Annotated in this window: 132 protein-coding genes, 2 tRNA genes and 1 other RNA gene (1 of these 135 running past the window's edge); 72 read left to right on the top strand and 63 right to left on the bottom strand. The window is 63.8% G+C overall.

Going from position 1 to position 173,439, the window contains the following annotated elements; genetic code table 11:
* On the bottom strand, window positions 1-194 hold a 194-nt coding region (locus tag DFR51_RS18925; protein ID WP_207790669.1), incomplete at its 3' end, for a hypothetical protein.
* 430 nt (window positions 195-624) lie between these two features.
* Here DFR51_RS18925 and DFR51_RS03455 point away from each other — a divergent pair.
* The gene (locus DFR51_RS03455; protein WP_121047629.1) at window positions 625-1,182 is read left to right on the top strand and encodes an NADPH-dependent FMN reductase; all 558 of its coding nucleotides are present in this window, start codon (window positions 625-627) and stop codon (window positions 1,180-1,182) included.
* A gap of 224 nt (window positions 1,183-1,406) precedes the next feature.
* On the opposite strand, the gene DFR51_RS03450 is transcribed toward DFR51_RS03455, so the two are convergent.
* The 3 genes from DFR51_RS03450 to DFR51_RS03440 form a co-directional block, all read right to left on the bottom strand.
* Window positions 1,407-1,481, bottom strand: a tRNA-Glu gene (locus DFR51_RS03450).
* A 120-nt stretch (window positions 1,482-1,601) separates the two neighbouring features.
* Window positions 1,602-3,269, bottom strand: coding sequence for an MFS transporter (locus tag DFR51_RS03445; RefSeq protein ID WP_121047628.1), 1,668 nt, complete (start codon window positions 3,267-3,269; stop codon window positions 1,602-1,604).
* Between the two features lie 18 nt (window positions 3,270-3,287).
* Window positions 3,288-4,649, bottom strand: a complete 1,362-nt coding sequence (locus tag DFR51_RS03440) for a DcaP family trimeric outer membrane transporter (RefSeq protein ID WP_121047627.1) — start codon at window positions 4,647-4,649, stop codon at window positions 3,288-3,290.
* Between the two features lie 183 nt (window positions 4,650-4,832).
* On the opposite strand from DFR51_RS03440, the gene acs reads away from it, so the two are divergent.
* On the top strand, window positions 4,833-6,794 hold the full coding sequence (gene acs, locus DFR51_RS03435; protein ID WP_121049693.1) for an acetate--CoA ligase: 1,962 nt from the start codon (window positions 4,833-4,835) through the stop codon (window positions 6,792-6,794).
* 6 nt (window positions 6,795-6,800) lie between these two features.
* The gene (locus tag DFR51_RS03430) at window positions 6,801-7,427 is read left to right on the top strand and encodes a response regulator transcription factor (protein ID WP_121047626.1); all 627 of its coding nucleotides are present in this window, start codon (window positions 6,801-6,803) and stop codon (window positions 7,425-7,427) included.
* Here DFR51_RS03430 and DFR51_RS03425 read toward each other — a convergent pair whose 3' ends face one another.
* Window positions 7,428-10,775 carry a hybrid sensor histidine kinase/response regulator gene (locus DFR51_RS03425; protein ID WP_121047625.1) on the bottom strand — a complete coding sequence of 1,116 codons (3,348 nt, stop codon included), beginning with the start codon at window positions 10,773-10,775 and terminating at the stop codon, window positions 7,428-7,430.
* Window positions 10,776-10,852: 77 nt separating this feature from the next.
* On the opposite strand from DFR51_RS03425, the gene DFR51_RS03420 reads away from it, so the two are divergent.
* The gene (locus DFR51_RS03420; RefSeq protein WP_121047624.1) at window positions 10,853-11,284 is read left to right on the top strand and encodes a DUF488 domain-containing protein; all 432 of its coding nucleotides are present in this window, start codon (window positions 10,853-10,855) and stop codon (window positions 11,282-11,284) included.
* A gap of 18 nt (window positions 11,285-11,302) precedes the next feature.
* Here the strand turns inward: DFR51_RS03420 and DFR51_RS03415 are convergent, their stop codons facing one another.
* Window positions 11,303-12,271 (bottom strand): tyrosine-type recombinase/integrase, encoded by a 969-nt coding sequence (locus DFR51_RS03415; RefSeq protein WP_121049690.1) that lies wholly within the window; start codon window positions 12,269-12,271, stop codon window positions 11,303-11,305.
* A 165-nt stretch (window positions 12,272-12,436) separates the two neighbouring features.
* On the opposite strand from DFR51_RS03415, the gene DFR51_RS03410 reads away from it, so the two are divergent.
* From DFR51_RS03410 to DFR51_RS03375, 8 genes are all read left to right on the top strand, one after another.
* Window positions 12,437-13,735: an EAL domain-containing protein gene (locus tag DFR51_RS03410; protein WP_170151738.1), complete on the top strand. Its 1,299-nt coding sequence runs from the start codon at window positions 12,437-12,439 to the stop codon at window positions 13,733-13,735.
* 143 nt (window positions 13,736-13,878) lie between these two features.
* Window positions 13,879-14,664, top strand: coding sequence for a SapC family protein (locus DFR51_RS03405; RefSeq protein WP_121047622.1), 786 nt, complete (start codon window positions 13,879-13,881; stop codon window positions 14,662-14,664).
* Window positions 14,657-16,360 (top strand): ShlB/FhaC/HecB family hemolysin secretion/activation protein, encoded by a 1,704-nt coding sequence (locus DFR51_RS03400; protein WP_121047621.1) that lies wholly within the window; start codon window positions 14,657-14,659, stop codon window positions 16,358-16,360. Before DFR51_RS03405 ends, DFR51_RS03400 begins: the two co-directional genes overlap by 8 nt.
* A 20-nt stretch (window positions 16,361-16,380) precedes the next feature.
* Window positions 16,381-16,881: an invasion associated locus B family protein gene (locus tag DFR51_RS03395; protein ID WP_160119140.1), complete on the top strand. Its 501-nt coding sequence runs from the start codon at window positions 16,381-16,383 to the stop codon at window positions 16,879-16,881.
* A gap of 29 nt (window positions 16,882-16,910) precedes the next feature.
* Window positions 16,911-28,115 carry a YDG domain-containing protein gene (locus DFR51_RS03390; protein WP_121047619.1) on the top strand — a complete coding sequence of 3,735 codons (11,205 nt, stop codon included), beginning with the start codon at window positions 16,911-16,913 and terminating at the stop codon, window positions 28,113-28,115.
* 81 nt (window positions 28,116-28,196) lie between these two features.
* On the top strand, window positions 28,197-29,966 hold the full coding sequence (locus tag DFR51_RS03385; protein ID WP_243445597.1) for an arylsulfatase: 1,770 nt from the start codon (window positions 28,197-28,199) through the stop codon (window positions 29,964-29,966).
* Window positions 29,963-30,985 (top strand): glutathione S-transferase N-terminal domain-containing protein, encoded by a 1,023-nt coding sequence (locus DFR51_RS03380; protein ID WP_243445596.1) that lies wholly within the window; start codon window positions 29,963-29,965, stop codon window positions 30,983-30,985. Before DFR51_RS03385 ends, DFR51_RS03380 begins: the two co-directional genes overlap by 4 nt.
* Window positions 30,982-32,631, top strand: a complete 1,650-nt coding sequence (locus DFR51_RS03375; RefSeq protein ID WP_243445595.1) for a sulfatase-like hydrolase/transferase — start codon at window positions 30,982-30,984, stop codon at window positions 32,629-32,631. Before DFR51_RS03380 ends, DFR51_RS03375 begins: the two co-directional genes overlap by 4 nt.
* Here the strand turns inward: DFR51_RS03375 and DFR51_RS03370 are convergent.
* Genes DFR51_RS03370 through DFR51_RS03360 form a run of 3 tightly spaced genes read right to left on the bottom strand, consistent with a single transcriptional unit; the run spans window position 32,616 to window position 34,731 of the window.
* Window positions 32,616-33,497 (bottom strand): SUMF1/EgtB/PvdO family nonheme iron enzyme, encoded by an 882-nt coding sequence (locus DFR51_RS03370; protein ID WP_243445594.1) that lies wholly within the window; start codon window positions 33,495-33,497, stop codon window positions 32,616-32,618. The genes DFR51_RS03375 and DFR51_RS03370 overlap by 16 nt on opposite strands.
* A complete protein-coding gene (locus DFR51_RS03365) occupies window positions 33,494-34,108 on the bottom strand; it encodes a TetR/AcrR family transcriptional regulator (protein WP_121047615.1) in 615 nt (204 codons plus the stop codon). The genes DFR51_RS03370 and DFR51_RS03365 overlap by 4 nt, the downstream gene beginning before the upstream one ends.
* Window positions 34,105-34,731 (bottom strand): class I SAM-dependent methyltransferase, encoded by a 627-nt coding sequence (locus DFR51_RS03360; protein WP_121049683.1) that lies wholly within the window; start codon window positions 34,729-34,731, stop codon window positions 34,105-34,107. Before DFR51_RS03360 ends, DFR51_RS03365 begins: the two co-directional genes overlap by 4 nt.
* A 157-nt stretch (window positions 34,732-34,888) precedes the next feature.
* Between DFR51_RS03360 and nhaA the strand changes: the two genes are divergently transcribed.
* Complete coding sequence (gene nhaA, locus DFR51_RS03355) at window positions 34,889-36,079, top strand: Na+/H+ antiporter NhaA (protein WP_121047614.1); 1,191 nt, start codon at window positions 34,889-34,891, stop codon at window positions 36,077-36,079.
* A 2-nt stretch (window positions 36,080-36,081) separates the two neighbouring features.
* Here the strand turns inward: nhaA and tesB are convergent, their stop codons facing one another.
* The 4 genes from tesB to DFR51_RS03335 all read right to left on the bottom strand — a co-directional run bounded on the left by tesB (window position 36,082) and on the right by DFR51_RS03335 (window position 40,444).
* Window positions 36,082-36,951 carry an acyl-CoA thioesterase II gene (gene tesB, locus DFR51_RS03350; protein ID WP_121047613.1) on the bottom strand — a complete coding sequence of 290 codons (870 nt, stop codon included), beginning with the start codon at window positions 36,949-36,951 and terminating at the stop codon, window positions 36,082-36,084.
* Complete coding sequence (gene mce, locus DFR51_RS03345; protein WP_121047612.1) at window positions 36,951-37,373, bottom strand: methylmalonyl-CoA epimerase; 423 nt, start codon at window positions 37,371-37,373, stop codon at window positions 36,951-36,953. The genes tesB and mce overlap by 1 nt, the downstream gene beginning before the upstream one ends.
* A gap of 72 nt (window positions 37,374-37,445) precedes the next feature.
* Window positions 37,446-39,533: a TonB-dependent receptor gene (locus DFR51_RS03340; protein WP_243445593.1), complete on the bottom strand. Its 2,088-nt coding sequence runs from the start codon at window positions 39,531-39,533 to the stop codon at window positions 37,446-37,448.
* 65 nt (window positions 39,534-39,598) lie between these two features.
* Window positions 39,599-40,444, bottom strand: coding sequence for an HpcH/HpaI aldolase/citrate lyase family protein (locus DFR51_RS03335; protein WP_121047611.1), 846 nt, complete (start codon window positions 40,442-40,444; stop codon window positions 39,599-39,601).
* Window positions 40,445-40,551: 107 nt separating this feature from the next.
* On the opposite strand from DFR51_RS03335, the gene DFR51_RS03330 reads away from it, so the two are divergent.
* Together DFR51_RS03330 and DFR51_RS03325 are read left to right on the top strand one after the other, a co-directional pair.
* Complete coding sequence (locus tag DFR51_RS03330; RefSeq protein ID WP_420853153.1) at window positions 40,552-41,496, top strand: SPFH domain-containing protein; 945 nt, start codon at window positions 40,552-40,554, stop codon at window positions 41,494-41,496.
* A 10-nt stretch (window positions 41,497-41,506) separates the two neighbouring features.
* Window positions 41,507-41,953 carry an NfeD family protein gene (locus DFR51_RS03325; protein WP_121047610.1) on the top strand — a complete coding sequence of 149 codons (447 nt, stop codon included), beginning with the start codon at window positions 41,507-41,509 and terminating at the stop codon, window positions 41,951-41,953.
* Here DFR51_RS03325 and rnpB read toward each other — a convergent pair.
* An RNA gene (gene rnpB / locus DFR51_RS03320) (RNase P RNA component class A) lies at window positions 41,954-42,330 on the bottom strand. It abuts the gene before it with no gap.
* A 227-nt stretch (window positions 42,331-42,557) separates the two neighbouring features.
* Between rnpB and DFR51_RS03315 the strand changes: the two genes are divergently transcribed.
* Entirely contained in the window at window positions 42,558-43,163 is a 606-nt protein-coding gene (locus DFR51_RS03315; RefSeq protein WP_121047609.1) for an OB-fold-containig protein, read from the top strand.
* Window positions 43,164-43,210: 47 nt separating this feature from the next.
* Complete coding sequence (locus DFR51_RS03310) at window positions 43,211-44,872, top strand: flotillin family protein (protein ID WP_420853152.1); 1,662 nt, start codon at window positions 43,211-43,213, stop codon at window positions 44,870-44,872.
* A 17-nt stretch (window positions 44,873-44,889) separates the two neighbouring features.
* On the opposite strand, the gene DFR51_RS03305 is transcribed toward DFR51_RS03310, so the two are convergent.
* Window positions 44,890-45,585 carry a winged helix-turn-helix transcriptional regulator gene (locus DFR51_RS03305; protein WP_121047607.1) on the bottom strand — a complete coding sequence of 232 codons (696 nt, stop codon included), beginning with the start codon at window positions 45,583-45,585 and terminating at the stop codon, window positions 44,890-44,892.
* A 149-nt stretch (window positions 45,586-45,734) separates the two neighbouring features.
* Here DFR51_RS03305 and DFR51_RS03300 point away from each other — a divergent pair, with 149 nt between their 5' ends.
* Window positions 45,735-46,877, top strand: coding sequence for an acyl-CoA dehydrogenase family protein (locus DFR51_RS03300; protein WP_121047606.1), 1,143 nt, complete (start codon window positions 45,735-45,737; stop codon window positions 46,875-46,877).
* On the opposite strand, the gene DFR51_RS03295 is transcribed toward DFR51_RS03300, so the two are convergent.
* The 3 genes from DFR51_RS03295 to DFR51_RS03285 all read right to left on the bottom strand — a co-directional run bounded on the left by DFR51_RS03295 (window position 46,837) and on the right by DFR51_RS03285 (window position 50,800).
* A complete protein-coding gene (locus tag DFR51_RS03295) occupies window positions 46,837-48,198 on the bottom strand; it encodes a PepSY-associated TM helix domain-containing protein (RefSeq protein ID WP_121047605.1) in 1,362 nt (453 codons plus the stop codon). The genes DFR51_RS03300 and DFR51_RS03295 overlap by 41 nt on opposite strands.
* A 17-nt stretch (window positions 48,199-48,215) precedes the next feature.
* On the bottom strand, window positions 48,216-50,258 hold the full coding sequence (locus DFR51_RS03290) for a TonB-dependent receptor (protein ID WP_160119139.1): 2,043 nt from the start codon (window positions 50,256-50,258) through the stop codon (window positions 48,216-48,218).
* A gap of 146 nt (window positions 50,259-50,404) precedes the next feature.
* On the bottom strand, window positions 50,405-50,800 hold the full coding sequence (locus DFR51_RS03285; protein ID WP_126494598.1) for a hypothetical protein: 396 nt from the start codon (window positions 50,798-50,800) through the stop codon (window positions 50,405-50,407).
* 188 nt (window positions 50,801-50,988) lie between these two features.
* Between DFR51_RS03285 and DFR51_RS03280 the strand changes: the two genes are divergently transcribed.
* Entirely contained in the window at window positions 50,989-51,102 is a 114-nt protein-coding gene (locus DFR51_RS03280; protein ID WP_121047602.1) for an entericidin A/B family lipoprotein, read from the top strand.
* A 9-nt stretch (window positions 51,103-51,111) separates the two neighbouring features.
* On the opposite strand, the gene DFR51_RS03275 is transcribed toward DFR51_RS03280, so the two are convergent.
* Window positions 51,112-51,564, bottom strand: a complete 453-nt coding sequence (locus tag DFR51_RS03275; RefSeq protein WP_121047601.1) for an Lrp/AsnC family transcriptional regulator — start codon at window positions 51,562-51,564, stop codon at window positions 51,112-51,114.
* Window positions 51,565-51,699: 135 nt separating this feature from the next.
* Here DFR51_RS03275 and DFR51_RS03270 point away from each other — a divergent pair, with 135 nt between their 5' ends.
* From DFR51_RS03270 to DFR51_RS03250, 5 genes are all read left to right on the top strand, one after another.
* Window positions 51,700-52,884 (top strand): amino acid aminotransferase, encoded by a 1,185-nt coding sequence (locus DFR51_RS03270; RefSeq protein WP_121047600.1) that lies wholly within the window; start codon window positions 51,700-51,702, stop codon window positions 52,882-52,884.
* 14 nt (window positions 52,885-52,898) lie between these two features.
* The gene (locus DFR51_RS03265) at window positions 52,899-54,980 is read left to right on the top strand and encodes an alpha-ketoacid dehydrogenase subunit alpha/beta (RefSeq protein ID WP_121047599.1); all 2,082 of its coding nucleotides are present in this window, start codon (window positions 52,899-52,901) and stop codon (window positions 54,978-54,980) included.
* An 11-nt stretch (window positions 54,981-54,991) separates the two neighbouring features.
* Entirely contained in the window at window positions 54,992-56,197 is a 1,206-nt protein-coding gene (locus tag DFR51_RS03260) for a dihydrolipoamide acetyltransferase family protein (protein WP_121047598.1), read from the top strand.
* Between the two features lie 99 nt (window positions 56,198-56,296).
* Window positions 56,297-58,873: a TonB-dependent receptor gene (locus DFR51_RS03255; protein ID WP_121047597.1), complete on the top strand. Its 2,577-nt coding sequence runs from the start codon at window positions 56,297-56,299 to the stop codon at window positions 58,871-58,873.
* Window positions 58,867-59,640 (top strand): hypothetical protein, encoded by a 774-nt coding sequence (locus tag DFR51_RS03250; RefSeq protein WP_338068287.1) that lies wholly within the window; start codon window positions 58,867-58,869, stop codon window positions 59,638-59,640. The genes DFR51_RS03255 and DFR51_RS03250 overlap by 7 nt, the downstream gene beginning before the upstream one ends.
* Before the next feature lie 3 nt (window positions 59,641-59,643).
* Here the strand turns inward: DFR51_RS03250 and DFR51_RS03245 are convergent, their stop codons facing one another.
* Genes DFR51_RS03245 through DFR51_RS03230 form a run of 4 tightly spaced genes read right to left on the bottom strand, consistent with a single transcriptional unit; the run spans window position 59,644 to window position 66,890 of the window.
* On the bottom strand, window positions 59,644-61,134 hold the full coding sequence (locus DFR51_RS03245; RefSeq protein ID WP_121047595.1) for an ATP-binding protein: 1,491 nt from the start codon (window positions 61,132-61,134) through the stop codon (window positions 59,644-59,646).
* A gap of 47 nt (window positions 61,135-61,181) precedes the next feature.
* Window positions 61,182-62,579 carry an efflux transporter outer membrane subunit gene (locus tag DFR51_RS03240; RefSeq protein WP_121047594.1) on the bottom strand — a complete coding sequence of 466 codons (1,398 nt, stop codon included), beginning with the start codon at window positions 62,577-62,579 and terminating at the stop codon, window positions 61,182-61,184.
* A complete protein-coding gene (locus DFR51_RS03235; RefSeq protein WP_121047593.1) occupies window positions 62,572-65,736 on the bottom strand; it encodes an efflux RND transporter permease subunit in 3,165 nt (1,054 codons plus the stop codon). Before DFR51_RS03235 ends, DFR51_RS03240 begins: the two co-directional genes overlap by 8 nt.
* A complete protein-coding gene (locus tag DFR51_RS03230) occupies window positions 65,733-66,890 on the bottom strand; it encodes an efflux RND transporter periplasmic adaptor subunit (protein ID WP_121047592.1) in 1,158 nt (385 codons plus the stop codon). Before DFR51_RS03230 ends, DFR51_RS03235 begins: the two co-directional genes overlap by 4 nt.
* A 125-nt stretch (window positions 66,891-67,015) precedes the next feature.
* Here DFR51_RS03230 and DFR51_RS03225 point away from each other — a divergent pair, with 125 nt between their 5' ends.
* Window positions 67,016-67,693, top strand: coding sequence for a TetR/AcrR family transcriptional regulator (locus DFR51_RS03225; protein ID WP_121047591.1), 678 nt, complete (start codon window positions 67,016-67,018; stop codon window positions 67,691-67,693).
* On the opposite strand, the gene DFR51_RS03220 is transcribed toward DFR51_RS03225, so the two are convergent.
* The 5 genes from DFR51_RS03220 to DFR51_RS03200 all read right to left on the bottom strand — a co-directional run bounded on the left by DFR51_RS03220 (window position 67,665) and on the right by DFR51_RS03200 (window position 73,272).
* A complete protein-coding gene (locus DFR51_RS03220; protein ID WP_121047590.1) occupies window positions 67,665-68,705 on the bottom strand; it encodes an alpha/beta hydrolase family protein in 1,041 nt (346 codons plus the stop codon). The two genes, DFR51_RS03225 and DFR51_RS03220, sit on opposite strands and share 29 nt — an antisense overlap.
* A gap of 65 nt (window positions 68,706-68,770) precedes the next feature.
* Complete coding sequence (locus DFR51_RS03215; protein ID WP_243445592.1) at window positions 68,771-69,943, bottom strand: iron-containing alcohol dehydrogenase; 1,173 nt, start codon at window positions 69,941-69,943, stop codon at window positions 68,771-68,773.
* Window positions 69,944-69,977: 34 nt separating this feature from the next.
* Window positions 69,978-70,607, bottom strand: a complete 630-nt coding sequence (locus DFR51_RS03210) for a phosphatase PAP2 family protein (protein WP_197723707.1) — start codon at window positions 70,605-70,607, stop codon at window positions 69,978-69,980.
* Window positions 70,608-70,612: 5 nt separating this feature from the next.
* Window positions 70,613-71,950 carry a metal-dependent hydrolase family protein gene (locus DFR51_RS03205; protein WP_121047587.1) on the bottom strand — a complete coding sequence of 446 codons (1,338 nt, stop codon included), beginning with the start codon at window positions 71,948-71,950 and terminating at the stop codon, window positions 70,613-70,615.
* 98 nt (window positions 71,951-72,048) lie between these two features.
* The gene (locus DFR51_RS03200; RefSeq protein WP_121047586.1) at window positions 72,049-73,272 is read right to left on the bottom strand and encodes an MFS transporter; all 1,224 of its coding nucleotides are present in this window, start codon (window positions 73,270-73,272) and stop codon (window positions 72,049-72,051) included.
* A gap of 291 nt (window positions 73,273-73,563) precedes the next feature.
* Here DFR51_RS03200 and DFR51_RS03195 point away from each other — a divergent pair, with 291 nt between their 5' ends.
* Entirely contained in the window at window positions 73,564-75,249 is a 1,686-nt protein-coding gene (locus DFR51_RS03195; RefSeq protein ID WP_126494596.1) for a peptidoglycan DD-metalloendopeptidase family protein, read from the top strand.
* Entirely contained in the window at window positions 75,249-76,592 is a 1,344-nt protein-coding gene (locus DFR51_RS03190) for an amidase family protein (RefSeq protein ID WP_121047584.1), read from the top strand. Before DFR51_RS03195 ends, DFR51_RS03190 begins: the two co-directional genes overlap by 1 nt.
* A 3-nt stretch (window positions 76,593-76,595) precedes the next feature.
* On the opposite strand, the gene DFR51_RS03185 is transcribed toward DFR51_RS03190, so the two are convergent.
* From DFR51_RS03185 to DFR51_RS03170, 4 genes are all read right to left on the bottom strand, one after another.
* A complete protein-coding gene (locus DFR51_RS03185; protein ID WP_121047583.1) occupies window positions 76,596-77,987 on the bottom strand; it encodes a serine hydrolase domain-containing protein in 1,392 nt (463 codons plus the stop codon).
* Window positions 77,987-78,946: a pyridoxal-phosphate dependent enzyme gene (locus DFR51_RS03180; RefSeq protein ID WP_160119138.1), complete on the bottom strand. Its 960-nt coding sequence runs from the start codon at window positions 78,944-78,946 to the stop codon at window positions 77,987-77,989. Before DFR51_RS03180 ends, DFR51_RS03185 begins: the two co-directional genes overlap by 1 nt.
* A 69-nt stretch (window positions 78,947-79,015) precedes the next feature.
* Window positions 79,016-79,717: a GntR family transcriptional regulator gene (locus DFR51_RS03175; protein ID WP_160119137.1), complete on the bottom strand. Its 702-nt coding sequence runs from the start codon at window positions 79,715-79,717 to the stop codon at window positions 79,016-79,018.
* Window positions 79,718-79,819: 102 nt separating this feature from the next.
* Window positions 79,820-82,621, bottom strand: a complete 2,802-nt coding sequence (locus DFR51_RS03170) for a TonB-dependent receptor domain-containing protein (protein ID WP_160119136.1) — start codon at window positions 82,619-82,621, stop codon at window positions 79,820-79,822.
* Window positions 82,622-82,730: 109 nt separating this feature from the next.
* Here DFR51_RS03170 and DFR51_RS03165 point away from each other — a divergent pair, with 109 nt between their 5' ends.
* From DFR51_RS03165 to DFR51_RS03155, 3 genes are read left to right on the top strand one after another with little or no spacing between them, the layout of a single operon-like run.
* Window positions 82,731-84,587, top strand: a complete 1,857-nt coding sequence (locus DFR51_RS03165) for a serine hydrolase domain-containing protein (RefSeq protein ID WP_160119135.1) — start codon at window positions 82,731-82,733, stop codon at window positions 84,585-84,587.
* On the top strand, window positions 84,588-85,328 hold the full coding sequence (locus tag DFR51_RS03160; RefSeq protein WP_121047578.1) for an aspartate/glutamate racemase family protein: 741 nt from the start codon (window positions 84,588-84,590) through the stop codon (window positions 85,326-85,328).
* 16 nt (window positions 85,329-85,344) lie between these two features.
* On the top strand, window positions 85,345-86,265 hold the full coding sequence (locus tag DFR51_RS03155) for a beta-keto acid cleavage family enzyme (protein ID WP_197723706.1): 921 nt from the start codon (window positions 85,345-85,347) through the stop codon (window positions 86,263-86,265).
* 19 nt (window positions 86,266-86,284) lie between these two features.
* On the opposite strand, the gene DFR51_RS03150 is transcribed toward DFR51_RS03155, so the two are convergent.
* On the bottom strand, window positions 86,285-87,694 hold the full coding sequence (locus tag DFR51_RS03150) for an APC family permease (RefSeq protein ID WP_160119134.1): 1,410 nt from the start codon (window positions 87,692-87,694) through the stop codon (window positions 86,285-86,287).
* A 1-nt stretch (window position 87,695) separates the two neighbouring features.
* Window positions 87,696-88,472 (bottom strand): SDR family oxidoreductase, encoded by a 777-nt coding sequence (locus DFR51_RS03145; protein ID WP_121047576.1) that lies wholly within the window; start codon window positions 88,470-88,472, stop codon window positions 87,696-87,698.
* A 259-nt stretch (window positions 88,473-88,731) separates the two neighbouring features.
* Here DFR51_RS03145 and DFR51_RS03140 point away from each other — a divergent pair, with 259 nt between their 5' ends.
* The 3 genes from DFR51_RS03140 to DFR51_RS03130 all read left to right on the top strand — a co-directional run bounded on the left by DFR51_RS03140 (window position 88,732) and on the right by DFR51_RS03130 (window position 90,531).
* A complete protein-coding gene (locus DFR51_RS03140; RefSeq protein WP_121047575.1) occupies window positions 88,732-88,986 on the top strand; it encodes a DUF6356 family protein in 255 nt (84 codons plus the stop codon).
* 2 nt (window positions 88,987-88,988) lie between these two features.
* Window positions 88,989-90,017 (top strand): YeiH family protein, encoded by a 1,029-nt coding sequence (locus DFR51_RS03135; RefSeq protein WP_121047574.1) that lies wholly within the window; start codon window positions 88,989-88,991, stop codon window positions 90,015-90,017.
* Window positions 90,018-90,117: 100 nt separating this feature from the next.
* Window positions 90,118-90,531 (top strand): hypothetical protein, encoded by a 414-nt coding sequence (locus tag DFR51_RS03130; protein WP_121047573.1) that lies wholly within the window; start codon window positions 90,118-90,120, stop codon window positions 90,529-90,531.
* A 33-nt stretch (window positions 90,532-90,564) separates the two neighbouring features.
* Here the strand turns inward: DFR51_RS03130 and DFR51_RS03125 are convergent, their stop codons facing one another.
* The 3 genes from DFR51_RS03125 to DFR51_RS03115 all read right to left on the bottom strand — a co-directional run bounded on the left by DFR51_RS03125 (window position 90,565) and on the right by DFR51_RS03115 (window position 94,338).
* The gene (locus tag DFR51_RS03125; protein WP_160119133.1) at window positions 90,565-91,956 is read right to left on the bottom strand and encodes a peptide MFS transporter; all 1,392 of its coding nucleotides are present in this window, start codon (window positions 91,954-91,956) and stop codon (window positions 90,565-90,567) included.
* A 25-nt stretch (window positions 91,957-91,981) separates the two neighbouring features.
* Window positions 91,982-93,298: a spinster family MFS transporter gene (locus tag DFR51_RS03120; protein WP_121047571.1), complete on the bottom strand. Its 1,317-nt coding sequence runs from the start codon at window positions 93,296-93,298 to the stop codon at window positions 91,982-91,984.
* A 116-nt stretch (window positions 93,299-93,414) separates the two neighbouring features.
* Entirely contained in the window at window positions 93,415-94,338 is a 924-nt protein-coding gene (locus DFR51_RS03115) for a LysR substrate-binding domain-containing protein (protein WP_121047570.1), read from the bottom strand.
* A gap of 149 nt (window positions 94,339-94,487) precedes the next feature.
* On the opposite strand from DFR51_RS03115, the gene DFR51_RS03110 reads away from it, so the two are divergent.
* The 8 genes from DFR51_RS03110 (at window position 94,488) to DFR51_RS03075 (ending at window position 106,712) form a co-directional block, all read left to right on the top strand.
* Window positions 94,488-95,537 carry an N-acetyltransferase DgcN family protein gene (locus DFR51_RS03110; RefSeq protein ID WP_243445591.1) on the top strand — a complete coding sequence of 350 codons (1,050 nt, stop codon included), beginning with the start codon at window positions 94,488-94,490 and terminating at the stop codon, window positions 95,535-95,537.
* Window positions 95,538-95,738: 201 nt separating this feature from the next.
* The gene (locus DFR51_RS03105) at window positions 95,739-98,477 is read left to right on the top strand and encodes a TonB-dependent receptor (RefSeq protein ID WP_160119132.1); all 2,739 of its coding nucleotides are present in this window, start codon (window positions 95,739-95,741) and stop codon (window positions 98,475-98,477) included.
* 60 nt (window positions 98,478-98,537) lie between these two features.
* Complete coding sequence (locus DFR51_RS03100; RefSeq protein ID WP_121047568.1) at window positions 98,538-100,958, top strand: S9 family peptidase; 2,421 nt, start codon at window positions 98,538-98,540, stop codon at window positions 100,956-100,958.
* Window positions 100,959-100,981: 23 nt separating this feature from the next.
* Window positions 100,982-102,094 (top strand): dipeptidase, encoded by a 1,113-nt coding sequence (locus DFR51_RS03095; protein WP_121047567.1) that lies wholly within the window; start codon window positions 100,982-100,984, stop codon window positions 102,092-102,094.
* A gap of 118 nt (window positions 102,095-102,212) precedes the next feature.
* Entirely contained in the window at window positions 102,213-102,821 is a 609-nt protein-coding gene (locus DFR51_RS03090) for an RNA polymerase sigma factor (protein ID WP_160119131.1), read from the top strand.
* Window positions 102,814-103,860: a FecR family protein gene (locus DFR51_RS03085; RefSeq protein WP_121047565.1), complete on the top strand. Its 1,047-nt coding sequence runs from the start codon at window positions 102,814-102,816 to the stop codon at window positions 103,858-103,860. The genes DFR51_RS03090 and DFR51_RS03085 overlap by 8 nt, the downstream gene beginning before the upstream one ends.
* A 58-nt stretch (window positions 103,861-103,918) precedes the next feature.
* Window positions 103,919-105,544, top strand: coding sequence for an NAD(P)/FAD-dependent oxidoreductase (locus DFR51_RS03080; RefSeq protein ID WP_121047564.1), 1,626 nt, complete (start codon window positions 103,919-103,921; stop codon window positions 105,542-105,544).
* Window positions 105,534-106,712, top strand: coding sequence for a BaiN/RdsA family NAD(P)/FAD-dependent oxidoreductase (locus DFR51_RS03075; protein ID WP_276330550.1), 1,179 nt, complete (start codon window positions 105,534-105,536; stop codon window positions 106,710-106,712). The genes DFR51_RS03080 and DFR51_RS03075 overlap by 11 nt, the downstream gene beginning before the upstream one ends.
* Here the strand turns inward: DFR51_RS03075 and DFR51_RS03070 are convergent.
* On the bottom strand, window positions 106,709-108,841 hold the full coding sequence (locus tag DFR51_RS03070) for a PQQ-dependent dehydrogenase, methanol/ethanol family (RefSeq protein WP_243445590.1): 2,133 nt from the start codon (window positions 108,839-108,841) through the stop codon (window positions 106,709-106,711). The two genes, DFR51_RS03075 and DFR51_RS03070, sit on opposite strands and share 4 nt — an antisense overlap.
* Window positions 108,842-108,869: 28 nt before the next feature.
* Window positions 108,870-111,188, bottom strand: coding sequence for a TonB-dependent receptor (locus tag DFR51_RS03065; protein ID WP_160119130.1), 2,319 nt, complete (start codon window positions 111,186-111,188; stop codon window positions 108,870-108,872).
* A 258-nt stretch (window positions 111,189-111,446) separates the two neighbouring features.
* On the opposite strand from DFR51_RS03065, the gene DFR51_RS03060 reads away from it, so the two are divergent.
* The 6 genes from DFR51_RS03060 to DFR51_RS03035 all read left to right on the top strand — a co-directional run bounded on the left by DFR51_RS03060 (window position 111,447) and on the right by DFR51_RS03035 (window position 119,086).
* Window positions 111,447-112,934: an aldehyde dehydrogenase family protein gene (locus DFR51_RS03060; RefSeq protein WP_160119129.1), complete on the top strand. Its 1,488-nt coding sequence runs from the start codon at window positions 111,447-111,449 to the stop codon at window positions 112,932-112,934.
* The gene (locus DFR51_RS03055) at window positions 112,934-114,040 is read left to right on the top strand and encodes a helix-turn-helix transcriptional regulator (protein WP_121047561.1); all 1,107 of its coding nucleotides are present in this window, start codon (window positions 112,934-112,936) and stop codon (window positions 114,038-114,040) included. The genes DFR51_RS03060 and DFR51_RS03055 overlap by 1 nt, the downstream gene beginning before the upstream one ends.
* Complete coding sequence (locus DFR51_RS03050; protein ID WP_197723704.1) at window positions 114,040-115,128, top strand: M14 family metallopeptidase; 1,089 nt, start codon at window positions 114,040-114,042, stop codon at window positions 115,126-115,128. The genes DFR51_RS03055 and DFR51_RS03050 overlap by 1 nt, the downstream gene beginning before the upstream one ends.
* A gap of 71 nt (window positions 115,129-115,199) precedes the next feature.
* Window positions 115,200-117,245 carry a carbon starvation CstA family protein gene (locus DFR51_RS03045; protein WP_121047560.1) on the top strand — a complete coding sequence of 682 codons (2,046 nt, stop codon included), beginning with the start codon at window positions 115,200-115,202 and terminating at the stop codon, window positions 117,243-117,245.
* Window positions 117,242-117,427, top strand: a complete 186-nt coding sequence (locus tag DFR51_RS03040; protein ID WP_121047559.1) for a YbdD/YjiX family protein — start codon at window positions 117,242-117,244, stop codon at window positions 117,425-117,427. The genes DFR51_RS03045 and DFR51_RS03040 overlap by 4 nt, the downstream gene beginning before the upstream one ends.
* Before the next feature lie 189 nt (window positions 117,428-117,616).
* On the top strand, window positions 117,617-119,086 hold the full coding sequence (locus tag DFR51_RS03035; protein WP_121047558.1) for a TetR/AcrR family transcriptional regulator: 1,470 nt from the start codon (window positions 117,617-117,619) through the stop codon (window positions 119,084-119,086).
* 69 nt (window positions 119,087-119,155) lie between these two features.
* Here the strand turns inward: DFR51_RS03035 and DFR51_RS03030 are convergent, their stop codons facing one another.
* The 16 genes from DFR51_RS03030 to DFR51_RS02950 form a co-directional block, all read right to left on the bottom strand.
* Window positions 119,156-120,718: a serine hydrolase domain-containing protein gene (locus DFR51_RS03030; protein WP_121047557.1), complete on the bottom strand. Its 1,563-nt coding sequence runs from the start codon at window positions 120,716-120,718 to the stop codon at window positions 119,156-119,158.
* 409 nt (window positions 120,719-121,127) lie between these two features.
* Window positions 121,128-122,267 carry a CaiB/BaiF CoA transferase family protein gene (locus DFR51_RS03025; protein ID WP_121047556.1) on the bottom strand — a complete coding sequence of 380 codons (1,140 nt, stop codon included), beginning with the start codon at window positions 122,265-122,267 and terminating at the stop codon, window positions 121,128-121,130.
* A 93-nt stretch (window positions 122,268-122,360) separates the two neighbouring features.
* Entirely contained in the window at window positions 122,361-123,500 is a 1,140-nt protein-coding gene (locus DFR51_RS03020) for a serine hydrolase domain-containing protein (protein WP_121047555.1), read from the bottom strand.
* A 103-nt stretch (window positions 123,501-123,603) separates the two neighbouring features.
* Window positions 123,604-125,361 carry a dipeptide ABC transporter ATP-binding protein gene (locus DFR51_RS03015; RefSeq protein WP_121047554.1) on the bottom strand — a complete coding sequence of 586 codons (1,758 nt, stop codon included), beginning with the start codon at window positions 125,359-125,361 and terminating at the stop codon, window positions 123,604-123,606.
* Window positions 125,361-126,173: an ABC transporter permease gene (locus DFR51_RS03010; protein WP_121047553.1), complete on the bottom strand. Its 813-nt coding sequence runs from the start codon at window positions 126,171-126,173 to the stop codon at window positions 125,361-125,363. Before DFR51_RS03010 ends, DFR51_RS03015 begins: the two co-directional genes overlap by 1 nt.
* A 22-nt stretch (window positions 126,174-126,195) precedes the next feature.
* The gene (locus DFR51_RS03005) at window positions 126,196-127,140 is read right to left on the bottom strand and encodes an ABC transporter permease (RefSeq protein WP_121047552.1); all 945 of its coding nucleotides are present in this window, start codon (window positions 127,138-127,140) and stop codon (window positions 126,196-126,198) included.
* The gene (locus DFR51_RS03000) at window positions 127,137-128,795 is read right to left on the bottom strand and encodes an ABC transporter substrate-binding protein (RefSeq protein WP_121047551.1); all 1,659 of its coding nucleotides are present in this window, start codon (window positions 128,793-128,795) and stop codon (window positions 127,137-127,139) included. The genes DFR51_RS03005 and DFR51_RS03000 overlap by 4 nt, the downstream gene beginning before the upstream one ends.
* Window positions 128,738-129,646 carry a LysR substrate-binding domain-containing protein gene (locus DFR51_RS18690; RefSeq protein WP_126494590.1) on the bottom strand — a complete coding sequence of 303 codons (909 nt, stop codon included), beginning with the start codon at window positions 129,644-129,646 and terminating at the stop codon, window positions 128,738-128,740. Before DFR51_RS18690 ends, DFR51_RS03000 begins: the two co-directional genes overlap by 58 nt.
* Window positions 129,647-129,667: 21 nt before the next feature.
* Window positions 129,668-131,125: an aldehyde dehydrogenase gene (locus tag DFR51_RS02985; RefSeq protein ID WP_197723702.1), complete on the bottom strand. Its 1,458-nt coding sequence runs from the start codon at window positions 131,123-131,125 to the stop codon at window positions 129,668-129,670.
* 61 nt (window positions 131,126-131,186) lie between these two features.
* Window positions 131,187-132,542 (bottom strand): NAD(P)/FAD-dependent oxidoreductase, encoded by a 1,356-nt coding sequence (locus DFR51_RS02980; protein ID WP_121047548.1) that lies wholly within the window; start codon window positions 132,540-132,542, stop codon window positions 131,187-131,189.
* Window positions 132,529-132,942: a Rid family hydrolase gene (locus DFR51_RS02975; RefSeq protein WP_121047547.1), complete on the bottom strand. Its 414-nt coding sequence runs from the start codon at window positions 132,940-132,942 to the stop codon at window positions 132,529-132,531. The genes DFR51_RS02980 and DFR51_RS02975 overlap by 14 nt, the downstream gene beginning before the upstream one ends.
* A 52-nt stretch (window positions 132,943-132,994) precedes the next feature.
* Entirely contained in the window at window positions 132,995-134,125 is a 1,131-nt protein-coding gene (locus DFR51_RS02970; protein ID WP_121047546.1) for an NAD(P)/FAD-dependent oxidoreductase, read from the bottom strand.
* A gap of 99 nt (window positions 134,126-134,224) precedes the next feature.
* Window positions 134,225-136,309, bottom strand: coding sequence for a TonB-dependent siderophore receptor (locus DFR51_RS02965; protein WP_121047545.1), 2,085 nt, complete (start codon window positions 136,307-136,309; stop codon window positions 134,225-134,227).
* A gap of 143 nt (window positions 136,310-136,452) precedes the next feature.
* Window positions 136,453-137,568, bottom strand: coding sequence for a PepSY-associated TM helix domain-containing protein (locus DFR51_RS02960; protein ID WP_160119128.1), 1,116 nt, complete (start codon window positions 137,566-137,568; stop codon window positions 136,453-136,455).
* A 25-nt stretch (window positions 137,569-137,593) separates the two neighbouring features.
* Window positions 137,594-138,691: a carbohydrate porin gene (locus DFR51_RS02955; protein ID WP_160119127.1), complete on the bottom strand. Its 1,098-nt coding sequence runs from the start codon at window positions 138,689-138,691 to the stop codon at window positions 137,594-137,596.
* Between the two features lie 144 nt (window positions 138,692-138,835).
* Entirely contained in the window at window positions 138,836-139,477 is a 642-nt protein-coding gene (locus tag DFR51_RS02950) for a DUF4198 domain-containing protein (protein WP_147423391.1), read from the bottom strand.
* A gap of 403 nt (window positions 139,478-139,880) precedes the next feature.
* Between DFR51_RS02950 and DFR51_RS02945 the strand changes: the two genes are divergently transcribed.
* The gene (locus tag DFR51_RS02945; protein WP_121047541.1) at window positions 139,881-141,146 is read left to right on the top strand and encodes an MATE family efflux transporter; all 1,266 of its coding nucleotides are present in this window, start codon (window positions 139,881-139,883) and stop codon (window positions 141,144-141,146) included.
* A gap of 320 nt (window positions 141,147-141,466) precedes the next feature.
* Here DFR51_RS02945 and DFR51_RS02940 read toward each other — a convergent pair.
* Window positions 141,467-141,557: transfer RNA gene (locus DFR51_RS02940), tRNA-Ser, on the bottom strand.
* 146 nt (window positions 141,558-141,703) lie between these two features.
* On the opposite strand from DFR51_RS02940, the gene DFR51_RS02935 reads away from it, so the two are divergent.
* Entirely contained in the window at window positions 141,704-142,438 is a 735-nt protein-coding gene (locus tag DFR51_RS02935; protein WP_160119126.1) for an META domain-containing protein, read from the top strand.
* 94 nt (window positions 142,439-142,532) lie between these two features.
* Here the strand turns inward: DFR51_RS02935 and DFR51_RS02930 are convergent, their stop codons facing one another.
* Window positions 142,533-144,068: an AMP-binding protein gene (locus DFR51_RS02930; protein ID WP_207790668.1), complete on the bottom strand. Its 1,536-nt coding sequence runs from the start codon at window positions 144,066-144,068 to the stop codon at window positions 142,533-142,535.
* A gap of 86 nt (window positions 144,069-144,154) precedes the next feature.
* Here DFR51_RS02930 and DFR51_RS02925 point away from each other — a divergent pair, with 86 nt between their 5' ends.
* The 5 genes from DFR51_RS02925 to DFR51_RS02905 all read left to right on the top strand — a co-directional run bounded on the left by DFR51_RS02925 (window position 144,155) and on the right by DFR51_RS02905 (window position 150,062).
* Window positions 144,155-145,039, top strand: a complete 885-nt coding sequence (locus DFR51_RS02925) for a LysR family transcriptional regulator (RefSeq protein ID WP_121049649.1) — start codon at window positions 144,155-144,157, stop codon at window positions 145,037-145,039.
* Window positions 145,040-145,136: 97 nt separating this feature from the next.
* Window positions 145,137-146,144, top strand: a complete 1,008-nt coding sequence (dgcN, locus tag DFR51_RS02920) for an N-acetyltransferase DgcN (RefSeq protein ID WP_121047538.1) — start codon at window positions 145,137-145,139, stop codon at window positions 146,142-146,144.
* The gene (gene dgcA / locus DFR51_RS02915; protein WP_121047537.1) at window positions 146,132-147,118 is read left to right on the top strand and encodes an N-acetyl-D-Glu racemase DgcA; all 987 of its coding nucleotides are present in this window, start codon (window positions 146,132-146,134) and stop codon (window positions 147,116-147,118) included. Before dgcN ends, dgcA begins: the two co-directional genes overlap by 13 nt.
* A gap of 110 nt (window positions 147,119-147,228) precedes the next feature.
* The gene (locus DFR51_RS02910) at window positions 147,229-148,818 is read left to right on the top strand and encodes an N-acyl-D-amino-acid deacylase family protein (protein ID WP_121047536.1); all 1,590 of its coding nucleotides are present in this window, start codon (window positions 147,229-147,231) and stop codon (window positions 148,816-148,818) included.
* Complete coding sequence (locus DFR51_RS02905) at window positions 148,815-150,062, top strand: dicarboxylate/amino acid:cation symporter (RefSeq protein WP_121047535.1); 1,248 nt, start codon at window positions 148,815-148,817, stop codon at window positions 150,060-150,062. Before DFR51_RS02910 ends, DFR51_RS02905 begins: the two co-directional genes overlap by 4 nt.
* On the opposite strand, the gene DFR51_RS02900 is transcribed toward DFR51_RS02905, so the two are convergent.
* Window positions 150,059-150,346: a DUF2218 domain-containing protein gene (locus DFR51_RS02900; RefSeq protein ID WP_121047534.1), complete on the bottom strand. Its 288-nt coding sequence runs from the start codon at window positions 150,344-150,346 to the stop codon at window positions 150,059-150,061. The genes DFR51_RS02905 and DFR51_RS02900 overlap by 4 nt on opposite strands.
* A gap of 2 nt (window positions 150,347-150,348) precedes the next feature.
* Window positions 150,349-150,930 (bottom strand): PadR family transcriptional regulator, encoded by a 582-nt coding sequence (locus DFR51_RS02895; protein ID WP_121047533.1) that lies wholly within the window; start codon window positions 150,928-150,930, stop codon window positions 150,349-150,351.
* A 106-nt stretch (window positions 150,931-151,036) separates the two neighbouring features.
* Here DFR51_RS02895 and DFR51_RS02890 point away from each other — a divergent pair, with 106 nt between their 5' ends.
* Genes DFR51_RS02890 through DFR51_RS02875 form a run of 4 tightly spaced genes read left to right on the top strand, consistent with a single transcriptional unit; the run spans window position 151,037 to window position 154,869 of the window.
* On the top strand, window positions 151,037-152,347 hold the full coding sequence (locus tag DFR51_RS02890; RefSeq protein ID WP_121047532.1) for a replication-associated recombination protein A: 1,311 nt from the start codon (window positions 151,037-151,039) through the stop codon (window positions 152,345-152,347).
* Window positions 152,334-153,686: a serine hydrolase domain-containing protein gene (locus DFR51_RS02885; protein ID WP_243445589.1), complete on the top strand. Its 1,353-nt coding sequence runs from the start codon at window positions 152,334-152,336 to the stop codon at window positions 153,684-153,686. The genes DFR51_RS02890 and DFR51_RS02885 overlap by 14 nt, the downstream gene beginning before the upstream one ends.
* Window positions 153,683-154,024 (top strand): MmcQ/YjbR family DNA-binding protein, encoded by a 342-nt coding sequence (locus tag DFR51_RS02880; RefSeq protein WP_121047530.1) that lies wholly within the window; start codon window positions 153,683-153,685, stop codon window positions 154,022-154,024. Before DFR51_RS02885 ends, DFR51_RS02880 begins: the two co-directional genes overlap by 4 nt.
* Window positions 153,979-154,869 carry a hypothetical protein gene (locus tag DFR51_RS02875; RefSeq protein WP_121047529.1) on the top strand — a complete coding sequence of 297 codons (891 nt, stop codon included), beginning with the start codon at window positions 153,979-153,981 and terminating at the stop codon, window positions 154,867-154,869. Before DFR51_RS02880 ends, DFR51_RS02875 begins: the two co-directional genes overlap by 46 nt.
* Window positions 154,870-154,908: 39 nt before the next feature.
* Here DFR51_RS02875 and DFR51_RS02870 read toward each other — a convergent pair whose 3' ends face one another.
* Window positions 154,909-155,520 carry a PEP-CTERM sorting domain-containing protein gene (locus DFR51_RS02870; protein ID WP_197723701.1) on the bottom strand — a complete coding sequence of 204 codons (612 nt, stop codon included), beginning with the start codon at window positions 155,518-155,520 and terminating at the stop codon, window positions 154,909-154,911.
* Window positions 155,521-155,826: 306 nt separating this feature from the next.
* Here DFR51_RS02870 and crcB point away from each other — a divergent pair, with 306 nt between their 5' ends.
* Genes crcB through DFR51_RS02845 form a run of 5 tightly spaced genes read left to right on the top strand, consistent with a single transcriptional unit; the run spans window position 155,827 to window position 158,915 of the window.
* Window positions 155,827-156,192: a fluoride efflux transporter CrcB gene (gene crcB / locus DFR51_RS02865; RefSeq protein WP_197723700.1), complete on the top strand. Its 366-nt coding sequence runs from the start codon at window positions 155,827-155,829 to the stop codon at window positions 156,190-156,192.
* Window positions 156,189-157,316, top strand: a complete 1,128-nt coding sequence (locus DFR51_RS02860) for an RluA family pseudouridine synthase (protein WP_121047527.1) — start codon at window positions 156,189-156,191, stop codon at window positions 157,314-157,316. The genes crcB and DFR51_RS02860 overlap by 4 nt, the downstream gene beginning before the upstream one ends.
* Window positions 157,313-157,978, top strand: a complete 666-nt coding sequence (locus tag DFR51_RS02855) for an HAD-IA family hydrolase (RefSeq protein ID WP_121047526.1) — start codon at window positions 157,313-157,315, stop codon at window positions 157,976-157,978. The genes DFR51_RS02860 and DFR51_RS02855 overlap by 4 nt, the downstream gene beginning before the upstream one ends.
* Window positions 157,975-158,196 (top strand): hypothetical protein, encoded by a 222-nt coding sequence (locus DFR51_RS02850; RefSeq protein ID WP_121047525.1) that lies wholly within the window; start codon window positions 157,975-157,977, stop codon window positions 158,194-158,196. The genes DFR51_RS02855 and DFR51_RS02850 overlap by 4 nt, the downstream gene beginning before the upstream one ends.
* Complete coding sequence (locus DFR51_RS02845; protein WP_121047524.1) at window positions 158,193-158,915, top strand: ATP12 family chaperone protein; 723 nt, start codon at window positions 158,193-158,195, stop codon at window positions 158,913-158,915. The genes DFR51_RS02850 and DFR51_RS02845 overlap by 4 nt, the downstream gene beginning before the upstream one ends.
* Here the strand turns inward: DFR51_RS02845 and DFR51_RS02840 are convergent.
* The gene (locus DFR51_RS02840; RefSeq protein ID WP_126494586.1) at window positions 158,869-159,423 is read right to left on the bottom strand and encodes a hypothetical protein; all 555 of its coding nucleotides are present in this window, start codon (window positions 159,421-159,423) and stop codon (window positions 158,869-158,871) included. The genes DFR51_RS02845 and DFR51_RS02840 overlap by 47 nt on opposite strands.
* Before the next feature lie 145 nt (window positions 159,424-159,568).
* Here DFR51_RS02840 and DFR51_RS02835 point away from each other — a divergent pair, with 145 nt between their 5' ends.
* Genes DFR51_RS02835 through DFR51_RS02805 form a run of 7 tightly spaced genes read left to right on the top strand, consistent with a single transcriptional unit; the run spans window position 159,569 to window position 168,216 of the window.
* Entirely contained in the window at window positions 159,569-161,101 is a 1,533-nt protein-coding gene (locus DFR51_RS02835; protein WP_121047522.1) for an acyl-CoA carboxylase subunit beta, read from the top strand.
* A gap of 14 nt (window positions 161,102-161,115) precedes the next feature.
* Window positions 161,116-162,129: a biotin synthase BioB gene (bioB, locus tag DFR51_RS02830; RefSeq protein ID WP_121047521.1), complete on the top strand. Its 1,014-nt coding sequence runs from the start codon at window positions 161,116-161,118 to the stop codon at window positions 162,127-162,129.
* 12 nt (window positions 162,130-162,141) lie between these two features.
* Complete coding sequence (locus tag DFR51_RS02825) at window positions 162,142-162,807, top strand: GNAT family N-acetyltransferase (protein WP_126494584.1); 666 nt, start codon at window positions 162,142-162,144, stop codon at window positions 162,805-162,807.
* Entirely contained in the window at window positions 162,804-163,976 is a 1,173-nt protein-coding gene (locus DFR51_RS02820; protein ID WP_121047519.1) for an ATP-grasp domain-containing protein, read from the top strand. Before DFR51_RS02825 ends, DFR51_RS02820 begins: the two co-directional genes overlap by 4 nt.
* Window positions 163,973-165,061, top strand: a complete 1,089-nt coding sequence (locus DFR51_RS02815) for a sugar-transfer associated ATP-grasp domain-containing protein (protein ID WP_121047518.1) — start codon at window positions 163,973-163,975, stop codon at window positions 165,059-165,061. The genes DFR51_RS02820 and DFR51_RS02815 overlap by 4 nt, the downstream gene beginning before the upstream one ends.
* The gene (locus DFR51_RS02810) at window positions 165,061-166,137 is read left to right on the top strand and encodes a sugar-transfer associated ATP-grasp domain-containing protein (protein WP_121047517.1); all 1,077 of its coding nucleotides are present in this window, start codon (window positions 165,061-165,063) and stop codon (window positions 166,135-166,137) included. The genes DFR51_RS02815 and DFR51_RS02810 overlap by 1 nt, the downstream gene beginning before the upstream one ends.
* 60 nt (window positions 166,138-166,197) lie before the next feature.
* A complete protein-coding gene (locus tag DFR51_RS02805) occupies window positions 166,198-168,216 on the top strand; it encodes an acetyl-CoA carboxylase biotin carboxylase subunit (protein WP_121047516.1) in 2,019 nt (672 codons plus the stop codon).
* A gap of 6 nt (window positions 168,217-168,222) precedes the next feature.
* Here DFR51_RS02805 and DFR51_RS02800 read toward each other — a convergent pair whose 3' ends face one another.
* Window positions 168,223-169,707: a Do family serine endopeptidase gene (locus DFR51_RS02800; RefSeq protein ID WP_243445587.1), complete on the bottom strand. Its 1,485-nt coding sequence runs from the start codon at window positions 169,705-169,707 to the stop codon at window positions 168,223-168,225.
* A gap of 76 nt (window positions 169,708-169,783) precedes the next feature.
* A complete protein-coding gene (gene gmk, locus DFR51_RS02795) occupies window positions 169,784-170,443 on the bottom strand; it encodes a guanylate kinase (RefSeq protein WP_121047515.1) in 660 nt (219 codons plus the stop codon).
* A gap of 125 nt (window positions 170,444-170,568) precedes the next feature.
* Between gmk and DFR51_RS02790 the strand changes: the two genes are divergently transcribed.
* Both DFR51_RS02790 and DFR51_RS02785 read left to right on the top strand, forming a co-directional pair.
* Window positions 170,569-172,296, top strand: a complete 1,728-nt coding sequence (locus DFR51_RS02790; protein WP_160119125.1) for a GGDEF domain-containing protein — start codon at window positions 170,569-170,571, stop codon at window positions 172,294-172,296.
* A 1-nt stretch (window position 172,297) separates the two neighbouring features.
* On the top strand, window positions 172,298-173,439 hold the start of the coding sequence (locus DFR51_RS02785) for a putative bifunctional diguanylate cyclase/phosphodiesterase (protein ID WP_121047513.1). It continues 1,486 nt past the right edge of the window; only the first 1,142 of its 2,628 coding nucleotides appear in the window; the start codon lies at window positions 172,298-172,300; its stop codon lies beyond the right edge, outside the window.

Raw genomic sequence — 173,439 nt, 5'->3', positions numbered from 1 at the left:
CGGAAGTGTGCGATCATCCGGAAATGCTCTTCGACGCCCTGCTCGCCGAACCCGACATTGATCATCACAACATCGACACCGCTCGACCGATACAGTTCTAGTTGCGGTAAAAAATCCTGGTCGAGCGGACGCAACGGCATACAGCCGTGATTGTCCCATACAAGGCTTGAAGTGATCAGGGCTTTCGCGTTCATTTCTCGATCTACTCGTGGTCTGGCGCCGTCATCAAGCAAGCATAGGCGTCGCTTGCGTTGATGTTCAAGCCACTGCCAACATTAGCCACAGATGGCTCGCATTTCCGCCAACACGCCTTTCGGGTCTCCGATCCGGAACGGAATCGTTCCAAAATAGCCAAATCCTGGCCGAAGCAAGTTCCTGCCTCCAGCGCTGCACGCGCTGCTCGAACGGCGCGGCGCGAAGGTCGGGCTCCTGTGCACCGAGGGTTTTGGGATACGGTCGAGATTGGGCGCGGAGGTCGGCCCGAAATGCTGTTCTTGATACCGGCGAAATCAGATGCGCTGAAGACCACAGCGTAGGTCGGGAGGATGGACCGATCGGCGATGACAAGCGTTTGATCCTGTAGCTGTCTGGTCACCGTCACCGACGCGATTATGGAGATACGGGATGAAGAAGAAATTTCAGGTGGCAGTACTCGTTGGAAGCCTTCGCCAGGATTCGCTCAACCGCAAGATGGCGCGGGCCATGGGGAGGCTCGCTCCGTCATCCCTTGTGCTCGACATCGTCGAGATCGGCGACCTGACACTCTATAACGAGGATGCCGAGGCGAACGCACCCGCGGCGTGGCAACGCTTTCGTTCCGAAGTCGGCGGCAGTGATGCAGTGTTGTTCGTAACCCCGGAGTACAACCGCTCTGTCCCCGGCGCGCTCAAGAACGCGCTTGACGTCGGGTCACGCCCCTATGGCGAATCCGTGTGGAGTGGCAAACCGGCGGCGGTCATGACCGTCTCGCCGGGCGCGATCGGCGGCTTCGGAGCGAACCATCATCTCCGGCAGAGCCTCGTTTTCCTCGACATGCCCGTCCTTCAGCAGCCGGAGGCCTATATCGGTGGTGCGGGCAAGTTGTTTGACGAAGCCGGTGAGATCGGGGTCGAGGGCACACGCGATTTCGTGCAAACCTTCATCGACGCGTTCTCGGCCTGGATCGAACGCTGCAAGGCTTGAGGGCACATTTCCGAGATAGGGGACTCTTAACCTGCGCAGCATCGGACGGCGCTTCAACCCATGATGGTATCGCACTTCCGCGCCCGCGCGACATACCATCAAAAATACCATCAGATTGAGGATAGGTGGCGGCCCAGAGCGGGATAGCCTGAGAACATTATACCAGAATGAACGGTGGAAAGCAGCCACTTAGGTATGTTTTGGAATGCTCTGGGAAGGCTTCGTGGTGACCCTACGGGACTCGAACCCGTGTTTTCGCCGTGAGAGGGCGACGTCCTAGACCGCTAGACGAAGGGGCCACTCGCGGCAGAGCCGCTTGCGAAGGCGCGTGACTTAGGCGTGCGGGTTGCCGGAGTCAAGAAGGCAAGGAAAAGGGCGGCGATGCTGCCATCGCCGCCCAGTTTCATGGGGAGGTACGCTTACTGGTCGATATCGCGACGGAAGGTTTCCGGCAGGAACAGCAAGCCGATCACCAGCGTGATCACCGCCACCACTACAGGGTACCAGAGGCCGTAGTAGATATCGCCCGTCGCTGCGACCATCGCGAAGGCCGTGGTCGGCAGGAAGCCGCCGAACCAGCCGTTACCGATGTGATACGGCAGCGACATCGAGGTGTAGCGGATCCGGCTCGGGAAGAGCTCCACCAGAAGCGCTGCGATCGGGCCGTACACGGCCGTCACGAGCAGCACGAGGAAGAACAGGATTGCAACCACCATCGGCTTGTTGATCTGCTCCGGATCTGCCGCTGCCGGATAACCGGCATTGCTGAGAGCAGCCTTGAGCTGGTCCTGGAAGGCCGTGATTGCCGCGCCCCGTTCCGTACCGGCCACGTCGGCGGGGTTCGGAGCTACGATCGTCGTGCCGCCGATGTGGACTTCGGCAACGGCGCCCGCAGGAGCTTCGACGTTTTCGTAGTTGAGCCCCGCCTTCGCAAGAAAGGCTTTGGCGATGTCGCAGCTCGAGCTGTCGAACTTGTTCTTGCCGACAGGGTCGAACTGGAACGAGCATTCCGCCTTGTTCGCTGTGACGCTGATCGGTGCCGCCGCCTGCGCCGCTGCGAGTGCCGGATTCGCCGCCTTGGTGAGCGCGCCGAATAGCGGGAAGTAGGTCAGCGCCGCGATCAGACAGCCGGTCAGGATGATCGGCTTGCGACCGATCTTGTCCGACAGCCAGCCGAAGAAGATGAAGAACGGCGTGCCGAGTGCAAGCGCTACCGCGATGAGGATGTTGGCGGTCGCGCCGTCCACCTTCAACGTCTTTTCAAGGAAGAAAAGCGCGTAGAACTGGCCCGTGTACCAGACCACCGCCTGTCCCGCGACCGCGCCCATAAGCGCAATGAGCACCCACTTGAGATTGCCCCACTTGCCGAATGCTTCGGTAAGCGGTGCCTTCGACGTCTTCCCCTCGTCCTTCATCTTCTGAAAGACGGGGCTTTCAGAGAGCTGCAGGCGGATCCACATCGAAACCGCAAGCAGGATGATCGAAACGAGGAAAGGAATGCGCCAACCCCAATCGGCGAAGGCTTCCTCGCCCATGAAGGTACGGATGCCGATGACGACGAGCAGCGCGGCGAACAGGCCGAGCGTTGCCGTGGTCTGGATCCAGCTTGTGTAGAGACCGCGCTTGTGGTTCGGCGCGTGCTCCGCAACGTAGGTCGCCGCACCGCCATATTCGCCGCCGAGCGCGAGGCCTTGCAGCAGCCGGAGCGCCACGAGAATGAACGGCGCAGCAACGCCGATCGACGAATAGGATGGCAGCAGGCCGACCGCGAAGGTCGATAGGCCCATGATGCCCATGGTGACGAGGAACGTGTTCTTGCGCCCCACGATGTCGCCGATGCGCCCGAAAACGAGCGCGCCGAAGGGCCTCACCGCGAAGCCCGCCGCGAACGCAGCGAGCGCAAGGATGAAGCCCGTCGTTTCGTTCACACCCGAAAAGAAGTGCGACGAAATGTAGAGCGCCAGAAGGCCGTAAAGATAGAAATCATACCATTCGAACACCGTGCCAAGCGACGACGCGGCAATGACGAGCTTCTCGCTCTGTGTTGCCTTGTGGTGCTTGGGAACATCGTCGTAGGTCGTAGCCATGTCCCTGTTTCCTCTCCCTCAGAAATTGTATTTTGCGGCAAATTCGAGCCTGTTGAGCTGGCCTGCAAGTCCATTCAGCAATTGGCGTTCGCCGTGCCGATATTCGACGCCCAGGTCGAGCGCCTTCACGGGCGACCAGAACAGGTTCCCAGCGAGACTCCACGCCTTGTCGTTTGCCGTCAACGGCGCCGGTGAAGGATAGCTGGCGTTCTGGTAGCCGGCCATGAAGGTGGAGCGCAGCGTTGGCGTCCAGCCCAGCTTCAATGCGGCGAGTGCGGCGAATGTCTTCACTGTTTCAAGCTCGCTTCCCGCCAAGCCATCGTAGACAGCGTCAGGCGCGAAGTTCAGGCCGACGTACCGGCCGATACCGTCGCCGTATGTCGCCATGAAGCGGAGGTCGTGGCGCTTGTCGGGGCCGAACACGATCTTGCCTGCGGCACTGACGCCCCATGCGCCAGCCTTGTCGGACACGGCACCGTTGTCCACCGACAGTTGGCGGAAGAGGCCGGCGAGGGAGAGTTCTCCGAACGGGGCCGTGTAGACCAGGCGTGCCGCGAAGTCTGGAATTCGGTCGTCGTCGTTTTCCGCGAGGGTCGGCGAAGTAGACGAAATCGTCGCTGACTCGGCGTTTTCGGCGGAGACGCTGAGCGCCAGCGCAGGTGTCAACTTCGCCGTGTAGCGCACGAGCGGCTGACGCACGAAGACGGTGCCTTCGGTGGGGCCGACGAAATCCGTGCTTTCCGGAAGCGCGCCGACATACTGGAAGGTCGACCAGTCCTGCCCCACGAGCAGATTGTCGAACTGGACCCAGGCGCGGCGCAGCGCGAGGTTGTAGCCGTTCGTCGTGCGCTCCGACCCCTGCGTGCCGGGCGAGGTCTGAAAATCGGTTTCGAGATAGCCCTTCAACGTGTGGCCGGAAACGTCGGTCGAGAGGTTCAGCCACAGACGCGTCTGCTTCGCGGAGAAATCACTGTCGGTCGACTCGCGCGTACCGCCGACCGGGATCGTCTGCGGCAAGTAGAAATCCCGGCCGAGCGAATTTCCGGCGACGTCGCCGTCGTCCCAGCGGCTGAAGGTGGCGACCGTTTTCAGGAAGCCGCCGATCTTGATGGTCGTACCGCCGACCTTGAAGCCATCGGCGGGCGCTGCCGCTGCCTGAACGGCAGGCGGCGACGCCTTTGCGCGGTTCTCGGCAAGTTCAGTGCGCAACGCGGCATTTTCCGCGCGGGTGGCTTCAAGCTCGCCGGTGAGCGCAGCCATGCGGCTCTCGATCGCGCTCATGCGCGCTTCAAGGTCCGGGCTTTCCGCGTGGGCCGGGCTGGCGATAAGGGCGATCAGGGCAACGCCGGCGCACAGGCCGGGCCGCAAGCGCATGGTCATGGCAATCCTCCCAGTGGCAGCCGATCCCCTGACGGAACCATGCCGACACTGTTCAGCATCGCGCCGGCGAGGGAACGGGAACACCCCGACCATGGTCGAATGCAGCTACGACCATGGTCGAGGATGCGCGCGCGCCCTGCCCTGCCCTATTTTCCGGCCCAAACAGAATGGGAGGAAATCATCATGGCCGGTCTCGCCGTATCCGCCGAAAACGCCGCGCACGTTTATGCGGTGCCCGCCGAATGGCGTGCCCGCGCGATGATCAAGCCCGACACTTACGATACTTTCTATGCCGAAGCGGCGCAGGACCCGGAGGCATTCTGGAAACGCGAGGCGCAGCGTCTCGACTGGATGACGCCGTTCACGAAGGTGAAGAACACGTCGTTCACCGAAGCCGAGTTCGGCATCAAATGGTTCGAGGACGGCGCGCTCAACGTCTCCGCCAATTGCCTGGACCGCCACGTCGCAGAACGCCCCGACGCGATCGCCATCATATGGGAAGGCGACGAACCCGGCGACAGCCGCATCATCAGCTACCGCGACCTTCATGACGAAGTCTGCCGCCTTGCAAATGCGCTGAAAGCAAACGGCATCCGCAAGGGCGACCGCGTGACGATCTATCTGCCGATGATCCCGGAAGCCGCAGCCGCAATGCTCGCCTGCGCACGCATCGGCGCGATCCATTCCGTGGTGTTCGGCGGCTTCTCCCCGGACAGCCTTGCCGGACGCATCACCGACTGCGATTCCCAGCTCGTCATCACCGCCGACGAAGGTCTGCGCGGCGGCAAGCATGTGCCGCTGAAGGCCAATGTCGACAAAGCGCTCACGCACTGCACAAGCGTTGAGAAGGTGATCGTCGTGCGCCGCACGGGCGCGGACATCACGATGAAGGATGGCCGCGACATCTGGTATCATGACGCTGTTGCCGACGCCGCGCCGGAGTGCGCAGCCGAAGCGATGAACGCCGAAGACCCGCTGTTCATCCTCTATACCTCCGGCTCCACCGGAAAGCCCAAGGGCGTGCTGCACACCACCGGCGGCTATCTGGTGTGGGCATCAATGACGCATCAGTACGTGTTCGATTACCGCCCCGGCGAAGTCTTCTGGTGCGCGGCGGATGTGGGCTGGGTGACGGGCCACACCTATGTCGTCTACGGCGCGCTTGCGAACGGCGCCACGACACTGATGTACGAAGGCATCCCGAACTACCCCGACTTCAGCCGCTTCTGGAATGTCATCGACAAGTATCAGGTGGAGATTTTCTACGCCGCACCGACCGCGCTCCGCGCGCTGATGCGCGAAGGCGATGCGTGGGTGGAACGGACCAGCCGCAAATCGCTGCGCCTGCTCGGCACGGTCGGCGAACCCATCAATCCAGAGGCGTGGGAATGGTATCACCGCGTCGTCGGCGAAGGCCGCTGCCCGATCGTCGATACATGGTGGCAGACGGAAACCGGCGGCGCGATGATTTCACCGATGCCCGGTGCAACCGATCTGAAACCCGGGAGCGCGACGAAACCGCTGTTCGGCGTGAAACCCGAACTCGTTGATGCAGAGGGCGTGGTGCTGGAAGGCCCCGCCGAGGGCAATCTTGTCATCACCGACAGCTGGCCGGGACAGGCACGCACGATCTGGGGCGACCACGAGCGCTTCTTCCAGACGTATTTCACGACCTACGCGGGCAAGTATTTCACCGGCGACGGCTGCCGCCGCGACGGCGACGGCTATTACTGGATCACGGGTCGCGTCGACGACGTGATCAACGTGTCCGGGCATCGCATGGGCACCGCCGAGATCGAAAGCGCGCTCGTCGCCCACGCAAAGGTCGCGGAAGCGGCCGTTGTCGGGATGCCCCACGACCTCAAGGGCCAGGGCATCTATGCTTACGTGACCCTGAACGCCAACGAGACCGGTGACGACGCCCTGCGCCGTGAACTCGTGCAATGGGTGCGCCGCGAGATCGGCCCCATCGCGACTCCGGACGCCATCCAGTTCGCTGCTGGCCTCCCCAAGACGCGATCGGGCAAGATCATGCGGCGCATCCTGCGCAAAATTGCCGAAGGCGACGTCTCTAACCTTGGCGACACCTCGACGCTCGCCGATCCTTCGGTGGTTGCGAACCTGGTCGGCAATCGGCAGAATTGAGGCTGCATGGCAGGCGAGAGCATCCTGATCGCGGACGACCATCCCCTGTTCCGACAGGCGCTCTCGCTCGCCGCATCCCGTGTTCGGCCACATGCCCGCATCATCGAAGCGGGAACGCTCGACACGGCTTCGCGCGCGGCGGAGGCGAACGCGGACATCGCGCTCATCCTGCTCGATCTCAACATGCCGGGCGCGACCGGCTATTCGGGCGTGGCGCTGCTCCATGCCGAGCGGCCGGGCGTGCCGATCCTCGTGGTCTCAAGCGCCGAGGCATCGTCCGCAGCGGCGGAAGCGCGGCGCTTCGGCGCCGTGGGTTTCGTCAGCAAGGAAAGCGATCTCGGCACCATCGAAAAGGCCATTGCGAACGCGCTTGCCGGGGAAGCGATTGAAGCCCCTGCGAGCGGCGAACTCGATGATGTCGCAGCGCGCGTCGCGGCGCTGACGCCGACCCAACTCCGCGTCCTTCTGGGTGTCCTCGACGGACGGCTGAACAAGCAGATCGCTTTCGACCTCGGCATCACCGAAGCGACGGTGAAGGCGCACATGACCGTGATCCTGCGCAAGCTCGACGTCGGCAACCGCACGCAGGCGGCGCTTGCGGCGCGCGCGCTCGGTATCGGCATCAAGCACTGATCAGGCGGCGCGCGGTTCTTCCGCCGCGCCCGCAAGCCACCCATCGAGCGTCGTCGCCGCAAGCGGCTTTGCGAGCACGGAAATGCCGAGCGCGGCAGCGCGGCGCGGCGTTTCGGGGCTGCGGTCCGCCGTGACAAGCGCAGCGCGCAGGCCGGGATGGCGGGCGCGCAGGCGGGCGATCAAGTCGATGCCATCCATTTCGTGACCGAGCTGGAAATCGACGAGCGCAACGTCGAACGGGCCTTCCCGGGTTAACGCTGTTTCCGGGCCGTTGGCCGTCGTGACATGATGACCACGACTTGTGCCGAGCACAGTCATCGCCTCGCACACGGCAAGATCGTCATCTACGACGAGCAGGTGAAGCGGCGCCGCATTTGCTGCGGATGCGACCTCGCTGTCGTCGTGTGCCGGCAGCTCAGCTTCGGCGCAATCGAACGTCACGCTGAAACGGCTGCCCTTGCCCTGCACGGATGCGAGCGTGACCGTGGCACCGAGGCGGCGGGCGGCGCGATCGACGATGGCGAGGCCGAGCCCGACGCCCGCCTCGCCGCCGGTGCCGAGACGTTCAAATTCGCGGAAAATCAGGTCCTGCTTGTCTTCGGGGATGCCGGCGCCGGTGTCGACGACATCGATGCGGACCTGCCTGCCCCGCCGCCGGGCGCCGACGATGATACCCCCACGCGCCGTGTAGCGGACGGCGTTCGAGAGGAGGTTCTGGACAATCGAGCGGAGCAGCGTGCGGTCTGTTTCGAGGTTTGCATCGATACCACCGATACGGAGCGTCAGGCCTTTTTCGGCGGCCATCGGGTGGAAGGTCTCGGCGACTTCCAGGAGGAGCGGTTTCAGGGGGAAGGTGGTGATGGTCGGAACAAAGCCGCCTGCGTCCAGCTTCGAGATGTCGAGGAGCGTGCGCAGGAGCTGCTCGGCGGCGTCGATCGACTGGTCGATGCGATCGACGAGGACGCGGCTGCTTCCGCTCACCTCGCGATCGAGCGCGGCGGCGAACAGGCGAGCGGCGTGGAGCGGTTGCAGCAGATCGTGGCTGGCGGCGGCGAGAAAGCGCGTCTTCTCGCGCGTCGCCTGCGCAAGCGCGACATTGGCCTGCGAAAGCTCCGCGGTGCGCTGTTCGACACGGATTTCAAGCTCGGCGCGGGACTTTTCGAGCGCTGTGCGCGCCTCGGCCTCAGCGGTGATATCCGTGAAGCACATCACGTAACCCCCGCGAGGCATCGGCCCGCCGACGGTCTTGATGACGCGCCCGTCCGGCCGCACGCGTTCGAAGCTGTGGCGGTTGCCGCGCAGCATGTGATCGAGGCGGCGCTGCACGTGATCGTCAACCTCACCGGGGCCGCATTCGCCGCGCAGCGCATTGTGGCGAATGAGCTCGGCGACCGGCGCGCCGACCCGCACCATGCCGGGGGGATAATCGAAGAGATCGAGATAGCGGCTGTTCCACGCCACGAGATTGAGATCGCTATCGACCACGCTGACACCCGGATCGATATGTTCGAGCGTGGCGGCGAGCAGATCTTTCGAGAATTGCAGGCTGCCGCTGCTTTCATCGAGCATCAAGGCAACGTCGCTCGCCGTAAACGTCGCCCCGGAAAGCGCGGACGCGACAAGCGAGCGCGCGGACGGGGCGCCGACCACGCCTGCGATCATGCGCTCAGCCATCTGCGCTGTCCCGCGCCCGACCGGGACGCCTGCGGGCGCATCACCGAATGCAGCCGCCGTGCGCTCGGCGCCCACGAAGCGCTCGACGAGGCGGGCGAGACCCGCCAGATCGGACACGCGCGCAACGCCGTCTCCATCGCCGAAATCAAACGAGACGCGCGCCGAGCGAATACGCCGCGCCGCCACGACCGCATGGACGGCGATATTGAGCCCAAGGCTCCAGAGCGTTCCATGAACGAGCGGGCTGAGCCCATCGATGCCGAGCAGGGCGTTGGGGTCGGCAAGCGTACCGGCGAGCGGTGCGACTCCGTCCGCACCGACAACGGCGGGGATGAAAAGCGTGTAGGCCCATAGTACGAGACCGGTGGAAAGCCCCGCCTTCGCCGCCGTCGCGTCGCGCCCCGCGCGGCTGACGGCGAGCACGAGGCTGGGCGCGAACTGCGCCATCGCCGCAAATGCGATCAGCCCGATCGCGGCAAGTCGCTCTCCAGCCGGAATGATCTGCGTGTACGCAAGCGCGCCCGCCATCACCGAAACGATGACCACACGCCGGATCGTGAGCATCACACGGCCAAGATTCGCCTCGTTCGCCCAGCGCGGACTGCGCAGCAGAAGCGGTGCGATGAGATCGTTCGAAACCATCGTCGAGAGCGCAACGGATTCGACGATCGCCATGCCTGTCGCCGCGGAGAAGCCGCCGATGAACACGAGGATCGCAAGCGCATCCGCGCCTGCCGCGAGCGGCATTTCGAGCACGAGCAGATCGGCGCTGGCGCCCCCTGGGACGAGCGCCGTCGCGGCGAGCGCGATCGGGATGACGACGACCGATGTGATGACGAGATAGCCCACGAACGGAAGACGCGAACGGCCGATATCCTGAACGGAGGCCGCCTCGATCACCCCGATGTAGAACTGGCGCGGCAGGCAGACGATCGCTGTCATCGACAGCAAAGTGATGACGAAGAAATCGATGCCGATGCCGGCGGGCGCGAATTTTTCACCCAGGGCTTCAATCCCCGCCCCGCGCACCGGCGCATCAAGGCCCATGAACACCACCGCCGCGAACACGCCCGCCGCAACGAGCGCGGTGAGCGTCACGAGCGATTCAACGCCGACGGCGAAGAGCACGCCGTCGTTGCGCCCCGCCGCTTCATAGCGCCGCGTGCCGAACAGCATCGCAAACAGCGCGAGCATCGCAGCGGTGAGCCCCATGACGAGCCCCGGATTGCTGCTGCCCGTGAACTCGGCGAAGCTGGTGCCGACCGAGCGCAACTGCAGCGCGAGATAGGGGATCGTGCCGAGGAGCGCGAGCAGCGTGACGAGCGCAGCCACCGTTCGGCTCTTGCCGAAGCGTGAACCGATGAAATCCGCGATCGAGGTCGCGCCTTCCCGCTGAACAGTGGCCACCAGCCGCTCGAGAAAGCGCCAGCCGAACAGATAGACGAGGATCGGCCCCAGATAGATCGGCAGATACAGCCAGCCATCCGCCACCGCGCTGCCGACCGCGCCATAGAACGTCCAGCTCGTGCAATAGACGGCAAGCGCCAGCGTGTAGGCCGGAATCCGGTAGCGCGGCTTCAGCCAGCGGCCGCGCCGGTTTTCCGCCCAATAGGCGAGCGCGAACAACGCGGACACGTAGACCGCGGCGATCGCGAACAGAACCAGCCCGTCCATGTGGGCGAAGCCTCCCCGTAATTGAGCGGAATTTGAGAGGATTCACAGGGCAATGCAAGCAATGCTATGAAGCGCCCATGCGCATCTTCACGATCGGCTACGAAGGAACGACGCAGGACGCCTTCATCGCGGCGTTGCGCGAGGCCGGCATCAAGATCGTCGTCGACGTTCGCGCCGTGCCGCTGTCGCGGCGGCCGGGCTTTTCGAAAAACGTGCTCGCCGCCGGCCTTCGCGAAGCCGGGATCGATTATGTGGGGCTGAAAGCGCTCGGCACGCCGCCCGCGGGCCGGGAGGCGGCGCGGAAGGGCGACCACGACCGGCTCGCCGCCGTCTACGAAGGCCAGCTGCGTGAACCCGAGGCGATTGTTCAGGCAGAACAGCTTATCGACATTGCCGGCGAAAAACCGACCGCCCTGCTCTGCTTCGAACGCGACCCGGCCTGCTGCCACCGCACGCTTCTGATCGGCGCCGTCATGCCCGATGCGGACGTGACGCATCTGTTCGCGTGATGCGCGGCGCCCCACTTCCTATCCGGACCCAACCCTCCGCCCCGAATGCTGATCTGCGACAATTGTACGATTGCATAATTTCAGGTCGGACGGCACTGGGTCCGCAATCAGGCCGAATGGCCGAAAAACCGCCGTCCGGGACAATAACGACCGGAGACGAGAAACCTCACGGGAAGCAAGGTAAGTCCATGAAAAACAGTGAAAATTCGCGTTACAAAATAACCAATATCGTAACAGATGGCAATAAATTAAACGCGCCGCTGATCTGAGCGTCCACGGCGGCGGCTCCGCTGCATCTGTCCGCGCGCCTGTCGCGCGCCTTTCATCTGATACATTTTTCACAGAATCCTTGGATTCAAGCCATTCATCGGACTCGGTTTTATTTTCGCGGCGCGCCCTTTCGGCACCCGGCACCGCACCAGCCCCGCCTTTCCCATCGAGCCACATGCGCGCCGCGATCTGCCGCTCCTCCGGTCCCGACGCGCTCGCATAGATCGCCGTCGTCTTCATGTCGGCATGGCCGAGCCAGCGCTGCACAAGATTGAGCGGAACACCCGACTGGATGGCCCGAACACCGAAACCATGGCGTAGCCCACGCGGCGTCGCATAGTCCCCAGTAAGACCAGCCTCGACCATAACCTCGCAAACACGACGATACGCAGTCATGCGCGACCACGTCCAAAGATCGGATTCAGAACTTGACTTGCTGTTTATCCACTTTTTCATGAACCTCAGAAACTCTTCAGATAGAGGAACCTCACGATAAACCGATTTACCTCGCTTCTTCAGGCACTTTATAATTAGTGTTCCCGACTGGAAATCTATGCTTTGCGAGTTAACAGACAACGCTTCGGATATACGACAACCGGTTTCCGCCAACATCCAACAAAACGCATAAACATCTTTATTCTTTTGTTTCGCCAATCTAACAAAATCCATAGTTTCGGATTCCGTAAGATACTTTCTCTTCCCATTAGTATTATACATATTCCAGGACATTTTTGTTTTACCGTTACATTGTTTTTGTGGATTTTCTTCTTCCGATGGAGAGTATTCCTTCCTGATACTCGGGCGTCCAGCCGCCTCTGATACCGTTTTGGTTATTTCGTCTCAGACCAACGCGAACAGGACTTGGCGGAGCGCATGGCGGACATGGCGGCAAAATTCACGACAATCGCAGCGGAATCCGCGCACCTGGACGACTCCGTGGCCAGCGTTTTCCACTGCGCCCCGATCCTCATCGCGCTTCGAATCGACAATATCCGGTCGATCGCGAAAGCCTATGGCGAGGCCGCTGCACTCGCAGCGCAGCAGCATCTTGAAGCCGCCGTGGCCGGACTTGCGACGATGCACGTTACCGATCGCGCGCTCGGCCGGCTGGACGCGGCGCTCGTGGTGCCCGGCAACCCCCAGCACTTCACCCAGCAGTTGCGTAGCGTACTTGCCCGTTCGCCGATCCGGCATCTGGACAATTCCATTTACCTGACCCTGTCCAGTGCCTGGTCGGCGGCGTCATTCTCGAGCGGGGCAGACATAAGCCCCGCCGGGTTTGCCGCGCTTCACGACGCCCTCGGCGCCCCGTCCCCCGCGTGCAAGGATGCCGCGCACTATCGCCGCGACATGGCGACTGCCGCGCAGGTATTCTCGGCCGTGGCGGAGGGGCGCCTGTTTCCCGCGTGGCAGGCGGTGAGCGGCGAAGACGACATCCTCTATCACGAATGCCTGCTGCGTCTCGTCGGCGACGAAACGCCCGCTGTGAGCGATGCCATCGCCGCGCTGGAACATACCGGCCTCGTGCGCGCCTTCGACCAGATCATGGTGTCGGTGGTGATCGACGAACTGGAAGCCGATCCCGCCGTTCGGCTCGGCGTCAATATTTCCGCCGCGAGCGCGCTTCTCGATTCCTGGTGGGACGACTCGCTCGCGCGGTTGCGATCGAACCCTGCCGCTGCGCGCCGACTGATCGTCGAAATCACCGAGACGGCGGCATTCCCATCCATTTCCAGTGCCGCACGCTTCACATCCGCGCTGCGGGAACTTGGCTGCCGGATCGCGATCGACGATTTCGGCATGGGCTTCAGCTCCGTGCGGAGCGTCCTCGCCCTGTCGCCCGACTATGTGAAGGTCGACGCCTTCTTTTTGCACCGCGCGAGCCAATCGGCACGCTGCCGCAGTACGCTTGCGCACATGATCGGACTTGCCGGCACGATAGCCGCCGGAGTCATCGTGGAAGGCGTGGAAACGGAGTCCGACAGCCGCCTCGTCGCCTCGCTCGGCGCCGATTGGCAGCAGGGACACCACATCCACTTCCCCTCCACGCTGCGCCCGTGGATCGCGCGCCGCAATGCGCCTGCTGCGGCGAGCGGATTTGCATCCACAATGACTGCATCTGATGCGGCAGCATTTCTCCCCGCAAATTCGCCGTATCGATCAATCGGATTTTCAGGATGACCGACGCGCGATCATTGCGGACGCGGTCTGAGGTTCCGGAACGGTTCCATCCCCGGTTCGATTCCGGGGATGGCTCGTTTATGCGTTCTCTCGCGAAGTCGAACGGCAGTCGCACATAACAATAACAATGCTGCTGGTGAACAATGTCTCCGTTGCTTTACGAAGACCCGGTCCTTCTCCGGGGAGATCTCCACAAACACGCTGCGCTTCTTGCCTGCGAGAGTTTTCAATTCGCGGCAGGCATCATCGCCGTGCCGCTGAACATATCGGAATTCGCGCTCGCCGCGCGTTGCTATCCAATCGTGTTCGCAGATACCGAAACGATGCTGCCGCTTGCGGTGACCGGGCTCAGTGCGGCGTCCAACCTGTTCGTGGACGACGAAGGCCGCTGGTCGGACGGCACCTATGTGCCCGCCTATGTGCGCCGCTATCCATTTCTGCCGGTGACGACGCCGGGAAGCGACGCACTGATGCTGGCGATCGATCGGCCGCGATTGATCGAACGCGACGGCATGGTGCGGGAGGACGAACCGGATCGGCTGTTCGACGGCGAACAGGCCTCGCCGCTCGCGGCGCACGCGCTCGATTTCTGCGAGCGGTATCATCGCGATCACCTGCGGACGGCGGAATTCGTCGCGGGTTTGCGGGACCGCGATCTTCTCGAAACGCGACGCGCGGACATTCACCTTCCCGATCAGTCGCAATTCCGGATCGACGGATTTCGGATGATCGATCGCACGAAGTTGCGCGCGCTGCCCGACGATTGCCTGGGAGACTGGTTTCGCAAGGGCTGGCTCGACCTTGCCGCACTCGCCGAAGCATCGCAGGCGAACTGGCAAACACTGCTCGATCGCCACGCCGCGCGCGGCGCCAGCGCGGACACGCCGCCAGCACGCCGGCGATCGACCAGAAAGCGTGCCGATGCGTGACGCCCTTCCCGCAGCGGCACTCGCCGTCCTGCTCTGCACCGCCCATGCCGCAGAGGCGCAGGTGACGCCCGCCGATATTCCGCGCACCGCGGAGCCGCGGCCGCAGACACCCGATCCGATTCCGGAAGCGCGCGCGACCGCACCCGCGCCGACGCCGCTGCTTCGGCAACAGGTCGCGCCGGAAGCGGCCGCCGAAACGCGCTTCGCGTTCCACGCGCTCGTGATCGACGGCGCCTCCGCGATACCCGAAGCCGAACTGCGCGCGCTGTGGCGCGCGGAGCCCGGCGAAGAGGTTTCCGTCAGCGCGATCTTCCAGTTCGCCGACGCCGTCACGCGCCTCTATTCCGCGCGCGGCTATCTCCTCTCCTTCGCATTGGTGCCCGAACAGGCGCTATCGGAGGGTATCGTCCGCGTGCAGGTGATCGAGGGGCACGTCTCCGCGATCCGCGTGAAACGGAACGGTGCGGTGCGCGAAATCCGCAGCGTGGCAGACGCGGCAGGCGAACCGCTCGCCGTGCGGACGGCGGCGCGCATCCTCGAATCCCGTCCCCTGAAGGCGGAGGATCTGGAGCGGGCTCTGCTGCTGATGAACGACCTGCCGGGCCTTGCCGCGACATCGCAGCTTGCGCCCTCGCCCGATACGCCAGGCACGTCGCTGCTCACGATCGACCTTTCGCACCGCGCCGTGCGCGCCGACGCGAGCTACACGAACATGATGTCGGGCGTGCTCGGCCGCGACATGCTTGGCGGCGGGCTGCGCTTCAGCGGCGACAGCGGCGAGGTCCGCCTGCGCGGCTGGGCGAGCCCCGACGGCGACCGCTATCGTTCGTTTACCGGCGAAGCGAGCAAGTGGGTCGGCCCCAATGGGCTGCGCATCGACGGCCGCGCGAGCTTCTCGTGGAGCCGCCCCATCGGCGAACTGCTCGAAGCGATCCGCTATCGCGGCGAGACGCTGAACGTCGATCTCGGCATTGCGGTCCCGATCCGCCGCAGCCGCGCAAGCAACATCGGCCTCACCATCGGCGGACACGTGATCGATTCCGATTCAACCGTGCTCGGCACAGCATTCACGCGCGACCGGATTCGCACGGCCACCGCCGATCTCGATCTCGACTGGGCCGATACCGGCGGCGGTATCAACCTCGTCAGGGCAGGCGCCATAAAAGGCTTCTCCGGGCTCGGTGCGACGACAGACGACGACCCGCTGCGCACGCGGATGAATGGATCAGCATCCTTCCTCAATTTCACGCTCTACGCACAGCGCTATCAGCCGGTGGTGCGCGTGGGCGGCGGCGAATTCGGCATCGTCGCGAAGGGATCGGGGCAATGGGCGGCAACCGATGCGCTGCTGAGCGCGGCGGAATGCAGCTATGGCGGCGCGGGGTTCGGGCGCAGTTACGACAGCGGCACGGTGAGTGCCGATCACTGCGTGATGGGCGGACTCGAAGCGCGCTGGCGGCGTGCGGTCGGCAAGGTCGGCGTCGGCGCACACGGCTTCGTCGACGGCGGCATCGGCTGGCAGAAAGGCCGGCTTGATGAGGGCGAAGCGCGGCGGCATTCCGCATCCTCCGCGGGCGGCGGGATTTCATTCCAGATCGGCCCGCGCCTCACCGCGCAGGCAGAAGCCGCGCGCGGTCTTTCGGGGCCGACCGAGAGCAAATGGCGCGCCAATTTCTCGATCTCCCTCGCGCTATGACCCTGGGCAAGGACAGCTTCATGATCCCCCTGCTTCTCGCGCTTGTTGCCGCCGCACCCCAAACACCCAAGGCCGATGTCCACGGCGACTGGGTGGTGCAATGCACGAAGGCCGCAGACGTGCCGCCGTGCGAGATCGCGCAGGCCGCGACATCGAAAAGCACGGGCGAGCAGATCATGCGTATCGCCTTCGCTTATCGCGGCAGCGGCGAACGCTATGCCGTGCAGATCCGGCTGCCGCTGGGTGTGCGGCTCACGCAGCCGCCGCTGCTGCGCATCGACGAGACCAGCGATCTCGAAGGCTATGGCTACACGCGCTGCGACGCGGGCGGCTGCTACATCGAGCGGCTGCTGGGCACGCCGGAGATCACGCGCCTGCGCGCGGCGAAAACCGGCGTGCTCGCCGTTCTCGGCAGTGACGGCAAGCCGATGGTGCTGCCGCTTTCCTTCAATGGTTTCGCCGAGGCGCTCGATGCCTCCGCGCTTCAGAACACGGCGTGGGCGAAAGCGGCCAACCGCTGAAAGACCAATAACAAAAAAAGGCGTTCCCGATGATCCCCCGTTCCGTATTCGACAAGCGCCGCATCATTCTTGCGGGCACCAGCCTTGCCGCACTCACGCTTGCGGGCGCCGCGCACGCCGGCCCCTCCGGCGGCACGGTGAGCGCCGGAAGCGCATCGATCGCAGGCGACGGCACCGGCCACGTGACGGTGACGCAGACGAGCGACCGCGCGATCCTCGACTGGAACAGCTTCTCGATCGGCACGGGCGAGAGCGCGCGCTTCATCCAGCCGGGCAGCACATCGGTCGCCGTCAACCGCGTGACGGGCGCGGACCCCTCTTCGATCCTCGGTAGCCTCACTGCGAACGGTCGCGTCGTCCTTATCAACCGGAACGGCATCGCCTTCGGGAAGAACGCAACGGTGGATGTGGGCGGGCTCGTCGCGACGACGGCGGACATCGACCGGCAGGCGTTCATGGCGACCGGATCGCTGAACTTTTCCAGCGGCAGCCTGCCGGGCGCATCGATCGTGAACGAAGGACGCATCACGGTGCGCGATGCAGGCCTCGCCGCCTTGGTCGCGCCGAGCGTGCGCAACAGCGGCACGATCGTCGCCAACCTCGGCCGCGTCGCGCTTGGCGCCGGCACGGGATTCACGGTCGATTTCTACGGCGACGGGCTGGTGTCGTTCGCGCCGGACGGCCTTGTTGCGGCAACGATCGGCGATGGCGGAACCGCGCTCGTTGAGAACAGCGGCGTTATCGAAGCGAGCGGCGGCAAGGTGCTGCTGAGCGCGGCTGCAGCGCGCGATGTCGTCAACGCTTCGGTGAACGTTTCGGGCGTCGTGCGCGCGGACGGGATCAGCCGCAAGGGCGGCAGCATCGTCCTTTCGGGATCGGGCAGCGTCACCGCGACGGGGCGCCTCTCCGCCGACAGCGACAAGCAGGCGGGCGGCACCATCGCAATCAACGGCGGCAGCGTTTCGCTCGGCGGGCTGATCAGCGCCAGCGGCACGGACGGCGGCGCGATCGCAGCGGACGCGAAAGGCCTGCTCTCGCTCGCGGAAACCGTCGCCGCAACCGGCCGCCTCGGCGACGGCGGCACGATCCGGTTCAACGCCGGACGCATCATCGAAACGGCAACCGGCCGCAACGACGTATCAGGTGCCATCGACGGCGGCGCGATCCGCGTCGTCACCACAGGCGGGCTTGCCACATCGGGCACCTATGTGGCCGACGGCATCTACGGGCGCGGCGGCCAGATCGATCTCAGCGGCGCCAGCGCCTCGCTGCTCTCCACGCACCTCAGCGCGCGCGGGCGGCTTGCAGGCGGCCTCGTGCGCGTCGGCGGCGCGTTCCAGGGCGGGAAGACTCCCGATCCGACGCAAGCCTATCATTCGACATTCCTCGGTCGCTGGGGCGGTCTCGAAGCCCTGCCGGACGCGGACACGCTCTTCGTGGGCAACGCCGCCGCGATCGACGTTTCGTCATCCCGCGGCGACGGTGGCACGGCTGTGTTCTGGTCGGAAGCGCGAACGACGTTCCTGGGTTCGGTCGATGCGCGCGGCGGGCGCGGCGGATCTGTGGAAATCTCCTCGGCAGGCGATCTTCGTCAGGCCGCGCTCGACCGAGTGCTGACCGGCGCGGGCGGGCATCTACTGCTCGATCCGAAGAACATCGTGATCGGCACCGTCGACGATGTCGAAAGCTGGCAATATGCCGCCGTACTCGGCGCGGTCTACGCGAACAGCAGCAATCCCGACGTGTTCAAAAACACTGCGGGCGCCGCGCTCGACACGTTCGATTCGTTCGGGTCATCGGTCGCGCTCAATGCGGCCGGAACACGCATGGCAGTCGGTTCCAGCGCGGACGACGGCGCGGACAACCTGACCACAAACGTGGGCGCCGTTTATCTGTTCAGCTTCAGCGACGGCGATTTTTCAAACGGTACGCTGACCGGAATCGTGGGCAAAGGCTACACGGGCGGCAAGAATATCAACATCGCGCAGCTCGCCGCCGCCGACGGCTTCGGCACATCGGTCGCGCTGAATGCTGCGGGCGATCTGCTCGCGGTCGGGGCAATCGGAGACGACGGCAAGAACGATGATGCGAGCGGTTCGGGCGCCGCCTATCTGCTGCGTTTCGCGGACGGCAATTTCAGCGGCGGCGCGCATGTCGGAACGATCGGTAAAGATTACAACGGCGCAGGCGACATTGCCATCGCCGTGGAAGCCGACGACGGCTTTGGACGCTCGATCTCGCTGAACGGCGGCGGCGACAGGCTTGCGATCGGGGCATGGAACGACAGCGGCTTTGGCAATGCGGCCAACAAATCTGGCGCGGTCTTTCTCGTCAGCTTCGCGAATACGGGTTTCGGCGGCGGTACACACCGCGGAACGGTCGGCTACGGCTATGCGGGTGCAAATGATGTCAATCTCGTGCTCGACGTCGGAGACTATCTCGGCGTCTCCGTCGCGCTGAACGCGGCAGGCGACAGGCTTGCGATCGGCGCGCACGGCGACGACGGTTTCGGCAATGCGGAGGCAGAATCCGGCGCTATTCATGTCATCGGTTTTACCGACACGAATTTCTCCGGCGGTACGCAGCTCGGCATCATCGGCAAGGGCTATGGGGGTGCCGGCGACACGAACGTATCGGCGGTCGCCGGCGGCGACATGTTCGGCTACGCACTTGCGATGAACGCGGACGGCACCCGGGTCGTCGGAACCGCGCTCGGCGACAACGCCTCGACGAACAACATGTCGAACACGGGCGCCGTGCATATGCTGTCGTTCGCGAACACCGATCTTTCCGGCGGCACATACGAAGGCATCATCGGCAAGGGATACACCGGCGGCAAGAACGTCAACGTGGTCGATCTGGATGCTGTCGACATGTTCGGCTTCGGCCTCGCGATGAATGCCGCGGGTGATCGTCTGGCGATCGGCGCCTATAGCGACGATGGCGGCAGCAACAGCCTGAGCGGCGCGGGCGGTGTTTATCTGATGCGCTTCGCGGACGGCAACTTTTCGGAAGGAACGGTCGCGGGCGTGATCGGCCGGGACGCGTGGCGGAGTGACATCGCGGTCGAGACTCTGCAAGCGGGCGACAGGCTGGGCATTGCGGTCGCGCTCAACGCCGTCGGAGACAGGCTTGCCGTTGGCGCAATGTACGATGCCGGGGCACTCAACGACGCGCCCTCGACGGGCGCGGTCTATCTGTTCAGCTTCACAGACGGCAATTTCTCCGGCGGCACGCTCTCGGGGATTGCCGGCAAGGGGTATACCGGCGGCAAGAATATCGACATCGACCGCCTCGCCACGGACGACTTTTTCGGCGCGTCGCTCGCGTTCAATGCGGAGGGGACACGGCTCGCGGTCGGCGCGATCGGGGACGACGGCAGCAACGAAGCCAACAGCAACGCGGGCGCGGTCTATCTGCTGGACTTTGCCGACCGGGATTTCTCCAACGGCGGGATCACCGGCATCGTCGGAAAGGGATATTCCGGAGCGAGCGGCGTCAACGACTTTGATGTCGGCAGCCTCGACGACACCGATCGGTTCGGCCGTGCGGTGACTCTCAATGCTGCCGGCAACCGCATGGCGGTCGGGGCAACCGCCGACGACGGCGCCGGCAACGGTGTCACGGAAGCAGGGGCCGTGCGCCTATTCACTCTGGATAGCGCGGTGGCGCTGGTGGGCACGATCGGCACCGGATACGCAGGCGCCAACGATCTCAACATTGCACTTGCGGCGAACGACCAGTTCGGCAACGCCGTATCGCTGAATGCGGCAGGCGATCGGCTTGCCGTCGGCGCGATTGGCGACGACGGGAGCGACGATCTGACAAGCGGTGCAGGCGCCGTCTATCTGTTCTCCTTCGCAGACACTGACTTCACCGGCGCTTCCCACACCGGCACCATCGGCAAGGGCTATGCTGGCGCCGGAAATGTTTCGCTGACGCTGGATGCCAACGACCAGTTTGGGATCGGCGTATCCCTGAACGCGGCGGGCGACCGTCTCGCGATCGGCGCACCGGGCGATGCGGGCAACAGCAATACCGCAACGAATGCAGGCGCGGTCTATCTGCTCAGCTTCACGGACACGGACTTTTCAGGCGGCACGCTTTCCGCCCGGATCGGCAGCGGCTACAGCGGCGGCAAGAATCTCAGCCCTGCCAACCTTGAAGCGGGCGACCGCTTCGGTTTTTCCGTGGCATTGAATGCCACAGGTGACCGACTTGCCGCCGGTTCGTTCCTGGATGGTGGCGAGAACAACCGGACGGCCTCTTCGGGTGCGGTCTACCTGCTGCGTTTCGAGGACACGAATTTTTACGGCGGCAAACTCGTCGGCGTCGTCGGCGAAGGCTATCGGCGGACGGCCGATATCGCGCTTAACCCAGTGCCGGATACCGCCGATCAATTCGGCTTTTCGGTAGCGCTGAACGGCGCCGGAAACCGGCTTGCGGTCGGTGCGAATGGCGACAAGGGGGCAGCCGGTACGCTCTCCAGCGTCGGCGCTGTCTATCTCTTCAGTTTCAGCGACGATCAGTTTTCGGACGGTGCGCTCGAAGCCATCATCGGCAACGGCTATTCGGGCGGCAAGAACATCAATCTCTCCGGACTCGAATCGAATGACCTCTTCGGCTTTTCCGTCGCGCTCAATGATGCCGGAAACCGCATGGCCGTGGGCGCGTGGGCAGACGACGGCTTCGCAAACGGCGTGCTCGATTCTGGCGCTGTTTATCTTTTCAGTTTCTCGGACAACACATTCTCGAACGGTACGCAGAGCGGCACCGTAGGCGCGGGCTATGTCGGCACCGGCGATATCGCCATCGGGCTCGGCGCATCCGATTACTTCGGCTCGGGGGTTGCGCTCAACGCCTCCGGAAACCGGCTTGCGGTCGGCGCCTATCGCGACGACGGCGCCAGCAACGCCACGACGGATGCAGGGGCGGTGTATCTGTTCAGCTTTTCCAACACCGATTTCGGCGGCGGTGCGCACACGGCAACGATAGGCAATGGCTATGGCGGCGCGAGCGGCACACCCTTGCTGGAAGCCGGCGACGCTTTCGGCATATCCGTCGCACTGAACGGAGCCGGCGACCGGCTTGCTGTTGGGGCGTTCGGTGACGACGGCGCAGGGAACCTCGCCACCGGGTCGGGCGCCGTTCACTTGTTCAGCTTTTCGAATGGTGATTTCGGCGGTGGCACACACGTTGGAACAATCGGAAAAGGCTATTCGGGCGGCAAGAACATCGATCTGGCCTCGCTTGAGGACAACGATCAGTTAGACCGATCAGTGGCTTTGGACGGCGACGGCGATTATCTGGCGGCCGGGGCCAATCTCGATGACGGCAGCAGCAACAGCGTTCAGAATGCAGGTGCGGTTCATCTGTTCACCTTCACCGATACCAGCTTCACGGGGGGCGCGACCAAAGGTACGATCGGTGCGGGGTATACGGGGACGTGGGACACCAGCCTCTCGCTTGATGCCGTAGACTATTTCGGTGCATCGGTAGCGCTGAGTGCAAATGGCCTGCGCCTCGCTGTCGGCGCCAATTTCGATGACGGCGCGGGTAATGCCGTTGCCAACAGCGGCGCGGTGTACTTGTTTTCGACTGAACGGACGAGCGCTTTTGCGTACGCCGACAGCGCGGGTGCCACGATCAATATTTCTGCCGTCTCGCTCGGGGCGCTCCTCGCCAGTGGTACCAACCTCACCTTGCAGGCCTCCAACGACATCACGGTTTCCGCCGCAATCACCGTCGACAACAGTTCGGGCGACGGCGGCGACCTGACGCTGCAGGCCGGGCGCAGCGTGCTGGTGAATGCGAACATCACCACCGACAACGGCAACCTCACGCTGATCGGGAACGACATACTGGCGAACGGTGTCGTCGATGCGTACCGCGACGCCGGAACCGCCACGATCACCATGGCCGCGGGCACGTCGATCTCCGCCGGAACGGGCAGCGTCACCATCGACCTGCGCAGCGGCGCGGGCAAGACCAACACCGCCGGCGGCGACATCACGCTGCGCGCGATCACGGCGGGCGCGATCGAGGTGACGAATGCCGGTGCGGCGGGCGACATCCTGCTTAACGGCAACATCACGACGAGCGGCGCGCAGGATTACGTCTCCGAACGCGATATCAAACTTGCGGCGAACACAACGCTCACTGTGACAGGTGCCGCAACGCTCAGCATGGACGCGGCCCGGCAGGTCTCGCTCGCGACCGGCGCAAAGATCGAGAACACATATGCGGGCGGGCTCACGCCGTTCACCGCGATTGATATCACGGCCAATCGCCGCGCGACCGCCGATGCCGGTTCGCTAATCGGCATCGATCTCACCGGCGCGATCATCCGTACGGCGGCAGGCGCTGCGGGCAGCATCTCGCTCTCCGCGCGCGGCGGCGCCGATGACGGTCGCGGCATCAACATAATCGGCGGATCGACGATCGAAGCGCTGGGATCGGGCGCCATTTCGCTCCACGGCACCAGCGGCGCGGGGACAGGCGGAACGACTTACGGCGTCTTCCTTCATCAGTCATCGCAGGTTATCGCAACCGACGGGGACATCGACATCACCGGCGAGGCCATGGGCTCCGGCGCGGCGCCCGGCCTGTATGTGTTCAACGGATCGCAGGTGCGCACGACCGGTACCGGCAACATCGCGCTGACGGGTTCCGCCGTGGGCAGCGGAGCAGGCGTATGGATATCCTCCAACGCAGCGAGCGTGCGCACGGCGTCGGGCGATATCACCATCACCGCGACAAGCGGTGACGGCGGTCAATCGGATTTCCTGATCGGTTCGGGCGGCACACTCGGCAGCGCGAATACGAACGACATCACCATCACGGCGGACACGATCGGTTTCACGGGCACTGTCTCCGGAAACGGTATCCTCACCATCAAGCAACGCACCGACGGACGCACGATCGGCCTGGGTAACGGCACTGGCGACCTTGCGATCACCGCAGCATCGATCGCCAACATGCTGAACGGTTTCAGCGAAATCGTGATCGGCAGTGCTGAAGCGGGCGCCATCACGGTCGGGAGCGACCTGGCCGCCTTCACGGACAATCTGCGTCTTGAAAGCGCCGGAACGCTGGCGATCGGCGGCGCGCTCAATGTCGGCAGCAATCGACTGACGCTCGATATCGCCGGCGCGACGAGCCAGACGGCGGCGATCACGGCGGACAAGCTTCTCCTCCTGAACGCTACCGGCGCGTACACGCTGACAAATGCGGGCAACGTGATCGGCACGCTGGCAGGGGACACCGGGACAATCTCGCTCACGCATGGCGGCAACGGCAACCTTACGGTCGGAACGATCGACACGACGGTCGGCATCGATGCCGCCAGTGTCGCGATCAGTACGACGCAGACATCGGCGGGCCTGATTTTCAATCAGGACGTCAGCACGACAGGCGCGCAGACTTACAGCGCGCCCGGCACGATCACCGTGAATGCAGGTACAGATCTCACCGTGAGCGGCAAGGCAACGCTAGCCCTGACGGCGGGCGCGCGCATCCTGCTTTCCGGCGGCACGCTCTCGAACAGCTATGCCGCGGATAGCAGCGCATTCGATGCGATCACGCTGAAGGCGAACGAAGCCGGGACGGGCGTGGGCTCGGGCGATGCGGCGATCAAGCTGGCCGGGGGTGCCCGCGTCTCCACGGCGGCAGGTGGCGGCGGCAACATCAGCCTGCTCGGCAAGGGCGGCGCGAGTGTCAGCCACGGCATATTCGTGGATGGCAGCAGCATTGAATCGCTGGGCGCCGGAACGCTGACGCTGACCGGCACGGGCGGCACCTCTGCCAGCGGCACAAACATCGGTATCTATCTCAAAGGCGTGAACACGGACATCACCGGCAATACCGGCGCCGTGCTCATTTCGGGAACCGGCGGCGCCTCCACGGGACCGCAAAATTACGGCGTGCATATCCACGATGGCGCCATCATCGCATCCACCGGCACCGGAGGCGACGCCGCGACGATCGACGTGATCGGCGCAGCGGGCGGCACCGGAAGCGGCGCGACCAACATCGGCGTCTACATCGCCGATACCGGCGCGGCGATCACCAGCATCGACGGCGACATCAGCGTGACCGGCACGGGCGCGGCGGCATCGACCTCGCACAACAATATCGGCGTGCGCATTATCAACGACGCGCGAATTGAATCGACCGGAACCACGGCCAGCGCCGCGAAGATCACAGTCATCGGCAATGCCGGCGGCATGGGCGCGCTTTCGGCAAACAATCAGGGCGTCAGTATGCAGGGCGCGGCCGCGACGATCGCGAGCGCGTTCGGCGACATCTCGATCACCGGGACGGGATCGGCAACAGCCGGCGGCGCCAACAATCACGGCCTCCATATCCTGGAAGGCGCGCACATCGTATCAACCGGCACAACAGTCGGCGCGGCGAAGATCACGCTTAGCGGCCAAGGCGGCGGCGACAGCGCATCAGCGACGGCAAACACGAATATCGGCATCTATCTTTCCGGTTCCAATACGTACATCGAAAGCGTCGTCGGCGATATCGCGATGACCGGCACGGGCGGCGCCGGATCGGACAGCCTGGATGCCCACCACTATGGCATCCAGCTCGGGCTGGGGACGCAGGTAAGGTCCACCGGCAGCGATGCCGATGCCGCAGATATCATCATTTCGGGAACGGGCGGCGGCGGCACCGGAAACAAGCGCAACGGCGTCTATCTGAACGCTGTCGAGGCGCTGCTGAGCGATGCCGGGAATATCTCCATCACCGCACGCGGCGGCGCAAGCGCAGGCGGCACAGGCAACGACGGGCTTTACGTCTCCGGCAGCGGCACAAAGGTAAAGAGCGGCAGCGGCACGATCGTTATCGATGCGGCCAAGGGCGGCGGCACGGGCAAGGACCTGAACAACCTGACCGGCAACAACGCCATACAGTCCACGACCGGTCGCTGGATCATTTACCTGACCAACCCGGATAACAGCACATTCAACAATCTCGCCAGCGGCAACCTGCCGATCTGGGGGAAGACGCAAATGACGCTGCCCCCCGGCTCGGTGGGCTCGGGCAACCGCTACGTCTTTGCCAATCAACCGACGCTCACGGTTTCGAGCAGCTTCTCCGACACCAAGACCTATGGAACCGCCTACACGTTCCCAACGCCGGTACGGGGCACCAACTACAGCATTTCCGGTATTGTATCGGCATCCAGCTATCAAAATGTCTGGACGCAGGAGACACTGAGCGACCTCGGCCTCTCCGGCGGACCGGTATTCAGCTCGAGCGGCGCTGCGGCGAATGCGAACGTCGCCGGTTCGCCCTATGCGATCAGCATCGCCAACGGCACGCTGGCGAGCAGCGCCGGCTATACGTTCGGAGCCCCCTCCTCCACCGGCACGCTGACCGTGACGGCCAAAGCCTTGTCTCTCACCGGCGTGACGGCCTCCGGCAAGACATACGACGGCGATGCCGATGCCGACCTCTCCGGCGGATCCCTGGTAGGCATTGTCGGCAGCGACGATGTCGAATTCTCCGCTGGTTCGGGCCTGTTCGCGAGTAAGAACGCGGGCACGTGGAGCGTGACCGCATCGGGCTATACGCTGACCGGCAACGATGCCGGAAACTACACGCTGACGCAGCCGACGATCGCCAATGCGACCATCACGGCAAAGACGCTGACGCTGAGCGGCGTGACAGCCTCCGGCAAGACATACGACGGCGATGCAGACGCCGATCTCTCCGGCGGATCCCTGATCGGCATCATCGGCAGCGAGGACGTCCAATTCTCGGCTGGTTCGGGCCTGTTCGCCAGCAAGAACGCGGGCACGTGGAGCGTGACCGCATCGGGCTATACGCTGACCGGCAACGATGCCGGAAACTACACGCTGACGCAGCCGACGATCGCCAACGCGACGATCTCGCCGCGCACGCTGAACGCAGGCGTCATAGCGAACGACAAGACCTATGACGGAACGCGCAACGCCGCGCTGACCTTCACCACGAGCGACATCGTGAGCGGAGATGCCGTAACGTTCGCCTACGATGCGCGGTTCGCCGACAAGGCGGCCGGGACGGGCAAGGCGGTCAGCCTGACCGGCAGCGTGACGCTGACGGGCGGGGACGCCGCGAACTACACGCTCGCGCTCGATCCAAGCGATGTGTCGGCGCTCGCCGCGGATATCTCCGCGCGTACGCTGACGGTGAGCATGGTTGGCGCAGCGGGCAAGATCTACGACGGCACCACGTCCGCAGAGCTCTCGTTCACGACCGCGGACATTCTTTCCGGCGATACGGTGACGTTCGATTACACCGCGAATTTCGCGGACAAGAACGCCGGCGTCGGCAAGGGCGTGACCGCCTCCGGCGTTTCGCTCTCGGGCGCGGACGGCGGAAATTATGTTCTGGTTCTGGATGGTGCGCTGCTGGGTGGACTTACCGCCGACATCGACCGCAAAGCACTGACGCTGGACACGGCAACGGCGGTGGACAAGACGTACGACGGCAACCGGAACGTAGCGCTCGACTTCACGACGAGCGGCCTCGTGTCCGGCGATGACATCGGCTTCCTCTACGAAGCGCTCGCGGCTGACCGAAATGCCGGTACCGGCAAGGCCGTGACGGTTACGGGAGGCGCAGTATCGCTGAATGGGGCGGACGCAGACAATTACGACCTCGCTCTGGACGATGGCCTGCTCGGCGGCCTCACCACGGACGTTTCCGCGAAGGCGCTGACGGTGGTTGTCGACGACCAGTCTCGCGCGCGCTTCCAGCCCAATCCCGCCTTCACCTATCACCTGATCGGCCTCGCCAATGGTGATGACGCTTCGGTCGTGAACGGTGTGACGCTCCATACGGCAGCATCGGACGGATCGCCTGCGGGGCAGTACGCGATCGAAGCGTCGGGCGGATCAGCGCCGAACTACGTTCTCGCCTACACGCCAGGCACACTCACCGTGACCGGCCACCTGATCCCGCCCTACGAGCAGGACCGCATCCTGCACGTGCCCGGCAGCCTGAGCGGAAGCGACGGTTTTGGCGGCCTTGTTTCGATTGCACTGACGCCCACGCTGCAAACGCTTTCCGGCTATGCGGACGAGGCCGCGCTCTCGGGCGGCGACGATAGCCGGGGACCGTTCTGTTCCGATCCGGGGAACAGGAGCCGTGGCCAGCGCCTGCTGCCGCACCTCCAACTCAACATGAACGGCCGTACGCTCTACTGCCTCGGCAGACCCTCACGTTTTGCGCAATAGACGCGATAAATTGACAGTCGTAGTGACATATGTTGTGTGACCGCCGGAACGTAACGGTGGGTCAAACAGGGGGCAATGTCGATGCGGCTGGGAGGGCTGCGCTATTGGCTTTGGGCTGGCTTTGCCGCTATGGCAGCCGCCGTGCCGGCGCATGCCCAGCAACAGCCGGTTCGCCCCAATTTCGTGCTGATCCTTGTCGACGACGCTGCGTTGATGGATTTCAGCAGCTACGGCGGCGAGGCGCGAACTCCCAATATCGAACGGCTTGCGAGCGCGGGCACGCTGTTCACCCACTACCGCACCTCTCCCCTGTGCGCGCCATCCCGTGCGATGCTGCTGACGGGGATCGACAATCACCTGAACGGGGTCGCCACCATTCCCGAGGTGCTTCCGCCCGAACATGCGGGAAAGCCCGGCTATGGCCTGCGGCTCGAACCCGATGCGATCACGGTTGCGGAGCGGCTGCGCCGGGCGGGCTATCGCACCTACATGACCGGCAAATGGCACCTCGGTAGCGGCAAGGGCGAGCTGCCGCCGTCGCACGGCTTCCAGAAGTCGTTCGCGCTCGATGCTTCCGGCGCGGACAATTGGGAACAGAAACCCTACATGCCGTATTACGATACGGCGCCGTGGTTCGAAGACGGCAAACCGGCAACGCTGCCCCCCGACTTTTATTCATCCGAATTCATTGTCGACCGGATGATCGATTATCTGTCGGATGAGGACGCGAACACGCCGTTCTTCGCCTATGTGGCATTTCAGGCGGTGCATATTCCGGTGCAGGCACCGCGCGCCTACACCGCACATTACGAGGCGGTCTACGGCAAGGGCTGGGACAGCATCCGCGAGGCGCGCTGGCAGCGCGCGCAGGCGATGGGCCTGATCCCCGAAGGTGCGCCGCTCGCAGCCAAGCCCGCCGGGCTGCGGGAATGGAAGGCACTTCCCGACCCAGAGCGGCGTTTGCTTGCGAAGAGCATGGCGGTCAACGCAGGCATGATCGAGGCGATGGATCACCACATCGGCCGTCTGATCGCCTATCTCGATAAGCAGGGCGTGCTTCAGAACACCGTTTTCGTCGTTACCTCCGACAACGGGCCGGAACCCAATGAACCGATCAACCAGCGGGGCTTTCCGCTGTGGATGCGGATGAACGGTTACGACCAGAATCTGGACAGGCTCGGCGAGAAGGGCTCATTCGTTTCAATCGGTCCGGAGTGGGCAACGGCCGCGGCTACGCCGCACAGCCTGTTCAAATTCTACGCTTCCGAGGGCGGGCTGCGTGTGCCGTTCATCATGTCCGGCCCGGGCATCGCCATCCAGCCGCGCGTTTCTGCCGCCGCCTTCGTCACCGACGTTGCGCCGACGCTGCTCGACATCGCGGGTATCCAGGGCACCGACGGCAAGGCGATGACGGGGCGCAGCCTGAGGCCCGTGCTGAGCGGTGCGGCGGATCATATCTATTCTCAGGACACCCCCATCGGCATGGAGGTATCCGGAAACGCCGCGCTCTATCGCGGCGACTTCAAGCTCGTGCGTAACCTGCCGCCCTATGGCGACGGCACGTGGAAACTCTACAACCTTGCAGAAGATCCCGGCGAAACACGCGACCTCGGCACCGCCGAAGCGGCGAGAGTCCAATCCATGCTCGCCGATTACCAGGCTTACGCGAAATCCATGGGCGTGCTGGATATACCCGAAGGCTACGATCCGTTCCGACAGATCACGCTGAATACACGCATCAAAATGCTCAAGCATTACGGATGGGCGCTCAGCGGCATCCTGCTCGCGCTCGTGGCCGCGATCGCCCTTGCCGTGTGGTTTTTCAGGAAACGCAGATGGAGGCTCGCTTGACCGAACCGCTCAGGCTGCTGGGCGCTCCCGGTTCGCCCTATACGCGTAAAATGATCGCGCTGCTGCGCTATCGCCGCATACCCCACGCAATCCTCTGGGGCAGCCATACGCAGCCGCCGGAAGGCCTTCCGCCACCAAAGGTGAAGCTGCTGCCAACGGTGTATTTTCCGTTGGCCGACGGCACGCTGGAGCCCACGGTGGATTCCACGCCGATCATCCGGCGGCTCGAAGCGGAGCACGGAGGCCGTGAGGCCATTCCTGCCGATCCGGTTCTGGCCTTCCTCAATCACCTGATCGAGGACTATGCGGACGAATGGCTGACCAAGGCCATGTTCCATTATCGCTGGGCATTTGCGGAGGATGCCGCGAACGCCGCGCCGCTGCTCGTGTTCTGGATGGCGCCGACGATGCACGCAGAGACCGCTGCGCAAACCGCCGACATGTTCGCCGATCGGCAAATCAGCCGGCTTCACGTGGTCGGTTCGAACGACACGACCGGAGAAACGATCGAGCGCAGCTACCGGCGTTTTCTCGCCGTTCTCGATACGCTCATTTCGAGGCGCGGCTATGTGCTCGGCGCGCGGCCCTCTTCTGCTGATTTCGCCATCCACGGGCAGCTCGCACAGCTTGCCGTGATCGAGCCGACCTCTGCCGCGATCGCCGCGCAGACAGCGCCGCGCGTCCGCGCTTGGCTCGACCGCGTCGAGGATCTCTCCGGTGTCGAGCCGGACACCACCGACTGGTTCTCGCGCGACGACATAACCGCGCTGCGTCCGCTGCTCTCTGAGATCGGACGGGTTTATGCGCCGTTTCTGATCGCAAACGCAAAAGCGATGACGGAAGGCGCCGAGCTCGTGCAAACCGAAATCGACGGGCGCGCGTGGATGCAGCCGGTTTTCCCTTATCAGGCGAAATGCCTGCAGTGGATAAGCGAGGCGTTCGCGGCACTGTGTGCGGATGATCAGGCGGCGGTGCAAACACTCCTCGATCGCACCGGATGCGAAGAGCTTCTGCGGTGAAAAAACGGTCGGTCCTCTTCGGCACAGCGGCACTTCTGATCGTGCTTGCTGCGGCCGGGTGGATGAACCGCAAGGCGCTGATCCTCTGGCTGGTCACCACGCTCGCCAAGGACCGCGACATCGCGCCCTACAGCCCCGTCGCCTGGAACGAGGGTCCGGCGGCGGCACCTGCGGGAGAGCGTCCGCCGAACATCGTCTTCATCCTCGCCGACGATCTGGGCATCAACGACATCTCGGCGTTCGGCGGCGGTGTCGCAGAGGGACGCGTGCCGACGCCGAACATCGACCGGCTCGCGAAGGAGGGTGCGCTGTTCGCGCAGGCCTATGCGGGCACGGCGAGCTGCGCGCCTTCGCGCGCCATGATCCTGACCGGCCGCTATCCGACACGCACGGGCTTCGAGTTCACGCCGACGCCGGACGGCATGGGGCGGATGGTGTCGATGTTTTCGGACAACAGCCGATCCGGGTTGCCACCCGTCGACTGGAACCGGGAGGCGGACGACAAAGTCCCGCCCTTCGACGAACAGGGCCTGCCGGGCTCTGAAATCACCATTGCCGAAATCCTGAAGGGCGCCGGCTATCACACGGTCCACATCGGCAAGTGGCATCTCGGCAGCGGCCAGGAATTCGGCGCGAACGCGCAAGGCTTCGACGAGAGTCTGCTGATGGCGAGCGGGCTTCATCTGCCGGAGGACGATGCCGGTGTCGTCAACGCGAAGCTCGATTTCGACCCCATCGACCGCTTCCTGTGGGCGCGGATGCAATATGCCGCCTCCTTCAACGAAGGCCCCCTGTTCGCGCCGGGCGGCTACCTTGCGGATTATTGGACCGACGAAGCGGTGAAGGTGATCCGCGCCAACCGCAACCGGCCGTTTTTCCTCTATCTGGCGCATTGGGGCGTGCACACGCCGCTGCAGGCCACGCGCGCCGATTACGAGGCAGTCGGCGATATCAAGCCGCACCGCCTCCGCGTCTACGCCGCGATGGTGCGGTCGCTCGATCGGAGCGTGGGGCGCGTGCTTGCCGCGCTGAAAGACGAAGGCCTCGACGAGAACACCATCGTGGTGTTTTCGAGCGACAACGGCGGCGCGGGCTATGTCGGCCTTCCCGACGTCAACGCGCCTTATCGCGGCTGGAAGCTCACCATGTTCGAAGGCGGCATCCGCGTGCCGCTGTTCATGCGCTGGCCTGCCCGGATCGCACCCGGCACGCGCGTTGAACGTCCGGCCGGGCATATCGACCTGATGCCGACCTTCGCGGCGGCGGCGGGGGCGCCGCTTCCCCCCGATGTCGCCATCGACGGCGTCAACCTGCTCGCGCCCGACCCCCCGGCGCGTGCCGACAACGCGCTGTTCTGGCAGAGCGCTTACTACCGCGTCGTGCGGCAAGGTGACTGGAAGCTGCAGGTGACCGAGCGGCCGAAGAAGACGTGGCTGTTCAACCTTGCCGCAGACCCGACCGAGAAGACCAATCTTGCCGAACGCGAGCCCGCGCGCGTCGCGGCGATGACGGCGCTGCTCGATGCGCACCGCAAAGCCGGGCGAGCGCCGCTATATCCGCATACGATCGAGGTGCCGGTTGCGATCGACAAGACGCTTGCCGAGCGCGTCGGCCCGGGGGATGAGCTTATCTACTGGCCCAACTGAGGCGGTGCATCCTTGACGATGCGGAAGCCGACGTGGCTTGCGGAGAAGTGAGCCTCCTGCGGCTGACGCGCGGCGGGGCGGTAACGGCGGCAGAAGTTCTCCGAACAGAGATAGGAGCCGCCCTTGATCGTCTGCGTGCCCTCGCCGTAGGGCGTGTCGGTGATTTCCCAGACATTGCCGATCATGTCGTAAAGGCCGATGCGGCTCGGCGGGAAGCAGCCGACCGGCGCGCGGCCGGCGAAGCCGTCTGCGGCTTTCTGGTCTTCGGGAAACAGGCCCTGCCAGGTGTTCGCGACCGGACGCGCACCAGGCGCATAGGCCCCCGCTTCCTGATCACCGCCCTTGGGCAGACCCAGCGACGCGGCATATTCCCATTCGACCTCTGTCGGCAGACGCCCGCCCGCCCACGCCGCATAGGCAGCCGCATCGGCTGGGGACACATGCACGACGGGATCGCGGCCACGTCCGGCGATATTCGAGCCCGGCCCTTCCGGCGTGCGCCAGGTCGCGCCGCGCACCAGCTTCCACGGCCTGCTCTCACCCCCTTCGGGCGCCGTGAACACCGCCGATCCGCCATCGGCGTCGTCTGCCGTGCGCTCGGCATCGGTGAGATAGCCGGTGACCTTCACGAACGCCGCAAACTGATCGTTCGTAACCTCATGCGCCTGAATGCGGAACGCGCCGACATGCAGCGCCAGCTCGGGCCGTTCCTCCGGATAGCGCGGCGCGGCGCCCTTGATGAAGCGCCCCTCGGGCACATCAACGAAAACGCCGAGCCTGTCCGCGGGAATGCCGCACGCGGCATCCTCTCGGTGCGTGCCGCACGCCGACAGCATCAGCAGCGCGAGAACGGCGCCGCGCCTCAAAGGCCGAGCAGCCTTTCGACAGCAAGGCGAACCGCAGCTTCCGCATCTTCGGGCGCGAGGTTCTGATCATGCCGCAGGCGCTGCCACGACTGAAATCCCGTGACCATTTCGAGCGCCGCGAACAGCGCTTTGTTCGACTGGATCTCGGCGGGCAGGATCGCCTGCAGCGCCGCACGTTCCATGATGAGAAAGCGCCTGTGCGCATCCATCAGATATTCGGACTGGAACCGGCGCGCGTGCGCGGCGCTTTTGAACAGCATCAGCCGCTCATAGATGCGCGCCCGCCGGGTCACGACCTCGCAGGCCCTGCCCTGCCAGTCGCGCGCTTCGAACTGCGTCATCACCATCGGCAGGATTTCCGCTTCGATCTGCGCGTTCAATTCGCGGTAGAGGCTGTCCAGCTCCTCGAAATGCCGAAAAACCGTGCGGATCGAGACACCCGCCGCTCGGGCCACACTCGTGACATTGGGATCCATGTCTCCGCCTTCGATCACGGCGCGCATCGCGGCGACGATCTGTGCGCGGCTCCGCTCGCTCCGCAGTCGGCGGCCGTCCACGGCGTCCTCGCCGTGCGGCATCAGGCGGGTGACGTTCCCCGCGCTTTCCGTCATGCCGGCACCGCCGCGCCCCAGCTTGCAAAGCCCGCAAAGCGCGGTGTCGACGGCAAATACATGGTTTCGAGGCGGTCGACGCGAAAGCCGCTGTTCGCAAGCATCGCAGCCGGCTGGCGTGTCAGGTGACAGCCGCCGAAAACGCGCTTCCATACCGGCTCGATCCGCTGCTGCCAGCGCGCGACGTCCGCATCTGGCGCGAGGCCGTGCTCGGAAAACAGCACGCGCCCGCCCGGCTTCAGCACGCGGCGCACTTCCCTGAGCGCACGCCCCCAGTCCGGGATCGTGCACAGCACGAAGGTGACCACCGCCGTATCGATGCTTTCGTCTTCCAGCAGCAGACGTTCCGCGCCCGTTTCGTGAAACTGCACGCGATCCATGATCGCGGTATGCCGCGCCGTCTCGCGCGCACGCGCCACCATGCCCGGTGCGGGTTCCAACGCATGAAGCCGCGTGACGCGCGCGGGATCATAGAACGCGAAGTTCGTTCCCGAACCGCAGCCGAGCTCTAGCACCACCCCGGTGGCTTCAGGCACGACCTTCGCGCGCTGCCGCATCACCGGTTTCGACGTGCAGGCGCACGATACAATCGCCGGCACGGCATAGCGATCCCAAAGCCCCATCAGCATATCTCCTTTTGGGGATAGTCGGACACGGGGAGAAACGGAGCAAGCGACATATTTCGGCAGGTTCAGAGGTCGGCGAGGGGTTTCCCGATGCGGCGGGCTCCTGTAACCCGTTGGCATCGCGACGAAGGATGAAGAAAGCAGGCGAGGTGGAATGATTGAGGGTCTGCACAATTTGGTGATCGAGCGCCCCCGTTCGGCGCTTCGCGAATTCCTGCGCACGGAATCGGCGGGGGGAATCGTGCTGATGGCTGCGGCTGCGGCCGCACTCCTGGTTGCCAACTCACCCTTCTCGGACACGTATTTCGGCGCGCTCAAAAGCTACGTCGGCCCGCTTACGCTCAGTTACTGGATCAACGACGGGCTGATGGCGATCTTCTTCCTGCTCGTTGGGCTGGAGGTGAAGCGCGAGCTTCTGGACGGCCAGCTTTCGACCTGGGAACGTCGCATTCTGCCGGGTGCGGCCGCAGCCGGCGGCATGATCGTGCCCGCGCTGATCTTCGCCGCGTTCAACATCGGCGATGCCGATACGATCCGGGGGTGGGCGATCCCCTCCGCCACCGACATCGCTTTCGCGCTCGGCGTGCTGACCCTTCTGGGACCGCGCGTGCCCGTGTCGCTGAAGGTGTTCCTGACCGCCGTGGCGATCATCGACGATCTCGGCGCCATCGTGATCATCGCGCTTTTCTACACGGCAGACCTCAACCTTGCGGCACTCGTCGCAGCGATCGCCCTCATTGCTCTGCTCTATGGCTTCAACCGCCTCGGCATTCGATCGCTGTGGCCCTATCTGATCATCGGTGCGGGCGTCTGGGTCGCCATGCTCCTCTCAGGCGTTCATGCAACGCTCGCAGGCGTCGCGGTCGCGCTCACCATTCCGCTGACACCCGCCCCCGGGCATGTGGACGACGAGCACTCGCCGCTGCACAGGCTCGAACACGCCATCGCAGGCTGGGTCGCGTTCGCGATCGTCCCGATCTTCGGCTTCGCGAACGCCGGCCTTTCGTTCACGAACGTGACCGCCGAAATGCTCGTCAGCCCCATCGTTCTCGGGATCGCCCTCGGCCTATTCGTCGGCAAGCAGATCGGCGTGTTCGGCGTGATCTGGTTGATGAAGGTGCTGCGCCTTGCGGATTACCCGGTCCATGCGTCCGGCGCGCAGGTGTACGGTGTCGCGCTGCTCTGCGGTATCGGCTTCACGATGAGCCTGTTCATCGGCGGGCTCTCCTACGCCTCCGACATTTATCTCGACGAGGTGAAGCTCGGCGTGCTCGGCGGATCGCTCCTGTCAGGCATCATCGGTGCGGTTGTATTGTCGATCGCGCGCCGGGAACCGGCGTCGTAAGCTCAGGCGAGATCGCGCTTCCGGATCAGCCCTTCCTGCGTCACCGAGGCGACGAGAACGCCGGACCGGTCGTAGATGAGGCCACGGTTGAAACCGCGCGCGCCTGAAGAGCGCGGACTTTCCTGCACGTAAAGCAGCCAGTCGTCGATACGGAACGGCGCGTGGAACCAGAGCGCGTGATCGAGGCTGGCGATCTGCATCGCTTCGTCCCACCAGGCGATGTTGTGCGGTCGCTCGCTCGTCGACAAGAGCGTCATGTCGGAGGCATAGGCGAGCATGCAGCGATGCAGCGCCGCATCGTCCGGCACCGGGGCGATCGCCTTGAACCAGATGTTCTGCTGCGGCGGTCTGGCCCCGCTGCCCGGTATCGACGGATCGACCCGGCGGAACTCGATCGGTCGTTCCTGCAGGAAACGCTCAAGCGCCGCCTGGGGAATCTGATCGGCGAACTGCAGCCGCCAGTCCATGTCGCTGATCAACGTTTCCGGACCCGGCACATCGGGCATGTCGAACTGGTGCTCCAGCCCCTTTTCTTCGACCTGGAACGACGCCGCGAGGTTGAAGATCGGGCGGCCATGCTGGATGGCGATGACGCGGCGGGTCGAGAAGCTCTTGCCGTCGCGGTCGCGCTCGACCTGATAGACGACGGGGACACTATGGTCGCCTTCGCGCATGAAATAGGCGTGCAGACTGTGCGGCGGGCGGTCGTCCGCGACCGTACGGCTCGCCGCGACGAGCGCCTGCGCGATCACCTGCCCGCCGAACAGCCGGTGGAAGCCCTCACCCGTGTTGCGACCGCGGAACAGGTTTTCCTCGATCCGTTCCAGATCGAGCGCGGACACGAGGTCCGCGACCATCTCCTCGGCGTTCATCAATGCGCGTCCTTGGGCGTTTCCATCAGCTCGACAAGAACGCCGCCCATGTCCTTGGGATGAATGAAGATGACCGGCGTGCCGTGGGCGCCGATGCGCGGCTCGCCCGTGCCAAGCACGGTGGCGCCCTTCGCGCGCATGTCGTCGCGCGCGGCGATGATGTCCGGCACCTCGAAGCACACATGGTGCTGCCCGCCTGCCGGGTTCTTCTTCAGGAAACCGTGGATCGGCGAGTCCTCGCCGTAAGGCTCGATCAGCTCGATCTGGCTGTTCGGCGTATCGACGAAACAGACCCACACGCCCTGCGCCGGCAAAGCGAACTTTTCGTGGATCTTCGTCGCACCCAGGAAATCACGATAGATCGCGACGGCCTTGTCGATCGACGGGGTCGCGATACCCACATGGTTCAAACGTCCGATCATAAAGGCCTCCTTCGCCCATGTTGCATGTGCGAAAGAGGCCTTAGCGCCGGTGCGCCGGGGGATGCAACCCAGCTAGAAGCTGAGGCTGAGCGTTGCCCGCACGTCGCGGCCCGCAAGCGGCACATAGTCCTTCGTGAAGCTCGCATGGCGGCGGGCATCGACGTCGAAGATGTTGTTCGCCGAAAGCTGCAGCGTCGCCGGGCTGTCCGGACCGAGCATCCGCCAGGAAATCGAAGCGTTCACGAGGGTATGCGAGCCCGTGGGCGTTTCGAAGGCGGCAACGCGCGTCTGCTTGTCGCTCCATTCGACCTCGACGCGGCCGTTCACGAGGTCCGACTGCGCCTCGATGCCGCCGAGCACGCGGAGCGGCGGGATGCGGGGCGCGGGACCGACGGTATCGATTTTCGCACGCACGTAGTCGGCGACGCCATCCGCAACGATGCGGAAGTCGCCTGCATCGAACAGCGGCGCGGAAAGCTCGGCTTCGAGGCCGTAATAGGTCGCATCGGCCTGGGAATACTGGAAGACGGGAAGTTCATCCTCCTCCAGACCCGTATCGGCCTCGTAGATATAGTCCTTGAACCAGCTCGCGAAGGCACCGAGCGAGAAGGCAAAACCGCCCGCCTCGCCGCGCAGGAAGGCTTCGAGACCCCAGCTCTTTTCCTTGGCGAGCATCGGGTCTCCAACCTCGAACGCCTGGGTGGCGATGTGCGGCCCGTTCGAGAACAGCTCCTCGGCGGACGGCGCACGCACGGCGCGCGAGCCGTTGATGCCGATGTTGATGCCGTCGACCAGCTCATAACGCGCACCAAGTGCGGCGGAGAACGCATTGAAACGACGGGTCACTCCGACCGCGTTCGAACTGACGTTGGTGCGCTCGAAGCGCCCCGAGGCTTCAACGCCGAGCGCGCCGAGGTTCAGCTCCTGCACCGTGAACAGGCCGAACTGTTCGGTCTCGTTCGGTGGCAGGAAGGCTTCCTCGCCCTCAGCCGAGAAATCGCGAATGTAGAACTGGCCGCCGAACGCGCCGTTCCACGCGCCGCGCTTCGCCTGCACGAGTTCGACGCGGCCTTCGACGCCCTGGTTGTCGAAAACGGTGCCGACGTCGGCGCCCTCGAACTCGGTGTGCGTGTAGTCCGCATACCCCACGCGGACGCGGAGCTTTTCGAGGAAGCCTTCGCCAAGCTCGACCTCGCCGCGCACGTCCGCACGCCACTGCTTGAGGCCGATGCTGACGTCGCCGTGCTCGTGACCCTCCTCGCCTTCACCATCGCCTTCGTGCGCGTGGAGGGCGGGCCGTTCGGGAACGCCGTAGTTCGAATCGAAGTAGCCGACCGAAAAGCCCAGCGATCCACCGTCCGTGATGATCGAAAGACCACCACCCGCCGTCTTCGTGCGTGTGAAGCTGTTCGGCAGTCGCCCGCGGACAGCAGCGGCTTCGGCAGCCTCTTCGTCACCCTCCGCAGCATGTTCGAGCGCATGCGCGCGGAGTTCAGGGGCGAGCGCGTAGCCGCCGATCCGAAGATTGTTGGTGTCGCGCCAGCTGCCGTCCAGGTGGGCGACGATCTTGTCGGAGAGCGCGGCATCGATACCGGCGGCGATGCTGACTTCATCGGCGGCGCTGGCAACGCTGCCGATCGCATCGATATGCACGCCATGTTCAGGCACCGCGCGCGGAATACGCTTGTCGAGCACGTTGACGACGCCGCCGATCGCCGATGAACCGTAGAGCAGCGACGCAGGGCCGCGGATGATCTCGACGCGCTGCGCCGTGATCGGATCGATGGTGACGGCATGGTCGGCGGACGTGTTCGAGACGTCGATGGAACCGATACCGTCGGTGAGGACGCGGATGCGTTCGCCCTGCATACCGCGCAGAACCGGGCGCGAGGCGCCAGGTGAGAAGCTTGTCGCCGAAACGCCGGGCTGGCGGGCGATCACTTCACCAATCTGCGGCTGCAGCGATTGGCGAAGCTCGCCTTCGGTCATCACCGACGTACCCGAAAGCAGATCGGCGCGGGAGCGCGCATACGGCGCGGTCACCACGATGTCGTCGCCGATCGTGTGCAGGTCGTCGCTCCTCGGCGCCTCTGCCGTTTGGGCAAGCGCCGGAAGCGCAAGAACCTGAACCGCACACGCGGCAAGAAGCATCGAACGCATGACCACGAACTCCCGTTTATTTTCTGATGGGAGGCCGTTTAGAATGTGATGTTATATCTTGTCAATCAGGGGTGGGCGATGCTTTTTGCAAGCGCGATCAAATCCTGCGCCTGAGCGGCGTGGAGAACCTCGACGATCTTCCCGTCTAAAGTCGCGACGCCCTTGCCGTCTGCCTTCGCCGCCTCGAATGCCGCGACAATGCGGTGAGCCTGCTCGACCTCTTCCGCGGACGGCGAAAAGACGCGGTTCGCGGTTTCGATCTGCGCAGGGTGGATGAGCGTCTTGCCGTCGAAGCCGAGCGCCTTGCCCTGAAGCGTCACCACTTCCAGCCCCTCCATATCCTTGATGTCCGGATACATGGCGTCGAAAGCCAGGATCCCGGCTGCCCGGGCGGCGATGACGACCCGCTGCAGTGCATACTGGATTTCCGCGCGCGTCGGGCCGACACGGCAGCCGAGGTCCTTTTCGAGATCGGCAGCACCGACGACGAGCGCGGCAACACCGGGCGTGTCGGCGATCGCGTCAACCGCCTGCACGCCGCGCGGCGTTTCGATCATCGCCCAGACCGGCACGCCGTTCGCAAGACGTACCGCCTCCGCCGCCTCCGCTGCGCTGCTCACCTTGGGCACGACGACGGCTGCGGGATTTGCCGACTGCACGGCGAGAAAATCCGCCTCGCACCAGTCCGTACCGATACCGTTCACGCGGATGGCCACGGCGCGGCGGCCCCAGCCCCCCGCCTTCACCGCGTCCACGGCGGCGGCACGGGCTGCCGGCTTCGCATCGGGCGCGACGGCGTCTTCGAGGTCGAGGATCACCACGTCAGCGTCCAGCGTGCGCGCCTTCTCGATGGCGCGCGCATTGGCGGCTGGAAGATAGAGGGCGCTGCGGTGTGCGCGAAAATCGGTCATGGCATTAAGATTCCCTGTGGATTTCGTGCTATGGCGTTCCGATATCGCTGTGGGCAACCGATTTATGGGGGATGGATATGGGCGGCGGAGTTTTCGCAATCTTCTTGATGGCGCTCGCGGTCGTGTTCGTGTGGAGCGCGGTCGTCGTTGTGCGGCAGGGCTATGAATACACGATAGAGCGCTTCGGACGCTTCACGCAGGTGGCAAAGCCGGGCTTCACGCTGATCCTGCCGTTCATCGACAAGATCGGCCGCAAGATCAACATGATGGAACAGGTGCTTGATATCCCCGGGCAGGAAATCATCACCAAGGATAACGCCATGGTTTCCGTGGACGGGGTGGTGTTCTTCCAGGTGCTGGACGCTGCGAAAGCCGCTTACGAGGTGTCCGACGTTTACGTGGCAATCCTGCAGCTCACCACGACCAACCTGCGCACGGTGATGGGATCGATGGACCTCGACGAAACGCTGTCGCGCCGCGACGAGATCAACGCTCGGCTGCTGCATGTCGTGGACGACGCCACCACATCGTGGGGCGTGAAGATCACGCGCGTCGAGGTGAAGGACATTCGCCCGCCGCAAGACATCGTGAACTCGATGGGACGGCAGATGAAGGCGGAACGCGAGAAGCGCGCCGCGATCCTTGAAGCCGAGGGCCTGCGCGCCTCTGAAATCCTGAAGGCCGAGGGCCAGAAGCAGTCGCAGATCCTGGAGGCCGAAGGCCGCCGCGAGGCCGCCTTCCGCGACGCCGAGGCGCGCGAGCGCGAGGCGGAGGCCGAAGCCAAGGCGACCGAGATGGTCTCGAACGCCATCGCCGGGGGCAACGCGCAGGCGATCAACTACTTCGTCGCGCAGAAATACGTGGACGCGATGCACGCCTTCGCAAGCTCGCCCAACGCCAAGACGATCTTCATGCCACTGGAGGCGACAAGCCTCGTCGGCACGATCGGCGGCATCGGCGAACTGGTGAAGGCGGTGAAGGGCGACGGCGACACGCCGCCGCCAGCACCCGCGCCGCGCCCGCGCCGTCCGGGTCCGTTCGAGCAGGCCTGAGGAGACCGCGATGCCGGATTTCCAGAACTTCGAGATGACCTACTGGGTCTGGTTCGCCGCTGCCGCGGTGTTGGCGATCATGGAAATCGTCGCACCCGGCATCTTCATGATCTGGCTGGCCATGGCCGCCGCAGCGACCGGCCTCGTGACGCTCGCGCTCGGCTTGGGCTGGGAGCTGCAACTGGGGGTGTTCGCGATCCTGTCGGTCGTCGCGGTGTTCCTGGGCCGCAATTTCCTGAAGCGCAATCCTGTGGAAACGAGCGACACCGGGCTCAACCGACGGGGGGAGCGGCTGGTCGGGCAGCGCGTGAAAGTGGTGGAACCCATTACCGACGGCCGCGGCCGCGTGCAGGTCGGGGATTCCCCGTGGCTCGCAACCGGGCCGGATGCGCCCGCCGGCAGCATGGTGCGGATCGTCGGCGTTGACGGCGCGACGCTGAAGGTCGAGCCGGCGTAAACGGTCAGAGGGTCTATAAGCCGGGTTCTGTACCGCCCGTAAAGGCGGCGACGACCATTCCTCTAGGGCGACGCTTGCGCGCCGCCTCAAGCAACCTACCCGGGCGGTCCGGCCGGATAAGCCATGCGCCGCCCCTATTCGGTTTTGCTCCCGGTGGGGTTTGCCGTGCCGCTTCCGTTGCCGGTCGCGCGGTGCGCTCTTACCGCACCCTTTCACCCTTGCCTTCTGGCCGAAGCCGCCGGGCGGTCTACTCTCTGTGGCACTGTCCCTGGGGTCACCCCCGCCGGGCGTTACCCGGCACCGTCTATCCGTGGAGCCCGGACTTTCCTCCCCGCCGTTCTTTCGAACCCTGGCGCGGCGGCCGTCCGACCCTCTGACCGTCTGCGGAAATAGGGTGCGTCTACGGCGTTGACAAGAACAAGACGCACCCGGAGGGCGTGCGGAACTTGGCCTGCGCGATGCAATAAAACTGCAGTAAAATGCGCTCCCGCCCCAATCAAACCCCTGGCGGGAAGATATTCAGCAAAAAAACGAAACGGCGGCACCGAAACATTTTGAAATTCAAAGACTAGCCATTAAATTCAACTGTCAGGGGGAGAGTCGCGTGCTCGATTTTTTTGGTGCAAGTGAGACGATCGTCTTTTCGGGCGCCATTGTCCTTATGTTCCTGATCGGACTGCTGGAAGCGATCGGACTGGGATCGGCCACCGTCGATCTCGACATGAACGCCGAGAGCCCACTTGCATGGCTGGGAGTCGGCGAAGTTCCGCTGCTCATTGTCATCGTCGCATTTCTCGCTGCGTTCGGTGTAATCGGCCTGGCCGGACAGCAGCTGCTCCTCGCCTCGACGGGAGGGCTCGCGCCAGCACTGCTCGCCGTTCCCGCTGCCGTCCTGGCTGCGCTGCCGGCGACATCCGTCGTGGCGCGCTGGCTGGGCCGGATCATCCCGCGTGACGAAACGACCGCGATCGATCCCTCCATGATGGTCGGCAAGACCGCAACCATCCTTGTCGGCCGTGCCGCGCGCGGGTCGCCAGCACGCGCAAGGGCGATCGACCATTTCGGCCAGGCGCACAACCTGATGGTCGAACCTGACAACGATGACGACATCTTCGGGGAAGGAACACACATCCTTCTCGTAAGGCGGGAAGGCAATGTCTTCCGCGCCATTCTGCACGACAACCCCCGCTTCTCTAACTGGACAAATTGATGAACGACATCGTGGCTGCGGAAACGCCCTTCTCCAACCTTATCGCCATGGGCATCTATGTGGGCGTCGCACTTCTCGCGCTCATCATCATCGGCGTCATCATCGCGCGCCTCTACCAGCGCGCATCCAAGGAAATCGCGTTCGTACGGACGGGTTTCGGCGGTGAAAAGGTCGTCATAAACGGCGGCGCGCTGGTTTTGCCGGTTCTCCACGAAACGATGCCGGTCAACATGAATACCGTGCGTCTCGCGGTGGAACGCAAGAACGCGGATGCGCTTATCACGCTTGATCGGCTGCGGATCGACGTGAAGGCAGAATTCTACGTTCGCGTGCGACCGGATCGCGAAGCCATCGCCGTGGCGGCCCAAACGCTGGGAATGCGCACGATGCAGTCCGAACACCTGAAAGAGCTGGTGGAGGGAAAATTCGTAGACGCCCTGCGCTCGGTTGCAGCGGGCATGACCATGAACCAGCTGCATGAACAGCGTTCGGAGTTCGTGCAAAAAGTGCAGCAAGTCTCTTCCGCCGATCTGGCGATGAACGGACTTGAACTGGAATCCGTCTCGCTGACGGGTCTCGACCAAACGTCAATCGAGCATTTCAATGCAAACAACGCGTTCGATGCTGAAGGCCTGACCAAGCTGACAGAGCAGATCCAGCTGCGCAACAAGGCCCGCAACGATATTGAGCAAGATACACGCATCCAGATCGAGACCAAGAATCTGGACGCCGAGCGCCAATCGCTGCTTATCTCGCGCGACAATGAGTTCGCGAAACTGGAGCAGGAACGCGAACTTGAAGTGCGTCGCGCGGAGCAAATCGCCGAGGTCGCGCGTCGGCAGGCCGACAGTGAGCGAGAAGCCCAGGAAGCGCGCATTTCCGCCAAGCAGCAGGTCGATTCCGCCCAGATCGAAGCCGATCGCACGGTCGAACAAGCACGGATCGCGCAGGCTCAATCGCTGGAAATCTCGCGGCAGGAACAACAAATCGCCATTCAGAACAAGAGCCGCGAGGAAAGCCAGGCAAAGGCTGAAGCCGATCGCGCAAGAGCGGAAGCCGCGGCCGCCGAAGAACAGGTCATTACCGCGCGGCAGACCGAAATCGCCGAACGCAGCAAAAGCATCGAGCTGATCGATGCCGCGAGAGAAGCCGAACGCGCAGCGATCGGCATCAAAGTGGACGCCCAGGCGGAAAAGCAGGCAGCAGCCGATCGTGCCGAAGCGCTCCGCGCCGTCGCGCAGGGTGAAGCCGAAGCCGAAAAGCTACGTGCCGAGGGCGCTCGTGCACGTTTCGAGGTGGAAGCCGCGGGCCAGCGCGCGATCAACGAAGCCGCCAACCTGCTGTCTTCCGACCAGATTTCGCTTCAGACGAAGCTGGCTCTGCTGAAGGTTCTGCCCGAAGTGATCCGCGAGGCCGCCAAGCCGATGGAGGCCATCGAAAGCATCAAGATCGTGCAAGTCGAGGGCTTGGCCGGAACAGCCGCAGGCGGCCGCGCGGGAGAAGCTGCCGGCAATGACAATCTCGCGAGCAGCGCCGTTTCCGCCGCCTTGAGATACCGGGCGCAGGCGCCTGTGATCGACAGCCTGATGAAGGACCTCGGCTTCAACGGCTCATCGCTCGAAACCATTATTGCAGGTGCGGCGGAAAACGTCGGCGCAGCTCCCGTGAAGCCGACGGAAAACCCGCCGCAGGAACAAACCGAACAATAAAGGCACCCCTTCAGACTTCAGGCCGCCTGCTGAACCTTCGCGAATGGGCTGAGGCCCAGCCATGTGTGCATGTTCGCGGCGATGCGGCGGTCGCCGGTGAGGTGGAGGCGCTCGTCTTCCACTGCGGCGGCGACCGTATCGTGCCCCATCCAGATCGCGGTCATCGTGCGGAGGTCCGTCGACACGTAGAGATCGACATCGAAGCCGGGGTCGACCGAGCAGAGATCGATCTCTTCGCCCGGTTCGATCATCAGCCACCATGCGCGCCGGTCGGACGGCAACTCGGGATAGCGGAACTGGACGACCGTCCGCTGCTCGGGGAGTGGACGCGGATCGAGGTTGCGCCGCATGTCCCACATCAAGAGCTGGACATCGAGCCGCTGGAGCGAAAGCTCGCTGTCCACCCAGCGCTGGCCCCACAGGCCGAAGGCCTCGACGAGCGGCTCCAGTTCCTTGCCCGCCTCTGTCAGCCGGTAATCGAAAGCCCCGGAATCGCGCGCGGACGGCAAACGGTGTATGATGCCCGCCGCTTCCAACTCCTTCAGCCGCTGCGAAAGGAGCGCCGGCGACATGCGCGGAAGACCGCGGCGCAGGTCGTTGAAGCGGGTGGACCCCGCGATGAGTTCGCGTAGCAAGACGACTGTCCAGCGCGTGCAGAGAATTTCCGCCGCCATCGCGACCGGACAGAACTGACCGTATGTGGTCTGTGTCATGATCGGCTCCTTCCGCAGGCAAATTCTAACGCGAAGACGCCACGGGTGACGAGTTCAGATTTTGTACCGGGGCGATTCAGATCCTGAACTGGCCGCCCCCCGACGAAAACGCGATCATTTGCGTCAACACCCAAACAGGAGATGACGACATGTCTGCAACACCGGCTCTGAAAACGGAAACACTTTGCGACTGGATGTCCACGGGCGCGGAAATCGCCGCGTTCGTCGGGCAGCGCGCCGCCAACCACGATAGCGACGAGAGTTTCATCGCCGAAAATTATGCCAAGCTCCGTGAGACCGGGATGATCGCGGCGGCCGTTCCCACAGAACTTGGCGGCGGCGGCATCGATTATCGCACGCTTTGCAACATCATCCGGCAAATCGGTACGCAATGCGGATCGACCGCCCTCGCCTTTTCGATGCACGCGCATCTGGTCGCGACCGCGGCCTGGCGCTGGAAGCACCAGAAGGCACCCACGGACGGCCTGCTCCGCCGGGTCGCCGCGGAAAACCTCGTGCTCGTGTCGAGCGGTGGGTCGGACTGGCTGAAAAGCGCGGGCACCGCCACGAAGGTGGACGGCGGCTTCCGGATCGATGCGCGCAAGATCTTTTCAAGCGGTTGCCCTGCAGGCGACCTGCTGATGACAAGCGCGGTTTACGACGATCCCGAGGCAGGCGCGACCGTGCTGCACTTTGGCGTGCCCTTCAAGGCGGAGGGCGTCAGCATCCTCGACACGTGGCACGTGATGGGGATGCGCGGCACGGGATCGAACGATGTGGAGATGAAGAGCGTGTTTGTGCCCGACGCCGCGATCTCGGGCCGGCGGCCGCAGGGCACGTGGCACCCGCTGTTCCACACGATCAGCATGCTCGCCTTCCCGCTTATCTACGCGGCATATGTCGGCGTTGCCGAGGGCGCGCGCGATGCAGCGCTCGCGATGGCGCGCTCGAAACCCGAGAATGCGGGACTCATCAGCCTGGCGGGCGAGATGCAAACGGCGTTCTGGACAGCAGAGACCGCCCACGCCGCGATGATCGCCACAGCCGAAACCGCGATGCCTGGAGCGGAGACGACAAATGCCGTGATGACCGGGCGCACGGTCACCGGACAGGCAGCGATCCGCACCGCCGAACTGGCGCTCGAAGTTGCGGGCGGCGCCGCGTTCTACAAGAAGGCCGGTATCGAACGCGCCTTCCGCGACGTGCAGGCCGCGCGCTTCCATCCCCTGCAAGGCCCGGCGCTGCGCGACTTCAGCGGGCGGCTGGCCCTGGGGCTCGATATCGACGGCTGAGCCACCGGCCGCCGAGCACAAGCAGAAGCGAGGCACCGACAAGCGGGAAGAGTACGGCAAACGCCGCGATCATCCCGACGACAACAGGCGGTAGCCGATCATCCGCATGGGTGATCGGCGCCGCCAGTTCGCCTTTGGGGCGCCTGCGCCACCAGAGGACGATGCCCGCGACGACACCGCCCACGAGCGCAAGGCACACCGCGAGGTTCGCGAGCTGATTTGCAAGGCCGTATTCGCGGCCGACGTGAAGCGAAACGCCCCACTCCACAGCCTTTGCGACCGGACTGTAGTTTTCCCAGCCGATATCGCCGAGGATCTCACCCGTGCCGGGATCGACATGGATCGTGCGCTGACCCGCTGCCTTGTCCGGCACATAGCTGATGGTGAAGACACCGCCGGGCGCAACGGGGTAAAAAATGCGCACGCCACCGCCGAACCGCTCGCGGTGGAGACGCGGAAGCAGCCGTTCGATCTCCGCAATGCCGACACCGTGGCCGCCGGAGCCATGCGGCATCTGCGTCTGGCGGATCGTCCACGGCAGCTTCGCGGCATCGGGATCGTGCATGGCATGTTCGTCGGCGGCGGCGGCGTTTACCGTCGGCGGTGCCTTGAAGTTCGGCGAGGGAGCGACGAACGGCACGCTTTCGCCGATGCGCGCGAACTGCTGCCCCCAGAAGGCCGACCACGGCAGCCCGGTGAGCACCAGCAGCGCCACGAGCAGCGCGTTCATCGTGGCAGGAATGGCGTGAAGATCACGCCAGAAACGCCGCCCGGTCGCCGACAGGCGCGGCACCAGCACGCCGCGCAACTTCCAGCGGCGCGGCCACCAGAGCCAGACCCCGGTCGCCAGCATCACCAGTGTCCAGCAGGCGACGAGCTCGACGATATGGCTGCCGATCTTCCCGCCCATGAGGTTGCCGTGGAGATCACGCACGATCACGGTCGGCTGGAGCTCCGGGTCGGCCGTGCCCGTCACGATGCCGCGATAGGGATCGAGATACACGTCCCGCGCCGCGCCGCCTGGAAGCCGAACGTTCCAGACGGCAGCCTCGCCTGCGCTGTGCGGGAGGCGGACCCTGCCGATGACGGCGCCGGGAACCGCGTGCCGCACAGCAGCCTCCTGCGCGGCGAGCGGGAGCGCCGCGCCGCCCGCCGCAACCGTCTGCATCTCGCGGTTCCACCAGCCGTCGATCTCCCGGTCGAACAGGTAGATCGCCCCCGTCAACGTCAGCACGATGAGCAGCGGTGCCGAGAACAGCCCGGCATAGAAGTGCCAGCGCCACACCGATCGGTAGGCGCCGGTTTCCCCTGTCTTCGCCATGGTCCGCCCCTCCCCTGTCAGAAGCCGACGCCCACGCGGATGCTGAACGTACGCGGATCGCCCGGGTTGACCGCAAAGCCGTTACCGGACGCGGTGTGATACCGCTTGTCGAGCAGATTGCTGAGGGTTGCGTCAATCGTGAAGCGGCCCGCGCGCAGCCCTGCGCCCAGGTCTGCGATCGTGTATGCGGGCAGGCTGACGCTGCTGCCGTTCACGAGAAGGCGGCTTCCAACGTGGTTGACCGCCGCGCGGAGCGTGAGCGGCGTGCCGGGGACGGAAACCGCCGTGCGCGCGGTGATCGTGTGCCGGGGCACGTCGCCGAGCCGAAGGCCCTGGTTGCCGTCGTTGCTGCGCGTAATCTTCGAATCGAGGAGCGCATAGCCCGCCGAAAGCGTCCACCACGGCGCGGGCTGCCACTCGCCTTCCAGCTCGACGCCCTGAACCCGCTGCGCGCCGAGGTTGACGCTGAAATCGGGATTGTCGAGATCGACGGTAAGCGCGTTCACGCGCTTGATGCGAAACGCAGCGAAACTCGCCCGGAAATCGCCCTGACGGAAACGGAGACCGGCTTCGAGCTGGTTCGATTCCTCGGGTTTCAGCGGCTTTCCATCCGCCGCGCGCGCACCCGCACTGCTTTCGACATCGAAGCCCGTGTTGTAACCGCCATAAACCGAAAGCTGCTCGCTGACGCGATACGTCGAGCCGATCTGCCAGATTGTCGATTCCGTAGGTATGCGGTCCGCAGCAGGCCCGCCCCAAACGCCGCGCGCCGCCTTCACCCAGCTGTGCCGAACGGCGCCGACCACGTCCCAGCGATCGGTGAGTGCGACCTGATCCTGCAGGTAAACCGCGTGGCCATCGATATTGTAGAAGTTGTCGAATGCGAAGCTCGTGGCAGGGGCGATGGTGTCGAAGGTGTAGACGGGCGCCGTGACATCGATCGGCGTGACGTTACCCAGCGCATATTGTGTGAAGCGGCCCCTTTCACGGTCGTATTCATAGCCGAGAAGCAGCTTGTGCGTGACCGGACCAGTCTTCAGCGTTCCGGCCAGATCGAGCTGCGCGATCGTGTAGGCATCGTCTTCCCGCCCGATACGGCCATTGCGGCTGATGAGCGTGGGCGTGATCGGCGCGCGCAGGCGGATTTGCAGGAACGACGAGTTGAATTCCTGATACTGGATGCGCGGCGTGAGCGTCCAGCCGTCCGCCAGCTTCACATCCACCCACGCCTGCACCAGCGGCGCGTCCGCGGTCAGCCGATCGGCAGCAGGTTCGCCGAGGTTGAGACCGCGCCGCAGCCGCTCGCCGCCGTTCGACACGACGGTGCCGACAACAGGAAGCCCCGCATAGCGGCTGGTCTTGCGCTCTGTGTATTCAGCCACGAGATTCGCGCTGAAGCCCTCGCCTGCATAGTGCAGGCTGAGGCCACCGTTCATACGGTCCATGTCCTGGAAATCAACGAACGTGTTCGAGCGTTCGACCTCACCCGTCGCGCGGACGGAAAGGCCTGGTGCGATGCCGCCCGTCATGTCGAACGCGACCATTTTTTGGTCGAAGCTGCCGAAGGTGCCGGAAAAGCGGACAGCGGGCTCCGCCTGCGGGCGCTTGGTTACAATGCTGATGATGCCGCCCACGGCCGACTGGCCATAGAGCACGCCGGACGGTCCCTTCAGCACCTCGACGCGCTCGATGTTCGAAAGCGCGGAGGCGTCGACATCCTCATAATAGCGCTGGCGCATCCCGTTGCGCATCTGATCGGCAAGGAAACCGCGAACCTTGAGCGTGAACGACTGATAGGCGCTGACGCGTGACGCGCCCGCGTTGGCGCTCGGCACGCCGCGCAGCAGGTCACTGATCGAGCGGGCACCGCTTTCAATGATGTCGTCGGCAGTCACGATCTGCACGCTCTGCGGCAGGCGATCGATGGGGATGCCGGATTTTTCGCCGAAATCGCCCGAAAACTTGGTGCCGGTCACGACGATCTCGGGATCGATCACCTCCTCGGCAAATGCGGATGTGGCAGCGGTGGAGGCGAGCAGGGTTGCGAACAAAAGTTTCACAGTACGTCCTTCTGTCAGCCGGGCGCGCACGCGGCGCAGGCTCCGGCAGAATTGTGCGGGATGGTCAGAAAGGACGGCCCCGATCGGCGCGCAGGAAAGAGCGCGAGATCAGCAGCAGCAAGGGCTTGGGAATGCGCCGCGGGCCGTCAGGCGCGCGCGGGCGGACCGATGGCAGGCGGCGGCGGTGCCGCGAGGCGGTGGACCGTGAGATCGGCTATGGCGCGGCTGAACGTCCGCCCCGCATCGATTGCCACGAAGACCGAGAGCACGGGCGCGGCAGCCAGCGTGCCGCCGCCCATGCCGGCGAACGCGCAGGGCACATCCATGCCGGAGGAGTCGTGCTTCGTCGGCGCATGATCACTACTGAGATCGAGAAGCATCTCGACCGGCCCGTTTCCGGTGCAAAGCGTAACGAGAACGCCGTTCGCGGTCGCGACGGGCATGTAGCCCGACGGGACGAGGATGCGGGCGAACAGCACAAGGAACAGCGCAGCGGCAACCGCGCCTTCCCGTATCCAGCCTGTCCGCAGTCCCCCGATCATGCCTGGTCCCATAGGAACATCACCCCGGCTTGTCACCGGCAAAACCGGGCGCGGACATGAGGCGCCGTGCCGCACCCATCCGCCATCCGTAAATTCCCTGTTCACGTCGGGCGCGACAATTGCCTAGAAAACAACGGGCAGAAAATCGGGATCAGGGGATCCCGCCCGGAAAGGGTTTTGGAGGCAAGATGCGTTACGTGATGGTCGCCGCGGTGCTGCTCCTTGCGGCGTGCAATACGATCGGCGGTATGGGCAAGGATTTGCAATCCGCCGGCGAAACGGTTTCGGACGCCGCGAAGTAAGCGACGCCGTTACACCGGCACAGCCGTTGTATATTTGATGCGCTTGAGCGCGAAGTGCGAGGCTGTGGACGCCACCGCCGCGTGGTTCAGGAGCTTGCGCATCAGGAACGCTTCGTAGGCGCCGACGTCCGCGACCACGACGCGGAGCTGATAGTCCCACTCGCCGGACATGGAGAGACACTCCATGATCTCCTCGCGCGCCAGCACCCACGCCTCGAAATCCTCGCGGGCGCCGCGTTCGTGCGACTTGATGCGGACCTGACAGACGACATCGAGGCCTTTTCCGACCGCGTCGCGGTTCACCAGCCGCACCACCGGGCCGAGCACGCCATCGCTTTCGAGATTGCGGATACGGCGCCAGCACGACGCCGCCGACGCGCCCACGCGCTCGCCGAGCGCGGCGCTGCTGATGCTGCCGTCTTCCTGCATGATTCGAACGATCTGGCGGTCGATTTCATCCATCTGACGCACTCATTTCACAATCACCCGCAAATCCGCAAAACCATCTCACGAATACCCCAAAATATCTGAAGATTGAAAGAAATTTTCGCCGTTTCCCGACTATCCTGTTCAAACGTCGTATTGGGAGATGGTTGAATGAGCGCACTGGCAGCACAAATCGAAACCGGATCGGTTCTGGACGGGCTCACCGCCCAGCCCTCCGACCCGCTGCTTGCGCTGATCGGTCTGTTCCGCGACGACCCCCGGACGACCAAGATCGACATGGGCGTCGGGGTCTATCGCGACGCGGGCGGCAAGACGCCGGTGATGGCCGCGGTGAAAGCCGCCGAGGGCGTCCTGCTGAAAGACCAGCAGACGAAATCGTACCTGGGGCCCGAGGGCGACGCGCGCTTCGCCGAGCTTCTGACGCCCATCATTTTCGGCGAGATCGACCGCGCGCGGCTCTGCGGCGTGCAGACGCCGGGCGGCACGGGCGCGCTCCGGCTCGGCGCCGAGCTGCTGGCGCGCGGCCGCGCGGGGACGCGTGTTCTCGTCGGCACGCCGACCTGGCCCAACCATGTGCCGCTGATGGAAGCCGCCGGGCTGCAAATCGTGCCGTTCAAGCACTTCGACGTGGCGACGCAGACACTGTGCTTCGAAGAGACGCTGGCCGCCATCAACGCCGCCACGCCGGGCGACGTGATCCTGCTGCATGGCTGCTGCCACAACCCGACGGGCGCCGACTACACGGTGGACCAGTGGAACACGATCGCGCCGCTGATCGCGGAACGCGGCCTGCTGCCCTTCGTCGACCTCGCCTATCAGGGCCTTGGAAACGGCCTCGACGCGGATGCGGCCGGTCTGCGCGCGGTCGTGGCGCATAACCCGGAAGTTCTCGTCGCCTATAGCTGCGACAAGAATTTCGGCCTCTACCGCGAGCGCGTCGGCGCACTGTTCGTGGTGTCCGACAGGGCGGCGGTCATCCAGTCCAACCTGCTCGCGCTCGCCCGCGCCAACTGGTCGATGCCGCCCGATCACGGCGCCGCGATCGTCCGCACCATTCTCGACAGCCCTGAACTCACGGCAAGCTGGCGCGCGGAGCTGGACGCGATGCGGCTGCGCATCCTTTCCGTCCGCGAAGGTGTTGCCGCGTGCGACCCGGCAATCGGTTTGACCAAGCAGACGGGCATGTTCTCGATGCTGCCGCTCAACGCCGAGCAAATCCGCACGCTGCGTGAAGTTCACGCTGTTTACATGGCCGGTTCCGGCCGGATCAACGTCGCCGGACTGACGCCGGACGCGATCCCCGCGTTCGCCGCCGCCGTCGCGGCCGTGCGCTGAAGAGGGAGAGCATCATGGCCCAGGCAACCGCGCTCAAGACGCCCCTCCGCAACGCCCCGGACGAGAATGTCGACTGGCGCCGCGTCGCCTATCTGCTCAACCTCTCTCGCGCTCTCGACGCGATGGAGGAGCAGCGTCTCGTTCCTGAAAAGAAGGTGCTCTATCAGTTTTCGGCGCGCGGGCACGACATGGCGCAGATCCTGCTCGGCAGCCGCCTCGACAACCCGAGCGACGCGACCTGCGGCTATTACCGATCGCGGCCGCTGCTGCTGGCGCTCGGCGTCGATGTGGCGGACGCGCTCGGCTCCTCGATGGGGCGCGCCGGCGGCTATTCGGACGGACGCGACATCGGCGTTGTGTTCAACTTCCCGAACCCGAACGGCGCTTCGGCGCTGCCGATGTGCGGCGGCGTCGGCGCACAATACACGCCGACCGCCGGCTGGGCGCAGGCGATCGATTACTATCGCGACGTGATCAAGGACCCCGCCTATGACGGCGCGCTCGCGGTCGTGCTCGGCGGCGACGGGTCGGTCGCTTCGAACGGCTTCTGGGCGGCGCTGACGGTCGCCACCACGCAGAAACTGCCGATGCTGTTCTACATCGAGGACAACGGCTACGGCATCTCCGTGCCCTCCACCTTCCAGACGCCGGGCGGCAACATCGCCGCGAACCTCGCGGCATGGCAGGACCTGCGCATCATCAATGGCGACGGCACCGAACCCGCCGAGGCCGCGCGGCGGATCGAAGAGGCGGTGAGCTATGTGCGCGAGGAACGCGGGCCTGCCCTCCTCCGCCTCACCGTGCCCCGCCTGCAAGGGCACAGCTTTCAGGACACGCAGACCTACAAGGACGAGGACTTCGTCGCCTCTGAATGGGCACGCGATCCGCTGCCGAAGCTGAAATCGTACCTCGTCCCCGCGCTCTTTTCCGAAAGCGAATGGGCATCGATCGAGGACGAAGCGCAGGCCGATGCGGAGGCCGCGCGCGAGCGCGCCGAGGCGCGGCCCGTGGCGGACCCGGAAACCGTGATGCGGAACGTGTTCTTCGAAGGCGATCTCCAGACCGTCGGCGGCCAGTGGACGCACGGCTACACGGCGCCCGCCTCCACCGACCAGCCGAAGCCCGAAGGCCAGCGCATCAACATGGTGACGGCGATCCGCCGCACGCTCGAGCATGAGCTGGAAATCAACGAGCGCGTCGTGCTGTTCGGCGAGGACATCGGCCCCAAGGGCGGCGTCCACGCCGTGACGCTGGGGCTGCAGGAGCGCTTCGGCGAGGCCCGCGTGTTCGACACCAGCCTTTCGGAAGAGGGCATTATCGGCCGCGCCGTGGGCATGGCACTCGCCGGGCTGATGCCCGTGCCGGAAATCCAGTTCCGCAAATATGCCGAGCCCGCGACCGAACAGATCAACGACTGCGGCACGATGCGCTGGCGCACCAACAACCGCTTCGCCGCGCCGATGGTGCTGCGCATTCCCGGCGGCTTCTTCAAGTGCGGCGACCCGTGGCATAGTCAGACGAATGAAGTCGCGTTCATCCACAATCCCGGCTGGAAGGTCGCGGTGCCTTCGAACGCCGAGGATGCCGTCGGCCTGCTGCGCGGCGCGCTGCGCGGCAACGACCCGGTGATTTTCTTCGAGCACCGCGCGATGCTGGACCACGCGTGGGCGCGGCGGCCGTATCCGGGCGACGATTACGTGCTGGAGTTCGGCAAGGCGAAACACACGCGCGAGGGTGGCGACCTCACCATCGTGACGTGGGGCGCGATGGTGCAGCGCTGCGAAGAGGCGGCCGAGGGCCGCTCCGCCGATGTGATCGACCTGCGTACGCTGATGCCGTGGGACAAGGCGGCGGTGCTGGAGTCCGTTCGCCGCACGGGGCGCTGCCTGATCGTGCATGAAGACCTGCAGACGGCAGGCTTCGGCGCGGAGATCGCCGCGGTGGTGGCGGACGAGGCGTTCACGTATCTTGACGCGCCGGTCGCGCGGCTGACGATGCCCGATATCCCGAGCCCGCATAATCCGGTGCTGCTGAATTGGGCAGTGCCCTCGGTCGAGCGCATTCGCGCGAAGATCGACGACCTCATCGGTTTTTGAAGGACAGGTCCATGATCGATATTCTCGTTCCCTACGAACAGGAGGGGACCAAGGCCATCGTGCGGAGCTGGCTGGTCAAGGTCGGCGAGGCGGTGAAGGAGAACGACCCGCTCGTGGAGTTGGAGACCGACAAGGTGACGCAGGAGGTGCCTGCGCCCGCCGACGGCATTCTCGGCGAAATCCTACTCGATACCGATGCCGAGGCGACACCGGGCGCGCTGCTTGGGCGTCTGCGCCCGGCGGATTCCGCTGCGCCGCCGGCGCCCGAGACCGCCGCGCCCGTCGAAACGCCGAAAGCCGCGCCGACAAACGAACGCCCGGCGCCCGCCAACTGGCTGTCGCCTTCGGTCCGCCGCGCAGTTCAGGAGCATGACGTCGATCCCGCCAACGTCACCGGCACCGGACGCGGCGGGCGCATCACGCGGAATGACGTGGAACGCCACGTGGCGGAGCGCGCCGAAGCACCGGCGACCGCAGCGCCGAAAGCGTCTTCGCCGCAGCCCCCCGCCAAGAGCGGCGGCGTGACCAGCGTGCCGCACGACCGGATGCGGCTCGCGATCGCGCGCAACATGCTCGGCTCCGTCACCACCGCGCCGCATGTGACCGCCGTGTTCGAGTGCGACTTCTCCGCGATCATGGCGCACCGCAAGGCGCACAAGGATGCCTTTGCCGCCTCGGGCGCGAGCCTCACGTTCACCGCCTATTTCATCGCCGCGTGCGTTGAGGCGATGCGCGCCGCGCCCGCGATCAACAGCCGCTGGTTCGACGACCGGCTGGACATCTACGACGACATCAACATCGGCGTCGGCACCGCGCTTGGCGACAAGGGATTGATCGTGCCGGTGGTGCACGGCGCGCAGGCGCTGTCGCTGCTCGGCATTGCGCAGCGCCTCACCGATCTCGTGACGCGCGCGCGCGACGGGAAGCTTTCAGGCGGCGATGTTTCGGGCGGCACGTTCACGATTTCGAACCACGGCGTTTCAGGCTCGCTGCTCGCCACGCCCATCATCATCAGCCAGCCGCAATCGGCGATCCTCGGCATCGGCAAAACCGAAAAGCGCGTCGTCGTGCGCGAGGTGGGCGGTGTCGATACGATCCAGATCCGTCCGATGGCCTATGTGTCGCTGACCATCGATCACCGCGTCGTCGACGGGCACCAGACCAACACGTGGCTGAGCCGCTTCGTGGACGTTCTGGAGAACTGGCCACAGTCATAGAAAAAGCAGCCTGAGGTCATAATCTTGTAACCGCGACGACGCCGTTCCTTCGCAGATGCGATCTACCCGCACCCCCGACATCCAGCCATCGGGGGAACAATGCACAAGTCGCTTCTCGTATCCGTCAGCCTTCTTGCCGTTCTGGGCGCGCATACCGCCGCCGCGCAGGAGGTGGTGGACGAAGAAATCGTCATCACCGGCCAGCGCGCGCAGCAGCAGCGCTCGATCGAAGAGAAGCGCGAAGCGCTCGGCATCATGGACGTGGCCGCCGCCGACGAAATCGGCCAGCTTCCCGACAAGAACGTCGCCGAGGTGATCGAGCGCCTGCCGGGCGTCGGCGTGCAGTACGACCAGGGCGAAGGCCGCTATGTCGCGGTGCGCGGGATTCCTTCGAGCCTCAACGGCTACACGCTGAACGGCTTCGAGATCGGCAACCCCGACGGCACGACGCGTTCACTCCCGCTCGACATCATGTCGGGCCAGTTGCTGAACCGGGTCGAAGTTTCGAAGGTGAAGACCGCCGACCTGATCGGCCAGGGCATCGGCGCCACGATCAACCTCGTGCCGCAGACGGCCTTCGATTTCGAGAAACCCTTCACGCTCTCGGCGAACGGCCAGATCGGTTATCAGGAACTCCGCAAGGGCGATCAACCAATCCGTGGCGATATCACCATCGGCGGCCGCTTCGGTTCCGACGAACAATTCGGCATTCTGGTCGGGGCGAGCTATTCCGACCGGACATTTACGAGCTACGGCATTTATCCAGACAACTGGAACCCCGAAGCCGTGGCGGTCTCCGGTGCGCCCGCGCGCGGCGCCGTGCCGACCAACATCAAGTATACAGACTATAGCCTGAAGCGCGAACGCATCGGCCTTTCCGGCTCGCTCGACTGGCGGGGTGAAAGCACCGAGCTTTACCTGCGCGGCGTCTATTCGAAGTTCACCGAAGACGAATACCGCCAGCGCTTCCGGCTCGATTTCTCCAACATCACGTGGGATGCGAACGGCCTTACCGGCATGGCCGCGACGAGCGAGCAGCGTTCGGACCTTCGCCTGGAATATAAGGAGAAGTCGATCCTGGCGTTCATGGCGGGCGGCACGACCCGCTTCGGAGAAGACTGGACGATCGATTACGGCGCGGCACGTATCCACAATGAGGTGATCGAGCCGAACGAGCTGTGGCAATTCCGGGGTACGCCCACCGCCGACGCGAATGGCAAGCGGGTGGCGCTCGACTTCACCGATAAGCTCTACACGGCCGTGCCCGTGAACGGTTACCTCGCACCCTCCAGCATGGGTTTCCGTAGCTATACGGCACAGGACGAAAGCGGCGAGGAAGACACCTGGCAATTCCGCACCGATCTGAAGCGCAGCCTCGCGCTCGGCATGAACAGCTTCCTCAAGATCGGAGCCAACGTACGGCTGACCGACAAAAGCTTCGACGGCCAGAACGACAGCTACACGCGCGGAACTGCGCCCAACCGGTTCACGATGGATGGCCTCGCTGGTGAGGACGTGATCGTGAAGCCGGGCGGCGGACACAATTATCTCCTCACCCCCGCAATCGATGCCGATCTGATCCGCGCATACACAGACGGCAAGCTCGGCGGCGCACAGTTCGTCCTCGATACGGCGACATCGCTGGCGAACGCGACGCTGAACGATTTCAGCCTCGATGAAGACGTCTATGCCGGCTATGCGATGGCGAACCTCGATTTCGGCGATATCGCCCTGACCGCCGGCATGCGCATCGAGCGCACCAAGCTTTCCATCACCGGATTCCGCCTGGAAAACGATACGGATGTGGTGTCAACGAGCGGCAGCCGTTCCTACACGGATTTTCTGCCGAGCCTCGTTGTGCGGATCACGCCGTCTGACGAAACCGTGTTTCGCATTGCCTATTCGCGCAGCGTGGGACGCCCGCAATATGCGGACCTCTCGCCCGGCGGCGAACTTACTTACGAACCCATCGGCGACGGAACGTTCGAAGGTGGCATCAGCCTCGGCAACCCTAACCTGAAGCCCTATATCGCCGACTCGCTGGACGCGACGGCGGAATGGTATTTTGCACCAGGCGGCCTCATCTATGTCGGCGCGTTCGCGAAGTTCATCAAGAACCCGATCTTCACCGAAAGCTACACGCTGTTTGACACGAGCTTCGGTGGCCGCGATTTTGCAACACTCAGCTTCTCTCAGGAACAGAATGCAGAGAAAGGTGACATTGTCGGCCTTGAAGCCGCCTATCAGCAGCAGTTCACGTTCCTGCCCGGCTTGCTCTCGGGTTTCGGCGTGAACCTCAACGTCGCACTGATCGACGGCAACCTGCGCAATCCGGGCCGTGGCAGCACCGACTTCCCGGAACAGTCCAAGCTGCTGTGGGGCGCCCAGCTCTTCTATCAGAAGGGTATTGTCGAAGCATCGGTCGCGTATCACCACACCGGCCGCGCGCTGCTCTCCGTCGCCGACGAAGCGTTCGCAGATGAGTACAACGACGACCTCCGCCGGCTCGATGCCAAGGTCGCAATCGACATCACGCCCAACGTGCGTGTCTTTGCGGAAGGCCAGAACCTGACGGACGAGCCGACCCGGCAGTATCAAGGCGGCGTCCGCAACTGGGTGATCCAGAACGAGCGTTATGGCCGCACCTTCAACGTGGGCGCATCGCTGCGGTGGTAAGCTATGCAATCGTATTGGCGCTGCTGACCGCAGCAGCGCCGGTTGCGCTGGAAATTCCGGCGGAGGAGGCGAACCAGGGTGTCGCCTCCGACGGGACATATGTCTACGCGATCGATAACGATCGCATCGGCAAATACGAGATCGCCACGGGCAAACGTGTCGCGGGCTGGCAGGGCGAACGCGCCCTCTTCCCGCACATGAACAGTTGCACCGTGGTGAAGCACGAACTCGTGTGCGCGGCTTCGAACTATCCGGCGGTGCCGCAGACGAGCGCGGTCGAGATCTTCGATACGCGCTCCATGCGGCATGTCCGCAGCATCAGCCTCGGCTTCGGCCCCGGATCGCTGACGGTGATGGAGCGGCACGCGGGCAAGTGGTGGGCGGTGTTTGCAAACTATGACGGCAAGGGCGGCGAGCCTGGGCGGGACCATCGCCATACCACGCTCGTGCGCTTGGACGATGCTTTCCGGAAAGACGCCGCGTGGGTGTTTCCGCCGGAAATTCTCGCACGCTTCGCGCCCAAAAGCTGTTCAGGCGCGAGTTGGGGTGCAGATGGCCGCCTCTACATCACCGGACACGACCATCCGGAGCTTTACGTGCTCGAACTGCCGGACGCGGGATCGGTGCTAAAACATGTTGCAACGATTCCGATCGCAACGCCCGGACAAGCGATCGACTGGGACCCGAAGCAGCCCCGCCGCTTGTGGTCGATCGCGCGCGATGAACGGAAGCTGGTCGCGAGCGAGGTCCCCGCGCCGGGGAAATAAGCCTCAGCCGTTCGCGAGCCGCCGCCGCGCCCCGCGCGCGCTGGTCGAGGCCGACGGAGCGGTGGTGCAGCCAAGCTGCGGGATGCTGATCGTGCGGTTGCCGGATAGATCGTTGCGGCTGACGATGAGGCCGGTGCTTTCCATATAGCCGAGCAGGCGGCGGACGCGGCCGAGCGAGCTTGTGCCGTAGACGGCAGCGATCGCTGTGTCTTCGGGGCACGGCAGGCGTTCGCGCGCCGCATGGGCGATGAGCAGGAATGCACCGACCATTTCGGCGGGAAGCGTGTCCGCGAGCGCCATTGCGTCGCGCCAGTCTTCATCCTCCGGGTTCGCGATCCCGGCGCGCGCGCAGGAAAGCCGACGGCTGAAGCCATCGAGATCGAGCGGCGGCGAGGCCAGACCCGCCATGCGGCAGCGGACCTGGAAATCCTGGAACAGAACGCTCGGGGTGCGGTGTTCGCTGCCCTCCTCCGCGAGCATGGCGGCAAGCACGTCCGCGATGATGGCGCTGACAGCTTCGGGATCGGGCGGCGGACCCTCGGGCACGGGTGCGGCGGGGCGAAGCTCCTGCGCGACGCGGCGCAGCAGCGTTTCGGCGGGAACCGGCGTGCGCGGCGGCGGCGCGGGGAGCGGCGCATCCTCGGGCACGGGCGCGAAGATAAGGCCCCTCACCTCCGCCGCATCGGTGGGAAGCGGCGCCAAAGACGGACCGCTGCCGCGCGCCTGCGTGCGCACAGCGCCGATCTTCACCGGCACCGGACGCCGCGAAATCGCAGGCCCGAGCGCAAGGAACGATCCCCGATCGAGATCGCGGATCGCCTCGGCCTGCCGCCGCTCCATGCCGAGCAGATCGGCGGCGCGCGCCATATCGATATCGAGGAAGGTACGGCCCATCAGGAAGTTGGAGGCTTCGGCGGCCACGTTCTTCGCGAGCTTGGCGAGGCGTTGCGTCGCGATGACCCCCGCAAGGCCGCGCTTGCGTCCCCGGCACATGAGGTTGGTCATCGCGGCGAGCGAAGTGCGGCGCACGTCGTCCGCAACGTCGCCCGCGCCCGCGGGAGCGAAGAGCTGCGCTTCGTCGACGACGACGAGCACAGGATACCACTGCTCGCGGGGCGCATCGAACAGGCCGTTCAGGAATGTGGCGGCACAGCGCATCTGCGCCTCGACATCGAGGTCTTCGAGATTGAGCACGACCGAGGCGCGGTGTTCGCGGACACGCGCCGCGAAATGGCCGATCTCGCGTTCGCCGTAGTCCGCCGCCTCGATCACCGAATGGCCGAAGGGTTCGGCAAGCGTAACGAAATCGCCTTCGGGATCGATCACCACCTGCTGCACGCTGCCCGCGCTCTCTTCGAGAAGGCGGCGCAGCAGGTGCGACTTGCCCGAGCCCGAGTTGCCCTGGACGAGTAGGCGGGTTGCGAGCAATTCCTGGAGGTCGATCGGCACGGACTGCCCGGACCGATCGTTCCCGATATCAATGGTGACCGTCATCCCCCCTCTTTGGGAGAAGGACCGCCGGGCACGCAAGCCCTGAAACTTTAAGAACCGCCGCCTTCAACAAGGCCACCGCCAAGCGCGACGTAGAGCGCGACGCGATTGTCGAGTACAGCGCGGTTCGCGGTGATCAGCGCCTGCTCGGCATCGAACAGGTTGCGCTCGGCGTCCAGCACTTCGAGATAGCCGACCACGCCTTCGCGGTAGCGGGTACGGGCGAGCTGCGCGATGTGCCGCTGCGCTTCGGTCGCGCGGAGCTGCGCGAGCATCTGCTCGGCAAGGAAACGACGGCCCGCGAGCGCATCCGCCACCTCCCGGAAGGCGCGCTGGACGGTCTGCTCGTACTGGGCAACGGCAATATCTTCGCGCGCCTCGGCAACGGTGAGATTGCCCTTGCGGCGGCCGAAATCGAAGATCGGGAGGTTCAGCGACGGGCCGACGCTCCAGTTGAAACTGCCGTTGTCGAACAGCGAATCGAGTTCGCCGGACGCAAAGCCGAGCGTGCCTGTGAGCGAGATCGCCGGGAAGAAGGCCGCGCGCGCCGCCCCGATGTTGGCGCGGGCGGCGCGGAGCGTTTCCTCCGCGGCAAGGATGTCTGGCCGCAGCGTCAGGAGATCGGACGGCAGACCCGCGGCGAGCCTGGGGAAGCCATCCTGCTCGGCAAGCGCGAGCGGCGGCGCGGTTTCGGGGAGCGGGCCGCCGACAAGGACGGCGAGGAAGTTCGCATTGCGGCTGCGCGACAGGCGAAGCCCCGCAAGCTCGGTTTCGGCCTGCGTGAGCAGCGATTCGGCCTGCCGGAAATCGAGCGCGGAGGTGACACCCGCATCGAGGCGGCGCTGCGCGATGCGCACGCCGTCCTCACGACTTTTCACCGTCGCCTCGGCAAGCGTGATACGTTCCTCCGTCTCGCGGAGCGCGAACCAGGTGGTCGCGACGTCGCGGACGAGGCTAAGCCGGAAGGCACGTTCCGCCTGCACGGTGGAAAGATACTGCGACCGCGCGGCTTCCGAGAGATTGCGGACGCGGCCCCAGAAATCGAGCTCGAACGCCGAAACACCGACACCGACGGAAAAACGATCCTGCTCCCCCACGCTCGCGCCCGTTGGAGTCAAAATCTGCCCTCGGCTCCGCGTGGCGTCGCCGCTCGCGGCGAGGGTCGGGAGACGATCGGCGCGCTGGATGCGGTAAAGCCCCCGCGCTTCCTCAATACGCGCAATCGAAACAGCAAGGTCGCGGTTGCGCTCCAGTGCCGTGCCGATCAGCGTGCGCAGCGCCGGATCGGCGAAGAAGTCGCGCCAGCCAATGGTCTCCGCCCGCGCGCCATCCGCAGGGTCCGGGGACAGCGGATAGGCCGTCGCGGTCGGCAGCGCCGGACGCTCGTGCTTCGGCGCCATCTGACACGCGGACACAAGCAGTACAGAGAAAAGCAGAAGCTTACGCATCGCTCACCTCCACATGACGCGGTTCACCGGGTGCGGGCGGACGCCTGCGGCTGATCCAGCGGCGCACCGCATAATAGAACAGCGGGATCAGGAAAATGCCGATCAGCGTCGCGGTGATCATGCCGCCCATCACGCCCGTGCCGACCGCGCGCCGGCTCGCCGCGCCGGCGCCGCTCGCGATGAACAGCGGGAACATGCCGCCGATGAAGGCCATCGAGGTCATGATGATCGGACGCAGGCGGAGCTTCACCGCTTCCATCGTCGCTTCGAGCGGCGACTTGCCTTTCGCCTCCTCCTCAATCGCGAACTCGACGATGAGGATGGCGTTCTTGGCGGCAAGGCCGATGATGGTGACGAGGCCGACGTTGAAATAAATGTCCGCCGAAAGCCCGCGCATCGCCGTCAACAGCACCGAGCCGAGCACGCCGAGCGGGACGATGAGCAGCACCGACACGGGTACCGCCCAGCTTTCGTAGAGCGCAGCGAGCAGCAGGTAGACGACGACAAGCGACAGCCCGAGCAGCAGGCCGATCTGGCCCGCGGACTGTTTCTCCTCGTAGGAGATGCCGGTCCATTCATAGGCAAAGCCTTCGGGAAGCTGCTCGGCGAACTGCTCCATTTCCGCCATCGCCTCGCCCGTCGAACGGCCCGGCGCGGCTGCGCCGGAGATCGTCATCGACGGATAGCCGTTGTAGCGCTGGAGCTGCTGCGGGCCTGCGGTCCATTCCACCTGCGTGAAGGCGCCGAACGGCACCATATCGCCCGAGGCGCTGCGCACCTTCAGATCAAGCACGTCCTGCGGGGTCATGCGGAAAGGTGCGTCGGCCTGCAAGAGCACCTGCAGCACGCGGCCATCGCGCGTGAAATCGTTCGCGTAGGCGCTGCCGAAGGAGATCGCGAGCGTATCGTTCACGTCTCCGATCGAGAGCCCGAGCGCGCGCGCCTTGATGCGATCGATGAGCACGCGAAGCTGCGGCGCTTCCGGTTGTCCGTCAGGCCGCACGCCCGACAGTACCGGGCTCTGCGACGCCAAGCCCAAAAGCTGCCCCTGCGCGGCGGCAAGGGCCTTGTGCCCGTGGCCACCGCGATCCTGCAGTTTGAACGTGAAACCGCCGGCCGTACCCAATTCCTGAATCGAGGGCGGATTGAGCGCGAAGACCATCGCCTGCTTGATCTGCATGAACGCGCCCATGGCCCGGCCGACGATCGCATCCGCCTTGTTGTCGACGCCCTTGCGTTCGTTCCACGGCTTCAGGTTCACGAAGACAATGGCATTACCCTGTCCCTGCCCGAAGAAGCTGAATCCGCGAACGACGAAAACGTTCTGCACCTGCGGCTGCGAGGCATAGAACGCCTTCACCTGAACAATCGCTTCCTCGGTGCGCTCACGGGTCGCACCGGCGGGCGCCTGAATCACGGTGATGATGCTGCCCTGATCTTCCGTGGGCAGGAAGCCGCCGGGAAGCCGCGTGAACATGATCGCGGTGAGCCCGAAAAGCAGCACGAACACCGCGAGCCAGCGCAGCGGCCGCGACAGGACTTTGCCGACCGCGCCCTGATAGCGATCCGTCGACCGGGAGAACCATGCGTTGAACCGGCCGAAGAAACCGCCCGTCACCCGCGCAAACCGGCCCTGCGGCGCCTTCACCTCATCATGCGGCTTCAGGAATGTGGCGCAGAGCGCGGGCGTCAGCGTCAATGCCAGCAGCGCGGAGAAACCGATGGAAACGATCAGCGTCACGGAGAACTGGCGATAAATCTGCCCGGTGGAGCCCGGAAAGAACGCCATTGGAATAAACACCGCCATCAGCACGAGCGTGATGCCGATAATCGCCGAGGTGATCTGGCTCATCGCCTTCACCGTCGCCTCGTAAGGCGGCAGCTTTTCCTCGACCATGATGCGCTCGACGTTCTCGATGACGACGATGGCATCATCGACAAGAATGCCGATGGCGAGCACCATGCCAAACAGAGACAGCACGTTGATCGAAAAGCCGAACAGCCACAGGCCAAGACAGGCGCCGGCAAGTGCGATCGGAACGACGATCGTGGGAATCAGCGTCGCCCGCCAGTTCTGAAGGAACAGGAACATCACGAGGAAAACGAGCAGCATCGCCTCCGCGAGCGCTTTCACAACCTCACTGATGGAAACGTTAATGAACGGCGTCGTGTCGTAGGGAATCGTCCACGTGATGTCGGAGGGGAAACTACGCTCCAGCTCTTTCATGCGCGCATTGACACCCTGTGCCGTGGCGAGCGCATTCGCGCCGGGCGTCATCTGCACGGCGATACCCGCCACCGGGTTTCCGTTCAGTTCCGAATCGAACAGGTAGTTCTGCGCGCCGAGTTCTACGCGCGCTACATCCTTTAGGCGCACCGCCGAGCCATCCGGGTTCGCGCGCAGGATGATCGCCGCGAACTGTTCGGGATTGGTGAAACGGCATTGCGTGATGATCGTGGCGTTGAGCTCGCTGCCGTTCGCGAGCGGTCGATCGCCGAGCGCGCCGCCCGGCGACTGGCTGTTCTGCTCGCGCACGGCGCCCAGCGCTTCGGCCGCTGAAAGGCGGTAGTTCGCAAGCTTCTGCGGATCGAGCCAGATACGCATGGCATAAGGCGGCGTGAACACCTGCACCTCGCCGACGCCCGACACGCGGCGCAGCTCGTCGACAACGCGGCTGTTGGCGAAATTGCCGAGATCGAGCGCGGTCGTCTTGCCGCTCTTCGATTGCAGCCCGACGATCAGCAGGAAGCCGGTGTTCGCCTCGGCAACGGAAATGCCCTGACGGCGCACCTCCTCGGGGAGCCGTTGTTCAACGCGGCGCAGGCGGTTCTGCACCTCCATCTGGGCTTCGTTGATATCGGTGCCGGTACGGAAGGTAACTTGGATTTCCGCCGTGCCGTTCGAGAGGCTGGTCGACGACATGTAGAGGAAACCCTCGACACCGTTCAGCTGCTGCTCGATGACCTGCGTGACGTTCTGTTCAAGCACCGCGGCATCAGCGCCGGGATAGGTAAGCTGGATTGTAAGCGATGGCGGCGCAACCGACGGGTACTGCTCGACCGGCAGCCCGCGCAGCGCCAGCACGCCCGCAAGCGTGATGCAGAGCGCGAGCACCCACGAGAAGACGGGGCGATCGATGAAAAAACGCGGGGTCATTTGGTTGCGGCAGCTTTCTCTGCGGCCTTTTTCGGCGCAGCCCCAGCGATGCGAACGGGCTGGCCGGGGCGGACACCTTGAAGCCCGCTCACCACCACACGATCCCCGCTGTTGAGGCCCTCGTCGATTACCCAGCTGTCGCCCTGAAGCCGGCCGAGCTTCACGGGGCGCACCTCGGCAACGTCCTTGGCGCCGACCACGTAGACGCTCCCGCCGTCTTCAGCGACGGTGACCGCGCGCTGTGGCACAAGGATGCCGTTCGCCCGCGTTCCGGCCCCAATCTGCGCGCGCACGAACTGGCCGGGCAGCAATATCCGCCGGGGGTTCGGAAATTCGGCACGCAGCGCGGCCGTTCCCGTCGCCTCGTCGATCGAGAGGTCGAGGAAATCGATATGGCCGGTCTGCTCGTACGCTGTGCCGTCTTCAAGAATCAGCGTCACGTCCCAGCGGCCAAGCTCCGGGATGTGCAGCTTGCCGCCGGCGATGTCGCGGCGGATCGCGAGCAGATCGGAACTCGACTGGGAGAAGTTCACGTAGATCGAATCGATCTGCTCGATCGTGGTGAGCAGCGTGCCCTGCGACGCGCTGACCAGCGCGCCCTCCGTCACCTGCGCACGGCCCGCGCGGCCTGCGATCGGCGCCCGGACGGTGGCGTAGCCAAGGTTGAGACGGGCAGATTCGACCTGTGCCCGCGCCTGATCGACATCGGCCTGCGCCGTGCCCCGCCGTGCCACGGCCGCATCATATTCCTGCTTGCTGATCGCCTGATCGGCGATCAGTCCATCGTAGCGCTGCAGATCCTGCGCCGCGTTCGCCGATGTCGTCCGCGCGCGGGCAAGTGCCGCCTGGGCGGCATTGAGCGCCGCTGTCATCTCGCGCGGGTCGATAGCGAACAGCGCTTGTCCCGCTTTCACGTCGGTGCCCTCGTCGAACAGGCGGCGTTCAATGATGCCGTCCACCCGCGCACGCACCTCCGCAGTGCGGATGGCCTGCACGCGCCCCGGCAGCTCGATGACGTTCGCGATCGGCTGCGGCCGGACCGTGACGACTTCGACCTCGGGTGGCGGCGGCGTGGGCTGCGCGTCATCCGCGCAGGCGGAAAGCCACACGCAGGCGGCGAGTGCCGCTGCTGCCAGCCATCGGTTGTTACGCATGAAAACTCCGTCGCGGGGGATGAATCGGGACACTATCGGCACCGCCCTTGCCAAGGCCTGTAGTGTAACGTACATTACAGGTCAACAAACAAAGATAAGATCAAAATGGGGATTGCCAGAATAGCATGAACGCAGAGGCAGAGCAGCTAGGCGCACCGCGCCTGACACAGGACGAGCGCCGTATCGCCCGACGGCAGGCGATTCTCGACGCGGCGGAGTCGCTTTTCCTCGAATACGGTTATCCCTCTGTCAGCCTGAGCGCGATCGTGCAGCGTTCCGGGGGTTCGCTCGCAACGATCTATCAGATGTTCGGCAACAAGCAGGGACTGCTGCGCGCGGTGGTGGATCGCAGCAACGACGAATATCTCAAAGACCTGGATACGCTGCTTGCAAGCGGACTGCCGCCAAGGCGCATCCTTGAAGAGTTTGCCCTCCGTTATCTCGCCTTGACAACGACACCCCGCAAGATCGCCTTCATGCGCCTTGTGATCGTGGAAAGCCTGACCGATCCGGACTTCGGCGAAGCGTTCGATAACGACATGCAACTGAAGTACATCACCCGCCTCGCCAGCCTGTTCGAAAGCTGGAATGCGCGCGGCATAGCGCAGATCGACCGTCCGCGGCATGCCGCGGAACTCTATTTCGCCATGCTGCTCTGCAATCTGCCGATCCGGTTCATGCTGGGCAGGCCGCCGGAAGAACCCTCACGCGAGGACACGATCTGGCGTCTCGCAGGTTTCCTGGACCGGTTCGGCATGAGGGAAGAGACGCCGCCTAACGCGCAGGCCCCATCCAGCGGTTGAACCAGGCGACGATGCGCTTCAATGCATCCTCGCGCTCGGGAGTCGCCCCCTTCATGAACACGTGGCCGCCGGGGGCCTCGTCGTAAATTTTGACATCGTGGGTTTTGCCGTTCGCCTTCAGCGCATCGACAAGCCGGCCGGTATGGATCGTGTGCGGCACGATCTTGTCACCGCTCGTGGCGAGCACCAACACGGGCGCCTCGATCTTGTCGACGAAGTTGATCGGCGACACGTTGATGTAAGCGGGCAGGTTTTCGTGCGGGAGCTTGCCCTTGAAGCTCGGGTTGGTCTCCGCGATCTCCTTGCGGCGATAGTCCGGCTTGTAGGACATGTAGGCCACGAAATCGGTGAGCCCGACGATATCGACGGCTGCCTTGAACTGCTTGGGTGCACGCTCGATGGCGAGCAGCGTCACCATGCCGCCACGGCTCTGACCAAGGATGCCGATGCGACCGCCGTCTATATCCGGACGCGTCGCCGCATAGCGCGCCGACGCAAGCACATCGGCGACATCGGTGTTGCCGTAATCGTTCTGGTAGATCGCGTCTCCGTAGCCGCGGCTGCCGCGATATTCCGGGAACAGCACGACATAACCCGCCTCCACCACCGCAAGAATAAGCGGGAACCACGAGGGCTCCAGCCGCTCGTGGAAGCCGCCATGCACCATAACGACGGCGGGACGCGGCGCGCCTGACGCTTTGACCGGCGTGAACACATGGGTTGGGATGAGCTCGCCGTCACTGTTCACATATTCGGTCGAAAGCCGGATCCGGTCCGAATAATCGAGCCGGAACTGGGTGAGGATTGCCAGCTGCTGGTTGACGTAGATTTCCTGCTGAAGGTGCTTCAGCAGCGCGGCCGGATCATCCGTTCCGGTATTGGTGAAGCTATCGAGCGCGCCTTCGCGATCGTCCGCCGTGCGAGAAAAATCGTTTGCGGCCCCCTTTCCGGCAGGCGCTTCCGGAGCTGCGGAGGCGGCAAGAGACGCGATGAGAGCAGTAATAAGCAGCATAATTTCCCCCTTATGCCCCCTATGCCTGTGACAGCTGACGCCACGCTGTCGCGATGCCGGTGCGCTTAAGCTGCGCCGTCCCAGACCCGCGCGTAAAGCGCTGCCATCTCCGCCTCTGTGGGAACGCGCGGGTTGTTCGCAGGCGACCCGGATGCAAGCGCCTGTGCGCACATCAGGGGCACGAGATCGTTCCAGCGCGCGGTATCAATGCCCCATTGGGCCGGCGACGGCACGTCGAGATCGCGATTGAGAGCCGAGAGCTCCTCCAGCAGACGCGCGACCGCCGACTGATCCCCCTCCCCCTCCTCCGCAATGCCCATGGCGCGCGCGCAGTCCGCATAACGTGTCATTGCGGCCGGCGCAGACCATGCCGTGACGGCGGGGAGCAGCATGGCGTTCGAAAGCCCGTGCGGTACATGGAAATGAGCGCCGATCGGTCGGCTCATGCCGTGGACGAGCGCCACCGAACTGTTCGAGAAAGCGATACCGCCCTGCATCGCGCCCAGCATCATCGCCTCCCGCGCCGAGCGGTCGCCGGGGTCAGCGCAGACACGGCGAATGTTGGGCGCAAGCAGTCGCATCGCCGAGAGCGCCATGCCGTCGCTGAACGGATTGGCCTTGCGCGAGACGTAGGCCTCGATCGCATGCGTGAGCGAATCGATACCCGTGTCGGCGGTGAGCCGTCGTGGCTTGCCGAGCGTCAGTTCATAATCGACGAGCGCCGCGACCGGCAGATAGGCAAGGCCAGCGCAAAGCATCTTCTCGTCGGTTTGATCATCGGTGACGATCGTGAAGCGTGTGGCCTCCGAGCCTGTCCCCGCCGTCGTGGGGATGGCGATCACGGGCAGGCCCGGCATATCCTGCACGTGCGGCACCTTGTAATCCGCCATCGCGCCTCCGTGGACGGCGAGCATGGCGATCGCCTTGGCGCTATCGAGCGGGCTGCCCCCGCCGAAGCCGACGACACAATCGTGGTTCCCTTCCTGCAGGAACGCGAGCCCCGCCTCGATCGAGGCGACCGTCGGGTCCGGCACGGTTTCCGTGAAGACCCGCGCGCTGACGCCCGCCGCGCGCAGTCCATCGAGCAGTCGCTCGACCATGCCTTGCGCGGACAAAAACCCATCGGTGACGACAAGCGGCCGGGACACACCGAGTGAGCCCAGCACCTCCGCGAGCTGCTGTGAGGCGCCGCCGCCGATCCTGAGGATGCGGGGAAGCGCAATACTGGCAACCGTCAACGAACGAGCTCCTCCCGGACCATCGGCGGCCAGCCTAGCCCTTTCGCCGTGGCGAGGCCAAGGGGATCGCCGCACCGGGCCGCAGGCGATCGCTGATGCACAGCGCCGCAAGCACCCATGCCAAGCCAAAGGCCCAGCCGCCGAGCACATCGGAGGGCCAGTGCACGCCGAGCATCACGCGGCTGATCCCGACACATCCGGCAAACGCGACCGCGAGACCCACCGCAGACCGCGACCCTGAAAGCACGACCGCGAGAACCAGAAACGTGACGAGGCTGTTCGCGGCATGGCCGCTCGGAAACGAGGCCGAACTGACATCCACCAAGTGAGCGACGTCCGGTCGCTCCCGCGCGAAAACGTGTTTCTGAGCCGCCGCGGCAAGGCGGGCACCCGCAACGACAAGAAACAGGAACAGCGCCTCTCGGCGACGCTGCCGAAGCCAGAGCCAGATCACCGCGCTTGCAGTCGCTGCCGTAAGCGCAATCCAACCGCCGAGCTCGGTCACGACGCGCGCGGCGGTCGCGAGACCGGGTATCTGCCCTGCATGAAGCGCCGCAAGCAGCGCCGCATCGGCGCTCGACGCAGGTCCGCCAAAATGCGCAGCGGCAGCCCAGACAACCGCGGCCGCGCCGATCAACGCGAGGCGGCCACGGTCATGCAGCACGAAAATCAATCCGCCGGAAAGCCCTGGCGCTTGCCGCCCGCCTTGTGGACGACACCATGGCGCATCACGAAATCGACGTTTTCCATGCGCGTCACATCGTCAAGCGGGCTGCCCGCGACCGCGATGATGTCTGCGTCCTTGCCCGGTGTGATGGTGCCGATAGCCGCAGAACGACCGAGTGCTTCGGCGGCATTCACTGTCGCCGCTTGCAGCGCGCCGGCGGGCGACATACCCGCCTTCACCATCAACGCGAACTCCTTCGCATTGTCGCCGTGCTTCGAAACGCCGCTGTCCGTGCCGAATGCGACCTTCACGCCTGCCGCGAAAGCCTTCTTGTGGCTGTTGAACGCATTCGCCGCGGCTTCTTCCGCCTTCGGGATCACCGCGGGCGGAAGCGCGCCCGCGCGCGCCTGCGAGACGGCCGTATTCGCCGCGAGCATGGTGGGCACAAGCCAAGTGCCATGCGTCTTCAGGAGTTTGATCGCCTCGTCATCCAGGAACGAGCCGTGATCGACCGTGTCCACGCCCGCGACAATCGCCGCCTTCGTGCCCGCGGCATGGTGGCTGTGGGTCGCAACCTTGCGGCCAAGGCCGTGCGCCGTATCGATGACCGCCTTGATCTCTTCATCGGTCATCGAACGGCCGAGGCCGCCCGAAACGTTGGAGAGCACGCCGCCTGTCGACATGAACTTGATGACCTGCGCGCCGAGCGCAACCTGCTGGCGCACGGCGCGGCGGCAATCGTCCGCCCCATCGCACGTGTTGATCTGATGTTCGTGGACGGCGCTGAAGTAAGGCTCGGCAAGCCCGTTCGACGGGTCGCCGTGCCCGCCCGACACGGAGATCGGCGCGCCCGCGTTCACAATCGTCGGCCCTTCGACATCGCCGCGCTCGATACCTTCGCGCAGCGCGCGCATCCCGCGCGGATCACCGCCGAGATCGCGCACCGTGGTGAAGCCGGCATCGAGCGTGACGCGCGCGTTCGAGACAGCGTACATCATGTCGTCCGTCGTATCGTTGGTCATGCCGGTGAGCCGCGCGCGCAGCGGGTCGCCGCCGATGCCGTAGAAATGAACGTGGAGATCGATGAGGCCCGGCATCACGAAGCGATCCTTGAGATCGACGACCTTCGCACCCGCCTGCGGCTCGGCATAGCCGTCGCGCACGTCCGCGATCTTGCCGTTCCGGATGACGATCGTGCTCGGCCCGCGCGGTGCCTTTCCGGGCTCGGCAAGCAGCGTTCCGGCATAAACGAAGGTCACGGCCTCACCCGTCGGCGCGGGCTGCGCAGCGAGCAGCGAAGTGGAGAGCAGGGCAAGGGTGACGGCAGCAACACGACGCATATGAAAAATCCCCTGAAGCTTTGAATATGGACCCGTCATAGTCCTGCTTCTTTCGCAGGATCAAGGCTGGCCTCGGCGCCGTGATGGCGGAAGACGGGTCAGGCCGGGGCGCGATGCCTTTCGATATGCCGCCGCAGGATCATCAGCGACGCGGCAAGCAGCGCCATGAGAAGGGCTGTGGTGACGAAAAAGCCCCCCGTCTGCCAACCGATGAGCACACCGCCCGCCACCGCGCTGATCATCGCCCCCGTCCGACCGAAGCCGAGCGCGACGCCGATCGCCGTCGATCGCGTCTCGACCGTGTAGAGCTGTGCGGCGACCGCGAAGAGAATCGACTGGATGCCGGCGCTGGAAATGCCGAGCACGGCGATCAGCGAAACGCTGAGCAGGAACGCATCTGGATTCGGCGGAAAGGCCGCGAGCAACACACTGGTGACCGCGCCGCAAAGCGCCATCGTGACGAGCACGGCCCGCGACCCGAAGGTGCGAATGAGCAGTGCGCCGAGCAGCGCGCCCACGATGCCGCCGCAGTTGAAAAGCGCCGCACCGATGCTTGCATCGCCGAGACCGAAGCCCGCCCCGACCAGCAGGCTCGGCAGCCAGTTGAGCGAGAGGTACACGGCCATCAGCGACCAGAAATACGAAATCCAGATCGCCAGCGTATCGCGGCGCGCATCCTTGCCGAGCACCAGGGCGAGGGTCTGGCCGAAGCCGAGCGCGGGTAAAGCGCTTATTTCCATCGCTTCAGGTGCGGCAACGGCTTGGTGCTTCTGGAGGAACAGAAGCGCGCCGAGCAGGATGGAGGCGAGACCGCAACCGATGAACAGCGGCCGCCAGCCGAAGGCCGGCAGCACCCACGACGCAAGGATTCCGCCCAGCATTCCGCCGAGCGGAATACAAAGGATCGTGGCTGTCACCGCAACGGCCCGCCATCGGGGCGCTATGGTTTCGGACATCAGCGCAGCCGCATTCGGAAGCGCGCCGCCCATGCCAAGACCGGCGATGAACCGCAGGAGCAGGATTTCGTTCACGCTGCCCGCCATGGCGCAAAGCCCCGTGAACAGGCCGAAAAGCACAACGCTGATGCCGAGCGCGATGTGCCTGCCGAAACGATCACCGACGTAGCCGAGCACGATCGTTCCCGCCGCCATACCGATAAGCCCGGCCATGAAGACGAACCCGAACGCGCTCTTTTCCGCGCCCCATTCGGCTGCGATGGCGGGCAAGGCAAAACTCAGCGCCTGGCCATCGAGACCGTCGAGCAGGATCGCAAGTACGGTGAGCACACCAAGCTGGCGGTATGCCGGCTGAACAAAAATCATCTGAACTCAACTCCCCCACGCAAGGCGCACTCACAATCGCCTGCCAGCAGGACATATCGCAGTCCTGCGGTTGTGCGAACGCGATTTACAGCTGAAGCGCGCTTTACCCCATCCCGTCTGGACAAATATTATATTTTATATAATCTGAGAAAAGGCAATGGGAGTGAGGGTGTGCGGTCTATATTTTCGATCAGAGGCGGTCTCAAAAATGGGCTGGCAAGCCTCGCCGTTTGGAGCCTTCTTGCGGGAACGGCCAATGCTGGCATCACCCCTGACAACGCGCTGGAGCGCATGCGAAAAGCGCTCGGCAAACCTTCCGCCGAACTGCAGGCGGGGTGGACGCTTGAAGGCACGGGCGAGGCATTCAAAATGCCTGCGCGCTTCTCGGTAAGCCGTGAAGGCAGCGACCGGCTCAGCGTTTCGATCTCGACCGCCGTCTACCAGATCGCGCGCGACGTGGATGCACACGGCGGCATGGAACGCAACGGCTGGGATGGCATGGAGCCGAAGGCCCCTGCCCGCACCCGCGAACTGGCGCCTGAGGCGCTCGCGCGCACACGCGCCGCGTCAATATTCCTGCCCTTCACCGGCACGATGCAGCCGCTTGCCAATGCGAAGCTCGACGCAGAAGAGGTGGATGGCCGCAAGGCATACCGCATCGCAATCAAGGACGGCTCCAGCCTTTTCGTGGATGCGAAGACCTACCTGCCGTTCCGGCGCGATTATCCGGCAATTTGGGACGAAGGCGCGACGATCAGCACATCGCGTTTCGAAGACTATCGCAAGGTGGGCGGAGCACAGTTTCCATTCCGCATCCGCGACGCCGCACCGGACAACAGCAAGCAGAGCGTATCGATAACGGTGTCGTCCTATCGGCCGCTCGGCACGAAACTTCCGCCGGTCGCGCGCGTCTCCGACGGGCCGGTCGCCGTCAGCCTCGATATTGCCCCCTCGCGGCTTTTCAAGGAACACGACTTCCTTGTCAGCGACGGCAGTTGGGAGGTTAACCCGGCATGGGCGATCTCTTACCCCGCGACCGAGACGTTCACGCTCGACCTGCTGCTCGATGAAGCAGACGGACGCTGGGTGGAGCCGGTCTCCGCGACCGCGTTCCTCGAAGCGAAAGGCGCGACATTCCGCACGGTCGCTTTCTCTGCCGATGAATTGAAGACGATCCGCCGCACGGTTCTCTCGCGCTACTCCGGGAAAGCACCGGTATCGGTGTTCCGCCATCATTTCACGACGCCGATTCCCGTGCATGTCGATGCTATCCGCTACGAGATGACCGTGCGCGATCCCAAGGGACAGACGGCGACAGTCTCGCGCACCTTCCCGGTGACCGTCTACGAACAGAAGACGCCGCTGATTTTCCCGATCAAAGGGAACTTCATGGCGATATCGGCGCACGACTACGATGACCCTTCGCACAAAGACGATTTCGGGCAGTGGGGCGCTTATGACATCGTTGCGCTTGGGCCGCGTTTCGAACTGCTGAACACCCCCGTATCCATGCCGAAGAACGCGGACGTCTACACGTTCGAAAAAGAGATCATCGCGCCCGGCGCGGGCACGGTCGTGGCGATGCGCGACGGCGTTCCAGACGACACACCTGCCGACCTTTTGATGCAGGGCATGTCCGACCCTGTTCACGCCATGCCGGGAAACTGGATCATGCTCGATCACGGCAACGGCGAGGTAAGCTTCTTCTGCCATCTGCGCCAGGGATCGCTTCGCGTGAAAACCGGGCAGACAATCCGGCAGGGTGAGGTGATCGCGCTGCTCGGAGGATCGCAGACGACGGGCTATCCGCATCTCCATTACCAGTTGCAGACCAACGCCAACCTGATGCGCACAGATGGCGTACCGGCGCGTTTCGACAATATCGAATTCGCCTTCCCGGTGCCCGGCGCGAAGGTGAGCGTTCCGAAATACGGATATTATCTGCGTACGACCGCGCCAAAGAAGGAGGCGAAGTGATGCGCTTCCGTCGCCGCGAAGTCCTGGCAGCTCTCAGCGCCGCTCCGTTCGCGGCGAAGGCCGCGCCGCTTGAGGTTGACGATGCCATTGCTGCGCGTGACCGGATGCAAGAGCAACTCAACTTCCTCGCCGCACCTGGTGACGTTCCCTCGCTGCCGGGGCGGCCGTTTTCGGGCGTGCCGATCCTCATCAAGGATCTGCTCGACGTGAAGGGGCTGCCCACGCGCTACGGCTCGCGCGCTTACGAAGGCAAGCCCGCCACTGGCCAATCGCCGTATGTCGATGCGCTCCGGAACGCAGGCTTCGCAATCATCGGGAAATGCACGACGTCTGAATTCGGCTTCCTGCCGACATCCGAGGCGCTTGGCCCCGGCCCTACGCGCAACCCGTGGGATACCAGCCGATCGACGGGCGGCTCTTCCGGCGGCGCGGCGGCTGCGGTCGCCGCGGGCGTGGTCCCGATCTCGCACGGGGGCGACGGCGGCGGATCGATCCGTATCCCGGCAGCTTGCTGCGGCCTGTTCGGCCTCAAACCCTCAAGGGGCCGCATGATCCGCGTCGCGCCACCACCGCCGCGCCCGGTCGAGCTTGGCACGCAGCACGTGTTGACGCGCTCGGTACGGGACAGCGCGATGGTGTTCGCGCTGACGGAAGACACAGTTGCAAACACACCGATCGGCTTCGTGTCCGGCGCCAGCGAGCGGCCGCTGCGGATCGGCTTCGTCGAGGAGAGCATGGAGGGCATCGCGCCTTCCGACGAGGTGCGTGCCGCATTCGATGCCACGCTTCGACTGCTTGGATCGATCGGGATGAAACCGCAGCAAACCCGCTGGCCGGTAAAACGCGGCGTGATGCATGACTTCCTCACCTATTGGGCCGAAGGTGCGATGATGCAGGAAACGGCGACGCCGAAGCCCGATCTCCTGGAACCCTTCACCCGCGCGCTCGCCGAGCACGCGCGGCGCATGTCTCCTGCCAAGCGGCAAGAGGCCGTGGACGGCCTGCTCGCTGCCTCGACCGCCTATAACAGCTGGTTCGACGACTTCGACGTCATCGCCACACCCGTGCTGCGCACGACCGCGCCGAAACTCGGCCACCTCGCGCCCACGGTTCCGTTCGATACGCTGTACGATCGCCTCGTGGAATTCGCCGGATACACGCCGATCCACAATGCGGCCGGCGCACCCGCGATGAGCGTTCCGCTCGGCTGGTCGCCGGAGGGGCTTCCCATCGGTATCCAGTTTGCTGCCGCACCGGGCCGCGACGACGTGCTGTTCGACCTAGCGTATCGCCTGGAAGCCGCGCAGCCGTGGGCAGGCCGGAAGCCGCCGGTCCACGCCTGAGGTCTATTCGATTGTGACGTTGATGCCTGAAACACGGCGGTTCTTATCGAGCGCCATTTCGAGGACCACGTCGAACCGCCCGGCATCAAGGCGGTAAACCGCCTGTCGCTTGTCTCGCCTTACAAGCACGAAGCTTTGGGACGTGCGCACGGGGGACGCGAAATCGAGGAGTTCCTGACGCGCTCGGCTGGTCCACAGGACCGCGGCCCCAGGGGTCATCGCCCCTTCGATGGTCTTGCCATCGAGCAGCGCTTTGAAGAGCGCGCGGTGCGCCTGAGTGGTCTTCGGGTCGGGGTCGCTTGCCGCCGCTTGTCTGTAGAGCCGCGGATCGACGAGCCCGGCGAGTTTCCACGCGAGCCGCCCCGTGCCCGCGCTTTCGAGATTGGCGAGCACGGCGACGCTGAGTCCCGTGGAAGGGACATGCAGAAAATAGGCGCGGTATCCCGCCCACGTGCCGCCATGGCCGACAACGGACACGCCGCCCGCCGACTGGGCCTGCCAGCCGAGCGCGTAGCCGATCACGGGCCGCGTTCCATCCGGATAGGGCGCGACACTCCACATGGGCGCGAACGTCTGTGCCAGCGGCTGCGTCTTGTTGACCAGAAGCTGGTGCCAGCGCGCGAGATCTTCCACCGACATCATCAGGCCGCCATCGCCCGTGCTGTAGAGCGTAGGCGAAACCCAATCCGCGTTGCGAAGGTCTGCCGCGTGGACATAACCGTCGGCGCGGTTCGGGATCACGGCTTCAAGACTGGCCTTTCGCGCAGTGTTCATGCCAGCGGGGCGGAACAGGCGGCGGGTGAGGAAATCGATGTATGGCTCGCCGGCAATGCGGGTCATCAGCGCGCCGAGAACGACATAGTTGCTGTTGCTGTACTGCACGCGCGTGCCCGGCGCGAACAGGAGCGGCGCACGACCGAGGCGCGTGATGAGTTCGGCATCGGTGTAGTCGCGGTGAAGGTCGATAAGCGCTTCGTCATCGCCCTCGAGCGAGGCCTCTTCATAGTCGGCGATCCCCGACCGCATCCCGACGAGTGCGCGGAGCGTCACCGGCTTCCAGTGCGCGGGGGCTTCGGGGAGGTAGTGCGTGATGCTTTCGTCGAGGGCGAGCTTACCGTCTTCGACGAGGAGCATGATGCCGACGGCAGTGAACGTCTTCGCCAGTGAACCGATCTGATAAATACTGTGCGGGGTTGCCGGTGTGGCTAGCTCGACGTTGGCGAGGCCGAAACCCTGACTGAACAGGCGCTCGTCGCCGCGCGCGATCATGACCGATACGCCTGGAATGCCCTCCGCCGTGCGGGCGGCTTCCACAGCCTCCGCAAGCGGTGCCGTATCGAGGGCGAGCGCGCGGGCCGGAAGCAGCGCTGCGAAGAGGATGAGGAAATACCGCATCAGACGAGCTTAGCCGGATCGACGGAACGACCGCAAATGATGACAGCGATGCGGCGGAAGCGCCCGGTTTTCCCGATCGCCTCGGCGGCGGCAAGACTGAGCGCCGCGGAGCCTTCGATCATCCAGCGCTCGGTGCGGGCGAACCGCTGCATGGTGCGGTGGATCGCGCCCTCACCTATCAGAATGGTCTCGTCGAGCATCGCGGCACCGATGGGGACGGTGATGGAGCCGGGTTCCAGCGCATTCGCCGTGCCATCGGAGAGCGTCGGGCGCTCCAACGTCTTCACATAGTGCCCGGCGGCAACCGAGCGATAGAAGGTCTGGGCGTTGCGCGCCGAAGCACCGATCACGGTGACGCCCGGCTTCACGGCCTTGGCACCGATGGCAACACCGCAGACAAGCCCGCCGCCGCCCGAAGAGGCGACGATGGCATCGATTTCCGGGTCCTGCCGCATCAGCTCGGCGCCGAGCGTCGTCTGCCCCGCGATGACTTCGAGATCATTGTAGGGCGGCAGGTAGAGGTGCGTGCCCTTGCCCGCGCGTTCGCGCACGGCGGCAAGCGTTTCGTATCCGGTGCGCCCCCGCTTCACGATGCGCGCGGAGGTCGCCCGCAGCAGGGCATATTTGAACGGCGCGATCGTCTCTGGAACGAGGATTTCGGCCGGACGCCCCAGCGCCCCGGCGACGTGCGCGACGGCAAGCCCATGATTGCCGCTCGAGGCCGTGAGGACCGGACGGTCGTCGCCCGCTTCGGCGAGTGCCTTGCTGAAGGCGCCGCGCACCTTGAACGACCCTGAATGCTGAATATGCTCCAGCTTCAGAACGATCGTGTTGCCAGCGCGCTTCGAGAACACCGACGAGACTTCCACGGGCGTCGTGCGGATATGCGGCCGGATACGCGCCTCCGCGCCTGCCATCCGGGCCTGTACCGCGCCAACAAGATCAGTCCCCTCCTCCAAGCCCCCACTCCTTTTCATATATTTTATATAATAATAGCGGGCGCCTATCCGCCCAAATTCATGCCATCCCTACGCCGCCAGCAGGTCCGCGGCGTGCCGCTCGTACCAGGCCAATGACTTTTCGAGCAGCGAAAGCATGATCTCCTTCGCGTGCGCCGCGTCATGCACACGCAGCGCATTCACGAGTTCAACGTGCTGCGGCTGAACGGAGAGAAAATCATCACGATCGGCAGGCGCGGAGTTGAACACGCTGATATGCAGCGGCCCGATGCGCAGCCAGAGCCGCTCGATCATCTCGACGATGTAGGACGAGCCGCACGCCTCGTAGATCTGGAAGTGGAAGTCGTAGTTGGCCTTGAGCTTGTCGCGCGCCTCGGTATCCGCCGCGCGCGTGAACATCTCCTGCAGCCCTTCATTCAGCGCCGCCACCTGTTCGGGCGTGATGTGCTTGGCGGCCTGCTCGACGGCGTAGCATTCGATGAGGATGCGCGCCTCGTAGATCTTGCGGACCTCTTCGAGCCTGTAGACAGGCACGCGGACCGAACGGTTGGGCAGAAACTCCAGCGCGCCTTGGGAGGCGAGCTGCTGGACGCCCTCGCGCACCGGCATGAAGCCGAGCTGCATCATCTCGGCAAGCTCGCGGACCGTGATCGCCTCGCCTGGTGCGAAACGCCCGGAAAGCAGTGCTGCGCGAAGCTCCCCGTAAGCCAGCTCGCGCAGCGTGTAGCCCTTTACCCGCCCCACCTTGGGGGCAACCCACCTGTCGACCATAGATTCCGGCTCTCCTCGGCCGGAACCTAAGCGATTGTGGGGCGGGACGCCAGCGGCCGCAGGCCACTGGCTCCCCTTCTCGATAACGAACATGCCGGAGCCTTAGAACGCCGCGCGGACGCCCGCGAAGAACGACCGACCGATCACGTCGTAGAAGATCGGATTCGTGGCCAGCGGGCTGAGGAAGTTGAGCGGTACGGCAGGCGGATCGTTATCGAACAGGTTGTTTACGCCGCCGAAGAACTGGACCGACTTCCCGTCGGCAACCTCCACATTGAGGCGCGCGCCGATATTGAAATACCACTGCGCCCCCACCTTGTTGTCGTTGATGTCTTCGCTTGTGAAGCTGTTGTCGTACTTCGCCGACCCGACGAAGCGGGTCTGCAGGAAGCCCGAGAAGTCTCCGCGATCATAGTTCAGGCTGCCGCTTCCCCGCCAGTGCGGGACGCTGAGCGCGATATCCGCATTGGGGTTCACCTCGCCCGCACGTTCGAACACATCCTCTCCGTTGGGCGAGAATTCCTTGTCCATCACATGCGTCGCCAGCACCCGCGCCGTCATGCGGCCGCCAAGCGACAGGAACGAAGATTCCGGGATGCGGTAGCTCGCCTCGAAATCGAGGCCCTTCGTTCGCAGGCTCGCGACGTTGATGAGCTGTGTGCTGATACGGGTAATGGTTCCCGAACCATCACGCGTGATCGTCGCGCAGGCGTCCGCATATCCCTTTGCGCAGAGGTTCACAGCCTCCTGCGCGGCAAGCGAGCTGATCGCGCCCTTGATCTTGATGTCGTAGTAGTCGACCGAAAGCTTCAGGCCTTCGGCCCAGCCCGGCTGGTAGACGGCGCCGAAGGTCTTGTTGTCGGCCTTCTCGACATCGAGATTGGTGTTGCCGCCGGTGATGATGGGCGTGAACGTGTTCGCCCCGGTAACCGGATCGAGCACGTTCGCGAACGAAAGCCGTGTGCTTGCAAAAAGCTCACCGATGTTGGGCGCACGGATATCGCGCGAGATCGTGCCGCGGAATCGCAGGTCGGGGACCGGGCTCCAGTTGGCGCCAAGCTTCCATGTCACCACTGAACCCGTGGTGGAATAGTCGGTCACGCGGACAGCACCGTTCACCTCCAGCAGCTCAAATCCGGGCTTCCCGGCAATGAGCGGCGCCGCGACTTCGGCGAAACCTTCGACCGTGTCGTAACCGCCATCGAAGGGCTGGGCGTTCACGATGAGGAAGCCGCCGTTGATCGACGTCTCATCCGCGGACGAGCGCACCTTTTCCTTGCGGTATTCGGCGCCGGCAGCGAACGCGATCGGGCCTGCACCCAGATCGAACAGTTCGCCATTGATCGTACCGGAAACGACCTGCTGCGTCAGGCGCGATTGGAGAAGCCCGGTACCGTTCACGTAATCGATCGCCGCCTGGCTCGGCGAGCCATAGCCGAACAGGTTGAGAGGCTGGCAGCCCGGCGCGCCGCCTGTCAGCGTCGCACGGCAGACAGGATTGCCGGTGACCGGGTCTTCGACGACGTCGATGGCGTTACGGAAATTGGCAACGATAAGATTGTTGAGCTGACGGGAATCGAACTTGGTCTGCCCGTATTGATAATAAGCTTCCCACGACCAGTTGTCGCTGAAATTGCCCTTGAGACCGAAGAGGCCGCGGAACGTTTCCGTCGTCGTGTCCGCCGTGACGAAACCGATATCCGTGTTCAGACGGAACAGGTTGAAGCCCGCGATACCGTTATCTTCCATGATCGTGCGGAACGCAGTCGGTATGAAGGGATTACCCGCATTGATACGCGCCGGGAATGCAAAGCTTTGCACGGTTTCCGCGACCGCGTGCGTGCGCGCCCAACCTGCCTCGAAGAACAGCGAGACGTCGTCGGTGACCTCGTAATCGCCCTGCGCGAAGATGTTGGTGCGCGAATAGGGCACCGAGATATCCGCGTACTGACCCATGTTTGCACCATCGCCGCCGATCTGCGAATTGCCATCGTTGAATTCGCCGAAGTCGTTCGCGAGCAGCGTACCGCCCGGACCGAAGCGGATACCGTGGATCGCAGGATGACCGCCGAGCACAAGGCCGCCTTCGTTCGCGAAGAACATGTTGACGTTCTGCGCGATGAGCTGCGCCGGAATGCCGTCATTCGGACCTGTATCGTCAGGATTGCCGATGAGACCCCAACGCTTGCGGCCCCAGCTGCGATCGCTCTGCGCGCGAACGCCCTTGTCGCGCTGATATTCGGCGGCGAGCATCAAATAGCCGCGACCACCGGCGAGTTCGGAGCCGACGGCACCGCCGATGCGGAAGTTCTGCGCGTCGCCGCGCTGACTGATGCCCTGCTGCACCTCGAAGCGCGCGCCATCGAGCTTCTTGTCGGCGATGAGGTTGACCACGCCGGCGACGGCATCCGAACCCCATGAGGCGGACGCGCCGCCCGTCACCACCTCGACGCGGCTGAGCGCGATCGACGGCACCACGTTGATGTTGACGGTTCCGTCCGTCGCGGTCGGCACATGGCGCCGACCGTTGATGAGAACGAGCGTGCGGTTTGCGCCCACGCCGCGCAGATCGAGCGTGTTGTTGCCGTTCTCGCGCGAGCTGAGCGACGTCGTCGCAGGCGTCGTCGTCGGCGTGAAGGACGGAATCTCGTTGAGGAAATCCGCGACGTTGACCGTGCCGCGCGCCTGAAGATCATCAAGGCTGACGGACGTTACGGGCGTCGGCGCCTCGAAGCCGGTTTTCACACGCGTTGCCGTAACGGTGATCTCCGCATCATCAGCCTCCTGCGCTGCTGCCGACCATGGCGACAGCACGGATCCGGCCAGCAGCGCCGCCGCGCACACAGACAAACGCCTGGAAACAAACGCCGCGCGATTCACGATACCGGGTTTTTCAATCCGCATATTTTCCCCCTTTGGCGTGGAAGGACACCCCTTCCCGCTCCCATTTCGACGTTGCGATGCTCGGATATATCTTTTATAAAATATTTTTGTCAATCGGGCGATGGGGGACATGAAGCGACACGCGTTGCTGCCGGCGTGGTTGAAGCTGGGATTGGGCCTCGCACTGATGTGCGCGCCCCTTTCCACCGCTCTCGCCGCGCCCGGAATCGATCCAGGGGAAACGATCGCCGACATTCCGCGTGAAGCGCTGGACGCCTTTGCCGAGGCGGAGGTCCACGCCCGCCTCTCCGCCAGCAAGGCACCCGGTGCGATGATCGTCGTGGTGGACCGGCAGGGGAATCGCTACGCGCGCGCCTTCGGCACGCTTGGCCCGAACGACGCGACGCCGCTCGATGTGCGCCACCACCTGTTCCGCATCGCATCGGAAACCAAGGTGCTCACCGCGCTCGGGATTCTTCAGCTTGCCGAAGCCGGGCAGTTGTCGCTGGACGACGACATCGAAACGCGTCTCGGCGGTCTGCGCCTGAAGCCCGAAGGCGGCGCGCCGATCACGATACGGCATCTGCTTCAGCACCGCGCCGGGATCAGCAACATTCCGATGGTCGGCAGCGGCCTTCGCGACGCGCGCGATCACCCTGCGCTTGCGGATTATCTGGCTGGGCACGCGCCGCGCCGCATGCGCGCACCGGGCGGCGGCATCGCCTATACGAACGCTGCCTACACTCTGCTCGGACGCATCATCGAAACGGCATCGGGCGAGACGTATGAGAATTACATCGCATCGCGAATCCTGAAGCCTCTCGGCATGGAACATGCGGGCTTTCCGGGCGGCAGCATCACCGCGCCGATTGCGCAGGGGGTGTTCGTTTCTCCTGGCAGCACGACGACGTTTCCCGCCGTGGACACCGTCACCCGCCCTTCTGGCGATGCCATGATGACCGCGCACGAGATGGGCAATTTCCTCGTGATGATGCTGAACGGCGGCGCGTATCAGGGCCGGCAGGTGATCGGCAGGAAAGCGATCGATTCGCTGTACGGCGAGTGCTGGTCCGCCGATCCGAGTCTTGGCGGGCGCTGTCTCGGCCCGACGCGGATTCTGCGCGCCGGATCGCCGATCTATCTGCACGGCGGCGACTACATCACCTCGATGAGCGCGTGGTATGTTCTCCCCGACCAGGACCTCGCACTGTGGATCGGCAACACCTCCAGCGTGCCGATCGACAATGACGTGTTCGAAGCCTTCCTGAAGCGCTTCTATCCCCCGCTCGGCGCGGAGAACGCGCCCAAAGCGACAAGCCCGATCGAGGAGGATATCGGCGGAACCTACCGGATCAACAGCCAGACGATGAGCGCTTCGGGGCGATTCTTTGAACTGCTGATGCCGGGCAGCGAACAGATTGTGGAAATCGGCGCCAGCGGCATTTCGGTGAACGGGCGGCACTATGTGCGGATCGCGCCGGACCTTTATCAAGCGTCTGGTCCGCCGACGATCGACGGCGATACGCTGCGCTTCCGCCGCGATGCAGAGGGACGCGTGTTCGAACTCCATTTCAACGCGCGGTCGGCGACGAAGATCGGCGCGGCCGGATCGGCCCACGCTGCACGTTTCGTTTTTGGAGGGCTCCTTGCGGCTTTGCTGACCCTGCTTGTCTTCAGCACAGCACGTACGATCATGGCGTTTCGGCGCGGCACATCGAAAGCACCGCCGGCGCTTTCGGCGACCGCGTGCCTGCTGCTCATCGGCGGCACGATTGCGGCACTAAGCCTGCCGACAGCCGGCCCCTTCGTCATGTTCGGCTTTCCGCCGCTGTTTCGCGTGGCGCAGGGACTGTGGGTGCTCGGAGGAATTGCGGCCGCCGCACTCGTACGCGGCTCTGCGCCCCGGATCGACCGCGCTGCCGGGATTGCGACGATGGTCGTCGCAGCCGCGTTCATCTTCATGCTTGTCAGATGGGAATTCCTGTAAATGCCAAATTCGGTCGCTGGCGGCGTCACCGTCGCGGGGTATACGGTGGGCATCTTGTGCCTGCGCAGCACCCATCCGCTGTTGCCCGGAAACGTCCAGCACGTGCAGAGCTTCGACGCGCCGGTGCTCTATCACGTGATCGACCTTGAAGACCCGTGGCCGATGATGCGCGGTGAACCGCAGGTGGCGGACATGCTCGCCGAAGGCGTCGCCGCGCTTGCGCGCCAGGGTGTGCGCGCGGTCGCGGGGGCGTGCGGATCGTTTGGCTATTATCAGAAAGCCGTCGCGGCCACCGCACCGGTGCCGGTGTTCCTCTCCATCCTCACGCAGCTGCCGTTTCTGCTCCAGGCGATGCCACAGAGCGCACGCATCGCCGTGATCCCGGCCGTGGGCGAATCGATGAATGCGCGCATCTACGAACAGTGCGGGATTGATGATCCCTCGCGCCTCCACATCGCACCGATGCGCGGTAGACGAGTGTTTGACGCGCTGCTGGACGACGGCACGATGCGCGATGTCGAGGCGTTGCGGCGCGAGACGGTGGAATGCGCCGTCGCCGCAGCACGCGAACCCGGCGTGGCGGCGATCCTCATCCAGTGTTCCGAACTTCCACCATTCGCGGCGGACATACAGGCAGCGACCGGCCTTCCGGTTTTCGACATGACGACACTGATCCGTTGGCTTGCGCTCGCGACGAATTGCCAGCCTTATTCCGGCCTGATCCGCCGACCCCTTCCTTGACACCAGGAGACGACACGTGATCCCAGGTTACTCACGCCCATCGGAAAAGCGAAAGGTCATTCTGACCTGCGCGGTCAGCGGCAATGCGCCGGTTAATCCGCGCTACCCCTATCAATATCCGATCACGCCCGCGCAGATCGCCGATACCGTGGCGGAAGCCGCCGCCGCGGGCGCGACGGTTGCGCATATCCACGTGCGCGATCCCGAAACCGGCCATGGCAGCCGGGATCCGAAGCTGTTCCGAGAGACGGTGGACCGCATCCGCCAGCGCGGCACGAATATCCTGATCAATCTCACTGCAGGCGCCGGAGCGTTGTTCCTGCCAGACCCGGAGGACGAATCGCGGGGCCTGCCCGAAAGCGACATGCTGTCTGCCGAGGGGCGCACGGAACATCTGCGGGACTGCCTGCCCGATATCGCCTCCATCGACGTCACCACCGGCAATCAGGTGGAAGGCGATTTCGATTACGTCTACCTCAACACGCCTTACACGTTGCGGCGCATGGCGGAGCTGTTCCGGATGTATGGCGTGAAACCGGAGATGGAAGTGTTTCAGGCCGGCGACGTACTGTTCGCGAACCAGATGTATGCCGAGGGACTGATCAACGATCCGCCGCTCTACCAGTTCGTGCTCGGCGTGAAGTGGGCGTCTCCGGCCGAGACATCGACGATGATGTATCTCCGCGACCTGCTGCCGACCGGCGCGCACTGGGCAGGCTTCGGCATCGCGCATAGGCAAATGCCGATGGTGGCGCAGGCGGTGCTGCTGGGCGGCAACGTACGCGTGGGGCTTGAGGACAATCTCTATCTCGATCGTGGCGTGTTCGCGACCAACGGCCAGCTCGTGGAACGTGCGCGCCGGATCATCGAAGATATTGGCGAAGCCGTGGCAACGCCCGAAGAAGCCCGTGAAATTCTGGGCCTCAAACCCGCCTGATACTTTGGCGCGGGGTGCGTCAGCGAACGCTGCGTGCCCCGCGCGACAATCGCACCAGGCCAAAGCCGATCGCCGCCCAGCCGGCCATCATGAACCATTCGATCGGCATCCCGTCTGCCCTGAACAGCGGCAATACGGCAGCCGCCGAGCCCATTGCCAGCACCAGCAGCAATGCGATCACGATGGGCAGCGCATTACCGGGCACCTTGAATTCAGGGTCGGGGGCGCCGGACGCACGCTGTTTCAAAAGCACGATGAGCAGCAGCACGAAGGTGACCGCAAGACACATCGCGCAGAGATTGAGGATCGGCACGATCGCACCCGGCCCGAGCAGCACGGCAAAACCGGCGACGATCGAGAAAGCCGCGACCGCGCGCGCAGGGGCACCGCGCACGTTCAGCAGCGCAAGCGACGACGGCAGGAAATTGTCCCGTGCCAGCGCAACGACCAGTCGCGCACCGATGATGACGATTACGTTCCAGGTCTTGGTGAGAGACGCGATCGCGATGATGATGACAACGTCGGCCAGCCAGGGCGCGGACGGGATCAGCGCGCCGAACGCATGCGCGGTCGGCAGCCCGGCTGCAACCGTTTCGTTCCACGGCGTCGCGCCCGCCACCGCGAAGATGATCAGAATATAAAACACAGTCGCTGCCGCGACGGCGGCAACCATCGTCCCCGCGACGGCGCGCAGACTGACACCGTGCGCGCGCTCCTCCGCGACCTGCGCCGCACCCTGAAACCCGTTCAGAAACAGGATGCCGAGCGAGAACACCCAGAACATGCCCGACCAAGGCAAACCGCCATCATCCACCTTGAACAGCGGCTTTGCGTTCGAAAGATCGCCAAGGCCGAGGCCAAGCACGATGAGCATGAGAGCGAACGCCAGAAAGCCGTAGGTCATCACCTTCTGAAACAGGACCGTGGCGCTGCTGCCGCGACCGTTCAGCCACGCGAACAGGACGATCCCCCCAAGGCTGAGGGCAAGGCCGCCGGCGTGGACGGGTTCGCCAAGCACATCGTAGAGCGCGGGACCTTCGACGGATGGCAGCAATGCCGAAAGCAGCCAGACGAGCGCCGTGCCTTCAAACGCGGCAAGGCCGATGAAATTAAGAAGCAGGAACCAGCCGACGAGAAACCCCGGAATCGGCCCCAGCGCCTCGCGCACGTAGACGAATTCCGCCCCCGTGCGCGGCATCCGCGCAGTGAGTTCTGCATAGCAGGCGCAAATGAGCGCCATGGCAAGCCCACCTGCCGCGAAGGCCAATGCCGCGCCGCCCGGCCCGGCAGCGCCGAGCCATTCGCCGAGCACCACAACCCAGCCGGAGCCGACGATCCCGCCGAACGCCAGCGCGAAATATCCCAGCCGCCCGATATGGCGACGAAACCGCGTCACATCGCCCTCTTCGACCGAAGGCGCTGCGCTCACGCTAATTTTCCCACTCGACGTTTCCGTCCACCGACAGGAGTTGCCCGGTGACATGCCGCGCGGCGGGGGACATCAGATAAAGCACGGCGCCGACGATCTCTTCGATGGCGATCTTGGTCCGCATAGACACGAAGGCGAGCAAGTCCGCCTCCACATCGCACTCGCTGCGCCCGAGATGCTGCGCCCGCTTTGTGACGATACCGCGGAACCGATCATTATCGATCGCCCCCGGCAGAATCGCGTTCACGCGAATGCCATATGGGCCGAGTTCGCGCGCCAGATTTCGGGTCAGACCTTCGAGCGCATACTTCGCCGCGATGTAAGGGGTTCGCAGCGGCAGCCCGACCTTCGTCGAGCAGCTGGAAAAATTGATGATACACCCGCCGCCCCGCGCCTTCATGCCCGGCACGACCTGCCGGATCGCGTAGAAGGCGGCGCCTGCGGAACCCGCGATGATCCGGTCCCATTCCGCGACGGTGGTTTCCTCGATCGGCCGCGGTTCGCCGCCGATGCCGACCGTGTTGATGAGCACGTCGACGGGACCATCGGTGCGTTCAATCTGCTGAAGACAGGCTTCGACCGCTACAGGATCGATCGCATCAACGTTCCTGCAGACGATATCGGGCCTCGCGGCCGCCAGATCATCGAGATCCGCCTGCACGATATCCGCGACATGCACCTTGAGGCCGAGGTCCGCCAGTGCGACCGCGATCCCTCGCCCGACACTCGATCCCCCACCCATGACAACAGCAATCTTGTGAACAGGATCGTGACCCACAACACCTCGCGCAAGCAATTTATGATATTTTATAAAATAATGACACGTTGGCAAGCCTGTTCAATGACATTCGCGCGCACTGCCACGGCTCGTGGCGAGACGTCGGCCAACCGGCGTTGGGATAAAAATCCACTCCATGTCCAAAACCCTCCACCTTCGTCCCAATGATGGAGCAAAATTGTAGTGCATTTGGGGCCACCTTCTTTCCTCCCCTCCCTATTCTTTCCTCATCAGCGGACGGAGACGAGGCGGAGGTTACATGCGATCATTTTTCGGGCTTTTTACAAATCACCCAGCTTCGGTGGGTGAGAGCTATTTCGAGCACATGGCCATGTCGTTCGGCTTTTCGATGCGTATGTTCGGCGGCTGCATCGCCTGCCTGCTCCACGGGCTGTTGCCATTCCTGTTCGTCCGGACGGGCAGCGATCAGATCCGCATTCTTCATGACAGGATGGTTGCGCACCGCGACCGCCGCGTTCCCCGTATCGACGGAGACCTGAGCGGCGTCCGCTAGCCGTGGCCAGCATCGGGAGCGAACCGGCGCAGGCCAGTACGGGCGCAAACCCACGGCCGCGCACAATATTTTTCCTTTCAGGCATCGCGCTATCCACCTCGCTGGCGGTAGGCGCGATCGCAATCGCGAGCGTTTCGTCGCTTCCCGGCGTGGTTGTCGCACTGGTGCTGGGGATGATCACGCGTGCGCTGCTTCCCGGGCTCGCGGATGCCACCGAACCCGGCATACGCTATTGCAGCCGCTCGCTGCTGCGGATCGCCGTGGCGCTGCTCGGGCTTCGCCTGGCGGCACCCGACCTCGCCGCGCTCGGCCCGGGCGCGATCGGCATCGTCGCGGTCTCGCTCGCAGCCACGATCGGCACCGGCTACCTGATCGCGAGGCCCATGCTGCGCGACGGGCAGGTTGCGGCCGTTGCTGCGGCCGCTGTAGCGGTTTGCGGCGCCTCCGCCGCGCTGGCGGTTTCCGCGATCTTTCCACAGCGGGCCGCGCTTGAACGGATGACCACGCTCGTCGTTATCGTCGTCTCCCTGCTGAGCACGATCGTGATGCTGGTATATCCGCCGCTTGCCGGAGCGCTCGGCTTTTCAGCGGCCGAAACCGCGCTGCTGTTTGGCGCCGCGATCCACGACGTCGCACAGGTGGCGGGGGCCGGCCTCGCGGTATCGCCGGAGGTCGCCACACAGGCCGTTGCCGTGAAGATGATCCGCGTCGCGGGGCTTTTGCCGATCGTTCTCGGCTTTGGCATCCTGCTTCGCGCGAAACACGATGGCGGGACGCGCCCTGCGCTCCTGCCCGCATTCCTGGTCGCCTACGTGGCTCTGGCCCTTGTCGCCGGTTTCGGAATCGCACCGCCGCTCCTCATCAGTCTAGGCAGCACGGCGGCGACCTGGCTGCTGACCGCGGCGGTCGCCGCCCTGGGGCTTTCCACCCGGCTCGAAGATCTGCGCGCCGCGCCCCCGCTCCTGCTGGTTTTTCTTGGTGTCCAAACGCTGTTGCAGCTGATGATTGTGGTCGCGCTCATTCGCGCCTGAGCCGCGCCTGCTTTCCGATACGCGCCGTTCATTCTCCAGCCATGTTCGGAGGAGGAAAAGAGGCAAAGGTCTCAAATCACCCAGCAAAAGGACGGGCAATATGAAAAGGTCGTTCTTCATCCTTCTGTCCGGCGCACTGCTCGCGGGCACAGCCGCGCAGGCGAAACAGCCAACCCCCGACGAGCAGCTCGCGCGTGCGATCGAAGGCCGCGTCGCCGGGAAGCCCAAGGATTGCCTGTCGCAGCGGGACATTCGCTCCTCTCGGATTATCGACCGCAAGGCGATCATTTATGAAACGTCGGGCGGCACGATCTATGTCAACATACCCGATTCGGGCGCGGCATCGCTGCGGCGGGACTATGTGCTCGTCACGAACACGCATTCGGACCAGCTCTGTTCGGTCGACATTGTGCGCCTGCTCGATTCGGGATCGCGCATGCCCGCCGGATCGGTGGGACTCGGCAAGTTCGTGCCTTACACGAAAACCGCCAAGGCAGACACGCATCAGCACTGATCGCAGTGCTGTGTTCGTGCCCCTGCGGTGTCGTCAGGGCTGATTTTCGGGCCCAGCCTGTGCCAGAAGTTTCCCGATCGGGCGCATTACAACGAGCATGACCAGGAACGCAGCGAACGCGAGCGCTGCGTGGAGCGCAAAGAAGTGCGCGTGGCTCAGGATCTCCCACAGTCCGGCAAGCCTGCCGACGAGGAGATTGCCGAGGAAGACGGACAGGAAAAGGATCCCCATCATCGTCGAATTGACCTGCGCCGGCGCCGCGCGCGCATAAAGCGCGAGCTGCGTCGGCCAATAGAAGATGAACCCCAGGGCATTCAAAGCATAGAGCGCGACCGGCCAGAACGCGCTGACCGTATCGCCTCTGTCCACCGAGCCGGCAGGCACGACCATAATCAGATTGGCAGCGGCAATGATCAGATAGCCGATTGTGATCTTGCTGAGATCGCGCGGTTCGCGGCCCCGCTTTGCCTGCCACTGCCAAAGGACGATCAGCAAGGGCACGGACATGATGCAGAAGAGACCATCCAGGGCGTTGAACGATGTTGCTGGAATGGTCCAGCCGAACACTTCGCGATCTACCGATGCTTCGATGAACAGCAGGCCGGCATTCATCTCCTGAAAATAGGCGGCGGTGGGCAGAATCCCTATCGCGCCCGCGAACAGCAACGCTGCAATAACCCGCCAATCCCGCGCGGCGAGCGCCATGGGCGCGGCAACACCCTGCTGCCGCTTGCGATCGGGCGGAAGGTGCTTCCAGCCCACGCCGTAAATGACAAGCGCGAACAGCATCAGCGCGCCTGCCGTGCCGAAACCGACGTGCCAACCGTAGACCTGCGCAAGGATGCCGCACACCAGCGGGCCCAATAGGGCGCCGGTGTTGATCGCGACATAGAAGATCGCGAAGGCGCGGGTCCGCCGCCCCTCGTCACCCGGCGCGTAGAGCTGTCCGACCTGGGCAGAGATATTGCCCTTGAGGCACCCCGTTCCGAGAATGAGCAACGACAGGGCGATCAGGAAGCTCGCATCGAAAGCCATCAGCACATGGCCCGCGATCATGAGCAGTGCGCCCAGAACCACCGTACGCCGCTGCCCGAGCAGACGGTCCGCCAACATTCCGCCGAACACCGGGGTGAAATAAACAAGACCCGAATAGAGGCTGAACACCTGGCTTGCGAAGGCCTGGTCGGAAAGTGGCCCGGTGAGTGTTTCGATGCCCGTCCGAAGCCTGCCCAAGGCGAGGACACTTCCGACGACATCCGGCGTCAGCAGCCGCTGGATGATGTAGAGCAGGAGCAAGCTCGACATGCCGTAGAAGGAAAGACGCTCCCACGCCTCGGTGAACGCAAGATAGGCAAGGCCCTTCGGGTGGCCAAGAATCCCCTGTTCCTCACCCTGAACGACGGGTGCAGTTGACGCTATTGCCACGATATTGCTTTCTGCCCGAATGCGATCAGGCGCTGCCCGCCTTTGCTAGATCCGATCGCAGCGAGCCCACCGCAGCATAGAAATGCCATGCCGCCCAGATGCCTGTCAGCCCGAAGCCAGCCAGGGCATAGCGCAGCGATTGGGCAGGATCGGCGATGCGGGCAGCAAGAATGTCCGAGACGAACCCGATCAGCTGCGGCGCGATTGCGAGGTTCGCAATGTTCGCCGTGAACAGCAGAACGGCGACCGTAAACCCGCGCACCTCGGGGCGCGTCAGATTCTGGATGAGCGCGAGGCTCGGCCCGATCATCACGTTGATGAAGGGTACGAAAAGCCACAGCAGCGCAATGGCGGTCGCGCGATCCGAAACCACGTGGGCCGCAACACCGGGAATCGTGATCAGCAGCGTCAGGCCCGCAAGGAAATAGCACTGCCACTTCGGATCCATGCGTGCCATGCGGAACATCAGGAACATCGCCGCCACCATCGCCGCCGCGCCGGCCGCGCCGCTCATCAACCCGACCTGAAGCCCGGCCTCGCCGACGCTGAATCCGTGCGACCTTCCGAGGAAGGCGGGGGTCCACCACACAAGGCCGCCGCCGGCGAACGTCGCCACCGTTCCGCCCGCAATCACGTGCATCAGCGCGCGCTGCGAGCGAATGAAGGCAAGCGCTTCCCGGAAACCGGGTTTTTGAGCATGGGCAGTGACGCCTGGATCGCAGGCACCGCGACGCGGTTCGCGAATAGTAAGGAGCATGAGGAGCGCCGGGGTGCTGGCGAAGGCAAAGATGATGAGGCAGGTTCGCCAGCCGAACTGTTCCGTCAGCAGCCCGCCGCCGATACCGCCGATCGCGGACCCCAGCGAAACGCCCAGCGCATAGATCGACATCGCGATGGCGCGTTCGGACGGCAGAAAATAGTCGGCGATGATCGAATGCGAGGGCGGCGTGCCCCCAGCTTCGCCGACGCCGACGCCGATACGCGCGATGAGCAACTGCCAGAAATTCTGTGCAAGCCCGCAGCAGGCCGTGAAGATCGACCAGATCGCAAGCGCCCAGCCGATCATCTTCTTGCGGTTGACACGGTCTGCCAGGATACCAAGCGGCAGTCCTGCAGTCGTGTAGAACAAGGCGAGCGCTACGCCGGTGAGGAAACCGACGGCACTATCCGACAATGCGAATTCCGCCTTGATCGGTTCGATCAATGTGGAGAGGACAAAACGATCGGCGATGTTGAGGGCGTAAACCAGCGTCATCACCGCCAGAACCCAATAGCGCCGGATGAAGCTGGCGCCCGAGGGATGAGAGCCTGCAGGCATGGTTCCCGACGCGCCGACGTCCATCTCGTATCCCCCTCACGTGAGCCGCGCAGAAAGAGCCACGGGCGTATGCTTGTCAATACAAAACTGTACTGTATGTGTAATTGAACACATCTGCGCCCTGCCGTGCGGCATCGCTTTCAGAACGGTGCCTGGGCGAGGAAATGTTTCGCCTCGGCCTTGAGCCAGTGTTCCACGGCCGCGATGGCAGGCGTTTCCGAATGCGCCTTTGGAAAAGCAAGCCAATAGGATGCCGGGCTTTTCACCTTCAACGCAAAGGGCGCGACAAGGACGCCTGCCTGTAGCAGGTCGCCGACCAACGCGGTGCGGCCCATTGCGATGCCCTGATCGTTGAGTGCGGCCTGGATGGCCATGTCGGCAAGACTGAAAAAGCGGCCCTGCTCCGCCGGGATTTGCAGGATGCCGGCCTCCTGAAGCCAGACCTTCCATTCCGCATCGTCGGCACCGCCGCTCCAGGCATGGGCGTCGTGCAGGAGCGTACAGGCCTCCAGTCCGCCGGGCGTATCGAGCGGATGCTCTTGCAGATAGGCTGGCGTGCAAACCGGGGTGACGTATTCGTCAAACAGCCTTTCGGAATGAAGACCGGCAAGCGGCTCAACCGCCTGTTCGATCGTGAGATCGAAATCACGCTCCGACAGATCGATATCGCCGTATTCGGCAATCATGAAGAGCTTGCTGCCCGGATGCTTTGCATAAAAATCGCCGACACGCGGCATCAGCCAGCGCAGCGCGAACGACGGATTCACACGGACACGGATTTCCGTTCGTGCACCTCCCGCGCGGAGGGCGCGCGCCTCGTCTTCGATCTCTGCCAGCGCTTTGCGCACGGTGGCTGCGAAGCGCTCGCCTGCCTCCGTGAGCGCGATGCGTCGGGGCAAGCGGAGAAAGAGCTTCTGTCCCAGCGCCTCTTCAAGATGCTTGATCTGCTGGCTGACGGCGCCATCGGTGACGTGAAGTTCTGCCGCCGCTTTCTTGAAACTCAACTTGCGTGCGGCGGCTTCGAAAAAGCGAAGCGAGGCGAGCGTCTGTGAATTCAGGAACATGGTTTAGCAGCGCTCGCCCTTACCTTAGGACTACTGGTTTGTCTTGTCCGCGGCGACCGGTCAAACCCGCGTTCCCTTGAAAACGCACTGGTTCGGTGCCGGCTTTTCGCCGTGCCTGCGCACAGGCATAACGGATGTGTACAGGCAATATGCTGACGATCAAGAAACCGTTTCTCCTCATCATCGGCGATATGACGAACCCGCGCAACGCGAAGACCGCGTTCGGCCTGCGCGATTGGGCGCGCGCCGATTGCCTGGGCCAGCTTAGATTCGCAGAGGATGCGGTCGACATCGGCCTGCCTTCGATGACGGTGCCGCAGGCAGCGGCCGAAGGCGTGAAAACCGCCGTGATCGGCATTGCGCCGCACGGCGGAGTCTTGCCGGCGCACTGGGTGCCGATCCTGCAGGATGTGCTTCGCGCGGGCATCGATATCGCCTCGGGCCTCCACAGCCGTTTGAAGGATATTCCGGAAATCGCGGACTTGGCCGCATCGCTCGGGCGCACGCTCCACGATGTACGCCACACCACGCTTGCCTTGCCCGTGGGCAACGGCAAGCCACGCGCCGGGCGGCGTTTGCTGACGGTCGGCACGGACTGCGCGCTCGGGAAGAAATATACTGCGATGGCGATCGCGAAGGGCATGAACGCGCGCGGTTTGAAGGCCGATTTCCGCGCGACCGGCCAAACCGGCATTCTCATCGCGGGGGGCGGCATCGCGATCGATGCCGTGGTGGCCGACTTTATTTCCGGTGCCGCAGAAATGCTGTCACCGGAAAACGATCCGGATCACTGGGACGTCATCGAGGGACAAGGCGCGATCCTGCATCCCGCCTATGCGCCGGTCACGCTCGGGCTGCTCTATGGTTCGCAGCCCGATGCCCTTATTCTGTGCGACGATCCGCTGCGGGAAAGGCTGAACGACTTTCCCCACGTCCCATGCCCGACGCTTCAGGAGGCGATGGACGCCTACCTGCCGCTGGCGCACGCGGTCAATCCTGCCGCGCGCTTCGTCGGCATATCCCTGAACACGTCCTCGATGTCTGAAAGCGAGGCGTTCGCAACGATCGCTCGCACGGCGGAAGAGACCGGCCTTGCCTGCTTCGATCCGATACGGACCGGCGTGGACGCCGTCGTAGATGTGCTGGCGGATTTCGCAGGCGTGCATGCAACCGAGAGTAAAACACAGAAAATACAATGATGTATGTTGATCCCTATGCGCCTGCAGAGAAGCGGTTTATGCCGGGCTGGAGCCGTGTGCGGCTTACGGGGAATTTGAATTGCGACGTTTCTTTGAAGAAAATTTTACGGGTTTTCTCACCTCGCCGGTCTTCATCTGCAGGGCTGGTGTGAAGATCCGATACGCGCCGTTATGCCCGGCCAGAAATGGGAGGGGTTGAGTTTGCGCTCGCAACTCACGCTTGGCGGTGCTTTTGCCGTCTTCGTGGTCGTTGCCGCGAATGCTCAAACTTTGCCGGTGCGCTCTTACGATCTTCGCATCGAAGAGCAGACTCTCGGTGAAGCGTTGTCGTCACTGGTAAGTCTTACCGGTACACAGCTCCTCTACCCTCCCGATCTGGCCGATGTCCCGCACGCACCGCGCGTCGTTGGACGGCATACGGTCGATGAAGCGCTCGCAATTCTGCTTCAGCGCACAGGATATTCCGCCCGCCTCACCAAGAAAGGGGTGATCGTCATCACCCCGAAACCAACAGGTGAAGGCAGGGAGATGAAAGTGGCAGGCAGGGGACTCAAAGCGTCGCTCTTCGCGGGGATTTCGACGTTCATATTCGGTGCGAACGGAGCCGCGGCACAGGACACCGCCGTACAAGGCAACGATCGCGAAGAGATCGTGGTAACAGCGCGATTCCGCCAGGAATCCATCCAGAACATCGGCGGCAGCGTTGCTGCGCTCGATGGCCGGGAGCTTCGCCGCTCCGGCATCGTGGACTTTGAAGACCTCTCGAACCGGGTCGCCGGCGTGGAGCTTCTGGATCGCGGTCCGAACACGAACGAAATCAACATTCGCGGCGTAACGAACAGCACCCAGGTTTCGGGCAACCAGCTGCAGCCACTCGTTTCCATCCTCGTGGACGATATTCCGGTCGCGTCGGCGTCCGCCTCGCAGCGCGATTTCAACTTCTTCGATTTCAACCGGGTCGAGGTTCTCCGCGGCCCGCAGCCGACCTATTTCGGCGAGGGCGCGATGGGCGGCGCGATCCGCTATTTCTCGGCCGATCCCGACCTCGATAGCGGCAAGGTGATCGAGGGCATGTGGAGCAATGGCCTCAGCACCACGAACCACGGCGGCTTCAACTATCGCGTCGACAATGCGACGAGCTTCATTCTGGTGCCGGGCAAGCTTGGCGTGCGTGTGGTCGGCTTCTATCGCAAGGACGACGGCTATATCGACAACCTCGGCCTCGGCAAGAAAGACATGAACGACTTCGAGTCCTATGGTGGACGCGCCGTCGTTCTTTTCAAGCCGACCGAGGATCTGAGCATCCGCCTTGCCGCGCATTTCGGCCGCGACGACATCGGCGAACTCAACTTCATCGAACCGACGACGATCGGCAATTCCGTCGGCACGGAAGACCTGATCGCGCCGTCGCTCAGCCTGATCGACGGCCTCGGCCAGGATGATTTCGAACTCTACAGCGGCAAGATATCCTGGAACGGCGGGCCGATCACGATCGAATCGATCACCGGCCTCTACAAGCGCAAACGCCAGGCGGAAACGTTCAGCTCGGCGTATACATATGGCTTCGAAGGCTTCTTCAACGCCTTCCCGCCGTTCGATACGGCAAGCAACCTGCTCTCGTCCGACCTCACCGCCGTTGCGCAGACGCGCGGCAAGGAAAAGAGCGTTTCGCAGGAATTCCGCTTCGTTTCGGACTTTGAATCGCCGCTGAACTTTGTGGCGGGCGCCTTCTATCAAGACACCGAAGCGACCGACACGGCGCTCGTTGCAGGCCCGGGATACGCCAACATCACGGAGAGCGGTACAACCGAGATCGAACGCTCGACCACGAGGGTCAATACGCGCCAGTTCTCGGCCTTTGCCGAATTCAGCTATGATGTGTCCGAGCGTTTCCGCGTTTTCGCTGGCGCGCGCTACGTGAATGAAAGGGTCAGATCGACGCTGGTCGAATCCTTCGTGATCGGCATCTTCGCACCGATCTTCACGGACCCCGATGACATCTTCGCACCGATCTATTTCCCGGTTCCGAATGACGTGGAGGCACTCACTGCCCCGGGCGGCCCTGGTGTCAGCTTCGATTTCAAGCTGAACACCTTCCTGCCCCGCGCGGGCTTCGAATATGACGTGACCGACGATGCGATGCTTTACGGTACGATCGCACGCGGTGTCAGGAACGGCGGCCTCAACAGCCCGTTCTCGGCAATGGGTTTCGGTCCGGTCGGCTCGCCGGAATTCGAAGACGCGCTGACATACGGTTCAGACGATATCGTGACCGGCGAGATCGGCCTCAAGTCGCGGTGGATGGACGGCGACGTCACGTTCAATATCGCCGGCTTCTATTCTGATTTCGATACGCCGCAGATCGGCATCAGTAATCCGGGCGCCCTCACGGCAAACGGGCCGCAGCTGCGTATCTACGGCCTTGAGATCGAGAGCCTGTACAAGGTGAATCCGAACGTTTCGCTGTTCTTCAGCGGCAACTATACGGAAGCGGAATACACCAAGGGCATGACGGTCTTCTCCATCGCAGGCGCACCGGCGGACTTCCAGGATCTCGCCAAGGGCAACCGCCCGCCGAACGTCCCGAAGGTTTCGTTCTCAGCCGGCGCGGATCTCAATTATCCGCTCGGCGTCGGCGACATCGAGCTGACCGGACAGGTCGCGTTCCAGTACATCGGCGAGCGTGAGACCTTTCCGCAGAACTTCCCGTCGGGCAGGCTCGGAAGCATGGAGATGCTGAACCTTCGGCTGGGCCTCGAAACCGAACGCTGGTCGCTGACAGCATATATGAACAACGTGTTCAACGACCTGGAACTGCAGGCGACCACCATTCCGACGAGTGCGGCGACGCTGGTTGACGGTGTGCTCGACGGCAATCTCTCATCGGCCTTCATCAACAGGCCGCGGACGACCGGACTGACGTTCACAGTCCGCTACTGACACTACACAGTGGACGGCGGCGCTTGCGGGCGCCGCCGTCCTTGCCTTGGGAAGAGTGCCATGCTGAAGGCTTGTGTGCGGCAGATACTGATCGGAACGCTGGTTCTGCTTTCCAGCTCCTGCGGAAGCATTGACCGCTTCGGAACGGCTGACGCGGCGCCAAGTCTGACACACGCCGATTTCCAGCGCGCAGCACGCTTCTATCCGGATGCTGTTCGCGGCCTCGTGCTCAATGCCGCGCCGGTTCCGAACTGGATCGGGGACACCGATCAATTCTGGTATCGCCGCGACGCGAGCGGCGGCTATCGTTTCGAGACCGTGAATGCCGCGACCGGCGAGGCGGCGCCCTCGTTCAACCATGAAGCGGTCGCGCGAATGCTCTCGCTCGAGCTCGGCAAGACAGTTTCAGCACAGAAACTGCCTTTCACATCCTTTCGGTATTCGGACGGCCTGAAAAGGGTCGTCTTCGCCGCAGGCGAAAAGACATTCGAATGCAGCCGCGACGCAGATTTCTGCAACATGAAGGCAGAAGCCGCGCCAGATCCGGCCGCTGCCCTCTCGCCGGACGGCGCGCAAGCGGTTTTCGTCCGCGATCACAACCTGTGGCTGCGCGAAACGTCGACCGGCAAAGAGAGATCTCTGACGACAGACGGGACCGCGGAATTTCCCTACCAGTATACCGCGTTCCGAACGACCTATGTCGAGGAACGTCGCGGCACGGAGTCGCCCACCTACCCCGGCGCGACATGGTCTCCTGACGGGCGCTTTATTCTTGCGGTCCGCTCTGACTATCGCGGCGTCAAGACCGCGCCCTATGTCGTCGAGTTTCTCGCGCCGGATTCGTTGCGGCCCATCGCACACCAGATTGCGATGCCGATGCCTGAGGACACGCCGAAGGTGCCCTACACGCTTTCGCTCATCGATCGGAAAAGCGGCCTTTCTGTAGAGGTTGATGGCGGCGCTTTCGGCTTCAACGATTACGCGCCGTACTGGGCAATCGTTGGTGAGCCGGGTTGGGACATGGATGGCGGCGAACTCTATCTCGTGACATCGACGCGCGATTCGCGCGCTCTCGGCCTCGTTGCCGTCGATCTCGGGACCGGCAAAACGCGGACTATTCTCGAAGAACGAGACGGCCAGTACCTCAATCTCAACCCCTTCGACTACCACGTGCCGAACGTGCGCCTGCTGGCAGGCCGCGGCGAAATTCTGTGGTGGTCGGAGCGTAGCGGCTGGGGTCACCTCTATCGCTACGACGCCAGAACCGGCACTCTCAAGAACGCCGTCACCAAGGGCGACTGGGCGGTGTTCGATATCGTGCGCGTCGATGAGGCCGCAGGTGTCATATACTTCACGGGCGGCGGCAAGGAGGCGGGGCGAAATCCTTATTATCGCCATCTCTATCGCGTGAACCTTGACGGAAGCGGCCTGAAACTGCTGACCCCCGAAGACGCCGACCATGCCTATACGAACTTTCCCGCGCGCGGCCTGAACGGTCATTATGAAACGCCGATACAGCGCTTTTCGCCGAGCGGGCGCTATTTCGTCGACACCTACTCCACGGTCTCAGAACCGCCACACACCGTGGTGCGTTCGGCGGACGGCGCACGCGTTTCCGATCTTGTCAGCGCAGATGTGAGCGCGCTGATTGCGACCGGCTGGTCACCACCGGAGCGCTTTGTCGCGAAAAGTGCCGACAACGCATACGATATTTACGGCGTTCTTCTGAAGCCCACCAACTTCGACAAGACCAAGCGTTACCCCGTGATCGAACAGATTTACGCAGGGCCGCAGGTGTCGTTTGCACCGCAGAGCTTTACAGATGCGCTTGGGGCACGCGCCGCCTACATGCAGGCGCTTGCAGAACTCGGATTCATCATCGTCGTTCAGGACGGGCGCGGCACGCCGCGACGTTCGAGAGCTTTCCATATGACGCCGATGAACGCCGAAGATTCCTTCGCCCTTGCCGACCACGTCGCCGGGATCAAATCAGCGGCGCGAACACGGCCCTACATGGACATGGAGCGGGTCGGCATCACCGGCATTTCGTTCGGCGGCTACGCCTCGGCACGAGCCATTCTGCTGTTCCCGGATTTCTACAAGGCCGCCGTTTCGATCGCGGGTCCACACGATTATCGGACCATGATCTCGTCGATCTCGGTTGAACGCTTCTTCGGTGTTCCGGGGGAAGGCGAAGAGGATGTCTACGCGCGCGTCGACAATCTGCATTTGGCGAAGCGGCTGGAAGGCAGGCTGATGCTGATCGCCGGCGAGATCGATCAGAACGTGCCCTTCAATCAAACGATGGCATTTTCGAATGCGCTGATCGAGGCGGGCAAGGAGTTCGACTTCGTTCTCGTGCCGAACGCGGCGCACGACGTTGGGTATCATCCCTACGCCGCACGGCGGCTCGCGGGCTTCTTCGTTCGGCATTTTCAGCAACAGGAACCACCCGTGCCTTTTGCACAGGCGGCGAAATAGGGTTTGGACAGGGAGGTTTTCTGATGGGATCCGAAATGAACCGCCGCGGGTTGATGAAACTCACCGGAGGAAGCCTCCTTGCTGCCGCGGCGAGTACGGCTGCCGGCCGCGCCGTGGCGGACGAACCTTCCGCCGTTGGCCCGATCATCGTTGATGGCTGCAGTCCGGCTGCACCGACCGCCGAATATCTTGAATTGCTGCGAAAAGGCGGCGTCGATTGCTGGAACGTCAGCATGTTGCCATCGCTCCTCCAGATGTCGCAGCTGCTCGAATTTGCGGCCCGGAATGCGGCACACGTGGAGATCGCCAAAACGGCCGCCGATATCCGGCGTATCAAGCGCGAAGGCAGGATTTCCCTCACCATTGGCTGGCAGGAAGCCGACCTCTTCGTCATGAAGGGCGAAAGCGACTGGTGGTCGAAACCGCCGAAGACGACGATGCGGCTTTTCTACGATCTCGGCCTTCGCGTTTGCGGCCTTATCTACAACCTGACCAATGCCTTCGCCGGCGGCTGCCTCGATCCGCATGTCGGCCTCACCAAGGCCGGGCGGACCATCGTCTCGCAGATGCAGTCGCTCGGCATATTGGTGGATGTCGGCGGCCATACCGGCGAGCGCTCCAGCCTCGACATCATTGTGATGGCGGAGCGCCCGGTCGTGTGCACGCATTCGAACATCGCCGCGCTCAACGCCAATCCGCGCAACACATCGGACCGGGTGATTGAAGGCATCGCGAAGACCGGCGGCCTGTTCGGCGTCAGCGCGATCGATCCCTTCATGAGCTGGGGTCGCGATGATGTGGGCAAGCGCAAGGAACCGCGACGCCGCGCGGACATCAAGCGCTATGTGGATGAACTCGACTATCTGAAAAGGCTCGTTGGCGTGGACCACATCGGCGTCGGCGGCGATTTCACGACCGGCGCCACATCTTCCATTAATCCGGAGGAGTCCTTCGCATTTCCGCCCGAGATGACCTATCTTCAGGATCCGATCCAATATGCGCAGGGCTTTGAAGATATTTCGAAGCTGCCGGCTGTGCGTGCCGAAATGGAACGGCGTGGCTGGCGCACGAACGACATCGACAAGGTGATGGGTGAAAACTGGATGCGTGTCTACGAAGCAAGCTTCGGGGCCTAGATATCCGGATGGCGACAGGCAGGGAAAATCGAAGCAGCGCGATGGATTCTGGCCTGCCATGCCACCACGTGCTAGCGTCTGTGTCGCCGGATGCCCCGGGCTGCTTCGGAAAGCACCGATGTCGAGTCTGCTGAACACGTTTATCGAGTGCGAGATGACGCTTCGGCGCGTCGTCTCCCGCTATCGCCGTCGGGCGGACGACGTGGACGACCTCGTGCAGGAGGTCTTCCTGCGCACCTTCGTCGCCAGCGAGAAGCAAGACATCGGAAATTTGAAGGCCTTCCTGATCCGCGTCGCCAAAAACCTGGCAATCAGCGAGGCGACGAAGAAGAATAACAGCGCGACGGAATTCTTTGAAGATTCAAATGGATACGAGACACTCATCGACGAGCGTCATGGCACTGTCGAGGAGCAGGTCGATGGGCGCCAGAAATTGTTCATCCTGTCTCAGGCCATTGCCAGTCTGCAACCGGAACTGCGGCAAGCCCTTTGGATGTGCAAGGTCGATAAACTGAAATTCAAGCAGATTGCAGAAAAATTGGGCGTTTCGGTCAGCACGGTTGAAAAGCGCGTGGCTGCGGCATTGATCGCGTGCAACGCCTATCTGCGCAATCAAGGCTATGACCCGGCGGAATTCAGCGGTGGCGCCCTGCGCAAGACGAGCAAAGGCGCGATCCTGACAATGAAGGCTGCCGGAATCGAAAAGGCGCGCAAGTCCAATGACTGACGCGGGGAACATCTATCTTCTTCCCGATCCGAAGAAGAGCGAAGCGGAAGCGGCCGAATGGGCCGCGCGCCTTGAAGGCGGCGAGATGACGCCGGCGGACCACGCGGCGTTCGCCCGTTGGCGCGGTGAAAGCGAACAGAACCACGATGCCTTCGAACGCTTCGCCGGACTGTGGGACGGCCTTGACAGGCTCGAAGACCTTAACGCCTATGACGCTGTGGACAACGCGCCTGTGCAGCGACCCTTCCTGCGCCGCGCGGCGGTGGCACTACCGGCTCTGGCCGCGGTTCTGCTGGCTGTGTTGGCGATCGGTGCGCTTATCAAGCCCGATGTCCTTGAGACACGCTCTCCCCACTTTGCGGCAAACTATCAAACGAAGGTGGGTGGACAGGAAATTGTCTCCTTGCCGGATGGTTCGAAGCTGACCCTGAACACGAACAGCCGCATCGCCACAGAGTTCACGAAAACGGAGCGGCGCGTAAGGCTCCTGCGCGGGGAAGCGTTTTTCGAAGTCGCACACGACACATCAAGGCCGTTCTCCGTCTATGCCGGAAGCGGCGTGGTGAGAGCCGTGGGAACGGCGTTCTCCGTGCGTCTCAACAAGGCCAACAAGCTCGATGTCATGGTCTCCGAGGGGCGCGTCGCCCTCGCTACGGCGAAACCACTCGCAGGAACGCCGAGCGTCAGCAGACCCACCCGCACGGTCATGGAACTGACAGCCGGCCAGAGTGCGGTCTTTTCGGCCGAGCACGTCGAGATCCTGGAGCATGTGACGCCCACCGAGATCGATCGCAAACTATCCTGGCGCGTCGGTATGCTCGCCTTCGCAGGGGAGCCGCTTTCCGATGTGGTGGATGAGGTCGGCCGCTATTCGGACGTCGATATCGAAGTGCGCGGCGATGAACTGCGCGCCATGCCCATAGCGGGCTACTTCAAGGCCGGCGAAGTCGAAGGCTTCGTGGAGGCACTCCACATCATGACGGGCGTGGAAGTGACGGAGGTCGCCCCGGGCCACCTGGTCTTGTCCGCATCGAAGTGACATTCTCCGTATCTGACTTGCTTGGCGCACGACCGGCTTGCCGCTAAAGGCCTCGTCCATGCTACGCCTTACCGGTCTTACCCTGCCGCTCGATCATGCGGACGACGCAATGGCGCCGGCGATCTGCGCGCGGCTCGGTATTTCGCCTGAGCGGTTGCGCGGGTTCACGGTGTTTCGGCGGGGCAATGATGCGCGGCGCAAGAGTGCGATCCTCCTCGTCTACACGGTCGACGTGGACATCACGGATGAAGACGAGGTTCTGGCACGCTTTGCCAAGGATCATGACATCCGCCCAACGCCGGACATGGATTACCGCTTTCCCGTGCGCGCGCCGGAAGGCTGGTCCGGGTTGCGTCCGGTGGTCGTCGGCGCAGGGCCGTGCGGACTGTTCGCGGGGCTGATCCTGGCGCAGATGGGGTTCCGGCCGATCATCCTCGATCGCGGCAAGATCGTGCGCGAACGCACCAAGGATACGTGGGGCCTCTGGCGGCGGTCGCAGCTCAACCCGGAATCAAACGTGCAGTTCGGCGAAGGCGGCGCGGGCACGTTTTCGGATGGGAAGCTCTATTGCCGCGTGAAAGACCCGCGCTTCCTTGGCAGGAAGGTGCTCGAAGAGTTCGTGAAAGCGGGCGCGCCCGACGACATCTTGTTCGAGGCGCATCCGCATATCGGTACGTTCCGGCTCGTGACCATGGTGGAGAGCCTGCGCGAGACCATCGAAGCGCTGGGCGGCGAATATCGCTGGCAGACTCGGGTCGAGGACCTGGAACTGGAGCGCGCTGCAGACGGCAACCTCGCCGTGCGCGGGCTTCATCTCCACAACGGCGACTTCCTCGAAGCCGATCATGTCGTCCTCGCTGTCGGGCACAGCGCACGGTCGACCTTCGAGATGCTGCACAGGCGCGGCGTCCACATCGAGGCGAAGGCGTTCTCGATCGGCGTGCGCATCGAGCATCCGCAGGCATGGATCGACGAGGCGCGCTACGGCAAGTTCGCGCGGCATCCGATCCTCGGCACGGCGGCCTACAGCCTCGCACACCACTGCGCGAACGAACGCACGGTTTACAGCTTCTGCATGTGCCCCGGCGGGCGCGTGGTCGCGGCTACATCGGAAGAAGGCCGCGTCGTCACCAACGGCATGAGCCAGTATTCGCGCGCCGAGTTCAACGCCAACTCCGGCCTTGTCGTCGCCATCGACCCTGCGCGCGACTACCCGGACGGGCCGCTCGCTGGGATCGATTTCCAGCGGCACTGGGAATCGCTGGCGTACACGGCGGGCGGATCGAGCTACAACGCGCCAGGTCAAACCGTGGGCGATTTTCTGGCCCGGCGGGCCTCCACAGCGCTGGGAAGTGTGACCCCTTCTTACAAGCCGGGAGTCACTCCGACGGACCTCTCCACCTGCCTGCCCGGCTTCGCGGTGGAGGCGATGCGCGAGGCGCTGCCGGTGTTCGGGCGCCAACTGGCGCGCTACGACCACCCCGAGGTGGTGATGACCGGCGTCGAGACACGCACGTCCTCGCCCGTGCGGATCACGCGGGGCAAGGACTTCCACAGCCTGAATACCGCGCGCCTGTTTCCGGCAGGCGAAGGCGCGGGCTATGCGGGGGGCATCCTCTCCGCCGCGATCGACGGGATCAAGGTCGCAGAGGCGGTTGCGGCCAGCATCACCCGTGAACGCTGAGAGCTTCGACGCGATCGTCCTCGGCGCAGGGGCCGCGGGGATGATGTGCGCCGCAACGGCGGGAGGACGCGGCAAGCGTGTTCTGCTCGTCGATCATGCCGATGAACCGGGCAAGAAAATCCTGATCTCGGGTGGCGGACGCTGCAACTTCACGAACATCCATATCGCCGCAGACCGCTATATTTCCGGCAATCCCCATTTCGCCAAGTCCGCACTCGGACGCTATACGCCGCAGGACTTTCTTGGGCTTGTCGAGCGCTACGGCATCGCGTGGCACGAAAAGACGCTTGGCCAGCTGTTCTGCGACGGCTCCGCGCGGCAGATCGTCGAGATGATGGTGCAGGAGTGCGTGAAGGCGGGCGTCACCGCGATGCTGGCGCGCACCGTCTCGGCCATCTCGCACCGGGATGGGCGGTTCGTCGTGATGATCGGCGGACGCGAATACACCGCCCCTGCGCTCGTTCTCGCCACGGGCGGGCCTTCGATCCCCAAGCTTGGCGCCACGGGCTTCGCCTATGATGTCGCGCGCCAGTTCGGGCTTTCGATCGTGCACCCGCGTCCGGCACTTGTGCCGCTGACGCTGGGACCCGACGAAGCGCTGTTCCGTTCGCTGTCGGGCGTATCGGCCGACGTGGAAGTGCGGTGGGAGAAGGCAAGGTTTCGCGAAGCGGCGCTGTTCACGCATCGGGGACTTTCCGGACCGGCGATGCTGCAGATTTCCTCTTACTGGCAGCACCGAACGCCAATTTACGTGAACTTCCTGCCCGGCAGCGAGACGGGCTGGACGATCCAAGAAAAGCAGGCGCAGCCGCGCGCTACGCTGAAACGCATTCTTGCCGGCAGGCTACCCGCACGTCTTGCCGACACGCTCACCGAACGACTTGGGCTTGAGGGCGATCTCGGCAACCTGCCTGACAAGGTGCTCCGCGCGGCGGAGGCCCAGCTGACGGGCTGGGCGTTCACGCCCACAGGCACGGAGGGCTTCGCCAAGGCCGAGGTGACCGCGGGTGGAATTTCCACGAACGGACTCTCATCGCGCACGATGATGGCAGCGCGCGTGCCCGGCCTTTATGCGATCGGCGAAGCCGTGGACGTTACCGGCTGGCTCGGCGGCTACAACTTCCAGTGGGCCTGGGCGAGTGGCCGGGCGGCGGGGGAAGCGGTTTAGTGCAGCCCGGAGCGCTTCGACGGACCCTTTGACGGCTCGGCGAGGAAGGCGTGGATGTCGCGGGCGTCTTCCTTGCTGAGGATATCAGCGAACGCGGCCATGCCTGCATCGACAAACGCACCTTCGAGGACGATCGCATCGAACGCGTCGTGCGTTTCGGGGGCCATTTTCCAGAGGTTCGGATAGCCACCCATCCCGTCCTTGCCGCCATGGCAGCGGCCGCAGTAAGTGCCGTAGAGCACGCCGCCGCGCTTCACGGCTTCGGCGTCGCCTCGGTATTTCGCAGGTGCCTCGGTGAATGCGATAGCCTCGCGTAGCGGCGGCAGTTCGGGCGCCTTGCCGCCGACCTTGAAGACGATCAGACGCTCGCGGTTCTCGCGCTCTGAGGCTACCGCGCCGGGCGGATAGGCGACGTTGAGCGCTCCGCCGAAGCCTGCGTTGACGGCGACGTACTGCTCGCCTTCGATCTCGTAGGACATGGGCGCGGCCATGATGCCCGTGCCGACGTTGATGCGGTGCAAGACCTTGCCGGAAACGCCGTCGTAGACGGTGAGATAGCCGTCCGCCGATCCCTGCATGACGAGGCCCGACGCCGTCGCCATCACACCCCCGCTCCAGAACGGCAGCTCACTGCTCGTCCACACGATCTTGCCGGTTTTCGGGTTCCATGCCGTGAGCACCGCATCGAAGCGCGGCTTGGGCTGGCCGGGAAACGCTTCCTCTGAATTGGCGCCGCCCTTTCCGAATGCACCGAACGCCGGGAATGAGGCGATCGAGCCTTGGATGCCGCTGTAGGGCTTGTAGGGCTGATCATACATCTGGAAGGTCATCGGCGCCTGCAGCACCGGGATGTAAACGAGACCGGTCTTCTCGCTGTATGCCATCGGCGGCCAGTTGTGCCCGCCCGCTTCGGACGGCCAGACGAGCTTCGTTTCCTTCGAATAATCGGACTGCTCGGTGATGACCGGCCGCCCGGTCTTGAGATCGACGCGATCCGCCCATGTGACAGTTGTGAACTTTTCCGCAGAGAGCAGTTCGCCGGTCACGCGGTCTAGGACGTAGAAGAAGCCGTTCTTCGGCGCCTGCATGATGACCTTGCGCGGCTTCCCGCCGAATTCGATGTCGGCAAGGATCATGTTCTGCGTCGCCGTGTAATCCCAGCTGTCTTCCGGCGTCGTCTGATAGTGCCAGACCTTGCGGCCGGTGTCGGCGTTCACCGCGACGATCGACGAAAGATACAGATTGTCGCCGCCGCCCGGGCTGCGCGACCAGAGCGGATGCGGCATCCCGTTGCCGGTGCCGAGATAAACGATATTCGTGTCGGGATCGTAGACGATCGAATCCCATACCGTGCCGCCGCCGCCAAGATCCCAGCGTGAGTCCTTGCTCCACGTCTTCCGCGCTTCAGTGATTTCGGGATGCTCGTCCGGCCCTGCGCCCGGCACGGTGAAGAAGCGCCACACGAGCTTGCCGGTCTTGCGATCGTAAGCGCTCGCATAGCCGCGCACGCCCATCTCGGCGCCGCCGTTGCCGATGACGACCGTCTTACCCGAAACGCGCGGCGCGCCGGTGATCGCATAGCTGCGCGTGCGGTCGGTGATCGTGTCTGTCTTCCAGAGTTCCTTGCCGCTCGCCGCATCGACAGCCGCGAGATAGCCATCGAGCGTGGCGACATAAACGACGCCGTCCGCAACATCGACGCCGCGGTTCACGGCATCGCAGCAGGTTCGCCGCGCGAACTGGCCGTCGACCTCTGGATCATACTGCCACTTCTGCGCGCCGGTCTTCGCGTCGAGCGCATAAACGACGCTCCAGGGCCCGGTGAAATACATGGTGCCGTCCACGACGATCGGCGTCGATTCCACACCGCGATGCGTACGTCCACGTACGACGAAATCGTTGAACTCCCACGCGACACCCAGCTGGTCGGCGTTTTCGGGAGTGATCTGCGTGCCTGTGTAATAATAGGCCGTGGCCCGCTTCCAATCAGGCGTCGACGCTTCGCCGCCCGACTTCTGGGAACCGCACGCGGCGGCGAGGGACAGGGCAGCGATCGCGGTTATCCGAACGGCGGATTTCATCGTCTTAACCGAACGGAACCATGCGGACCCGGCACGCGTGGCAATCATCACCCTGTCCCCCCTCATACGCTCAACCTTAGAACTTCTGACGGACTTCAACCCCGATCGTGCGCGGACGCAGCGTCGTTGCATAGTCATTGCCCGATCCGAGCTCCATGTCGATGAGCGGCTGCACGTCGAAGACGTTGTTCACGTAAAGCCGCAGCACCGTCGATCCATTGTCGGCGGAGAGCGACGCGTTCACGACATCATAGCTTTCGCGGAATTCCGCGCGGTTGGGCACGAGGCCCGCCACCGCGTCTGCGTAGGTCACGCCCTGCACGCGATCGAACATCCGACGTGCCTTGCTCTGGTACTGGTATTCGGCGCGGAGCTGCCCCCGCCATGTGTCGCCCACGTCGAAGCCGTAGCTCGCGAACGCGCTTGCCATCCATTTCGGCACGGCGAGCACCTGATCATCGTCCTGAACGGCAGTGCCGACCGCAGCGTTGGTGATCTTCGCGCTGGTGTAGGTCGCGTTGCCGCCGATCTGGAAGCCGCCTGTTACATTGACGCGCCCTTCGATCTCGGCGCCCTTCACCTCGGCGCTGCCGGCGTTACCGGTGAAGGAGAAGCCGCAGTTAATGAGGCTCAGCTGCTGCTGGATCTTCTTCCAGTCCGTGAAGAACAGCGCGCCGTTCAGCGTCACGCGGCCATCCGCGAACTGGTTCTTGGAGCCCACCTCGTAGCTCCAGAGGTTATCGGAATCGAAGCTGTCGGGCGCGGCCGTGAGGCCGAGACGTTCAAGATCGGCCGCGCACAGCGCAGGGTTGATCTGGAAGCGGTTCGGGCCGCCTGGCCGGAAGCCCTTTGCCGCCGAGGCGAAGATCATGTTGTCGGGCGTCGCCTTATAGGAGATGCCCACCTTGGGATTGACACCCTTCTCGTTGCTCTTGCGCCCCTGGACCAGCGTCAGCCCGCCGTTGAAGGGGCCGTCGCCCATGATGTCGACCTCTTGCTTGATCTGGAAGAGACGGACACCTGCAGTGACATCGAGCTGATCGGTGATCGAAAAGGTTGCCTCACCGAACGCCGCATATTGCTTCGCCTTGGTCGTCGTATCGCCGACGTAGCCTGTGACGGTGCCGATGAAAGGCTCCGCGCCCGGCGTATTGACGATCTGATAGAGGTTGTCGTCCTGCCAGGAGTAATAGAGGCCGGCGAGCCATTTCAGACGATCGCCGGGACCGCCCGAGGAAAGGCGCACTTCCTGACTGAACTGCTTGGTGCGGCTTCTGGAAAGATTGTGGCTGGTCAGTGGGAACATCGGCGGCACGAGTCCACCGATGAAGAAGCTGTAATCGCGCTCCCAGTTCAGCTTGCGGTCGAAATAGGCGGTCAGCGAAGTGAACTCCACATTGCCGAGCGATTTTTCGATATCCAGGCTGTAAATGCCCGCCTTGTCGACGGTTCCCTGCGGCAGGCGGAACGAGGACGTGAGCTTCTCCGTGTCGCCGAGGAAGAACTGCGAAGGGTTCTTCTGCTCGTAGCGCTGATAGAATAGCGCGGGGCGGATCGACCAGGTCGCGTCCGGTTCCCACTGGAACGACAGGCGCCCGACGAAGCTGTCCGCCTTGTTGTGATCCGACACGGTGCGGCTCGTCAGCGCATCCTGCTCCAGCGGCGTATAGATCGGCGACGGCGTGCTCGAATAGTTCGAGTTCCGCACGAGGCCGGGTGCGTTATCGATGTAGCCGCCGTCGCGGCGGTACAGGAAGCCGGTGCGCATGGCGAGCTTGTCCGTCACCAGCGGCAGGTTCAGGATACCTTCCACATTGTAGGAAGGATCGCCGTGCGCCGTGGTGGCGGCACCGACCGCGGCGCTTCCGGAAAGCACAGACGTATCCGGCCGGGCGCTGACGTACTTGATGGCGCCGCCCATGGAGCTGCCGCCGTAGAGCGTGCCCTGCGGCCCCTTCAGGACTTCGAGACGCTCCATGTCGAAGAAGATCGGGTCGAAGGCGCCGCTGAAACCGGTCGCGATCGTGACCAGCGAGATGTCGTCGAGATAGATACCGACGGTCGGCGATGAGGCGACAGTGCTGACGCCGCGGATATTGTAGTTGCCGAGGCCGCGCTCGACACCCGCGAACGACAGGCCCGACACGTTGCGCATGACGTCTTTCACATCGACGGCGCCATTCTCGCGCAGCTGGTCCCCACTGAGTGCGCTCACCGAGATGGGCACATCCTGAAGACGCTCACTGGTCTTGCGCGCGGTGACCACGATTTCGCCGGCGTCGAGCGCGGGTGCCGTTTCGGCCTCTTGCGCCTGAGCGGTGCCGAGCGCGATCGACGAGACGCCGAACACCAGAAGGCCGCGGCTGAAAGTGACGGAAAATGCGTTTTTCTTCATGTGTTTCCCCTCTTTTATCGTTCGCCGCCGAGCTTTCGCCTTTGGATGAGCGGGCTGAGTTCGCACCATGCGGCGCGCGGGCGGCAACGTCTTTTCCATTCTCCCGAACTTTGTTTGCGCTGCCCCGAACCCCGCAAGGACGCCCGGCGAGCGGGCGCGGATTTGGAGCCTGCTCATAGATTTTTCGCGGCAGCGCAAAAGCGCGGCGCGGCAACATCTTCCAACCTTCCGAAAATCCGCTTTCCAAAGAGCTTGCCCATGACCACACCCCTCGACTGGCACGCCCGCGCCGCCGCGCTCGCGCTCCCTACGCGTCCGTTCATCGACGGCCGCTTCACCGACTCTGCGAGCGTCGAAGGCTTCGATTCGATCAATCCGGCCACGAACAGGCCCGTTTGCACGCTCCCCGTGGGTGCCGACGACGACGTTGACCGCGCCGTTGCCGCCGCCCGCCGTGCGTTCGAGGACGGCCGCTGGTCGAAGGCGACGCCGCTTCACCGCAAGGCCGTGCTGCTGCGCATCGCCGAGTTGATCGAAGCGAACGCGGACGATCTGGCGCTGATGGACGTGCTGGAAATGGGCAAGGCGATCTCCGCCGCGCGCGCCGAAATCGCCTTCGCGACCGGTTTCTTCCGCTACTATGGCGAAGCGACGGACAAGCTCTACGGCTCCGTCGCGCCTTCAGACAGCATCACGCTCTCGCTCGGGCTTCTGGAGCCGCGCGGCGTCGTGGGCGCCATCGTGCCGTGGAACTTCCCGCTGATCAACGCGGCGCTGAAGGCCGCGCCCGCGCTTGCGGCGGGCAACAGCGTCGTCCTGAAACCCTCCGAAATCGCCTCGACATCGGCGCTGCGGCTTGCCGAGATCGCTTCGGAGGCGGGGCTGCCGGACGGCGTGCTCAACGTGGTGCCGGGGCTTGGCCCGACGGTCGGACAGGCGATGGGGCGCCACGGCGGCATCGACCTCATCAGCTTCACCGGCTCCACCGCGACCGGTCGCATGTTCATGACCTATGCGGGGCAATCGAACGGCAAGCCGCTGCTCCTCGAATGCGGCGGCAAGTCTCCGCAGGTCGTCTGCGCCGACATGGCGGACGACCTCGAAACCGTCGCGGCGCGCGTGGCGCACGACGCCTTCTGGAACCAGGGCCAGTGGTGCGCAGCGAAAACGCGCCTGATCGTGGAAGACAGCTTCCACGACAGGCTCGTCGAGGCGGTGATCAAGGCGGCGAAGACGCGCGTACCGGGCGATCCGCTCGATCCGGCGACCGGCTTCGGCACGATCGCGACGCGCGGCCAGCTCGATAAAATCCGCGGTTTCATCGATCACGCCCGCACCGAGGGCGCGAACGTCGCGTACGACGGCGGCACCTGGGGCGAGACATCAACCGCGCCTGCCGTCCTCACCGACGTGCGCCCGGATATGACCGTCGCCTGCGAAGAGGTGTTCGGGCCGGTGCTCTCGGTCCTCCGCTTCCGCGACTTCGACGAAGCGCTCGCGATTGCGAATGACACGCCTTACGGTCTTGCCGCCAGCCTCTGGACGCGCGACGCTCGGCGGACGCAGGCGGCGGCGCGCGGCCTGCGCGCTGGGCGCATCACGGTGCGCGCAAGCGCGGCGGCGGGCGAACACAGCGGCTTCGCGATGGGCGCGGAGCCGTGGGGTGCCTCTGGCTTCGGCATCGAAGGCGGCATGGACGGGCTGCGCTCCTACTGCCGGATCAAAGCCGTGGAGCTCGTCAACTGATGCTTGCCGAACACGCCATGATGGAAACGGGCGGCTCTCTGGACACGCCGCAGGGCGAACCTATAGTCGGCGCGCTGCACTTTTCAGGGACGCGCGCGTTGGACAACCGCCTCGACATCGCTGAAGCCCTTTTCGATCCCACGCTCCAGTCCGTGGTCGATGCCCTGAAAGTGAGCATCGGAAGCCGCCCCGGCCCTGTCGGCAACGCCTTCCTCCTGCGGCCCCAGAGCGAGATCGTGAGCGGCTGGTACAACGGCGTGACGATCCGCCCGGGCTTCTCGCTGGTGCTTTCGGACCTCCGCTACGCCGAGGAATGTGTGTACCGACACGTCTGCGGCGAATATCTGAAGCTGCATTTCAAGCTGGACGGCACCAGCGTCATCGGCAGCGATCAGGAAGAAAACGTTCCGGTTCCCGCCGGGCTGATGTCGTTCTTGGTCCAGCCCACGCACAGCGTGAAGTACGAACGCATCGTGGGCGAAAGCCGCGAACGCTCGATCACGATGATCTGCAGCAAGGATTTCGTATCGGGGCTGCTTTCGCCCAATATGCCGGACCTGCCGGTTTCGATCGCGGACTTCCTGCGTGCCCGCGCCTCGCACTTTTCATACGACAGCCTGCCGATGCACCCGCAGATGCGGCCGATCGTCGAGGATTTATTGAGCCCCCCGGATGCGGGCGCGCTCGGCAACCTGATGATCGAGGCGAAGGCTCTCGAACTGCTGTGCTTCGCGATCAAGCATATTCTCGGCAGCTCGCGGACGGCCGAAACGGTGCGTCCGCGCGACCGCCGAAAAGTCGAGGAGCTCTGCCAGATCCTCGACGAGGACACGCAGGCGGCGTTTTCCATCGCCGAGCTCTGCCGCCATCTCGCGTGGAACGAAACGCAGATGATGGAGTGCTTCAAGCAGGTGACGGGCACGACGATTTCGAACTACCGCCAGCGCGTGCGCATGGACCATGCGCTGCGTCAGCTCTGCGATACCGACGCCTCGATCACCGAAGTGGCGTTCAACGCCGGGTACGAGCACCCCAGCAACTTCGCCACCGCCTTCAAGCGTACCTTCGGCTTCTCGCCACGCCTCGCACGCACGCGCCTCAACTGATGAATTCCGCCGACAGCTTCAGCGCTGACTATCGCAGCGCGCGAACCAAATTCCGTGAAGAGGCCGCAGCCGCGGGCGCGGCGCTCGAAACCGTCCAGCACCCCGAGCGCGGGCCGGACGGTGGCGAACTCTTCACCGATGTCGCCGCGTTCGGCGTGGACGGTGCCGAGCGCGTGCTGGTGCTGATCTCGGGCACACACGGCGTCGAGGGCTTTTGCGGCTCAGGCGCGCAGGTCGATCTGCTGCGCCGGGGCGAAATCGCGCGCCGCCCCGAAGGCGTCGGCATTCTGATGATTCACGCGGTGAACCCCTACGGCTTCGCGTGGCTGCGCCGCGTGACGCACGAGAACATCGACCTCAACCGCAACTGGATCGACTTTTCGCGGCCCTTGCCCGAAAACCCTGGCTATGACGTCCTGCATCCGGCGATTTGCCCGCCGGTGTGGGATGAAGCCGCAAAGGCCGCATCGGGGGCGGCAGCCGCGCAATACGCCGAGGAACACGGCGCGCTCGCCATGCGCGCGGCGATGATGGGCGGGCAATACAGCCACGCGGACGGACTGTTTTATGGCGGCACGGCGCCGAGCTGGTCGCGCACCACGCAGAGCGCGATCCTGACGCATTATCTCGGCGGCGCGACCAAGGTCGGCATCATCGATTATCACACCGGCCTCGGCCCGTGGGGCTTCGCCGAGCAGATCATCGTGACCTCCCGCGACAGTGACGGTTTCCGCCGCGCCGCACGCTGGTACGGCGCGGCGCTTGCCTCGGTCGCGGACGGCCAGTCGGCATCCGTGCAGATTGCCGGCGACGGCCTCAGCGCCGCGCCGGCCCTTCTGCCGAATGCGGAGATCACCGGGATGGCATTCGAAGTCGGCACGCACCCGACCGATTATATCCTGGCTGCGCTGCAGGCGGATTGCTGGCTCCACGCGCACGGCGACCCTACGGCGGCTGCCGCAAAGCCGATCAAGGATGCCATCCGGGCGGCCTTCTACGGCGACGCGGACGACTGGAAAGGCATGGTCGCGGGCCAGTCGCTGCTTGCCGTGCGGCAGGCACTCACAGGACTTTCCGAAGGGCTCTGAGCCTTCCCCCTCTGGCGCGAGGCGTGCAAAGATGAGATGCACGCCAAAACAAAAGGTGGTGGGGAGGTAAGATGCGTCATTTGCCGTGGATCGTGTTCGCGATTGTGGGTGCGTTCGCGTTGTCGGTGGTCGCGACCCAGCGGGGTGAGCCGATCAACGCGCTGTGGATCGTGACGGCAGCGATCTGTATCTTCCTCGTCGCCTATCGCTATTACGCTCTCTACATCGCCAAGCACGTCATGCGCCTCGATCCGTCGCGCCAGACGCCCGCATACCGCCGGGCAGACGGGCTCGACTATGTGGCGACCGACAAGACCGTGCTCTTCGGCCACCACTTCGCCGCGATCGCAGGCGCAGGCCCGCTCGTGGGGCCGGTGCTCGCTGCGCAAATGGGCTATCTGCCCGGCACGCTCTGGATTCTGGCGGGCGTCGTGCTTGCGGGCGCGGTGCAGGATTTCATGGTGCTGTTCATCTCGATGCGCCGCGACGGGCGATCGCTCGGCGAACTCGTACGCATGGAAATGGGCGCGGTCGCGGGCACAATCGCACTGTTCGGGACGCTGATGATCATGATCATCCTGCTCGCCGTTCTGGCGCTGATCGTCGTGAAGGCGCTCGCCGAAAGCCCGTGGGGCATGTTCACCGTCGCCGCCACCGTGCCGCTCGCGATGGCGATGGGTGCGTATGCGCGCTGGATCCGGCCGGGTAAGGTCGGCGAGGTTTCGCTCATAGGCTTCGTGGGTCTCATCCTCGCGATCATCTATGGCCAGCAGATCGCCGCCTCGCCCGTCTGGGGTCCGATCTTCACCTTCACCCCCGTGCAGCTCTGCTGGCTTCTCATCGGCTACGGCGCCGTTGCCTCCGTGCTGCCGGTTTGGCTGCTGCTAGCACCGCGCGATTATCTTTCCACCTTCCTCAAGATCGGCGCCATCGCCGCGCTCGCGCTCTGCATTGTCATCATGGCGCCGCCGCTCCGCATGCCAGCGCTCACGCAGTTCGTGGACGGCAGCGGGCCGGTGTGGGCGGGGACGTTGTTCCCATTCCTGTTCATTACCATCGCGTGCGGTGCGGTTTCCGGCTTCCACGCACTGATCGCGAGCGGCACGACCCCGAAGCTGATCGCGAACGAAGCGCACGCGCCGTTCATCGGCTACGGCGCGATGCTGATGGAAGCGTTCGTCGCCGTGATGGCTCTCGTCGGCGCCTCGATCCTCGATCCCGGCATCTACTTTGCGATGAACAGCCCAACCGCCGTGCTCGGCCCGGATGCGGTGAGCGCTGCGGCTGCAGTCACCAGCATGGGCTTCCCGATCACGGCGGATGTGCTGACGCAGGCCGCGAAGGACGTAGGCGAGGCGACGATCATTTCACGCACCGGCGGCGCGCCGACGCTCGCCGTCGCGATGGCCGAAATCTTCAGCCACGTGCTCGGCGGGCCGGGCATGAAGGCCTTCTGGTATCACTTCGCGATCCTGTTCGAAGCGCTGTTCATCCTGACCGCCGTCGATGCCGGAACGCGCGCCGGGCGCTTTATGCTGCAGGACCTGATCGGGCTTGTCGCGCCGAGCTTCCGCGACACCAAGGCGCTGACGCCAGGCCTTGTCGCCACCGGCCTCTGCGTCGCGGGCTGGGGCTTCTTCCTTTATCAGGGCGTCACCGATCCTCTGGGCGGCGTCAACACGCTGTGGCCGGTGTTCGGCATCTCCAACCAGATGCTGGCGGCGATGGCACTGATGTTCTGCACCGCCGTGTTGTTCCGCATGAAGCGCGAGCGCTTTGCTTGGGTGACGGCCATCCCCACCGCATGGCTGCTGATCTGCACGATCAGCGCGGGTTCGCTCAAGCTGTTCTCACCGGACCCGAAGATCGGCTTCCTCGCGCACGCGGCGAAGTTCTCCGAAGCGGCCGCGCGCGGTGAGGTGCTTGCGCCTGCGAAGTCGATGGCGGAGATGCAGCGCATCATCTTCAACGACCGCATCGACGCCGCGCTCTGCGCGCTCTTCCTCGCGGTCGTGCTGTCGCTGCTCTTCTTCGCGGTGAAGACATGCATCGCGGCGCGGCGCAGCAGCGAGCCGACGGCGCGGGAAATCCCCGCATCAGCGGTGCCCGCCGAATGACCGGCTTCCTCGCCCGCCTGCGCGAAACCGCGCACCTGATGGTCGGCCTGCCGAGCTACGCAGCCTATCTACGACACATGGCCGAGCGACACCCGGACCGGACGCCGATGACCGAGGCGGCCTTCTTCCGCGACCGACAGGAAGCGCGCTACGGCGGGAAGAACGGCGGACGCTGCTGCTAGCGCACGCGCCGAGGCTTGAAAGATGTACGGCGGTTGCCGCGCCGCGGACCGAGCACATATCGCCTTGCCACTTGGCCCGCCGCGCAGATACTGTCGTCCGCGCTGGCGGCGTATGAGTGCGCGCCAGCGCTGCGCGTGGTTGGGCTTTCCGCGTGCTTTGTATGCGGTGCCGGGGCGAAGAGACCACGAATGCAGACCCGCCGCACAGCCGGTGACCCCAAAGGGAAATCCAGAACTGCCGACGCTTCGAAGCGGCTGCCTCGCACGCAAAAGGGCTGGCTCACGCGCGAGCGGCTGATCACTGCGGCGGCCGCCGTTATCAATGCCGAGGGCTATCAAGCCTCCACCGTAGAGAACATCGCGCGCAAGGCCGACGTGCCGATCGGGCTCTATTATCGCCACTTCAAGGACAAGACGGACATCGCCTTCGCGGTGCTGGAGAAAGCCGCCGAGGACTTTCGCGGCAAGCTCCTGTCGCTGGCAGCGCAGCGTTCGCTGATGGGTCGCGAAATGGCGATGCACGAGCTGCTGTACGATACGCTGCGCGACAATTTTCGTGTGGTCAGCAGCTATTTCTCGGCGCGCAAGGAAGACGGCAAGCTGGTCGCTTTCTTCCAGGACCAAACCGCGCAGTTCATGGAAGATTTCCACGTCTTCCTGGTCGGGCTGAATGTCGTTCCGCCGATCATGCGGCGAGACTTTGAAGTGCTGGGCCGCGCATTGATCGGCTTTTCCGAAAACACCCTGCACCGCAATTTCGCCGGGCTGGATGCCGGCGTGGCGGTAACGACGCAAAACCGATCCATGATGGTGCGCATCATGTCTGAACTGCGTTACCGCGCACTCACAAGCGAGGATCCCGCCGCCGGATATACGCCGATGTGGACCATGCGGCTGCGGCGCGGAAAACGCGCTGCGTTTGCGGCGCGCGTGCTGGACAGGGCGTTCAACATTCCAATGAAAGCCGAATCAAGCGTGGTGCAGCCCTCCCCCCAGCGTACCGACGCGCGCGCAACGCTCGCGCAGATCGAGAAGGGCACTCTGGACGGCCTCAATATCCATGGATCGGCGGCGCTGAAGCTGAGCGACATCGAAGCGGAATCGGGCATCACGCGGGGCGCGATCTATTATCACTTCAAGAACAAGGACGCGCTTGTTCGCAAAGTGTTGGTGGATTGGCTGAGCCCGCTTGAGTACGATCTGAGCGACGCCAACGACAACGCCGATGCCGCGCCCTACGACCGCCTGCACGCCGCGGTGAAGATCTTCGTCGAGGCGTTCTGCAACGCGCCCGGCGCGCTCCGAGCGGTTCACGAGCTTGAGCCTGTGGATGCCACCGTTGCAGCGGCGTACCGGCGCTGCCGCTCCGTCTTCGCGCGTCGGCTCGCCAAGATCATACTGGATTGCGGCGAAGGTCCGGAGCCCGCGCCCGAAGCACTGGGGTTCGTCGTGCACGGCATGATCGCCATGATCGAACGCCTCGCGCGCGACCGCTTCATCATACCCGATACCGCGCTGCAGGACGCCCTGCCCGGTGCCGAAGCGATGATCGCCGCGCTCGCTGCCATCCTGCATCGCATGGCCTGGTGCGCGGACCCGCCCGGCGCGCGCGGACTCCCCGCGCCAGTCCACGAGGCGGATGCCGCGAAGCCCCTATAGTCCGTTGAACGCGGGCCTGCGACGGTCCTGAACCGCGGCGGCGCCTTCTCGCATCGCCCGCATCATCACTCAGGGCTTTTCGCGCTGCCGCACGAATACGGGATCAATCGCAAACCAGGGGATGTCGTCGAAGGTGGCCCCGCGCAGTCCGCCGATCGATCCATCCGCCGCGAGCTCGATTTCAAAACCCCAGACCGGCAATGCAGGATTGTCCCACATCATGGCATAGCGCCCGCCGGAGAGATGGGTGAGCGCCCCCTCATAACCGGTGCGATCGATACGCACCCGTGCAGCGCCCGCGCGGTTGGTGACGTGAAACGCGCCCAGGCGATTGGCATATGCGCCGACGAGCGCCGAGGTTGGCGCGATCGCGGGCAGGCGTTCGCGCACCTCCGGCAATGAGGGGCCGGCCGTCAGGGCTTTGCGCAAAGGTTGCACGCGCGCCAGAATGTCTACATCCGGCAGCCCGATCAGCGGCCGGACAGCTTTGAACATCATGCCGGCAGAGATCGCCATGTTGCCGCCATTCGTCAGCGCGACGAAACCGATATCGTCTTCGGGCGACCAGGCCATCCACGATGTCATGCCATCGATGGCGCCGCCGTGGAGCGTGTAGCGCGCGCCATTATAGGTCATGCTAGCAAGGCCCAGGCCGTATCCGAGATTGGTGACACGACCGGGGTCTTCCAGTGCGCCGATCAGCTGGCGGATATCCATCATTTCGTCGTCGACAAACACGTGACGGAGTTGCTGCAGCCGCGCGGCTGTTTCCGGATGCAGGACCTGCACGCCGTCCAGCGAGCCACCGTTCATCATCATGCGCACATAGCGCGCCATGTCGCGTGCGGTGGAGTTGATCGACCCGGCGGCCGATGCACCCATCACCGGATGATACGGCACCGGCGTCGGCACGCCGGCGACATAGGCGTGCGGCGTGGCAACGTTGCCGCGTGTCGTGATGTCGAGCGTCGAACTGGAGCGCGTCATCCGAAGCGGCTGCAGCAGTTTCGTGCGTACCAGCTCTTCATAGGACAAGCCTGTCGTTGCCGAAGCTGCGGCGGCGGCCACGGCGAACATCGTATTGTTGTAGGCGAAACCCGCACGGAACGTCCGTGCGGGGGGCATGTGCGCAACCGAGGCCACGAGTTCGTCCGAATTCGCGCCGAACATGTACCAGACGCCCAACCCCGATTGTGTGGCGAGGCCGCTTCGGTGACCCAGCGCATCCTCGAACGTCACATTGTCGTTGGCATAGGCGTCCTGCATCCGAAAGCGCGGCAGATAATTCACGATGGGCGCGCGCAGATCGATCGTGCCGCCGTCTGCGAGTGCGCCGAGCGTCACCGATGTGAAGCTCTTGCCGTTCGAGCCAATGGCGAACACCGTATCGGCATCGACGGCGCCGCCCTTACCTTCCTCGCGCACGCCATAGCCGCGCAAATGCAGCACACGGTCGCGCCGCACGATGGCGATCGCCATGCCGGGCACGCGCCAGGTGCGCATCACCTGTTCGACATAGGCATCGAACGCAGCAAAGCTGGGCGTTTCCTGTGTCGCAGGCGCCGCAGCGTAGGCGACGGGTGCAGCATGCCCCAACAACAGCGGCAATCCGGTAAGGAGCCGTACCAACATCCGTCTATGAACCACAGTTCGCCTCCGTTTCAGACATGGATGCCGCTTGCACCGCGTGCCCCCCTGTTTACGCACGATCAGAATGAAAACCCGAGGTTCGCGCCGCGCGTTCCGGGAGCGACCGCCGCTGGCCAGCTGTCCGCCTCGCCCGGCTGTGCAAGCGCAATAACTGCGGCGGAACCTGTCGATTGATGCTCCCCATCACACCCAATGGCCCTGTTCAATGGCCATACTCATACTTCATCCTCACATTTATGCAAACGACATAAAGCGGGTGCTGGGCTCGCCCTTTGTGGGCGCCAAAATCAGGGAATATCGGCACCAAGAGGGAGAGGACGCTGCTGAGCAACACGCCCAATCGCTCCGGTGACTGGCCTTCGGCATTCTGCGCAGCGCGAGCTTTGGCGCGCTATGCGCCGGAAGGCCTCAATCCGAACTCTCGAAGAACGGCTGAAGTATGGACACCCCGTTCGGGAACGGGCGAAATACGCATATCCACCTGCCCGGGAGCGAGGAGGCACGGTAACGGTCCGGCCGGCGTTTCAACCTCCCGCCATCGGTCTCTGGCTTTCAGTTGCCGATGATCCCACAGGTCCGCCATCGTGCTGATAGGCGCGTAAGCGATGCGCGCCTCCGCGAGCCGACCTTCGACCTCTTCAAGGGAGAGGCTGCCGAGAGTGCCGGAGATAATGGCCTTCAACGCGACCCGGTTCACCGATCGAAGTGAATTCGTTTCGAAGCGGGGATCTTTTTCAAGCGCCGCCTGACGCAGGACTTTCGCACAAAGCGCTGCCCATTCCCAATCGTTCTGCACGGCCAGCACGATCTCGCCGTCCACGACCGCGAACCGACCGTACGGGAAGATCGTGGCATGATCGGCGCCCGTACGTGTCGGTGGAGAAGCGCCATCCAGCGCGTAGTAGAGCGGGAAACTCATCCACTCCGCCATCGCTTCCAGCATCGATATGTCGATCCGGCGCCCCTGCCCCGTTTCCCGGCGTTCCAGAAGTGCGCTCAGAATATTGCTGTAGGCGTACATTCCCGCCGCGATATCGGCTATGGATATTCCAGCTTTGCACGGCTCGCTCGCGGTGCCCGTCAACGAGAGAAAGCCGGATTCAGCCTGGATCAAAAGATCATAGGCTTTCCGCTGCTCATCGGGCCCACCCTCGCCATAGCCCGATATGTCACACACAATAAGTCCGGGATTTCTCTCCGCAAGCGTGCCATGGTCAAGGCCAAGGCGTCTTGTGACTCCGGGCGCCAAGTTCTGAACAAAAACATCGGCCCGGCACAGCAACGCCCGCAGCGCCTCCAGATCGTCTGCGATCTTCAAGTCCAGTGTCACGCTTTCCTTGGAACGATTGGCCCAGACGAAGTGGGATGACATTCCCCGCGCCCGTTCGTCGTATCCTCGCGCGAAATCGCCGCCCACAGGCCGCTCGATCTTGATGATGCGTGCGCCGAGATCCGCGAGCTGGCGCGTACAGAAGGGCGCCGCGATCGCCTGTTCCAAACTGACCACAAGGAGGTTTTCAAGCGGACGCACCGGCTTCTCCTCAATGGAACTTCAAGAGCGCGAATCCGTCACGACCTTGTCGAGTGCAGGCAATCCGGAAGTCTGAACACGCGTCCCACCCTGTCACTTGAGCGCGCGCGCCACTGCCGCAAAAAAGGCATCGTCGTTCAATCCAAAACGCAAACGATAATTGGGCTTCGAACGCGCGCTCAGCATGGCGATCACGAGGCGTTCGCGAGGGTTGACGTGAATATACTGACCGTAAATCCCTTCGGCCTGGAACGTTCCTTCGAGTTCGGGATCTTGAAGCTCCGGCATCCACCACATGTAGCCGTAGGGGATCGACCTCTCCCCGATACGGAACGGCGATCCCGCCTCCTTGAACCATCCCTCGGGCACGACCCGCTCGCCCGCGATCACGCCGTCATCAAGGACGAACTGGCCAAAACGCGCATAATCCCGAAGCGTGGCGCCCATGCCGCTGCCGGAAACAACCATTCCGCCGGGACTATCAAGCCACCAGGTCGCATCCTGCTCCATGCCGAGACGGGACCAGATCTTTTCGGAAAGATACTCTGTCAGCGGACGGCCCGTTGCCTTCTCAAGAACGGCCGCGACAAGGTACGATTCGCCCGTGTTGTAAGCCCACGACCCTCCGGGCGGTGCGCACCGGGACAGGCCGGCCATGTGCTCCACGACAGCTCTCGGCTGGAATTCAAGCTGACGAGCGAGGAGTTTGCGCCGCTCGGACCCGGGATCGACATACTCCTCGCTCCACTCTACGCCAGTGCACATGCGAAGCAGCTGGCGCAGCGACACCTCTGCGTACGGCCCGCCGATCTCGATATAGTCGGTGAGCGGCGCGTCGAGGTCGCGGACCGCCCCGTCATACATCGCCGCGCCAACCAGCGTTGATGCAATCGACTTTGCCACCGAGCAGGATGCCCAATGCGTATCCGCATCAAGCCCAAGCTCGTACTGTTCAAAAGCGACCTGGCCATCCTTAAGGATCAGCAGGCCGGCGACGCGGTTTACCGAGAGAAAGTCCGCCATGTCGAACGTACGCCCGTCGTGTTCGACCGCGATCGCGGGGAATGGCTCAGACGAATAGGACAGCATCTTCGGCGCGCCTGATCCGCGCGACACGATTCCATAAGGGAACACGCGGCTGTTTCGAAGGAGTGCATGCACGACTTCGCCCGGCATGAGCGTCCCGCCGAACAGCTTCAACAGTTCAGCCTTGTCACCCGGATCAATGCTCACACCAGAACTCCACGTTTCACACGGACCATCAGAACAGACCTAGCGTCGTTCTCAGGGATCGTCGTTTTCAATTAATAGAAGCCAGCCTCCAAAACAGACTATCTCAGTTCAACCCTGCGACCGGGGTGCAGAGAACCTGATGCCCTTGATCAATCTGAACCATTTGCGCGAGCCCGCCGCCATTGGCACTACCCGGTTCGTAGTAGATGAATCCGTCGGGGGCGTCGCTGAATTCGGTCGATGGAATCGCGAGTTCGTATGTGTCATCCGAGGCGTGAAAGATGCGGGGCGTGGCCTCCAGAAGGCGGCGCGTATAGGGATGACGCGGCCGCTCGAAAATGGACTCGCGCGGGCCTGCCTCCACAAGACGCCCCCGGTACATCACGAGGACGCGGTCCGCGATTTCTTCTACAACACTGAGATCGTGCGAAATGAAGAGGTAAGACAGGCCATAGGTCGACCGCATTTGCGCGAGGAGATCCAAGACCTGGCGCTGAACGGAAACATCAAGAGCGGACACGGGCTCGTCAGCGACAACGAGGGCCGGATGGCTGACCACCGCGCGCGCAATGCCGACCCGTTGCCGCTGTCCTCCCGAGAGTTCATGTACGTAGCGCTTGCAGAATGACGCAGGAAGCCCGACCTCCTCAAGTGCTCCACGCGCACGGGCCAGACGTTCCGCGTTCGTCAGACTGCGATCCTGCCGTAGCGGTTCGGCAACGATGCTCTCGAGCGTCATTTGCGGATCGAGCGAAGAGTGCGAATCCTGAAAGACCATCTGTATGCGAGGCACCGCCTTGGTCTGACTGTCGATAAAGCACGGCCCGTCCAATGTGCCGGACGTGGCGGAGTTGAGGCCTGCAAGCGTTCGTCCCAGGGTTGTCTTGCCGGAACCAGACTCGCCGACAACGGCAACCACCTCGCCGCGCCGAACATCAAAACTGACATCTTGAACGGCCCGCACCGTACCGCCTTTCGCGAACGGCGCAGTGGGTTTGGTGCGAAATGTCACGTCGAGGTTCGCGACGCTGACAAGCTCCTCCTCCGCAGCTTCGGTGAAGCCGCTCGCAGGGCGTTTCGGCAGTGCGGCGACGAATTCGCGCATGTAGGCGGTTCGCGGGCGGAGCAGAATATCGCGCGTATCGCCATGTTCGACGATCTGCCCGCCCTTGAGGACGGTGGTTGTATCGGAATACTGTGAGAGCATCGCGAGATCATGGCTGATGAGAAGCACTGTCGTCCCGAGCTCCCGCACAAGCTCGACCATCTGGTCCATGATTTCCTTGCGGATTATCGCGTCCAGCGCGGTCGTCGGCTCATCGGCGATCAGCAGTGACGGGCGCGTCGACAATACCGATGCAAGCATGAAGCGCTGCCGCATGCCGCCCGAGAACTTGCCGGGATAGTCATTGAAACAGCGAAGCGGATCGCTGATCCTCACCCTTTCCAGCATATCGAGGCATCGCGCACGCGCCTCTCGCCGGGAGATCGCTTCGTGAAGCAAAAGCGCTTCCATCATTTGTCGGCCGACGGTCAGCGACGGATTAAGCGAAACCATCGGCTCCTGAAAGACCGCGCCGATACGCCGCCCGCGCAGGTTACGCATGATGCCGGCGTCAGCCTGGACGAGATCATGGCCTTCGAAACGGATGGAGCCCGCCGTAACGGACAGAGCCGGTGACAGAAGGCGGAGGATCGCACGCCCCACCGTGGTTTTGCCGCTCCCGGACTCGCCCACAAGTGCGCCGATTTCCCCGGATTTCAGCGAAAATCCCAAATTCTGGACAATGGCAGAGCCGCCTTTCGCGGCGATCGTGAGGCCTTCAACGGCAAGCACGGGCGTAGATGAAGAAGGGCTCATCAGTCTTTCATCTTCCGATCGAAGTAATCCCTGCAGAAATCACCAAAAAGATTGATGCCGAGCAGGGCGCCTGAAATCGCGACCCCGGGAGCGATTGCAAGCCAGGGCGCATCGGCGAAGTAGTTGCGGCTGTCCGCCAACATTCCGCCCCAGCTCGCCGCGGGCGGGGCGAGACCCAGGCCGAGAAAAGACAAGGCCGATTCCGCCAGCAACGCCCACCCGAAAAGCGAAGTCGCCATAACGAGCACGGGGGCGACGGTGTTCGGCATGATGTGCCGAACAAGCGTGAATGCCGCGCTGTTACGCATCACTTTCGATGCCGCGATAAAATCCCGTTGACGCATCGTCATGACATTCGCCCGCACCACGCGAACCATGTACGGCATGTAGGCAACGGCAAGCGCGATCACGGGCGCGACAGGCGAACCCGCGAGAACCGTCGTCATCGCGATCGCCAGAACGAGCGCTGGAAAGGCAAGAAACGCATCCATCAGCGCGACGACGACGCGATCGAACCAGCCCCCGACAAAGCCGGAGAAGGCGCCCAGCAGCGCGCCGAAAACTGTGACGAGGAGCGTCGTCATGCCCGCAACACTCACGGTGATCGCTGCGCCGGACAGCAGGCGGCTGAAGACGTCTCGTCCCCACTCATCCGTTCCAAGCCAATGCCGCAGGGATGGCGGCAGCAGGCGGGAGGAAAAATCCACCAGCGTTGGATCGAAAGGCGTGGCTATGGCCCCCGCAATCGCAGCGGAAACGACAAGAGCGAGCACCACCATCCCCACGATGCCGCTCGGGCGGGTTTTCAGCATCGTCGCCCAGCTTCGCGTAGAGTTAGTCATAGCGAAGCGCCGGACATAAGACAGGAGCGGTAAGCTCGATCATCAAATTGACGCCGACATAGCAGAGCATCACAATCACCATACAGCCTTGAACGACGGGGTAATCACGCGCGAACACGGCTTCGACCATGAGGCGTCCGAGGCCCGGCAACGAAAACACCGTCTCGATGACAACGGCGCCGCCGAGAAGGCCGCCGAGTACAAGCCCGATCATGATCCAAGTCGGCCCGATCACATTTGGCAGCACATGACGGCAGGCGACAGCCGATTCCGAAAGCCCCTTGGCCCGCGCATGAGCAACATATTCGAGCTGCAGGACTTCAATCGTGCTGGCGCGCGCCAAACGCACCAGCACACCGGCCTCGATCAACGCAAGCGTGAGCACGGGAAGCACGAGATAATGCAGCCCCTGCGTAAAATCTTCAGTCAGCGAGATGTATCCAACCACGGGGAAAATATCGAGCTGAACACCGAAGAGAAGCAGCATCATCAACCCCAGCCAGAAGCTTGGAATGGACAGGGAGACGGTTGCGAGCGCGACCACGACTGTGTCCGTGCGGGTGTTCTGACGCCACGCGGCGAACATGCCGAGCGGCACAGCCATGATCGCGGCAAGCACGACCGCCGGGATCACAAGGGACGCGGTTACGCCCATGGCCGGCACGAGAAGGTCGAGAACCGGGCTTTCCATCGAAATGGATTTCCCGAAATCCCCCTGCCCCAGCGCTGTCACCCAGTGATAGAACTGCACGGCGAGCGGCTGATCGAGCGCCAGCTCCGCACGAATGCGGGCGAGCGCCGCGGGGTCATCCGTCTCACCCAGAATGAGCTGCGCGGGATCACCGGGGATGAGCCGGATGAGCGCAAAGATCAGAAACAGCGCAATGACGATCGTCGGCAAGGCCAGCGCCAGCCGGGTGATGGCGTAGCGTATCATGATGCAGGTGTCCCATTGCGACGCACGCCCCAGAAGCGGGCACGCCCAAATTGCCACGAACGGAACCCCGTCACGCCATCTCGTATGGCGTTGGTATCTGCTGGGCTGAACAACCCAATAAAGGGAACATCGTGCAGCATTTCGCTGTGCAGCTTGCTGAATATCTTGCGGCGCTCCGCCATATCCGCCGTCATCATGCTTTCAGCCAGAAGCCTCCGGGCTTCGGGGTCACCCCATGTTTTTCCCGGGGAAGCGTCGCGGTCGCCGAGGATGGACTCATAACTCTGCGCGGCATCTGCCTTGGCGGAAAAACCAAAAGACAGCAGCTGGAAATCACCACTGCGCCATCGATCCATCTGTGTCGCCCACTCGAGAACCTCGATCTTGATATTGAGCCCAACCTGCCGCGCCATCGCCTGGACGAGGAGCGCCTGATTGAACATGGCGGGGTAGCGCCGGTTTGTTGTGAGAACGATCGGCTGGCCTCGATAGCCCGCGGCCTTCAGCAACGCTCTCGCGCGGGCGGGATCGAACAGTGCCTCCGCCGTGTCGGCGGACACGCCAAAGGGACTTGCCGAGGCGACAATCGACGGATTGGCATCCGCGGTGTCTTCGGTAACCAGTCGCGCCAAGGTGCGCCGGTCAATCGAATAGGCGATCGCTTCCCGAAGCCGGAGATCGGCAAGCAGCGGATTCCGGTCCTGAACGAGAATGCCGTAGGCGCCCAACATCGGTGCTGCGACGATGCGGATATCCTTCATCCGCCGAAGCTGCAGCATCTCCGCGGCGGGCACCTCCGGCATCACGTCGACCTGCCCTTTCACGAGCGCAGCCAGGCGAGACGATGCATCACGGATGATCAGCCAGCGCAAATGACGCTCGTACGGGGTTTTGCCTCTCACATTTCCGTCGGGTTCACCTTCCAGAGGCCGATATCCGGCAAAGGCTGTCATGTCGATGTAGCGCCCCCGCACCCAGCTGGAGATCCGGTATGGCCCCGTGCTGATCGGTTCGCGCCAGCTTCCGTCGGCGGCCACCGAATCCGGATGGAGGACGGCCCCGCCACCACAGCTGATTGCCGCCATCAAGGTCAGGAACAGCGGTTGGGGGCGATCAAGCGTGAAGGAAACGGTCAGGGGGTCGATCGCGTCCACAGACTCGATCTTCGCGCCGCGTGTCCCATCGAAATCGGCGAGGCAGGTCCAGTTGGTCTTGGGATCGAGATACCGACGCCACGACCAAACGACCTCGCGTGACGTGACGGGCTGACCGTTGTGGAACACCAGCCCTTCGCGCAGGTGGAACGTGTAGCGCTTCCCATCGGGAGAAACCGTGAGGGCATCGGCGAGCAGCAGATCGGGCGTGCCGTCTTCGCGGTAGCCAACCAGCCCTTCAAGAACATGCATCATGATGGTATCGGTATTGGCATCGCGATTAACGCCAGGATTGGTACCGCGAATATCCGACGTGAGCGGAATCTGCATCATGTCTTGCGATTTCGTGCCGGATGGCTGCGATGCAGTACATGCGCCCAGAAGAAGGCCACAAAGCGCCATGGCGGCCGGCAGCCGACGTGAAATCAAGGACGTCATCCCCTTCAGTTTCTGTACGCGGCAAGCATCTGCCGTGCCGAGCTCATCTCGTCGCAGATCCATTCGGAGAGCAGTCGGACCTGGCGGCGCGCGTTGAGATTTGCGGGACGGACCAGATAGTAGGACGTGCCACTCGCTACGACACGACGTGAAGCCATAATCAGCTGTTCATCCCGAATGGCGTCGTGGGCGAGCAGCAGATCGCTCGCCGTGATACCGAACCCCGCCTCCGCAGCGCGAAGCGCCATGTCGAGCACATCGAAATCCAGCCCGTTGTCGGTGTCGATCACGCCGCCGTTCCAGCCCGCGGCCCAGGTTTTCCAATCCTGATGGTCTGGCTGGGAATGAAGCAACGTCTTGCCCCGCAAATCTTCCGCACTGCGGAGTTCGCCGCCGGAGATGTAACCCGGCGCGCAGATGGGGACGAGCTGCTCTGCGTAGAGTTCGGTTACGTCCTCGTTCCGCCAGTTTCCGAGCCCATAGCGAATGCCAAGCTCCGCGTCGTTGTCGCTGGAGATCATGTCATGCCAGCGCGTGTGTATCATCACCTTCACGAAAGGATACTGCTCCTGAAACTCCCGAAGGCGCGGGTATAGCCAGCGCAGCGCAAACGTCGGCAGAACGCGAAGCTCGACCACATCCTGATCACGGTGAAAACTGTCGATCGTCCTGGCGATCTGATCGAAGGCATCCTTGGTACTGGATGCAAGTATTTTGCCCTCCGGAGTCAACTCAAGACCATTGTGCCCGCGGTGAAACAGCGTGACGCTCAACTGCTGCTCCAGAATCCGCACCTGCCGGCTTACCGCACTCTCACTGACGCGCAGAACCGACGCCGCCTTGCGAATGCTCATCTGTGCCGCCGCGACCTCGAAGCATTTCAGTGCGTTGACTGACGGAAGACGGCGGGTCATGACGGCACTCCCTCGTTATTGTCAGCCGAGACGATCGGCACCTGACGTTATCCATATGGTTTTACTGCGGAGATATTGGTCGAGCGCTTCTGTTCCCTTGTCCCGGGCCAGGGAGCCAGATTGCTTGTATCCGCCAAACGGCGTCTTCATATCGCCTTCCGTAAACCCATTGACGGCTACCGTGCCACATTCGAGCCGTTTGGCAACATGAAGTGCGGCATCAATGTCGCGCGTGTAGACGGTGGCATGCAGGCCGTAGTCGGAATCATTCGCCACCCGGATCGCCTCGTCGAGGGCGTTGACCTTCAGGACACCCAGAACGGGCCCGAAAATTTCCTCCCCCGCGATCCGCATGTCGGGAGAGAGGTCCGTAAATACAGTTGGCCCGAGATAGCTGCCCCGCCTACCCTGATCGGCGAGATCCAGAACGGTCCGAGCCCCCTCCTTGCGGCCGATGTCGAGGAAACGGCACACGTTTTCCTTGTGTTCCGCCGACACAAGCGGTCCCATCTCGGTTTCAGGATCAAGCGAATGGCCGATCACGATTCCGCGTGCGCGCTCAACAACGGCGTGCAGGAAATCATCATGAACCTTCGCGGATACAATCTGACGCATGTTCGCAGAACAGTTCTGGCCTCCGTTCCAGAAGGCCGACATCACTGCGCTTTCGACGAGATCGTCCGAAATTTCCGCATCGTCCAGAACGATGAACGGGCTTTTTCCGCCCATCTCAAGTCCGATAGTCTTGAGATTGGAATCCGACGCATACCGAAGGAAGACACGCCCGATTTCCGTCGATCCGGTGAAGGAAACGGCGTCGATATCCGGATGACGCCCGATTGCGGCGCCAGTGGTTTCTCCAAGCCCCGGCACGATACTGAGAACACCGTCCGGTATGCCCGCTTCAACCGCGAGTTCACCGAGCCTCAACGCGGACAGTGACGTTTGTTCCGCGGGCTTGACGATGACAGAACACCCGGCGGCAAGCGCGGGCGCCATCTTCCAGGCAGCCATCAGCAACGGGAAGTTCCAGGGCAGCACCAATCCGACGACACCGACCGGCTCTTTCACGATCATGGCCAGAACATGCTCACCCGTCGGCGCGACCTTGCCGAAACTCTTGTCGATGAGTTCTGCATACCAGCGAAAGCAGTTCGGCACCTCTTCGCCGATCTCCTTCAGGCAGTCCCGGATCGGCTTTCCGCTGTCGAGGCTTTCAAGAACGGCGAGTTCCTCTGCATGCTGCGCGATGGTATCGGCCAGCCGCAGGAGGATTTCCTTCCGAAACTCAGGTGCGCTGCGTGACCACACGCCTTCGCGCACGCTGCGCCGGGCGGCGATCACAGCGCTGTCGACATCCGCCGCGCTGCAGTGAGCAACAGTGGCCAGCACCTCTCCGGTCGCGGGGTTGACCGTCTCGAAGAGCTCTCCCTTGGTCGCGGATTGCCATCTGCCGCCGATCAGTGCGCGCGAAGGCATGACCAGCCGGCTCGCTATGGCCTCGTAGTGCGCGTGACTGGAACCTGTCATGACAATCTCCTCAGAGTGGCGCGTGGGGCTGGCCGAACGTGCCCTTCGCAAAGCGGTCGAGACGAAAAGCCTCGAGCCCGAGGGAGGGCGCCTGCCCCTGCGCGATACCCGACACGGCTTTCCCGACCGCCGGCGCAAGGCCAAAGCCGTGCCCGGAAAAGCCCGTCGCGACGATCAGCCCCGACACGCCCGTCGTACCGTCGATAACGGGCAACGCATCGGGAAGAACATCGATCGCGCCGGCCCACGATTTCACGATCCCAAGACTGTCTGCGCCCTCGAAGAGCTTTCCCAACAGCGCTTTCATCGTGGCCGCGCGCTTCTCGTTGGGCGGCAGGAACGGACGGCGAGGTTCGACCCTGCGTTCGTCGCGCCCTCTCACCATTAGCGCATACAGATCGTCAAGCAGCGCTCGGCCGACATTCAGCTGGAACGACCGGCGATTCGCCAGGAAACTTCCCAGGAAATATTTGATGTTCGTGAACGATCCCAGTGTGACATCCACATCGGACATGGACTCTGCAGCGATGATGCAGGAACCGTCAGCGCGTTGCCTGAGCCCGAGACCAAATCCGCAAAAGCATGGCTGGGACAGCCGGGGCGCCACGGTCGTCAACGATACCGTGTTCCGAACGGTTTTCTGCGGCAGCACCAAGGACAGCGAGCGCAGCAGCTGGTGTGACACCGCTCCTGCCGCGCAGACAACAATGTCGGCGGCTATTCTGCCATGTTCCGTGTAAACACCCTTCACGCGTCCGCCAGCAACGTCGATTTCGATCGCCCCGCAGTCTTCCAGAATTTGAACGCCCAGCCCCCGCGCGGCTTTTGCGAAGGCGGACGTTGCCTCTCCCGGCTCCGCCTGCCCGTCGTCGGGTGTATAAAGAGCGCCCGCCGTTCCCTGCTTCAGTGCAGGCAACAGCGTTGCGGTCTCGCTGCGGTTCAGCAGGCGGGACGAACGCGCGATCCCGTCGACCGACTTCAACCAAGCCGCGAAGGCTTCGTATTCCGGTTCATTGGAAGCGGCGAACAGGCAGCCGGTTTCCCGCCAGCCAACAGGCGTCCCAAGTTCGGCTTCCAGGCCCCGCCAGAGACGCAGTGCTTCAACAGCCAATGGCATCTCGGCCGGATCCCGATACTGGGTACGCACAAAACCCCAGTTGCGACCCGATTGCTGGCCGGCAACACGATCCTTCTCGATCACCAGAACCTTGAGACCGGCTCCGGCCATGTAGAAGGCTGTCGCGAGACCCATGATGCCGCCGCCGATGATGATGGCATCGGCCTGGCTTGGAATTGGCGGATATCGCCCTTCGATACGGGCGAGAACGTCATCCGGTGTATGAGAACTGAGGCTAAGAGCGGACATCGATGATCGCGTCCATATCCATTTCGATGCGGATATCAGCGTCGAACAGCTTCGCCTCTACAGTCGTGCACGCCGGGCAGATCCCTTCGAATGCGCGAGCATACACCTCCATGATGACGTCGTAATCTTCAGCATAGGCCAGATACATGCGCACACGCACGATGTCGGCAAGCGTGCCCCCGGCCTGTGCCAGAACATTCTCGACATTTTTGATGAGCTGCTTCGTTTGCGCCTCAGCGGTACCCACGAGAGTGCTGGTCGCGTAGTCGTAGCCCGTCGTGCCGGAAATCATCAAGTGGTTCCCCACCAGAACAGCCCGGCTGTAGTTGTACTGACGCTCGTACTCGCTGCCTGAAGTGTAACGCGTGCGGGGTACGGCAGTCGGCTTGTAGATGGTCATTGTCTATCCTGTAGTTGGTGAAGCAATTCCGCGATGCTTTGAAACACAAGCATCAGTGATTCAGGGAAAGACGATCCGGAGAGAGATCTGCAGACGTAATGCCGAAAGCGGAGACGATCTCGGGAAGCGGCTGACCAAGCGCAGCGGCCGCGGCAGCAGCACCGAGCGCCGGGGATGTCAGCACACCGCAACCGCCCTGAGCCGCCACCCATACAAACGACGGATCAGACGCGCGGACGCCGCACAGCGGATTGCGATCGCGAACGAAATTCCTGAGACCGGCCCACGTGCTCAGCGGACGCCCGACCTCCAGATCCGTGTCGGCCTGAATGTTCTCGATCGCCTGCGCCACATCAATGTCATCCGGGTAGACATCGCCTGGCGGTGTAAGCACTTCCTCAGCAAGGCTCCCCATGAATCGTCCGGCTTCCGGCTTCAGATACCATTGCCTGCCAACCTTGAAGATGTGCGGCCAGTCGTCGACGCGGACGCCCGTCGGCGCAGCAAATGTGAAGGCCGTGCGGCGCATAGGCATAATGCCCACGGGTTCGATCCCTGCCATGGCGGCAACCTCGTCGACCCAGGCGCCCGCCGCGTTCACGAGCACCGCCGCTTCGTGACACCCGCTCGGTGTGGTGACTTCCCACCCCTTTGCGGTTTTCCGGATGCTGATTGCGGGTTGACCGCTTTCAATCGTGGCGCCGTGCAGGCGGGCGCCGCGTACATAGCCCTGCAGCAACTTGTTGCTGTCTATATCAGCAGCGCCGGGCTCATAGACGCCACACTCGACACCTGCCGGGAGCAGCGATGGAAACATGCCAAGCGCTTCCGAACCCGATAGAATCTGTGCTTCCGCCTTCACCGATACAAGACGCTCAACGAGGGCGTCGAGACGCCCTTTCTGCTCCATTGACCCGACGGTGAGACAGCCTCGCGGCGAAAGCAACGGGCCTTCGCAGAAGCCGTCCGGCGGGTTATCGAAGAACGACCGACTGGCAGCGCCAAGGCCGCGCATCGTATCCGCAGCGATGCCAACCGTGAATTGTTCGGCCGAGCGCCCTGAGCTCTGCGTACCGAGCGAGGTCTCTCCCTCGATCAACATCACGTTTGCAGCCTGTGACAGAAAGTAGGCCGCCGATGTTCCAGCGAAGCCACCACCTATCACGATCGCATCGTACTTCATTTCGTTCTCACCCCTGGTACTCGCTATTGATGCGGAAAGATCGGGGCGGCTCCTTCTCGAACATGATCGACAAGAGACCGCCCCGTTTCGGCATTTTAATCAGAAGGACGTCGATACCGAGAACTTCACACTGCGAGGCAAGCCCTGCTGGATCAGGCTCGAACCTGTAGCCGCCCAATACTTCTTGCCGGTTACGTTCTCGCCGTAGACCCGGAAGGAAACCGGACGTCCGTACATTTCCTTCTCATAACGAAGGCCCAGATCGAACGTTGTATAACCCGGCACAAAGGCTGAATTGACGGCATTCGATGCCCGCCTTCCAACGCGAAACACGCCGGCGGAAGCACGGAGACCATCAAGCGCCTCGATGCGATACTCCGCGAAGATCGAGCCGCTGAACTTTGCTGTATTCTCGATCCTGTTGCCGATAACCGATGCGCTTCCCGTCTTCTGTTCCGCATCAAGACGGACCCCGCTCACGGAAAGCGAAAGATCGGGCAAGAGTTCTCCCGACGCACTGAACTCGAAGCCCTTGTAGTTGGCTTCACCGTCCTGAACGTAGAGATTGGCGGCATTGAGATAAGAGGACGCCCTGTCGATATCGAAATAGGCACCCGTGATCAGGAATCCCCTTTTTGGTTCAAGTTTGATGCCGAATTCATGCTGCTTGCTGAGCGCCGCCGGCAACACCTCGCCGGCATTTGTCGCGATCTGCGGCACGATCCCGCCCGACTCCAAACCTTCGATATAGTTCCCATACACGCTAAGCCAGGACATTGGCTTCACGAGCGCACCGTAGGACCAGGAATCGGGGCTGGCCTTGTAGGTGGAAACGAGGCTGCGATCCTTGTATTCGGTCTTGCGGTAGCCGATGATCAGGTTGAGCCAATCATCCAGGCTCGCCCTGTTGAAGATGAAAAACGCATCCTCGTTGACACGCGAGATGCTGGTGATCGTCCGCGCCGGTGTCGGCTGCTCCGGAATTTCGATGGGATCATAGAGATTCTGCGAGAACGTGTAACGTGTCGCTGCAGGAATATTGCTGTCGCGCTCGTAGTGGGAAACGCCGATCAGAATATTGTGCTTTATCGGGCCAGTTTCGATGACGCCGGCAACATCGCCACGAACAATCCGCGCACGATAATCGTTGCCATGAGTCAGGGCGACGCCAAGCGTGCCGTTTCCGGTGACAATATCATAGCCCGAGAAGGATGAGTATCGACGGTCGCGCTTGAGATAGGACTCGCCGACGCCGATCGACACACTCCAGTCGGCCGACATATTGTATCTTGCACGCGCCAGAAGGTTATACTCGTATCCTTCGGACAGAAGCCAGGTCGAACCCAGGTTCTTGGAGGCCTTTTGCAGCGGCGGCACGGTGATCACGCCGTTGACCGCAGCCGGAAGGACGAGTTCCGTCGCTTCGGTAACAGACTTGTCGATATATTCCGCATCAACCTGAAGGAGCAGCCCGTCAACCGGCTCCCAGTCGAATGCAGCCGAGGTGAAGAAGCGGCGGCCCTTGGTGTCTTCGACACCGTTCTCTATCGAACTGGCTGCAGCGTTGATACGGAGGCCGACATCGCCCCATTTCCGGCCGATATCCGCGTGTGCACCAAACGCGCCATGCACGTTCCCGGACACGTCAATGCGGTTGACCGGGTCAAGCGTCGGACGCGAGGACACCAGGTTCACGATGCCCGACGGTGATGCGAAGCCGTAATAGAGGCCCGCCGCACCTTTCAGAACTTCAACGCGGTCCTTGTTCTCGATGGGCATGTCGATGAAGTTAATCATCGGCAGAATCCCATTGAATCGATAATTGGTCAGGTTGTCGACGGCGATGCCGCGGATCGACAGGTTGCTGTAGATTGTTGCGTTGAGCTGCGACTGCGTGACACCCGCCGTATTGCGCGCCGCGTCAAGGATGCTGGCAGCCTGCTGCGCATCGAGAAGTTCGCGGCTGAGCACCGACACGGTAAGCGGCGTGTCGATGATCTTGGCATCACGAAACGCACCCGCCTGCAGATAATCCTGACTAAAGCTGTTCCGCCGGTCAGCGCTTACAACGATTTCTTCATTGACGTCCGAAGTTGCCGGTGACGTCTGAGCACTGGCCATCGATGACATTGAAACCGATGAAAGAACAATGCAGTGAAATATTATTTTTTTGCACGACTTCATTTCAACCCCCTTTTTAGTTTGTATTTGCAAAGACCACCGTCACTTACGGAGACCACGCACGCAGGCTTTTGCGTCCATTTTCTTTACGAGATGATGGACCTGTCGTGACGGTCTAGTCGATGACAATTTTTGGAAGGCGGTGTCTAATTGCCGTTCGCGTGCAGACCGCCGACTTTGGCGGAGCCGCGCGTCTTCAACCCGTATCGCGACCACCAGAGCCGTATTCCCATCAGCATAAGCACCAGGAATCCCGCCCCCATCACCACGGCCAATAATCGGCCAGCCATTCCCGCCCATTCTCCGCTGTGCACGGTATACAATGCCGTCACAGCCTTCACGGACGCTGGAGCTTCCACGGCATCCCAGGCCGAGACGACGCGATATGTGCGGGAATCTACATAAACCCGCGTTGTGCCGAAGGCGCGGCGCCATTCACCCGGTTGCCGCATCTGCACAGTGTAGCAAATATTGCTCCGGTTAGGCAGGGTAACGACAACGGTCTCCGCATTCGGGAACACCTGCTTTGCGCGCTCTACCGCTCGCGCGGAAGAATGCTGCTGAACATCGCCGTGTATCGCCTCGCACTGTTCTGGCAATTCAGCCGGGCTGCCGGTCACTCTCTGGAGCGATGGAAGGAAAAGAAGCCCCAGACCCGTCAACGTCATGATCACGCCGAACGGCAGAATCCACACGCCCAGAAACCGGTGCCAAGTGTAGAAGCTTGCAATTGGACTGGCAGCGCGTTTCGGAAACAATATTGCCCGCCAACGCCCCTTCTGCGGCCAGACCAGACGCAGACCTACAAGCATATTGATGAGCAGCAGCACGCCGCTCGCAATCACGATTATCCGTCCGGTCGGCCCTGCCAGAAGTGATTTGTGAAAGAGCAGAACGCCCCGCGCGATCGACAAATCCCACCAAGGATCCGACCATGCACTTATACGCTCGATGCGGCCGTCCGCGCCTTCGACGCGCCAGACCCTGAGTTTTCCGGATTTATCTTCGCCGAGAATATCGACCTGCCCGGCCAACCCTCCGCTGATGAAATATTCACCCGCGCTACCGCCTTCTCGCGCGATGCGCTGGCGCACCCGCTCCATCGCATCGGCAGAAACAAGTTGAGACGAAGCGCCGAGGACAACTGCATCGTCGAACTCTCGGGAAAAAACCAGAAGAACGCCTGAAAGAATCTGCAGAATCCAGAATATGGCGAAACAAAGCGACCCATAGCGATGTATTTTTACCAAAAGGCGCTTCACATCGATAAATCCTGCCGGCGATATTTTATATGTCGTTTCCGAGTACAATCTGGAGCCGCGCACCCACGACCAACGCATTGCCCCCGCCCCGGTCATAGGCCGGCTGGATAACATACTGGACATCGGGTTGCAGGCTGATCCGATCGTTGAACGCATAACGATAGGTGAGTTCCAGATTTGTCTCCCGTCTGCCATATCCCGTATGCCCGGGACCATCGGGGCGCAGACGTATCGAACTCAGGGCTATACCGATCATATCTCCGTCACGGCCAAAAGGTGCGCTTTGAGTAAGACCTCCACTGATTTGGTGGCGGATATCCGATACAGAGGCGCTGGCATGCCCTATTCTGAACCACGCGGCCGTGTCTGAACCGAGCGCGAAGGTCGTCATTGCATAAGCGCCTCCTCCGGTGCGGGATGGACCTTCTATGTCTGATGAAGGGGCGCGGCTATAGTGATAGGCGCCAAAGCCAAACGACACTCCAGTATCTTCAATGTCGTATTCGACCTGTCCCAGAAACAGTGCACCCTCTTCCCTGTGCAATCGAATGGCAAGAAACTTCCCATCATCAGAAAAGCCGCGCGGCGCGCCATCGAAAACCGCACCCTGAACCGTCAGCCCCGACCATTCTCCGCGTACATTTATCCCAAGCCCGGTTGCGGGATACGTGGAAGGGCCATTTACCCCGCTGGCGGCAAACTCACTACCCATGCCATGACCACTGTTTAAAAACAGCCCGGCGGCCTCAATGGCATCGAACTGGGCGTTCAGATCCATCAATCCCAAACGTACCGAGACGTTACCGGAAAGACGCGCATCCACCCACGCCTCCAGGAGACGGTGCCGCACATCGCTTTCCGCATTATCGATACCGTGCGCATCGGCGACAAGGCGCTCGGATGGGCCATGACCCAGGACATGAAAGGAACTTACCCGCCCTGTTACCCCATCGAGCCCGAACGCCTCACCCTTGACGGTCAGTTCCGCATCAATTTTGCTGAACACGACAGCGTCCCGCCGGACTGGGTTGGAGAGCGCGACCCAGCCATCCGTTGTGCTGGCAAGCCTCCATTCCAGTGCATCGCGACCATGCGCCTGCGCCGGATCGCTGATGAAAGCCATCCCGAGAGATGCAAACGCCCAGGAAAGTACCTGCGTCGCCGATTCAGGGCGACGCAGGTAAACGCTTGGGACGACCGGGCGAGACCCGGCCTCGCACGGAGCAATCATGAGCCGCGCATTCTCAGACAATGCCCATCACGCCCATCAGGGCTGAACAAATGTGAGGGTTGTGACATGCGTTATCTTGGATACCGCCTTGTCATCCAATTGACGGTTTACAGCCTCGTTGTGGTCAACGAAGAGCAGATAACGACCGCTGATATCGGTCGGCACCGTGAACTGGGCATTTTGATCAGACTTGATATTTTTCAGCCATCCGTCGGGGCGGATGATTCTCACCCCCTCTTTGGGCGTCGGTTTACCCTGGAACAGAATCTGAAAGGTGGATCCGCCCGGCTCCAAAGGAACGACTTCGAAGTCAAGCTTAGGGGCAATTTCGGCCCTGCCCGCTTTTGCATAATAGATGCGCGCGGCGTATTTCCCGTCCTCACCCATCTCCGGCGCGAAAATATCATCATCGCGCAGCCGAATGTCGCCCTTGCCTGATATGTTCGCTTCCAGGTGATCCGATCGGCGAACAACAGGAATCACCTCCTTGGCGTTCGTCTGGAACACCTGCGGCGCGCGCAGACGATGGAACTCCTTGTCGCCACCTTCAGGAGTCGGGTAGTCGGGCTCTCCAAGGTATATTCTCGCCGGACCGCTGGAATCCTTTTCAATCCAGATTTCATGCGCTTGGGCTTGGGCTCCTGACATCGCAAATATTGCCGCCAGTAAAATTCTCATCAGCATCACTCCCATCGCTATTCGCCAAGGCCCATTCAGAACCGGCGCTTAGTGGATGGAGTTCGACGTGAAACGGCAATTATAATTATTGGATACGCCTTCCACATTATTGAAGGCGCTCTTGATACTGATTTTCATAAACTGAGATTTCGCCTGTAGCTTCTAGGTGTTGTGTGCGCCGCGCATTGAGACGAGTTGGACTTAGTTCTCGTCTGTCACCATTACAGAAGCCAGGCCTGAGGAGGCCGAAATCCTATCGCGTGCAGGGCTTTCCGGAGGTCTCGCCACTTCCAGAAATCGTACGCTGTTGCCCCTAGATCGGTTGACGGAGGCGACGGACCTTGCGACCAGCCTGCCCATGCAGTCTCCTTCTCGCCTGGTATGGAGCATTGCGCTCCCCGCAATGCTCACGAATGTCGCGACCGCGCTTTTCGGTCTTGCCGACATGTGGGTGATCGGTCGGCTGGGCGATGCGGCAGCGCAAGGCGCGGTCGAACTCGGTGCGAAATTCATGATGGGGCTGCTCATCGTGTTCGCGTTTCTGCGTACCGCCACGGTGGCGCTCACCGCGCAGGCGGCGGGTGAAGGCGATCATGAAGAGCAGTCCAAGATTCTCACCCGAAGCGTGGCGGTGGCGGTGGCGATTGGCGCGGGGCTTTTGCTCGTGCGTCCATGGGCAGTCAGTGCGGGTCTCGCCCTACTCGAAGCGAAAGGTGAAATTGCCCAGAACGCACGCATTTACATAGACATTCGCTATTGGGCGGGTACCGCCTGGCTGCTCAGCTGCGCACTCTCCGGCTGGCTGATCGGGCAGCGGCGCGTGAGGGTCATTCTTGTGATCGAGGTCGCCGCCAACATCCTGCATGTCGCGCTCGACCTTCTGTTCGTTCTTTGGGCCGGCTGGGGGATAGCGGGCGTTGCCACCGCCACCGCATGCTCTGAGCTTTTCAAGCTGGCGCTGCTGATCGCAGCCATCGCACGCGAGCCCGCCGCGAGCCGCGCGCTGGCAGCCGCCCGCTGGCGCTCAACCTGGGATGGACAAGCACTGCGCAAGCTCTTCAGCCTGAATCGCGATCTGTTTCTGCGAACGCTGCTGCTTACCGCAGCAATGGCGCTTCTCGCACGCAGCGGCGCCCAACAAGGACCGGTCGTACTCGCCGCGAACGGCATCCTGTTCCAGATTTTCATGCTCTCGTCGTTGATCGTCGATGGCTTTGAAAGCGCCGCTCAGGTCTTATGCGGTGAAGCCAAGGGTCGGCGTGATCGCGGTCGTTTCGTTATTGTGGTTCGCACCGCATTCGCTTGGGCATTCCTGACAGGCCTTGTGATTGGTACGATCTACTTCTTTGCCGGAAGTGTTCTGGCCGCCGGCTTCAGTACAAATCCGGACGTGATCTCAACAACAGCAACCTACATCGGCTGGACGGTTCTGCTCGCCATCCTGGGTGTTTTCGTGTCCGTTTTTGATGGCATCTTCGTAGGTGCGGGCTGGACCCGTGCGATGGTCTTGACGATGGCGTTTGCAATGGCCGTCTATGCAGGCGCCCTCCATCTCGCAGCACCACTTGGCAATCACGGCGTCTGGCTTGCATTCAGCCTGCTCTTCGTCGTTCGCGCGTTGGGCCAACTCTACCTGCTACCTGGACTTGCCCGCCGGGACTTCAATTGATCCAACACATCCGCGTGCATTGCCGACTTGCCCGGGCGGTAGTTTAGCCATTCAGCCCGTCTCATCCTGCTCTCCGTGCCGGTTATCGCTTACGCAACGGTGAGGGCCGCGATGGCTGGAACGCTATTTGCGAGCTTGGCTCCCGCACCTGAAGATTTGTCAGCACCAGGGCCACCTCTCATATCGGCGCTCCTCAGAAACGCCCCGCACAGCATGGGATTTGGGAGCGGTTAGACGGATCGTATGAGAGAGAATTTTAGCCCAGGAAGCGCCAAAACGTAATGCTTTCGAGGATTTTGAGCGCTCTAGAAGAGGCTTAGTGGCGGAGCGGGAGGGATTCGAACCCTCGATACGGTTTTGCCGTATACTCACTTTCCAGGCGAGCGCCTTCGACCACTCGGCCACCGCTCCGCATCGCTGGGGGAAGCGCCTTAGCGCTCATCACGGGGGGTCGTCCAGCCCTCAATGCAAATGCAGCCTCCCTCGACGTCCCGAAAAGGGGTATTCCTCGCTCGGTCAGCCGGGACATGAACAGGCGGTGTGGCAGGAGAGCCGTGATGAAGTGTGGGCTTTGGATCGTTGCGGCCATGATGGCGGCGGGTTGCACGGCGGAAACATCGGGGCAGGACGCGCCAGGTCCGGCTTCTTCCCCAGCTGCGACGCCACCCGCCGTTCCGGCGATGTGGGTTCTGGAAACGCTGGCGGGAGATGCGCCCGCGCCTGGCGCGCGGTTTCAGCTTAAAATGGGCGTCGACAACCGTATCGGCGGGCGCTCGGGCTGCAACAGTTTTTCGGCACGCTACGCGCTGAACGGCACTGCGTTTAAGGTATATCCGCCCATGATCGGCACCCAGATGGCGTGTCCTGAGGCCGTTATGGCGCAGGAAGCGACGTTCCGCACTCTGCTCGAGATGGCGACCACGGCATCCGTGGGCGCAGACGGCAAGCTGACTGTGACCAGCAGCGACAGCCGCACGCTCCGCTTCGCAAGTACCGGCGAATGGGAGAGCGGGACTGCCGGAAGCGCCGCCCCACCGATGCCCGTTCCCTCGCACATCGTCATGCGCTGCGGCACGGAGCAATTGCGCGTTCGCCTGGTCGACGGACAGGCGGAGGTCGTCCTTGATGACGGCAGCGCTATTTTGCTTCCGCGGCTCTCGGGCGAAACGGGTAGCGCCGAAACCTACACCAACGGACGCATGACGCTGGAACGCCAGACATCGCCGCAGCACGGTTTCCGCTTCGCACGCGGACGCATGGCGATGATGCCCTGCATCCTCGCGCAGAACTGAAAACCCGTGCCAAATCGTGCCGGTGTCCGGACAAGCCGATAGGCATCGTGGGTTTGCTCGTCCTCAAACGCTGTATATTGGACCGACCATCAGCCTACGAACTTGTGAAGCTTTCCGCGTAGCGCTTGCGCAGCTCCGTCTTCACGACCTTGCCCATGGCGTTGCGCGGCAATTCGGAAAGCACGTGGATCGCCTTTGGCTGCTTGAAGCGCGCGAGGTTCGCTGCCGCGGCCGCTTCCAGGGCGGCAACATCGAAGTCCGGTCCATCGACCGTCACCGCCGCGACAACCGCCTCGCCGAAATCTGGATGCGGCACGCCGAACACGGCGACGTCGACGACACCCGCCACCTCGGCGAGCAGGATCTCGACCTCAGCCGGATAAACGTTGAACCCGCCCGAGATGATAAGATCCTTCGAACGCCCGACGATGGTCACGCGTCCGTCCGCATCCTTGCGCCCGGTATCGCCCGTGCGGAAGAAGCCGTCCGCGTAAAAGCTTTCCGCCGTCGCCTCAGGCCGGCGCCAATAGCCGGCGCAAAGGTTCGGCCCCTTGATCTCGATCTCACCGACCTCTCCCGCCGGTAGCCGGTTCCTGTCGGCGTCGACAACGTTCAGTGACACGCCCGGCAACGGATAGCCAACGGTGCCCGCGATGCGGCCCTCCTGCGCGTAGGCATTGGAAGTGATCATCAACGCCTCGGTCATGCCGTAGCGTTCGAGGATACGGTGGCCGGTGCGCGCCTCAAACGCTTCAAAAACAGACGGCAGCAATGGTGCAGAGCCGCTGACGAACAGGCGGATCGTGCCGCAGACATCGCGGTCGAAGGCCGGCTCGGCGAGCAGGCGCGCATAGAAGGTCGGCACGCCCATGAACACACTCACCAGCCCGAGCCCCTGGATCACGTCGGCAGCGTTGAACTTGGGCAGCATCACCAGTGTCGCGGCATTGTAGAGCGCAAGGTGCAGCGCCACGAACAACCCGTGCGCGTGAAACAGCGGCAGCGTGTGCAGGATCGAATCGTCCGACGAGAAATGCCACGCCTCGTGCAGCGCCGCGACGTTGCTCGAAAGATTGCCGTGGCTCAGCATCGCGCCCTTCGGTCGCCCGGTGGTGCCCGAGGTGAACAGGATCGCGGCGAGATCGCTGGATGCAACCGCCTCGATCGAGAGGTCCGGTTCGAGCGACAGCGCGAGATCGGGCAGCGACCCCGATCCGTCGGGCTCCAGCGTCATGCGCTTCACCGGCGCCGCATCCTGGCCGGGCACCGGAGTCGCGGCGGCATGAACAAGCAGCGCAGGCTCGGCGTCCTCGATCAGCAGCGCCACCTCGGCGGCCGTGTATGCCGCGTTCATCGGGACGAAGATCGCGCCCGACGCGAGCACGGCGAGATAGGTGTAGACGAACGAGGGCGAGTTCTCGGTTTTCACCATCACCCGGTCACCGCGCTTCACGCCAAGCGCCGTGAGCGCCGCGCGGTAGCGCCCGATCATCGCGGGGACCCCTGCGAAGTCGATCACCGGCGTATCCCGCCAGACGATCGCCGGCTTCGCGCCGAATGCCGTCTGCCGGTCAAGGAAGATCGCGACCAGATTTTCCGCCATGTCATCCCCGCATGTTACGATTCTCATTCCCTGCGCTTAAACTCGATCCGGCACCGGCATCGCAATCGGTATTGACGCGCACCCATCCCGGACGGGAGGATAGGCCATCCATGATCAACCTGCGTCACATCGAGATTTTCCACGCCGTTTACAGCAACGGGTCCGTGAGTGCGGCGGCGCGTGCGCTCAACGTTTCGCAGCCGTCGGTGACAAAGGTGCTTCGCCACGCAGAGATGTTGCTTGGCTTCCCACTGTTCGAGCGCGCCAAGAGCGGGCTCGTGCCGACCGAAGACGCGCACACACTGTTCGCGGAGGTCGACGAAATCCAGACACGCGTCTATTCGTTGCGACAGGCGAGCCAGAACCTGCGGCACGGACGCGGCGGCACCCTGCGCGTCTCTGCCCTCCCCTCGCTCAGTCTCAGCGCGCTGCCGGAGGCCGTCGCCCGTTTCCTCCGCGATCACGAAGGTGTCAGCTTCGATCTGCAGACGGTCCACCACGACGACATGGTCCGCAAGCTCTACGAACGCGAGACGGACATCGTCGTCAGCTACGAGGTGCCCCCTGCCGCGCCCGTGTCGCACCGCTGGCTTGGCGAGGGCGAACTCGTCATCCTCTACCGCGAGGCGGACATGCCGGATGCGCCGCCGCGCATCCCGCTCGAGATGCTGAAGGACCGTCCGTTCATCAGCCCGATCCAGAGCGGCCCCATCGGCCGGCTCCTCTCCGCCGAGCTCCAGCGCGTGGGCGTGGAACTGGGTGAAATCGTTTCGGCGCGAACCTTCTACATCGCCTCCGCGCTGGTGAAGGCGGGTGTCGGCATGACGATCGTCGATAATTTTACGGCGCAGGCGGCGCAGACACCCGGCCTGTCGTATCGGCCTATCCTTCCCTCTCTGGCTTTCGACATCCACGCCGTTCACCTGCAGAACCGACCGCCGTCCGGCCTTGCGACGGCATTTCTGAAGGTTCTGAGCGAGGTCATCGAGGCCCTATAGACCCGCGTTATAGGGGTGACGGCGCTTGATATGAAGCCGGGCGCGCGCCGCGCGGCTATCGCATCCAGGCTACAGATTGCATGATAGAAGGTGCGCGATGATCCCCAGTCCCTATTTCCTCTATCTCGGCCATTCAAACGACGAGATCGGGATCAAGACATCGCGCGGGCTCGCCGTTTTCCGACGGGAAGACTGCGTTGGCGAGTTTCGCCACGATGGTTGCGGCCTCACGCTCGGCCTCCCCCGCCTGACCATCGAACAGGCCGTCGCGGCAGGCGCGAAGACGCTCGTGCTCGGCATCGCGAACGCGGGCGGCAAGCTGGGCGAGGACTTGGTGCAGGATGCGCTGGCAGCGATCGAGGCAGGTCTCAACATCGCCTCCGGCCTCCACCAGCGCCTGCGCGATGAACCACGCCTCGTCGCCGCTGCGCAGGCGAAGGGCGTCTCACTGTTCGACGTGCGCGACCCCGCGCACGACCTTCCCGTTGGCAACGGCGAGCGCCGCGCAGGGAAGCGACTGCTCACCGTCGGCACGGACTGTTCGGTCGGCAAGATGTACACGACGCTCCACCTGGCCCGCGCCCTCCAGGCGCGCGGCATTCCGGCCGATTTCCGCGCGACCGGCCAGACCGGCATCCTCATCGCGGGTGCCGGCGTTCCGCTCGATGCCGTGGTGGCGGACTTCATCTCGGGTGCGATCGAGTACATCTCGCCCGCGCGCAACGATGGCGGCTGGGATCTGATCGAGGGCCAGGGATCGCTGTTCCACCCCTCGTTCGCCGGCGTTTCCACCGGGCTCCTCCACGGTGCGCAGCCCGACGCACTGGTGCTGTGCCACGAGCCGAACCGACCGCACATGCGCGGCCTGCCGCACTATCAGCTGCCGCGCCTCGCCGACTGCCTGGAAGCGAACCTTCGCACCGCGCGCCTCACCAACCCCGATGTGAAAGCCGTCGGCATCGCGCTCAACACCTCGAAAATGATGCCCGAGGCGGCAGCGCAACTCTGCGCCGAAACGTCGGACGCTTTCGGCTTGCCTTGCGTGGATCCGGTGACCATGGGCGTGGAACCCATCATCGAGCGGATACTCACATGCGAAGCCTGATCGCCCGCAGCGAAAATTTCCCGCTGATCGCACCGTTCCGCATCTCGCGCGGGGTGAAGACCGCCGCTGATGTCGTCACCGTCGAAATCGCCGCAGAAGGTCATGTCGGGCGCGGCGAGGGCGTGCCTTATCCACGCTACGGCGAGACGATCGAAAGCGCGCTCGCCGCAATCGAAAGCGCTCGCAGCGCGATCGAGGCCGGTGCGGAACGTACGGAAATCAACGCGCTGATGGCGCCGTCCGCGGCCCGCAACGCCGTCGATTGTGCGCTCTGGGATCTCGAAGCCCGGATTGCCGGAAAAAGCGTCACCGCGCTCATCGGCAGAGCACCGGTTGGCCCGACGCCGACCGCGCTCACGGTCAGTCTCGACACGCCCGAAGCCATGGGCGCCGCCGCGCTGAAGCTTGCGGACGTGCCGCTCATCAAGGTGAAGGTCGATCGCAGCGACCCCGCCGCGCAGATCAGGGCGGTGCGCACCGCCGCGCCGAGGCCGAAGCTCATCGTCGATCCGAACGAGAGCTGGACGATCGCCGAGGTACGGGACCTGCAGTCACTGCTCATCGACCTCAACGTCGATCTGCTGGAACAACCGCTTCCCGCCGCCGAGGATGCCGCGCTCGAAGGCTTTCGCTCAGCAGTGCCGATCGCGGCCGACGAATCCGCTCATGTCGCCGGCGATCTCGATGCCCTCATGCAGAAATATCAGGTCATCAACATCAAGCTGGACAAGACCGGCGGGCTCACGGCGGCGCTGGAACTCGCGGATGCCGCACGCACAAAGGGCATGGGCCTGATGACGGGGTGCATGATCTGCTCGTCGCTCAGCATCGCGCCCGCGCTTATCATCGCGGCGGACGCTGCGTTCACCGATCTCGATGGTCCTGTCTGGCTCGCGAACGACCGTACGGGCGGAACCATCTGCACGAACGGAATTCTCGCACCGCCCTCTTCCGCGTTGTGGGGTGGTGCATAGCCGCCAGTTATGAGCATGCAAACGTATATGAATTCATGTCCGCTTTTCTTTCCCGTGGTGCATCTCCACAGTCAGACTGGCGGATAAGCAGCGCAAGCGAGGGGGGTGCGATGGATATTCGAGGGCTGAAGAACAAGGTGCGCGCGGCTGTCGCCACCGCTGCGCTCACGACGACGCCCTTCCTCGCCGCTTCGGCGGCCGAAGCCGATCTCGTGCTGAAGGGTGGTACCATCTACACTGGTACGGATGCACCGTTCGTCGGCGATGTCGCAATTAGCGGCGACCGAATTTCCTACGTGGGTAAAAAGGCGCCCGGTGACGCTGGGCGCGTGATCGACGCGAAGGGCCTGATCATCGCCCCGGGTTTCATCGACACGCACACGCACGTGAACGGCATGCTCGGCGGCGACGACGCGACGGAGCGGCTCGTTCTGCCGTTCATGATGCAAGGTGTGACCACGGCGTTCATCGGCAACGACGGCTATGGTGACCCGGATACCGGAAGGTTGCTTGGCGCCGCCGCAACCCGTCCGGTAGGGATCAACTACGCAACCTATGTTGGGTTTGGCGCCGTTCGGAGCAAAGTGATCGGGCAGGATGACCGGGCACCGACGGCAGCAGAACTCTCCGAAATGAAGCAGCTTGTCGCTTCCGCGATGTGCAGCGGTGCGCTCGGCTTTTCCACCGGCCTTTTCTACGCGCCGCAGAGCTTTGCAAAGCAGGATGAAGTCATAGCGCTCGCAAAGGAAGCGGCCATTCGCGGCGGCATTTACGACAGCCACATCCGAGATGAATCGAGCTACACGATCGGGCTCTCCGTCGCGATCGACGAAGCCATCACCGTGGGCCGCGAGGCGGGAATGCCGGCCCATATTGGGCATATCAAGGCGCTCGGTGTCGATGTGCATGGGCAGGCGCCTGCGATCATCGCGAAAATCGAGGCTGCTCGCGCCGCCGGTCAGATCGTTCATGCGGATCAGTATCCATGGTCGGCGTCCGGCACTGGCCTCTCGGCCTCCCTGCTGCCGCGCTGGGCGGAAGACGGTGGACGCGCCGCGATGCTGAAGCGCTTTGACGAGCCGGAAACGCTTGCGCGCATTCGCCCCGAAATGCGCGAGAACCTGCGCCGGCGGGGCGGCGCCGCTTCGCTGCTCATCACCTCCGGACCGGACGATCTCGTCGGCAAGACGCTCGAAGCGATCGCGAAGGAAAGCGGCGCCGAACCCATCGACGCCGCCATCGCCATCCTGCGCCGCGCACAGGTGGGCGTCGCCTCGTTCAACCAGAGCGAAGCGGATATTGCCGCTTTCATGAAACAGCCGTGGGTGATGACGAGTTCGGACGGCTCGATAGGCCATCCGCGCCTTTACGGTACGTATGCACGCAAATACGCAAAGTACGTGAAGGCGGACAAAGTCATCTCGCTTCGGGATTTCATTGAACGCAGCACCGCCCTTCCCTCGAGCGCCTTTTCGCTGGAGGGACGCGGGACGCTGAAGCCCGGTGGATTCGCGGACGTGATCGCCTTTGATCCAGTCACCTTTGCGCCGCGCGCCGATTATGCGCAGCCGACGCTGTTCGCCAAAGGCATACGCACCGTAATCGTGAACGGCAGGGTCGCAGTGGAAGACGGCGCGCCCACCGGCATCGCCGCAGGCCGAGCGCTGGCGCGCACGCCGAAAGCCGGAACCTGCCTGTGACACTCATTCGCGGATGGTTCCAAATCGCGCTGTGGAAGCGGGTTCTCGGCGGCCTCGCGCTTGGCGTCGCCTTCGGCCTGCTCTGGCCCGCCGCAACCGACACGGTCGCCATCCTCGGTGATCTGTTCATCCGTCTCATTCGGATGCTCGTCGTCCCGATCGTGTTCGTCACGATTGCCTCGGGCGTATCCTCGCTCGGTGACCCCAAGCGTCTCGGCTCTGTGGGGGTGCGCACCATCGGACTGTTCGCGGTCACGACCGCTATCGCGGTTTCGATAGGCATGATTACCGGGCTCATCGTGGAGCCGGGAATTGGCGCCAACCTCGGGGCCGCCGAACCGAGACCGCTCGGCGTACCGAAATCCACCTATGACCAGCTTGTTGGTATCGTTCCTACCAATGTTTTCGAGGCGCTGATCGCGGGCGACATGCTTGCGATCATCTTCTTCTCGCTGCTCCTCGGGATCGGCACGATCCTCGCGGGGGAGGCCGGGAAACCTCTGGCGGGTCTGCTGCAATCAACGGCGAACGTGCTGTTCCAGATGATCCGCGTCATCATGGAAGCGACGCCGTTCGGCGTGTTCGCGCTTACCGCAGGTGCCATCGCAGCAAACGGCCTCGCTGTTTTCACCAACATCGGACTGCTCGCACTTTGCGTGGTGCTCGGTTCACTGGTCCAGATGGCTTTCGTGCACAGCACGCTGATCCGCGGCATCGTGGGGATGCCGCTCAAGGTTTTCTTCCGGGGCATCGCGGACGCACTCGCGGTCGCCTTTTCCACCTCGTCATCTTCAGCAACGCTGCCCGTGGCGCTGCGCGTCGCACGAGACAATCTGGGCGTGCAGCCTGCCATCGCCTCCACCGTCCTGCCGATCGGCGCCAGCATCGGCAAGGACGGGACGGCGATGTATGTCGGCTTGCTCAGCGTGTTCAGCCTGCAGGCGCTCGGCATCGTTCCGGACGTGGGGATGCTCCTCGTCATCTTCCTTACCGGCGCGCTCGCCGCGTTCGGCACTGCGCCGATCCCATCGGCCTCGCTGTTCATGCTCGCCGCTGTCCTCAATTCCGTCGGCGTTACAATGGAGCAGGCGGCCTTGATCGTCGGCTTCATCCTGCCGTTCGATCGCCTGCTCGACATGACGCGCACGGTGCCGAACGTTTGCGCGAACCTTGCCGTCACCACCACGGTCGCGCACTGGGAGGGTGATCTCGACAGGACCACCAGCGCGCGCGACGCGATTTAGGCGGCAAGCCACCGAAACGTAAGCGGCGCCTCGCGGAAGGCGAAACGGTCGAGGTGGCTCGCCACCACGTCCTTCATCCGCTCGAGAACGCCCGCATCGTCCGCATCGAGAACCACGGCGAGCGCCTCCGGCTCGGCAGTCATGATGACCGTCGCTTCGGGGAACGTGACCCGGCCCTGCGCGGCATCGAACGTCACCTCGAATTTGTGGCTCCAATGCTTGCAGAGCTGCTGCATGTAGCGGCTGCCGTTTGCTGTCGGCACGGCGGCGGTTGCGGTCGCCATGTTCAGAGCCTTTCGATCTTGTGCGCGGCTTCGTCGATGATGCGCGCGGCCTCCAGCATCGCCTCGCGGTCGGCGCCTCTGTCCCACATGCGGCCCTTGAGCACGGAGCCGAGGTTCATCATCGCGCGCCAGACCGGTGCAGCGTCGGCGCGGGTATTGGCCTCGCCTGCAGCATCCAGCCGTTCGAGGAGGGCGTTCAGGTCTTCGCGGCGCTCGTCGAGGTGCGCCTTGCCCTTTGCCGTTGCCGCGTAGAGTTTCCGGCTGCCATCGGCGCGCTCCTCGGCGAGTTCCATGTCGGCGAGCAGGGTGAGCGTCGGATAGACGACACCGGGGCTCGGCGCATAGGCGCCGCCGGTGCGGGCCTCGATCGCCTCGATCATTGCATAGCCGTGCAGCGGCGATTCCTCGATCAGCGACAGCAGCAGAAGTTGCAGCTCTCCCGCACCGAGGCGGCGGCGGCGGTGGCCGCGTCCGCGCTCGTCGTCTTCCATTGCGGCGCCGAGTCCGGCGAGGGCCTCGGCGAAGCCGCCCCAACCGCGACGACCGCGCCACCGCGGATGGTGGCCGTGTCTATGTCCCATCATATCTTTGATACCTTTCGACTCACTAAATTGACTCTAAGATATATCTTAGAATATCGAAAGCAAGACGCTTTTGCGCTGCGCCCGAGACGACTAAAGTCCGCGCCTCATGCCTGATCTCTTCGCCAAGGATTCTCCGAAAACCGATGCGGCGCCCGCTGCGGACGCGCCGCTAGCAGAGCGGCTGCGGCCGCGCACGCTTGCCGATGTCGTCGGGCAGGAACACCTGACCGGGCCCGAGGGCGCGATCGGCCGGATGGTTGCGGCGGGGAAGCTTTCGAGCATCATCTTCTGGGGGCCGCCGGGCACCGGCAAGACCACGATCGCACGCCTGCTCGCCGATGCCGTGGGCCTGCGCTTCGTGCAGATCTCCGCCGTGTTCTCGGGCGTCGCCGATCTGAAGAAGGCGTTTGCCGAGGCGCGCGAGTACGCGAAGCTGGGGCAGAAGACGCTGCTGTTCGTGGACGAGATCCACCGTTTCAACCGCGCGCAGCAGGACGGCTTCCTGCCGTTCGTGGAGGACGGCACGGTGACGCTGGTCGGCGCCACCACCGAGAACCCCAGCTTCGAACTCAACGCCGCGCTCCTTTCGCGCTGCCAGGTGCTGCTCGTCCACCGGCTGAACGAAGCGGCGCTCGAGGAGCTTCTGAAACGCTCGGAAGCGGATTTCGGACGCCCCCTGCCCCTGACGCCCGAGGCGCGCGAAGCCCTCCTCCATTCCACGGACGGCGACGGCCGCTTCCTGCTCAACCAGATCGAAACGCTGATGTCGGTGCACCTCGACGCACCGCTCGATCCCGCAGGGCTCCGCGACCTTCTCCACCGCCGCGTCGCCGTGTACGACAAGGACCGCGAAGGCCACTACAACCTCATCTCGGCGCTTCACAAATCGATGCGCGGGTCCGATCCGCAGGCCGCGCTCTATTATCTCGCGCGGATGCTGACGGCGGGCGAGGAACCGCTTTACGTGCTGCGCCGGATCACGCGCTTCGCAAGCGAGGATATCGGCCTCGCGGATCCGCAGGCGCTCATTCAGTGCATGGCAGCGAAGGATGCCTACGACTTCCTCGGCTCCCCCGAAGGCGAACTCGCGATCGTGCAGGCCTGCCTCTACTGCGCGACCGCGCCCAAATCGAACGCCGCCTATGTGGCGCAGAAAGCGGCATGGCGCAGCGCACGCCAAACGGGATCGCTGATGCCGCCCGCAAACATCCTGAACGCGCCGACCAAGCTGATGAAAGACATCGGCTACGGCAAGGACTATGCCTACGATCACGACGCCGAAGGCGGCTTTTCGGGCGACAATTACTGGCCAGAAGAGATGCGGCCTGAAACCTATTACCGCCCCACCGAACGGGGCTTCGAAAAGCGCGTCAGCGAGCGGCTGGCCTGGTGGGAGGAACGCCGTGAACGGAAATAGCCTTGTCGCAGCGCTGATGCTGCTGAGCAGCGCGGCGGCTGCAGCGGACGCCGACCCCTACAATCGCGCGCTCGCTGCCGGATACAAGGCGCAGTTCACCTGCAGCGGCGTGTTCAATGCCGGGCGCACGCCCGAGGCGATCGCCGGGCATGAGCTTGCCGGCACGCAGGAGAATGTCGCGCCGCTGCTCGCCGATCTCGAAGCGCGCATCGACGAAACGGCGAAAACCGTCTCCGTGAGCTTCGACCCCACCATGCCGCCGCGCATCGCGGCGTGGCGCCCATGGCTCGGCTGCAGCGGTCTACCCATCGGTGCGACAGCGGTGAACCTGCCGACACTCTCCGTGTCCCCGCCGCAATTCATCCGCGCGCCCGATTGGCCCTATGGCGACGTCGGCGCCGAGGCGAAACCGAAGGGCAACGCAAAGGCGCTGGCCGCTGCGATCGACGAGGCGTTCGCGACATCGAACACGACCGGCGTCGTTATCGTGCAGCGCGGCCACATCGTCGCCGAGCGATACGCCGAAGGCTTCGGACAACATGTGCCGCAGCGCACGTGGTCCGCCGCCAAGAGCATGACCGGCACGCTGATCGGTGTTGCCGCACACAAAGGTCTGATCGACCCCGCCAAGCCCGCGCCTATTCCCGAATGGCAGACGCCCGGCGACCCGCGCGCCGCGATCACCACGGACAACCTGCTGCGCATGGCTTCGGGCCTCCACAGCGATTTCGCGGGCAACCGCACCGATGCGATCTATTTCGGCGGCACGACCGTTGGAGAGAACGTGCCGGGACAGGCGCTTGAGGCGAAGCCCGGCACGCGCTTCCGCTATGCCAACAACGACACGCTGCTCGCCGCCTATGGCCTGCGCGCAGTGATCGGGGACGACGCCAAATACAACGCCTTCCCGTTCACCGAGCTGTTCTGGAAAATCGGTATGACGCACACGTTTGCGGAAACCGACTGGCGCGGCAATTTCATTCTCTCCTCACAGGTCTGGTCGACGGCGCGCGATTTCGCGCGGCTTGGTCTTCTGTACCTCAACGACGGCGTGTGGAACGGGGAGCGCCTGCTGCCCGAAGGCTGGGTTCGTTACGTCAGCACGCCTTCCGGTCCGCAGCCGGGCGAAGCGGGCGTCAGCTACGGCGCGACCTTCTGGCTGCTGAACGCGCGGGACGACATCCCCAAGGATACGTTCGGCGCGTTCGGCAACCGCGGCCAGTTCATCGTGATCGTACCGAGCCGCAACATCGTGATCGTGCGCCGCGGCGAGGACCACGCCGGCGGCCGCTTCGAGATCGCCGACTTTGTCGCGTCGGTCCTGAAAACACTGAAATGAGCCTCGACTGGGACAGCGTTGCCGCGTTTGCGCTGACGCTGCCCGGCGCGGAGCTTTCCACAAGCTACAGCCAGCCCGCCGTGAAGGTGAACGGCCGCGCGTTCGTGAACACGGGGCACGAGCCGGGCTCTTTCTGCCTGCAGATCGACATGGACACGGTCCTGTTACTGAAGGAAACCGAACCCGCCACCTATTGGCAATCTCCGCACTATGAAGGCTGGCCCGCCGTGCTCGTCCGTTACGACACCGATGACCCCGAGCGCGTGCGCGCCATGATCGAACGCGCTCACGCATGGCAGGCGGGCAGGCCCAGACCGCGCGGCCGGAAGAAGGCTTGAGCCGCTTCGCGCGCTTTGCCGCGATCGACTGGTCCGGCGCGAAGGGAAGCCGCCACAAGGGCATCGCGATCGGCATTGCCGAAGCGGGTGACGCAGCGCCCCGGCTGGTGAAGCCCGGTCATGTCTGGTCGCGCACGGAGGTGCTGGACTGGATCGCGGCGCTCGCCGACGGTCCGCCGACGCTCGTGGGCATGGATTTCAGCTTCGCGCCGCCGTTCGTCGCGCGCGGGGCTTATCTGCCAGGCGACGCGGCGCCCAACAATGCACGGTCCTTCTGGGCGTTTGTGGATGCCGCCTGCGAAGACGAAGACCTCGGCGCCGCCTCGTTTCTGGAGCGCAGCTTCCGGCGCCATTTCTACTTCGGCAAGGCGGACGGCACGAAGGCGGATTTCATGCACCTGCGCGAATGCGAGGCCGCATTCAACGCCGGCGGGGGCGGCAAGCCTTCCACCGTTTTCGACGCGATCGGCGCGGCGCAGGTGGCAAAAGCGAGCTTCGCGGGGATGCGCCTGCTGCACCATCTTGCCGGGCGCGTGCCGGTGTGGCCGTTCGATCCGCCGCCCGCCCGAGGCTCTCTCCTCGTCGAAATCTATTGCCGTGCCTTCATCCGCCTCTCCGGGAGGCGCGGGCTGAAGCTGCGCAGCCTTGCCGATCTCAACGCGGCGCTGGCCGGGCTCGGCACACGCGCGATGCGCAGCCGCATGGAACTGAACGACAACCAGACCGACGTTCTCGTGGCAGCCGCCGGCCTCCGTGCCATTGCAGATAAGCCTGCGTACTGGCACCCCGAAACCCTCGATGCGGTGATCGCCCACACCGAGGGCTGGACATTCGGGGTGCTATAAAGGCCGATTTCCGCTTCGGCCTGAAACGACCTTTTCTGTTCAGGAGCGGCGACGGCGGGCCATGGCGAACGCCAGAATTCCCATGCCGAACAAGCCAAGCACGCCCGGCTCTGGAATCGCCGTCGACTCGTCTTCCGTCGTGAGGCGGAACAGATCGAAGGTCCACGCCTGGCTCGTGCCGTGCAGCGGCTCGTTGCGCAGGCGGACGCCAAGGCTGGTCCAACCATCAGTGATCGCCTGATTGAACCATGTCGTGATGTCGGCGCTGATCACGTCGCCGACCGAAAGGCCCGCAGTGGTAAAGCTCATCACATAGGCAGCCATCGGCGCTTCGAAGTCCGAGAGATCCTCGGTGTTGTTGCCCTCGTATATCTCGATGTCGATAGTGCCATCGAACGGCGTGTCGTTCACGCCGGTGAAGAGCCCGCCCGCCTTGAACACGTTGAATGTCACGAAGGCGGCGGGCGATGCGGCAAGGCCCGTGAGATCATACTCCGAAAGACCCCGCACCTCTTCGCTCGAATAACGACCGACCTCCGCCTTGCCCGCCGGGTTCCCGAAGGCGCCGCCGGTGTTCGAATGGAAATGCGTGCCAACGCTGAAATCATCGTCAGCACTCGCGACGGAAAAGGTAAATCCATCCGTTATCAAGGCAGCCTGTGCCGGAAGCGAAACGAAATATAAGGCGCAAACAGAAGAAATAGTCACAGCGACTCTTTTCATGTTAACCTCCCGTAATAAAATCCCACGCCCCTAACGAAATGATTTCAAGCAATATTTATACCAACGATATTTATTAGTTGTTTTCTTTTGTTTGGCGTTTCGTGATCGTTATATTCGTAAATTTGTGTAATTTATTCCGACGATTATTTGTGACGCATTCGAAATGTCCGGAACCCGCGGAGCCGCTACAACAAGGGTGGACGGACGACGCCCTATGGCTCAGAAGCCCGGGCCATGATTCAACATTTCCTGATCGTCGGAATCGGGGGCGCCACGGGTGCGATGCTACGGCATGGCGTCGGCATGGCGTCGCTGCGCCTGATGGGGCCGAGCTTCCCGTGGGGCACGCTGATCGTCAACGTGGTCGGCGGCCTGCTGATGGGCCTGCTTGTCGGTATCCTTGCGGAGCGCGGCGGCAGCGAGCCGGTGCGCCTCCTGCTCGGCGTTGGCATACTCGGCGGGTTCACAACATTCTCGGCATTCTCGCTCGACGTCGTGGCAATGCTGGAGCGCGGGGCGGCGCTGACCGCCATCGGCTACGTGACAGCTTCGGTCGCGCTTTCGATTGCCGCGCTTTTCATTGGGAAGGCATTGGCATGAGCCAGAACGAAAGCGACAGCGTCCGCCAGTTCACCGTCGGCGAAGACGATGACGGCATCCGGCTCGACCGCTGGTTCAAGCGGCACCTGCCCGACACCAGCTTCACGACGGTCGCCAAGTGGGCGCGTACGGGCCAGCTTCGGCTGGACGGCAAGCGCGCGCAGCCCGGCGACCGCATCGAAACGGGGCAGAGCATCCGGGTGCCCCCGGCCGAAGCGGCGGCACCGATGATCATGTCGGTGAAGAAGCCGGAGCGCCGACAGCTGACGGACGACCAGATCGAGTTCGCGCAAAGCCTGGTCATCTACCGTGATGAGCACGCGATCGTGATCAACAAGCCCGCGGGGCTAGCGACGCAGGGCGGCACCAAGATGACCGAGCATGTCGATGGGCTGCTCGACGCGCTGATGTTCGACCGCACGGACCGACCGAAGCTCGTGCACAGGCTCGACAAGGACACCAGCGGCGTGCTCCTCCTCGCGCGGACGTCGCGCGCGGCGGCGCACTTTTCTAAGGCGTTCGCGGGACGCACCGCGAAAAAGCTCTACTGGGCGATCGTGATGGGTGTGCCCGATATCCGCGACGGCATGATCGACCTGCCGATCAGCAAGCAGCCCGGCACCGGCGGCGAGAAGATGCATATCGATGAAGCCGGGGGCCAGCGTGCCGTGACGCGCTATCGCCGCATCGAGCGTGCAGCAAGCCGCGCGGCCTGGCTCGAAATGCAGCCGCTCACCGGCCGCACGCACCAGCTTCGCGTTCATGCCGCCGCGATCGGCCATCCTATCGTCGGCGATGCGAAATACGGCGGCAAGGAAGCCTTCCTTTCGGGCAGCGTTTCGCGGAAGCTTCACCTGCACGCGCGGCGGCTGGTGATCGAGCTGCCGGGCGGCAAGATGCTCGACATCAAGGCCGATCCCGCACCGCACTTCGCCGAAAGCCTCGCCACCATCGGCTTCGACGCCTCGATTGGCGACCTGCCGCTTGAGGAGGAGCTCGTCGATCCGGGCGCCGAAGAGCGGAAAGCCCGCCACAAGGCACGCGACGCCCGCCGCGAACGTCGCGATTCGCACCGCAACCGCCGGGGCAGCGGACGCACCGCGCCGACGCGGAGCAAGAAATGACCCTCCGCCTCGCGATCTTCGATTGCGACGGCACGCTCGTCGACAGCCAGGCGAACATCATCGACTGCATGGCGGATACGTTCGCGAAGCACCGCCTTGATGCGCCGGACACGCACGCCGTGCGGCGCGTCGTCGGCCTGTCGCTCGCCGAGGCCATGGCCGTACTGCTGCCGGATGCAGAGGCGGATTTTCACAGCCGGCTTGCCGAAGACTACAAGCTCGCCTTCCAGGGCCGCCGCGCGAACGGCGGGCTGGCAGCCGAGCCGCTCTATCCGGGAGTTCGGGATGGACTCATTCATCTTGAACGCAGCGGCTGGCTGCTTGGCGTCGCTACCGGCAAATCCGATCGGGGTCTCGCGCTGACGCTGATGCACCACGAGATTCACGGCCGCTTCGTCACGCTGCAGACTGCGGACCGGCACCCATCGAAACCGCACCCGTCGATGATCCAGTCGGCGATGGCGGAAACCGGCGCCCGGCCGGAAAACACGGTGATGATCGGCGACACCGTGTTCGACATGGAAATGGCAGTGGCGGCGCGCGCAGACGCGATCGGAGTCGATTGGGGCTATCACGAGCCGCAGGAACTGACGGCAGCAGGCGCACGCCACGTCGCCACCGATTTCAGCGCACTCATCACCGAGCTGGAGCGGCAGGCATGAACGATCTTGCAAAACGGCGCTGGGTGTTTCTGAACGTGCTGCGTGTCGGCGGCCTCGGCATCATGGCGTTCGGGCTCTACCTCTGGCGTATCGGGATTGGCGGCGCGCCGGACGAACTTCTCGGCAAGGTTCTGTTCCTGTTCGGCCTGTTCGAAGCGCTGCTGCTTCCCGCGATCCTGCGCCGCCGCTGGCGCAGCACAGAGACATACGACAAGTGAAGCGGTTCTACACGGCGGTTGCCGCCGTTCCCGAAGACGGCGCATGGAAGATCACACTCGATGCGCGGCCTGTACGCACACCGAAGCGCGCGCTGCTCTCACTGCCGACCGCCGCGCTCGCCGCCGCGGTTGCGGAGGAGTGGGATGCGCAGGGCGATGAAATCCTGCCCGCGACAATGCCGATGACCGGGCTCGCGAATGCTGCGATCGATCATGTGCAGCCGGACCCTCAGGCCTTCGCGGCGAGCCTCGCCGCTTACGGCGAATCCGATCTCGTCTGCTACCGCGCCGACACGCCCGCCGACCTCGCCGCGCGGCAGGCCGAGGCTTGGGACCCGTTCGTCAGCTTTGCGCGCTCCCGCTACGACGCCGCGCTCCGCGTGACGGACGGGATTGCGCATATCGCTCAGGAACCGGCAGCGGTGCAGCGCCTCGGCGCGGCGCTTCAGGGTATGGACGCCTGGAAGCTCGCGGCGATGCAGCCGCTGGTCACCATAGCCGGCTCGCTCGTCATCGCGCTTGCGCTCGCCGAGCGCGAAACGGATGCGGAGGCGGCGTTCGCCGCAGGGCACCTCGACGAGCTGTATCAGGCCGAAAAATGGGGTGACGACGCCGAAGCCACAGCCGCACGCGCCGCGCGCCGCGCTGCGTTCGACGCCGCCGACCGCTTCCTCAGCCTGCTGGATACGACTTCGGCAGGAACCACTTCGCGAGGATGAAGCCCGCGGCACTGAGCGAAATCAGGTCCACCACCGCCACGTAGAGCGTGAACGTCCAGTCCCCGCCGAACCAGATCGGCTCGCCCAGACGAACGAAGACGACGATCGCGAGGCTCGCTGTCACCACGATCGCCATCCGCTCCCCGAAGTTCCAGATCTTTGGCGCGACGCGCAGGAGCAGCAGCCCAAGCAGGAAGGCCGAGACGGCCATGTGGACAAAGCCCTTCACCATCGCCATCGGGTCCACCATCTCGGAGCCCTGCAGGTTGACGCGCAGCATCGCCGTCGGCCCCGCGCGGTGCGCCGCCATGGCCGCCTCGTCCACGCCTGTCGGAATGAAATAGGTGCCGCTCGCGGGAAGCCCCTTCAGCGCCTCCTGCACCGTCATCTGCGTTTCAAACGGCGCAGTCTTGTAGGCGTTTGAGAACAAAGGCGTACCGTAGAACACAAAGCCGATCAGGAACATTGCAACGGCAGCGACGAGGCTGCCGACAAGCAGTCTGCCCATATCTCCCTCCCCTCGTTCCGGCGGCGCGGGCGGGGGCCTTTGGCCGCCGGGCTAGAAGGTAGCACATTTTCGCGCGGGCGTGACATCGCCGCGTCACACGGCTAAGCGCGGTGGCGAATCGATAATGGAGCGGGGGAACTTGCCGATGCAGAAGGTGCTTGCCGAACTCGAACGCCGCCGCGATGCAGCCAAACTGGGCGGAGGACAGGCGCGCATCGATGCGCAGCACGCCAAGGGACGCCTGACGGCCCGTGAACGGCTCGACATCCTGCTCGATCCCGGCAGCTTCGAAGAGCTCGACATGTACGTCGAGCACAACTGCGTCGATTTCGGCATGGCCGAGCAGACGATCCCCGGCGACGGCGTCGTCACCGGATCGGGCACGATCAACGGCCGCCTCGTCTATGTGTTCAGCCAGGACTTCACCGTGTTCGGCGGTTCGCTTTCGGAACGTCACGCACAGAAGATCTGCAAGGTGATGGACACCGCCATGAAGGTCGGTGCGCCTGTCATCGGCCTCAACGATTCGGGCGGCGCGCGTATTCAGGAGGGCGTTGCTTCGCTCGGCGGCTATGCCGAGGTGTTCCAGCGCAACGTGCTCGCGTCCGGCGTCATCCCGCAGATCAGCCTCATCATGGGGCCATGCGCTGGCGGCGCGGTTTACAGCCCGGCAATGACGGACTTCATCTTCATGGTGAAGGACTCTTCCTACATGTTCGTCACCGGCCCGGACGTCGTGAAGACCGTGACGAACGAGGTGGTGACGCAGGAGGAACTGGGCGGCGCTGTCACCCACACCTCGAAGTCCGGCGTCGCCGACGTCGCGATGGAAGACGATGTGGATGCGCTGCTGCGCACCCGTGCCTTCTTCGACTTCCTGCCGCTGAGCAACCGCCAGCCTGCGCCGTTCCGTCCCACCGAGGACGACCCGGAACGCCTGGAGATGAGCCTCGACACGCTGATCCCGGACAGCGCCAACAAGCCCTACGACATGCACGAGCTGATCCGCAAAGTCGCGGACGAGGGCGAGTTCTTCGAGCTGCAGCCATACCACGCGGGCAACATCATCATCGGCTTCGCGCGCATCGAGGGCTCCACGGTGGGCATCGTCGCCAATCAGCCGATGGTGCTGGCTGGCGTGCTCGACATCAATTCGTCGAAGAAGGCCGGTCGCTTTGTGCGCTTCTGCGACGCCTTCAACATCCCGATCGTGACCTTCGTGGACGTGCCCGGCTTCCTTCCCGGCACCGCGCAGGAGCACAACGGCATCATCAAGCACGGCGCCAAGCTGCTGTTCGCCTATGCCGAAGCGACCGTGCCGAAGATCACCGTCATCACGCGCAAGGCCTATGGCGGCGCCTACGACGTCATGTCCTCCAAGCATCTGCGCGGCGATCTCAACTACGCGTGGCCGACCGCCGAGATCGCCGTGATGGGCGCGAAGGGCGCAGTGGAGATCATTTTCCGCAAGGACATCGGCGACCCCGAAAAGATCGCCGACCGCACGCGCGAGTATGAGGCGCGATTCGCCAACCCGTTCGTCGCGGCCTCCAAGGGCTTCATCGACGAAGTGATCATGCCGCACTCGACGCGGCGCCGCATCGCCATCGGCCTTCGCAAGCTCCGCACTAAGAGCCTCGAAAACCCGTGGAAGAAGCACGACAACATCCCGCTTTAAGAGGGAAGACCACCATGAACGTCCACAAGCCGATCGCCCGCGAAGTCCGCACCGACTGGACACGCGACGAGGTCGCCGCACTGTTCGACCTGCCGTTCGCGGACTTGATGTTCGAGGCGCAGACCGTGCACCGCGCGCACTTCGATCCGAACGCGGTGCAGCTCTCGACGCTGCTCTCGATCAAGACCGGCGGCTGCCCGGAGGATTGCGGCTATTGCAGCCAGTCCGCGAGCGCCGAAACCGGCCTGAAGGCCGAGAAGCTGATGGACGTGGACGCCGTGCTCGCCGAGGCGCGCGCCGCGAAGGATGCAGGCTCCGGCCGCTTCTGCATGGGCGCTGCATGGCGCAGCCCCAAAGACCGCGACATGCCCGCGATCGTTGAGATGGTGAAGGGCGTCCGCGCCATGGGTCTCGAAACCTGCATGACGCTCGGAATGCTCTCGGCCGACCAGTCCCGCCAGCTCGCCGAGGCCGGACTCGACTACTACAACCACAACATCGACACGAGCCCCGAGAACTACGCCAACGTCATCACCACGCGCACCTTCGAGGATCGTATCGAAACGCTGGAAAACGTGCGCGGCGCGGGCATCAACGTGTGCTCGGGCGGCATCGTCGGCATGGGCGAAACGCGCAGTGACCGTGTCGGCTTCCTGCACGCGCTCGCGACGCTTCCGCATCATCCCGAAAGCGTGCCGATCAACGCGCTCGTGCCCGTGAAAGGCACCGTGCTCGGGGACATGCTGGCCGACACGCCGCTCGCCAAGATCGACGAGATCGAGTTCGTCCGCACGGTAGCGGTCGCGCGCATCCTGATGCCCGAAAGCATGGTGCGCCTGTCGGCGGGCCGTGAGAGCATGTCGGATAGCGCCCAGGCTTTGTGCTTCATGGCGGGCGCGAACAGCATCTTCACCGGCGACCGGTTGCTGACCACGCCGAACGCGGGCGACAGCAAGGATGCGGCACTGTTTGCACGCCTTGGCGTCCACCCGATGGAATTGGCCGCACCCGAGATTGCAACCGTCTGAATATTAGCGCATTTGCAACGCGCCACCGATAGACAGGCGCGCATGAGCGGCGACGGCATCCTTTCGAAGATAGCCCGGCAACCCACGGTTGCGCGGTTGTGGAGCGATCATGTGCTGCATTTGTTTGCAGCCGACGTGCCCGGCGCCGGCGCGCCCGCCGATCTCGACATTCGCGTGAACGACATGAGCCATGTCCGCCGCTTCGAGCAGACCGTGCCATGGCAGACGCGCGAGCACTTCGTTTCCGCGGCGGAGCGACGCCTGGCGGAAGGCAAGACGCTGTTGTTCACGGTTGCCGCGGCGGATGGCCCCCTGCTCGGCTATGGCCTTGCGCACCCGAATTCCCAAGACACGACCTACACGCATGTCGGCCAGCGTGTGGTGTGGCCGGAACGGACGGCGACGCTCTATGGCGGCTACGTGCATCCCATGGCACGCGGGCACGGCCTTCACGCCGCACTGCAGCTTGCGCGCATCCGGTATCTGATCGCGGAGCTCGGTATGCGCTGGGTGGTGAGCGGTGTGGTGAGCACGAATCTTGCCGCGCTGGCGAGCGCCCGGAAGTCCGGCGTGCGCCCGGTCGCGCTGCTTCGCACACGGCGACGGCTGGGCATGGTCCGCATGACCGCTGAGCGGATCGATCCGACTTTCGAAGCCCGCTTCGTGGACGCCGCGTGAAGGCCGCGATCCTCGTCCCCGATGTCCAGACGCGCGCGCAGCTCGCCGCGCTGCGTTCGCTCGGCCGTGCGGGCTACGAAACGCACGCCGTGGCGGCGGCCCCGCAGGCGATGGGCCTGCGATCGAGATTTGCTCGACACACAGCGACGCACCCGTGCTACGGCGATGCGGCCTTCTGCGACTGGCTCGCCGCCTATGCGAAGGCAAACGGCATCCGCATGATCGTGCCTTCAGGCGGACTGCTCTCTGCCGTGCGCGAGCGTTTCGCCGAATTCAGCCCGCTCCTACCCGTCTCCGCCGATCCCGCGATCGTCTACGCGGGCGGCGACAAGATCGCAGCCTACGACTGCTGGCGCGCAGCGGGCCTCCTCGATCATCACCCGAAAACACGCGTGGTACGCGCGGGCGAAACCCCGGATCTTTCCGGCTTTCCGTTGCCGATCTACGTGAAGGGCGGACGCGGTGCGGACGGCGAGGTCGTCGGCGTCGGCTTCCACCAGTGCCGGAGCATCGACGCGGCCGAGGAGGCCATCCGCCGCACGCTCGCGGCGGGCTATGAAAGCGTTCTCGTGCAGGGCGGCGTCACCGGGCGGCAGGTGGGCGTGAGCCTGCTGATGGGACCGGAAGGCGCGCTCGCCGGCAACGTCGTCGTCGATTGCCATGCCGAGCCGCACAGCAAGGGCACGATGTCGCTGCGCCGCAGCGAATGGCATCAGGACATCTACGACGACGCCGTGCGCCGCCTGTCCGCGCTCGGCTGGATCGGCTGCGCGATGGTGGAATACCGGCGCGATGACGACAGCGGTGATTTCCACGTCATCGAGGTGAATGCGCGCTTCTGGCAGTATCTGCACCTCGATCTGCACGCGGGCGTCGATTTTCCGCGCCTTGCCGCCGAATGGTTCCTCGAAGGCCGCATCCCGCCGCCGATCCGCCCCAGGCAGGGCATCGTCTGCCGCGACACCTTCCCCGGCGAATTCGCGTGGCTGGCGAACACGCTGCGCCGTCCAGGCAGCAAGGCGGCGACACTCGCCGCGTTCACCGGGCGCTTCATCGATCCCCGCATTCATGCCGATTTAAACTTTCCCGGGGATAGGGCGTTGTATTTCCGGGAGTTCGGACGCTTCGCGGCGAACGAGCTTCGTGCGCTACGCAGGAAGATCATATGAACCTCGGGCTGACGCTCGGCCAAATCGTGAAATCAGCTCGTGCAGCAAAACAGCAAACGGGCCGCTCGATCACGGGGCAGGTGTGGGATATGGCCCGGCTGCGTTTCGCGCCCGGCCGCATCAGACCCGAAGCCTATTTCAAATACCGCCTGTACACGCCGGGAATCCCCATGGAGCGCAAGCGGCGGTTCGTGGACGAGTGGGCGCGACCGAGTTTTTACCGGTTCGACGACCGCCGCTTTTACGCCATGGGTACGGACAAGCTTCTGTTCTACACGTTGATGCGCGCGTGGAACCTGCCGGCGCCCCGCGTGATCGCCGTCATCCACCCCTGGCGCGTGTTCGCCGATGCCGAAACGCTGCGCGATGCCGCCGAGATTCGGTCCTTTTTCGTGCGGCGCGGTAACAACCCGTTCTTCATCAAGCGCGTCGACGACATTCGCGGCCGCGGCGCCGCCCTTGTCCGCGCGGTGGACCCGGCCGCGGGCCTTGTCCGCCTGGGCAATGGAGAATCGGTCTCGCTCGACGACTTCGTCGCCCGGCATACCGGGACGCGCGACGGCGGATTCGTCATTCAGGAACTGGCGCGGCCCCACCCCGACGTCGCCGCCGTAATCGGCGACCGGCTCGCTACCGTTCGCGTGATGACCTTCGCACACGAGGGAACATTCAAGGTGAAACGGGCGCTCCTGCGCATTCCGGTCGGCAGATCGATGACCGACAATTTCGCAGCTGGCGCCGCCGGAAATGCTTATGCGGCGATCGATACCGAAACCGGCAGGCTGATCACGGCCACGCGCGGTACGGGGCTCGATCAGCGCGAGCTGGAAACGCACCCGGACACTGGCGTACCTTTTGCCCGCCTGACGATGCCGGGCTGGGACAGCGCGATCGCCGACATACGCCGCGCCGCCTCTTACCTGCCGGGACTGAAGATGGCGGGCTGGGATCTGGCCTTCACCGATCAGGGCGCCATGCTTATCGAAGTGAACGCCGCACCCGGCGTCGTGCTTCCGCAGCTTTATTTCGAACCTCTCATGGACGCTGATACGAACGCGCTCCACGCACCGGAAAAGGCTGCCTGATGGGTCTTCGCAACATCACCGATACCCTTCGCTATGCGCGCGCAGGCACCGCGGACGGCGGGCTGCCGCTCGGCGCGCAGCTTTCGGAAATGATTCGTCTGCGCTTCGGCCCGTTTCGGCTGCGGCCGCAGGAATATTACGAGCAGCGGCTGTATCGACCCGAAATGCCCTTCGAAGCGAAGCGGGCGTTCGTCGGTTCCTGGGCGAAGTCCACGATCTACAGCGCGGGCAACCACCGATGGGACGCAGTCGCCGACGACAAGCTGCTGACTTATCAGTTTCTGGATGGCCTCGGCCTTCTCTATCCCAAGATCGTCGCCATCGGGCACACGCATCGCACCTATCCCGGCGTACCGACGCTCGACTCACCTGAGGCGCTAGGCGCGTGGCTGCGCGATGGCTGCCCCTTCCCTCTCTTCGCAAAGCCGTCTGACCTTGCCCTTGGAATGGGCTGCGCACTCATCCAGGGTTACGATCGCGGATCGGATGCGCTGCAGCTGTCCGACGGAACGGCAATCGGCATTGGCGACTATGTGCGCAAGATGTGGACCCGCTCAGCCGGCCCGCTGATCTTTCAAGAGCTTATCATCCCCCATGAGGATCTCGTCCGCGTGATCGGTCCGCGCGCGGCGACGATGCGCATCATGGTCCTGCTGCTGCCCGAGGGGCCGCGCGTCCATCGCATCGCATTTCGCATCCCGGTCGGCAGCAACATGACGGACAACTACCGCAGCGGCAAAAGCGGTAACATGCTGGGACATGTCGACCCCAAGACCGGCGAGGTGATGACTGTCCATTCCGGCGTCGGCGCCGCGCATCGGACGATCGCGCACCACCCGGATACGGGCGTTCCTTTCGCGGGCTGGCGCCTACCATTCTGGCCGGAAACGCTGAATGCCGTGCGTATCGCCGCTGCCGGTCTCGCGGGGATTCCGGTGCAGGGCTGGGACGTCGCCCTCACACCCGAAGGCCCCTCCTTCGTTGAGGTGAACCACCGGGGCGACTTCGACCTTCTGCAGCAAGCGGAGGGACGCGGCGTCGCGGATGAAACCTTCCTTGGCCTCCTCAAGGCTTGACGCCGCCGCACTTCACCGCTTGAAGGTCCGCGTCATAGGTTTGGGGGGGCGGCGCCTTTCATGTTCAAAAAAATCCTGATCGCAAACCGCGGCGAGATCGCTTGCCGGGTCATCAAGACAGCGCGGCGCATGGGTATCCAGACGGTTGCGGTCTATTCGGATGCGGACGCAGGCGCGCTTCACGTGGAAATGGCGGATGAGGCCGTGCGCCTCGGACCGCCGCCGGCCGCCGAATCCTACCTTCTTGGCGACGCCATCATCGCCGCGTGCAAGGCGACCGGTGCCGAGGCTGTGCATCCGGGCTACGGTTTCCTCTCGGAGCGCGAGTGGTTCGCGAAGAAGCTCGCCGAAGAGAACATCGCCTTCATCGGCCCGCCGCCCAATGCCATCGCCGCGATGGGCGACAAGATCGAATCGAAGAAGCTCGCCAAGGCCGCGGGCGTCAACGTCGTCCCCGGCTTCGTGGGCGAGATCGAGGATACCGAGCACGCCGTCCGCATCGCGAACGAAATCGGCTATCCGGTGATGATGAAGGCCTCGGCCGGCGGCGGCGGCAAGGGTATGCGCCTCGCCTACTCCGAGAAGGACGTGCGCGAGGGCTTCGAGGCGACGAAGCGCGAGGGGCTGTCGAGCTTCGGCGACGACCGCGTGTTCATCGAGAAGTTCATCGTCGAGCCGCGCCACATCGAAATCCAGGTGCTCGGGGACCAGCACGGCAACGTGCTTTATCTCGGCGAGCGTGAATGCTCGATCCAGCGCCGCCACCAGAAGGTGATCGAGGAGGCGCCCTCGCCCTTCGTGACGCCCGAGATGCGGAAGGCCATGGGCGAGCAGGCCGTCGCGCTGGCGAAGGCCGTGGGTTACTACAGCGCGGGCACGGTCGAGCTGATCGTCAGCGGCGCGGATACGACCGGCATGGGTTTCTACTTCCTGGAGATGAACACGCGCCTGCAGGTGGAGCATCCGGTGACGGAGTGCATCACCGGGCTCGACCTCGTCGAGCAGATGATTCGCGTTGCGGCGGGCGAGAAACTCGCCTTCACGCAGGACGACGTGAAGCTCTCCGGCTGGGCGCTCGAAAGCCGCGTCTACGCCGAGGACCCCTACCGCAACTTCCTGCCCTCGATCGGCCGCCTGACGCGCTATGCGCCGCCAGAGGAGACGAGCGGCGAGACCACCGTGCGTGTCGATACCGGCGTCGTCGAGGGCAGCGAGATTTCGATGTTCTACGATCCGATGATCGCCAAGCTGATCACACATGCGCCGACGCGTATCGAAGCGGCAGATCTTCAGGTCGCCGCACTCGACCGCTACCGGATCGACGGCATCGGCCACAACATCGACTTTCTCTCGGCCGTGATGCAGCACCAGCGCTTCCGCGACGGGCGTCTCACCACCGGCTTCATCGCCGAGGAGTATCCGGACGGCTTCGAGGGTGCGCCCTTTACGGACGAGAAGCGCGACGACCTGATCATCGCCGCCGCCGTCATCAACGCCATCACCGTGCAGCGCGCGCAGTTCATCGAAGGCCAGCTGAACGGCCACGGCGCGCAGTTCGGACCCGACTGGGTGATCGAGATCGACCGCAAGCCGTTCCGGGTGCACGCCGAGGAAACGAGCAGCGGCTGGACCGTGACCCACACGTTCGAAGGCGGCACGCACACGCACAACGTGGCGACGGAATGGGAACCGGGCGAGCCGGTGTTCCTCGCCGACGTGGACGGCCGCGACGTCGCCGTGAAGCTCGCCCTGAAGCCCGTGGGCTATCGCATGACGGTGAAGGGCTCGGCCCACAACGTCCGCGCGCTGACACCGCGCGCAAGCGCGCTCGCCGGGCACATGATCGAAAAGATTCCGCCGGACCTCTCGAAGTTCCTGCTTTGCCCGATGCCGGGCCTCGTCGTGTCCGTCTCCGTCGCGGCCGGAGACACGGTCGAGCCGGGTCAGGCGCTTGCCGTCGTCGAGGCGATGAAGATGGAAAACATCCTCCGCGCCGAAAAGGCGGCCGTGGTGAAGTCCGTGAACGCCAAGGCGGGCGACAGCCTCGCCGTCGACGCCATCATCATGGAATTCGAATAGGGCTCCTCAGCCCCGGCACTGCAGCGAGGACGGCGCGCGGAAGTAGCATTCGCGCGTGGTGCCGCCGCGGCTCATGCGGAGCGTCATTTCCGCCTGCGCCTCGTTCACCTGGGTCTGCAGCCCCTTGGCGCTCGTCACGGCCCGGCCGTTCACCGCTTCGATGATATCGCCGGGCTGGACGAGCCCTACGCGTAGCGCCGGGGCGCGCGGGTCGGCGCCCATGACAACCACACCCTTGTCGGGCAGCCCGCCGCCGATTTCGGAAGAGAGCGCGGGCGACAGGTTCGCAACCGTGATGCCTGCAAGGATCGAGCGGCCGCCGAGCAGCGTGGTGTCACGCGCGGGCACCTCGGGCGGCGCGACAAGCTTCAGGGCCACATTCTCCGCCTTGCCGCCCCGCAGCAGCGTGAGCTTCACAGTGTCCCCCACCGGCTTGCTGGCAACCAGGTAACGCAGCGTATCGGGGTCCGACGCATCCTTGCCGTCGACGGCGTAGACGATGTCGCCGACGCGCACGCCGGCCCGGTCGGCGGGAGAGCCCTTGTTCACCTCGTTGATGACAACACCCATCGGCCGATCAAGGCCCGAGGCTCGGGCGATTTCGGACGTCACCGGCTGGCCAGCCATGCCCAGCCATGGGCGGGAGACCTTGCCGGTCTTCGCGCCCGCGATGAACTGGCGGACCATGTTGGCCGGAATCGCAAAGCCGATGCCGTTCGAACCGCCCGAGCGCGAATAGATCGCCGTATTGATACCAACGAGGCGACCGTCCATGCCGATGAGCGCGCCGCCTGAGTTGCCGGGGTTGATGGCCGCGTCCGTCTGCACGAAGAACTGGTAGTCGCTGATCCCGACGCCGGTACGCGCGAGCGCGGAAACGATGCCGTGCGTAACCGTCTGGCCGACACCGAACGGGTTGCCGATGGCGATCACCACATCGCCGACCTCGGCGCGGTCGCTGTCGCCGAGCGGAACGACGGGAAGCGCCGTACCACCCACCTCCACCTTCAGCAGCGCAAGATCGAGCTGCTTGTCGGTGAACATCAGCTTCGCGGAAAACTCGCGCCGGTCGGCAAGCGCGACCTTGATCTCGTCCGCGCCCTCGACGACGTGGTTGTTGGTGACGATGAGGCCCGTGCCATCGACGATGACACCCGAGCCGAGCGCCTGCTCGACGCGCGGCTGCGGCGTCATGCGGCCGCCGCCGAAGAACAGATCCCAGAACGGATCGCGGCGCGTGCGGTTCACACGCGCCGTGTAGACGTTGACGACAGCAGGCACACTCGCCTTCACGAGCGGCGCATAGGACAGCATCAACTCCGTATTGCTGGTCGGTACGCGGCGCGGCGTTTCCGGGGGCGCTGCAGCCGCAGCAAGCTGCGCCACCTGCTGCGCCGAGGCCTGCGGCTCGATCTTGTCGATGGCCATGGCGAAGCTCGTGCCCGCGATTGCGCCCGCGGCCAGCAGCCAGAGTGATCGGTTCGCTTTCATCGTTCGTCCCGTGATGTTTCCGGCAATCACATAGGTACGCGAAAGGCGGGCGTTAACCCCCTGCCTTCGCGTTCGATCAGCCTTGTTTTCCCACCATCTCGCGGGTGAACTCCGTAAGCCACGCTCCCCGGCGCGGCCGGCGGAGCCGTTCGGCGTAGACGATGGTGTGAATCTGTTCGAAGCAATCGTGCATGTCTTCGTTGACGAGCACGTAGTCGTATTCAGGCCAGTGGCTGATTTCGGCAGCGGCGCGCGACATGCGGCCTTCGATCACCTCTTCGCTGTCGGTGCGGCGCGCGCGCAGACGGCGTTCCAGCTCGCCCATCGTGGGCGGCAACAAGAAGATGGAGACGACATCGTCGCCCATCGACTGTGCAAGCTGCTGCGTGCCCTGCCAGTCCACATCGAACAGCACGTCGCGGCCCATGCGGAGCGCGGTCTCTACGGCAGCGCGCGGCGTGCCGTAGCGATTGCCGAACACGTGCGCCCATTCCAGGAACTCGCCCGCCTCAACCATGCGCTCGAACTGCGCCTCGGTGCGGAAATGATAGTCGATGCCGTCCACCTCGCCCGGGCGCTTGGCACGCGTCGTCGCCGATACGGAAACCGCCATCTGTGGTTCCGCCGCGAGCAGCCGCCGCGCCATGGTGGTTTTTCCGGCGCCCGAGGGGGAGGACAGCACGAAAAGGATACCGCGCCGCTCGATTTTTCCGGCCTTGTCTGTCCGTGCGTCCATGCGCGCCGGACATAAAGCAAGGCGAGCCGTGGTCAAGATTGCGCAAAGAAGAACGTAATTAGCGAATCGTTATCATCCGCTGCGTTAACCTAAAGCGGATGCATGGTTTTTTCGGCATAACCGCCATGTTCGCACGGCGCGGGCTGCTCTTGCTTGCGGCATTGCTTTTCTGTGCGTCGGCCATGTCTTCGGCAGCGAACGCGCAGATTGGGCTCGATATCAGCACTGGCGCGTGCATTTTCCCCGATCATGACAACCTCGGCCTTGCCGACGCGATGCAGAGGGCCGCGCGCGGCGACTGCCCTGGGCGGCTATCCACGGGCGAGATGCGTGACAGCTGGCTGGTGAAATCCGGCCTCGCCCTCGCGCAGAAGCCTGCTGAGCCCCTGTCCATCCACCTCAAACAGACGCTTTTCGAAGAGGTTACACTCTTCGTCCGCTATGCCGACGGCACCGTCTGGACGACGCGCCACGACGCCGCCTCCGCCGCACGCCACACCGAACTCGGTGGCATGTTCCGGCTGCGCATTCCATGGCGGCCGGGAACGATCGAAACCATCGCGCTGCACGCTGAGAAGGTCGTCGACCCGCGCGGCGCCTTCGTTCGCCCTGCGGTGGAGAACGCACGAGCGGAATCCATCGAAACCGAGCGGCAATCGCTGACCTACGGCCTGTTCGGCGGTGTGATTCTGGCCACGTTGTTCTTCAACCTCGTCCTGCTCGTCTGGCTGCGCTACGCGTTCCTCTTCTTCTACTGCGGCATGACCGCCGCGACGTTGTTCTACGGCATTGCTGCATCCGGCATCCTGATGCGGCTGCTCCCTGCGGGATTGCCGCCCATGCTCGGCAACGTGGTCGCGGAGGCCATTCTGCCGGTGATGCTGTGGTTCGCGGTCGTCTTCACGATCACGTTGCTGGAACGGGGTGCCGTGCACATGCGGCTCGGCATCGCGGGCATCGCGCTCGCGACATTGCAGGTCGGCGCAGGTGTCATCGCACTCATCACGCTGTTCCTGGCGCCGGAGATGCTTCATTTCCCGCTCGCCGCGGTCAACATCCTCGGCGCACTCACCATGGCGCTGATCTTCCCGCTGGCGATCATCGCATGGCGCCGGGGCAGCCGCATCATCCTCATCTACACCGTGGCCTGGGCCGTGCCGCTTGCCGGAGCCTTCGCCCGCATCCTCGTCGCGCTCGGCTTCATCGAGACGAGCGCCTTTATCGAGGACAGCTATTTCTACGCGATGTGCCTTGAATGCGTGCTCAGCATGATCGGTATCGCCTACCGCATCTCCAACATTCGCGCCGAGCGCGACGAGGCCCGCGCCCGCGAGATCGAACTAACTTACCTTGCCGAAACCGACGCGCTGACCGGCCTTCTCAACCGCCGTGCCTTTATCGAATACGGCATCCGCAGGAGCGGCAAGGGCAAGCTGAAATCCCGGCTGCTGCTGATCGACATCGATCACTTCAAGACCGTGAACGACGGCTTTGGACACGAATTCGGCGACCGCGTGCTGCGCGAGGCCGGACGGCTGATCGAGAGCATCTCGCCCGTGAACGCCGTTGCCGGCCGGCTCGGCGGCGAGGAGTTCGCGCTCATCGTGCCCTATGCCGAACGCGACGACACCGCCGGGACGATTCTCCGCGCCTTCCGCTCGACGCCGATGACGGACGGCATCCGCATTACCGTCAGCATCGGCTCCGCATCGGGCATCATTGCCGACGACCGCACCTGGCGGCAGGTATACCGGCGCGCAGATGCGGCGCTTTATGAAGCAAAGAGGACCGGACGCGACCGGCATGTCGCTGCCACCGGGCCCGACGACCCCTCGGTAGCCACCGCGGCCTGACATGCGCAGTCGCCCCGCCAAACCGATCCGCGATGCCGTTGGCGGCGATCCCGCCGCCAACCTTCGCGAGCCCCGGAACTGGCTGGCCGGCGTCGCGCTGCCCCGACTCGGCTCGCGCAGCGAAATTGCCAACACGCACCGGCAGCTGCTCGATCTCCGCCCCACGATACCGCTCTTCGCGATCATCGGCGCGCTGATCTGGGCAGGCGTTACGCTGTGGCACGTGCCGCTCACCGCCTCGATCCAGGGCGCCTGGCTTGCGGCGGGAGGCGTGCTGACGACATTGTTCGCGGTGTTCGGGCTGCGCGAGGCGCAGCCGAAGGCGGGTGAGGTCGCGGATACGGCGCGCGGGCTCGTTACGCTGAGCGCCGCGACGGGACTTCTCTGGAGCACACTGCCGGTCATCAGCGACATCCCGTTCGCGCTCGTGCTTTCCATGTCGATGCTTGTGCTCGGCATCGTCGCCCTCTCCCCGATGCCGCTCGCGGCGATGGCCTATATGGTCGCGTTCGCGGTGACGCTCGTCACCCGGCTCGATGGCTTCGCCTCGTCCGCCGCGGCGGTCGTGGTGCTGTCGGGAGCGCTCACGCTCTACCTCGCCGGGCGGCGCACGCTCATCGAACGCGTCGAGGGATCGATGCGCGATATCAGCGAACAGCGCGTGCGCAGGCTCTGCGCGACATTCGAGACATGCGGCAGCGGCTGGTTCTGGGAAACCGACGCAGAAGGCCGGATCACCTATATCTCGCCCTCGTTCGGCGCGGCGCACGGCACCACGAACGACATGCTGATCGGGCGCCCGCTGGGGGACATCATTTCGCTCGATGTGGAAAACCAGGATGAGGCGGCGACCTCGCTGCGGACGCTGGAGTTCCACCTGCAGGGCAAGCTGCCCTTTCACGACGTGGCGATCCCCGTGCTGTTCCCGCTCGGCATCCAGTGGTGGTCGATCGCCGGCACGCCGATCTACAGCAAGCACGGCCATTTCGAAGGCTTCACGGGGATCGGCGGCGATCTTACCGATGTGCGCCGGTCCGAAGACCGCGCCATGCGCCTTGCGCGCTTCGATCCGCTCACCGGCCTTGCGAACCGCATCACCATCCGCGAGACACTGGAAACCGCGCTCCTCAGCCATGGCGGCGT

The sequence above is a fragment of the Sphingosinicella microcystinivorans genome (assembly GCF_003634215.1).
GTDB lineage: Bacteria > Pseudomonadota > Alphaproteobacteria > Sphingomonadales > Sphingomonadaceae > Sphingosinicella > Sphingosinicella microcystinivorans.
This window is presented reverse-complemented; position numbering and strand designations above follow the sequence as displayed.

Bases quoted from the DNA above. Each gene is read 5' to 3' on its own strand.
- DFR51_RS03455 (WP_121047629.1), top strand. From the start codon at position 625: ATGAAGAAGAAATTTCAGGTGGCAGTACTCGTTGGAAGCCTTCGCCAG.
- DFR51_RS03445 (WP_121047628.1), bottom strand. From the start codon at position 3,269: ATGGCTACGACCTACGACGATGTTCCCAAGCACCACAAGGCAACACAG.
- DFR51_RS03440 (WP_121047627.1), bottom strand. From the start codon at position 4,649: ATGACCATGCGCTTGCGGCCCGGCCTGTGCGCCGGCGTTGCCCTGATC.
- acs (WP_121049693.1), top strand. From the start codon at position 4,833: ATGGCCGGTCTCGCCGTATCCGCCGAAAACGCCGCGCACGTTTATGCG.
- DFR51_RS03430 (WP_121047626.1), top strand. From the start codon at position 6,801: ATGGCAGGCGAGAGCATCCTGATCGCGGACGACCATCCCCTGTTCCGA.
- DFR51_RS03425 (WP_121047625.1), bottom strand. From the start codon at position 10,775: ATGGACGGGCTGGTTCTGTTCGCGATCGCCGCGGTCTACGTGTCCGCG.
- DFR51_RS03420 (WP_121047624.1), top strand. From the start codon at position 10,853: ATGCGCATCTTCACGATCGGCTACGAAGGAACGACGCAGGACGCCTTC.
- DFR51_RS03415 (WP_121049690.1), bottom strand. From the start codon at position 12,271: ATGTATAATACTAATGGGAAGAGAAAGTATCTTACGGAATCCGAAACT.
- DFR51_RS03410 (WP_170151738.1), top strand. From the start codon at position 12,437: ATGGCGGCAAAATTCACGACAATCGCAGCGGAATCCGCGCACCTGGAC.
- DFR51_RS03405 (WP_121047622.1), top strand. From the start codon at position 13,879: ATGTCTCCGTTGCTTTACGAAGACCCGGTCCTTCTCCGGGGAGATCTC.
- DFR51_RS03400 (WP_121047621.1), top strand. From the start codon at position 14,657: ATGCGTGACGCCCTTCCCGCAGCGGCACTCGCCGTCCTGCTCTGCACC.
- DFR51_RS03395 (WP_160119140.1), top strand. From the start codon at position 16,381: ATGATCCCCCTGCTTCTCGCGCTTGTTGCCGCCGCACCCCAAACACCC.
- DFR51_RS03390 (WP_121047619.1), top strand. From the start codon at position 16,911: ATGATCCCCCGTTCCGTATTCGACAAGCGCCGCATCATTCTTGCGGGC.
- DFR51_RS03385 (WP_243445597.1), top strand. From the start codon at position 28,197: ATGCGGCTGGGAGGGCTGCGCTATTGGCTTTGGGCTGGCTTTGCCGCT.
- DFR51_RS03365 (WP_121047615.1), bottom strand. From the start codon at position 34,108: ATGACGGAAAGCGCGGGGAACGTCACCCGCCTGATGCCGCACGGCGAG.
- DFR51_RS03360 (WP_121049683.1), bottom strand. From the start codon at position 34,731: ATGGGGCTTTGGGATCGCTATGCCGTGCCGGCGATTGTATCGTGCGCC.
- nhaA (WP_121047614.1), top strand. From the start codon at position 34,889: ATGATTGAGGGTCTGCACAATTTGGTGATCGAGCGCCCCCGTTCGGCG.
- tesB (WP_121047613.1), bottom strand. From the start codon at position 36,951: ATGAACGCCGAGGAGATGGTCGCGGACCTCGTGTCCGCGCTCGATCTG.
- mce (WP_121047612.1), bottom strand. From the start codon at position 37,373: ATGATCGGACGTTTGAACCATGTGGGTATCGCGACCCCGTCGATCGAC.
- DFR51_RS03340 (WP_243445593.1), bottom strand. From the start codon at position 39,533: ATGCGTTCGATGCTTCTTGCCGCGTGTGCGGTTCAGGTTCTTGCGCTT.
- DFR51_RS03335 (WP_121047611.1), bottom strand. From the start codon at position 40,444: ATGACCGATTTTCGCGCACACCGCAGCGCCCTCTATCTTCCAGCCGCC.
- DFR51_RS03330 (WP_420853153.1), top strand. From the start codon at position 40,552: ATGGCGCTCGCGGTCGTGTTCGTGTGGAGCGCGGTCGTCGTTGTGCGG.
- DFR51_RS03325 (WP_121047610.1), top strand. From the start codon at position 41,507: ATGCCGGATTTCCAGAACTTCGAGATGACCTACTGGGTCTGGTTCGCC.
- DFR51_RS03310 (WP_420853152.1), top strand. From the start codon at position 43,211: ATGGGCATCTATGTGGGCGTCGCACTTCTCGCGCTCATCATCATCGGC.
- DFR51_RS03305 (WP_121047607.1), bottom strand. From the start codon at position 45,585: ATGACACAGACCACATACGGTCAGTTCTGTCCGGTCGCGATGGCGGCG.
- DFR51_RS03300 (WP_121047606.1), top strand. From the start codon at position 45,735: ATGTCTGCAACACCGGCTCTGAAAACGGAAACACTTTGCGACTGGATG.
- DFR51_RS03295 (WP_121047605.1), bottom strand. From the start codon at position 48,198: ATGGCGAAGACAGGGGAAACCGGCGCCTACCGATCGGTGTGGCGCTGG.
- DFR51_RS03285 (WP_126494598.1), bottom strand. From the start codon at position 50,800: ATGATCGGGGGACTGCGGACAGGCTGGATACGGGAAGGCGCGGTTGCC.
- DFR51_RS03280 (WP_121047602.1), top strand. From the start codon at position 50,989: ATGCGTTACGTGATGGTCGCCGCGGTGCTGCTCCTTGCGGCGTGCAAT.
- DFR51_RS03275 (WP_121047601.1), bottom strand. From the start codon at position 51,564: ATGGATGAAATCGACCGCCAGATCGTTCGAATCATGCAGGAAGACGGC.
- DFR51_RS03270 (WP_121047600.1), top strand. From the start codon at position 51,700: ATGAGCGCACTGGCAGCACAAATCGAAACCGGATCGGTTCTGGACGGG.
- DFR51_RS03265 (WP_121047599.1), top strand. From the start codon at position 52,899: ATGGCCCAGGCAACCGCGCTCAAGACGCCCCTCCGCAACGCCCCGGAC.
- DFR51_RS03260 (WP_121047598.1), top strand. From the start codon at position 54,992: ATGATCGATATTCTCGTTCCCTACGAACAGGAGGGGACCAAGGCCATC.
- DFR51_RS03255 (WP_121047597.1), top strand. From the start codon at position 56,297: ATGCACAAGTCGCTTCTCGTATCCGTCAGCCTTCTTGCCGTTCTGGGC.
- DFR51_RS03245 (WP_121047595.1), bottom strand. From the start codon at position 61,134: ATGACGGTCACCATTGATATCGGGAACGATCGGTCCGGGCAGTCCGTG.
- DFR51_RS03240 (WP_121047594.1), bottom strand. From the start codon at position 62,579: ATGCGTAAGCTTCTGCTTTTCTCTGTACTGCTTGTGTCCGCGTGTCAG.
- DFR51_RS03235 (WP_121047593.1), bottom strand. From the start codon at position 65,736: ATGACCCCGCGTTTTTTCATCGATCGCCCCGTCTTCTCGTGGGTGCTC.
- DFR51_RS03230 (WP_121047592.1), bottom strand. From the start codon at position 66,890: ATGCGTAACAACCGATGGCTGGCAGCAGCGGCACTCGCCGCCTGCGTG.
- DFR51_RS03225 (WP_121047591.1), top strand. From the start codon at position 67,016: ATGAACGCAGAGGCAGAGCAGCTAGGCGCACCGCGCCTGACACAGGAC.
- DFR51_RS03220 (WP_121047590.1), bottom strand. From the start codon at position 68,705: ATGCTGCTTATTACTGCTCTCATCGCGTCTCTTGCCGCCTCCGCAGCT.
- DFR51_RS03205 (WP_121047587.1), bottom strand. From the start codon at position 71,950: ATGCGTCGTGTTGCTGCCGTCACCCTTGCCCTGCTCTCCACTTCGCTG.
- DFR51_RS03200 (WP_121047586.1), bottom strand. From the start codon at position 73,272: ATGATTTTTGTTCAGCCGGCATACCGCCAGCTTGGTGTGCTCACCGTA.
- DFR51_RS03195 (WP_126494596.1), top strand. From the start codon at position 73,564: ATGCGAAAAGCGCTCGGCAAACCTTCCGCCGAACTGCAGGCGGGGTGG.
- DFR51_RS03190 (WP_121047584.1), top strand. From the start codon at position 75,249: ATGCGCTTCCGTCGCCGCGAAGTCCTGGCAGCTCTCAGCGCCGCTCCG.
- DFR51_RS03185 (WP_121047583.1), bottom strand. From the start codon at position 77,987: ATGCGGTATTTCCTCATCCTCTTCGCAGCGCTGCTTCCGGCCCGCGCG.
- DFR51_RS03175 (WP_160119137.1), bottom strand. From the start codon at position 79,717: ATGGTCGACAGGTGGGTTGCCCCCAAGGTGGGGCGGGTAAAGGGCTAC.
- DFR51_RS03170 (WP_160119136.1), bottom strand. From the start codon at position 82,621: ATGCGGATTGAAAAACCCGGTATCGTGAATCGCGCGGCGTTTGTTTCC.
- DFR51_RS03165 (WP_160119135.1), top strand. From the start codon at position 82,731: ATGAAGCGACACGCGTTGCTGCCGGCGTGGTTGAAGCTGGGATTGGGC.
- DFR51_RS03160 (WP_121047578.1), top strand. From the start codon at position 84,588: ATGCCAAATTCGGTCGCTGGCGGCGTCACCGTCGCGGGGTATACGGTG.
- DFR51_RS03140 (WP_121047575.1), top strand. From the start codon at position 88,732: ATGCGATCATTTTTCGGGCTTTTTACAAATCACCCAGCTTCGGTGGGT.
- DFR51_RS03130 (WP_121047573.1), top strand. From the start codon at position 90,118: ATGAAAAGGTCGTTCTTCATCCTTCTGTCCGGCGCACTGCTCGCGGGC.
- DFR51_RS03120 (WP_121047571.1), bottom strand. From the start codon at position 93,298: ATGGACGTCGGCGCGTCGGGAACCATGCCTGCAGGCTCTCATCCCTCG.
- DFR51_RS03115 (WP_121047570.1), bottom strand. From the start codon at position 94,338: ATGTTCCTGAATTCACAGACGCTCGCCTCGCTTCGCTTTTTCGAAGCC.
- DFR51_RS03110 (WP_243445591.1), top strand. From the start codon at position 94,488: ATGCTGACGATCAAGAAACCGTTTCTCCTCATCATCGGCGATATGACG.
- DFR51_RS03100 (WP_121047568.1), top strand. From the start codon at position 98,538: ATGCTGAAGGCTTGTGTGCGGCAGATACTGATCGGAACGCTGGTTCTG.
- DFR51_RS03095 (WP_121047567.1), top strand. From the start codon at position 100,982: ATGGGATCCGAAATGAACCGCCGCGGGTTGATGAAACTCACCGGAGGA.
- DFR51_RS03090 (WP_160119131.1), top strand. From the start codon at position 102,213: ATGTCGAGTCTGCTGAACACGTTTATCGAGTGCGAGATGACGCTTCGG.
- DFR51_RS03085 (WP_121047565.1), top strand. From the start codon at position 102,814: ATGACTGACGCGGGGAACATCTATCTTCTTCCCGATCCGAAGAAGAGC.
- DFR51_RS03080 (WP_121047564.1), top strand. From the start codon at position 103,919: ATGCTACGCCTTACCGGTCTTACCCTGCCGCTCGATCATGCGGACGAC.
- DFR51_RS03070 (WP_243445590.1), bottom strand. From the start codon at position 108,841: ATGATTGCCACGCGTGCCGGGTCCGCATGGTTCCGTTCGGTTAAGACG.
- DFR51_RS03065 (WP_160119130.1), bottom strand. From the start codon at position 111,188: ATGAAGAAAAACGCATTTTCCGTCACTTTCAGCCGCGGCCTTCTGGTG.
- DFR51_RS03060 (WP_160119129.1), top strand. From the start codon at position 111,447: ATGACCACACCCCTCGACTGGCACGCCCGCGCCGCCGCGCTCGCGCTC.
- DFR51_RS03055 (WP_121047561.1), top strand. From the start codon at position 112,934: ATGCTTGCCGAACACGCCATGATGGAAACGGGCGGCTCTCTGGACACG.
- DFR51_RS03050 (WP_197723704.1), top strand. From the start codon at position 114,040: ATGAATTCCGCCGACAGCTTCAGCGCTGACTATCGCAGCGCGCGAACC.
- DFR51_RS03045 (WP_121047560.1), top strand. From the start codon at position 115,200: ATGCGTCATTTGCCGTGGATCGTGTTCGCGATTGTGGGTGCGTTCGCG.
- DFR51_RS03040 (WP_121047559.1), top strand. From the start codon at position 117,242: ATGACCGGCTTCCTCGCCCGCCTGCGCGAAACCGCGCACCTGATGGTC.
- DFR51_RS03035 (WP_121047558.1), top strand. From the start codon at position 117,617: ATGCAGACCCGCCGCACAGCCGGTGACCCCAAAGGGAAATCCAGAACT.
- DFR51_RS03030 (WP_121047557.1), bottom strand. From the start codon at position 120,718: ATGTTGGTACGGCTCCTTACCGGATTGCCGCTGTTGTTGGGGCATGCT.
- DFR51_RS03015 (WP_121047554.1), bottom strand. From the start codon at position 125,361: ATGAGCCCTTCTTCATCTACGCCCGTGCTTGCCGTTGAAGGCCTCACG.
- DFR51_RS03010 (WP_121047553.1), bottom strand. From the start codon at position 126,173: ATGCTGAAAACCCGCCCGAGCGGCATCGTGGGGATGGTGGTGCTCGCT.
- DFR51_RS03005 (WP_121047552.1), bottom strand. From the start codon at position 127,140: ATGATACGCTACGCCATCACCCGGCTGGCGCTGGCCTTGCCGACGATC.
- DFR51_RS03000 (WP_121047551.1), bottom strand. From the start codon at position 128,795: ATGGATCTGCGACGAGATGAGCTCGGCACGGCAGATGCTTGCCGCGTA.
- DFR51_RS18690 (WP_126494590.1), bottom strand. From the start codon at position 129,646: ATGACCCGCCGTCTTCCGTCAGTCAACGCACTGAAATGCTTCGAGGTC.
- DFR51_RS02985 (WP_197723702.1), bottom strand. From the start codon at position 131,125: ATGCCTTCGCGCGCACTGATCGGCGGCAGATGGCAATCCGCGACCAAG.
- DFR51_RS02980 (WP_121047548.1), bottom strand. From the start codon at position 132,542: ATGTCCGCTCTTAGCCTCAGTTCTCATACACCGGATGACGTTCTCGCC.
- DFR51_RS02975 (WP_121047547.1), bottom strand. From the start codon at position 132,942: ATGACCATCTACAAGCCGACTGCCGTACCCCGCACGCGTTACACTTCA.
- DFR51_RS02970 (WP_121047546.1), bottom strand. From the start codon at position 134,125: ATGAAGTACGATGCGATCGTGATAGGTGGTGGCTTCGCTGGAACATCG.
- DFR51_RS02965 (WP_121047545.1), bottom strand. From the start codon at position 136,309: ATGAAGTCGTGCAAAAAAATAATATTTCACTGCATTGTTCTTTCATCG.
- DFR51_RS02955 (WP_160119127.1), bottom strand. From the start codon at position 138,691: ATGGCTTTCATCAGCGATCCGGCGCAGGCGCATGGTCGCGATGCACTG.
- DFR51_RS02950 (WP_147423391.1), bottom strand. From the start codon at position 139,477: ATGAGAATTTTACTGGCGGCAATATTTGCGATGTCAGGAGCCCAAGCC.
- DFR51_RS02945 (WP_121047541.1), top strand. From the start codon at position 139,881: ATGCTCACGAATGTCGCGACCGCGCTTTTCGGTCTTGCCGACATGTGG.
- DFR51_RS02935 (WP_160119126.1), top strand. From the start codon at position 141,704: ATGAAGTGTGGGCTTTGGATCGTTGCGGCCATGATGGCGGCGGGTTGC.
- DFR51_RS02930 (WP_207790668.1), bottom strand. From the start codon at position 144,068: ATGAGAATCGTAACATGCGGGGATGACATGGCGGAAAATCTGGTCGCG.
- dgcN (WP_121047538.1), top strand. From the start codon at position 145,137: ATGATCCCCAGTCCCTATTTCCTCTATCTCGGCCATTCAAACGACGAG.
- dgcA (WP_121047537.1), top strand. From the start codon at position 146,132: ATGCGAAGCCTGATCGCCCGCAGCGAAAATTTCCCGCTGATCGCACCG.
- DFR51_RS02910 (WP_121047536.1), top strand. From the start codon at position 147,229: ATGGATATTCGAGGGCTGAAGAACAAGGTGCGCGCGGCTGTCGCCACC.
- DFR51_RS02900 (WP_121047534.1), bottom strand. From the start codon at position 150,346: ATGGCGACCGCAACCGCCGCCGTGCCGACAGCAAACGGCAGCCGCTAC.
- DFR51_RS02895 (WP_121047533.1), bottom strand. From the start codon at position 150,930: ATGATGGGACATAGACACGGCCACCATCCGCGGTGGCGCGGTCGTCGC.
- DFR51_RS02890 (WP_121047532.1), top strand. From the start codon at position 151,037: ATGCCTGATCTCTTCGCCAAGGATTCTCCGAAAACCGATGCGGCGCCC.
- DFR51_RS02880 (WP_121047530.1), top strand. From the start codon at position 153,683: ATGAGCCTCGACTGGGACAGCGTTGCCGCGTTTGCGCTGACGCTGCCC.
- DFR51_RS02875 (WP_121047529.1), top strand. From the start codon at position 153,979: ATGGCAGGCGGGCAGGCCCAGACCGCGCGGCCGGAAGAAGGCTTGAGC.
- crcB (WP_197723700.1), top strand. From the start codon at position 155,827: ATGATTCAACATTTCCTGATCGTCGGAATCGGGGGCGCCACGGGTGCG.
- DFR51_RS02860 (WP_121047527.1), top strand. From the start codon at position 156,189: ATGAGCCAGAACGAAAGCGACAGCGTCCGCCAGTTCACCGTCGGCGAA.
- DFR51_RS02855 (WP_121047526.1), top strand. From the start codon at position 157,313: ATGACCCTCCGCCTCGCGATCTTCGATTGCGACGGCACGCTCGTCGAC.
- DFR51_RS02850 (WP_121047525.1), top strand. From the start codon at position 157,975: ATGAACGATCTTGCAAAACGGCGCTGGGTGTTTCTGAACGTGCTGCGT.
- DFR51_RS02840 (WP_126494586.1), bottom strand. From the start codon at position 159,423: ATGGGCAGACTGCTTGTCGGCAGCCTCGTCGCTGCCGTTGCAATGTTC.
- DFR51_RS02835 (WP_121047522.1), top strand. From the start codon at position 159,569: ATGCAGAAGGTGCTTGCCGAACTCGAACGCCGCCGCGATGCAGCCAAA.
- bioB (WP_121047521.1), top strand. From the start codon at position 161,116: ATGAACGTCCACAAGCCGATCGCCCGCGAAGTCCGCACCGACTGGACA.
- DFR51_RS02815 (WP_121047518.1), top strand. From the start codon at position 163,973: ATGAACCTCGGGCTGACGCTCGGCCAAATCGTGAAATCAGCTCGTGCA.
- DFR51_RS02810 (WP_121047517.1), top strand. From the start codon at position 165,061: ATGGGTCTTCGCAACATCACCGATACCCTTCGCTATGCGCGCGCAGGC.
- DFR51_RS02805 (WP_121047516.1), top strand. From the start codon at position 166,198: ATGTTCAAAAAAATCCTGATCGCAAACCGCGGCGAGATCGCTTGCCGG.
- DFR51_RS02800 (WP_243445587.1), bottom strand. From the start codon at position 169,707: ATGAAAGCGAACCGATCACTCTGGCTGCTGGCCGCGGGCGCAATCGCG.
- gmk (WP_121047515.1), bottom strand. From the start codon at position 170,443: ATGGACGCACGGACAGACAAGGCCGGAAAAATCGAGCGGCGCGGTATC.
- DFR51_RS02790 (WP_160119125.1), top strand. From the start codon at position 170,569: ATGTTCGCACGGCGCGGGCTGCTCTTGCTTGCGGCATTGCTTTTCTGT.